At 63.5% G+C, this 219,523-nt stretch carries 172 protein-coding genes and 1 pseudogene; 56 read left to right on the top strand and 117 right to left on the bottom strand.

Translation table 11 applies throughout. From position 1 onward, the window contains the following. Positions 1 to 341: 341 nt before the first annotated feature. Both PI87_RS28130 and PI87_RS28135 read right to left on the bottom strand, forming a co-directional pair. Positions 342 to 1,106, bottom strand: a complete 765-nt coding sequence (locus PI87_RS28130; RefSeq protein WP_052321596.1) for a hypothetical protein — start codon at positions 1,104 to 1,106, stop codon at positions 342 to 344. Continuing rightward, positions 1,094 to 2,380, bottom strand: coding sequence for a hypothetical protein (locus tag PI87_RS28135; protein ID WP_052321597.1), 1,287 nt, complete (start codon positions 2,378 to 2,380; stop codon positions 1,094 to 1,096). Before PI87_RS28135 ends, PI87_RS28130 begins: the two co-directional genes overlap by 13 nt. Positions 2,381 to 2,839: 459 nt before the next feature. Between PI87_RS28135 and PI87_RS18595 the strand changes: the two genes are divergently transcribed. Further along, positions 2,840 to 3,880: a GH25 family lysozyme gene (locus PI87_RS18595; protein ID WP_039599215.1), complete on the top strand. Its 1,041-nt coding sequence runs from the start codon at positions 2,840 to 2,842 to the stop codon at positions 3,878 to 3,880. Then, positions 3,880 to 5,925, top strand: a complete 2,046-nt coding sequence (locus PI87_RS18600) for a GH25 family lysozyme (RefSeq protein ID WP_052321598.1) — start codon at positions 3,880 to 3,882, stop codon at positions 5,923 to 5,925. The genes PI87_RS18595 and PI87_RS18600 overlap by 1 nt, the downstream gene beginning before the upstream one ends. Before the next feature lie 412 nt (positions 5,926 to 6,337). Here the strand turns inward: PI87_RS18600 and PI87_RS18605 are convergent, their stop codons facing one another. Further along, positions 6,338 to 6,922, bottom strand: coding sequence for a TetR/AcrR family transcriptional regulator (locus PI87_RS18605; protein ID WP_232314028.1), 585 nt, complete (start codon positions 6,920 to 6,922; stop codon positions 6,338 to 6,340). Between the two features lie 238 nt (positions 6,923 to 7,160). Between PI87_RS18605 and PI87_RS18610 the strand changes: the two genes are divergently transcribed. The 3 genes from PI87_RS18610 (at position 7,161) to PI87_RS18620 (ending at position 10,114) form a co-directional block, all read left to right on the top strand. After that, a complete protein-coding gene (locus PI87_RS18610) occupies positions 7,161 to 8,174 on the top strand; it encodes a DMT family transporter (RefSeq protein WP_052321599.1) in 1,014 nt (337 codons plus the stop codon). After that, positions 8,171 to 8,488, top strand: a complete 318-nt coding sequence (locus PI87_RS18615) for a (2Fe-2S) ferredoxin domain-containing protein (protein ID WP_039599217.1) — start codon at positions 8,171 to 8,173, stop codon at positions 8,486 to 8,488. The genes PI87_RS18610 and PI87_RS18615 overlap by 4 nt, the downstream gene beginning before the upstream one ends. Positions 8,489 to 8,767: 279 nt before the next feature. Beyond that, positions 8,768 to 10,114 carry a GGDEF domain-containing protein gene (locus PI87_RS18620; RefSeq protein ID WP_039599218.1) on the top strand — a complete coding sequence of 449 codons (1,347 nt, stop codon included), beginning with the start codon at positions 8,768 to 8,770 and terminating at the stop codon, positions 10,112 to 10,114. 37 nt (positions 10,115 to 10,151) lie between these two features. Here the strand turns inward: PI87_RS18620 and PI87_RS18625 are convergent, their stop codons facing one another. Genes PI87_RS18625 through PI87_RS18640 form a run of 4 tightly spaced genes read right to left on the bottom strand, consistent with a single transcriptional unit; the run spans position 10,152 to position 14,705 of the window. Beyond that, positions 10,152 to 10,796 (bottom strand): DUF2894 domain-containing protein, encoded by a 645-nt coding sequence (locus tag PI87_RS18625; protein ID WP_157003167.1) that lies wholly within the window; start codon positions 10,794 to 10,796, stop codon positions 10,152 to 10,154. After that, entirely contained in the window at positions 10,783 to 11,433 is a 651-nt protein-coding gene (locus PI87_RS18630) for an OmpA family protein (RefSeq protein ID WP_039599220.1), read from the bottom strand. Before PI87_RS18630 ends, PI87_RS18625 begins: the two co-directional genes overlap by 14 nt. After that, positions 11,430 to 13,943, bottom strand: coding sequence for a DUF802 domain-containing protein (locus tag PI87_RS18635; protein ID WP_039599221.1), 2,514 nt, complete (start codon positions 13,941 to 13,943; stop codon positions 11,430 to 11,432). The genes PI87_RS18630 and PI87_RS18635 overlap by 4 nt, the downstream gene beginning before the upstream one ends. 9 nt (positions 13,944 to 13,952) lie before the next feature. After that, positions 13,953 to 14,705, bottom strand: a complete 753-nt coding sequence (locus PI87_RS18640) for a DUF3348 domain-containing protein (RefSeq protein WP_039599222.1) — start codon at positions 14,703 to 14,705, stop codon at positions 13,953 to 13,955. A 207-nt stretch (positions 14,706 to 14,912) separates the two neighbouring features. Here PI87_RS18640 and PI87_RS18645 point away from each other — a divergent pair, with 207 nt between their 5' ends. From PI87_RS18645 to PI87_RS18655, 3 genes are all read left to right on the top strand, one after another. Next, positions 14,913 to 15,470 (top strand): hypothetical protein, encoded by a 558-nt coding sequence (locus tag PI87_RS18645; protein ID WP_052321600.1) that lies wholly within the window; start codon positions 14,913 to 14,915, stop codon positions 15,468 to 15,470. Then, entirely contained in the window at positions 15,467 to 15,763 is a 297-nt protein-coding gene (locus PI87_RS18650) for a hypothetical protein (RefSeq protein ID WP_039599223.1), read from the top strand. Before PI87_RS18645 ends, PI87_RS18650 begins: the two co-directional genes overlap by 4 nt. 103 nt (positions 15,764 to 15,866) lie before the next feature. After that, positions 15,867 to 17,009, top strand: coding sequence for a methyltransferase (locus PI87_RS18655; protein WP_039599224.1), 1,143 nt, complete (start codon positions 15,867 to 15,869; stop codon positions 17,007 to 17,009). 4 nt (positions 17,010 to 17,013) lie between these two features. Here PI87_RS18655 and PI87_RS18660 read toward each other — a convergent pair whose 3' ends face one another. The 3 genes from PI87_RS18660 to PI87_RS18670 form a co-directional block, all read right to left on the bottom strand. After that, complete coding sequence (locus PI87_RS18660) at positions 17,014 to 18,288, bottom strand: TIGR03862 family flavoprotein (RefSeq protein WP_039599225.1); 1,275 nt, start codon at positions 18,286 to 18,288, stop codon at positions 17,014 to 17,016. 87 nt (positions 18,289 to 18,375) lie between these two features. After that, entirely contained in the window at positions 18,376 to 18,717 is a 342-nt protein-coding gene (locus tag PI87_RS18665) for a type II toxin-antitoxin system RelE/ParE family toxin (protein WP_039599226.1), read from the bottom strand. Continuing rightward, positions 18,717 to 18,992: a type II toxin-antitoxin system Phd/YefM family antitoxin gene (locus tag PI87_RS18670; protein WP_039599227.1), complete on the bottom strand. Its 276-nt coding sequence runs from the start codon at positions 18,990 to 18,992 to the stop codon at positions 18,717 to 18,719. Before PI87_RS18670 ends, PI87_RS18665 begins: the two co-directional genes overlap by 1 nt. Before the next feature lie 163 nt (positions 18,993 to 19,155). On the opposite strand from PI87_RS18670, the gene PI87_RS18675 reads away from it, so the two are divergent. Next, a complete protein-coding gene (locus PI87_RS18675; RefSeq protein ID WP_039599228.1) occupies positions 19,156 to 19,992 on the top strand; it encodes a class I SAM-dependent methyltransferase in 837 nt (278 codons plus the stop codon). 90 nt (positions 19,993 to 20,082) lie between these two features. Here the strand turns inward: PI87_RS18675 and PI87_RS28610 are convergent, their stop codons facing one another. The 4 genes from PI87_RS28610 to PI87_RS18695 all read right to left on the bottom strand — a co-directional run bounded on the left by PI87_RS28610 (position 20,083) and on the right by PI87_RS18695 (position 23,307). After that, the gene (locus PI87_RS28610; RefSeq protein ID WP_084210005.1) at positions 20,083 to 21,078 is read right to left on the bottom strand and encodes a fimbrial protein; all 996 of its coding nucleotides are present in this window, start codon (positions 21,076 to 21,078) and stop codon (positions 20,083 to 20,085) included. A gap of 252 nt (positions 21,079 to 21,330) precedes the next feature. Next, positions 21,331 to 21,894, bottom strand: a complete 564-nt coding sequence (locus PI87_RS28615) for a fimbrial protein (RefSeq protein ID WP_084210006.1) — start codon at positions 21,892 to 21,894, stop codon at positions 21,331 to 21,333. Positions 21,895 to 21,978: 84 nt separating this feature from the next. Further along, entirely contained in the window at positions 21,979 to 22,728 is a 750-nt protein-coding gene (locus tag PI87_RS18690; RefSeq protein WP_084210007.1) for a fimbrial biogenesis chaperone, read from the bottom strand. A 303-nt stretch (positions 22,729 to 23,031) separates the two neighbouring features. Beyond that, positions 23,032 to 23,307 (bottom strand): hypothetical protein, encoded by a 276-nt coding sequence (locus PI87_RS18695; RefSeq protein WP_039599230.1) that lies wholly within the window; start codon positions 23,305 to 23,307, stop codon positions 23,032 to 23,034. Between the two features lie 833 nt (positions 23,308 to 24,140). Between PI87_RS18695 and PI87_RS18700 the strand changes: the two genes are divergently transcribed. The 4 genes from PI87_RS18700 (at position 24,141) to PI87_RS18715 (ending at position 34,408) form a co-directional block, all read left to right on the top strand. Beyond that, positions 24,141 to 24,611, top strand: a complete 471-nt coding sequence (locus PI87_RS18700; protein WP_039599231.1) for a hypothetical protein — start codon at positions 24,141 to 24,143, stop codon at positions 24,609 to 24,611. A 201-nt stretch (positions 24,612 to 24,812) separates the two neighbouring features. After that, positions 24,813 to 27,833: a YadA-like family protein gene (locus PI87_RS28145; RefSeq protein WP_052321603.1), complete on the top strand. Its 3,021-nt coding sequence runs from the start codon at positions 24,813 to 24,815 to the stop codon at positions 27,831 to 27,833. Between the two features lie 402 nt (positions 27,834 to 28,235). Further along, positions 28,236 to 33,398, top strand: coding sequence for an ESPR-type extended signal peptide-containing protein (locus PI87_RS18710; RefSeq protein ID WP_039599232.1), 5,163 nt, complete (start codon positions 28,236 to 28,238; stop codon positions 33,396 to 33,398). A 290-nt stretch (positions 33,399 to 33,688) separates the two neighbouring features. Next, positions 33,689 to 34,408 carry a response regulator transcription factor gene (locus PI87_RS18715; RefSeq protein WP_052321604.1) on the top strand — a complete coding sequence of 240 codons (720 nt, stop codon included), beginning with the start codon at positions 33,689 to 33,691 and terminating at the stop codon, positions 34,406 to 34,408. Between the two features lie 34 nt (positions 34,409 to 34,442). Here the strand turns inward: PI87_RS18715 and PI87_RS18720 are convergent, their stop codons facing one another. The 9 genes from PI87_RS18720 to PI87_RS18760 all read right to left on the bottom strand — a co-directional run bounded on the left by PI87_RS18720 (position 34,443) and on the right by PI87_RS18760 (position 47,360). After that, positions 34,443 to 37,427, bottom strand: a complete 2,985-nt coding sequence (locus PI87_RS18720) for a hybrid sensor histidine kinase/response regulator (RefSeq protein WP_052321605.1) — start codon at positions 37,425 to 37,427, stop codon at positions 34,443 to 34,445. A gap of 174 nt (positions 37,428 to 37,601) precedes the next feature. Beyond that, entirely contained in the window at positions 37,602 to 38,135 is a 534-nt protein-coding gene (locus PI87_RS28150) for a fimbrial protein (protein ID WP_052321606.1), read from the bottom strand. Between the two features lie 2 nt (positions 38,136 to 38,137). Continuing rightward, positions 38,138 to 40,921 (bottom strand): fimbria/pilus outer membrane usher protein, encoded by a 2,784-nt coding sequence (locus PI87_RS18730; protein ID WP_198139585.1) that lies wholly within the window; start codon positions 40,919 to 40,921, stop codon positions 38,138 to 38,140. 214 nt (positions 40,922 to 41,135) lie between these two features. Next, entirely contained in the window at positions 41,136 to 41,882 is a 747-nt protein-coding gene (locus PI87_RS18735) for a fimbrial biogenesis chaperone (protein ID WP_039599233.1), read from the bottom strand. A gap of 70 nt (positions 41,883 to 41,952) precedes the next feature. Further along, entirely contained in the window at positions 41,953 to 42,612 is a 660-nt protein-coding gene (locus PI87_RS18740) for a fimbrial protein (protein WP_157003168.1), read from the bottom strand. Positions 42,613 to 43,331: 719 nt separating this feature from the next. Next, complete coding sequence (locus tag PI87_RS18745) at positions 43,332 to 43,994, bottom strand: response regulator transcription factor (RefSeq protein WP_039599235.1); 663 nt, start codon at positions 43,992 to 43,994, stop codon at positions 43,332 to 43,334. Beyond that, positions 43,991 to 45,433, bottom strand: a complete 1,443-nt coding sequence (locus PI87_RS18750; protein ID WP_039599236.1) for a sensor histidine kinase — start codon at positions 45,431 to 45,433, stop codon at positions 43,991 to 43,993. The genes PI87_RS18745 and PI87_RS18750 overlap by 4 nt, the downstream gene beginning before the upstream one ends. A 361-nt stretch (positions 45,434 to 45,794) precedes the next feature. After that, positions 45,795 to 46,688, bottom strand: a complete 894-nt coding sequence (locus PI87_RS18755) for a LysR family transcriptional regulator (protein ID WP_039599237.1) — start codon at positions 46,686 to 46,688, stop codon at positions 45,795 to 45,797. Between the two features lie 12 nt (positions 46,689 to 46,700). Next, entirely contained in the window at positions 46,701 to 47,360 is a 660-nt protein-coding gene (locus PI87_RS18760; RefSeq protein ID WP_039599349.1) for a cysteine hydrolase family protein, read from the bottom strand. 287 nt (positions 47,361 to 47,647) lie between these two features. Between PI87_RS18760 and PI87_RS18765 the strand changes: the two genes are divergently transcribed. Continuing rightward, on the top strand, positions 47,648 to 49,774 hold the full coding sequence (locus PI87_RS18765; protein ID WP_039599350.1) for a TonB-dependent receptor: 2,127 nt from the start codon (positions 47,648 to 47,650) through the stop codon (positions 49,772 to 49,774). Between the two features lie 12 nt (positions 49,775 to 49,786). On the opposite strand, the gene PI87_RS18770 is transcribed toward PI87_RS18765, so the two are convergent. Then, positions 49,787 to 51,259 carry a sensor domain-containing diguanylate cyclase gene (locus PI87_RS18770; protein ID WP_039599238.1) on the bottom strand — a complete coding sequence of 491 codons (1,473 nt, stop codon included), beginning with the start codon at positions 51,257 to 51,259 and terminating at the stop codon, positions 49,787 to 49,789. Between the two features lie 591 nt (positions 51,260 to 51,850). On the opposite strand from PI87_RS18770, the gene PI87_RS18775 reads away from it, so the two are divergent. Continuing rightward, complete coding sequence (locus PI87_RS18775) at positions 51,851 to 54,094, top strand: M1 family metallopeptidase (RefSeq protein WP_039599239.1); 2,244 nt, start codon at positions 51,851 to 51,853, stop codon at positions 54,092 to 54,094. Between the two features lie 114 nt (positions 54,095 to 54,208). On the opposite strand, the gene PI87_RS18780 is transcribed toward PI87_RS18775, so the two are convergent. The 15 genes from PI87_RS18780 to PI87_RS18850 all read right to left on the bottom strand — a co-directional run bounded on the left by PI87_RS18780 (position 54,209) and on the right by PI87_RS18850 (position 72,953). Further along, complete coding sequence (locus tag PI87_RS18780; protein ID WP_039599240.1) at positions 54,209 to 54,532, bottom strand: P-II family nitrogen regulator; 324 nt, start codon at positions 54,530 to 54,532, stop codon at positions 54,209 to 54,211. After that, the gene (locus PI87_RS18785; RefSeq protein WP_039599241.1) at positions 54,529 to 57,678 is read right to left on the bottom strand and encodes an efflux RND transporter permease subunit; all 3,150 of its coding nucleotides are present in this window, start codon (positions 57,676 to 57,678) and stop codon (positions 54,529 to 54,531) included. The genes PI87_RS18780 and PI87_RS18785 overlap by 4 nt, the downstream gene beginning before the upstream one ends. Beyond that, positions 57,675 to 58,841, bottom strand: coding sequence for an efflux RND transporter periplasmic adaptor subunit (locus PI87_RS18790; protein WP_442965501.1), 1,167 nt, complete (start codon positions 58,839 to 58,841; stop codon positions 57,675 to 57,677). The genes PI87_RS18785 and PI87_RS18790 overlap by 4 nt, the downstream gene beginning before the upstream one ends. 50 nt (positions 58,842 to 58,891) lie before the next feature. Next, a complete protein-coding gene (locus tag PI87_RS18795; protein ID WP_039599243.1) occupies positions 58,892 to 60,241 on the bottom strand; it encodes a TolC family protein in 1,350 nt (449 codons plus the stop codon). A 112-nt stretch (positions 60,242 to 60,353) separates the two neighbouring features. Further along, entirely contained in the window at positions 60,354 to 60,878 is a 525-nt protein-coding gene (locus PI87_RS18800) for a hypothetical protein (protein ID WP_039599244.1), read from the bottom strand. Positions 60,879 to 60,942: 64 nt separating this feature from the next. Further along, positions 60,943 to 61,347, bottom strand: a complete 405-nt coding sequence (locus PI87_RS18805) for a winged helix-turn-helix transcriptional regulator (RefSeq protein ID WP_039599245.1) — start codon at positions 61,345 to 61,347, stop codon at positions 60,943 to 60,945. A 71-nt stretch (positions 61,348 to 61,418) separates the two neighbouring features. Continuing rightward, positions 61,419 to 62,888, bottom strand: coding sequence for an NAD-dependent succinate-semialdehyde dehydrogenase (locus PI87_RS18810; protein ID WP_039599246.1), 1,470 nt, complete (start codon positions 62,886 to 62,888; stop codon positions 61,419 to 61,421). Between the two features lie 27 nt (positions 62,889 to 62,915). Then, on the bottom strand, positions 62,916 to 64,001 hold the full coding sequence (locus PI87_RS18815; RefSeq protein WP_039599247.1) for a tartrate dehydrogenase: 1,086 nt from the start codon (positions 63,999 to 64,001) through the stop codon (positions 62,916 to 62,918). A 23-nt stretch (positions 64,002 to 64,024) separates the two neighbouring features. Beyond that, positions 64,025 to 65,650, bottom strand: coding sequence for an ABC transporter ATP-binding protein (locus tag PI87_RS18820; RefSeq protein ID WP_039599248.1), 1,626 nt, complete (start codon positions 65,648 to 65,650; stop codon positions 64,025 to 64,027). Between the two features lie 2 nt (positions 65,651 to 65,652). After that, the gene (locus PI87_RS18825; protein WP_039599351.1) at positions 65,653 to 66,546 is read right to left on the bottom strand and encodes an ABC transporter permease; all 894 of its coding nucleotides are present in this window, start codon (positions 66,544 to 66,546) and stop codon (positions 65,653 to 65,655) included. A 24-nt stretch (positions 66,547 to 66,570) separates the two neighbouring features. Continuing rightward, complete coding sequence (locus tag PI87_RS18830; RefSeq protein WP_039599249.1) at positions 66,571 to 67,527, bottom strand: ABC transporter permease; 957 nt, start codon at positions 67,525 to 67,527, stop codon at positions 66,571 to 66,573. Positions 67,528 to 67,572: 45 nt separating this feature from the next. Next, positions 67,573 to 69,192 carry an ABC transporter substrate-binding protein gene (locus tag PI87_RS18835; RefSeq protein WP_039599250.1) on the bottom strand — a complete coding sequence of 540 codons (1,620 nt, stop codon included), beginning with the start codon at positions 69,190 to 69,192 and terminating at the stop codon, positions 67,573 to 67,575. Positions 69,193 to 69,264: 72 nt separating this feature from the next. After that, positions 69,265 to 70,554: an NAD(P)/FAD-dependent oxidoreductase gene (locus PI87_RS18840; RefSeq protein ID WP_039599251.1), complete on the bottom strand. Its 1,290-nt coding sequence runs from the start codon at positions 70,552 to 70,554 to the stop codon at positions 69,265 to 69,267. A 33-nt stretch (positions 70,555 to 70,587) separates the two neighbouring features. After that, complete coding sequence (locus tag PI87_RS18845) at positions 70,588 to 71,253, bottom strand: haloacid dehalogenase type II (RefSeq protein ID WP_039599252.1); 666 nt, start codon at positions 71,251 to 71,253, stop codon at positions 70,588 to 70,590. A gap of 206 nt (positions 71,254 to 71,459) precedes the next feature. After that, the gene (locus PI87_RS18850; RefSeq protein ID WP_039599352.1) at positions 71,460 to 72,953 is read right to left on the bottom strand and encodes an aldehyde dehydrogenase family protein; all 1,494 of its coding nucleotides are present in this window, start codon (positions 72,951 to 72,953) and stop codon (positions 71,460 to 71,462) included. A gap of 228 nt (positions 72,954 to 73,181) precedes the next feature. Here PI87_RS18850 and PI87_RS18855 point away from each other — a divergent pair, with 228 nt between their 5' ends. From PI87_RS18855 to PI87_RS18880, 6 genes are all read left to right on the top strand, one after another. Further along, positions 73,182 to 74,069: a GNAT family N-acetyltransferase gene (locus tag PI87_RS18855; RefSeq protein ID WP_039599253.1), complete on the top strand. Its 888-nt coding sequence runs from the start codon at positions 73,182 to 73,184 to the stop codon at positions 74,067 to 74,069. A 36-nt stretch (positions 74,070 to 74,105) separates the two neighbouring features. Further along, complete coding sequence (locus PI87_RS18860; RefSeq protein ID WP_039599254.1) at positions 74,106 to 75,038, top strand: 2-hydroxyacid dehydrogenase; 933 nt, start codon at positions 74,106 to 74,108, stop codon at positions 75,036 to 75,038. Between the two features lie 156 nt (positions 75,039 to 75,194). Next, entirely contained in the window at positions 75,195 to 76,595 is a 1,401-nt protein-coding gene (locus tag PI87_RS18865; protein ID WP_039599255.1) for an aspartate aminotransferase family protein, read from the top strand. A 73-nt stretch (positions 76,596 to 76,668) separates the two neighbouring features. Then, positions 76,669 to 77,163 carry an Lrp/AsnC family transcriptional regulator gene (locus PI87_RS18870; protein ID WP_039599256.1) on the top strand — a complete coding sequence of 165 codons (495 nt, stop codon included), beginning with the start codon at positions 76,669 to 76,671 and terminating at the stop codon, positions 77,161 to 77,163. Positions 77,164 to 77,232: 69 nt separating this feature from the next. Then, positions 77,233 to 77,961: a cupin domain-containing protein gene (locus PI87_RS18875; RefSeq protein WP_039599257.1), complete on the top strand. Its 729-nt coding sequence runs from the start codon at positions 77,233 to 77,235 to the stop codon at positions 77,959 to 77,961. Positions 77,962 to 77,992: 31 nt separating this feature from the next. Next, a complete protein-coding gene (locus PI87_RS18880) occupies positions 77,993 to 79,318 on the top strand; it encodes an NAD(P)/FAD-dependent oxidoreductase (protein WP_039599258.1) in 1,326 nt (441 codons plus the stop codon). Positions 79,319 to 79,356: 38 nt separating this feature from the next. On the opposite strand, the gene PI87_RS18885 is transcribed toward PI87_RS18880, so the two are convergent. Further along, complete coding sequence (locus tag PI87_RS18885) at positions 79,357 to 80,559, bottom strand: amidohydrolase (protein ID WP_039599259.1); 1,203 nt, start codon at positions 80,557 to 80,559, stop codon at positions 79,357 to 79,359. Beyond that, entirely contained in the window at positions 80,556 to 81,254 is a 699-nt protein-coding gene (locus PI87_RS18890; protein WP_039599260.1) for an HAD-IA family hydrolase, read from the bottom strand. Before PI87_RS18890 ends, PI87_RS18885 begins: the two co-directional genes overlap by 4 nt. Positions 81,255 to 81,567: 313 nt before the next feature. Between PI87_RS18890 and PI87_RS18895 the strand changes: the two genes are divergently transcribed. The 4 genes from PI87_RS18895 to PI87_RS18910 all read left to right on the top strand — a co-directional run bounded on the left by PI87_RS18895 (position 81,568) and on the right by PI87_RS18910 (position 83,767). Then, positions 81,568 to 81,897, top strand: coding sequence for a DMT family transporter (locus PI87_RS18895; RefSeq protein ID WP_039599261.1), 330 nt, complete (start codon positions 81,568 to 81,570; stop codon positions 81,895 to 81,897). A gap of 19 nt (positions 81,898 to 81,916) precedes the next feature. Continuing rightward, the gene (locus PI87_RS18900; protein WP_039599262.1) at positions 81,917 to 82,561 is read left to right on the top strand and encodes an FMN-dependent NADH-azoreductase; all 645 of its coding nucleotides are present in this window, start codon (positions 81,917 to 81,919) and stop codon (positions 82,559 to 82,561) included. Between the two features lie 74 nt (positions 82,562 to 82,635). Then, complete coding sequence (locus tag PI87_RS18905; RefSeq protein WP_039599263.1) at positions 82,636 to 83,073, top strand: Rrf2 family transcriptional regulator; 438 nt, start codon at positions 82,636 to 82,638, stop codon at positions 83,071 to 83,073. Between the two features lie 82 nt (positions 83,074 to 83,155). After that, positions 83,156 to 83,767, top strand: coding sequence for an NAD(P)-dependent oxidoreductase (locus PI87_RS18910; RefSeq protein ID WP_039599264.1), 612 nt, complete (start codon positions 83,156 to 83,158; stop codon positions 83,765 to 83,767). On the opposite strand, the gene PI87_RS18915 is transcribed toward PI87_RS18910, so the two are convergent. The 3 genes from PI87_RS18915 to PI87_RS18925 are packed head-to-tail and all read right to left on the bottom strand — an operon-like array spanning position 83,768 to position 86,512. Beyond that, positions 83,768 to 84,400 carry a hypothetical protein gene (locus PI87_RS18915; RefSeq protein ID WP_157003170.1) on the bottom strand — a complete coding sequence of 211 codons (633 nt, stop codon included), beginning with the start codon at positions 84,398 to 84,400 and terminating at the stop codon, positions 83,768 to 83,770. Next, entirely contained in the window at positions 84,360 to 85,850 is a 1,491-nt protein-coding gene (locus PI87_RS18920; protein ID WP_039599266.1) for an ATP-binding protein, read from the bottom strand. Before PI87_RS18920 ends, PI87_RS18915 begins: the two co-directional genes overlap by 41 nt. Next, the gene (locus PI87_RS18925) at positions 85,847 to 86,512 is read right to left on the bottom strand and encodes a response regulator (RefSeq protein ID WP_021193639.1); all 666 of its coding nucleotides are present in this window, start codon (positions 86,510 to 86,512) and stop codon (positions 85,847 to 85,849) included. The genes PI87_RS18920 and PI87_RS18925 overlap by 4 nt, the downstream gene beginning before the upstream one ends. 239 nt (positions 86,513 to 86,751) lie before the next feature. Here PI87_RS18925 and PI87_RS18930 point away from each other — a divergent pair, with 239 nt between their 5' ends. The 3 genes from PI87_RS18930 to PI87_RS18940 all read left to right on the top strand — a co-directional run bounded on the left by PI87_RS18930 (position 86,752) and on the right by PI87_RS18940 (position 90,486). Continuing rightward, a complete protein-coding gene (locus PI87_RS18930; RefSeq protein WP_039599267.1) occupies positions 86,752 to 88,080 on the top strand; it encodes an Nramp family divalent metal transporter in 1,329 nt (442 codons plus the stop codon). Between the two features lie 208 nt (positions 88,081 to 88,288). Next, on the top strand, positions 88,289 to 89,305 hold the full coding sequence (locus PI87_RS18935) for a GGDEF domain-containing protein (RefSeq protein WP_232314029.1): 1,017 nt from the start codon (positions 88,289 to 88,291) through the stop codon (positions 89,303 to 89,305). 59 nt (positions 89,306 to 89,364) lie between these two features. Continuing rightward, on the top strand, positions 89,365 to 90,486 hold the full coding sequence (locus PI87_RS18940; RefSeq protein ID WP_039599353.1) for a mechanosensitive ion channel family protein: 1,122 nt from the start codon (positions 89,365 to 89,367) through the stop codon (positions 90,484 to 90,486). On the opposite strand, the gene PI87_RS18945 is transcribed toward PI87_RS18940, so the two are convergent. The 8 genes from PI87_RS18945 to PI87_RS18980 all read right to left on the bottom strand — a co-directional run bounded on the left by PI87_RS18945 (position 90,476) and on the right by PI87_RS18980 (position 102,355). Then, positions 90,476 to 91,372, bottom strand: a complete 897-nt coding sequence (locus PI87_RS18945) for a hypothetical protein (RefSeq protein ID WP_039599269.1) — start codon at positions 91,370 to 91,372, stop codon at positions 90,476 to 90,478. The genes PI87_RS18940 and PI87_RS18945 overlap by 11 nt on opposite strands. A gap of 3 nt (positions 91,373 to 91,375) precedes the next feature. Beyond that, positions 91,376 to 93,103 carry a DUF2334 domain-containing protein gene (locus tag PI87_RS18950; protein ID WP_039599270.1) on the bottom strand — a complete coding sequence of 576 codons (1,728 nt, stop codon included), beginning with the start codon at positions 93,101 to 93,103 and terminating at the stop codon, positions 91,376 to 91,378. 14 nt (positions 93,104 to 93,117) lie between these two features. Beyond that, positions 93,118 to 93,570: a hypothetical protein gene (locus tag PI87_RS18955; RefSeq protein WP_039599271.1), complete on the bottom strand. Its 453-nt coding sequence runs from the start codon at positions 93,568 to 93,570 to the stop codon at positions 93,118 to 93,120. Between the two features lie 9 nt (positions 93,571 to 93,579). After that, positions 93,580 to 94,839 carry a non-hydrolyzing UDP-N-acetylglucosamine 2-epimerase gene (gene wecB / locus PI87_RS18960; protein ID WP_039599272.1) on the bottom strand — a complete coding sequence of 420 codons (1,260 nt, stop codon included), beginning with the start codon at positions 94,837 to 94,839 and terminating at the stop codon, positions 93,580 to 93,582. A 227-nt stretch (positions 94,840 to 95,066) separates the two neighbouring features. Then, positions 95,067 to 96,803: an NfrA family protein gene (locus tag PI87_RS18965; protein WP_039599273.1), complete on the bottom strand. Its 1,737-nt coding sequence runs from the start codon at positions 96,801 to 96,803 to the stop codon at positions 95,067 to 95,069. Beyond that, a complete protein-coding gene (locus PI87_RS18970) occupies positions 96,800 to 98,920 on the bottom strand; it encodes a glycosyl transferase family protein (protein WP_039599274.1) in 2,121 nt (706 codons plus the stop codon). The genes PI87_RS18965 and PI87_RS18970 overlap by 4 nt, the downstream gene beginning before the upstream one ends. A 755-nt stretch (positions 98,921 to 99,675) precedes the next feature. Then, positions 99,676 to 101,502, bottom strand: coding sequence for a methyl-accepting chemotaxis protein (locus PI87_RS18975; RefSeq protein WP_039599275.1), 1,827 nt, complete (start codon positions 101,500 to 101,502; stop codon positions 99,676 to 99,678). Positions 101,503 to 101,617: 115 nt separating this feature from the next. After that, positions 101,618 to 102,355: a glycine zipper 2TM domain-containing protein gene (locus PI87_RS18980; RefSeq protein WP_039599276.1), complete on the bottom strand. Its 738-nt coding sequence runs from the start codon at positions 102,353 to 102,355 to the stop codon at positions 101,618 to 101,620. A 250-nt stretch (positions 102,356 to 102,605) separates the two neighbouring features. Between PI87_RS18980 and PI87_RS18985 the strand changes: the two genes are divergently transcribed. Further along, complete coding sequence (locus PI87_RS18985) at positions 102,606 to 103,538, top strand: 2-hydroxyacid dehydrogenase (protein ID WP_039599277.1); 933 nt, start codon at positions 102,606 to 102,608, stop codon at positions 103,536 to 103,538. Between the two features lie 36 nt (positions 103,539 to 103,574). On the opposite strand, the gene PI87_RS18990 is transcribed toward PI87_RS18985, so the two are convergent. Further along, positions 103,575 to 104,831, bottom strand: a complete 1,257-nt coding sequence (locus tag PI87_RS18990; protein WP_039599278.1) for a branched-chain amino acid ABC transporter substrate-binding protein — start codon at positions 104,829 to 104,831, stop codon at positions 103,575 to 103,577. 253 nt (positions 104,832 to 105,084) lie between these two features. Here PI87_RS18990 and PI87_RS18995 point away from each other — a divergent pair, with 253 nt between their 5' ends. The 3 genes from PI87_RS18995 to PI87_RS19005 all read left to right on the top strand — a co-directional run bounded on the left by PI87_RS18995 (position 105,085) and on the right by PI87_RS19005 (position 107,744). After that, positions 105,085 to 105,738 (top strand): TetR/AcrR family transcriptional regulator, encoded by a 654-nt coding sequence (locus tag PI87_RS18995; protein ID WP_039599354.1) that lies wholly within the window; start codon positions 105,085 to 105,087, stop codon positions 105,736 to 105,738. Between the two features lie 41 nt (positions 105,739 to 105,779). After that, positions 105,780 to 107,225 (top strand): MFS transporter, encoded by a 1,446-nt coding sequence (locus PI87_RS19000; protein WP_039599279.1) that lies wholly within the window; start codon positions 105,780 to 105,782, stop codon positions 107,223 to 107,225. A gap of 84 nt (positions 107,226 to 107,309) precedes the next feature. Next, a complete protein-coding gene (locus PI87_RS19005; protein ID WP_039599280.1) occupies positions 107,310 to 107,744 on the top strand; it encodes an HIT family protein in 435 nt (144 codons plus the stop codon). A 9-nt stretch (positions 107,745 to 107,753) separates the two neighbouring features. On the opposite strand, the gene PI87_RS19010 is transcribed toward PI87_RS19005, so the two are convergent. Genes PI87_RS19010 through PI87_RS19025 form a run of 4 tightly spaced genes read right to left on the bottom strand, consistent with a single transcriptional unit; the run spans position 107,754 to position 113,784 of the window. After that, a complete protein-coding gene (locus PI87_RS19010; RefSeq protein ID WP_039599281.1) occupies positions 107,754 to 110,933 on the bottom strand; it encodes an efflux RND transporter permease subunit in 3,180 nt (1,059 codons plus the stop codon). An 11-nt stretch (positions 110,934 to 110,944) separates the two neighbouring features. Beyond that, positions 110,945 to 112,135 carry an efflux RND transporter periplasmic adaptor subunit gene (locus PI87_RS19015; protein ID WP_039599282.1) on the bottom strand — a complete coding sequence of 397 codons (1,191 nt, stop codon included), beginning with the start codon at positions 112,133 to 112,135 and terminating at the stop codon, positions 110,945 to 110,947. 24 nt (positions 112,136 to 112,159) lie between these two features. Then, a complete protein-coding gene (locus PI87_RS19020) occupies positions 112,160 to 113,443 on the bottom strand; it encodes a TolC family protein (protein ID WP_039599283.1) in 1,284 nt (427 codons plus the stop codon). After that, positions 113,443 to 113,784 (bottom strand): hypothetical protein, encoded by a 342-nt coding sequence (locus PI87_RS19025; RefSeq protein WP_039599284.1) that lies wholly within the window; start codon positions 113,782 to 113,784, stop codon positions 113,443 to 113,445. Before PI87_RS19025 ends, PI87_RS19020 begins: the two co-directional genes overlap by 1 nt. Positions 113,785 to 113,982: 198 nt before the next feature. Here PI87_RS19025 and PI87_RS19030 point away from each other — a divergent pair, with 198 nt between their 5' ends. Beyond that, positions 113,983 to 114,657 (top strand): heavy metal response regulator transcription factor, encoded by a 675-nt coding sequence (locus PI87_RS19030; RefSeq protein ID WP_039599355.1) that lies wholly within the window; start codon positions 113,983 to 113,985, stop codon positions 114,655 to 114,657. Beyond that, the gene (locus PI87_RS19035) at positions 114,654 to 116,072 is read left to right on the top strand and encodes a heavy metal sensor histidine kinase (protein ID WP_039599356.1); all 1,419 of its coding nucleotides are present in this window, start codon (positions 114,654 to 114,656) and stop codon (positions 116,070 to 116,072) included. The genes PI87_RS19030 and PI87_RS19035 overlap by 4 nt, the downstream gene beginning before the upstream one ends. 5 nt (positions 116,073 to 116,077) lie before the next feature. Here the strand turns inward: PI87_RS19035 and PI87_RS19040 are convergent, their stop codons facing one another. After that, positions 116,078 to 116,440: a DUF2917 domain-containing protein gene (locus PI87_RS19040; protein WP_039599285.1), complete on the bottom strand. Its 363-nt coding sequence runs from the start codon at positions 116,438 to 116,440 to the stop codon at positions 116,078 to 116,080. 343 nt (positions 116,441 to 116,783) lie between these two features. Here PI87_RS19040 and yddG point away from each other — a divergent pair, with 343 nt between their 5' ends. Beyond that, positions 116,784 to 117,728 (top strand): aromatic amino acid DMT transporter YddG, encoded by a 945-nt coding sequence (gene yddG / locus PI87_RS19045; RefSeq protein ID WP_039599286.1) that lies wholly within the window; start codon positions 116,784 to 116,786, stop codon positions 117,726 to 117,728. Between the two features lie 37 nt (positions 117,729 to 117,765). On the opposite strand, the gene PI87_RS19050 is transcribed toward yddG, so the two are convergent. The 6 genes from PI87_RS19050 to PI87_RS19075 form a co-directional block, all read right to left on the bottom strand. Further along, positions 117,766 to 119,277, bottom strand: coding sequence for a M20 family peptidase (locus PI87_RS19050; RefSeq protein WP_039599287.1), 1,512 nt, complete (start codon positions 119,275 to 119,277; stop codon positions 117,766 to 117,768). A gap of 186 nt (positions 119,278 to 119,463) precedes the next feature. Further along, positions 119,464 to 121,158: a methyl-accepting chemotaxis protein gene (locus tag PI87_RS19055; protein ID WP_039599288.1), complete on the bottom strand. Its 1,695-nt coding sequence runs from the start codon at positions 121,156 to 121,158 to the stop codon at positions 119,464 to 119,466. 377 nt (positions 121,159 to 121,535) lie between these two features. Beyond that, positions 121,536 to 123,371 (bottom strand): family 2A encapsulin nanocompartment cargo protein cysteine desulfurase, encoded by a 1,836-nt coding sequence (locus PI87_RS19060; protein ID WP_084210010.1) that lies wholly within the window; start codon positions 123,369 to 123,371, stop codon positions 121,536 to 121,538. Next, positions 123,346 to 124,287, bottom strand: a complete 942-nt coding sequence (locus tag PI87_RS19065) for a family 2A encapsulin nanocompartment shell protein (protein WP_039599289.1) — start codon at positions 124,285 to 124,287, stop codon at positions 123,346 to 123,348. The genes PI87_RS19060 and PI87_RS19065 overlap by 26 nt, the downstream gene beginning before the upstream one ends. 96 nt (positions 124,288 to 124,383) lie before the next feature. Next, a complete protein-coding gene (gene epsC, locus PI87_RS19070; RefSeq protein ID WP_052321609.1) occupies positions 124,384 to 125,364 on the bottom strand; it encodes a serine O-acetyltransferase EpsC in 981 nt (326 codons plus the stop codon). A 67-nt stretch (positions 125,365 to 125,431) separates the two neighbouring features. Next, on the bottom strand, positions 125,432 to 125,956 hold the full coding sequence (locus PI87_RS19075) for a rhodanese-like domain-containing protein (RefSeq protein WP_039599290.1): 525 nt from the start codon (positions 125,954 to 125,956) through the stop codon (positions 125,432 to 125,434). 217 nt (positions 125,957 to 126,173) lie between these two features. On the opposite strand from PI87_RS19075, the gene PI87_RS19080 reads away from it, so the two are divergent. The 6 genes from PI87_RS19080 to PI87_RS19105 all read left to right on the top strand — a co-directional run bounded on the left by PI87_RS19080 (position 126,174) and on the right by PI87_RS19105 (position 130,933). Beyond that, positions 126,174 to 127,592 (top strand): aminotransferase-like domain-containing protein, encoded by a 1,419-nt coding sequence (locus PI87_RS19080; RefSeq protein WP_039599291.1) that lies wholly within the window; start codon positions 126,174 to 126,176, stop codon positions 127,590 to 127,592. An 82-nt stretch (positions 127,593 to 127,674) separates the two neighbouring features. Continuing rightward, on the top strand, positions 127,675 to 128,112 hold the full coding sequence (locus PI87_RS19085; protein ID WP_084210011.1) for a DUF3005 domain-containing protein: 438 nt from the start codon (positions 127,675 to 127,677) through the stop codon (positions 128,110 to 128,112). Positions 128,113 to 128,228: 116 nt separating this feature from the next. Further along, the gene (gspF, locus tag PI87_RS19090; RefSeq protein WP_039599292.1) at positions 128,229 to 129,443 is read left to right on the top strand and encodes a type II secretion system inner membrane protein GspF; all 1,215 of its coding nucleotides are present in this window, start codon (positions 128,229 to 128,231) and stop codon (positions 129,441 to 129,443) included. 2 nt (positions 129,444 to 129,445) lie between these two features. Then, the gene (locus PI87_RS19095) at positions 129,446 to 129,916 is read left to right on the top strand and encodes a prepilin-type N-terminal cleavage/methylation domain-containing protein (protein ID WP_039599293.1); all 471 of its coding nucleotides are present in this window, start codon (positions 129,446 to 129,448) and stop codon (positions 129,914 to 129,916) included. Further along, positions 129,903 to 130,313 carry a type II secretion system minor pseudopilin GspI gene (gene gspI / locus PI87_RS19100; RefSeq protein WP_039599294.1) on the top strand — a complete coding sequence of 137 codons (411 nt, stop codon included), beginning with the start codon at positions 129,903 to 129,905 and terminating at the stop codon, positions 130,311 to 130,313. Before PI87_RS19095 ends, gspI begins: the two co-directional genes overlap by 14 nt. Further along, entirely contained in the window at positions 130,313 to 130,933 is a 621-nt protein-coding gene (locus PI87_RS19105; RefSeq protein WP_039599295.1) for a PulJ/GspJ family protein, read from the top strand. Before gspI ends, PI87_RS19105 begins: the two co-directional genes overlap by 1 nt. A 15-nt stretch (positions 130,934 to 130,948) precedes the next feature. On the opposite strand, the gene gspK is transcribed toward PI87_RS19105, so the two are convergent. Both gspK and PI87_RS19115 read right to left on the bottom strand, forming a co-directional pair. Next, a complete protein-coding gene (gene gspK / locus PI87_RS19110; protein ID WP_039599296.1) occupies positions 130,949 to 131,929 on the bottom strand; it encodes a type II secretion system minor pseudopilin GspK in 981 nt (326 codons plus the stop codon). After that, positions 131,926 to 132,669: a hypothetical protein gene (locus tag PI87_RS19115; RefSeq protein ID WP_039599297.1), complete on the bottom strand. Its 744-nt coding sequence runs from the start codon at positions 132,667 to 132,669 to the stop codon at positions 131,926 to 131,928. The genes gspK and PI87_RS19115 overlap by 4 nt, the downstream gene beginning before the upstream one ends. A 495-nt stretch (positions 132,670 to 133,164) precedes the next feature. On the opposite strand from PI87_RS19115, the gene PI87_RS19120 reads away from it, so the two are divergent. After that, on the top strand, positions 133,165 to 134,394 hold the full coding sequence (locus PI87_RS19120; protein ID WP_052321610.1) for a substrate-binding domain-containing protein: 1,230 nt from the start codon (positions 133,165 to 133,167) through the stop codon (positions 134,392 to 134,394). 135 nt (positions 134,395 to 134,529) lie between these two features. Next, a complete protein-coding gene (locus PI87_RS28620) occupies positions 134,530 to 135,840 on the top strand; it encodes a substrate-binding domain-containing protein (protein WP_084210013.1) in 1,311 nt (436 codons plus the stop codon). 115 nt (positions 135,841 to 135,955) lie between these two features. On the opposite strand, the gene PI87_RS19130 is transcribed toward PI87_RS28620, so the two are convergent. From PI87_RS19130 to PI87_RS19195, 14 genes are all read right to left on the bottom strand, one after another. After that, positions 135,956 to 136,429 (bottom strand): YbjN domain-containing protein, encoded by a 474-nt coding sequence (locus tag PI87_RS19130; RefSeq protein WP_232314032.1) that lies wholly within the window; start codon positions 136,427 to 136,429, stop codon positions 135,956 to 135,958. 44 nt (positions 136,430 to 136,473) lie between these two features. Beyond that, positions 136,474 to 137,178, bottom strand: a complete 705-nt coding sequence (locus tag PI87_RS19135) for a hypothetical protein (RefSeq protein WP_157003171.1) — start codon at positions 137,176 to 137,178, stop codon at positions 136,474 to 136,476. A gap of 9 nt (positions 137,179 to 137,187) precedes the next feature. Beyond that, positions 137,188 to 138,963, bottom strand: coding sequence for a putative porin (locus PI87_RS19140; RefSeq protein ID WP_232314033.1), 1,776 nt, complete (start codon positions 138,961 to 138,963; stop codon positions 137,188 to 137,190). A 50-nt stretch (positions 138,964 to 139,013) separates the two neighbouring features. Then, on the bottom strand, positions 139,014 to 139,727 hold the full coding sequence (locus PI87_RS19145; protein WP_052321614.1) for a TonB family protein: 714 nt from the start codon (positions 139,725 to 139,727) through the stop codon (positions 139,014 to 139,016). A 13-nt stretch (positions 139,728 to 139,740) separates the two neighbouring features. Further along, complete coding sequence (locus PI87_RS19150; RefSeq protein ID WP_039599299.1) at positions 139,741 to 140,154, bottom strand: ExbD/TolR family protein; 414 nt, start codon at positions 140,152 to 140,154, stop codon at positions 139,741 to 139,743. Positions 140,155 to 140,163: 9 nt separating this feature from the next. Then, positions 140,164 to 142,014: a DUF2341 domain-containing protein gene (locus PI87_RS19155; RefSeq protein WP_052321615.1), complete on the bottom strand. Its 1,851-nt coding sequence runs from the start codon at positions 142,012 to 142,014 to the stop codon at positions 140,164 to 140,166. Positions 142,015 to 142,072: 58 nt separating this feature from the next. Beyond that, a complete protein-coding gene (locus tag PI87_RS19160; RefSeq protein ID WP_052321629.1) occupies positions 142,073 to 143,707 on the bottom strand; it encodes a ShlB/FhaC/HecB family hemolysin secretion/activation protein in 1,635 nt (544 codons plus the stop codon). Positions 143,708 to 144,024: 317 nt separating this feature from the next. Then, entirely contained in the window at positions 144,025 to 156,390 is a 12,366-nt protein-coding gene (locus PI87_RS19165) for a filamentous haemagglutinin family protein (protein WP_052321616.1), read from the bottom strand. A 90-nt stretch (positions 156,391 to 156,480) separates the two neighbouring features. Beyond that, positions 156,481 to 157,464: a FecR family protein gene (locus PI87_RS19170; protein WP_084210019.1), complete on the bottom strand. Its 984-nt coding sequence runs from the start codon at positions 157,462 to 157,464 to the stop codon at positions 156,481 to 156,483. A 173-nt stretch (positions 157,465 to 157,637) separates the two neighbouring features. Then, a complete protein-coding gene (locus PI87_RS19175; RefSeq protein ID WP_039599300.1) occupies positions 157,638 to 158,150 on the bottom strand; it encodes an RNA polymerase sigma factor in 513 nt (170 codons plus the stop codon). Then, positions 158,143 to 158,823, bottom strand: a complete 681-nt coding sequence (locus PI87_RS19180; protein WP_157003172.1) for an energy transducer TonB — start codon at positions 158,821 to 158,823, stop codon at positions 158,143 to 158,145. Before PI87_RS19180 ends, PI87_RS19175 begins: the two co-directional genes overlap by 8 nt. Positions 158,824 to 159,175: 352 nt before the next feature. Next, the gene (locus PI87_RS19185; RefSeq protein ID WP_039599301.1) at positions 159,176 to 159,967 is read right to left on the bottom strand and encodes an enoyl-CoA hydratase; all 792 of its coding nucleotides are present in this window, start codon (positions 159,965 to 159,967) and stop codon (positions 159,176 to 159,178) included. Continuing rightward, the gene (locus PI87_RS19190) at positions 159,967 to 160,398 is read right to left on the bottom strand and encodes a MarR family winged helix-turn-helix transcriptional regulator (protein ID WP_039599302.1); all 432 of its coding nucleotides are present in this window, start codon (positions 160,396 to 160,398) and stop codon (positions 159,967 to 159,969) included. The genes PI87_RS19185 and PI87_RS19190 overlap by 1 nt, the downstream gene beginning before the upstream one ends. Then, entirely contained in the window at positions 160,395 to 161,282 is an 888-nt protein-coding gene (locus PI87_RS19195) for an alpha/beta hydrolase family protein (RefSeq protein WP_039599370.1), read from the bottom strand. The genes PI87_RS19190 and PI87_RS19195 overlap by 4 nt, the downstream gene beginning before the upstream one ends. A gap of 117 nt (positions 161,283 to 161,399) precedes the next feature. On the opposite strand from PI87_RS19195, the gene PI87_RS19200 reads away from it, so the two are divergent. Then, positions 161,400 to 161,759, top strand: a complete 360-nt coding sequence (locus PI87_RS19200) for an ArsR/SmtB family transcription factor (protein ID WP_039599303.1) — start codon at positions 161,400 to 161,402, stop codon at positions 161,757 to 161,759. Further along, positions 161,740 to 162,699, top strand: coding sequence for an SRPBCC family protein (locus PI87_RS19205; RefSeq protein WP_039599304.1), 960 nt, complete (start codon positions 161,740 to 161,742; stop codon positions 162,697 to 162,699). Before PI87_RS19200 ends, PI87_RS19205 begins: the two co-directional genes overlap by 20 nt. Here PI87_RS19205 and PI87_RS29860 read toward each other — a convergent pair. The 3 genes from PI87_RS29860 to PI87_RS19215 are packed head-to-tail and all read right to left on the bottom strand — an operon-like array spanning position 162,689 to position 163,778. After that, the gene (locus PI87_RS29860) at positions 162,689 to 162,814 is read right to left on the bottom strand and encodes a hypothetical protein (RefSeq protein WP_269746651.1); all 126 of its coding nucleotides are present in this window, start codon (positions 162,812 to 162,814) and stop codon (positions 162,689 to 162,691) included. The genes PI87_RS19205 and PI87_RS29860 overlap by 11 nt on opposite strands. Further along, the gene (locus PI87_RS19210) at positions 162,811 to 163,377 is read right to left on the bottom strand and encodes a DUF4865 family protein (protein ID WP_039599305.1); all 567 of its coding nucleotides are present in this window, start codon (positions 163,375 to 163,377) and stop codon (positions 162,811 to 162,813) included. Before PI87_RS19210 ends, PI87_RS29860 begins: the two co-directional genes overlap by 4 nt. A gap of 8 nt (positions 163,378 to 163,385) precedes the next feature. Then, the gene (locus PI87_RS19215; RefSeq protein WP_039599306.1) at positions 163,386 to 163,778 is read right to left on the bottom strand and encodes a tautomerase family protein; all 393 of its coding nucleotides are present in this window, start codon (positions 163,776 to 163,778) and stop codon (positions 163,386 to 163,388) included. A gap of 103 nt (positions 163,779 to 163,881) precedes the next feature. Here PI87_RS19215 and PI87_RS19220 point away from each other — a divergent pair, with 103 nt between their 5' ends. The 3 genes from PI87_RS19220 (at position 163,882) to PI87_RS19230 (ending at position 166,762) form a co-directional block, all read left to right on the top strand. Then, positions 163,882 to 164,745: a LysR family transcriptional regulator gene (locus tag PI87_RS19220; protein ID WP_039599307.1), complete on the top strand. Its 864-nt coding sequence runs from the start codon at positions 163,882 to 163,884 to the stop codon at positions 164,743 to 164,745. Between the two features lie 68 nt (positions 164,746 to 164,813). Next, the gene (locus PI87_RS19225) at positions 164,814 to 165,653 is read left to right on the top strand and encodes an AraC family transcriptional regulator (protein ID WP_039599308.1); all 840 of its coding nucleotides are present in this window, start codon (positions 164,814 to 164,816) and stop codon (positions 165,651 to 165,653) included. 2 nt (positions 165,654 to 165,655) lie between these two features. Next, on the top strand, positions 165,656 to 166,762 hold the full coding sequence (locus PI87_RS19230) for an alpha/beta hydrolase family protein (RefSeq protein WP_039599309.1): 1,107 nt from the start codon (positions 165,656 to 165,658) through the stop codon (positions 166,760 to 166,762). A gap of 18 nt (positions 166,763 to 166,780) precedes the next feature. On the opposite strand, the gene PI87_RS19235 is transcribed toward PI87_RS19230, so the two are convergent. The 16 genes and pseudogenes from PI87_RS19235 to PI87_RS19315 all read right to left on the bottom strand — a co-directional run bounded on the left by PI87_RS19235 (position 166,781) and on the right by PI87_RS19315 (position 184,192). Next, entirely contained in the window at positions 166,781 to 167,902 is a 1,122-nt protein-coding gene (locus PI87_RS19235) for a beta-ketoacyl-ACP synthase III (protein ID WP_039599310.1), read from the bottom strand. A 236-nt stretch (positions 167,903 to 168,138) separates the two neighbouring features. After that, entirely contained in the window at positions 168,139 to 169,149 is a 1,011-nt protein-coding gene (locus PI87_RS19240) for a hypothetical protein (protein ID WP_198139587.1), read from the bottom strand. Next, positions 169,146 to 169,799 carry a DUF3304 domain-containing protein gene (locus PI87_RS19245; RefSeq protein ID WP_084210014.1) on the bottom strand — a complete coding sequence of 218 codons (654 nt, stop codon included), beginning with the start codon at positions 169,797 to 169,799 and terminating at the stop codon, positions 169,146 to 169,148. Before PI87_RS19245 ends, PI87_RS19240 begins: the two co-directional genes overlap by 4 nt. 514 nt (positions 169,800 to 170,313) lie before the next feature. Then, complete coding sequence (locus tag PI87_RS19255) at positions 170,314 to 170,598, bottom strand: hypothetical protein (RefSeq protein ID WP_039599312.1); 285 nt, start codon at positions 170,596 to 170,598, stop codon at positions 170,314 to 170,316. Between the two features lie 17 nt (positions 170,599 to 170,615). Then, entirely contained in the window at positions 170,616 to 170,846 is a 231-nt protein-coding gene (locus tag PI87_RS19260; RefSeq protein WP_157003173.1) for a hypothetical protein, read from the bottom strand. Between the two features lie 108 nt (positions 170,847 to 170,954). Beyond that, the gene (locus PI87_RS19265) at positions 170,955 to 173,459 is read right to left on the bottom strand and encodes a T6SS phospholipase effector Tle1-like catalytic domain-containing protein (RefSeq protein WP_039599314.1); all 2,505 of its coding nucleotides are present in this window, start codon (positions 173,457 to 173,459) and stop codon (positions 170,955 to 170,957) included. A 47-nt stretch (positions 173,460 to 173,506) separates the two neighbouring features. Further along, positions 173,507 to 174,082, bottom strand: a complete 576-nt coding sequence (locus PI87_RS19270; RefSeq protein ID WP_039599315.1) for a DUF3304 domain-containing protein — start codon at positions 174,080 to 174,082, stop codon at positions 173,507 to 173,509. A 67-nt stretch (positions 174,083 to 174,149) separates the two neighbouring features. Next, on the bottom strand, positions 174,150 to 174,725 hold the full coding sequence (locus PI87_RS19275) for a DUF3304 domain-containing protein (protein WP_039599316.1): 576 nt from the start codon (positions 174,723 to 174,725) through the stop codon (positions 174,150 to 174,152). After that, positions 174,722 to 175,627 (bottom strand): DUF4123 domain-containing protein, encoded by a 906-nt coding sequence (locus PI87_RS19280; RefSeq protein WP_039599317.1) that lies wholly within the window; start codon positions 175,625 to 175,627, stop codon positions 174,722 to 174,724. The genes PI87_RS19275 and PI87_RS19280 overlap by 4 nt, the downstream gene beginning before the upstream one ends. Before the next feature lie 24 nt (positions 175,628 to 175,651). Continuing rightward, positions 175,652 to 177,013, bottom strand: a pseudogene (locus PI87_RS19285) (DUF2345 domain-containing protein); the annotation flags it as partial. Next, positions 177,012 to 177,314, bottom strand: a complete 303-nt coding sequence (locus PI87_RS19290) for a hypothetical protein (protein WP_232314035.1) — start codon at positions 177,312 to 177,314, stop codon at positions 177,012 to 177,014. The gene PI87_RS19290 and the pseudogene PI87_RS19285, both read right to left, overlap by 2 nt. A gap of 66 nt (positions 177,315 to 177,380) precedes the next feature. Next, positions 177,381 to 179,042 (bottom strand): T6SS phospholipase effector Tle1-like catalytic domain-containing protein, encoded by a 1,662-nt coding sequence (locus PI87_RS28625; protein ID WP_157003174.1) that lies wholly within the window; start codon positions 179,040 to 179,042, stop codon positions 177,381 to 177,383. A gap of 2 nt (positions 179,043 to 179,044) precedes the next feature. Next, positions 179,045 to 179,485: a DUF3304 domain-containing protein gene (locus PI87_RS19300; RefSeq protein WP_052321620.1), complete on the bottom strand. Its 441-nt coding sequence runs from the start codon at positions 179,483 to 179,485 to the stop codon at positions 179,045 to 179,047. A 20-nt stretch (positions 179,486 to 179,505) separates the two neighbouring features. Then, positions 179,506 to 180,372: a DUF4123 domain-containing protein gene (locus tag PI87_RS28165; protein WP_084210016.1), complete on the bottom strand. Its 867-nt coding sequence runs from the start codon at positions 180,370 to 180,372 to the stop codon at positions 179,506 to 179,508. A 21-nt stretch (positions 180,373 to 180,393) separates the two neighbouring features. Then, positions 180,394 to 183,279, bottom strand: coding sequence for a type VI secretion system Vgr family protein (locus tag PI87_RS19310; RefSeq protein WP_039599320.1), 2,886 nt, complete (start codon positions 183,277 to 183,279; stop codon positions 180,394 to 180,396). Positions 183,280 to 183,451: 172 nt separating this feature from the next. Further along, positions 183,452 to 184,192: a hypothetical protein gene (locus PI87_RS19315; RefSeq protein WP_039599321.1), complete on the bottom strand. Its 741-nt coding sequence runs from the start codon at positions 184,190 to 184,192 to the stop codon at positions 183,452 to 183,454. Between the two features lie 289 nt (positions 184,193 to 184,481). On the opposite strand from PI87_RS19315, the gene PI87_RS19320 reads away from it, so the two are divergent. The 8 genes from PI87_RS19320 to PI87_RS19355 all read left to right on the top strand — a co-directional run bounded on the left by PI87_RS19320 (position 184,482) and on the right by PI87_RS19355 (position 195,660). Further along, entirely contained in the window at positions 184,482 to 185,342 is an 861-nt protein-coding gene (locus PI87_RS19320; RefSeq protein ID WP_039599322.1) for a M15 family metallopeptidase, read from the top strand. A 36-nt stretch (positions 185,343 to 185,378) separates the two neighbouring features. Further along, positions 185,379 to 185,648 carry a PAAR domain-containing protein gene (locus PI87_RS19325; RefSeq protein ID WP_021193560.1) on the top strand — a complete coding sequence of 90 codons (270 nt, stop codon included), beginning with the start codon at positions 185,379 to 185,381 and terminating at the stop codon, positions 185,646 to 185,648. A 7-nt stretch (positions 185,649 to 185,655) separates the two neighbouring features. Further along, positions 185,656 to 187,155: a hypothetical protein gene (locus PI87_RS19330; RefSeq protein ID WP_039599323.1), complete on the top strand. Its 1,500-nt coding sequence runs from the start codon at positions 185,656 to 185,658 to the stop codon at positions 187,153 to 187,155. A gap of 42 nt (positions 187,156 to 187,197) precedes the next feature. Further along, the gene (gene tssM, locus PI87_RS19335) at positions 187,198 to 191,151 is read left to right on the top strand and encodes a type VI secretion system membrane subunit TssM (protein ID WP_039599324.1); all 3,954 of its coding nucleotides are present in this window, start codon (positions 187,198 to 187,200) and stop codon (positions 191,149 to 191,151) included. Beyond that, positions 191,148 to 192,134, top strand: a complete 987-nt coding sequence (gene tagF, locus PI87_RS19340) for a type VI secretion system-associated protein TagF (protein WP_039599325.1) — start codon at positions 191,148 to 191,150, stop codon at positions 192,132 to 192,134. The genes tssM and tagF overlap by 4 nt, the downstream gene beginning before the upstream one ends. Before the next feature lie 2 nt (positions 192,135 to 192,136). Continuing rightward, complete coding sequence (locus PI87_RS19345; protein WP_039599326.1) at positions 192,137 to 192,973, top strand: OmpA family protein; 837 nt, start codon at positions 192,137 to 192,139, stop codon at positions 192,971 to 192,973. Further along, positions 192,970 to 193,962, top strand: a complete 993-nt coding sequence (locus PI87_RS19350) for a hypothetical protein (RefSeq protein WP_052321622.1) — start codon at positions 192,970 to 192,972, stop codon at positions 193,960 to 193,962. Before PI87_RS19345 ends, PI87_RS19350 begins: the two co-directional genes overlap by 4 nt. A 123-nt stretch (positions 193,963 to 194,085) precedes the next feature. Further along, positions 194,086 to 195,660: a TIGR04222 domain-containing membrane protein gene (locus PI87_RS19355; RefSeq protein WP_039599327.1), complete on the top strand. Its 1,575-nt coding sequence runs from the start codon at positions 194,086 to 194,088 to the stop codon at positions 195,658 to 195,660. A gap of 72 nt (positions 195,661 to 195,732) precedes the next feature. On the opposite strand, the gene tssA is transcribed toward PI87_RS19355, so the two are convergent. The 18 genes from tssA to PI87_RS19445 form a co-directional block, all read right to left on the bottom strand. Beyond that, positions 195,733 to 196,806, bottom strand: coding sequence for a type VI secretion system protein TssA (gene tssA / locus PI87_RS19360; RefSeq protein WP_039599328.1), 1,074 nt, complete (start codon positions 196,804 to 196,806; stop codon positions 195,733 to 195,735). 33 nt (positions 196,807 to 196,839) lie between these two features. Next, positions 196,840 to 197,247: a hypothetical protein gene (locus PI87_RS19365; RefSeq protein WP_232314036.1), complete on the bottom strand. Its 408-nt coding sequence runs from the start codon at positions 197,245 to 197,247 to the stop codon at positions 196,840 to 196,842. Positions 197,248 to 197,442: 195 nt separating this feature from the next. Further along, a complete protein-coding gene (locus PI87_RS19370; protein ID WP_039599330.1) occupies positions 197,443 to 198,042 on the bottom strand; it encodes a hypothetical protein in 600 nt (199 codons plus the stop codon). A gap of 107 nt (positions 198,043 to 198,149) precedes the next feature. After that, positions 198,150 to 199,091: a DUF6708 domain-containing protein gene (locus PI87_RS29630; RefSeq protein WP_232314037.1), complete on the bottom strand. Its 942-nt coding sequence runs from the start codon at positions 199,089 to 199,091 to the stop codon at positions 198,150 to 198,152. Between the two features lie 280 nt (positions 199,092 to 199,371). Beyond that, a complete protein-coding gene (locus PI87_RS19380) occupies positions 199,372 to 200,610 on the bottom strand; it encodes a hypothetical protein (protein ID WP_052321624.1) in 1,239 nt (412 codons plus the stop codon). An 80-nt stretch (positions 200,611 to 200,690) separates the two neighbouring features. Further along, positions 200,691 to 201,764, bottom strand: coding sequence for a hypothetical protein (locus tag PI87_RS19385; RefSeq protein WP_039599331.1), 1,074 nt, complete (start codon positions 201,762 to 201,764; stop codon positions 200,691 to 200,693). 85 nt (positions 201,765 to 201,849) lie between these two features. Next, positions 201,850 to 202,911 carry a hypothetical protein gene (locus PI87_RS19390; protein ID WP_052321625.1) on the bottom strand — a complete coding sequence of 354 codons (1,062 nt, stop codon included), beginning with the start codon at positions 202,909 to 202,911 and terminating at the stop codon, positions 201,850 to 201,852. Positions 202,912 to 202,913: 2 nt separating this feature from the next. Next, positions 202,914 to 205,805, bottom strand: coding sequence for a T6SS effector BTH_I2691 family protein (locus tag PI87_RS28170; RefSeq protein ID WP_052321626.1), 2,892 nt, complete (start codon positions 205,803 to 205,805; stop codon positions 202,914 to 202,916). A 10-nt stretch (positions 205,806 to 205,815) separates the two neighbouring features. Further along, positions 205,816 to 206,940: a DUF4123 domain-containing protein gene (locus PI87_RS19400; RefSeq protein ID WP_039599381.1), complete on the bottom strand. Its 1,125-nt coding sequence runs from the start codon at positions 206,938 to 206,940 to the stop codon at positions 205,816 to 205,818. 17 nt (positions 206,941 to 206,957) lie between these two features. Next, complete coding sequence (locus PI87_RS19405; protein ID WP_039599332.1) at positions 206,958 to 209,717, bottom strand: type VI secretion system Vgr family protein; 2,760 nt, start codon at positions 209,715 to 209,717, stop codon at positions 206,958 to 206,960. An 11-nt stretch (positions 209,718 to 209,728) separates the two neighbouring features. Further along, positions 209,729 to 212,440 (bottom strand): type VI secretion system ATPase TssH, encoded by a 2,712-nt coding sequence (gene tssH / locus PI87_RS19410; RefSeq protein WP_039599333.1) that lies wholly within the window; start codon positions 212,438 to 212,440, stop codon positions 209,729 to 209,731. Between the two features lie 43 nt (positions 212,441 to 212,483). Then, a complete protein-coding gene (gene tssG / locus PI87_RS19415) occupies positions 212,484 to 213,575 on the bottom strand; it encodes a type VI secretion system baseplate subunit TssG (protein ID WP_039599334.1) in 1,092 nt (363 codons plus the stop codon). Then, positions 213,539 to 215,389 (bottom strand): type VI secretion system baseplate subunit TssF, encoded by a 1,851-nt coding sequence (gene tssF, locus PI87_RS19420; protein WP_039599335.1) that lies wholly within the window; start codon positions 215,387 to 215,389, stop codon positions 213,539 to 213,541. The genes tssG and tssF overlap by 37 nt, the downstream gene beginning before the upstream one ends. A 71-nt stretch (positions 215,390 to 215,460) precedes the next feature. Continuing rightward, positions 215,461 to 215,934 (bottom strand): type VI secretion system baseplate subunit TssE, encoded by a 474-nt coding sequence (tssE, locus tag PI87_RS19425; protein ID WP_021193543.1) that lies wholly within the window; start codon positions 215,932 to 215,934, stop codon positions 215,461 to 215,463. An 86-nt stretch (positions 215,935 to 216,020) separates the two neighbouring features. Beyond that, complete coding sequence (locus PI87_RS19430; protein ID WP_039599336.1) at positions 216,021 to 216,524, bottom strand: Hcp family type VI secretion system effector; 504 nt, start codon at positions 216,522 to 216,524, stop codon at positions 216,021 to 216,023. A gap of 111 nt (positions 216,525 to 216,635) precedes the next feature. After that, complete coding sequence (tssC, locus tag PI87_RS19435) at positions 216,636 to 218,120, bottom strand: type VI secretion system contractile sheath large subunit (protein WP_039599337.1); 1,485 nt, start codon at positions 218,118 to 218,120, stop codon at positions 216,636 to 216,638. Then, entirely contained in the window at positions 218,113 to 218,625 is a 513-nt protein-coding gene (gene tssB, locus PI87_RS19440) for a type VI secretion system contractile sheath small subunit (RefSeq protein WP_039599338.1), read from the bottom strand. Before tssB ends, tssC begins: the two co-directional genes overlap by 8 nt. 35 nt (positions 218,626 to 218,660) lie before the next feature. Continuing rightward, the gene (locus PI87_RS19445) at positions 218,661 to 219,290 is read right to left on the bottom strand and encodes a hypothetical protein (protein ID WP_442965502.1); all 630 of its coding nucleotides are present in this window, start codon (positions 219,288 to 219,290) and stop codon (positions 218,661 to 218,663) included. Positions 219,291 to 219,523: the final 233 nt, after the last annotated feature.

Genomic DNA, 219,523 nt, shown 5'->3' on the forward strand with positions numbered 1-219,523 from the left:
TGATAATTCCTAGTTATCGTCTTTCTCTGATTGCTTGGTTCAAATCAAGGGCATGGCCACGCAATTTCGCGCAGGTCTACTAGCCCTCTCAAGCGCAATCCCCAGCTCACTCTCGAGAATTTTGAGCAAGCCGCGCACACTTGGAAGCAGAATACGAGAGCTAACGCTCCTGAAAAAACGAGCCTAGCTCTATCACCCTACGCTAACCGGATGAGTGACAGGCATTCCGCTTTATCGGCGGCCTCACGCAGTTTCTTGAGGGTTAGTTGTAAAATTCGGAGGGAGGCCTGCGGGGCCAACGACTGGTTTTCGCCGAAGCGCCGGGACCATAAACGGGCGGGTCAAAGGCGATGCTTTAGAAGGTCTTCCATGGTCTTTGCGGTGGTATTGGCGTCCTCGCGTGAGATACGGCAGCAGTCAAACTTTCCTGTCTCGGTTCGAACCATCATGATGAGCTTCACGAGCTCGTCCCATAACGCGTTCGAAGCAGAGACCACCGAGACCACCTCCGCCGCCGGCGGATGGACTTCCCCTGTCAGCGCGCCATAGGAGTCCACCCATTTCTCGATAAGATCGCGCCGCAAACTGCGGTCTGTGATCGCGGTTTCGGATTCAAGACCATCACGGATGAATCCAACGAGGCTGCTTTGAAGATCCTCGAGAGAATCTGGCGCGCCATACCTCATACAAGCGAGACCAGCATCCGCTGCGTGCCCCCTGAATATATCGCCCATCAGCGCCGGCGTGGGTATCTGCTGGAATTCCGCCCACGCCTCGCAGTATTTTCGTCTGACGACCATGAGGTCGGCATGCTCTTTTCGCCAGGCAGCGGTATCACACTCGTCAATCACCGTGCCGAGCTGATCGAGCAGTGTGTCAAACGCGGCCAGTGTCTTCGGCGAGGGCTGAGGCGCGCATCGCTCACGAGCCGCGATCGGCGCGCCAGCCCGGAGACAAGACGTATTGGACTGAATTTTATTGATCTTTGCACTGATCTTCGCCTTCAAATTGGGGGAATCAAGATCACATGCAGCGACCCTCCCTACGACGAGACACGAAAGCATCAGGGTCACCAGGAACCGGAACCTTATGATCATGTCTTGCATTTGCTTGCATCCATATCCAAAAGTTGGCCCGGCCGTTGCGGATCTTCCGTCGACAGAAAGGGGATTCCAGGTAAGTAATTTGTCGACCAACCGGCCCAATCACTCTCGGAAAAATTCATGCATCCTGTGATACCTCTCAGGAAACGATTCATATCGGCTTTCGTCTCGCTAGAATAGTCCGATGATGAAATAATAGTTATAACAGAGTAAAGGTCTGCCTTGGTTCGATATTTATATACTTTCTGCTGCGCGATATAGGCATTGATGCTTTTATGCAAATCGTCGCTTGCAGTTTTTATGCTATCGAAATTGCTGGAAGTTGCCTTGACGATCAACTGAGTGAGGTAAGCGGATTTTGCCGAGACTTCTGTTGGCACCGTCATTTCCCTATTGGAGACTGACATCACGACCACAGGACTGGCCATGGGTACGAAATTCGACGCGGAACCGGCTTTCTTTTCGAGGGCAAAATAGCCAAGCTCCGAATAAGAGAAATCTCGATTCTTCCAAAATTCAACTTCTTTGAGATCCGCGCGTGACCGGCCAAGCAAGGCGTATCGTCCAATCTTGAGCGGCGTCAATGAAGGATTGTTTCCTGTCTCGATATATTGACGCCCATAGAATTGCGCCGTGTAATCGAGAATCATCTGATTCTGTTTCGACGCAAGCGCCAGGCTGGCTGCCTTGGTCGCTACACTGACGATGGATGTGGCTAGCGGGTTCTGCGCAAGCGCGGCGATGCCGGTGCCATATTTCTGGACTTCTGCCAGCGCCTCCCGCGTTTCAAGGTTAGTTTCGGCCGCAACTTCCATCACGCGAATCCGAAAATAGGGCGCGTATCGATCGTCCCAGGCATGGCTGCTGTAAATGACGAGGTTTGCAAAATTCAATGCCTGCCCCCCTCGCACCGCCCTCTGGTACCACACAACCAATGGCTCCTGGCTTGTTTCTGCCGATGTATTCACGTCTAAGATAACCGCGATATCCCTTGTTTTTTCGGTTTCTTCCTGAACATATGGTAGAGAAACACTATTCACCACAACGGTAATCGGGTCTCCGTGGATTGGGTAATTCTTTGTCTTATCTACCTTCAGCGATGATTCCAGCGCGACGGCATCACCATTCCCGCCATTTTGAAAATAGAAAACGCGATTATCCGGATACAGGGGAGTATTGACGACGTACCGATCTCGTTCTGTCAGACTCGGTTGCAAAAGTCCGCACCCCGCCACCAGGACTCCGCCTGCAATCGCCGCGCATAGTGATCTGACCATAGCCACTCCAAAGAATCTAATCATTGACCAAGCCGATTGTTTGCATGGCACGTTGCATTATTGGCAATTCCAACGGCCAACGCCCCCCTCTGAGGGAGTAGGTCGTCCGTTGAATAGCCGAGTGACATGCTTCCCAGTAAGAGCATAGGCGTCCACGACGTTCCTCCACGCCCCCAGTCAGACCGGAACTTCAGCCTGATGAATCGACGGTGCTACAGATCGTGACATCCGCATTTCATGATTTTCTGATTTACATAAATCAGATATGAAATTAATTTACATGAACCCACCCTACTAATGGCCGATACCGCCGTAAATGCCATGATCTATAACCGGTTCATCACTTGGTCGAGGTTTGACGCGTGGCCGCGCCCTGCCTGATGAGATGGTGTCCGTGATGGGTGAGGTCTGGAAGCAAGCACCGAAAAGTACACGCTGACAAATTGGAGGCAACGGAACATGTGCATTTCGTCGCGATTTCTTGCTGCCGTCACAATGCTCCTCGCAGTTGCCTCGACCACTTACGCGCAAAGCCAGCCATCTGCCGTGACAGGCTCCGATGCATCCGATGCTCCAGGGACGAGTGCGGCAGCCCTGGGATTAGGCGAACTGACCGACGAGCTCTCGCGCGGCGACCTGTTCGCGTTGATTCGCCAAGCCGACGCTGCCGCAGATCCCAAAGGGGCCAATCAGGCAGTGGAGTATTTCAATCTCTATGGGCCATTTCGTTTTCCTAACGACGTCGAGGTTGACGCAGTCGAAAAGAAGCCACGGCAGGATTCACTATTTGGGGTCGACGTCAGCCACTACACCTCCTTCGCCTTTCCGATTGAGCAGCTTCACACGAAGAAGGTGCAGTTTGTCTACATCAAGGCCACTCAAGGTGCGGACTACCTGGATCCAAAGTTTTCCAATTTCTGGTCGCGCGCCGGTAGGTTGCCCAAAGGCAGTCAGGTCCATCGTGGCGCCTATCATTTTCTTTCCAGCGGCGATCCAGGAATACCCGCGCAGGAGTGGGGCAAGGCCCAGGCGGCGACGTTCGTAAAGGTGATCAAGGTGAACGGCGGGCTGCTGGCCACCGATATGCCTCCCGTCGTGGACCTGGAGTGGGACAAGGCAAGAAGGGATGCACCCGACCGCTGGGCCAAGCGCAAGCCTGCCGAGATCATCGAGATGGTTAGTGCCTTCCTCTCTGCGGTAGAGACCGAGCTCCACCGCAAACCCATGATCTACACGGCAAGAGCATGGTGGCGCGAGCGGATTGGCTCGGAAGCCCTGTTCGGAAACCTTTCGTCATACCCACTATGGCTAGCGGACTATTCGAAGACTGCACGGGCCAGCGAGGTCCCTAACAGCATCAACGACGCGCGCTGGGCGCTCTGGCAATACACGGAAACGGCAACGATGGCGATCGGGTTCAAAGACCCCTTCGATGCCAACATATTCAAGGGCAAAACGAGCGCTTTCTATTCGTTGCTGGGCGTGGCGAAGTTTGAGTGATGCGCTTATCTGTTCATGGCGGGCTGCCAAGACTGCTGCGAGGCTTGCTGGTCTCTTTGGCCTGCATGCTGACCAGCGCTGCGGCACAAGTCCCCGAGTTTTCCGGAACGTGTCCAAACGGGGCTCCGGCGAGGAAGGAAACTTACTGTCGATTCTTCGTCCATTTCAATAGCGATCCCAATGCGAAACTTGATACGCGAATTGCCGATGCGGTTGGTGTCAAGACGGCAGCGGAGACACGCTCTATTGGCCTCATTATCGTCAACGACAAGTATCCCAATCTCCCAGGCCATGATATTCCGGCAGCCGCAGTGGACGGGGATAACCTTGTGCGTTTCTTGACCGAAAAACAGAAATTCGATGAAATCATCGTTCTGCGGAATCTGGACGCGACAGTTGACAATATCAACTATTTTCTTGACGACTATCTTCCAAATCGCGCCTCCGACTTCAGTAACAAGGCTCGGCTCCTGATCGCCTACTCCGGTCACGGACGATATGGCAAGTCGGATGGCAGTACGGACACACGCGCGGCATTCGTGCTGAGTGGGGCAAGCGACGTTAACGATTCGTCAAACGTCTACAAGATGCAGGAGTTTGCCGCGGACATCGAGGTGCTGGCCAGTCGCTACTTCCACGTGCTAACGCTGATCAATGCTTGTTATGGCGGTGGATTTTTCACGAATGGCTCGCCCGGAGGCAATGCTGACGCGTTCCATAAACCGGGCTCCTACGCGCTCACGGCAGGCTCAAGCGACGACCTTGTCCCGGCGCTCGATCCCAAGCGCGGCAGCCTTTTCTTCGATCTTCTGATTAGCGGCATTACGCAAGGCACGGCAGATCCGCTTTATTGGGATGCCTACAGTACGGTGTCTGCCGACGGGAGCAGCGTGCATCAAAGCGGTCTCACACGCACCCTTGCATTGGCCACCTATCTTACGAGCGCTTATGCACGAATCGCGCGTGAACGTGCCGCGACGGATTCGAGTTTCCATCTCAGTGACCCTTGGATTGGGCCTGCGCAGAAGGATATCGCCTGGGGTGGATTCTTCTTCCTGTCCGACCGCGGAAGTGGACCGTCGATGGCCGCAGCCAACGTTTATGGCGGAACAATCGTCGCAGCAATCGCCCCAACTGCTGGGTCCAACTTCGGGTTTCTCAGCGATACGGTCAGGTCGTCCACCCGCCTAAGGGCGACCGCCCGCCGTCCTTCGGGTCACAGGACCGCCATTGCGGACGGCGCCGCGTCGAGTGAGACGGAGTCGTCGACACCCCAGCCCCCGCCCCCTACAACTGCGTCCGAGCTTTCGTTGCCTCCTGGTCCTGTCAGCAGCATTGTCGGACACCCCGACATCAAGGTTTTCAAAGCCCCCGACATTTATCCCGTACAGGGATATGACTTCTCCTCCGCCGACGGGAAGATCAACTGGGAGGTCTTCTCCAACACGACGCGACCTCGCTTCATCTATGCGCGAGCGATTGGTTGGTCAGGACCGGACGAAACCTTTGACGACCGCTGGACGCACATCAAGGCGCTGGGTATCGATTACGGAGCCTATCTGAAGTATGACTTCTGCCGGTCGCCAAAGGATCAGATGACAAGCCTGTCGGGAATTGTGCCCGTGGATCAGAATGCACTCCCGTTCGCAATCGAGATCGTCAATCCAAAAGGCGAAAATGAACAGCAACTCGCCTGCTTCAATGCCATGGGGCTCGAAAGGGCCAAAGACAATATCCTGGAACTCGCTTCTTATGTCCGGGCGCACTACCGCAAGACACCTCTGCTCTATGGCAATCGCAACAATCTCTTTACCTTTGTCGACCAGCGTGCGGACGATTTCATGGTCTGGCTCGGTAGCTATGGAGCGTCGGGTATCCAGTTACGTGGAAGCAATCCCTGGACACTCTGGCAATATTCGGGAACGCTCGACGTAAAGGGCGTCGGTCCAAAAACGACGGGCCAGGTTTTTTTCGGCACAGAAGAGCAATATCTTCTTTTCAAACGTGGGCAATCCAACGTCGCCCTTAAGGCAGTGAAACAGTAGATGTCACTGCCGCACCCCGCCAGCGTAACCTTGGCCTGCACCGCCACGCTAGGAAATGTTCGACCCGGTAGCTGTGGTGCATTTGAGACACCTGCAAGCAAATTTAGGCTCCTGGGGGCAACACTGGGGGCAACTCGAGACAGCGGATTCAGAAGAATGGCTTAGCGACAAGGCTTTGCAGCAGCTTTTTGATTGCTGTACGTCCCACCATTTTTCGATGTGCGGTGCGTCTCTTTGCGTGTGCCGTTCAGCATAAGGTGTCCATCCGGACACCTTATCTTCGTTTACACGCACCGCCAGTTCAGCAACATTCCAAACCTGATCAACACGGTCAGCGCCAACCGGGTTTTGCCGACTTCCGGGCGCGCATGAACAGCATCACGGCGCTGGGCTTCACGTGGGTAGATCCGAGTCAGTTACCTGCCTCAGGCCCAACGAGAAGCCTGATCTGAAGTGCTGCCAGTTCACGTAGCCGCGCTGGCTCGTGATAGATGCGTTCCACCACGGCAAGCCCGCGCGTGAACGCGATGATGGCCTGGGCGGCGCTATCGGGCGGCACCGCCAACGACGCCCGCAACGCATCGTGAGACAGCGCTTCGGCGATGACCGCCTCCAGCTGTTCCAGGAGGTCACGCACGCGGTTTTGCATGGTCTCGCCAATCGCGTCACTCTCCACCGCCGTCTTTGTCGTGAAGCAGCCTCGCGGCGGCAGGTCGGCCGTCATGCTGATGATGGACACGTCAAAGAAGCGTTCCAGCGCGAGACGTGCGGTCGGGGCGTCCAGCGCCTGCCGAGACTCGGTCAGAACGGTTTCCGCATATCGATCAAACGCGAGCTGGAACAGGTGCTCCTTGCTGCCATACGCGTGGTACAGGGAGCCGCGCTGGACATCGGTGGCTTCAGCCAGGTCGGCCATGGACGTCGCCTGCCAGCCCTTGACCCAGAACAGCTCCAGCACCTTGCCGAGCACGGCTTCCTCATCGAACTGCCTGACCATTGCCATCTGCTTAGCCCCTCCCATCTCCAATATTTGACACTGGCGTCAACTTTGACAACCATGTCGATAATTATAGCGCCATTGCGCGAAGGACCCTTCTGAACTGTTCCGCCCCAGGTACGTGCCAGTCGCCCCCGATGCGCTGGCGCCGAGCCTGGGGCGTTGTCTGGGTGTGCGCCGGTTGTATTGCAGTTGCAGTTTTCATGCCCCTCACCATGAACGGAGCTTTGGCATAACCATGGACAGCGCCAACCCGATCCAACGCCCCGCCCCCACGGAAACCACCAGCAGCAAATCCGTGCGTGAGGGCTGGGCTGCGGTGCTCACTGCCGCCACGCTGTGGGGTACAACGGGCATCGTCTTTCACGCGCTGGGCACGTCAGGTTCAGGTGGCGCCAATGCGGTGTCGATCAGCTTCTTGCGGCTTGCGCTGTCCGTACCGTTCCTCCTGGTCATGGCGCGCATCCGTGTCGGCACGTGGCTCGCACCGCTGACGATGCGTGGCTTTTTCGTGCTGGTCGGACTCGGGCTCGGCATGGCGGCCTACCAGCTCACCTACGTGCTGGCCATCGAGCGTGTGGGTGTCGCCATCTCGGTGCTGATCAGCATCTGTGGCGCCCCGATCTTCGTGGCACTGATCTCGGTGGTGTGGCTGGGTGAGCGCCTGCAGGCGCAGACCCTGCTTGCGCTGGTGACGGCCATTGTGGGAACGGTGTTGCTTGTAGGATTGCCCACCGAAGTCAACCAGAACAGCCATGGGTTCTGGATCGGCGTGGCCATCGCCGTTGCATGTGCAGTCTGCCAGGCGTTCTATGTGCTGGCAGCGCGCGCTTCAGGCTCGGTCTGCGGGCCCATGCACGCCGGTGGAATCGGCTTCGCCATCGGTGCGCTCGCGCTGCTGCCCTTCGGCCTGGTCGAAGGCCTGCAACTGAACTACTCGCCCGGTGGCTGGGCGATGCTGCTGTACGTGGCCGCGGTGCCCACGGCAATTGCCCAAACTCTGTTCCTCAGCGGGCTCAAGGGCACGGGCGCCATCGGCGGTGCGATTGCGAGCCTGCTAGAGCCGCTGGTGTCGACCGTGCTTGCCGTCATCCTGCTGCATGAGCGCATGACCTGGGTCGGGGTGCTGGGCACCGTCATCCTGCTGAGCGGGATCGTGATCATCCAGTGGACGCCCAAGAAACGTCTGAACGCCGTCGCGACGCCCTCTCTGAATGCACCGACGCATACCACGACGGAGCCCACGCCATGACGCTCTATCAGCGCCACATCTTCTTCTGCACCAATCGCCGCGAAGACGGCGATGCCTGCGAGCAGCACGGCGCGACGAAACTCTGCGCGTATGCCAAGCGGCGTTTCGCAGAGGCCGCTCCGCATTTGGCGGGCCATGTCCGCGTCAATCGTGCGGGCTGTCTCGCGCAGTGTGAGAACGGCCCGGCGGTGGTGATTTACCCCGAGGCGGTCTGGTACACCTATATCGACGCCACGGACATCGACGAAATCGTCGACGAACATCTCGTCAATGGTCGCATTGTTGAACGATTGCGTATCGATCATCCCGCCTGACAAAAAAGGCAAGCCGGGCAAAGGTAGCGCGCTGTGCGGCTTGCCGTTTCTGCATCGCTCATTATTCAAGCGATCGAATATCGCTTAGGCAGCGAACGCTGATAAACAGGCCCGCCGTACAACCGGCTCAAACGGTTGCTCAATGCTTGTCTTATCACCGAAACAAAATAGGACGCATATACAGCAAAACACCCACACAAACTTTTGAACGACTTTTCGATATGCCCGGAACCGTGGAAAATCGCGCTCTGATTCCTCCTCCCTCCCCCGCGGTAAGGCATGACAGAAAACAACCCCTCGGAGACCGCGCGGCACGCTCTCAAGCTGCTGGCCTCACGCAGGTTGACCCCCACGCCAGACAACTTTGCCGCGATTTACTACGAAATTGCCGGCAACAAGCCAACTGGGGACACGCAGAACGCAGAACGGACCACCCTGGTGCGGGACTTGTGCGAACAGCTTGCGCGCACAGTTGAGTACTGCCTGCCTGCGCTGGGCGAAGACGAGGCTGCGGTCAGCGCCGTTGCCTGGGCACTGATCAAGGCGTGCCGCTCAGAAACAGAAAACCTCACCACGCTGAACGCCAAGCTGGCCGCATTCAACCATCGACTATCGTTTGCGGCAGAAGACCAGAACGAGATTCGCAAATCGTTGATGGGCCTGCTGCAGTTGGTCTTTGAGAACATCGGCCAGTTGTCATTGGACGACCGCTGGCTGCGCGGCCAGATTGATGCCCTGCTGAAGGCCAGCGAAGCCCCCTTGAGCCTGCGGCGGCTTGACGACGTGCGGCGTCGCCTCAGAGAGGTGATCCACAAACAAGGCGCGTTGAAGGCCAAGTCGATCGAAGCCCAGGAAGAGATGAAGCAGCTCCTGGCCTCCTTCATGGAGCGGTTGTCCGCTGCGGCCGAAACCTCTGACGAGCACCACCACCAGATGGAAGCGTGCGCCAAGAAGATCGAGTCTGCCAAGACGATCTCCGAGATTGCCCCCGCCATCCAGGATGCGCTGTCGGCCACGCGCTGGATGTCATTGCAGGCAGCGCATAATCGCGACGAACTCTCGGCGATGAAGAAGAAGGCCGAAGACGCCGCGGCCGAAGTGGCGAGCCTTCGCAAGGCGCTCGACATGGCATCGGCCTCGGCGCGTCACGACCTGCTGACCGGCGCACTGAACCGCAAAGGCCTGGAGGAAGCGTTGGAGCGCGAGGTTGCCCGCGCCGCGCATCAGAACTCCACCCTGTCGATCGCTTTCCTGGACATCGATGACTTCAAGTCGATCAACGATGCCCACGGGCACAGCTTCGGCGACGATGCCCTGTCACATCTGGCCCAGGTGGCGCGCGAATCGATCCGCCCGCAAGATGCACTCGCACGCTTTGGTGGCGAAGAGTTCGTCATCCTGATGCCCGACACGTGCCTGGAAGACGGCGTGCAAGCCGTCATCCGGCTGCAACGCACCCTCACTCAGCGCTTCTTTGCCGCCGGTGATACCCGGCTCTTCATTACGTTCTCCGCCGGCGTGGCGGAGCTTGGCAAGGACGAAGCCCCCATGGCGGCAATCCAGCGCGCAGACCGCGGTATGTACCAGGCCAAACGTGCCGGAAAAAACAAAGTCGTCAGTGCATGACGCGTTTTTTGTCAGCAACGTGGCGCAAGCGTTCTAACTAGCGCGACTTGCTCCGCGCACTCTTGCCACCCGCGCTACCACGCCCCGCCTCCTGACCGGCCACTGCCCCGTCCCCGCCCATCCGCTCCAGCCACGACAGCGCATCCACATACGACAGGAACTGCCGCAGATACTCCGGCGATACCTCGCGCATCAGCAGCAGCGACCGGTGCACTAGGCTGCTCGAATTGAGAGGGCCAGCATTGGTCGGCACTTGATCCAGTGAATCGCGCAACTGCTTCTCGGCGCTGACGCGGGACCAGGTCTCCCGCACGTCTTCGAGAATCTTCAGTTCGGCGGGGACATGAGGATGACGCCCCAGTGCATTGGTTGCAGCGCGGCTGGCATCCTCGCGCGCATGGCTGGCGATGTCAGCAAGCAGTTCAGCCAGCGCGCTGCGGGCCGGCTCACCTGCGACCTCACTCACGTCAGGCACAGGCGCTGCGCGATCGAAATCATCCGCATAGGCCGCAATCAAGTTGCCCAGCCGTTCATCCAGGACGCGCCGCGCCTCACCCGTTTGGCTGGCCGCACGACGGTGCAGCGCTTCGATGAAGTGAAAGCGCACACGGTTGAGGCGATCCGCACCGCGTGCGCGCCAATCGTCGAGCGTGGCCTGCGTGGACGAATCAGTTGGATTCACGACGCCCACCGTTGGAAGCCGACTGCCTCGGCACAGGTGCGATCTCCACGCGTCGGTTCTTGGCGCGGCCTACGTCGTCCGCATTGGAACTCACAGGCTGCTGCGAGCCGAACGCCGCCGCAAACACACTCGACGCGGGGATACCCTCGTCAATCAGTGCGCGCGTCACCGTCAATGCGCGCTTGGCTGACAGCTCCCAGTTATCGGCAAACTGGCGATTGCCCGCCCGCACCTGTTGGTCATCGGAAAACCCGCTCACCATCAAGATCTCGTCACGAGACTTGAGATAGGCCGCCAGCGGGCCTGCCAGGCTCTTCATCAGCGTGCGGCCTTCCGGCTGCAATTGGTCGGAGTTGAGCGCAAACAGCACGTTGCCGTTGATGCCGATCCGCCCGTTCACGAGCGTCACGCGCCCTGCCGCCAGCGGGCCTGCCAGTGCCTGCTCAAGCGTCTTGCGGCGCTGGGCCTCGGCCTCGCGCTGCTTGACCTCGTTCTCCAGCTTGGACGACAGCTCCAGCTGCACGCCGATCACGCCCACCAAGATCAGCACGAAGGCGCCCAGCACCACCGACATCAGGTCGCCAAATGCAGCCCAGACCGGCGCGGCCTCCAGGCCGCCGTCAAGTTCGTCGTTCATGCTGCTTCGGTGCCGGCCAAGGCCCGCTGGTCACCCAAGCGCTGCAGGTCTTCAAGAATCTGCTTTTGCGACAGCATGCTCAGATCCACCACTTCCCGGGCCTGCGCCACGTAGTAGGCAAGCTGTTCGTCGCTGCGCGTGAGCGACTTGTCCAGCGCCGCTTCAATGCGCTGCAGGTGCGCCACCAGCTTGTCGTTCGATTCGCCGAACAACTGCACGGCCACTCCAAACGCTTCGCCCAGGCTCGCCACCTCAACCGCACTGCCGGTCACCTGCGCAGCCACCGCGCCGAGCTTGCCGGTCTCGGCCTCAACCCGATCCGTGAACCGCACCCCAACGCGTTCGAGCAACTCCGCCGAGCTTGCCACCAGCGCATCCACCGCTACGCGCTGTTCGGCAGACGCGTGATTCACTGCATCCAGCAGCGTCTCCAGCGTGCCCAGCAGGCGCGTACGTTCTTCCAGCATCGCCGTATCGCGGACCATGCTGTCGGACAGCTTCTGGCGCAGCTCGGCAACCACCTCGGCGGCAGCCTTGGGCGCTTCCGAAGCGGCCTGCACCAGTCGAGAAATCTCGGCGATGGTGTCCTTGGCATGGGCCTGCGTTTGCGCGGAGATGTCGCTGGCCGTCTGTGCCAGCGCTTCGCAAGTTGCCTGCTGGTGGTTCGCGGTGTTGGCGCCCGTCTTCTCCCATTCTTGGCTCAGCTTGGCGCCCATCGCGCCCAGCGCATCCGTCCAGGCAGTCAGACGTTGCTGGTCGCGCGCTTCCAGCGCGGCTTGCAGGTCGGCATGCGATTGGCGCGACGCATCCAGCAACGTCGCCATCTCGCGCGCGGTCTTGACCAGCGCGTCACAGGTTTCCTGCTGGCGGCTCGCGGTGTCGGCGCCTGCCATCTCCCACGCCTGACTCAGCTTGGTTCCTGTTGCACCAAGCGCATCGGTCCAAGCGGCCAGACGTTGTTGATCACGTGCTTCCAGCGCGTTTTGCAACTCCACATGCGATTGGCGCGACGCATCCAGCAGCGTCGCCATCTCGCGCGCGGTCTTGGCCAGCGCGTCGCAAGTTTCTTGCTGACGGCTCGCGGTGTCGGCGCCCGCCATCTCCCACGCCTGGCTCAGCTTGGCGCCCATCGCGCCCAGCGCATCGGTCCAGGCCGCCAGACGTTGCTGGTCACGGGCTTCCAGCGCGGTTTGCAGCTCCACATGGGATTGGCGAGACGCAGCCTGCAACGAGGTAGCGTGCTGCTCAAACGTGGCAGCCGCGGCCTCCAGGGCGCGCTGGTTGCGGCCCGCCAGTTCTGTGTGCGTCTGTTGTTGCCGCGCGAGCGCATCGCCCCAGACACCGGACAGGCTGCCCACCGTGGCGTCCAGGCGTTCTGCAACGCCCTCAAGCAGACGCGCCGAGCGTTGTTCAAAGGTTTCGGCAAACCGGTCCAGCGACGTGCCCACCTGCCCGACCAGCGCAGCGCTTGCGTGCTGATGCTCCGACAAGGCCGTGTTCCAGATGCCCGAGACCGTCTCGGCCGTGGCCTCGAAGCGCGTCGACAGGCCATCCAACTGACGCTGCACGGCATGCGTCACCGTCTCATGCAAGGCGGCGGATTCGCGGGCAAGCCCCGCCATCGTCGTATCGACCACCGGCTGAAGTGCCGCACCGGCAACGCGTGCACTCTCGGCCGCACTGTCTTGCAACGACTGCCCGACCGAAGACGCAAGGTCACGGTAGGCCGCCTCCGTCTTGTCGAGAAACGCCTGTTGGCTGGCGATCTGGCGTTCGCTGCTGGCAGCGCCCTGTTGTTCCAGGGCTGTCATCATGGCCTGCAGCCGATCAACCAGTGCAGGCATTGCATCGGACTGCCGTTGCAGCAACTTGAACGTCTCTTCACGCTGATGGACGTGCGAATAGATGCGCAGCGTCGTGGCGGTCTTGGTATCGAGCGCCTGAACAGCCTGCAGCCGCTCACGCCGGCACAGCGCAGACAGCAACCCCAGCATGGCGGATGTGGCCACACCGGCAATCGACGTGCCGAACGAGAACCCCAGCCCCTTGACAGGTGCGGCCAGCGACGCGCGAATCGCCTGCAGGTCGGTTGCACTCTCCAGCGCGGCGCCCGTGCCCTTGAGTGTCATCACCATGCCGAGCAACGTCCCGAGCATGCCCAGCAGCACCAGCAGACCGACCAGATACGGCGTCAGCGCGGGCCCAGGCAGTGCAACACGCTCGCCTTCCACGCGCAGGCGCACGGCGTTGCGCAGGCTCGGGTGCAGTTGCTCCAGCCAAGCGCCCAGCTTGGGCGGCTGTTCAGACAGCCCAGCCACGGCCTGCGTGAGCGTGCCCGTAGCCTGCTGATAGCGGCGCAATTCCAGCGCACCCGCCACGTAGGCGGCGCCAATCACGATCGTGACGACCAGCGCCAACGGGTTCATGCCCACGATGTAGCCAGCGGCGATCCACCCCAAGGCGGCCAGCCCAACAAAGAAAACAACGAGATTCAGGTGATGTCTGGACATGGTGTCCTGCTAGCGGGTACGAAGGGCGGCAAGCAGCCCCTCGACCGGTTGAAAACGAACATCCAGCTCTGCGAGGAGCACGCTCTGCATGTCCTTGCGGAACGCGTGCAACCACGCACGGGATGGGGGTTGGATGGCTGGAACAGGTTGCGCAGTGCTCTCTGGTGGCGTATCGGCCGGCGGTTGTTCGGCAGCGCGCAACCGCTCGAAGACCTGCCCAAGCAGTGTCGGGACGGCACTCAACAGCGTGCGCTCGCGGCCCCCGAGCGCCTGCTCCATACTGGCGTCCAGCACCGCAAGCCGGGCCAGATCCGGCGTCTTTGCTGCCAGCACGCGTCGCAGGCGGCCACGCAGGTCGCCAATGTCCATTTCCATCGTCTGCTGCATCAAGACGTAGCGCTGCCGGAGATCGGCATAGTCGACCGGTGCGGCCGGCGCTGCGGTTTGAATGGGCGCGCGCGCGCCTCCGCCCGGCCTGCCATCTAGCGCGCAGGCGGCGGCAATGGACTTCGCCAGTGCGGTACGGACGCGGCTGCACATGGTCTCGGCGTCCATGCCGGCGGACCGCACACTGGGGGCGATGGCCGGCGGACTGGCGCTGAGCGCCGTCGAGAGCGTGATGGCATCCGTCCAACTGAGCCATTGGCTCAGCTTGTCTGAAAGCGGCTGCCCGGATTCGGAAACGTCAGCGTCCGTCAGGCGAGCAAGTATGCGGATCAGCGCAGGGCCGCTGAGCGCCCTGCGTTGCTGGGCGTGCGCCATGCTACGAGTGCCAAAAAAAGGCTGGAGTTTACACTGCCTGACCGGCGAAACCGCCCTCTACGAGTGTCTAAAGCATCACTTACAGAGGAAGAATCGCAACAACTGGCGAGGCCACAGGCGATGCAAGGCCGCATCCGCCAACGCATCAGCGCGGCATCGGGCCTTTCGGATTATCCTCGTGCCCCTTGCAAGACTGGGAGCATCCGGATGCGAATCGCTGTCATCGGCACATCGGGGGCAGGCAAATCAACGCTCGCCCGGCGGCTGGCCGCGTCCACCCAGGCCGCGTATATCGAGCTCGATGCCATCAACTGGCAAGCGGATTGGAAAGCACTGGCCACTGACGACCCTGCGGAGTTCCATCGCAGGGTGCAGGCCGCTGTCGCCGGCGCGTCGTGGGTCTGCGATGGCAACTACCCCGGCGTGCGCGACGTTGTGCTGGCGCGCGCCACACACGTCGTGTGGTTGGACTACGCCCGCCCGGTGATCATGTGGCGGGTGATCCGGCGCTCATTCTGGCGTGCCGTCACCAAGGCCGAACTGTGGCCAAGCACAGGCAATACCGAGGCATTTGCGGCGTGGCTCGACAAAGGCCACCCCATCCGTTGGGCGTGGGACACCTTCACGCAACGTCGTGAGCAGTACGCCCGCCTGCTTGAGGCGCCAGTCCTGGCAACCGCCCAGAAGTACCGCGTGGCACGCCCCCAGGATCTGGCGGCCGTCGAATCCGCACTGGAACAACAGCGCGATGGCGCCAGAACATGACAAGACAAGAACTCCACACGTTCTTAACCACCCACTTTGACCTCGTCTTCGACCCGGTCGAGCGCGGCTGTGCGCGCACCTACTTCCTCGGCAAGGTGGCGTGGCATCCGTCCACAACCACGCGCATCCTTCACGTTCAATGTGACGCCGTGGGCGTTGTCAGCCAGATCAAACGCTGCGTCTCATCGGACAACAACAACAGCGTGTTTGTACGATTGCCAATGGATTGGCCGGCGCTTCTCCAGATCGTGACCGACGAGATTGCGCTGCACTTGAAGCCCCTCCACCGCTAGCGGAGTGCAGCGCCGGGCGCCTGCCCCGCATTGTGTGTTTCTACCGCCAGCGGTATCGTGTCGCCCACTACGGCGCCATCGCCCGCTTCTTACGAATTCCCCCGTGACCGATCACCCCACCCTCACCTGGACCGACGTTGAAACCGACGCCGTCCACACCGCCCAGTGGCACTCCGAAGCCGGTAACCCGCCGCCCAAGCGCGTCGTCATTGCCGACGACCGCACCACCGCGGACACCGCCTACCGCTTGGCCTGCGAAGGCACGGCACTGCTCTGGCGCGGCGACTTCCAGAACGCGCGCCAACTGCTGCAGGCCATGTCCCGCCGCACCGCGGGTGGCAAATCCGGCAAGCCGCGCAAGGAAGCCACCTCGCCCATCGAGGCATTCAACTTCCACCGTCAGGCGCAATCGCAACGCGCACGCACGCTCGGCATGCTGCTGATTCCGCTGGATGCCGATTACACGATCCCGCTGCGCCGCGCGCCTGACCTGCGCGAAGCCTGCAATGAAGCGTATGGCGCGGGTGAAGCCGCTTCCGTCGTCTCGCTGCGCGAGCTGCTTGGCCTGATCGGTGCGCACGAATGGCGCAAGAAGGGTGTGGAGATTCCCGCGCTGGATGGCGCGCGCATTCACCCGCACTACGGTGTGTTCTCGCCCGTGCGGGGGGAATACCTTGATCTGGTCGCGCAGGCACCGCTGCCGTCGAAAGCGCTGGCATTCGACATCGGCACAGGCACCGGTGTGCTGGCTGCGGTGCTCGCCAAGCGCGGCGTCAAGCGCGTCATCGGCACCGATCAGGACCCGCGTGCGCTGGCTTGCGCGCGAGACAACCTGACGCGCCTCGGGCTGCAAACCCAGGTGGACGTTGTTGACGTCGATCTCTTTCCCGAAGGGCGTGCGCCGCTCATCGTGTGCAATCCGCCGTGGCTGCCGGCGCGGCCAAGCTCGCCAATCGAGCGCGCAGTCTATGACCCGGACAGCGTCATGCTGCGGGGCTTTCTCAACGGTCTTGCCGCACACCTGGAGCCCGGTGGCGAGGGCTGGCTGATCCTGTCGGACTTTGCCGAGCACCTCGGCCTGCGCACGCGCGAAGCGCTACTCACGATGATCGACGCCGCCGGCCTGCAAGTCATTGGCCGCAACGACATCAAGCCCAAGCACCCGAAAGCCTCGGATGAAAACGACCCGCTCTACAAGGCGCGCGTTGCCGAGGTCACGTCGCTGTGGCGCCTCAAGGCGCGCTAATCCCCTAGCGCGTCGCCAGATAGTCGAGCACGCCGTGCCCGGCTGCTGCGCCCGTCGCAAAACATGCCGTCAGCAGGTAACCGCCGGTCGGCGCTTCCCAATCGAGCATCTCGCCAGCGCAGAACACGCCGGGCAGTTGCTCGATCATCAGGTTCGCATCCAGCGCTTCAAACGCCACGCCGCCCGCGCTGCTGATCGCCTCGTCGATGGGCCGGGTGCGCGTGAGCCGCAATGGCAACGCCTTGATGGCAGCGGCCAACTGCGCGAGATCGGCAAACGCCTCCTTCGACAGACACTCGCGCAGCAGCCCCAGCTTCACACCGGTGATGTTCAGTTTGCTCTGCAGATGGCTCGACATCGAGCGCGCGCCGCGCGGGCGCATCAGCTCATCGGTCACACGCTGCGCACTCCACCCGGGCGCCAAGTCCAGCCAGATCGTCGTTTCACCGTCTGCGGCAAGCGCATCGCGAATGGGCGCTGACAACGCATAGACGAGGCTGCCCTCCACCCCCGTCTGCGTGACCATGAACTCGCCCTGGCGGAATTGCAGCGCACCGTCGTCACCCGACGGCAAGCCAATGCCAACCGACTTGACGGGCTGCCCCGCAAAGCGCTCCTGAAAATACGCGCTCCAGTCTGCATCAAACCCACAGTTGGCGGGCTGGAGCGGCAACACCTGCACACCGCGCGCCGCCAGGTGCGGCACCCAGGCGCCATCCGAACCCAGGCGCGGCCAACTGCCCCCACCCATGGCGAGAACAACGGCATCGGCCTGCACAACGCGCTCGCCGTCAGGTGTGTCGAAGCGCAGTACCTGTGCATGGCCCGGTTCCGACGCGGCCCCCCAACCAACCCAGCGATGCCGCATCTGCAACTGCACGCCCGCCTCACGCAGCCGATGCAACCACGCGCGCAGCAACGGCGCCGCCTTCATCTCGGTCGGAAACACACGGCCCGAGCTGCCGACAAACGTATCGATGCCAAGCCCATGAATCCACGCGCGCAGTGCATCGGGGTTGAAGCGGTTGATGAGCGGCGCAAGGGCATCGCGCCGCGCGCGATAGCGCCCGAGAAACGCGTCCAGCGGCTCCGAATGCGTGATGTTCATCCCGCCAATGCCCGCCAGCAGAAACTTGCGCCCCGCCGACGGCATGGCATCGAACACCGCCACACGCACGCCTTGGCGAGACAACACTTCAGCGGCCATCAGCCCGGCAGGGCCAGCGCCGATCACGGCAACAAGGGGAGCACCCAGAGGGGCATTCAGTGGTTCAGACATGCAAAGGTGAATCAGAGAAAACACAGTGGCGCCCGTCGCGGGCGTCATGACATGAGATGCGATGAAATGAGATACGCAGTCGTACGCTCAGGCACCCAGCAGCCTGCGCGCCAGCACCGACTGCATGTCGCGCCGCCCATCGGCAATGAGGTAAATGATGACGTGGTTGCCCGAGACGCGATAAATCACCCGATACGGCTTGAACGCGGTTTGCCGAAACTCCTTGATACCAAGCGCGGCCAGTTCTTTCGGGTAATTGCCGCGCTCCGGGTGCATCGCCAGGCTCTCCACAACCTCCTGAAGCTGGTCGAGCACGTAGTTTGCGTTGGCAATGCAATCAAACTCGGCGATGTAGTCGTAGATCGATTCCAGGTCTTGCTCAGCACCCTGCGTGAGCAACACCTGAAACGCTGCTGACGCCTTGGCCATCAGCCCTCCGAACGCTTGGCGCGCAAACGTGCCAGCACATCACCAGCGGGCTTGACCTTGCCGTCTGCCACCTCTTGCGTGCCCAGTGCCAGGATCTTCAGCAGCGCAAGCGTTTCCTGCGTCTCTTCATAGGAAGCCACATCCTGCAGAACGGCCTTGGCTTCTCCGTTCTGGGTGATGACCAACGGCGCCCGCTGCTCGGCCAATTGCGTGAGCACCTCGGCAGCATTGGCTTTGAGATAGCTGATCGGTTTGACTTGAGAGGAGTAGCGCATGGTGGTTCCTGACCAGTTCGGACAGGACTGAATATAGTCTTTTTACGGACCCCAGACAACCGACGGCATACGGGCTCGCCCCGCTTTCGGTAAACTGGCACCCACTTCCGCTTTTCTCCCGGCGCCTGCGCCCACGCTGCAGTGCGCCCAAGTTGTCCTGACGATGTCCAACACCACCCACGAAATCCGCCCCAACCAGTCCATCGAGCTGCTCAAGGAACTGCACATCCTGACGCGCGACGGCAAGATGAACCAGGACAGCCGCCGCAAGCTCAAGCAGGTGTATCACCTGTTCCAGTTCATCGAGCCGCTGCTGGCTGATGTGCAGCAAACCAAGGGGCATGTCTCGCTGGTCGATCACGGCGCTGGCAAGTCGTACCTGGGCTTCATCCTGTACGACCTGTTCTGCAAAGAACAACCCGGCGACGGCACCTCGCACATCTACGGCATTGAAACGCGCGAAGAACTGGTCACCAAGTCGACCGAGCTTGCCGCGCGGCTCGGCTTCAAGGGCATGTCGTTCCTGAACTTGTCAGTAGCGGAGTCGATTACGTCAGACCGCCTGCCGGCCACCATCGACATCGTGACCGCGCTGCATGCCTGCAACACAGCCACCGACGACGCCATCCGCTTTGCGTTGGAAAAGCATGCGCAGTCCATCGTGATCGTGCCGTGCTGTCAGGCAGAGGTGGCCGGCGTGCTGCGCAAGAACAAAGGCAAATCGCTCGGCAACGCGCTGACCGAGATCTGGCGCCACCCGCTGCACACGCGTGAATTCGGCAGCCAGGTCACCAACGTGCTGCGCTGCCTGCAGTTGGAAGCCCACGGCTATCAAGTGAGCGTGACGGAACTGGTCGGCTGGGAACATTCCATGAAGAACGAGCTGATCATTGCGCAGTACAAGAACCTGCCGCGCCGGCGCCCCACCGAGCGGCTGCATGAGGTGATCAGCACGCTGGGGCTGGAAGAACTGCACGAGCGGTTTTTTGCGCCGGCTTGATGGCGCACGGCGCTTGAGGCGCTTCCAACATGCAGAAAGGGCCTGAACCGTTGGTTCAAGCCCTTTTTTCTTTACTACCGCCTGGCGGCCTCAGTTGTAGTCAAACCGCAGCGTCGCGCTCGCATTTGCACGGCCAGCCGTGACGGTTCCGGTGCGGTAGTAGCGAGCAGAAATCGGCACATTCAACGCGGCGCCAGCAGCGTTGCTCACTGTCGTCAGGGTCGTGGAATTGACGACCAGCGGGGCACCGCCAAAGAGCACCTGCACGCCAATGCCTTGTGCAACACCCGCGCCCCCCGCTCCCGTCAAGGCCACCGTCGTAGTGGGGCCACCAGCGGCTCGTGTACCTTGCAACGACATTCTGACGCGTGGCGAAGCGGCGCAAGTCAGCCCGATATTTTGGGGTCCACGGGTGGTGGATACCGAGCCGACGTTAGCGAACGAGCTAGCCGCGACGTTACCCAGCGGAATGGTGATGCTCGCCGTGTTGACCGAGCAAGTAGGGTTTTGAACCGTGAAGGCCGCGGCAAAATTTAAACTTATATTCACCACGTTATTCGTGACGGATCTAGCAACCTGACCGGCTGCAATGGTACCAGGCGTAATCGCACCAGTCTTTACGAGACGGGCCCTAAAGGTTCGATTGGTGTATTGAAACCCTTGCCCTGGCCCCCGACTCGTCGATCCCTGCATAGGAAAAAAAAGGCCACCGTCGAACCCATTGTCCAAGAGTTGGACTGAGAGACCAACCCCTGGAATATTTGTTGCATAAACATTTGGGATAGAGGTTGCGGCAGTGAACCTAGTCAACTCGTAGCGATAATTAATGGTACCGGCAGTGCAGAAGGGATTCGTGGTCCATCCAGGGGAAGAGACTTGCTCCGCGATGATGCCGCCTACTGCAAGACTTGCCGGCACCGTGATAGTGCCAAAATTGACCGTCTGAGGCCCTGACTGAACAGGAATAGAGCAGGTTTGCGCGTACACAGACGAGGAGAAAATCCACGCACCCAGGCTGAGCAGCCAGACAAAACATAAGCCGAGATGGCGCTGTTTTAATGCCAGAAAATAACGAAATGAAAACATGGCCACTCCAATTTACTCAAGAATCCAATTACACAAGGCGCAGTTGACTACCTCATCACCCACAGACAGCCCAATATTTTCACTCGTGTTCATGGAAACACTTCGATTATGACTTCACAAACCATGAAGATCGATTGATTCCAATTGCCCAGCATCTCGCATCATCTCGCCGCCTAACAACATTGAAGTGCCTACTCACACGCGAGAAAAAAGACGGTACTTGCAATCGTTGTCTCAGACGATGCCCCGCGATCAGTTGATGGTGAACGTCAACGTGGCCGTCGTATTGGCCGTACCGGCAGCCGGGGTTGCCCCGACCAGCCCGGTGGTGTAGTAGCGCGCCCCAACGCGCACCGTGACGGTGCTGGCGCCGGTAATCGGGACGCCGACGTTGCGGCTCAGCAGCGTCGTGGGTGTGCCAGTCGTGCCGACGCTATACAAAAGCTGCACACCCACGCCGCGCGCAACCCCGGGGTTACCGTAGCCGGTCAAAGCCAGCACGGTGGTGTCCGAGGTGGCGGAGTGTTGCGTGCCAGTCATCGTCATCGTCATTCCGGGACTGCCGGTGCAGCTCAGTGTGATGTTTTGCATCCCGGCAGTAGGAGAGACAGCGCCAACTGCCGTGAGCGTGCTGGCTGCAACGTCACCAAGAGGAATCGTGAGCGACGCCCCCCCCGTAATCTGGCAATTCCCGGTAATGTTGCCCGTTACGTTAACCGTGGACGTTTGAGCAAGTGCCTCGGTAGCGCCGCCGGCCATCAGCAGCAGGGCAGCCAGTACATGGGGCAGGCAACGCTTGGTGTTCGCAATCTTCATGAAGAACTCTGTGGGTGGAAGGTTTGGCAATAGCGCCGGTTACGGTCAAGGGTTTTGCAGTGCACGCGTGCCTGCAGAAAATCGTTAGGGCGCAAGCCGAACTTCCTGCTCGCTTGACCCACCAAAATCGTCCATCACTTCAAAGCTGGCCAGAACATCGCCACTGGGGCGGCTCGTGAGCTTGAGCGGCGCGAGCGAAAACGTGGTCGTGGCGTGAGGTGCCACAAAGCCGCCCTCACCCGTGCGCTTGAGTACACCGTCAACCTTCAGCCCAACATCGCCAAAGTTGACGTAGTACGGCGTGGGGTTGCTCACCTCCAGGGCAACGTCCTTGCCCTTCTCGCCAGCCACCCACTTCCAACTGAGCTGCTTGAATGCCGTTGCGGCATCCCCTTGCAAGCCCGACGGGCGGAAGAACAGCTTGATACGCGTGCGCACCGCAAACTGGATGTTGTTGTCGGCGTCTGAATCCGCCGCCTTGGGCGGCACCTCCAGCACGTTGAACCAGTACAGCGTTTCTTGGTTGTCCGGCAGCGGGTCACCCGTGTAGCTCAACCGAGCAGCTTGGCCACTGCCGGGCTCCATGCGAAACATGGGCGGCCGGATAAAGAACGGTGTCTTGATGGTCTCCGGCGTTGCCGATGGGTCGCCCGCGTCCACCCACACCTGCACCAGCACAGGCCGCGTGCCCTCGTTATCCAAGGGCACCGTCACCTCCTTCACATTGGCGGGATAGATGACACGCGTCCCGCCGATGACCACACCGGCTTGCACTGCACTGGCACCGCACCCCATCACCAAGAGGCAAGCGGCCATAAAACGGCGGAGAGACATGCATCACCTCATCGTTGGAGTCGGAATGGAGAGGACCTGACCCACTGGCGCGTTTGCTGCCCCCATGTGCAGCAGCTTGCGGTGTGGGGAGATCTCAGAAGGCGCTCAGCCGTACTGGCAGCAGAGCAAATAGACAGGTCCGAAACTCCGGGGCCTGATTGTGACGATCAACGGCCCACGGCGTTATCAGACGGCTCTTAAATTTGAAGGCACAGTCACCAACATTTGACTGGCAGCGCGGCGTTGCACCGGCTTGATGGCATCCCTGCCCGTCTCAGGGATACGTCTTTCTATCTTTTATCGTTACTGGCGCTCGCCAGCCCGCTCTAAGGCGGTCAGCACTTCCCACGTGTCAGGGTTGACCTGACACCCTTCCAGCACCATCGACACAAACGCGCCGATGCCATCCAGAAACCCCGCCCGAAACTCTGGCGGCTGCCGGGCGGCGTAGGCCAGTTCCCAGCGCAGCGTGTCGGGCCGGAGCTGGCGGTGGGTGCGCAGATCGGTCTGCGTGTAGCGCAGGTAGTCTCGCGCGGCCAGTGCGCCGGTCAGGTAGATGCGGCGTTGGGTTGGCGTCATTGCGCACCTCCTGACCGGCAGGTTTGGGGGCGGCGTGTGGGTGGGGATGGGTAAGACGCGGGGCGGTGCCCGCGTTGGGTGCTTGGCATAGAGCCTCCTTGGGATTGAAGGAGACCCGCCATCTCGGCGCTAAACGAGGGTGGCGGGCCTGACGGTGGTGTTAGCGACCCGGCCCCCAAGGAAACCGGTAGACCCGAAGGTCTCACCACCCGGCCCGCCAGAGTAGGCGCGAACGGGAGCAGCAGTGCGATTGCGTGCAGCAATCGTCCGCCCTTGGTGTTTCAGGTCGCTAAACCCGGCTACCGTTGGTGCGGCAGCGGTCGCAATTATAGCGATGCGGGCGCGGCCCGGATTCTGATTCTTCGGCGTCGATACGGCTGCGAGCCCCGCCGACACACTAAGACCCAGCGCTGACTCTCAAAGACCCGATGGTCGACTCTTTTAGACCCGCCGCTGGCTCTCTGCGTCTCGACGCTGGCTCTCTGCGTCTCGACGCTGGCGCTAAAAGACCCGAGGGGTGACTCTTTTTGTCTCGGCGCTGGCTCTCCGAGTCTCGGCGCTGTCTCTCAAAGACCCGATAGCCGACTCTTTTTGACCCGGCACCGGGGCTTTGCGTCTTGGCATCGACTCATCAAGACCCGATGCCGGCTCTCCCACACCCGGCAGTGACATGTCGCGCCTCGCGCGCCGCTCCCACATCGTCAAGCGCATAGGAGTTTTCGGATTCTGCGGCCAAAACGGCCCTTCGGCCTTGCGGTCACGCGCCTTGCCCGCCACTCTCGCGCGGTCGTGCCAACCGGCATGACGTGGTTGTTCAACTCATAAGGCATGCAATGACGCAAAACCTGATTTCGTTTGCCCCCACCACCACTGATCTGGCCGCCATTGACGGCGCGCTCAAGACGCTGGAAGACAAGCTCATCGGCCTGATCGACCTCTCCCCCACCGAGCGCCACACGCTCACCAAAATGGGCGACAAATCTGAAGCCTTCTGCCGCCAGGCGGTGGAAATCCTCGGCACCAACCCGAACGTGCTGCCGCCCAACTTCAACGTGGCGGAAATGCGCCGCGATCTGGCGGGCTTCGACACGCTGCGCACGCGCCTCATCCGCATCGAAAAGCTCACTGAAAAAATGCGCGACTCGCAACTTGCGCTGGGCAGCGATGTGATGACCGCCGCACTGGAGGGCTATGCCTTGCTGAAGGTGGCCGGCAAGGGTGAAGCGCTGGATACCGCACGCAAGGCGCTGTCGGTGCGGTTCAGCAGCCGCACGGTGAAAAAGGAACCGGCGCCAGCACAGTAACGCTGCACCGCCAGTCAGCCAGCCCCCGCCCCGTGCGGGGGCTTTTGCTTTGGGCCAGCGCCCGCCAGGCGTTGCGGGCCATGCACGCGCATCGGCCCCAATGTGCACCTGCACAAGATTTAGGACTTTTCTCATTCAACGAAAACCCGTCGATCCCTAGCATGGACTCATCAACCTAACCAACCATGAAGGAACCGGGATATGAACAAGGTCTATCGCAGCGTGTGGAACGCAACAACGAATACGTGGGCAGCGGCCGCCGAAACGGCCAAGTCGCACAGCAAGGGCACGGCACGTGCCGCACGCCGCGCTGTGGTAGCGCTGGCGCTGGGTGGTGCTGCCATGGGCGGCGCGTTTGCTGCTGAAGAGTGCACGACCGACGATGGCCGCAAGGGCGCGAAAGATTCGGCTGGTGTGTGCACGCCCGCCAGCATGGGCACCATGGGCACGAGCGCCATCGGCACGAGTGGCATTGGTACGAATGCCGCGCTGGACGATACGTTCATCAAGGTCATCGGCGCTTCCAACGCAAGCCGAGTTGACAGCACTGCCGGCATTGCGATTGGCGGTTCCGCCACCGTTGATGCAAAGGCCAACAATGGCATTGCCATTGGTTCTGGCGCCTTCGCGAGCACCAGCTATGGCGCACTGGCATTGGGCGGCGGCGCACAATCGAGCGGTGTCGGCAGCGTTGCGATCGGTACGGGCCAAAGCGGCAAGGCCGGTGCGACTGCATCGGCCGATGGCGCCGTCGCCATCGGTGGTTCCACCAGCAACTTGACGTTTGCACAGGCAACGGGAGCGGGCGCCGTTTCGGTAGGGGTCGCGTCAAGCGCCTCGCAACAGGGTGCGGCCGCGCTGGGCGCAGGCGCCAAGGCTTCGCATACGGACGCAGTCGCGCTGGGCACAAATTCGGCCACGGATCGCGCTAATTCCGTCTCGGTCGGCAGCGCCACCACGAAACGCCAGATCACCAACATGGCCGCCGGCACGGCAGCCACGGATGCCGTGAACGTCTCGCAGCTCACGCCGGTCGTGAACGCACTCGGCGGCGGTGCAACGGTCAACGCGGATGGTTCGGTGACCGGCCCGACCTACAACCTCACCAACGGCGGCATCACCTACAACGTGGAAGACGCGCTCAAGGGCCTGGACAACGGCCTGAGCACCGCCAACGGCAACATCACGCAGAACACGACCGACATCACCAACCTCCGCAACGGCACGATTGGTCTGGTGCAGCAGGATGCGACCACCAAGGACATCTCCGTGGCGGCGGCAACTGGCGGCGACAAGGTTGACTTCACCGGCACCGACGGCGTTCGCAAACTGACGGGTCTGGCCAACGGCAACGTGGCCGCAGGCAGCACTGATGCAGTGACGGGTGACCAACTGAACACGACCAACGTGAACGTGGCCAACCTGGATGGCCGTGTGACCAAGAACGAAGGTGACATCACCACGATCAACACCAACGTGACCAACCTGGATGGCCGCATGACGGTTGCCGAAGGCAACATCACGCAGAACACGACCGACATCACCAACCTGCAAGCGCAGGTGGGTAACGGCACGATTGGTCTGGTACAGCAAGCGGGCGCAGGTGCAGACCTGACCGTGGGCGCTGCCACCGATGGTGCCAACGTCAACTTTGCTGGTACGGCGGGCGACCGCAAGCTGGTGGGTGTGGCCAACGGTGATGTTTCGGCAACGAGCAAGGAAGCGATCAACGGTTCGCAACTGCACGGCGTGTCGCAAAGCGTGGCAGACGCCATCGGCGCGGGCTCGTCGGTCAACCCGGATGGTTCGATCACGCAACCGAGCTTTACCGTGGGTGATGGCAACGGTGGCACGACGATCGTGCACAACGTGGGCGATGCCGTGACGAACCTGGATGGCCGTACGACCACCAACGAAACCAACATCACCAACCTGCAGCAGCAAGTGGGTAACGGCACGATTGGTCTGGTGCAGCAAGCCGGTGCGGGTGCAAACCTGACCGTGGGTGCCGCTACCGATGGCAAGGCTGTCGACTTCACGGGCACCGAAGGCGCTCGCAAGCTGACGGGCATTGCCAACGGCGACGTGGCCGCAGGCAGCACCGATGCGGTGACGGGTGACCAACTGAACACCACCAACCTGAACGTGGCCAACCTGGATGGCCGTGTGACGAAGAATGAAGGTGACATCACCAACATCCGTAACGACCTGAGCAACGGCTCGATCGGCCTGGTGCAGCAAGCCGGCCCGAATGCCGATGTGACGGTGGCTGCGGCCACGGGCGGCACGGTCGTCAACTTTGCAGGCACCGCGGGTGACCGCCGCTTGAACGGCGTGGCCAACGGTGTGGCGGATAACGATGCTGTGTCCATCGCCCAGATGAAGGCCATGGGCCTGTGGGATCCGAACGCCAACCTGCCGATGGCAGCCGTGGTGTATGACGACATCACCCTGAGCAGCGTGACGTTTGGTGGCACGGGCGGCACGGTGCTGAACAACGTGGCGCCAGGCCTGATCGCTTCGGGCAGCATGCAGGCGGTCAACGGTGGCCAGTTGTTTGACCTGGAACAGAAGATGGGCAGCTACTACTCGTACCTGGATGGCCGTGTGACGAACCTTGAGCAGAACGGCGGCGGCAGCGGTGGTGGTTCGGGCGGCCCGGTGGACTTCAGCGGCTCGGGCAAGGACAGCACGCAAGTGGGCGCGGGCGCCAGTGCTTCGGGTGACAGCAGCACGGCAGTCGGCAACGGTTCGGCCGCCTCTGGCGAAAACAGCACGGCCATCGGCCAAGGCTCCAGCGCCACGGGCAGCAACTCCACCGCCATCGGTCAGGGCTCGCGTGCAGATCGTGATGATGCTGTGTCGTTCGGCTCGGAAGGCAACGAGCGCTACCTCACCAACGTGAAGGACGGCGTGCGTGACACCGATGCAGTGAACAAGGGCCAGCTCGACCGCGCCATTGGCGGACTGCAGAATCAGGTCGACGATCTGTCGCGCAACGCCTACGCCGGCATTGCCGCAGCCACCGCGCTGACGATGATTCCGGGTGTGGACCCGGGCAAGAACCTGTCGCTGGGTATTGGTAGCGCGAGCTACAAGGGCTACCAGGCCGTTGCAATCGGCGGCGAGGCGCGCATCACCCAAAACATCAAGATGAAGGCGGGCGTGGGCCTGTCCAGCGGCGGCACGACCGTCGGCGCAGGCGCGTCGTACCAGTGGTAAGGCACTGGGCGGGCCGGTCTGCCCGCCCTGCCATGCCGCTTTGTTGAATCAATCTTGAAAAAGCCCGTTGCCACCATGGCACGGGCTTTTTTTCTTTGGCGCAGTCCATTCCTTGATGTGCCTGTAGCGCCACCTCACGCGCGGATTCTGCATCCAGGGGAATGTCCTATGGCATTCCGGGAAGAATGCGGACCCGTCTCAATCCGAGCCAAGCGCCCGCTCCCTAAGGCCAGTCATGGCAACTCAACATACCCCCGAGCCTCTACATTGCCGTTGCGCGCGCCACACGGCCATCCGCCGGCTTGCGCATCTGCACAAATTTAAGACGTTTCTCATTCAACGAAAACCCGCCAATCCCTAGCATGGACTCATCAACCCACCCAACCATGAAGGAACAGGGATATGAACAAGGTCTATCGCAGCGTGTGGAACGCAACAACGAATACGTGGGCAGCGGCCGCTGAAACAGCCAAGTCGCGCAGCAAGGGCACGGCACGTGCCGCACGCCGCACTGTGGTTGCGCTGGCGCTGGGTGGTGCTGCCATGGGCGGCGCATTTGCTGCTGAAGAGTGCACGACCGAAGACGGTCGCAAGGGCACGACGGATACCGCTGGCGTGTGCACGCCCGCCAGCATCGGCACCATGGGCACGAGCGCCATCGGCACGAGTGGCATTGGCACGAATGCCGCGCTGGATGATACGTACATCAAGATCACTAACAGCGGGGGCACGGCAAGCGTAAATAACAGCGCGTCCGGCATTGCAATTGGCCCTAGCGCTACCGTTGGCAGCCCAACTATCAGAACCGGCAACGGCCTCGCCATTGGTCAGGGCGCCCAGTCACTCGGCACCTATGGATCGATGGCATTGGGCGGCGGCACACTATCGAGTGGTGTCGGCAGCGTTGCGATCGGTACGGGCCAATCCGGCAAGTACGGTGCAACCGCATCGGCCGATGGCGCCATCGCCATCGGTGGTGCCACCAGCACCTTGACGTACGCACAGGCAACGGGGGCGGGCGCCGTTTCGGTAGGGATCGCGTCAAAGGCCTCGCAACAGGGTGCGACTGCCCTGGGGCGTCAGAGTGAGGCCAGCGCAGAAAATGCCGTGGCACTGGGTAGCGAGGCGAAGGCAACCGGAACCAGCGCAACCGCCCTCGGCAACTTGGCCAACGCTGCCGCCAACGCGGTCGCGATCGGCGCCTCTGCCAACGCGGGAACCGTTGCCGGCAACATTGCCGTGGGCAACCTCGCAAACGCCTCTGGCGCCCGCAGCATTGCGACCGGCGTCAACGCCGAAGCCTCGGGTGCCAACTCGATCGCCCTGGGCAGCACCGACAACGACGCATTCCGGGCACGTGCCACGGGGTCAAACGCCATTGCAATGGGCGTGAATGCGCGCGGCACTGCTGACAATGGCATCGCCGTGGGCCAAAACGCCGACGTTCAGGCCACTGCCACGGGCTCGGTCGCCTTGGGTTCTGGCTCGATCGCCAGCGCCGCCAACACCGTGTCGATCGGCAATACCACCACGCAGCGCAAGCTCGTCAACATGGCCGCCGGCACGCAAGCTACCGACGCCGTGAACGTGTCGCAGCTCACCCCGGTCGTCACCGCCCTGGGCGGCGGCGCCAGCATCGACCCGAACACGGGTGCCGTCACCGGCCCGACGTACAACCTCACCAACGGCGGCCCGCAAACCACCGTGGGCGGGGCATTGGCTGCGCTCGACAATGGCCTGAGCACCGCCAACGGCAACATCACGCAAAACACGACCGACATCACCAACATCCGCAACGGCCTGAACAACGGCACGATCGGCCTGGTGCAGCAAGACGCGACCACCAAGGACATCAGCGTGGCGGCAGCAACTGGCGGCAACAAGGTCGACTTCACCGGCACCGACGGCGTTCGCACGCTGACGGGTCTGGCCAACGGCAACGTGGCTGCGGGCAGCACCGACGCAGTGACGGGTGACCAACTGAACACGACCAACGTGAACGTGGCCAACCTGGATGGCCGTGTCACCAAGAACGAAGGTGACATCACCACGATCAACACCAACGTGACCAACCTCGACGGCCGTGTAACGACTGCCGAAGGCAACATCACGCAGAACACGACCGACATCACCAACATCCGCAACGGCCTGAACAACGGCACGATCGGCCTGGTGCAGCAAGACGCGACCACCAAGGACATCTCCGTGGCGGCGGCAACGGGTGGCGACAAGGTCGACTTTACCGGCACGGACGGCGTTCGTACGCTGACCGGTCTGGCCAACGGCAACCTGGCTGCGGGCAGCACCGACGCAGTGACGGGCGACCAACTGAACACGACCAACGTGAACGTGGCCAACCTGGATGGCCGCGTGACGGTTGCCGAAGGCAACATCACGCAGAACACGACCGACATCACCAACATCCGCAACGGCCTGAGCAACGGCACGATCGGCCTGGTGCAGCAAGACGCGACCACCAAGGACATCTCCGTGGCGGCGGCAACGGGTGGCGACAAGGTTGACTTCACCGGCACCGACGGCGTTCGCACGCTGACGGGTCTGGCCAACGGCAACGTGGCTGCGGGCAGCACCGATGCGGTGACGGGCGACCAACTGAACACGACCAACGTGAACGTGGCCAACCTGGATGGCCGTGTGACCAAGAACGAAGGTGACATCACCACGATCAACACCAACGTGACCAACCTCGATGGCCGCGTGACGGTTGCCGAAGGCGACATCATCGACATCCGCAGCCAACTGGGCAACGGCTCGATCGGCCTGGTGCAGCAAGATGCAACCACCAAGGACATCTCCGTGGCGGCGGCAACGGGTGGCGACAAGGTCGACTTCACGGGCACGGACGGCGTCCGCAAGCTGACGGGTCTGGCCAACGGCAACGTGGCTGCGGGCAGCACCGATGCGGTGACGGGCGACCAACTGAACACGACCAACGTGAACGTGGCCAACCTGGATGGCCGTGTGACCAAGAACGAAGGTGACATCACCACGATCAACACCAACGTGACCAACCTCGATGGCCGCGTGACGGTTGCCGAAGGCGACATCACCGACATCCGCAGCCAACTGGGCAACGGCACGATCGGCCTGGTGCAGCAGGATGCGACCACCAAGGACATCACCGTGGCGGCGGCAACTGGCGGCGACAAGGTCGACTTTACCGGCACGGACGGCGTTCGTACGCTGACTGGCGTGGCCAACGGCGCCGTCTCGGCCACCAGCCAAGACGCGATCAATGGTTCGCAACTGCACGGCGTGGCCGACAGCGTGGCCTCGGCCATCGGTGCGGGCTCGACGGTCAATCCGGATGGCTCCATCTCGGCCCCGAGCTTCACGGTTGGCGATGGCAACGGTGGCACGACCATCGTCCACAACGTGGGCGATGCGGTGACCAACCTGGATGGCCGTACGACCACCAACGAAACCAACATCACCAACCTGCAGCAGCAAGTGGGGAACGGCACGATTGGCCTGGTGCAGCAGAACGCAACCACCAAGGACATCACCGTGGCGGCGGCAACTGGCGGCGACAAGGTCGACTTTACCGGCACGGACGGCGTTCGCACGCTGACCGGCGTAGCCAACGGCGCGGTCTCGGCCACCAGCCAAGACGCGATCAATGGTTCGCAGCTGCACGGCGTGGCCGACAGCGTGGCCTCGGCCATCGGTGCGGGCTCGACGGTCAATCCGGATGGCTCCATCTCTGCCCCGAGCTTTACGGTTGGCGATGGCAAGGGTGGTACGACCATCGTCCACAACGTGGGCGATGCGGTCACGAACCTGGATGGCCGTACGACTACCAATGAAACCAACATCACGCAGAACACGACCGACATCACCAACCTGCAGCAGCAAGTGGGCAACGGCACGATTGGTCTGGTGCAGCAAGCGGGCGCAGGTGCAGACCTGACCGTGGGCGCTGCCACCGATGGTGCCAACGTCAACTTTGCTGGTACGGCGGGCGACCGCAAGCTGGTGGGTGTGGCCAACGGTGATGTTTCGGCAACGAGCAAGGAAGCGATCAACGGTTCGCAACTGCACGGCGTGTCGCAAAGCGTGGCAGACGCCATCGGCGCGGGCTCGTCGGTCAACCCGGATGGTTCGATCACGCAACCGAGCTTCACGGTTGGCGATGGCAACGGTGGCACGACCATCGTCCACAACGTGGGCGATGCCGTGACGAACCTGGATGGCCGTACGACCGTCAACGAAACCAACATCACCAACCTGCAGCAGCAAGTGGGTAACGGCACGATTGGTCTGGTGCAGCAGAACGCAACCACCAAGGACATCACGGTGGCGGCGGCAACGGGTGGCGACAAGGTCGACTTCACGGGCACCGACGGCGCTCGCAAGCTGACGGGCATTGCCAATGGCGACGTGGCCGCAGGCAGCACCGATGCGGTGACGGGTGACCAACTGAACACCACCAACGTGAACGTGGCCAACCTGGATGGCCGTGTGACGAAGAACGAAGGCGACATCACCAACATCCGTAACGACCTGAGCAACGGCTCGATCGGCCTGGTGCAGCAAGCCGGCCCGAATGCCGATGTGACGGTGGCTGCGGCCACGGGCGGCACGGTCGTGAACTTTGCAGGCACCGCGGGTGACCGCCGCTTGAACGGTGTGGCCAACGGCGTGGCCGATAACGATGCAGCTTCGATCGCGCAACTCAAGGCCATGGGCCTGTTCGACCCGAACACCAACCTGCCGATGGCAGCCGTGGTGTATGACGACATCACCCTGAGCAGCGTGACGTTTGGTGGCACGGGCGGTACGGTGCTGAACAACGTGGCGCCGGGCCTGATCGCTTCGGGCAGCATGCAGGCGGTCAACGGTGGCCAGTTGTTTGATCTGGAGCAGAAGGTCGGCAACTACTACTCGTACCTGGATGGCCGTGTGACGAACCTTGAGCAGAACGGCGGCGGCAGCGGTGGTGGTTCGGGCGGCCCGGCCGACTTCAGCGGCTCGGGCATGGACAGCACGCAAGTGGGTAAGGGTGCTGATGCCTCGGGTGATTACAGCTCGGCAGTCGGCCAGGGTGCGGTGGCATCGGGCAGCAACAGCTCCGCGATCGGCCAGGGTTCGAGCGCATCGGGTTCGAACAGCTCGGCCATCGGCCAGGGTGCAAATGCGTCGGCTGACAATGCCGTTGCTCTGGGCCAAGGTTCGGTGGCGGATCGTGAAGGCACCGTGTCGGTCGGTTCGGCAGGCGCTGAGCGTCAGATCACCAACGTTGCAGCCGGTACGGCACCAACGGATGCTGTGAACGTGCAGCAGATGAACAACTCGGTGCGCAGCGCACGCCAAGACGCCATGGGCGGCGTGGCCGCAGCGATGGCGGTGGCAGGCTTGCCGCAGTCGTCCATGCCGGGCCGCACGTTCATGGCCATCTCGGGCAGCACGTACGGTGGTGAGTACGGCACGGCCGTTGGCGCGTCTTACATGACCCGCGACGGCAAGTGGACGGTCAAGGCCGCGATCAACACCAGCAGCCGCGGTGAAGTTGGCGCGGTGGTGGGCGGCGGCTTCTACTGGTAAGCCGTTACCAAAGCTCTGGCCTGCGTGTAAGGGCTGTCTGTCTTCCGATAGCGTTCATCCCAGTTCCTTCTTGGGAGGCAGACAGGTCAAACGCGCGGCGTATGAGGGGAAGGGCTCCGGGCAACCGGGGCCCTTTTTTCTTTTGTCCACCAGGTTTGACATGGTTTTCGGACGCTTCCGCTGTTCGTGCCCTGCCCGCAGCCATAGAGTCGGGGCTGTGTCTGAAAGACCCGTCCCGTGCGTGTGCGGCGGCACCCCCGATCCAGTCGTTGCCTGATGACCCATGACTCATGAATCCTGTTCTGATCCGCGTTGCAGTGGCGGATGACCACCCGGCCATCCTCTTTGGCGTCAAGCATGAATTTGCAACCAGCCCGTCGATTTTGATCGGTGGCGTGGCGCGCGACTCCACTGATCTGATCGACCTGCTCGATCGCACCCCCATCGACGTGCTGGTGTGTGACTACGCCATGCCCAGCGGCCGCTATGGTGATGGCATGGCGTTGCTGTCGTTGATCCGGCAGCGCTATCCGCATGTGCGCATTGCGGTGATGACGATGATCGAGAACCCGGCGCTGCTGCAGGCGCTTTGGGTGGAGGTGGGCTGCATCGTGAGCAAATCTGACCTCATGCACCACCTGTCTCTGGCGGTGCGTGCGGCGTTTGCCGACCGCCGCTATGCCTCGCCCAATATTGAGAAGATCCTGCGCACCATCGAGCCACCCCAGCGCGGCGCCAGCAGCCCACCACCACTGACACCGCGCGAGCTGGAAGTGGTGCGGCTGTTTGTGTCGGGCATGACGGTGAACGAGATTGCCGCGCAACTGCATCGCAGCAAGAAGACGATCAGCACGCAGAAGAACGCGGCCATGCGCAAGCTCAATATCGTGCGTGATGTGGATCTGGTGCGTTACGGCATCGAGACGGGGATCTTGCCGGCGGTGTCACGCAACGCCGATCCGCTGCATGACCAGGGCGGCCCGATCGACGCACCGCTAAGCGATGCGTGACATGGCAACGTGTGCGCCGGTGGGTTGCGCACGCCTACGCACTGCGGCGCGCAAGCACGTCTTGGGTCAGTACGGCAAGCCGCTCCAACGCGGGCTGAAGGGCGACCAGGTCATCCCCTTGCTTGGCGTGTTGCTCCATCTCTGCGCACGCATCTGAGACGGCCTGCTCGTGCACCATGGCGAACGTGCCTTTCATGGCGTGCAGGTCGCGCAGCGCAGCGTTGCGGTCGCCCGTTGAGAGCGCCACGCGCAGCGCGGCAAGCTGCGCCTGCGTTGACTGGGTGAGCGCTGTCAGGATCGCGCCTGACAAACGCCCTTCACCAATGCCGACACCGTTACCGGGCACAGGCTCGGGGGCCTGAGCCACCACGGCCTTGGCGCGCAGCATGCGGCGCAGCGTGGCATCGAGCGTTTTGAGCAGCACCGGTTTGACGAGCACGGCATCGATGCCCTCTTGTATGCAGCGGCGGTGTTCTTCCACTTCTGCATGAGCAGTCAGGGCGATGATCGGCACCTTTGCGCCCTGCGCCCGCAGACGCCGCGCGAGCCCGTAGCCGTCCATGCCGGGCATGTTCAGGTCGGTCAGCACGATGTCATAGGGCTGGGCGTTGAAGCGGTGCAGGGCAGCGTCGCCGCTGTCGGCCATGTCGACCCGATAGCCGAGCGCTTCGACCTGCATGCGGATCAGCTCACGGTTGGCGGCCTGGTCGTCGGCAGCCAATACACGTACGTGCGCCACGCTTGCCACCGGTGCCGCGTCGTTGCCAGCATCGACACCAGCGTCAGCAACGGCACCGGCATCGGCGATGGCAAACGGCAGCGTGACGACAAACTGGCTGCCCTGCCCAGGCGTGCTTTCCAGCGCAATGGTGCCGCCCATCAAGCCCACCAGCCTGCGGCACAGCGCAAGCCCAAGGCCGCTGCCGCCAAACCGGCGCGTAATGGTGGCGTCTGCCTGCACGAACGGCTCGAACAGGCGTGCCTGCTGCTCGGCGCTCATCCCGATACCGCTGTCGACCACGCGAATGGCAATGCCGGGCTTGCCGGCTGCATCTTGCTCGGCGCGCAGCGCGATCTGCACCCCGCCCTTGTCGGTGAACTTGATGGCGTTGCTGAGCAGGTTGGAGACAATCTGGCGCACGCGCGTCGGGTCACCCAGGTACGAGGGGGCGACGCTGTCACCCACGACGCAGTCGAACTGCAGGCCTTTTTCCTGCGCAATGGGTTCAAAGATGGCGGCAACCTGGCGCACCACCGTCGCCACATCAAACGGAATGGATTCAACGGAGAGCTGCCCTGCTTCGATCTTCGAAAAATCCAGCACGTCGTTGATGATGCCGAGCAGCGCGTTTGACGACGCGGTGACGGTCTGCAGCCGTTCGCTCACGGCGGGTTGCAGCGGCATGCGCCCGACCAGCTCCAGGTTGCCCAGGATGGCGTTCAGCGGCGTACGGATCTCGTGGCTCATCGTTGCCAGGAAGACAGACTTGGCGCGGTTGGCGTTGTCTGCGGCCTGCTTGGCTTCGTGCAACGCCAGTTCGGTGCGCTTTTTGTCGGTGATGTCGGCAAAGGCCAGCACCAGGACATCGGTGTTGCGGTAGGGCACCTGCGCCAGGCTGAGCGCCAGATCGATCTGGCCGCCATCGGCTGTGGCAAATGCAACGTCGTCACGTATGACACCCGCGCTGCCACGCGTGGCATAGCGGCGCACTATTTCTGCGGGCAGCGACGGGGCATCGGTAATGGCCTTGCCAGCCACCTCGTTCATCACCGGGCTGCTCAGCATGGGCATGCCGCTGCGGACGTCGATGACACTCAGGCCAATGGGCGCCAGTTCAATCAGCATCTGGTTCAGGCGCTCGGTTTCGACCACACGTTCGGAGCGTTCGAGCATCGGCACGAAGACACGCCGGTTGAACCACCACAGCAGCACCCACAGCACGGTGATCAGCCCCGCTGTCAGCAGCAGCGTCAACCGGATCTGCGGCCAGACGCTCGCCAGCACGTCGCGCCAGTGGAATGCATACACGACACGCCCACCCGCAGGACCAGGCGGCGCGGCAACCATGAAGACACCGTTGCTGGCGCGTTTGGCCACCATGCCGGGCGCGCGGGGCAGCTCGCGCACCGCTTCCAGGATCTCGGGCCGCGCGCGATCGCCCGCACTCGTTGCAACAGGAATGCCGCCGCTGCCCAAGACAACGAACGTGCCGTCAAACCGGTCGGTCGACAGCGATATCAGCACATCGGCCGGCGCGACCTCGCACACAAACACGGCAAACGGCTTGCCGGTGGTGTCCAGCCCCTGGATCGACATGCGGATCGACAGCTCGCCCGTCAACGGGTTGCGATAAGGCGCAAGCCAACGCACCGTGTGCAGGCCGGTGCCCGAGTCAATGGTGGTGGCGGGGGCGATGGATTGGCCGTCTTGCTGCGTGAGCGCATTGAACAGCGCCGGCCGGTTCGCCAACGCTGCGTCGAGCTTGGCCTGCTCGGGCCAGGGGAAGGCCGAGATCGCCAGGAAGTCGTGCGACGGTGTGTAGAGGTACGTGGTGAACCGGTAGCCCTGGATGGCGGCGGTGGTGGACAGCGTGCGCGAGACACTGTCGGTCAACGCAATGAAGCGCTCAAGGTCGGGCACGGGCGTGTTGGGCGTGGCGCTGGCAAACAACACGGAATGCAGGCCGCTGTCATGCTGGCGCACCAGTTGGCCGCCATTTGCATGAAAGCGGGCAGCATCGCCCGGGGCGGCAGTCAGGTTCTGGTTCCAGACCAGCTCGGCCATGTAGATGGTGCTGCGCAGCACGACCTCGGCCTTGGCCACCTCGCCGGCCATCCGCTGGCCCTCAACGGCCAGCTCGCGCCGCTCTGCCTCGATATGCGCATAGACCATCGACGCCACTGCAATGCCGAACGTGAGCAGTGCCAAGACGGTGAGGACGATACCGCCGCCAAACAGCGCAGAACGCCGAAAGCGGCGCATGGCCGAGAGTACGGTGGATGAGGGGGTGTTGGGCATGGCGTGGCAGTCCTGGGCGGCACGAAGCACTGCGCGCCATCTTACGTGACAAGCCACACACAAAGACAAGCGCCGACGTTGAAGAACAACGTCGGCGCATCCGGAAGACTAAGACCACACCGAGACAAAAGGGCGAAACGAACCACCCGCCCTCGCGCCCGCTAACCGGCCTTTCTAGTTGTACTGAATCGCAAAGGTGATACCGGTATCAACGGTTCCACTTGAGGCACGTGCGCCAACCTGCCAATACCCCGCCTGCAACGGGAGCGTGACCTGATTGCCGATGACGGTGGCCGTGCGCTGATTGGCCGTTCCATCGGCGCCGATCGTTCTTCCATCGCTCGATTGCAACTCGACGGCCACACCGGCTGCCGTACCGTTATTGCGATAGCGCAGCTTGTCCGTGGCATCAGACGTGCCCGAGAAGGTGAACGTTGCGCTGATCAGCCCTGCAGCGCAGTTGGTCAGCGCCAGGGTGAACGTCTTCAGCCCAGTCACCTGACCTTGTTTGAGCTGGGAGACTTTGACCGGATCCAAGGGGACCGCGTGGTCAGAGCCGCCCACACCCCATTGGCACGTGCCCGCTGTCAAACGCCCAGTCACACTCACGTTGGATGACTGGGCCAGCGCTGCAGAAGACGCGCCGCACAGCGCCAACGCTGCCAATGCGCGCCACAGCGTACGGATCGATGAATTGCTTTGTCGCATGGTTAGCCCTGCACTTCAGTGCGCGGTGACGGCGTCAACCGCGTGGAAGAAAAACGCGCCTTTGTCAGCATCGCGCCATGGGGCTGCGGCGCCTGACCGAATGCCTCGGAAAGATTGACCGGCTGCACCGCTGGTGCACTTGGCTCACTTGGCGCACCAGGCTCACAAACGGCATCAAAGCGCTCGAAACCGCTCGCAGCCGGCTTGTCTGGCAGCGTTACGTTGATGCGACAGCTGTTTTCCGCGCCCTCGCCCCAACGCACCGTCAGCGCGCCCGAAGTCAGCAGGCCCGTGGCGATGACGCGGCTGGCCTGTCCAACCACGCCAACGTTCGTGCCTTGATCGTCCACCACTTCCGCCCCGAAAGGCAGCGCCTGCCCATCGGGCTTCTGGCTGTCGATAATCACGGCGCGTCCGGCCTTGGTCTCATACGTCAGCTTGACCACCGCGCCCGCACGCGGCGCGACGCTTACCGTGGTTGACTTCAGCTCCGTGCCGGCTGCCATGCCCTTCGGGTCCAGCGTGACGGTGTTGAGCTCGTACGGGTTCAGGTTCGACACAACGGCATAGCCCTTGCGGTCAACCACGGCACCCTGGCTGTTCGACACCCGTGCGCCGGCGGCATCAGGGGCATACACCAGGCCGATGGTGTCGCCCAGCATTGGCGCGAACGTCACGCCGCCGCCGTGGACAACCAGACCGCCCGACGCACCAACACCCACCTGGCGATACCCGGTACCTTGGCTGTAGTTGGCGCCAACCTGGCCGTAGGCGCCGCTGTATCGGGTATTGGCACTCAACGCCGAACTGCCGTCGTTGCGGCCCACGGTCATGCCGTAGCCGATACGCTGGTCTTCGCCGGCATTGCCGGACAGGCTGACCTGACTGTTGCTGCCGTCCCGATGCGACTGGCTGTGCGAGGCCGAGACCGTTGGCGAGGTGACCTTCGAGCCCAGGGGGATGCTGACGGTAAAGAAGAGCCGTGTATCCCACCGTGAATCGATCGTCGGCGTGGGCGCATCGATCGCACCCGGGATCTGGTTGAAATCGCTCCAGCGCCCCGCGTTGGCAATGGACTCCCGCGTGCGTTGCGCGGTGATGCTGTAGGTCAGGTTACGCCACCGGTTCGAATAGCCAATGGTGTAGTCCAACTGACTGCCGCCGCCCGACCAGTAGTTGCGCATGGAGGCCGACACGTTGAGCGAGCCCGCCTTCTCGCCAAGCGACTGAGCGAGGTTCAAGTCGACGCGGCTGCGTTGGCGCAACACGATGTCCGTTGGCAAGCCACGCGCCGCCGCATCGCGCACCGCAACCATGTCGCTCAAGCCCACGAACCCGCTGGTGGAATAGCGATACGCAGCAACTGCCAGGTTGGTGCCGGTGTTGACGATGTTCTTGTTGTAACCCACGCGCACCGACATACCGTCGGACGACGATTGACCCACCGACTGATGCGCTTGCGTGACGTCCAGCGAGAACGCACCCACGTCGGTGTTCACAGCACTACCGGCCAGGAACGAGCGATAGCCCGATGCCAGCGTGACACCGCCGTAAGCCGTCAGGATGTTGGTCAGACCACGCTGGTAGGTGCCCTGCAGGATACCGGGCGCATCCTGCAGATTCAGTCCGTTGACCTTCCCTACCGTTGCACTCCACCGGCTGATACCCGGACGAAGCAACTGGGTCACCGTCGAGAACGGGACGACGAAGCGCTTGACGCGCCCATCGGCCTCGGTCACTTCCACATGAAGATCACCGCCGTACCCGGTGGGGTACAGGTCATCAATCACGAACGGACCCGGGGCTGCGTTGGTTTCGTAGATCAGGTAGCCATTCTGGCGAACAACCACACGCGCGTTGGTTTCAGCAACGCCACGCACCACCGGCGCAAAGCCGCGCAGCGATTGCGGCAGCATGCGATCTTCCGTCGCCAGACGCACGCCGCGCACGCGCACGCTGTCAAACATCTCACCCGAGGTAAACAGGTCACCCGCCGTGAGCTGCTCGCGCCACGCCGGCAAGTCGTGCTGAAGATAGGTCGCGGCAGCTTGATAGCCCGACCCACCGACGGACGACAGGCCCAGCGCGCCCTGGTGATACACATGCCACGAACCTTTGTGAATAGCGGCATTGATCCCCAGGTACCCGCTGGAGTAGTTGGTGCCGCCACTGTTCGTGTAGGCGTTTGCGTTATAGCTGAGGGTGGCTGCCGTCGTGCCTGCATCCCATTGCGACGGATCGACATAGCCGCGGGCCTGGCGCTGCTCGTAGATCTGGGGAACGGTGAGCGTCAGCTCCTGGTTCCCCATGTCGAAGTTCATGGTCGCATCGGGAATATAGCGACTAAGGGGGGCGCAGAAACGCCCTTCCGGCAACCGTTCGGCCTTGCCTTCTGCCGCCGCCATCGCGACTTTCCAGACGTCTACGCCGTAACGCGAAAGCGACTGTGCGTCGAGGCACAGCTGCGTCTGCTGCGAGCCGGGCTCCGTCACAAACATCACGTCTTCGCGGGCGCGCCACTGCTGGTTCAGGACCACATCGGCACGGTAGGTGCCGGGGGTGATGTAGCCGCCTTTCTCGAAGCGAGAAATATCGACCTGGCTGCTCGTACCCTTCGGGAAGAAGTCCGGGTCGAATGTCACGGTCCCAGAGGTCGAAGGAGCCGCGTCCGTCTCTTTCTCTTTCTCTGTTGGCGCGGCATAGGCCTTCGGCGCCAGTGCAGCAGCGATCATCGCAGACAGCACATAGCCACGCGGCAAGCCCAAGGCTCGCGCATGTTTTGTCATGGCGTCACGAGGCGACATCCTTACCTTCTCCAGATAAAAGCAGCAGGCGGCCGTACCGCCTCACCAGAGGCGGCATAAGCCATACAGATTTTTTGAAGGGGGGAACCGTTTGGGGGCGCAGCCGGTGTTTGCTTGCTGCCGCAGCACGCGGCGTCAGCTACCGGCGCGACCGCCTCGTCAGAGGCGGCACCCGCCTATGACTGCGAGACGACAATCAGCGCGCGAGCGGCGCTTGCTTCTGGACCAGCGAGCCGTAGTCAGTAATGACCGTGAAATCGGCCTTGATGTCACCCGAAGGGGTATGCGTCACATCCTTGAGCGGAAGTGTCGCGCTCTGCCCAGGAGCCACCATACCGCCGTCGCCATCCAGGGTTTTGCCGTTGACATCGATGCCAACCCGGGCAAAGTTGACATGGTATGGCGTGGAATTGGTCACCTGCAGCGCCAACGCTTTGCCTGCCTCGGCGGGCATCAGCTTCCACGTGAGTTTGTCTGCGGCCTGGTCAACGTCACCTGCCAGCTTGGCAGGGCGGAAAAACAATTTGATGCGTGTGCGGAACGCAAACTGCAGCCGGTTGCGTCCGTCTTTGTTGTCTGCCTTGGGTGGCACTTCCAGCACGTTCACCCAAAACAGCGATTCTTTATCTGTCGGCAGTGGTTCACCGGTATACATCAGGCGTACGGCCTGCCCCTTTCCTCCGTCCATGCGGAAGATGGGTGGCGCCACCGTAAAGGGAACCTTGGCCGAATCCGGTGTCGATTTTTCGTCGCCGTCATCCAGCCAAACCTGAACCAGCGAGGGGATCTTGGCCTCGTTGCTCAGCTTGACCGTGACTTCTTTTTCATCAGCCGGATAGACGATGCGCGTACCACCAATGACAACGGTAGCGTTGGCACCCACCGAGAACAATCCAACCGCAATGGCCAGACCTGCCATGACATAACGCAATACGTTGTTCATACAGTACCTCGCTGAAGGGTAATGGCATCGGTGCCACATGTGACACCGATGCCCTTGTAACTGAGTGCTTTTAGTTGTAGTACGCGGTGTACTGCACGCGCGTGGTCACCGCACCTGGCGTGGGCGTTGCCGTGCCGGTGGCGAAGTACTGTGCACCCATGTTGATCGTCGCAGTGTTGTTGGTAATCGGTGTCATGGACTCAACGAACTCGGCCGCGTTATTCAGGTCGATCGTCGTGCCGCTCGTGCCCTTCGTCAGTTGGACGTTGGTGTTGGTTGCGGCGTTATCACCCGCGACGTTGAGCAGCGTACCCGTAGCCGGATCAACATTGCTGCCGCCGCCAGCGCTGAACGACAGACGAGCAAGCTTGCCGTTCACACACGAGCCTTGACCCGGGCCGCCAACGATCAGATTGAACGCCTTGTGATTGGCAGTTTTATTTGCCGCCAGCACCGATGCGCCAACCGGGTCCAGCGCCACGCTGACGTTGCCTTTGCCGCTGTCGGTACCTGCACCGCCTGTAATCGTGCAGGTTTCGTCGCTCACCGCACCGGTCACTGTAATCGTTCCGCCACTGAAAACCTGAGCCTGAGCGCTGCCCATTACCAGAATGCCTGCGGCCATTGCGATGGCGGACACAAACTTGATGCTCTTCATGAGACTACTTCCTTGTTGGATAAATAATCGTTTTCTCATCGGTGTGATGAGGTTCTTTGCGACAAACCCCACGACAAACCGCGTAACAGACAGCGGCCAACAGACTTCACCTTATCTACGGCAACCCGCGCCTTGAATGAGGTATGTCTGATATCCGGACACCGCAAGAACACGGCATGGCGTGCTGGCGGATACTAGGAGATGCAAGCCAAGGAGGCCATCGGAAAAGGCTGAATTTGCGCAAGATGCCAGGGCGTTCCAATCGCCGTCAGTGGCAACGCAATGACCAAGGGCTACGTGCCGACAGCCATCTTCAACGCCGCCATCTCGCGTGTGTCCCCACCCTCGCGATCGAGCGTAAATTCGACCACAAGTTTGGCTCGAAACGCGTATCAGCGAGCGCGTCACTGATCAGGCATCGACTCATTTCGATGCGTCCGTGATCCTTGTCGATTTCCCGGCGGTCTCCCAGGCAATCCCGATAGAGCCGAGAGCTGCCCGCGCGGCTTTAAACACCTGGCGGCTGCGCTGATGCTGTGTGCCCTGGTTTTCCTTGGCCACTAGCATGTAGTCGCACCAGCGTCGATGATGCGCCGGGCAATCTCCCGCTGGCATCCTACGGCGCCGACGGTGACAATCGCGCCCTTGAGCTGCAGTGCACCCATACCCCCCACCCAAGCCCGCTCACAAGCCCTACTCACGACGCGTTGACTCGCCTTTGGTTTTCGTGCGATTGCCCTGTGCATACTCCCGCTACCTGGCCATCGATACGAAAACGACGTTGTCCCCTACTAAGCCATTGACGTGTCGGACTGCAATGCCGCTGCATCCAGCAGCATTGCGTAGGTGCGTACCAGCTCAACCACCGAACTCGTCCGCAGCTTGTCAAACACGTTCGCCCGATAAGTCTCCACGGTCCGTGGCGACAAACCGCCCAAATCACGTGCGATCTCTTTGTTGCTCAGGCCTCGAACAATGCCGTTGAGCACCTCGCGCTCACGTGTGCTGAGTGTGGCGATGCGCGCGGCGCGCTCCTGTTGTGCGCTGCGGCTGCCTCGCGACTGTGTGTGACGGCGGATCGCGTGCTGAACCACACCGATCAGCTCGTCGTCGTCCACGGGCTTGCGCAGGAAGTCGAGTGCGCCGCCCTTGAACGCCCTTCGACAGGAATCGACGTTTCCATGACCGGTCATGATGACGATCGACAAATCGGGACGATTGCTCAAGCGATCCAGAAGGTCCAGGCCACTTATGCCGGGCATCCGGACGTCAAGGAGTGCGCAGCCGAGCGCGCTATCGTCGGCGTCGGCAAGGAAAGCGCTCGCGTCCGGATAGCAACGCGTCTGCAAGCCGACCGTACGCAGCAGTAGCGCAAGGCCATCGCGCACGGCCTCATCATCGTCAACGATGGCGACGATGGAGGTTGTTGTATGCAATTCCAGATTTGCGTTCATGCTGGTTCTTCTGCAAGCGGGAGCATCAGCACGGCCTCGGCGCCGCCGGACGGCAGGTTCTGTAGGGTCAATGCGCCGTCCAGGCGTTGGGCAAGCGTGTCGCACAGCGGCAGGCCCAGGCCCAAACCGCCAGAGCGCGTCGTGAAGAAGGGTTCGAACAGGCGAGGCAGGATGTCTGCAGGCACGCCCGGGCCGTTGTCGACAACGCTGAAGCGATAGCGTCGCCCGACGCGGCTGCCGCTGACGCGAATCTCACCGCGCATGCCATGGCGAGGTGCAGCCACGAGGGCATCGCGCGCATTGCGGATCAGGTTGTAGAGAATCTGCTCCACTGCCACCTGCTCGCCGAGCGGTTGTGCGCGCGGTGCAGCATTGCTCCACACGAGGTGAATGCTGTCGCGTGCCAGTTCATCGCGAAACAGGAACAGCAAGGTGCCGATCAGTGCGTCGGCATCGATCGCACTGCGTTTTCCCGCTTGCGTGGAGGCAACGGCCGTGCGCAGCCGATCGAGGATGGCGGCTGCGCGCTTGGCCTGCGCGACACCGGTTTGCAGCGCCCGGCGCACGCTGTCCTGCTCGGCGGGCATGTCGAGCATGCGTTCAGCAGCGCGGACGTGCGAGATGATGGCCGTCAGCGGTTGGTTGAGCTCATGCGCAAGGCCGGCGGCCATCTCGCCAAATGTATCCAGCCGGCCGAAGCGATCGATGCGCGCCCGCGTGTGTTCGCGCCGACGGATTTCCCGCAGCCGCCACACCCCCGACGCGCCCAGCGCGATCAACACGGCGACGGCGTTCCAGAGCGCAATCGGGAGCCACGGCAGGTCGGCAAGCGTCAGGGTGCGCGTGGTGTCCAGCACGAAGGCCTGCGGCTGCACGGGGAGGTGCTTTTCGAGACGAAGCGTCCAGCCCGGCTGCGCATTCGATTCGGCACGTTGCAATAACCCGAATGTGTGATCGCGCAAGCGCAGCGCGGCAGACGACACCGACTCCGGCCAATCGCCCGCATCAAACATCCGGGACGGCTCGACGCGCACCGCCCAGCCGCTTCCGGCAACAACCCAGTACGCCTGTGCGCCGTCAAATTCCAGCGCGAACTTCCCGTTGTTGGCATGTGCGAGTGCGGCTGTCGGCATGACGCCCCCCTCTCCTTGCCATCCGACGCTGGGCGTCCAATGCGCGATGGCCGTCACCTGCGGCATGCGCTCGCGCAGGCTGTCGAGCATGTCTTCCGGCGGTGCCGCAAGCGGTGTTGCGCCCAGCGTCGCCAGGATGGCCTCGTGTTGCGCGGCCTTCTGGCTGAGCTGCCGGATGGCGATGCTCGAATCCTGGAAGAAGCGGTTGTACGCCTCGGAAACGGCGCGTGAGACGATCAGCGCCGTGCCCGCCAGGCTCAGCGCAAGCCAGGCCAATAGGAGGATGAGGCGGGAGGGAATCTTCATGGAGGTTCTTGTTGCCAACTGGCGTTGTTGATTGTCTTGGCTGCAGCGGCCAAAGACTCGGCACTCGCCACGCTGGCAAGGCGAAGAAAGGGCTGTGGGTTGTTCATCACGCGGCGCTGGACGGGTTCGCCATCGAGATCCTGGCCAACAGTGTTGGCAGGACCGTAGCCGCATTTCCGGTCAGAAGACCGGCTGAAACAGCGTCTTTGCATGCAGGAGAGTCGAAACAGAAACGCAGGTCATGCCGGTGGCAGACGCCGGGCGCGTCACAATTCGGCACGCATTCGAATGTACCGACGGGCGGCGACTGGGCGAATCAGAACGGTCTGATTCGGTGGAGAGTCCGTGTGCGGGTTACCGGCTACTGCGCGCGGTAGTACTCGCGCATGTAGTCGACGAAGGCGCGCACCTTGGGCGCGACATGGCGCGTGTGCGGATAGAGCGCGTAGTAAAGGCGCTTGCCGAGCGTGCAGCCCGGCAGAACATGAACCAGATGCCCACGCGCCAGCGCCGGCCGCACGGTGTTCCACGTAAACGCCGCAATGCCGACGCCCGCCAGCGTGGCGGAATAGGCGGCGGTAATGGCATCCGTCGTGAGCCGCACGTCCAGCGCCACGCGTACCACTTCGCCCCGCGCGGGTTCGATCACCCACTCAGTGGCCGTCTGTGAGCCAGAAAAGGCGATCAACGCGTGCTTGGTGAGTTCTTGCGGCGTGGCCGGCAACCCGTGTCGGGCCAGATAGGCCGGCGAAGCGACCAGCACGATATCGGACTCGACCAGGGTTCTCGCGACAAGGCTGCTGTCACCCAGGGGCTGGCTGATCCGCAGCGCAACATCAAAACCGTCTGCAACAAGGTCGACCATCTCGTCGCTGCACGACAGATCGAGATGGATGTCTGGATAGCGCTGTTGGAACGCTGGCAACCAGTCGGCAAGCTCCAACGTGCCGATGGCCAGCGGTACGCTCACGCGCAAGGTGCCGGCAACACGCTGGTGCTCATTTGCCATGGCCTGCGCGGCGGCTTCTACGCGGGCAAGAATGTCGACGCAGGCGTCGTAGTAGCGTTGCCCTGCGGCCGTGACCGCAAAACGCCGGGTCGTGCGATTGAGCAATTGCACGCCCAGCTCGGCTTCCAGCCGCTTCAACTGCCTGGAGATGGACGAGTGCGTGCTGTCGAGGCGCTCCGCAGCAGCAGAAAACCCTTGCGCCTCGACGATGGCGCAGAAGACGCGCATGGCAAGCAACTGGTCCATCAGATAGAGGTGTTAGCGCAGAGGCAGATGCGTGATTTCAGACGTCGTCATGACATCGCCGAAGGTGTCTTCGACTTCCGCCAATGCGGCACGATGCAGCGCGTCCTTGTCGATCGTCTGGCCGTTTGCACGCGTGATGTCGCGCGTGGCAGAGGCGTCGGATGCTACCACGACGCTATAGCCCAGCGGGGCAGCATCCCGCGCGGCGCCTGCCACGCAGGCGTGGGTCATCAGGCCTGCAATCACCAGCGTCCTGATGCCTTTGCCCTTCAGTTGCTTATCGATATCGGAGCTGGCAAACACGCTCACGGTGTCCTTCTTCACCACGATGTCGGTTGCGCGCGGCTCCATGCCCGGCTGGAACTTCACGGTGTCGCCGTCTGCGGCAAACACGGCAGAGCCGGCCGGCGTGACGTGCTGCACCTGGAACACCGGCATCTTGTTCTTGTCGGCAAACGCGATCAACTTCTTGGCGTTCTCGGCGGCCTTGGCGCCGTCCGGAATGGGCATCTTGCCGGTGGAGTATTCGTTCTGGAAGTCGATCACCACCAGTGCGGTCGTCTTCGGATCGAGATGATCCAGCGTGCCGGCACCCGCCATGGCGCGAATGGTCGGATGCACATTGGGCTGCGCTGCGGAGGCGTTGGACACCACGGCGGCCGTGAGCGACATGCCGGTGGCAAGCGTTTTGATGAAGTGGAAAAGACGGAAGGTCATGGCGGCTCCTGAGGAAAAGGTCAGGAGCGCAGTCTGTCAGCGCACTCTGGTCAGGGCCAGACCAGTTGGGCCACAAGATTTGTGCATGGCGCGCACAAGTTGCTGCCCCCACCGACCGGGCGGCCCAGCCCACCTAAGCGGCCCGTCAGGTGATACCGGCGGACCGGCATACGGCTTGCATAACCAGCGCCCGCATCAACCATCACAACCACACCCCGGGGAGACTGCGCGACATGCGGCGCATGGGAGTCATCTTGTCGGTGCGGCGGCAACGGCCGCGCCTGCTGCAAACCTTGTTGGGCACGGCCCTTCTGCAACCGCTGGCCGTGATGGCTGGTGGCACACAGCAGAACGAACTGGCACTGGATGCCACCACCGTGCATGCACCGCAAAGAGGCACACGCACCGATATCGACACGGCCAATACAGGTTATGTGTTACGCGCGCAGTTGGAGAACCGCCCGCTGCTGCGCCCCGGTGAGCTGCTGGAGACGGTGCCCGGCCTGATCGTCACGCAGCACAGCGGCGACGGCAAAGCCAACCAGTACTTCCTGCGCGGCTTCAACCTGGACCACGGCACCGACCTGTCGACGACGGTGGCCGGCATGCCCGTCAACATGCGCACACACGCGCATGGGCAGGGCTATACCGACCTGAACTTCGTCATCCCGGAACTGCTGAACGGCATTGCGTACCGCAAGGGGCCGTATTTTGCGGAGGAAGGCGATTTCTCGGCCGCGGGTTCGGTACGCATGGATTACGTGGACCGATTTCCCGATGGGCAGCACGGCATCGCGCAAGCAGAAATTGGCGAGCACGGCTACAAGCGTAGCCTGCTCGCGGGGTCAACGGCATTGCCCGCAGGCACCCTGCTCTACGGCTTTGAGTGGCTGACCGAAAAGGGCCCATGGGCGGTGCCCGAAGGCGTGCACAAGCTCAACGGCGTGCTGCGCTACACCGTGCCGCTGGGCGGCGGCGAGCGCCTGCGCATCACGGGCATGGCCTACAAGAACGCCTGGCAATCTACCGATCAAGTACCGCAGCGCGCAATCGATCAGGGCCTCATCTCGCGCTTCGGTGCCATTGACCCAACCGACGGCGGTGCCACTTCACGTTACAGCCTGTCTGCCGATTGGCTTCGCCCGCTGGGCGACGGATTGGTCAGTGCCAATGCCTACATCATCAAAAGCCGGCTCACGCTGTTCTCCAACTTCACCTACGCGCTGGACAACCCGGAGCGTGGCGACCAGTTCATGCAGTTCGAGAACCGCACTACGGCCGGTGCCAACGCCACGCGCACGTGGTTCGACAGCCTGGCTGGGTGCGACAGCGAAACCGAGATCGGCACGCAAGTCCGCTATGACCGGTTGGACCCGATCAGCCTGTCGCTGACCGACGCGCGCACGCCGTATGCGCTGGTGCGCAGCGACACCGTGAACGAAACCAGCGCGGCACTCTACGCGCGCAACAGCACACAGTGGACGCCCTGGCTGCGCACCGTGGCCGGCCTGCGTGCCGACCAGTTCTGGTACGGCGTCGGCAGCAGCAACCCGAACAACTCCGGACGCGGCACAGACCACATCGTCAGCCCGAAGCTGAGCCTCATCCTCTCGCCCACCACGCAGACCGACGTGTTTCTCAACTGGGGGCGCGGGTATCACAGCAACGACGTACGCGGCGCAACCACGACAGTCGACCCAAGCACAGGCAACCCCGTACAGAAGGTGAATGTACTGGTACCTGCCGTGGGATATGAGGCCGGCGTGCGCACGCGCAATGTGTTGCCGGGGCTACAGCTGTCTGCGTCGTTATGGCGGCTGGATATCGGCTCGGAACTGGTCTTCTCGGGCGACAGCGGCACCACCGAGCCGAGCCGCCCAAGCCGGCGCACGGGCATTGAGCTGGCCGCCTACTACACGCCTCGGCCCGATCTCATCATCGATGCCGATGCGGCGTTCTCACGTGCCAGGTTTCGTGATCATGAAGCGGTGGGTGACGACATTCCCGAGGCCATCCAGACCACCGCGTCAGCCGGCGTGTCGTGGTCTGCCGGCCGTTGGATGCTGGGCGCACGGCTGCGCTACTTCGGCCCGCGCCCGCTGATTGAAGACAACAGCGTGCGCTCAGCGTCGTCGTTCCTGGTCAACCTGAAGGCGGGGTACCGGCTGCGCAAAGACGTGCGCGTATTTGTGGAGGTGCTCAACGTCTTCAACAAGCGCGCCAACGACATCGACTACTACTACGCGTCGCGCCTGAAGGGCGAGCCTTCGCCGGTTGATGCCGAGGGTGTGGCGACCGGCATCCCGGACCACCACATCCACCCCACCGAGCCGCGCACGGTGCGTGCGGGCGTCGCCTGGAATTTCTGATCGCTCCGTGCGTTATGCCGGCCGGCCGCCCTCGTGCTGTACGCGCTTGTCTTCATACATGGCAACGTCGGCCTCGCGCAGCGCATCTTCCAGACGGCCCGCCTCGTTGCAGGTCGAGCAGCCCATCGAGAACCCAAGCGTCGCGCCTGAATAGAACTGGTTGTTGAGCTCGACCAGCTTGCGCAGGCTTTCGATGAGCGTCTGCCCGGCATGCGCATCGGCGCCGGGCATGAGCACGGCAAACTCATCACCGCCGATGCGTGCGGCATAGGCCGGCTTGTCGATGGCCTTGCCGAGCACCTCGCCGGCGCGGCGCAGCAGCGCATCGCCCGCGGCATGGCCAAGCTGGTCATTCACGGTCTTCAGATCGTTCAGGTCGATCATGACCACCGTCACGGGGAATGGCCCCTTGCGCTCCAGCCGGTTGACCTCGTCCACGTAGAACGAACGGTTCTTCAGCTTGGTCAACACGTCGTGCTTGCCGAGGTATTCCAGGTAGGACTCGGCTTTCTTGCGCGCGGTGATGTCGGTCAGGGCCAGCAGCACCTTGTTCCAATCCTTCTCACGACCCGGAAACACGGAAAACTGCAGGTGGATGTTGAGCGGGTTGCCGTCCAGCCCGTAGTTGACCACCTCGCGCTGCTGGAAGAGCTTGCCTTCCCACAGGTCAATCAGTTGCTCGCGAAAGTGCGGGCGCATGTCATCGCGAAACACTTCGGGCAAGCGGCTGAGCAGGTCATTACGGTTGCGCGCCTTGAACATCTCTAGCGTGAAGCCGTTGACGTCCAGCACCTGAATCTCCTGCATGCAGCGTTCGACAAACTCAGGGTGCACGTCGGTAAAGGTGCGGAAATCGGTGATGCCCTGCTCGCGCACTTCATCCAGCAGCACCTTGATGGTGCTGAAGTTCTCCACCCAGAGCGAGACAGGGGCGTGCTCGAACACGCCCTGCGCGTAGAGCTGGCTGGCTGCGGCACGGCGGCGGGCGTCTTCCAGCTCGGTGATGTCGTCCACGGCCACGAGCACGCGGTCCCACGGTTGGTCGTGGTCGGGCAGCAGTACGCCCTTGAGCAGGATGTCGAGGCGGCGGCCGTCGAGCGTGTAGTTGACGCTGCGGCTCTCGAACGACGGACTGCCGGACCAGAGCTGCACGAGCTCGCCCACGTGGGCTTCGAGCATGTCGTCGCGCAGCACTTCAGCCAGGCGGGCGGTGAGCTGGTCGGCATCTTGCGCGGCATACATGGCCAGGGTGCGCCGATTCACGCGCAGCACCTTGATGCAGGCGGAACACGCCGCCACGCGCGAGACGTCATCTTCCAGAAAGCGCTGCAGGTCGGTCACCCCGGCTTCGCGCCACTTGGCGAAGAGGCGGTGGAGATCGCTGTAGTCCTCCAGCCAGAGCGAGGTGGGAGTGACATCGAAGAAATCGATCAGATCGACCCCGACGGCTGCCGGGCTGCTGACGCTATCGGACGCGGATTGCATGAAACGCTCTACGGGAGACCAAGTGAACACGTTCACCAACCCCGCGAGCGTACAGGCTTTGCACGCCGCCGCGCGCGATGCCTGCCTCATCCGGAAGAATTACCCCTGAGCTGAATACCGCCCTGTTTCATCGTCAGCAAATCGTCAGACTATATTCAGTGCGTTTTTATTCCACACGATCGGCGAGCGATGCGCATACAGTTTTGTTTTATCTGGCGTTGTAATAAATCGCCGATGCATTTTTACGAAACATTCAAGAAATGCATTCTTCATTTCGATTTTTCAACGCGCTTTGCAGAAGTCACGCACGCAACCCAGAATCCGCCACCAGCCCGCCCTCTCCAAGGTCAAAAACTACAAGAAATCGAGCCATTCATCGCCTGGTGCGAATTAAATAACTTCGTCTCGATTCAGAGAACTTTTCCTCCAGAATCCGTGCATCCCTGAGCGGGACTGTGACGAAGCGCTCACGCAATTTCGTCATTTCTTCCTGCTACTGCGGGGTTATTCCTGTCCCGATTCGGTGGTCCTTCCCCCCAACGATTTTCGAGCCCTGGGCTGCCGATTCGTTTCCACTTGAGGAGAAATGCAATGCGGGATTCGACCACCACCCGTCGTACGGCAGCTACATATAGCAAACGCAGCGCCGGCAACGCACACCGCTCGTTCAAGCTGGCCCTCGTGGCCCAGGCAACTGCCGCGATGATGATCCTGGCGGCCTGCGGCGGCGGAGGCGACGACACGCTCAGCCCAGCGGCGAACGGCAAGCTCGGCGCCAATGGCTCACAGCAGCAGGGCAATACCAACACGGGCAACACCAATGCGCCGGCACCGGCAGTGGATGCGTCAGTACCTCCCGTGGAACTGCCGGACTACATCAAGCCGGTCAACTACAAGCTGTGGTTCCGCCCGAGCGCAGACCTCAACAGCTTCTCGGGCCGCGCGGATGTGGAGATCAAGGTCACCAAGCAGACCGGCGCTGTCACGCTGGCCGTGCGCGACCTGAAGCTCGACGCCTCGCGCCTGACGCTCACCCCCACCTCGGGCAACGGCCCGTCGCGCGTGCTGGTGCCGATTCCGCAGTCACAAGGCGCCTTCTATGACCTGCGCGACCCGACCGCCGACATCAAGCCCGGCAACTACGTGCTGCACATGGAGTGGACGGGCACGATCAACTTCACCAAGGCCGAGGGCATCTTCAAGCTGGGGCTGCAGGCTGCCACCGGCGAAAGCTCCGACGCCATCGTCACGCAGGGCGAATCCAACTTCGCGCGTGAGTGGTTCCCGAGCTGGGATGAGCCGGCCTTCCGCAACACCTTTGAAGTGACGGCGGAAATTCCGGGTGACTGGAAGGCCGTGGCCAACGGCCGCCAGACCGGCGCAACCAAGCTGCCGGATGGCTACCAGCAAGTCTCGTTTGCCAAGACGCCATCGATGCCGGCCTATCTGCTGTTCTTCGGCGGCGGCAAGTTCGACATTCTGGAAGACAAGTTCACCAACCCGCTCGATGGCAGCAGCATGCGCCTGCGCTGGTGGGTGCCGCCTGGCGAGGCACACTCGGCGGTGGCCGGCATGCAGTTCACGAAGGAAGCGCTGAACCACTACTACAACTACTTCCAGATCCCGCTGCCGTTCGACAAGATGGACACCATCGTCGCCAACGACAGCTACAACAACAAGAACGCCGGCTTTGGCGGCATGGAGAACTGGGGCGCCATCTTCGAGTTTGCCGACCAGGTGCTGGTGCCGCCCGAGGGCGCACCCACGACCGTCCACTCGATGGGCAAGGGGCGCTCGTTCGTGGTGGTGTCGCATGAACTGGCGCACCAATGGTTTGGTGACCTCGTCACGCTCGACTGGTGGGATGACATCTGGCTGAACGAATCCTTCGCCAACTGGTTCGAGAACGTCACCAAGATCACCATCCACCCAGAGTTCCCGGGTAACACGTGGGCCAACTATGCGGCGGTCAAACAGCGCGTGATCACGCTGGACCTGCAGCCGACGGCCGTGCCGGTGCAGCACAACCTGAGCGATGCCGGGTCCATGGACTTCCTGGATAGCTTTGCCTACAACAAGGGCGGCCACGTTCTGCAGATGCTGGAGAACTACGTCGGCAAGGACGCCATGCGCCGTGGCCTGCAAAACTACCTGAACAAGTACAAGTTCGGCAACGGCACGCCGCCGCGCCTGTGGGCAGAACTGGAAGCCGCCAGCGGCAAGCCGGTGGGCAAGGTGGGCGACAGCTTCGTGCGCCAGACCGGTCTGCCGCTCGTCACCATCGACGCGCAGTGCAACCCGGCCACCAACCAGAACGTGCTGACCATCACGCAGAAGGCGTTCCCGAACAAGAACGTCTACTCCGGCTACCAGTGGAACGTGCCGCTCACGCTGGCCTACGGCGACAACTTTGGGCAGACGCAGACCATCGTGCTGGACCAGCAGACCGCGCAGGTCACGCTGCCGACGTGCTCGGCCGTGCTGGCCAACCCGTCGGGCCTGGACTACTACGTGACCAACTACAGCCCGACGCTGTGGAGCAACCTGTTGGCGCAGGCCGGTGCCATCACCACCGACGCCACCAAGACCAACATCGCAGGCGACGCCACGCAGTTGTACAACGCGCAGTTGATCACCAAGGCACAGTACGACCAGATTGTCGGCATCAAGAACTTCCAGCCTGCCGTGGCCACGCTGGCCGCCCAGGCAGTGAAGCCGACCGGCTCGCTGCGCCCGCAAGCGGTGCAGTTGCAGGAAATGCAGTCGATGGATCGCCCGATCCACAAGTTCCGCTACGAAGGCGTCATGAAGCACCTGACGGATCTGAAGCGGTAAGCGCAAAGGCAAACGGGCTGCTTCCCATGCTCTGGGAAGCAGCCCGCTGCAACGTTGGCTCCCGATTTTCGGCGGACACTGTCCGCCGTTTTTCATGGGTGCATCACACAACCATCAACCCGTGCGATGCAGGAAGGTGGCCTGCACCACGTCGGTCATCCAGATAGCGCTGTCGCCGGTCTGCCCGTGTTCGAGCACCTTGACGGCGGCATCGAACAACACGCTTGCCAGCGCATCCGACGCCACCAGCTCGATGCGCACACGCGGCACGAACTCCGTCAGGTCTTCCTTGATGGAATGCGCACCGGCCTGCGAGGCCACCGGCGGATAGCCGTTCACCTCGCCCACCGTCATGCCCGGAAACCCCGGGCAACTGCGCAGCGCCTCATGCATGCGCTCCAGCAACTGCGGGCGCACTACGATGCGGATTTCCTTCATGCCTTCGACTCCTCATCAAACCATTTGTACAGCGTGGGCAGCATTACCAGCGTGAGCAGCGTGCAGGTCAGCAGACCGCCGATCACCACGATGGCCAGCGGCCGTTGCACCTCCGAACCCGGGCCCGTGGCAAACAGGAACGGGATCAAACCCAGCATGGCCACCGTGGCCGTCATCATCACGGGGCGGAAGCGCATGCGCGAACCCAGCCGCACGGATTCCTCCACCGACATGCCCTGCTCCCGCAGGCTGCGGATCGTGCTGACCAGCACCACCCCATTGAGCACCGCGATACCCCATAGCGCCACGAAGCCCACGGATGCCGGCACGGATAGGTATTCCCCGGTGACGAACAACCCGATGATCCCGCCCACCGACGCGAACGGCAGCACCAGGATGATCAACGTGGCGTAGCGCACCGAATTGAACAGCAGGAACAGCAGGAAGAAGATGGCTGCTACCGTAATCGGCACGATCACCTTCAGGTGGCCCATGGCGCGTTCCATGTTCTGGAACTGGCCGCCCCACTCCAGGTAGTAGCCCTCCGGCAACTTGACCTTCTGTGCCACAGCGCCCTGCAGTTCAGCCACGAAGCCGCCCAAGTCGCGGTCTCGCACGTTCACGCCCACCACCACGCGGCGCTTGCCCAGCTCGCGGCTGATCTGCGCGGGGCCATCAGTCACCTCGATGCGGGCGATGCTCTCCATCGGCACCTGCGCGCCGTTGGGTGCCGCCACGATCAGGTTGCGGATGGCCTCCACGCTGTCGCGGTACGTTTCCGGCAGGCGCACCACTGCGCTGAAGCGGCGTTCGCCCTCGAAGATTTCCGTGGCTTCCTTGCCGCCGATGGCGGTTTCGATCACGTTGTGCACATCGGCCGCATTCAGGCCGTGACGCGCGATGGCCTGGCGGTCAATGGCGATCTGCAGATACTGCTGGCCGGTGATGCGCTCCACCCGCATGTCCTGCGCACCCTGAATGCCCTGCGCCACCTTGGCAATCGCCTCGGCCTTCTCGCGCAGCACGTTCAGGTCATCACCAAACACCTTGATGGCCACGTCTGAACGCACGCCGGTCACCATCTCGTCCACGCGGTCGGAAATCGGCTGGGCCATGACGATCTGCACGCCGGGCAGCACTTGCAATGCCTTGCGCATCGCCTCGGCAATGTCGTCCTGGTTCCAGCCCTTGGGCCATTCTTCACGCGGCTTGAGGGAGACGATCGGGGTCGACTCATTCTGGCCCTGCGGGTCTGCCGGCGATTCGCCTCGGCCCACGCCAGACACAGCGGATTTCACCCCCGGCACCTGCATCACCAGCCGCATGGCTTCCATTTCCATGCGGATCGACTCTTCCAGCGAGATGTTGGGCGTGCGGTTGATACCGGGCACCACCGAGCCCTCCTTCATCTCGGGGATGAACGCCGTGCCCAGGAACGGCATCAGCGCGCCGGTGGCAAGAAAGACCGCCACCGCCACGATGACCGTCTTGCGGCCGTTGTTCAGGCTCAGCTCCAGCAGGCGCAGATACGGCTTCTTCATCTTGCGGATCAGCCACGTATCGTGCGCGTCGTGCTCGGCGTGCGGGTCGTCGCTGTGCGCGCCTTCCACATGCTTGTGCACCTTTGGCTTCAACAGATACGACGACAGCACCGGCGTGAGCGTGAGCGACAGTACCAGCGAGAAGAACAGCGCAATCGCAATGGTGAAGGCCAGCGGCGCAAACATCTTGCCTTCCATGCCTTCCAGCGTCATCAGCGGCAGGAACACCAGGATGATGATGCCCACGCCAAAGATCACGGGCGTTGCCACCTCTGTCACTGCATGCAGGATGATGCGCGCGCGGCTCTCGTTCGGGTCGCGCGGTTTGGCCAGATGCGCAAAAGCGTTTTCGACCACCACCACGGAGCCGTCCACCATCAAGCCGATGGCAATCGCCAACCCGCCCAACGACATCAGGTTGGCCGAGATGCCGAGCTTGTTCATCGCGATGAAGGTCAGCAACGGCGTGAGAATCAGCGTGCCGACCACAATGAGCGACGAGCGGATGTCGCCCAGGAACAGCAGCAGCACGATCACCACCAGCACCACGCCTTCGGCCAGCACCTTGATGACGGTCTTCAGGGCGGAATCCACGAGGTCGGAGCGCTCGTAGTACGGCACGATCTTCAGGCCATCGGGCAGCATGCCATCGTTGTTGATGGCCTTGACGCGATCCTGGATACGGGCGACGACCTCCTTGGCGTTGCCGCCACGCATCATCATCACCACACCGCCGACGGATTCCGTCACGCCGTTCTTCACCACTGCACCCGCACGCACCGCCGTACCGATCTTCACCTCCGCCACGTCGCGGATGTTGAGCGGCGTGCCGTTGACCTCCTTGAGCACGATGGCGCCGATGTCGTTGGTGTCACGCACCAGACCCACACCGCGGATCAGGTACTGCTCCGCAAAGTGCGGCAGCACACCGCCGCCGGAGTTGGCGTTGTTGGCGGCCAGTGCCTCGAACACCTGCTTGACCGTCACGTTGTGATGGCGCAGACGTTCCGGGTTGACCAGCACCTGGTATTGCTTCTCGAAGCCGCCCTGCGAGTTGATTTCCGCCACGCCCGGAATGGAGCGCAGCAGCGGACGCACCACCCAGTCCTGAGCGATGCGGCGCTGGGTAAGCTCCTCAACGGAGAGTTCCTTGTCGCCGTCATTGGGCTTGTCGAGTGTGTACTGATACACCTCGCCCAGGCCCGTGGAGACGGGCCCCAGCACCGGCGTCACGCCCGTCGGCATGCGCGACTGCACCTCGATCAACCGCTCCATCACGAGCTGGCGCGCGAAGTAAACATCCGTCTCGTCGGTAAAGACGAGCGTGATGAGCGACAGGCCCGGCTTGTTGAGCGAGCGCATCTCGGTGAGTGCCGGCAGGCCGGTCATGGCCATTTCCACCGGCACAGTCACGAAGCGCTCGACCTCCTCCGGAGAACGTCCAGGCGCCTCGGTCGCAATCTGCACCTGCACATTGGTCACATCCGGAAACGCGTCCAGCGACAGCTTGCGTGCGGCATCCAGCCCGAAGAACAGCAGCACGGCAGCCAGCACGGCCACCACGAGCCGCTGCTTGAGCGCGCCGCGAATCAATGCATCGATCATGCGCCCTCCATCTCGGCGCGCTTGCGCTCGTTGTTCAGGTGGAAGCCGCCTTCAACGACGATGGGCTGGCCGGCCTGCACGCCGGAGACAACCGGGCGCACACCGTTCGACTCATCGCCCAGCTTGACAGGGGTGAGCTGATAGTTCGATTCGGTCGCGCGTACGAACACGTAGTCGCGGTTGTCTTCGCGCACCACAGCGGAGGTCGGCACGACCACGCGCTCTTCGGGGCGTGACTGGATCAGCAGCGTTGCCAGCATCGACGGCTTGAGCGTGCGCTCGCCGTTGTCGACTTCCGTGCGCACCGTGACCGTGCGCGATTGCGGATCCACGATGTCGGACACCCAGATCAGCTTGCCGACCATGCGTTCGCCTGCGCCGGTATCGATCTCCACCGATTGGCCTGCACGTACACCGGCAGCGGCGTTCTCAGGCACCTCACCCACCACCCACACGCGCGACAGGTCGGCCACGGTGAACAACTCATCGGCCGGCTGCACCACCTGGCCGCGCGTCACCTTGCGCTCAACCACCGTGCCGCTGATGCTCGCCACCACGGGCGAGATCGACGACATGCCGCCTGTGCGCATCTTCGCCAGCGTGGCAGGCGATACGCCCATCACACGCAACTGGTCGACTGCGGCGCGCACTTCGGCATCGGCCATCGCCAGTTCGCTCTGGCGCTTCTGCAACTCGGCAGAGCCGATCACGTCTGCTGCCAGCAGCAGCTTGGCGCGTTCCAGCGCACGCGCCTGCAAGTCGCGTTGCGCGGCGGCCTTCTGATAGGCGAGCTGCGCGGCGCCCAGCTCGGTGCTGTGCAGTTGCGCAAGGATGTCGCCGGCCTTGACGCTCTGGCCCGGCGTGGCGATCAGCTCTGTCACGCGGCCCGTGACGGTGGCGCCGATGCGCGCAACGCGCTGTTCATCAAAGGCAATCTGCCCAGGCACGCGCAGGCGCTCGGAGATCGGCTGCTTGCCGACTTGCGCCACCTTCAGGCGCTGTACCAGCGTAGGTTGTGCAACTACCAAGTTCGGGTCGGTGGCTTGCTGCGCGGACTTGGCATCGTCAGCGGCGTCCTTGCCGCAGGCACCGAGCAGCAGCATGGCCGCCATGGCCACACCGGCCAGCCGGATCGAAGAAGAGAAAGAAGAACGTGGGTTCATGGTCGGGCCAGATGCGTGGATTCGGGAAGCAGTACGGGGGCGCGGATGTGTCATGGGGCCTCCGGTCGCAGGCGGTCGAGTTCAACGGCGGCGGTGCGCAAGTCGGCACGCGCGGCAATCAGGTCGTTGCGTGCCTGGCGGAAGACGCGCTGGGCGTCGAGGAAGTCGAGGATGCCGCGCTCGCCATGGCGATACGCGGCTTCGGCCACGCGCAATGCAGACTCGGCTTGCTTGACTACGCCGGATTCCAGCGCGCTGACTTGCGACTCGGCAATCTCGTACTGGTGATAGGCGGACTCCACGGCCTGCCGGGTCTGCAGTTCGCGATCACGCAGCACGGCGCGTGCGCGTTCGAGCGCCGCCACCGCTTCACCCACCGGACCTTCGCGCTGGTCGAACAGCGGAATCGACATCACCACGCCCACACGGTTGTCCTGCAGATCGGGCGCGCGGTCCACCGTGCCGCGCAGCGCGAGCGACGGCCAGCGCTGGCTGCGCTCGTGCGCCAAGCGCGCCTCACCTTCGCGCACGGCGGCGCGATCGGCTTCGAGGTCCGGATGCGTTGCCACCACCATGCTGACCAGATCGGCCAGCGGCGGCAGATGCGCGACCGGCGGGGCGTCGGCACCAGCGTCCACGTCAAAGGTCTGCGGCAGATCGGCACCCACGGCACGGCGCAGCTCGGCCAATGACTGCTGCACGCGCAGTGCGGCGGCCTGCTCGGTGCGCTGTGCGTTGAGTAGTTCGGCATCGCCACGGATCAGCTCGTAGCGCGGGGCCTCGCCGGTTTCCACACGCACGGCCACGCGGCGGCGGATCTGCTCGACCAGGGTCACGTCTTCGCGTGCGTTGCGCTGCTCGGCTTCGCGGCGTACGACGTCGTAGAAACGCAGCTTGAGCTGGGCATCGACATCGCGCGCTTGCGATCGCGCGGTGGCCTGCGAGCCTTCGAAGGCGGCATCGGCGGCCTGCGTGCGGGCGGCGCGCTGCCATGGCAGATCGAGCTTCTGCGTGATCGACACGCTATTGGTGCGGCCTTCCGCCGCACCGGGCATGCGGGCGCGCTGGCGGCCAGCCATGGCTTCAACCTCAGGGTTGGGCCAGGCACGCGCGGTGGTCATCCCGGCCTGCGCCGCCCGCACCTGGGCCTGTGAGGCGGCAAGCGCCGGGTGGTTGGCGCGGGCCAGATCCAGCAATTGGGGCAAGGTGTAGCGCGGCTGCGGCAGCGCTTCGTCACGTTGTGATTGAACGACCGGCGCAGGTGCACGCGGCGAAGGCGCTGGGGGCGCGGCATTGGCACTGACCGCCACTGCGGCCAGTACGGCGGAAAGAACAAGGCGTCGCGACGCGCGCACCCCCGCTGCGGGGCACGGGACGGCCGCATCCTGATTGGACAACATCCGAAATCATCCTGAAAAAGAGGAACAGGCAAGTGCGAACGCCCAGCCGGTCAAAGGGCCGGCTGGCGCTGCACTACGAACTCAAAGGGATGGTTTCCGGCGAATGCCGGAATCAGGCGCGTGCGGGCGGACGCAGCATGGGGGCCGGCGTGGGGCCAGCCTGGAACGGCGGAAGAGCAACACGGACGCGCGCGACACGCAGGCCGGGCGTCATGATCATGGGAGGCGGCGGCAGCCAGAGTTCCGGCGCATCGCTGGCGTGATCGGGGGCAGCAGCATTGCTGGTGGGCACGTCTGGCACGTCGTGCGCCTGCGCTACCCAATGCTCAACGCTGAAGCACTGGCCGGGCTGCTTGACCACCTTACCGAGCGCGACCTTGATGGCGCGCTCGAAACCCTTGCTGGGCTTGGCAACGGGTACATCGCCCGGTGCGTCGTCCACCACGGCTTCGATGGCTTCCAGCGCGTCATCCGCAGCTTGGCCATCGGGGAAATGCGTGGCGGAGAACACCGACACCGTGAACAGCAGACACCAGATGGTGACGATCCACCGTACGCCGCGCGCGCGCGACAGCACACCACGCGCGGTGGCGCGAGACAGCGTCGGCAAGGCGAGGGGGAAAGTCGTCACAAACATGGGCCCCGAATACTATCGGAAAAATGCTGCATCTGCACAAAACGTCCGGCAGATTGCACGGATGTCAATCGGAACCGACCTGATTTTTTCGAATCCGTTCCATTTCGGGCCAGTGGGCCTTTACCCAGTCATCCAGGCCGACGAGCGTGCGGTTGAGCGATGCGCCCAGGGGGCTGAGGCGATATTCCACGTGCGGCGGCACGCTGTCGTGGATGGTGCGCAGGATGAGGCCGTTGGCCTCCAGCTCGCGCAACGTCTGCGTGAGCATCTTTTGCGAGATGCCGTCACCCACGCGGCGCAGCAGTTCGTTGTTGCGCACGGGGCCGTTTTCCAATGCCGGGAAGATGCGCAGCGCCCATTTGCTGGCGACCAGTTCAAGCGCACGCGTGGATGGGCAGGCGTCGACGGTGCCTGCGGTGTGGCCGTCAGTTGTCACTGGAGTTGAGGCTGGGGCCATGTTGTCCGCCATGGTGCCTCCGGAGCACGATTGAGATACGCGTGAACGTAACGCCAATCGTGCCGCCCCGCAACGACCCTGCGTCAGTCGAGCTGCCCCTGGCAGGCGTATTTGGTGTGGAGGTAGTCTTCCAGCCCGTGGACGGAGCCTTCCCGACCGTAACCGGACTCCTTCACGCCGCCGAATGGTGCCGCCTCGGCCGCCAGCGCGCCTTCGTTGATACCGACGATCCCGCTTTCCAGCGCCTCGACCACTCGCCAGATGCGGCGGACATCCTGGCTGTAGAAGTACGCCGCCAGCCCAAACGGCGTGTCGTTGGCGGCGGCAATCACTTCGTCTTCGCTGGTGAAACGCGTGAGCGGCGCGACGGGGCCGAAGGTCTCTTCGCAGGCGCAGGCCATGGTGGCATCGGCACCGGTCAGCACGGTGGGGGCGTAGTACTGCGGGCCCAGGTGTGTCAGGCGCTCACCGCCGGTCAACACGCGTGCGCCCTTGGCGACGGCGTCCTTCACATGGCGCTCGATCTTCTCGACGGCGCGGGCGTTGATCATGGGGCCGATCTGCGAGGCGGGGTCGCTGGCCGGTCCGACGTTGAGCGCAGCGACACGTGCGGCGAGCTTGCTCGCAAACGCATCGTGTACCGCTTCGTGCACGAACACCCGGTTCGGGCACACGCAGGTCTGCCCGCCGTTGCGGAACTTGGCCGCCATGAAGCCTTCAACAGCGGCATCGATGTCGGCGTCTTCAAACACGATAAAGGGTGCGTTGCCGCCGAGTTCGAGCGACAGCTTCTTGAGCGTATCGGCACTGCGGCGCGCCAGGTGCTTGCCCACCGGCGTGGAACCCGTGAACGTGATCTTGCGCACGCGCGCATCGTCCAGCCACACATCCACCACTTCAGGCGTGCGTTCGCGCGACGCGGTGACGATATTGAGCACGCCCGGCGGCACACCGGCTTCCTGCGCAAGGCGCACCAGGGCGAGTGAAGTCAGCGGCGTATCCTCCGCCGGCTTGCAGACCACGGTGCAGCCCACCGCCAGCGCCGGCGCAATCTTGCGCGCGATCATTGCTGCGGGAAAATTCCAAGGCGTGATGGCTGCCACCACACCCACCGGCTCCTTCAGCGCGAACATGCGCCGACCTGGCACCGGCGCGGGAATCACCTCGCCGTTCATGCGCGTGGCCTGTTCGCCAAACCATTCGATATAGCTTGCGGCGTAGGCCACCTCGCCCTTGCCCTCGCCGAGCGGCTTGCCCTGCTCCAGCGAAATGAGCTTGCCCAGGTCGTCCTGATGCGCGAGCACAAGGGCATTCCACTTCTTGATGATCTGCGCGCGCTGTTTGGCGGGCACCTTGCGCCAAGTGGGGAACGCGGCATGCGCAGCCTCCAGTGCAGCACGCGCCTCGGTCGCGCCCGAATCGGGCACACGAGCGATGACATTGCCGGTGGCGGGGTCGGTCACGTCCAGCAGGGGGCCTGCTGCGGCCGTCCATTCCCCGGCAATGTAGTTGGCGTTGCGGATCAGGTCAGTGCGGGTCAAGGTGAGAGACATGGTTCGAGTCCGGCAGGAATTCAGCAATCAAGCAGCAACCAGCGCGGCAATCGCCTCGCCAATCTGCGTGGTGTTGGCGGTACCGCCCAGGTCTGGCGTGTGCGGGCCGTCCTTGAGCACGGTCTCGATGGCCGCGACGATGGCATCGTGTGCGGCCCGCCCTGCGCCCTGCCCTTGCGTGAGGAAGTCCAGCATCAGCGCTCCTGACCAGATCATTGCGATCGGGTTGGCGATGTTCTTGCCGTAGATGTCCGGCGCGGAGCCATGCACCGGCTCAAACAACGACGGGAAGGAGCGCTCCGGATTCAGGTTGGCGGACGGTGCCAGGCCGATCGTGCCGGTGGTCGCGGGGCCCAGGTCAGAGAGGATGTCGCCAAACAGGTTGGTGGCGGCCACCACATCGAAGCGGCCCGGTTGCAGCACGAAGCGCGCGGTCAGGATATCGATGTGCTGCTTGTCGAGCGTGACGTCGGGGTACTGCTGGGCCACGTCATCCGCACGGGCGTCCCACCAGGGCATGCTGATGGCAATGCCGTTGCTCTTGGTGGCCAGCGTCACGTGCTTGCGTTCGCGGCTTTGTGCCAGGTCGAAGGCGAACTTCAGCAGGCGCTCGGCACCACGGCGCGAATAGACGGATTCCTGGATCACGACTTCGTTGTCGGTGCCTTCGTACATGATGCCGCCGAGCGACGTGTACTCGCCCTCGGTGTTCTCGCGGACCACGTAGTAGTCGATGTCACCGGGCTTGCGGTTGGCCAGTGGGCACGGCACGCCTTCAAACAGACGCACGGGGCGCAGGTTGATGTACTGGTCGAACTCGCGGCGGAACTTGAGCAGCGAGCCCCACAGCGAGACGTGATCCGGCACGGTGGCAGGCCAACCGACTGCGCCAAAGAAGATCGCATCCATGCCCTTGAGCTGGGCCTTCCAGTCGTCCGGCATCATCTTGCCGTGTTGCTGGTAGTAGTCGCAGCTGGCCCATTCGATGTGATGACACTCCAGCTCGAAGCCGAAGCGTTCGGCCGCTGCCTGGATGACGCGCAGGCCCTCGGGCATGACTTCGCGGCCGATGCCGTCTCCGGGGATGATCGCGATGCGGAATGCGGGAATCATGTCGTTCCTTGTCTCTGTTCTGTTCATGCGGAAAGCGCAGCAGCGCGGTCCCGCTCATCAAGCCAGCCCTGGCGCAGCTCAGGCACCGAGTTGGCGAGTTGTTCGTAGTACGGATGGTGCGGGCCGCGATCGAAATCGGCGCGTGCCACCTGCGTAAGCTTGCGGCCGTGCTGCATGACCACGATCTCATCGCACACGGCACGCACGGTGTGCAGGTCGTGGCTGATGAACAGGTACGACACGCCAAGATCGCGCCGCAGGTCGGCCATGAGGTTCAGCACCGCCGCCCCCACCACGGTATCAAGCGCCGAAGTCACCTCATCGCACAGGATCAGGTCAGGTTCCGCAGCCAACGCGCGCGCCAGATTCACGCGCTGCTTCTGCCCGCCCGACAGCCCGCCCGGCAAGCGTTGCGCCACGCTGTGCGGCAGCCGCACGAGATCGAGCAGCTCGCGAATGCGCCGTTGCAACGCTTCGCCCTTCAATCCTTTGTAGAACTGCAGCGGCCGCGCCAGGATGCGCTCGATGGTGTGCGACGGGTTGAGCGCCGTGTCCGCCATCTGGAAGACGATCTGGATGCGGCGCAACTCTTCCGGCGCCCGGTTCGCGAGCATCGGCTTGAGCGCCCTCCCCCGGAACGTCATGCTGCCGTGGCACGGCGCAATCAGCCCGGCAATGGCGCGCGCCAGCGTGGTCTTGCCCGAACCCGATTCGCCGATTACGCCGATGGCCTGCCCGCGATAGAGCTTGAAATTGATGTCGTCGAGAATGCGCGTGGCGGGCTGGCCCTTCGCATCCACCGGCCCATAGCCCGCGCCCAGTGATTGCACGTCGAGCAACAGTTCTCCCTCTCCCGTGCAGTGCTCGGCCGGGCGCGCCTTGGGCCGCGCCGCCGCCAGCAGACTCTTGGTGTAATCGTGATCGGGCGTGGCGAGGATGTGCGCCGTCGGATTCAGCTCCTGCATCTGGCCGCCGCGCAGCACGAGGATGTGATCGGCCATCTGCGCGACCACGGCCAGGTCATGGCTCACGTAGACAGCCGTTGCACGGCGCTCGCGTACCACGCGGCGGAATGCGCGCAGCACTTCGATCTGCGTCGTCACATCCAGCGCAGTGGTCGGCTCATCCAGAATCACGAGATCCGGATCGATGATGAGCGCCATCGCCGCCATCAACCGCTGCAACTGGCCACCCGAGACTTGATGCGGATACCGCTCGCCAATGGTTTCCGGATTGGGCAGCGCCAGCTCGCGGAACAGTTCCACGGCCTTCGCTTCGGCTTCTGCACGCGACATCGTGCCGTGAATGCGCGCTGGCTCCACCACCTGATCCATGATCGTGCGCGACGGATTGAAAGACGCCGCCGCACTCTGCGCGATATAGGCCACGGTGCGGCCGCGCAAGGCACGCTGCTCGGCAGGCGGCAGGTGCAGAACATCAATGTCGCCGATGCGAATGCTACCTCCAGCAATCTCACAGCCGTGGCGTGCGTAGCCCATCAGCGCCAACGCCGTGGTGGTCTTGCCGGAGCCAGACTCGCCGATCAACGCCAGCACCTCGCCGGGCTGGATGGCAAAGTTGAGATGATCGACGAGGGTCTGTTCGCCCGCAGTGATGTGCAGGCCTTCTACGACAACGGACGCGCCCATGTTCAACGCCCTCCGCGTTCGCGGGCTGCGCGGCCCGGCAGGTTGTCGATGACGAGATTGACCGCGATGGTCAGGCTCGCAATGGCCAGTGCCGGCACGATGACGGAGGCCCCCGCATCGGGCAGTGCACCGATGTTCTCGCGCACGAGCGAGCCCCAATCGGCAGACGGCGGTTGAATGCCGAGGCCCAGGAAGCTCAGGCTCGCCAACAGCAGCACGACGTACACAAAGCGCAGGCCCAGATCGGCCAGCATGGGCCCGAGGATGTTGGGCAGGATCTCGCGCAGCATGATGTACAGCGTGCCCTCGCCGCGCGTGCGCGCCACGACCACGTAGTCCAGCGCGTTGATGTTGACCGCCAGCGAGCGCGCAATGCGATAGGCACCCGGCACGTAGATGATGGCTGCGGTGAACACCAGCATCGTCACCGAAGAACCGAAGCCGGCCACCATGATGAGCGCGAACATCTTGCTCGGGATGGCGGTGAGGGTGTCGAGCACGCGGCTCAACGTGGCATCAACCAGCCCGCCCATGGCCGCCGCAAACAGCGCCAGCACGGTGCCCGTGCCGCTTGCCAGCACGGTGGCCACCAGTGCCACGCCCACCGTATAGCGCGCGCCGTCCACCACGCGGACGAACATGTCGCGGCCAAGGTAGTCGGTGCCGAACCAGTGGGCTGCGCTCATGGGCCCGAACACGTCGCCGTTGCCGTCGCCACTGGTGATCAGGTGCGCGGGCAGCAGCGCGGGGCCGACCACGGCTGCCAGCAACCAGAACACCAGCACTGCCAGGCCGATGAGGCCCGTTGCGCCAAAGCTGCTCAGCAAGCGCCGCAGCGGGCTGCGCGGCGCCGGCACGACGGCTTTGAGCGAAGAGGAAGAAGGTGTGGATTCCATCGTCAGGCTCTTATCCATGGTGTCTCAACGGTGACGCAGACGGGGGTTGGCGACAATGCCCAGCACATCAGCGGTAGTCACGAGCAGCAGGTAGCCCGCGCAGAAGATCATGGCGCAGGCCTGCACCAGCGGCATGTCGCGCTGGGACACACCGTCCACCATCAGCTTGGCGATGCCGGGGTAGTTGAAGATCGTCTCGATGATGATCACGCCGCCCAGCAGGTACGACAGCGACAGTGCCACCGCATTGGCGATCGGCCCCACGGCATTGGGCAAAGCATGCGCCAGCACCACGCGCATCGGCGACGCACCCTTCAAGCGCACCATTTCGATGTAGGGCGCTTCAAGCTGGTCGATGACTGCGGCGCGGCTCATCCGCATCATCTGCGCGACGATCACGCAGCACAGGCTGAGCACCGGCATAGCAAAGGCCTGGAGCATCTGGCCGAGCGATTCAATGTCGTTGACGTACGACAGCGCGGGCAGCCAGCGCAGCTTGACGGCAAAGACCAGCACCGCGAGCGTCGCCACCAGAAACTCCGGCACCGATACCACCGCCACGGAGGCAGTGGACGCCACCCTGTCGAACCACGAGCCGCGCCATACGGCAGACGCAATGCCCAGGCTGAGCGCAATCGGCACCGAGAACAGCGCCGTCACCGCCGCCAGCAACAGCGAGTTGGGCAAGCGGCTCGCCACCAGCTCTGCCACTGGCATCTGCGTGGTGGTCGATTGCCCCAGATCACCGCGCGCAATGCCGGCCAGCCAGTGCGCATAGCGCTGTGGCGCCGGTACGTTCAGCCCCATCTGTGCACGCAGCGCGGCCAGCGCTTCGGGCGTGGCGTCCTGCCCCAACTGTTCCTGCGCGGCGTCGCCCGGCAGCACGGCGGTGATCGAGAACACGATGACCGACACCGCCAGCAGCGACAACAGCGCCAGCAACACGCGCCGCACCAGCAGCTTCAGGATGACTCGATTCATGACAGCCCCTTCATCACCTTGCGCAAGAACGCCACGGCCGCTCCGTCAGGCTTCAAGCCAGACGTTCTCGGCAAACGAATACCCCATCAGACCGCCCAGCGGGATGGGCGCCAGACCCTTGAGCTTGGATGAATGCCCGTCAATGCTGGCCAGGAACAGCGGGATGCCAATGCCTGCTTCGTTGTGGATCATGGTCTGCATGTCGGCATACATCTGCTTGCGCTTGGCAACGTCTGTCTCAGCGCGGGCAGCCGTGAGCAACTGGTCGAACTTCGGGCTCTTCCAACGCGATTCGTTCCACGCCGCGTCAGACTTGAAGAACTGCGTGAGGATCGTATCGGCGCTCGGGCGTGGGTTGACGTTGCCGAAGCCCACCGGACTGCTGAGCCAATGGTTGGACCAGTAGCCGTCGGCCGGCATGCGCTTGACGTCCAGGTCCAGACCGATGCGCTGTGCAGTCTGCTGCAGCACCAATGCAATTTCGACCGAATACTGGGCGGCCGGCGAAGCCACAACCGGAATCTTGCCCGTCACGCCCGACTTCTGCAGATGGAACTTCGCCTTCTCGATATCGAACGGGCGTTGCGGCAAATCCTTGAAGTAGAACCGGTTGGTCGGGTCGATCGGCTGGTCGTTGCCCAACACCGCATAGTCCAACGCAATGGTCTTCTTCATCTGCTCGCGGTCGAACAGGTACTTCATCGCCATCACGAAATCGGGGTTGGCACCGGGGCCGGTATCGCGGCGCAGGATAAGGTCAGAGTACTGGCCCGACTGCGTGGTGAAGATGGCATAGCCCGGTGTGCTCTTGACGCGTGCCACGGCGCGCGGGTTGACCGAAGCCACCAGGTCCATCCCGCCGGACAGCAGCGCGTTGACGCGCGCGCTTTCGTCGCCGATGCCGACGAACTCGATCTCGTCGAGGTACGGCTTGCCCGGTTTCCAGTATCCCTCGTTGCGCACGACCACCGTGCGTACCCCGGGCTTGAACTCTTTGAGCTTGTAGGGTCCGGTACCGATGCCGGCGTTGAAGTCGGTCGTGCCGTCCTTGACGATGTGGAAGTGGAACGTGCCCAGGATCACCGGCAGGTCGGCGTTGGGTGCCGTCAGCACCACGGTGACTTCGTTCGGGCCGCTGGCCTTGACGCTCTCGATCTGGTCGGCCAGCACCTTGGCCTTGGAAACGGTGGCCGGATCCTTGTGGCGCATGACGGAATACACCACGTCGGCCGGGGCCAGCGCTTTGCCGTCGTGGAAGGTGACGCCCTTGCGTAGCGTGAACACCCACGTCTTGGCATCGGCCGTGTGATACGACTCCGCCAGCGCGGGACGCGGCGTCAGTGTGCCGTCCAGCACGAACAGGCTGTTGTAGACCATGTTGCAGCGGACGTAGTCGCTCTGGTTCGACTGCTTGGCCGGGTCGAGCGTGTCGGTGGCCGCTGCCGTGGCTGCCGCCACGCGAATGCGCCCGCCACGACGCGGCGTCTGTGCATACACAGACACCGCCGTGCCCGCCAGGCTGCCGGCCAGCGTGGCCTGCATGCCGCCCGCCATCAGCATCTTCAACACGTCGCGCCGCGAGGCACCGCGCTTGAGTTGCTCCATCACACGCAGACTTTCGGTGGGGCCGACAAGGGTCTCGAACTCGTTACGGCTGTCGCTCATGGTGGGGCTCCTGATGATTCTGAAAAGGAAACAGCGAAGACTGCGTTGCGATGGAAAACGTGGGCTGACGGGTCAGGCGAACCTGTCCTTGAGCTGGTAATACATGCCCACCGCCGGTAGAAACCACGGCGGGCCAAAGTGACCGGGAATAGCGCTCCACGCGCGATCGCGCCACGGGTTGGCGGCAGCGTCGCCGGCCATCACCGCGGCCATGCGTTCGCCCATGTGCACAGACATCTGCGTACCGTGGCCGCTGTAGCCCATGGAATAGAAGAGACCATCGTGCTCGCCGGCATGCGGCAGGCGGTCTTGCGTCATGTCGACCAGGCCACCCCAGCAGTAATCGAGGCGCACGTCGCGCAACTGCGGGAAGGTTTCGATCAGACCGGCGCGCAGGATCTCGCCGCTCACGGCATCCTGCTGCGGGCTGGACACCGCAAAGCGCGCGCGCCCGCCAAAGACCAGCCGGTGGTCCGGCGTGAGGCGGAAGTAATGGTGAATATTGGCGACCGTCACATACGTGCGGCGCGCGGCCAGCAGCGCGTGCGCGCGTTCTGCACCCAGTGGCTCCGTGGTCACGATAAAGCTGCCGATCGGCACGATGCGCCGGCGCAGCCAACCGAACGTGCCATACCCACCGTGGCGTGACGCACCGGTGGCAAGCAACACCTGCTTGGCCTGCACCGTGCCGCGCGTGGTATGGATGCGATGCACCTGCCCTTGCACACGCTCGATGCGCTGCACACAGGTGCGTGTATGAATCTGGGCACCCTGGCGTTGCGCTGCCACGGCCAAGCCCTGTGCGAAACGGCCCATGTGCATCTGGCCGCTGCGCTTGTAGAGCAGGCCACCGTGAAAGCGCTCGCTCTGCACCTCGGCGCGCACGCGGGCGGCGTCGAGGATCTCTACATCGGCATCCACCGCATCACGAATCAGGCGGTCTGCGCTGCGTTGCAAAGCGGCCATCTGATACGGCTTGGTGGCGAGCTTGAGCTTGCCGTTGCGCTGGAAATCGCAGGCGATTCCTTCGTCGCGCACGATGCGCTCCACCGTATCCACGGCGGCGTCATAGGCGTGATACCAGGCGCGGGCGCGGTCCACGCCAACCTTGGCGGCGAGTTCCGCATAGTCCACGGCCAAGCCGTTGTTGACGTGTCCGCCATTGCGCCCGGACGCCTCGGGCGCCACCATGTCGCCCGCCTCCAACACGACCACACTGGCGCCGCGCCGGGCCAGTGCCAGCGCCGCCGACAACCCCGTGAAGCCGCCGCCGACGATAGCCACGTCTGCCTGCGCCGGCAGCTCGTGCGCCTCCAGCGCCAGCGCGGGCACCGAGTCGTTCCAGTAGGAGTCGAGTTTCATGGAAGTCATGTGGGATGGCCTTGGAGACTCGGCTTAGAGACCAACAACACCGGGTAGGCCACCGATATCCTGAATCTCGGTGTAGCGGTACGCCGGGTTGCCCGGGCCGTGGCCGCGGTTGACGAACACCTTGTTGACGATGCCGATGTCGTCGGCCGACATCAGGTCATAGCGCAGGCTGGACGACACGTGGAGCACGTCTTCTGGGTTGCAGCCAAGCGAGTCCAACATGTATTCGAAAGCCTTCAGGCGCGGCTTGTAGGCCTGCGCCTGCTGCGCGGTGTACACGCGGTGGAACGGCGCGCCGAGCATCGCCACGTTCTTCTGGATCTGCGCATCGGCGGCGTTCGACAGGATCACCAGCGGAATCTCCTTGGCCACCTTCGCCAGCCCTGCCGGCACGTCGGCATGCGGGTCCCACGTGGGCACGGCGTCGTAGTAGGCCTGGCCGTCGGTGTCGAAGTACTGGATCTTCCATTTCTTGCACAGGCGGCGCACGGCGTTCTTCAGCACAACCTCATACGGCTGCCAGTCCCCCAGCACCTCGTCAAAACGGTAGGCGGTGAAGTCCGCAATGAACTGCTCCATCTGCTCGGCCGTAATGCGGTCGGCAAACAGCTCGCGCGTCATCTCGCCCATGCGAAAGCGCGTGAGCGTGCCATAGCAATCAAAGGTGATGTACTTGGGGCGGAAGGTCATGGTCTTTGGGTCCTTGAGGTCGCGCTTATGCGGTCTCTGCAATCGGGTTATGACGAAATCATTGAAGCACGCAGACTCACAGCGGTTGTAGGGAATTGCGGGGTCTCACGTGAGAAAGCTGCTGTTTCCGGTGGCACTCGCGGCATGCCATGCGGTCTGCACCGCTGGCGTGCTGCCTGCCCCACCAATGCGCCCCTAACGCACCGCTAATGCGCCGCAGCAAAATCGATCAGCACGCTTTTGAAGCGCAGGTTGGCCTCCACGGCTTGCCGGCCCAAGTCCTTGCCGATGCCCGACTGGTGATAGCCGCCGGTGGGGATGACGAAATCTGCGCTGCGCCCATAGCGGTTGATCCACACCGTGCCCGCCGCGATACCGCGCATGGCGCGCAACGCGCGGCCGATGTTGGCGGTGTGCACGCCGGCGGCCAGGCCGTAGTGCTCATGCGCGGCCAGTGCCAGGCCTTCCTCTTCATCGTCAAAGGTCTGCACGGTCAGCACGGGGCCGAAGATCTCTTCCTGCACGGCAGGGTTGTCCGCGCGCACGCCTTCCAGCAGCGTGGGCAGGAAGTACGCGCCGCCAGGGCCGTCGCCAAACAAGCCGCCACCGCAGCGCACCTGCGCGCCGGCATCGCGCGCGCGCTCGACGATGTCGAGAATGCGCCCGGCCTGTGCCGCAGAAATGATGGGCGGCAGCGTGGCGGTGTCATCCCACGTAGCCCCGGGCCGCAGCGCGGCAAAGCGTGTTGCGATGCGCTCGATCAATGCCTGGGCAATGCCACGCTGCACGATCAGGCGCGAGCCCGCCACGCACACCTGCCCCGCATTGCCTGTGATGGCGCCCGCAATGATTCCGGCCAGCCGGTCGATATCCGGCGCGTCGTCAAACACGAGCTGCGGGCTCTTGCCGCCCAGCTCCAGCGTGACCGGCTTGGGGCCATGCGATGCGCACGTCGCCATGATCGCGGCGCCCGTGCGCGTCGATCCGGTAAAGGTCATCTTGGAAATCAGCGGATGCCGCGTGAGCGCATCGCCCGTAGTGCGGCCATCGCCCTGCACCACGTTGAACAAACCCGGTGGCACACCAGCCTCGATGGCCAGCTCGGCCAGGCGGATGGCGGAATACGGCGTCAACTCGGAAGGTTTGAGCACCACCGCATTGCCGGCAGCCAATGCGGCCCCCACCTTCCACGAGACCATCACCAGCGGGAAGTTCCACGGCGTGATTGCGCCGACCACGCCGTAGGGTTCAGCCACCACCATGCCGAGGTTGTCATGCCGCGTGGCCGCCACGTCACCGCCGAGCTTGTCGGCGTATTCGGCAAAAAAGCGCAGGCCTTCGGCGGTGAACGGCACATCCCACGCGGCGGCGTCACGCACCGGGCGGGTGGAGCACACGGCCTCCAGCGGCGCCATGTGTGCCACGTCGGCTTCGATCAGATCAGCCCAGCGGCGCAGCACGCGTGCCCGCTCACGTGGGGCGCGGCGGGCCCAGTCGCTTGTGCGCCAGGCTTGCCAGGCATCCTGCACGGCGGCATCGACCGTGGCGGCGTCAGCCAGCGGCAGCTCCGCATGCACAGCGTTGTCGGACGGGCGCCGCACGGTGATGCGTCCCTCAGTGGATAAACTCGCGGGCACATGCCTGCCGCCGATGAAATGGCTCGACGGCACACGGATGGTCTGAGGGTCAAAAATGGCCACGAAATAGGGGGCGCCGAAGCCCGACGCCCATATCGAAATGAGGTTATTGATGCTAGGCAGGAAGGCTCGGCATTTGTGTTCGTAACCGCATGCGCCACCGCATCGAATTGCGAAACCGGCCCCCTCGACAGACGATGCTTGCAAATTGCGGGCAAACCCGAATTCGGTCTGGCCCCGCGCGGTGATGTCGTCCAAGATTAGGGACACTTCATCAGAAGGACTGCTTCCATGCTCACCTCGACCGCACCCGACCAGAACACCCCCGCTGACGATGGTGTGGTGCTGCGTCCGATGACCGCCGATGATCTGACGCGAGCGCACGCCTTATCGGAAGAACAACGCTGGCCGCACCGCCCCGCCGACTGGGCGCAGAGTTTTGCGCACGCCGAAGGCATCGTGGCCGAGCGCGACGGTGAGATCATCGCCACCGCCCAGCGTTGGCGCTGGGGCCCACGCCACGCCACCATCGGGCTGGTGATCGTCACGCCCGCATGCCAGGGCCGGCGCATCGGCCACCGCTTGATGAGCGCGCTGCTCGACGGCCTGGATGACCACACCGTGCTGCTGCACGCTACTGCCGAAGGGCGCGGCCTGTATGAGCGATTGGGCTTCGTGCGCACCGGCGAGATCCGCCAGCACCAGGGCATCGCCCAGCCCACCCCGTTGATCGCCCTGCCCCCCGGCTGGCGCCTGCGCCCCGCTGGGCTCAATGAAACGGAAGACTTGCGCCGGCTCGACGCGCAGGCACGCGGCATGCCGCGCGATGCGTTGATCGAAGACCTGTTCGCCAGCGCAGACGCCTGCGTTGTGCTGGACGACGACGGCGAGCCGCGGGGCTTCGCCATGCTGCGCCGCTTCGGGCGCGGCCATGCCATCGGCCCCGTGGTTGCCCCCGATGCCGAGAGCGCCCGCGCATTGATCGCGCATCTGGCCGGCATCAACGCGGGCCACTTCACGCGCATCGATATCGATTTCAACAGCGGCCTGGCCGAATGGCTGGAAAGCTTTGGCCTGCTGCGTGTGGATGCCCCCACCACCATGGTGCGCGGCGCACCGCTGGCCACACCGCCCGGCGCACCCGCGCTGTTTGCCATCGTGACCCAGGCGATGGGTTGAGCCTCCAACATTCCGCCAGACGCCCTACGCCCCACCGTGACAACCACCTTCCTCTATAAGTCCGACCCCGTCCGTGGCCAGCAGTGGGCCGAGGTCTTCCGCCAGCACGCGCCCGAGATCGACTTCCGCATCTGGCCCGACATCGGCGATCCGCTGCGCGTGCGCTTCCTCGCGGCATGGGAACCGCCAGCCGATATCGCTACGCAGTTCCCGCACCTGGAAGTGCTGTTCTCATCGGGCGCGGGGGTCGATCAGTTCAACTTTGCCGTACTGCCATCCACGCTGCCCGTCGTGCGCATGGTCGAACCGGGCATCGTGCGCGGCATGGTGGAATACGTCACGCATGCCGTGCTGAGCCTGCACCGCGATATTCCCGCCTACCGGCGCCAGCAGCAGGCAGAGCAATGGCGTCCACTACCGGTGCGCCCCGCCAGTGAACGCCATATTGGCGTACTGGGGCTGGGTTCGCTCGGGCAGGCGGTGCTCGCGCAGTTGCGGGATTTCGGCTTTGATTGCGCGGGCTGGAGCCGATCGCGCCATGCTGTTGATGGTGTGCAGTGCTTTGCGGGCCACGAAGAGCTGGGGGCATTCCTCGCGCGCACCGACATCCTCGTCTGCCTGCTGCCGCTCACGGATGCCACGCGCGGCATGCTGAACGCTGCACTGTTCGCACAATTGCCGCAGGGCGCCATGCTGGTGCATGTGGGCCGTGGCCCGCAGCTTGTCAGCGACGACCTGATCGCCGCACTCGACAGCGGCCAGCTCAACGAAGCCATGCTGGACGTGACCGACCCCGAGCCGCTGCCCGCCAGACACGCGTTGTGGAAGCACCCTCGCATCCACATCACACCGCACATTGCCAGCATGACGCAGCCGCTCTCGGCCGCTGCCGTGGTGATCGACAACCTGCGCCGCTTTACGGCCGGTGAACCCATGGTCGGGCTGGTGGATCGCACGCGCGGCTACTGAAGCCACACGCAAAATCGCACGCCGCACGATCTGCTGCGGCGGCCCGAACAACAGCAGCGCACTGCGTTCTACCCGCGCAAAGCAGCACCAAGCCCGCACTCGCTCAGCCTACTCTTGAGTCCACTGATTGCCTTCCCCGCACGAACGGACTCTGCCATGACCCAGCTCACTGACCTGCCCCAGCTTGCGTCGCTCAACGCCATCGACCGTGCGCACCTGATCCACCCCGTCTCGGCCTGGCGCACGCATGAACAGCGCGGGCCGACAGTGCTGTCCTCCGGCAAGGGCGCATGGCTGACGGATGCCTCCGGCCACGAACTGCTCGACGCGTTTGCGGGCCTGTGGTGCGTGAACGTCGGCTACGGGCAAGAGAGCGTCGTACAGGCCGCCGCCGAGCAGATGCGCCGCCTGCCCTATGCCACGGGCTACTTCCACTTCAGCAGCGAGCCCGCCATCCGCCTGGCCGAGAAGCTGGTGCAGATCACGCCGCGCTCGCTCAATCACGTGTATCTGACGCTGGGCGGGTCGGAGTCGGTGGATGCGGCGGTGCGCTTTATCGTGCAGTACTTCAATGCAATCGGGAAACCGACCAAGAAGCATTTCATTGCGCTGGAGCGCGGGTATCACGGCTCGTCGTCCACCGGCGCGGGGTTGACGGCGCTGCCGGCCTTCCATCGCGGCTTTGACTTGCCGCTGCCAACGCAGCACTACATCCCCTCGCCCAACCCCTACCGCGCGGCCGACCCTGCTGATGCGCAGGGCATCATCGCCGCATCGGTCGCCGCACTGCGCGCCAAGGTGGCGGAGCTGGGCGCCGACAACGTCGCCGCGTTCTTCTGCGAGCCGATCCAGGGCTCGGGCGGCGTGATCGTGCCACCCAAGGGCTGGCTCAAGGCCATGCGCGATGCCACGCGCGAGCTGGGCATCCTGTTTGTGGTGGATGAGGTCATCACCGGCTTTGGCCGCACCGGCCCGATGTTCGCGTGCGATGCCGAAGGCGTGGAGCCCGACGTCATGACGATGGCCAAGGGCCTGACCGCCGGCTACGTGCCAATGGGCGCGACGATGATCTCCGACGCCATCTACGCCGGCATTGCTGACGGGGCCCCCGCTGGCGCGCCCATCGGCCACGGCGCAACGTATTCCGCGCACCCGGTGAGTGCCGCCGTGGCACTGGAAGTGCTGCGCCTGTACGAAGAAGGCGGCATCCTCGCCAACGGGCAGCGCGGTGCAGCCAGCTTTGGCGCCGGGCTGGATGCGCTGCTCGCGCACCCGCTGGTGGGCGACTCGCGCCACCGCGGCCTGCTGGGCGCGCTGGAACTGGTGAGCGACAAGGCCACCAAGCGCGGCTTCGATACGGCACTCGGCCTGCCCGATCTGATTGCCTCGGCTGCCTACCGCAATGGCGTGGTGTTCCGCGCGTTTGGCGACAACATCCTGGGCTTTGCCCCGGCGCTGACGTTTACCGAAGACGAATTCGCCCAGCTCTTCGCGCGGCTGAAGAAGACGCTCGACGATGTGCTGGCCGTGCCGGCCGTGCGCGCCGCGCTCGCCTGACGTTACAGGAATTCACACAACAGACCCCGGCTGCCGCAGAATCAGAGACATCTTCCACGCCTTCGCCCTCGCCATGACCGAAGCCCTCAAGATCGATCGACTGGACCTGCGCATCCTTGCCCAACTGCAGAAGAACGGGCGCATGACCAACGTGGACCTGGCCGATGCCGTGGGCCTGTCGCCCAGCCCGTGCCTGATCCGTGTCAAGCGCCTGGAGCAGGCCGGCTACATCTCCGGATACGGCGCGCACATCCGGCTGGAAAAGCTGGGCGACACGCTCACGGTGTTCACCGAGGTCACGCTGTCGGACCACCACCGCGAGACCTTCGTGCGCTTTGAAGCTGCCATCCGCGAGGTGGACGAGGTGCTCGAATGCCACCTCCTGAGCGGCGGTTACGACTACCTGCTGCGCTTCATCACACGGGGCGTCAATCACTACCAGGAAGTGATTGAAGACCTGCTGGAGCGCAACATCGGCATCGCCAAGTACTTCAGCTACATCGTCATCAAATCGCCGTTCATCAAGACGCACTGCCCCATCGAACGCCTCTTTCCCAACCAACGCTGACGCCCCGTACCTGACGCTGTTGCCCCTCGAAACCAGGGCCACGTTGGGATACGGTGAGGAACCACCCGCATGACAACTGCCCTGATGCTGCACCGCGCCGATGGCGCCCCCCTGTCAACTGCGTTCCGGCAAGCCGCCCTGAGCCCGAACGACCCCTTCGCGCAAGAACGCGAGATTGCCTGGGAAGGGCCGAACGCGATGAGCGCCGGCCGCGTCAGCTTTGTTGGCGAACGGGATGTCGCAAGCTTTCCGCATACCGAGACGCTCGCCGTCGTGGATGGCGAACTCACGCTCACCGCACCCGGCTCCGCGCCGCACGTGATCGGCCCGGGCTCCGGCGCGGTGATCGCATCTGGCACGGCCGTGCGTATCGAGGCCGCCGCCGGCGTTCGATTCGTGTTCTGCGCCGAAGCGTGCGATACGCCCACAACGCCGGCGCTCATCCCGCTGCACGCGGATGCGGACTTCAAGCCGTCTGGCGGCCCGGCTCCAGAGGTGCTGATCGGGCCGGCCCCACAGTGCCGTAGCGACAACGTCTTCACCAACGCGCCAACGCAATACCGTGCGGGCACCTGGGACTCGACGCCCTACCAGCGTGTCGTTCGCCCGCATCCGGTGAACGAGTTCATGGTCGTGCTGGATGGCGGTGTGCGATTCGCAAGCCCGGATGACCCAGACGGCAGCGCGCACTCCGTGCGCACGGGTGATGCCATCTTCGTGCCGCAAGGCGCCTCCATCGGATGGGAGAGCACGGAGCGCGTCGCCAAGTTCTACGTGGTGCAAAACGCGCAGGCCTGAGCCCCAAAAAAGAGAGCGAGGAAAGCGATTCATGTCCCAGCCGTTGCGTCTCATCGAGAGCGCCTCTTCCCTGCCCGCGCAAGCCGACGTCGTCGTGATCGGCGGCGGGATCATCGGCGTCTTTGCTGCCTACTACCTGGCCCGGCGCGGCATGTCGGTTGCCGTGGTCGAGAAGGGCCGCATCGGGGCCGAACAGTCGAGCCGCAATTGGGGCTGGTGCCGCCAGCAAAACCGCGATGCGCGTGAGCTGCCGATGGCGACCAAGAGCCTCGAACTGTGGGAGCAGTTTGCCGCGGACACCGGTGAAGACACGGGTTTCCGCCGGTGCGGCTTGCTCTATCTCAGCAACGACGAAGATGAGATCGCGCGCTGGGCAAAGTGGCGCGATTTCGCCAGAACGGCCGGCGTGACCACGCACATGCTGAGCAGCGGTGAAGCCTCCGAACGGGGCCGGCTCACCGGTCGCGCGTGGAAGGGCGGCGTGTTTTCACCCAGCGACGGCACCGCGGACCCGGCCAAGGCGGCACCCGCTGTGGCCGCTGCGCTCATGAAACTCGGCGGCACTGTGCGGCAAAACTGCGCCGCACGCGGCATTGAAATCGAGGGTGGGCGCGTCAGCGGTGTCGTCACGGAAGCCGGAACCATTAAGACCCGCACCGTGGTGTTTGCCGGCGGAGCCTGGGCATCATCGTTCTGCCGCCAGTTGGGCATCCGCTTTCCCCAAGCGACCGTTCGCCAGTCCATCGTGCGCGTGACCGGCGTGGCCGAACCGCTCCCTGACGCCCTGCATACGGCGCGCGTGTCCATCACCCGCCGCAGTGATGGCAGCTACAACCTGGCCATCAGCGGGCGCGGACGCGTGGACCCGACGGCGCAGCTCCTGCGCTTCTCACCGCAGTTTCTGCCGATGTTCGCTAAGCGCTGGCGCAATGTGTTCCCCGGCGGATTGGAAGGCATTCGCGCTGGCCACGAAACACTCGCGCGGTGGCGGCTCGATGCACCCACGCCCATGGAGCGCATGCGCATACTCGACCCACGGCCGGATGCGGCGGCGGTCAAGCAAACCTACGACCGCGCCGTCGAACTGCTGCCGGTGCTCGGCCAAGCCGGCATCGCCGATGCCTGGGCTGGCTTTGTGGACAACACGCCGGACGGGGTGCCCGGTATCGGCGAAGTGCCGGAGATCCCCGGATTCATCCTGGCCGCAGGCTTCTCAGGCCACGGGTTCGGTATCGGCCCCGGCGCGGGCCATCTGATTGCCGATCTGGTCACGGGGGACAAGCCGATCTTCGACCCTGCGCCCTATCACCCCGCGCGCTTCAAGCAGTCGGCCTGGGGCAAGGTGGCCGACTTCTAGGGCTGCAATACCAGGGTGGTGTTGAGCGTGGCCGCAATTCAAGAGTGGGATGGAACGGCGGCCAGCGCGCGGCGGGCGACCTGGCAGAACCAGCGCACACCCAGCGGCAGCGCATCGTCGTTGAAGTCGTAACAGGGGTGATGCAGCGGGTATTCGCCCTCGGGGCCGGCATCGGCACGACCTTGGCCGAGCCAGAGATAGGCGCCCGGCTTCTGCTGCAACATGAAGGCGAAGTCTTCGGAGGTGAATGCGGCACGTGGCGCCATCTGTGCCTGCAGGCCGATGGCCTGTGCCGCATCCAATGCGAGCACCGCTTCGGCCGGGGTGTTGATGGTGGCCGGGTAGTAGCGGCGGTAATCCACCGTGATCTGCGTGCCGCTGGCCAGCGCAACGCCATCGACCGTGTCACGCAATGCCGCCTCGATGCGGTCTTGCGACGCGGCATCAAAGCTGCGTACCGTGCCGGTGATGCACACCTCGGCCGGCAGCACGTTGTGGCTGTGCCCACCTTCGATGCGCGTGACGGACAACACCGCCGATTCACTCGGATCGATGCGGCGCGACACGATGGTGTGCAACTGCGCCACGAGCTGGCTCGCCGCCAGGATGGCGTCGGGCGTGTGGTGGGGTTGTGCAGCGTGTCCGCCACGCCCACGCACGGTGATGTCGAACCGATCCGCCGCCGCCATGATCGGGCCCGGGCGCGTTTGTGCGTGCCCCAGCGGCAAGTCTGGCCAGTTGTGCAGCGCATAGACGCTGTCGCACGGGAAGCGCTCGAACAGGCCATCTTCGATCATGCGGCGCGCGCCGGCCTGGCCCTCTTCCGCAGGCTGGAAGATGAAGTGGACCGTGCCGTCGACACCCGTGCGCGCAAGTTGACGCGCGGCGCCAATCAGCATGCTGGTGTGGCCGTCATGCCCGCAGCCGTGGTGCTTGCCCTGCACGCGGCTGGCATGCGATGGCCGGCCCAGCTCCACCATCGGCAGTGCATCCATGTCGGCACGCAGCGCAACGCTACGGGTGCCGCCGCCACCATTCCCGCCGCGCAGCGTACCCACCACACCGGTGCCGCCAATGCCCTCCTCCACCGTCAACCCCAGCACACGCAGCGACTGCGCCACGATGCCTGCCGTGCGGTGTTCTTCGTAGGCCAGTTCGGGGTTGGCATGCAAGTCACGGCGCAGGACAACGAGATCCGGCAGCAGGTCCGCTACCGGCTCCGCAATGGCCGCCCGGGTCACTCGCCGGCCTCGACCGCGTCGGCCAGTTGGGCCAGCGTGTGGAAGTGATAGTCGGGTACGGTGTGCTCGGATTCGATAGTGCCGCCCGAGTCCTTCATGCCGTAGCGGCGCTCGATCCAGCAGGTGGCAATGCCCAGGCGCTTGGAGATGCCGATGTCGTGGTATTGGCTCTGCGCCACGTGCAGGTTGTCGGCTTGCTTGAAGCCCCAGGCGCCCTCATAGCGCCCGCGTGCGTAAGCAAAGTACTGCGCGTCGGGCTTCTCGCACAGGGCGTCGTCGCAGCTCAGCAGCATGTCGAACGGCGAGCCCAGCGTCCGCTGGAAATGTTCGAGCGCCCACGACTGCGCATTGGTCATGGTGACGAGCTTGAAGTGCTTGCTCAAACGCTGCAGCGCCTCCACCGAATCCGGAAATGCCGGCCATTCGGCCACCGAGTCACGAAAGCCGCGCGCCAGCGCATCGGTATCGGGCAACCCAAGCTGTTGCGCCACGATATGCCAGCACGGCACGAGATCGTCGGGGTACCACTCGGTCTGGCCGCGTTTGCGCGCTGCCCGGTAGGCCCCGAGAAAGTCCTCGTCCGTGACGGTGCTGTTGGGCACCGCGCGGCGGAGGTAGGCGAGCATGCCGCCCTCGAAGTCGATCAACGTTCCGACAACGTCGAAAGTCAGCACTTTGAAGTCCCGAAGGGCCATGAGAACGCTCCTGAGTGATTGGATGCCAAGAAGAATCCGAGGGTGGCGGCAAGCCACCTTGCATGGCGTCAAGCTTAGAAGCTGCGGCGCCGACGATGGTACCGTTCGACGCCCGTCTCACGGCAGCGAATTGCGTTTTTACCGACCGCGCGCGTGGATCATTCGGCAAGCGCCGGCCAGCGCCGGAATACCCCTGCCGCCCCTCACGGTTACCTCCAGGTGCGTACTTGTTGCCACATCGCACCGTCCCTACTCTGGGTGCATCGCAACGCATCCGCCTGCCGCCCAGGCGGCGGACATTCCCGGAGGTTCCATGATTCCAACCGCCTGGCTCTGGCTGCTGGCCGCCGGCGCCGTAGAGATCGCCATGGCGATCTCGCTCAAGTTCGCACAGGGGTGGACGCGCCCCATCCCCAGTGTGCTCGGCATCGTCACTGCGCTTGCCAGCGTCTTCCTGCTCACACATGCCATGCGCGGCCTGCCCGCCGGCACCGCCTACGCCATCTGGACAGGCATCGGCTCGGTAGGCGTGACGGTGCTCGGCATCGCCCTCTTTGGCGAGAGCGTGCAGCCCGCGCGCCTGGCCTGCATCGGGCTGGTGATTACCGGCACCGTAGGCCTCAACTTCTTCAACGCAGCATAAGGCTGCATCAGGAGCCCCCATGACCCGCCTGCTCTATATCGAGGCATCGCCAATGAAGGCGCTGTCCCACTCCATCGACGTGGCCCGGCAGTTTCTCGATGCCTACCGCACCGCGCACCCCGACCACGAGATCGACACGATCGACTTGTGGGGCAAGGACATCGACCTGCCCGAGTTCGACGCCGACATGATCGGCGCCAAGTTTGCCGTGCTGCGCACGCAGAACGCCACGCCGGAACAGCGCGCGCAATGGCAGCGCGCGGTGGCGCTGTCGCAGCGCTTCAACGCGGCAGACCACTATCTCTTCTCCGTACCGATGTGGAATTTTGGCGTGCCCTACCGGCTCAAGCATTTCATTGATGTGGTGACGCTGCCGGGGCAGAACTGGAACTGGTCGCCCGCCACGGGCTATCAGGCGCTGCTCTCGGGCAAGAAGGCCGCGCTCGTCTATGCCAGCGCTGGTGCCTATGCCGCGCACACCGAAGGTGCGAGCGAATCACCGGACGATTTCCAGAAACCCTATCTGCGCCGCTGGTTGCGCTTTCTGGGCATTGAAGACGTGACGGAGATCAGCGCCGCACCCACGCTCACCACACCGGATGTGCTGGTGGCCGCCAAAGCAAGTGCAAAGGCACGGGCTTCGGCATTGGCGGCTGTCTTCTGAAGTGCACATCCGCGGACGGGGTTGACTGCACCGCAAAGTGTATCTACCATGGTTACACTTTGCATTGACACACCATGTCTACCAGCAGCCGCTTCGCCGTCGCCGTGCACATCCTGACCCTGCTTGCCAGCGCAGAAGGGCCCGTGCCGTCGTCGCTCATTGCAGGTAGCGTGGGCACCAATCCTGCATTGATCCGCCGCCTGGTGGCGCAGTTGGCCGAAGCCGGCTTCGTCACCTCGCAGATGGGCGCAACGGGTGGCGCAACACTGGCGCAGCCGGCGGATCGCATCACGCTGCTCGATGTGTTTCGTGTGGTGGAGTCGTCGGTGCTGATTGCGCTGCCACCCAATGCGCCCAACCCGGCGTGCGATGTGGGCCGCGAGATCACCGGCGTGCTGGAGCGCGTGACGGAACGCGCGCAAGCCGCCATGGAAGCCGAGCTGGCTGCACAAACCATCGCGGGCATGCTGGAGGAAGTTGGATACGCACAAAAGCGTCGCCGCCGAGCCTAGTGCTCTGGCGCTTTTTTTTATCGCTATATGTAACTACGTTAATTACATATCACCTTACAACCGCTCAACAAGGAGTTGAACCATGAAGATTGCAATCATTGGCGCCACCGGGCGCGTGGGCACCCGCCTGATCGACGAAGCACTGCGCCGCGGCCACCAGGTGACGGCCATTGCGCGCACCGCTTCCAAACTGCCGGCACGCGCGGGCCTGACTACCAAGGATGTGGATGTGGCCGACCAGGCTGCGCTGGTTGCCGCGCTGGCGGGCAACGATGTGGCCTTCAGCACCGTGCGCTTCCTGCAGGCCAATGCAGACCAGATCGTTGGTGCAGTGAAGCAGGCCGGTGTACCGCGTCTGCTGGTGGTGGGTGGTGCCGGCAGCCTGGAAGTGGCACCGGGCGTGGCGCTGATCGATACGCCGCAGTTCCCCAAGGAGTACTTTGCCGAAGCCTCGGCGGGCCGTGATTTCCTCAACACGCTGCGCACGGAAACCGAGCTGAACTGGACGTTCGTGTCGCCGTCGGCCATCTTCGAGCCGGGCGAGCGCTCGGGCCACTTCCGCGTGGGCAAGGACACGCTGCTGGTGGATGCCAACGGCAAGCCCTGGATCTCGATGGAAGACTACGCCATCGGTTTCCTGGATGAAGCCGAGAAGCCGGCGCACCCGCGCCAGCGTTTCACGATCGGCTACTGATCAGCGGCAGGTGGACGGCACCGCCAGCGCCTTCTCGAAGGGGTCGCGGCGCAGGCTGGGGTCCTGCGCGTTCAGGCAATAGGCGCTGCCGCCCACCTCCACGCGCGCCTGCCAGCGGCCTCCTGCATCGCGCGATTCCTGAATCGATCCTGCGGCGCGTGGCGTGGGTGCAGCATCCGGCCCGAATGCGTGACCGGCACCACGGGTGGCGCTCCCTGCAATGTTGTTTTCTGCCTGAGACCGCGTGCGCGACGGCAACGCCGCCGGTGCACTGAGGTCGAGCGTACGGGCCTCAACGGCCTCTGCCTTGGCCGGCGCAACCGGCACCGATTGCGGTGCATTGTCCAAACGGATGTTGGAAGGCTGCGTTGAAACCGGAGTCGTCGCCCGCAAGCTGCGGGCGGGTTTCTGCACAAGCGGCAAAGGCGCCGGTGCCGGCTGGATGTCGATACTGAGCAACCGCGCTTGCAGCAGCGGCCGCTCTTCACGTGTGACGGGTATCGGATGTTCTCGCCACCATGTCAGCAGTGCCAGCAGTGCCAGATGCCCCAGCACCACCAGCGCCAGGACGGTCAGCCTTGAACCGCGCCAGTCAATGGCGAGGCGTATCGGCCATGCCGGGCGGAGCATCATCCGGTTCAATCGGTTCAGGCGCGCTATCCAGCGCTGGCAGACGAATCACCACCGCGCAGCCCTTGCCGCCCAGACCATCCTCGATGACCACCGAGCCGTTGCCCAGCTCCACAATGCGGCGCACGATCGCCAGGCCCAAACCACTGCCTTGCGACTGGCTCTCGCGCGGGCGGTAGAAGCGTTCGAACACACGCTCGCGCTCGTCGGGCGGGATGCCAGGGCCGGTGTCTTCAATGCGCAGTTCGACCATCGGCACCGTTGCACCCTGGACCCCCTGCTCAACACGCTTGACCACCACACGCACCTCGCCATCCTTGGGCGTTTCGCGTACGGCGTTATCGAGCACGTTTTCGACCAGCGTGGCGGCATCTTCGTGCGACACCGAGACCCACGCCTGATTGGCGCCCTCGTACGACAGCGTAACGTTGCGACGCTCCGCACGTGATGCCTGCTGAATCACACCACTGCGTGCGCAGCCGGCCAGATCAGACAGTGCGCCCTGCGCCAACTGGGCTTCCACGCGGCGTGCATCGAGCCGCGCAATCGCCAGCAACTTGGCCAGCGATTGCGTCGCCCGCGAAATACCACGGTCAAACTCTCGCAATGCGGTGGAGCGATCGTCTTCACTGTCGGAATGCGAAACCACATAGGCCTGCGCCTGGATGGCCGCCAGCGGCGTACGCAGTTCGTGTGCGGCATCGGCAAAGAAGCGGCGGTCCGCCTCGATGCCGCGTCGCACGCGCGCGAACAGATCGTTCAGTGCTTCGACCAGCGGTTTCAGCTCGGCGTGCTCGACGCTCTGCACGGGGTCCAGATCGCCCGAGTCGCGCGACTCCACCTGACGCGTGAGCGTACGCAGCGGCTTGAGGCCGACGTGTGCCGCCCAGCCCACCATCACCATCAGCGCGGTCGCAAGAATGGCCAGCGCCATCGCCACTTCCTCGAAGAGATCGCGAATGGCGCGCTCGTAAGCGGAGAGCGGCTGCGCCACGGTGGCGGTGAGCTTACCGTCGACACTGTCCACCGTATAGCTGCGCCACGGTTTGCCCTCGAGCATGATCTCGACCACCGTCTCGCGCGCCTTGCCGCAAGGCATGGTGGGCGCGCCGGGGAAGGCGGTGATGACGTGGCCGGTGCGATCGCACAGCACGTAGCGGAATTCGCCGGGGAGGATGTTGGGCAGCGAGAGGCCCAGCTTGATATCGGTGAGGCGGCGCAGGAATTCTTCCCGGCGCGGCACGTCATCCATGTTGAGCGTGGTGAGGTCGGCATAGGCCTGCGCCGACATGCGCAGATCGCTCACCACCTGGCGGCTGTTGGTGCGGGAGATTTCCAGATGCGCGATCACCAGTTGCACCAGCAGCATCAGCACCAGTGCCAGCAGGATCAGCACATACAGGCGAAACGACAGCGACCGGACCCGCAGGATCGCTGGAACCGCCAGCTTCACCGGTTGCCCCCAATCATGTAGCCCACGCCGCGGATGGTCTGGATGGTCTCGTTGCCGAGCTTGCGGCGCAGGTGGTGGATGACGACTTCGAGCGCGTTGGCGCTGACGCTGTCGCCTTCGCGATAGAGGGCGTCCATGAGCGTTTCACGCGGGACCCAGCGGTGGGCACGGCGCACGAGTTCGAGCAGCAACTGGTATTCGCGCGGGGTCAGTTCAATGATCTGCCCATCCTGCGTCACGCGCTTCTGCGAGGGCTCGACCACCAGGGCACCGACGCTCCACTGGTTGGTGCTCTGCCCGGCATGGCGGCGCAGCACGGCGCGCAGGCGGGCGACCAGCTCATCCACCGGGAACGGCTTGACGAGGAAATCGTCCGCGCCGGAGTCCAGGCCCTTGAGGCGCTCGGACAGCGCATCGCGCGCGCTGGCAATGATGACCGGCACATCGCTGTGCGCGGCACGCAGCTCTTCGAGGAAGGTGTGGCCCTCACCATCAGGCAGGCCGAGGTCGAGCACGATGGCCTCGAACGTGTTGGTGGTGATCCATTTCTGTGCGTCAACCAGGCGGCGCACCCAGGTCGCGTTATAGCCGGCCTGACGCAGCGCGCGGGCCAGTGCGGTGCCCAACGGCAGGTCGTCTTCGATGAGGAGGATGGCGTTCATGCGAGTGAGTCTTGGCGGATCGACGGTAAACGGACAACCGGCACCTGGGAGCCAGGTGCCGGCAAAGCAGGAAATCTACCCCAACGGACTGAGATTTGCCTTAAATCTGCCGCGGCAATATGACTCACCCTGCACCTCAAAGCAGCGCCAGCAGCCAAACTCCGCACGCGCCACAGCACTTGGCTATCATGGGACCGTATCGATTGATTTCTTCTTCGCCCTCAAGCCCCGGCCGCACCATGTTTCGCCTGCCTGCCCTGCCCACCACGGCCACCGCGCCGTTCTGCCCGTCCGAGGTGCGCGGCACCGTGGCCGTCCCGCCTGACCTGCCGCTGTGGAAAAAGCTGCTGCGCTTTGCGGGGCCTGGGCTGCTCGTCTCCGTCGGCTATATGGACCCGGGCAACTGGGCGACCGATATCGAGGCCGGCTCGCGCTACGGCTATTCACTGCTGTTCGTGGTGCTGCTCTCCAGCCTCGCGGCGATGGTGCTGCAGTGCCTGTCGGCGCGGCTGGGCATTGTCACGGGCAAGGACCTGGCGCGTGCCTCGCGCGATCGTTACCAGCCCGGGGCCGTGCGTGTGCAGTGGCTGCTGGCTGAACTGTCGATCATCGCGTGCGATCTGGCGGAGGTGCTAGGCTGCGCGCTGGCCTTCCACCTGCTGCTGGGCGTGCCGATTCTGGGCGGCGTGGCACTCACCGCGCTGGACACGCTGATCGTGCTGGGCCTCAAGGGCAAGAACTTCCGCCAGCTTGAAGCCATCGTGCTGGGGCTCATCCTCACCATTGGGCTGTGCTACTTCGTTGAGCTGGTGCTCATCAAACCGCACTGGCCATCGGTGGCGGCCGGGCTGATGCCGTCTTGGCAAGCCGTGAGCGCGCGTGAGCCGCTGTACCTGGCCATCGGCATCCTCGGCGCGACGATCATGCCGCACAACCTGTACCTGCATTCGTCCATCGTGCAGACGCGCATGACCGCCAGCACGGAAGCCGCCAAGCGCGAGGCGGTCGGATTGTCGCGGCTCGATACCATCATTTCGCTCTCGCTGGCGCTGCTGGTGAACGGCGCCATCCTGGTGCTGGCCGCCGCGGCGTTTCATGCCAACGGCCATCAGGACGTGGCCGACATCCAGGATGCGCATCGTCTGCTCGAACCCATCGTCGGCACGGCGGTGGCTGGGGTGCTGTTCGGCATTGCGCTGCTGGCGGCCGGGCAAAGCTCTACCTTCACGGGCACCATCGCCGGGCAGATCCTGATGGAGGGCTTCCTGGACCTGCGCATCCCCTGCTGGCAGCGGCGCCTGATTACGCGCGCGCTGGCGTTGATCCCGGCCTTCATCGGCGTGGCTATGCTGGGCGACCACGCCATCGGCAAGCTGCTCGTGATCAGCCAGGTGGTGCTGGGCTTTCAACTGCCGTTTGCGATGTTTCCGCTGATTCGCATGACCGATGACCGCAAACTGATGGGCGTGTTTGTTAACAGCCGATTAACGTCCGTACTGGCTTGGGGTTTATTCGTCGTGATCAGCGTCGCCAACCTGTGGCTGGTCTGGCAGGTATTGGCGGGGTGAGGGATTCCCCCCACTAAAAATCCGCGCACGGCGTGCCGCACCGCAATTAGAATGCGCGCTTTGTTGCGCAATCCGGCCCCGCCCGCGCTCGCATCATCAAGCCGCGCCAGAAGGCCACACCCGCCCTGCCTTGAGCGCGAATCCGCCTACCGCCTCCGCCCTGCCCGACGCACGCGCGCCCTCTCGCGACTATCAAGCACGCCATTTCGTGCCGATGATTCTCGCGCTGAGCAAATGCGGTGTGCTGGGTTATGCCTTTGCCATCGTGCTGGGCTGGGGGGCAGGCGTCATCCACACGCTTGCACCACTGCTGGCATTGCTCGCAGTGCTGACGGCCATCGTGGTGATTGCGCAGCGCCATCGCCATACCGGTTTGTGGGGGCCGCTGGCGCTTGCCCACCTGCTTGCAGAAGAGATCGCCATCATCGTCTTCGGCCATCAGGCAGGGCTCGAATGGGTGCTGCCCGCGTTCTACCTGATGCCGCTGGCAACCAGCCCTGCATGGCTCACCCGGCGAGACTTCAGCATTGCCATGACGCTGTGCGCAGCCGGGCCGATCATCGCCGTGCTCATTGCCGATGCACCCACGGCCACCCTTCACCGTGCTTGGCTGGGGATCGCGCTGTACCTGCCGATCTGCATTGCCGCAGCTGCGGTCATCCACCGTTACCTGCTGCGTGCGATGGCGCGCCACTTTGCGGCTGAAATCAATCTGGCCGATCGCGCCAACACCGACCACCTGACCGGCATGCTCGCGCGCCAGCGCTTCTTCGAGCTGGGCAGCTTTGCCGTGGAACGCGCGCAACACCATGCCGAACCACTGTGCGCGCTGTACCTGGATGTCGACCACTTCAAGTCCATCAACGATGCATGGGGCCATGCCGCTGGCGATGAGGCGCTGGTCTCGTTGTCCGATGCGCTGGCCGATGTGCTGCGCCCGAACGATCTGTTCGGCCGGCTGGGTGGCGACGAGTTTGCCGTGCTGCTGCCCGGCTGTGGTTTGACCGACGCGTTGGCCGTGGTGGAACGCCTGAAAGCCGCCGTGGGCGCCAGCGCAACACCGGTCGGCCCGTTGACGATCAGCGTGGGCGCCGCGCCGCTGCGCCCGAAGCAGGACCTTGCCAAGCTGCTGGCCGATGCCGACATTGGGTTGATGGAAGCCAAGCGTCAAGGACGCAACCGCGTGTGCGTACCAGCCGACCTGCAAGCTGACCTGCCGCAGTGATGCGGGCACATTTTGTGCGACGCCACATCCCGTGACTTTGCACGGAGATGTCTATGGCCATGGAGTGGCTCAACGTCCATACCTTCCTGCGCATACCGGCACGTGACTGGGCCGCCGCTGCGCTCACGGTAGTTGCCACGTATGTGGTGCTGGTGAGTGTGCTGCGCCTGATCGGCAACCGGTTGGAGGCCCGTGCGCGCCGCACCGGCTACCGGTTCGACACGCTGGCTGCGGCCGTGCTGCGCGATACGCACCCGCTGTTCATTGGGCTGGCGGCATTGCTGGCGGGCTCGTACTTTATTGAGTTGCCCGCACGCGTGGCCAATAAGCTGGACCACATCTGGTTCGTCATCATCGGGTTCCAGATTGCGCTGTGGCTCAACCGGGGCGTGAAGCTGTGGGCACGTGACAAGCTGTCTGCGCAAACCCAGACGACACGCAACCCCGTCATCACATCGATGATGGCGTGGGTGCTGCGCTTTGCACTGTGGTCGATGCTGCTGCTGGCCATCCTGGCCAATGTGGGCGTGAACGTCACCGCCTTCGTCGCCAGCCTGGGTGTGGGTGGTGTGGCCGTCGCGCTGGCGGTGCAGAACATCCTGAGCGATCTGTTTGCCTCGCTTGCCATCGGGCTGGACAAGCCGTTCGAGATTGGCGACTTCATCGTCTTCGAATCGATTGCCGGCACGGTACAGCACGTGGGGCTCAAGACCACACGTATCCGCAGCCTCTCAGGTGAAGAGATCGTGACGTCCAACACTTCGCTGCTCAAGAGCACCATCCACAATTACAAACGGATGCAGGAACGACGCATCGTGTTTGCCTTCGGGGTGACGTACGACGCGCGCGCCGCGCAGCTGCAAAAGATTCCGGACATCGTGCGCCACGCGGTGGAGACCGCTGGCGACACACGTTTTGATCGTGCGCACTTCAAGGAATTTGGCGAAAACGCGCTGAACTTCGAGGTGGTGTACTTCGTGACCAGCCCAGACTTCAACCTCTACATGGACATCCAGCAGCGCATCAACCTGGCGATCCTGGAAGAGTTGCAGAACCTCGGTGCGGCGTTCGCACTGCCCACGCGCACCATCCAACTGGTACGGCGCCACGGTGAGCCTGTCGAGCCCGATGGAAAGCCTTCAAGCGGCCTGCAGTACCCGAACACGCGAGCTAGGGCCTAGGCGCATCGGGCGGCCTGACAGGCATGGACTGGAAGGCGGCATCCATGCTGCGCCATAGCGGCCGCGTGCGCGGCACCATGTCCTGTCGGAAGTACCACCAGAAATAGCCGCCTACAAATCGCGGATGCGCAATCGACAGGCCGTAGTACTGCGCGATCAACGCGCCCTTGCGTGCGGCAAGGCGTGTACCGACCTCACCAAAGCCGAGCACGGCATGCGGAAACAGTTGCCCCAGGCGGTCGAACACTGCACTCCAGTCGGGTCGCGCGATCTTGCAGTCATCTTCGTAAAAGCTGATGAAGACGTAGTCCAGGCCGTTGCGCAGGTCCGGCGGCAAGTTGCGCTCGGCCCAGCCGAACATGGCGTGTGAGGGTTCTTCCGCGCAGCCCTCGTTGTAGTAGAGCGTGAGCGCCGTTCTGCCGCCGCGTTGCTTGATGACGGCATAGGCGGCCAGCGTCTTGTCGACCACGTCGCGCGTGCGGCCGGCCCATTCACCGTTGATCTCGTTGCCGATTTCCCAGAGGTCGACGTTGCGGCCCAGCGTGTCGATATAGGTGGTGGCGCGCTCGCGCATCTGCAGCACGCTGTATTGCTTGAGCGTGGATGAATCGACCAGTTCACCCATCACGTAGGCCACGCGCCGGATGGCGGCCACGGGCGCGGCGTAGTCCGGCGCGTCCATCCCCTCATCAAAGACGATGCGCACGGTGGGCGTGCGCGACAGGTGCGTCAAGGCATCAACCACGGCAGGCACGTTGTCCACCGCATCGATCGTCACCCCATATAGCGGCACGGGGCCGGCAGGCATGGCGCCCACCTGCCCCGCGGCCTGGGTGGATGCGCCCGATACCAGCATGGCCGCCAGTATCAAGCCCATCCTCTGCATGGCCTACTGCACCGTGCTGGCATCGGCCCAGGTAAACCCAAGCGCCGAAATGCCGGTGATGATCTGCTGAAAGTCCGTAAAGCCCGCGGTGCCAAGGTCGGGCTCAAGCCAGAATGGGTGGAAGAAGAACGAGGCAAAGCCATCGCGCACGACCAGCGCGTAGTTGGCGTTGGTCAGGATGTCCGTCACGTTATAAGTCAGGCAGGACGACGGATCGATCGAGCAGATGTTGTACTCCACGTTACCAAGGTTTTCCGGAATGACGCGCTGGTTGTAGTAGTCCTTCTGAATGATGTAGGGGAAGAACTGCCCTACCGAGAAATCATGGCCCGGCGTGGTGGCCGCCAGCGTCTGCGGGTTGTCGGACGTGTAGTACACCACGCGCTGATACGTGTTCTTGAAGTACTTCGGTACCGCCTTGATGGCCAATGGCGACGACTGGTAATGCGGCGCCTCCCACGCAAACGGGGAGTAGCCATTGAGCTGCAGTTCCAGCAACCCCGCCGAAAGACGACCGGCCGCCCATTGCGTCGAGTCTTCATTCACCGGACGGTTCTGCGTGGCAAGCCAGAACTCATAGTCGTTGGCGCTGACCGCGTTGATCAGGTTCGGGATGTTGCTGTACTGGTGCGTGTAGCCGTGCATCAGGACATGTCCGCCGCGCGCCCTGGCGTAGTTCAACGCCTGCTTCAGGCCTGTTGCGTTGACCATGTGGATGGTCTGCGCCACGCCGCCGTTGTAGACCCCGTTCGGATCGGTGTACACCGGAATGGTCGCGATCGAGAACGGAATCTTCTGCCCGTACATGTAGTCCGTCAGCGTCTTCATGGACGCAACCGTGGTCGTCGCGTTCACGTCTTCCAAGCGAACCATTGCACGGTGCAGCGTGGGTGCATTGGTGCCGAGGATGTCATGCAGCATGTCGCAGACCACCAGATAGCGGTCGCGCGGCCCGATGAACGAGAACGGCATGTCGGCGAAGTACCAGAAGTTGCCCGAGCGGATAACGTAAGGCACGGGTGGCTTCGTGGTCGGGCTGGCCGAATTGGAAATGGTCACCAGTGTGGTCGCCTTGGTGGCATCGGCCACCGCCGTCACACCGACATCCGGATCCGCCGCAATGGCACCAGTGGTGGCATTGAAAGCGTAGTACTTGGTCATCGTCTGACCCTTGTACGTGATCGTGTCGTAGAAGCCGGGGTTCGGTGCGCTGGCCGAGGGCGCCGCATTCATGCCAGCGAGGGCGGAGAAGGTGATGCCGTAGCGTGAGGTGAACGGATACGCCGTGTTCCACGCGAGTTCCCACAGGTTGTACTTGAACCAGACCACGGTCTTTTGCGTGGTGCTTACGTCCGACAGGAATGCCGCCGGAATGGGATTGGCGTAGTAGCTCCCCATGTAGAACGTGGCGGTGTACTGCTCGGTCATGCCAGCCGTGTAGTTCTGCACGGGCAACATTGTGATGGTGGTATTGAAGTGCGCGAGCAGGTTGTACAGCATGATCGCGTACGCCTTGCCCAGATTGGTGTACTGGTCATTAGGGGGCGCGTCGTACAACACCAGGATGGGGGCTGGGGGGGTCTGCGCCGATGCCGAGCCGCCGACCGTCACGCAGATGGGCCCGAGCCCGATCGTGCAGGTGGCTGCATGCGCAGGCCCGGTCAGCGAGACGCCAAGCAGGCTTCCCGCAAACACCAGTGCGCAGAGAAACTTACGAAACATTGATTTCATGATGGCTCTCCGACTCATGGGCGATACACCGAGCCGTCCGCTTGGCGGTAGAGCCCGAGGTTGAAGGTGGGACCACGGTCGTGGCCACGTTCCGTACCGGTTGGCTCGTTCTCTGGCATACCGGGACGGATTTCGGTAATGCCTGGCGGGCGCGGCGGGGGGACGACCTGCCCGTTTTCATCCATCACGCCGTAACCGTAGGCGCGCCCGCCGCCGGTCACTGGCTTGTGTGTCGCCACGGCCACGACAGCCTGCTGCGCGGGCTGCCCCACCATGACGGTCCCTTCCGAAGAGGCTGGCGCAGGCTTCTTCTTGTCTGCGTCCGCGCCGGGATTGCGCTGGTCTGTGCCGCCGACAACCACAGCGGGAACCCCCGCATTGCCGGCCCATGGTGGTGCGAGCACCAGCCATCCCGCGATCAGGGCGGAGGCCAGTAAGATGCTTCCCCCGATTCGTTTCGCTTTCATCCAAGCCTCCTAGCCGTTCAGGCGTTGCACGGACGCGGCCCCAAGCGCCGTGGCGCGTGCCGCTTCCAGATTGATGATCTCGGCCTCGGGGGCCGGCTTGCGAATGAGTTGCGGGCCACGTGCCGCCACTTGTGCAGGCGCGTTGAAGGCCGCCTTCAATGCATCGACGATGCGGCGGCATGCCTGGCCGTCGCCATACGGGTTGTGGGCCTGCGCCATGCGCTGGTATTCGTTGGCGTCCTGCAGAAGCATTTCGGCTTCATCCACGATGCGCTGCGTATCGGTGCCGACCAGGCGTGCCGTGCCTGAAGCGACGGCCTCGGGGCGCTCGGTGGTGTCACGCGTGACCAGCACCGGTTTGCCGAGCGCAGGCGCCTCTTCCTGAATGCCACCGGAATCGGTGATGATCAGGTAGGCGCGGTCCATCAGGTAGACGAAGGGCAGGTAGTCTTGCGGCGCGATCAGGTGAACGTTGTCGTGGCCCGCCAGGATGGCGTTGACCGGCTGCTGCACGTTGGGGTTCAAGTGCACCGGATAGACGATCTGCACATCCGGATGGCGCGCCGCCAGCAGACGCAGCGCCACGCAGAAGTTCTCGAACGGCTCACCAAAGTTCTCACGCCGGTGGCCCGTCACCAGAATCATCCGCCGCCCGGTTTCCAGAAACGGATAGCGCGCGGCAATGTCCGCCGACAGCGCGGCATCGGCATCCAGCCGCCATTTCACAGACAGCAGCGCATCGATGACGGTGTTACCAGTGAGCGTGACCTGGCTCGGGTCGATGCCTTCATCCAGCAGGTTCTGCCGCGATTCTGCCGTCGGTGCGAAGTGCCACGTGGTGACGGAATCGGTCACGCGGCGGTTGAGTTCTTCCGGCCAGGGGGACCAGATGTTGCCCGTGCGCAGCCCCGCCTCGACGTGCCCCACGGGAATACGCCGGTAGAACGCGGCCAAGCTGGCAGCCAGTGTGGTGGTGGTGTCGCCGTGCACCAGCACAGCGTCGGGTTGGAAGGCGTCCAGCACGCCATCGATGCCGCCCAGCACGCTGGAGGTGATGCCTGACAACGTCTGCCCAGGCTGCATCAGGTTCAGGTCAAATTCCGGCACGATGCCGAATAGTTGAAGGACCTGGTCGAGCATCTGCCGGTGCTGCGCGCTCACACATACCGCTGAGGTGAAGCCTGCCTCGGCTTGCAATGCCTTTACCAGCGGCGCCATCTTGATGGCCTCCGGGCGCGTGCCGAACACTGTCAAAATCTTCCCGGTCATCTTGCTCTCCCCATGTCGTCTGCATCGGCTGGCTGCTCCAAAGCGCGACGACGAACGCGTCGCTTCTGATGCCGGCGCAGACTTCACTACAGAGCGAAGGCCGTGCCATGCGTCATGCCTGGTCCTGCCGTGGCGCTGCGACGCCATCGCGCGCGCACCGATGCGAATCCTCCTCGTTACCCGTATCCCTCGTTGATCAAAAACGTTTCATCCGTGACACGTTGGTCCTAGAACCACAGGATGGCGCGTGCCACTACGCCCTTCGCTCGATCGGCGTGGGTCAGCGGCAAGCGGTACTGCACAGTCAGGTCAAGCCAACTGGCCGGGGCGCTGTACTGCGTCTCCCGAAACCAGTAACGAAAGTTGATGCCTGGGCCGACACCCAGCGCGAGTTGCTGGCCAATCGCCTTGTTGTCGTGATCGCCAGCCAGCACCACGTGCGGATACACCGTCAGGTGATCGCTGATGGAGTTGAGCATCCAGGTGTGTCCGTAGCGCATTTCTGTGCTGAGGATCATGCGGCCTTGGTTGAGGAAGTACGCACCCTCGCCATACACCTGCCAGGTTTGCCAGCGCGGCTTGGTGACCTGAAGGTCAAGGCCCTGGTCGGTGGAAAAACCGATGCGCAGCAGCGTGTCGTTGGTGGTCTGCTGGCCGATGCGGAACAGACGCTCGGCGGTGAACACCAGATTGAGGTCCTTGATCGGCTTGTAGCGCGCGCCCACCGAACCCTGCGCAGTTGGCAGGCCGGTGGCACCGTTGCGGTCGTACACGCTGTCGTAGCCGCGCACGAAGAGCTGGAAGATGCTGCCGTCGCGATAGCCAATGCCCGGCGGCTGCCAGTACACCTCCGCACCACCCTGCGCCGCGCTGACGGTGTTGGGCAAACCGAATGCTGATGTCTGATACGCGCCCGAGAGCACCATGCCGAACGTGCGCTGCATCTGCTCGACTTCACGCCGGTAGCCAAAGCGGCGGTCTGCGGGAAGGCTGTCATTTCCGTTGCTACCGCCATCGCTCTTGGCGTCGGCATCTGCGTGGTCCAGGCTCTGGCGGAACAGCGAGATGGCGGTCGGGTTGTCACCCAGGCGCTTGGCGGCGTAGGCCGCATCGGCGTAGTGCATCCACGTACCCTGCCCGTTGGCAAACCCGCGCTGGAAGGCTGCCAGCGCCGCGCGGTCGTCGCGTGCGCGCAGGTGGCTATAGGCTTCGTTCAGTTCGCGCTGGCCGATCACACGCGGGTCATCAGGTGAGGTGGCCTCACCCTGTGCCTGGGGTGTCATCGCCTCGGCAAGTAGCGCCTTGGCGTACCGCTTTTGCGCCGGATCGGTGGCGTGTTCTTCTGCCAGCGTGGCAGCCTGCGTGGCGCCATCGCGGTCCCCCAGCTGCAGGCGTGATTGCGCGAGGCGCAGTTGCACATCGGCATCCGGCTGCCCCTGCAGGGTACTGAGCGCATCCAGCGCCGCCTGCGGATGCTTGGCGGAATACGCGCTGTCCGACCATGCCAGATGCAGGTTGCGCTGTTCCTGCACGGTCCAATCGGTGCCTTGCACCGCGTGCGCAAAGTCCTGCTCGGCCGTGGCCGGGTCGCTCGCCCTCTGCGCCAGGAACCCGTGCTGCGCATACACGCGCGGTTCATTGGGGTACTTCTGCACCAGCGCATCCGCCTGCGCGCGTGCTGCATCCAGCTGGCCCTTGCGCGTCAGCACGTCGAGCAGCAGCAGGTTCAGTTGCAGGCTGTCGGGCTGCACAGCCAATGCGGCGCGCGTGGCGGCCTCGGCATCATCGAGCTTGTTGGCATCGATGGCCCGGTAGGCCCGGTCTGCCCGGAAGTACGCGTCGGGCTGCAACGGCTGCGCAGCCTGTTCTGCAATCGACACGCCATGACATAGCGCCCACACCGCGGCGGCAATCGGCCACCGCAAATGGCGCAAGGTAAAACGACTAGCTCTCTCGGTTTTCATGCCACACCTCCCGCAACAGATGGATTGGGGCGTACCTCTGGGCCGGGCGCCAGATCTGGCAGCACCGGTGTCGGAGGTATCGGGGGGATGGGGGTAGCCTCGGGTGCGGATGCCGTGCCTGCTGCAACTGCCGGGCCGGCGCCCGTCATGGATTCGACGGCCAGGGTGGCCGAATATGCCGCCGGGCCAAACACGACCGTGGCGCGGCGGTTGGGGTCGGCCATCAGTGCCAGCTCGGCCAACATCTCGTGGTCGCATGCCATGAAGCATGCAACCTTGCGGCCGGCCGCACGGGCCAGCTCTTCCAGCACTTCGCCGTTGGGCAGCTCCGACACGGCAATATTGAGCGAGCCGTCCTCGCCAATGGAGAACGGCACCACGTGATGCCGCACAGCCAGGTCACGCGGCAGGCAATCGGCCAGCGCGCCCAGCACAACATTGGTCAGGCTCACGCGCGGCAGATCAACCTGTTCAGCCAGCGCATCGGCCAGCGTGTCGGCCGTCACCAGCCCTTGCTGGACGAGGATGGTCCCCAGCCGGCGGCCGGTCTCCCGCTGCATCGCCAGCGCCGCATCAAGCTGCGCTTGCGTCAGCACTTCCCACTTGAGCAAGGTCTCGCCCAGCATGGAGCGCGTGCGGCCGAGCGCGTCGTTCGACAGGTAGGTGTGCTGGGTCTTGTCCCACGCGATCGGCTTGCCGGTCAGGCAGTAGACCAGGAAGATCTTCCACGCCCGGCACACCGAGAAGAAGTTGATGAAGTTGTTCACCACCAGCCTGGGCAAGCACAGCACGCCCTGCAGCGGGCCATTGAGCCGCCCGACAAAGTACATGCGCTGCGCCAGGCGGTTCACCAACAGCGTCGCGTTGATGGCCAGCAGGTCCTGCATCCACGGGGTGCCGACCACGAACGTACCGTCAGGAATCGACACCCATCCCCTGGCCAGCAATGCGCCGATCACCAGATAGTTGAGCGACAGCACATAGGCCAGGATCGAAAACAGCGCGGTCAACACGCCCTTGCGGTCACGGAAGAACATGTATCGGGTGATGAGGTTGCCCTTCCACCCCATCTGCAGCCAGCCCTGGAACGCGATGCCCAGTACCCAGCGCGCACGCTGCCGGTAGGCAGTACGGAAGGTGCTTGGAAAGTACTCGCGCGTTGCCAACAACTGTGGGCGCACACCACGGCGGCGCCCAAGGCGCCAGCGGGTGCGTGTCTTGCCTTCAGCATCCTCCGCAGGCGCCGCGTTCTCGCAGATCGGGAAGTGCACGAAGGCTTCACGCATGCCCAGGTCGTGCAAGCGGAAGCTGAAGTCGTAGTCTTCCGTGAGCGTGCTGGTGTTGAAGGGCGAGTCCCCGCGCACCTTCATCACGGCTTCGATTGCGCGGCGGCTGTAGCACAGCGCCACGCCCGCGCCGGGCACCGTGCCGGTCAGCGCCTGGCGTGCCACCAAGTCTTTCTGGTGTGTCTCGGAGAAATCATCCATGTAGGTGCCGGCCACCCACTCGTACCACTTGCGCTCAAGCGAGAGCACCGGCAACTGCACCAGATCCTGGTCGCCGATGAAGTAGTTGAAGTACTTCAGCTCCAGCGGGTGAATCACGTCTTCGCAGTCGTGCATGATCACGCCCGCAAAGCGGATGCCGTGGCCCGCTTCGTAGCGGATGATGGTCTGGATGATGGTGTTCAGGCAGTCGGCCTTGCAGGTGGGGCCGTCGTGCGTAACGGCTGCCCGCACCACGCGGCCCGGGTAACGGCGCACCATGCGCTCGACCTCGGTGGTGGTCTCGGCATCATTGCGGTAGGCCCCGGCAAAGATGATGAAGTGCGCGTACTCCATCGTCGCCAAGGTGTTCTCCACCATCTTGGCGATGACGTCGTACTCCTTCCAGGCCGGCACCATGACGGCGAGCCACTGCTCTTCGCGGTCACGCAGTGCCTGTGCGGAGATGGTGACGGGCGTACGGCCGCGCTGCGGCCAGAGCCAAAGCTCCCGCACCCAGTAGAAGGCGTCCAGGAAGAAATCGTCGGCGGTGCTGATGAGGATGACGAGCGTGGTCGCCACCGTCAGCGTGTTGAGCAACGCCAGGTAGATTTCCCATGGCACATCGCTCATGGCCCCTCCCCAAAGCCGGCATACGGCCGATGCCTGGCAATCCCCCCGCTTTGCGCTGTGGCGCTCATCGCTTTCCCCAAGTTCTTGTCGACCTGCGGCGCAACCGCTTGCGCCGTACATCCGGCGTCACCGCCATACAAGTGACAGCTGCTGATGCGAGGCTCTTTGGCCCGCTCCGCAAGCGTGAACGCGAGGACCGTACCAACGCCCGCCAGGGCGCGCCGTTATGCGGTGCGGCTGCAGCACGAGTGCGCGCGCGCATGCGGCTCACGCCGGGTTGTTGCACGGCTGAACGCGATGTGGGGTCCCGGGCCGCGCTGCAATTGCAGCCCCGGCACGCAATACACGTTGATGTTGAACCGCACTCGTCCGGGCAGCCGACAAGCCCGCCCTACAAAAGGCGGAGGCGTTTGGCACCCAGGCGCAGGGTGTTCGGCTGAGGCGCGCGCATGCGCAGCCCGGCGGGCATGACACAGGCCCTTGCGCGCGGGGCTTGGTGGCCGGGGCTAGAGAACAGCAAAGCCTTGTGGGAACAGGCTCTAGAGGAAGCTGTGCGCCACCGTTGTGATGCGCAGTGAAGACGCACGGCTATCGTGCAGCAGGAAGGGGATCGCGTAATCTGAGTTGCGCCGCCGAGACGGCGGTACCGGCAGCATGGTCCGCGCCTATCACTCAAATCGGTTACAGCGCTGAAACACAAAGCCGCGCACGAGGCGCGGCTTTGCAAGGGTCATGCGGATCTACATGTCAGCGCGTCAGAACTGTTCCCAGTCATCTGCATCGCTGGCGGCAGCGGCAATTGCCAGCTTGCCAGGCTTGGGCTCGATTGCCGCGGCAGGGGCTGCCGTCGGGGTGGATGCCGCCGGCGTCAATGCCGCTTTGGCAGGCGCGGCGGCAGACAACACCGCAGGCTTGCGTGCAGCACGCTTGATTGTCGAGGCAGGCTTGCGCACGACAGGTTTGGCAGCAGCAACCGGCGCAGCCGACGGTGCCTTCGAAACGCTCACCACAGCCGTCGGCAGAGCATGCGTGCCAGCCGGCGGCAGACGGAACGAGGCAACGGTTTCGCGCAGCACGCCCGCCTGCTCTTCCAGCGATTGCGCAGCGGCAGCGGCCTCCTCCACCAGTGCCGCGTTCTGCTGCGTCACCTCGTCCATCTGCGTGACGGCCTGGTTGACTTGCTCGATGCCGGCGCTCTGTTCGTCCGACGCGGCGCTGATCTCGCCCATGATGTCGGTCACGCGCTTGACGGCCACCACCACTTCGTCGATCACCGAGCCCGCTTCGGTCACAAGCGTCGAGCCGTTTTCAACACGGCCAACCGAATCGCTGATGAGCTCCTTGATTTCCTTGGCCGCCGTGGCCGAGCGCTGCGCCAGGCTGCGCACTTCACCCGCCACCACAGCAAAGCCGCGGCCTTGCTCGCCCGCACGTGCAGCTTCCACTGCGGCGTTCAGGGCAAGGATGTTGGTCTGGAAGGCAATCCCTTCAATCACGCCAATGATGTCGGCGATCTTCTTGCTGCTGTTGTTGATGCCGGACATCGTTTCAATGACGCGGCCCACCACCTCACCGCCCTTGACGGCGATGTCCGAAGCGTTGCCCGCGAGTTGGCTCGCCTGACGCGCGTTGTCGGCGTTCTGCTTCACGATGCTGGTCAGCTCTTCCATGCTGGAAGCCGTCTCTTCCAGCGAAGACGCCTGCTCTTCCGTACGCTGCGAGAGGTCCAGGTTGCCGGCGGCAATCTGCTTGGTGGCGCTAGCGATGGAATCGCTGCCGCCGCGCATCGTCTCGATCGTGCGGATCAGACCGCGCTGCATGTCGATCAGGCCGCGGGTGAGCGCGCCCATTTCGTCATGGCTGCTCACGGTGATGTGCTCGGTCAGGTTGCCGCGCGAGATCTCGCCAAAGTGGCCAAGCATGCGCGCCAGCGGTACGGAGATCGCGCGATGCAGGCCAAACGCGCAGCCCAGCGCTGCAGCAATGCCCACCACGATGGCGCCGATGATCAGCATCAGAAACGCGTGCGAACGGGCCACGGCGTCGTCGTACCCGGCCTTGGCCTGCTCGGACTGGCTGCGATCCAGCGCATCTGCGGCGGCGGTCAATGCCACCGACAGCGGCGGAATGACGTCCATGACCACTTTGTCGGCTGCGGCTGTGTCACGGGCACGCAACGCGTTCATCAGCGGCTCAATGCCATCGCGGAACAACGCTGCGCGCTTGGCTTCCACATCGGTGGCCAGACGCGCCTCGTCGGCACTCATGGGCAGCGCCTTGTACTGCTTCCAGGCGTCGTCCGACTTTGCGCGGTAGCTATTGGCCTTGTCGAGGATCGCCGGTACCTCAGCGGCATCGGGGTGGAAGACTGCGCGATCCAGCGTGGTGCGCACGATGGCGGCATGCAGTTGCGCCTTGGCAACCAGCGAGGTCGAAGCGAGCTGGTTGCTGTAAATCTCTTTGATAGTCGCGTCAGAAGCGCGCATGCCGACGACGCCGATGGTGCCAATGGTGGCCAGCAGCACGGCGAGCAGCGCGAGGGCTGCATTGAGTCGGAAACGGATGGAAAGTCGATTGAACATGGGATGTAAAGCGGGCGGCAAAACTAGTTGAGGCCCCCGCTATAACGGCCAGTCCGCGCCATTTCTGAAGTCTGGCGCGGACAGAATCCCACGTATGGACGACTGCAGTAAGTGGCTAGTAAGGCACAGCCATGTTGTTTTCGATACGGGCGCGGTCGCCCGGGCGCAGGCCGTTCGGGTTGTTTTGCGTGAGCGTGACCATGGAGTTGTCGTTCAGGCGCATGGTCACGCGGTAGGTCTGGCCGACCACCGTATTGCCTTCCACGGCGTTGCCGGCCATGGCACCGGCCACTGCACCGCCGATGGTGGCCACGGTATTGCCGCGTCCGCCACCCACCTGGTGACCGAGCAGGCCGCCCACCACGCCGCCCAGCACCGCACCCACACCAGTGGGCTGCCCACGCACCGGCACCGCGTCGATACGCTCGATCACGCCGTAGCGGTTGTCGGCCGGTGCTTCATAGGCCGGCGTGCCGTTGTTGGGATACGGAGAGTAGTTCGGCTGCGAATAAGCAGGCGCCGGCACCGGTGCGGGCTGCTGTGACGGATACGGTTGCGGATACGGTTGCGGCGCATTCGGGTCGTAGCTGCCGTTGTAGCCGTTGTTGTAGGTGTTGTCGTACCCGTTGCTGGCATAGCCGTTGGAATACGGCGTGGTGCTGTAGGTCGTGCTGCCGTAGCTGTTGCTGTATGCGTTGCTGCCGGCCGCATAGCCAGCGCCGTAGCCCGCGCCATAACCGGGGTAAGGCGCCGTGACGCAGCCGGCCAACCCAGCCGCTGCTACGGCCATTGCCGCCACTGCCACCCACCGCCCTGCGCGATTGGCGCGCGCCAGCTTGTTTGTTGCTTGCATGATTGATCCCGTTTGTGGACGAGGCGTCTGGTCCAGGCCGGCGGCCTTCCTACGGTATGCGCCCCTTGCCGCAAAGTCTATGCCGCTGGCCGTACGCCCCGTGAAACCAAACTTCTTCATTGGTAACGGCGTGTAACCTCGTCGCGTCAGGGGCTTCCGGCGCACGAGTGTACGGGCGCGCTATGATCGTCCGAGCGCCGTGCACGGCACCTTTCGCTGACAAGACACGGCCCGCCCTCCTCTCCTCACCATGCAGCCGACGCTTCTGATCCTCATTGCGATGACGCCCAACAACGTGGCGCAGATCGCTCAGCACTTCCACGTCATCCACGCCCCGACCCGGGCTGAACGCGACGCCGCCATCGCCCGTGAGGGGCGCGCCGTGCGCATCGTGCTGACCAACGGCTCGACCGGCCTGACCGGCGCGGAGATCGCCGCCCTACCCAAGCTGGAACTGGCCTGCGCGCTGGGCGCCGGCTACGAGAACATCGACGTGGAAGCCGCCCGCGCGCGTGGCGTGGTGGTGGCCAACGGCGCCGGCACCAACGATGCCTGCGTGGCCGACCACGCCTTTGGCCTGCTGCTGGCTGCGGTGCGCGGCATCCCCAAGCTGGACCGCGCCACGCGCAATGGCGTCTGGCGCGACGACATTCCGCTGCAGCCGGGTGTGTGCAACAAGCGCCTGGGCATCGTCGGTCTGGGCACCATCGGCCTGCAGATCGCGCGCCGCGCAGCCGGCTTCGACATGCAGATCGGCTATCACAACCGCAAGCCGCGCGACGGAGTGCCGTACCAGTACTTCGATGCGCTCAAGGACATGGCCGAGTGGGCGGACTTCCTGATCGTTGCCACACCTGGCGGCGCGCAGACCAAACACCTGGTCAACCAGACGGTACTGGAAGCGCTGGGGCCCAACGGCTGCGTGGTGAACATCGCGCGCGGCAGCGTAGTGGATACAGCGGCGCTGGAAGCCGCCATCCGCACGGGCAAGCTGGGCAGCGCAGGGCTGGATGTGTATGAGAGCGAACCGAAGCCGCCGGTGGGCTTGCTGGACCTGGAGCAGGTCGTGCTGACGCCGCACGTTGCCGGCTGGTCGCCGGAATCGGTGCAGGCCACGGTGGATCGCTTTCTAGAGAACGCCCGCCGGCACCTGGCGGGCGAAGCGGCGGTGTCCCCGGTCTAAGCGGTTGTGTCGACCAGGGACAACTTCACCGCGCGATTACGACGTCGGCCGCTTCATCTGGCACGACGTCGGCTGCGCCCCGAGGTGCGGCTCGAGCGTGACATCGGTGCGCCAGCCGTAGCCGGTGCTCTCCTGGTCGTACTTCACCTTCTTGCCGTCGGCCTTGACCCAGGTGGTGACGTACAGCGTCTGCTGCGCCTGGTGATCGGTCTTGCGCATCTCGATCGGGCCATTGAGGCCGTCAACCGTCATGCCTTCCATGACCTTGGCCACCTTGGCGGGCTCGGCTGAACCACTGGTCTTGATGGCCTTGGCGAGGAACGCGATGCCGGTGTAGACATCCGCGTTGAAGAAGTCGTCGTTGTACTTCTTCTTGAAGCCATCGAGCACGGCGTTGGTTTTCGGATTGCCATCGTTCGGCGCGAAGTAGCTGATGACCTTCACTCGATCTGCACCCGACGCGCCCATCGCAGTCGGCACGCCGGTGGTGCCGGCGTAGTACGTGTAGAAGTTGGTGCTCAGGCCCGCATCCTTGGCCGCGCGAATCAGCAGTGCCAGATCGCTACCCCAGTTGCCGGTGATGACCGTATCGGCGCCGGATGCGCGAATCTTCGCCACGTACGGCGAGAAGTCCTTCACCTGCGCCAGCGGATGCAGGTCTTCACCCACCACCTGGATGTCCGGGCGCTTGCGCTTGAGATAGTCCTTGGCCGCACGCGCCACCTGATGCCCGAACGAGTAGTTCTGATTCAGCAGGTAGACCTTCTTGATGTTCGGGTCCTTGGCCAGATAGGTGGTCAGAGCCTCCATCTTCATGTCGGAGTTGGCGTCCAGACGGAAGTGCCAGTAGTTGCACTTGCTGTTGGTCATGTCCGGATCGACCGCGGCGTAATTGAGATAGATGATCTCCTTGCCCGGATTGCGGTCGTTGTACTTGGCGATGGCGTCCTGCAGCGCCATGCCCACGCTGGAGCCATCGCCCTGTGCAACGTAGCGGATGCCCTGGTCGGTGATCTGCTTGAGGATCGTCAGGCTCTCTTGCGGCGAGACCTTGTTGTCAAAACCGACCACTTCAAACTTGGTGCCGTTGCCGCTCCAGTTCTGTTGGTTGGCAATGTCTGCCGCGTATTGCCAACTGCGCAGCTGGTTCTGGCCCAGCGCGCCCATCAGCCCGGACAGCGGATCGATCCAGGCGATCTTGACGGTCTCGGCGTAAGCGGTGCTTGGGCAGAATGCGCCGGCGAATGTGCCAACTGCCGCAGCCGCGCACAGCGCGAGTCGGAATGCCTTCATGCAAATGTCTCCTGATGTCTTATCGTTAGACGCCGTGCAGAAGGCATCGTCGAGCATGGTTCTTGCACAAAACCGCAAACCGAGGCTTACGGTAGCTCGATCCTTCCATACACAAACGTATGTGCATGGTAGGAGCGCGTTTATTGACATGTCAACCCGCGCAAACCTGGGGGCGTCAGCTTGATTTAAGCGCTGGACAGCGGTGTCAGCGCCGCTAGAATCCGCCTTCATGTCCAAGCCGCACGAGGTGCGCATGCCCTCCCCGCTGATCGACGAACACGACGCACCCGTCGACGCCGAATCCACCGCCACCACCGCGCCTCGCGCGCAGCTCACACCCAATGACTGGGTGCGCGCGGCCACTGATCTGCTCGTCACCAAGAGCATCGACGCCGTGCGCGTCGACGTGCTTGCCAAACAACTGGAAGTCACCCGCGGCAGCTTCTACTGGCACTTCAAGAACCGCGACGACCTGCTGCACCAGGTGCTGCAGGATTGGAGCGAGCGCACCCGCGTCGGCCCAAAACTCGAACGGCAAAACCCGTCGGTGCAGGGCCTCGTGCGTGATCTGCTGGCGCTGCCGTTTCGCGGCCGCAGTGCACGACGCACGGCGATGATCGAGTTCGCCATTCGCGCGTGGGCGCGGCGTGATCCGATGGCGCAAGAGGCCGTCGAAACCGTCGACGAGCACCGCATGGACTACTACGTCCAGCACTTCCAGGCGATTGGCTTTGCGCGCAAGGACGCCAAGACACGCGCCTTCATGCTGTACGCCTACCAGCTCTCCGAAGCCACGCTGTGGCACCAGGGCAGCAAGCCCGACAAGGACGCCCGCCGCCGCTTTTTTGAAGACACGCTGCTGGCCGGCGCACCGCTCACTGGTTCAAGCGGGGCCACGCAGGAATAAATCGTGCTGCATCGCGCGCATTCCAGATCGAATGTGCCGCGATGCCCGATTCGCCCGCGTTTCAATCCTCTGATCTACCCAGCCGGCTCGATCGCCTACCGTGGAGCCGGTTCCATACGCGCGTGGTCGTGGCGTTGGGTATCACGTGGCTGCTCGACGGGCTGGAGGTGACGCTGGCCGGCGCCGTGGCCGGTGCACTCAAGCAAAGCCCGGTGCTGGAACTCACCAACGCACAGGTCGGCATGGCCAGCAGCGCCTACCTTGTCGGCGCGGTGCTGGGCGCGCTGCTGTTTGGCTGGCTGACCGATCTGCTTGGGCGCCGCAAGCTGTTCTTCATCACACTCGGCGTCTACATCTCGGCCACCGCCGCGACGGCGTTCTCGTGGAGCTTCGCCAGCCTTGTCGTCTTTCGGATGCTCACGGGCGCGGGCATCGGCGGGGAATACGCGGCCATCAACTCGACCATTCAGGAGCTGACACCGGCGCGCGTGCGCGGCTGGACGGATCTCGCCATCAACGGCACGTTCTGGGTAGGTGCAGCGTTGGGGGCCGGGGCGTCGCTGTGGCTCCTGGACCCGGCGCATGTGTCGATCGATATGGGCTGGCGGCTGTGCTTCTTCATCGGTGCGGCGCTTGGGTTGGTCATCCTGGTCATGCGCTTCTGGATTCCCGAAAGCCCGCGCTGGTTGCTCACACGTGGCCGCCATGACGAGGCGCAGGCCATCGTCAGCGAGATCGAAAACGCGATCACGGCGCAGGGCCATCGCTTCGACACTACGCCGCTCCCTGCGCTGCGCTTGCGCACACGCGCGCATCCCCACTTGCGGGAAGTTGCGCGCGTACTGCTCGTGCAGCATCGCCAACGCGCGCTGGTGGGCCTTGCATTGATGGCCGCGCAGGCGTTCTTCTACAACGCGATCTTCTTCACCTACGCGCTTGTGCTGACCGATTTCTACGATGTGCCCGCCACGAGGGTCGGCACCTACCTGCTGCCATTTGCGTTGGGCAACTTTCTGGGGCCGCTGCTGCTCGGGCGGCTGTTCGACGCGCTGGGCCGGCGCACGATGATTGCCGCCACCTATGCGGTCAGCGGTGTGCTGTTACTCGCCAGCGGCGCGTTGTTCAACGCAGGCGTGCTCGACAGCGCCACGCAGACGCTGGCGTGGACGGTGGTGTTCTTCTTTGCCTCCGCCGCTGCCAGCTCGGCGTACCTGACGGTGAGCGAGACCTTTCCGCTGGAAGTGCGCGCACTGGCCATTGCGCTGTTCTATGCGGTGGGCACAGGACTGGGCGGTGTGGCCGGCCCCGCGCTGTTCGGCTGGCTGATCGACACACACGCACGCAGCGCCGTCTTTGCCGGCTACACATTCGGCGCGGTGCTCATGCTGCTGGCTGCCGCCATACAGGCGCGCTGGGGTACCGCTGCCGAGCGCAAACCACTGGAGCAGGTTGCCGCGCCGCTGTCCGCGGACGAGGGCGCCACTTGATCTACGCCAAGTTCGCGCCACACGTGTCGTCGCCAGCGACAGATATACTGCGCGCTGCCCTTTTCTGTTTTGCCGGAGACTTCCATGCCTGACGCGACGTACGACAACCAGAACATCTTTGCCAAGATCCTGCGCGGCGAACTGCCCTGCATCAAGGTGTACGAAGACGACCACACCGTCGCCTTCATGGACATCATGCCGCAGGCCGACGGCCACGTTCTGGTGCTGCCCAAGGAAGGCGCGGCGGAGTTGTTCGACCTGTCGGATGAGGCCGCCTCGGCCGCCATCCGCACCACGCGCAAGCTGGCCCGTGCCGTGCGCGCGGCCTTCACGCCGCCGGGCATTGCCATCTTCCAGCTCAACGGCAGCGCTGCCGGCCAGACCGTGCCGCACGTGCACTTCCACGTGCTGCCGCGCTACAGCGATACCCCGCTGCAACCGCATGCCCGCGTACAAGCCGATAGCGACAAGCTCAAGGTACACGCCGAGAAGATCATCGCGGCACTGCAGGCCGAGTAAGCCCGCCCGCTACGGCGCACCGGATGGCACCACCGCATCCGCCTGCGCCGTTGCCCCCTCCCGCCCGTCATCACGTCGATAGGCCAACCGGTACAGCACCGGCAACACCAGCAGCGTCAGTGCGGTCGACGACAGAATCCCGCCGATCACCACAGTCGCCAACGGGCGTTGCACTTCAGCGCCGGTGCCGGTTGCCAGTGCCATCGGCACGAAGCCAAGCGAAGCCACCAACGCCGTCATCAGCACCGGGCGCAGACGCGTCAGCGCCCCTTCCCGCACAGCCTCGTCGACTGACTTGCCGTCTTCACGCAGGCTGCGGATGAAGCTCAGCATCACCAGCCCGTTGAGCACCGCCACGCCAGACAGCGCGATAAAGCCCACCGCTGCAGAGATCGATAGCGGAATGCCACGCAACGCCAGCGCCAGGATGCCGCCCGACAGCGCAAACGGAATGCCGGAGAACACCAGCAGGCCATCCTTCAGGTTGCCGAACATCATGAACAGCAGCAGAAGCACCATGGCCAGCGCCAGCGGCACCACGATCTGCAGGCGCTCGGTGGCGGACTGCAACTGCTCGAACTGGCCGCCCCACGCCATCCAATAGCCGGTCGGCAGACGCATCTGTGCATCGAGCACGGCCTGGGCCTCTTCCACGAATGAAGCGATGTCGCGCCCGCGCACATTGGCGCTGACAACGATGCGGCGCTTGCCGTCTTCGCGGCTGACCTGGTTGGGGCCCGTGACCTCGTTGAGTGTCGCCACGTCTGACAGCGGCACGTAGCCCTGGCCGTTAGGCAACGCGAGCGGCAGACGGCCGAGCGCGGTTGGGTCGCTGCGCAGGGTTTCCGGCAGGCGCACGACGATGCCGAAGCGCCGGTCTCCCTGGAACACCGTACCCGCATCCTTGCCGCCAATGGCCGCCGACACGGTGTCCTGAATGGCGCCGATGGACAGCCCATAGCGTGCTGCCTTGTCGCGATCGATATCGACGTTCAGGAATGGCAGACCGCCCGTCTGTTCGATCTTCACTTCAGCAGCGCCAGACAGTTTTCCGAGTTGCGCGGCCACGATCCTGGCCTGCGCTTCGAGCACGTTCATGTCGTCACCGAACAGCTTGACGGCCACGTCGCTGCGCACGCCAGAGATCAGCTCGTTGAAGCGCAGTTGAATCGGCTGCGAGAACTCATACGCGTTGCCGGGCAATGCCTCCACCGTCGTGCGAATGTCGGCGAGCAGTTGGTCTCGGCTGCGGCGCTTGCCGTCGGGGCCGGCGGGCCAGTCTTTCTCTGGCTTGAGCATGATGTAGCCGTCGGAGATGCTGGGCGGCATCACGTCGGTGGCGACTTCCGCCGTGCCAGTGCGCGCGAATACGCGCTCGATCTCGGGGAATTTCGCCTTGAGCGTGCGTTCAATCTGCATCTGCATGTCGAGCGATTGCGCCAGCCCCGTGCCTGGCACGCGCATCGCCTGGATGGAGAAATCGCCCTCGTTCAGGTTGGGCACGAACTCCGCGCCCAGGCGCGTGGCAGCCACCAGCGAAACGGTCACCGCCACGGCTGCAAAGGTCAGCACTACAACGGGCGCGGCCAGTACACGTTCGAGCAGCGGCGCATACATCCGGCGCGCCCAGCCCATCAGGCGGTTCTCCTTCTCCGCCACGCGCTCGCCGATGAACAGCGCCACCGCCGCCGGCACAAACGTGATGGAGAGGATCATGGCTGCGGCCAACGCCAGCACCACCGTGATCGCCATCGGGTGGAACATCTTCCCTTCCACGCCGGAGAGCGCAAAGATCGGCAAGTACACGACCATGATGATGAGCTGGCCGTACAGCAGCGGGCGACGCGCTTCGCGGGCGGCTTCAAACACTTCTTCAAAGCGCTCGGCACGCGTGAGCGGCCGGCCACGGGCCTCCTGCGCATGGGCGAGGCGCCGCACGCAGTTCTCGACGATCACCACCGCGCCATCGACGATGATGCCGAAGTCCAGCGCCCCCAGGCTCATCAGGTTGGCACTCACCTTGGCCGACACCATGCCGCTGAATGTCATCAGCATTGACAGCGGAATCACCAGCGCGGTCAGCACCGCTGCACGCAGGTTGCCGAGGAAGAGGAACAGCACCGCCATCACCAGGATGGCGCCTTCCAGCAGGTTCTTCTTGACCGTGGCGATGGCCTTGTCGACCAGCACAGTGCGGTCGTACACGGATTCCACGCGAATGCCCGCCGGCAATGTCTTGCGGATCTCTTGCATGCGCTTATCCACCGCCTGCGACACCGTGCGGCTGTTCTCACCCATCAGCAGGAAGGCCGTGCCGAGCACGACTTCGCGCCCGTTGCTGGTGGCCGCGCCGGTGCGCAGTTCACTGCCGCTCTCGATGGTGGCCACGTCACGCAGGCGCACCGGCGTGCCATTGGGGCTGGCGAGCACCACGTTGCCGATGTCGGCTGCATCACGCAACTGGCCGGGCGCGCGCACGAGGTATTGCTCGCCCTTGCGCTCGATGTAGCCGGCGCCGACGTTGGCGTTGTTGCGGTCCAGCGCGGCCACCACATCGGCCAGCGTGAGCTTGTACGAGGCCAGGCGTTCGGGGCTGGTCGCCACCAGGAATTCACGGGCATTCCCGCCGATGGTGTTCACCTCGGTCACGCCCGGCACGTTGCGGATCTGTGGGCGAATCACCCAGTCCTGCAGCTCGCGCAGGTCAGCCGGCGTGTACGCGGTGCCGTCTGGCTTGCGCGCGTTGGCGTCGGCTTCAACCGTCCAGAGATAGATCTCGCCCAGGCCGGTGGAGACCGGGCCCATGGTCGGCGCCATACCTGCGGGCAGTTGCTCCTTGGCGGCCTGCAGGCGTTCACTCACCAACTGGCGTGCGAAGTAGATGTCGGTGCCTTCCTTGAAGATCACCGTCACCTGCGACAGGCCATAGCGTGACAGCGAGCGCGTCTGCTCCAGCTTCGGCAGCCCGGCCATGGCGGTTTCCAGCGGATAGGTGACGCGCTGCTCCGTCTCCAGCGGTGAGTAGCCAGGTGCCGGCGTGTTGATCTGCACCTGCACATTGGTGATGTCGGGCACCGCATCGATGGACAGGCGCGTGTAGCTGTACGCGCCGAATGCGGCGGCGGCCAGCACGGCCAGCAGCACCAGCCAGCGTTGCGCGATGACGGTGCGCAGAAGGCGTTCAAACATGGCGCCTCCTCTTAGTGGCCGTGGTCGGCGGACTTGCCGGCTTCGGCCTTCAGCACGTAGCTGTTGGCGGCGGCGTAACGCGTGCCGGCTGGCAGGCCTTCGAGAATTTCCGTCCACGTGCCATCGGTACGGCCGGTCTTGACGGGGCGTACCTCAAAACCCGTCTGCACGGGTACGAACACCGAGGGCTTGTCGTCGACGGTCTGCACGGCATCGGCACGCACGGCCACGGGCACCGGCACACGACCGGACTCGACCGATACGTTGACGAACATGCCCGGACGCCACGCCAGCTTGGGGTTGTCGAGCGTCACGCGCGCGGGCGCCGTACGCGTCTGCTCGCCCAGCAAGGCGCCCACGTACGACACCTTGCCCTGCACGGATGTGCCGGTGGCAGTGGCATGCACGGTGGCGGCGGCGTTGGTGGTCACCGCTTCCAGGTCCTTGGCAGTGATGGAGAAATCTGCCCACACGGTACGCAGGTCAGCCACGGTAAAAACCGCGGTCTCAGCCTGCACGGCCTCACCTTGCGACAAGTGCTTGGCAACGACCACACCGTCAAACGGCGCGCGCAGTTCAAAGCGGTTGAGTGCCGCCCCTGATGGCGCCGCACCGATGGCCGCCAGCTTCTGACGCGCGTTGTCGGCCGCGATGCGCGCCTCCTGCAACGATGTGCGCGCCTGCTGGTAATCCTGTTCGGCGGCAATGCCCTGCTCCCACAGGCGCTTCTCGCGTGCGTGGGTTTCCTGTGCCAGCGCCAGGCGCTGTTGCGCAGCCTGCAGTTCACTGCGTTGGTCCGACAACGCTGGGCTCGACAGCACCGCGAGCAGTTGGCCCTGCTTCACGGGTTGCCCCAGTTCCACCACCACCTTCTCGGCCACACCGGCCACGCGCGGCACCACGTGCGCGGTGCGGTCTTCGTTCAGCTTGATCTCACCGGGCAGGACGACTTCCGTGCGCAGCTCCGTCGCACCCGCCGTCTCCATGCCGATCTTGGCATTGGCGACGGCCTCGGCCGTCATGGCAAGCGTCTCGGCGTGCGGCGCTTCGGCCTGCTCTGCAGCGGCAGGCGCAGGTGCCGCTTCAGCTTCAGCAGTGGCGGCCTGGCGGGCGCCCATACCGAACCACAGCCCGGCGGCGGCCAACGCGCCCAGCACGACGATGAGCGCGATGGCGCGCCGTTGTTGCGGTGGAAGTGTCATGTCAGAAGAGAGTGGAATGCCGGATCACCGGCCGAGAATGCGATCGATGCCGGCCGCCGCCTGATGCGCGCGCGACAACGCGGCGAGGTACTGCGCACGCGCCTGGAACAGCGTGCGCTGAGCATCCAGCACATCGAGAAAGTTGAACTTGCCGGCATCAAAGCCGATGCGTGCGGCGTCATAGGCGCGCTGCGCACCGGGCAGCACATCCTGGCGCAATGACTGCACCGCCGTGCGCGCTGCATCGAGCCGCGCGACGTCTTGCGCCAGCGTGGCGTTCTGCTCAAGTTGCAGCGCGCGATAGTCTTCGAAGGCCTTGTCGGCCAGGCGCTGTGCTTCGAGCAGGTTGCCTTGGTTTCGATCGAACAACGGCAGCGGCACGGCAATGCCGAGCACCGCCATGTTGTTGTTCGCGCTGCTGTCGCGTTTGGCCCCAACGCTGACGGTCACGTCGGGCACGCGTTTGCTGCGCTCCACGTTGGCCAGCGCCTGGCGGCGGTCGATCTCCAGACGGGCGCGCACGGCGCGAGGGGTGTTGTCCAAAGCGTTCGTTGCCTGGCGCGCTTCGGCCGGCACGATGGGTAGTGTCTCTGCGCTGCCGTCAGCTTCCGGTGCCGCAGCAGCGCCGCCCCAGAACGCAGACAAGGCACGTTGTGCGACCAGCAGTTCGGCACCGGCATCACGCAGTTCGATGGCCGCGCTGGCACGCGCCACACCGGCCTTGGTCTGTTCAACCGGCGACACCTTGCCCGCCTGTACGCGACGCGCCGCTGCCGACTCGGCCTGCGCGGCCAATGCATCAGAGGCCCGCGCCAGCGTCAGGCGCTCTTGCGCGATCACCAGATCGAAAAACGTACGTGTCACGTCGGCGCGCAATTCGGCGCGCAGCACGGCAGCATCCTGCGAAACAGCATCACGCCCCAATTCGGCCGCACGCGTGCGGGCCGAACGCTTGCCGCCCAACTCCAGCGGGATATTGAGTTGCGCCGTCATGGTGGCGCGGTTGCGGCGCACGTCTTCGGTGGTGAAGGCGGCTTCGGGATTGCGCAGGCGGCGCGCCTGGTCCAGAGCGCCTTCACTCGCGGCAACCTCGTAGCCGGCGGCCGCCAACGCGGGATGCGTCTGCATGGCGCGTTCAACCGCCTGCTGCAGCGTCACGCGTTCGGTCTGGCCGACCACCACATCGGCACGCCCAGATTGGGCCACCGGGGTGATAGGGTCAGTTACCGCCACGGCGGCCAAGGGAGCGGCCAGAAGACACGCAAGGGCCGCTCCAACGGGCCGGTAGAGCCAGGGCTTGCGATGCATCACACGAGGGCGCCGTCGGTGTACGGGTTGCGCTCGCGCGGGCCGCGCGTGTCGGTCAGGCCACCATCGGTGTACGGGTCACGCGGGCCGATGCGGGCTTCGAGCATGGCTTGTGCGGCAGCACCATCGGTGTACGGATCGCGTGCGCCGGTCTTGGCACCGTCGGTGTAGGGGTCACGCGGGCCAGCCTTGGCGAGCGGCGCGGCCATCGACTTCACCTGTGGGTGACCGCAGGCGTCGTGATGGTCTTGCGCAGCCACGGCAGCGCCGGAAGTCAACAACGCAGCCAGTGCGGCAGAGGTGGCCAGAGGCAGCAGTGCACGTTGGAATCGAATCGCCATGATGATCTCCTAAAGAAACCTGACACCAGCAAGACAGGAAGGGGGCGGTGTCAGTGCGGCCAGTCTAGGGAGGGGGTCGCCACGCCGGCATGACCTGAACATGACAAACTTGTCATCTTCGGCCCCTGGGCCGGGGTTTTGGCATATCGTGGCGGCATCGGCAGCCAAGGCGGGCAAGACACGTCCGCAACTTTCATCATGCGACTGCTTATCGTTGAAGACGAGCCCAAGGCGGGCGACTACCTCCTGAAAGGCCTGACGGAATCCGGCTTCGTGGCCGACCTCGCCCGTACTGGCCCCGATGGCCTCTTCCAGGCCATGGAACACGACTACGACCTGATCGTGCTCGATGTCATGCTGCCGGGCATGGACGGTTGGCAGGTCATCCAGCAGTTGCGCCGCCACAAGAGCACGCCAGTGCTGTTCCTGACCGCGCGCGATGATCTGAACGACCGCCTCAAAGGCCTGGAACTGGGCGCCGACGATTACCTCGTCAAACCCTTTGCCTTTGCCGAATTGGTCATGCGCGTGCGCACCATCTTGCGGCGCGGTCCGATGCGCGAGAGCGACGTCCTCGAGATTGCCGACCTGACCATCGACACCATCAAGCGCCGCGTCACGCGCGCCGGCCGCAAGATCGACCTGACCGCCAAGGAATACGCACTGCTGCACCTGCTGGCGCGCCGCGCGGGCGAAGTGCTGTCACGCTCGCTGATTGCCTCGCAGGTGTGGGATGTGAACTTCGACAGCAACACCAACGTGGTCGACGTGTCGATCCGCCGCCTGCGCGCCAAGATGGACGACCCCTTCGAGCACAAGCTGATCCACACGCTGCGTGGCATGGGCTACGTGCTGGACGAGACGATCCGCTGATGGGCTGGCCTGCGTCGCTCGCCAGCCGGCTGGTGCTGGCCTTCGTTGTGGTGGCTGCAGTCACGCTCACGGCAGCCGGCGCGTATCTGGACTACGCACTCAACGCCCAGTTGCGCGCCACCGACGATGCCATGCTGCTCGGCAAGATCACGCAACTGCGCCACCTGGCCAGCGAGGCAACCAGCGCAGACGATCTGACACGCAATGCGCACCGCTATACCGACGTGGTGTCGGGCCACGACGGGCTGATCCTGCGCATTGCCATGCCGGAAGGACGCACGCTGGTGGAAGTGAACCCCGAAGGCGAACAGGTGACGATGCCACGCGTGGTTCAGGCGACTGCGCCGCCAACGGAATCGTCCGTGCATACATGGACGTCCATGACGGGCATCACGTCTCGGGCGGTGGCGGCGGAGGCATGGCTTGGGCAAACGGGCACGAAGGTCATCGTGCTGGTGGCGCAGGATGGCGACAGCCGTGCCGCACTACTGGCCAACTACCAGCGGCACATCGTCTTTGCGGTGATTGGCGGTGTCGCTGCCGTGGCGCTGCTGAGCCTGTTGCTGGTGCGTAGCACATTGCGGGGCCTGGAACGCATCGGCCGGCAGGCGGCGGCAGTGGTGCCCAGCCAACTCGACACACGCCTCGCACTTGAGGGGGCGCCGCGCGAACTGGCGGACCTGATGGCCTCGCTCAACGCCATGCTCACGCGCTTGCAAGACGGCTTTGCGCGGCTCTCGCAGTTTTCGGCAGACCTGGCGCACGACTTCCGTACACCGCTGGCCAACCTGGTCGGTCAGACCGAGGTCACGCTCGCCCACCCGCGTACGGTGGAGGAGTACCGCAGCGTGCTCGAATCCAACCTGGAGGAATACGCGCGCCTGTCGCACATGATCGAAGACATGCTGTTTCTGGCACGCGCTGACCACGCGCGCGTGGCGCTGTCTGTGGCGCCGTTGGATGCGCGGCACGAGATTCAAGTGCTGGTGGACTACTTCGAGGCCGTGGCCGCCGATCGCGACATCGCCATCCACGTCACCGGCGATGCGCAGGTGCACGCAGACGCGACTCTGCTGCGCCGGGCGATCAACAACCTGCTGGACAACGCACTGCGCTACACGCCAACTGGCGAGCGCATCGACGTCGTGGTGGAGCACTTACCGCAGGAGATCGGCATTGCCGTGTGCAACCCGGGGCCGACCATTCCGGCCGCCAATCTGCCGCTGCTGTTCGAGCGGTTTTACCGGGGCGACCCCTCACGGGCACAATCCGTGGCGCAATCGAGCCAGTCCACAGGGTTGGGACTGGCCATCGTGAAGACCATCATGGACCTGCACGGGGGTACGGTGCAGGCCAGCAGCACGCCCGATGGATCAACCGGGCGGACTGAGTTCCGGCTGGTGTTTCCGGCTTAGTACCCTCAGGTACCAATCCGCAGAGCCGACGGTGTACGCGTGGCATCACGCCCGTCGTCGCGCAGAACCTGCCGATAGGCGGCGGCCACCAGCTGGCCAATGAAGCGCAGCAGACGGCGCGGCGCGTTGATGTCTTCTGTTACGGCAAAGCGCGCCGCCACACCGTCTACGGGGTCGCCGGAGAGCCAGAAGCGCACCCCCGCCGGTACGTCAATCGATTGGCCGGGCTTGAGCCAGATGTCCTGCAACTGGTGCTCTTGCGTGACCCACAGCAACCCGGCTTGTGCGGCGATGGTTTGGGTCCGTGCCGACCGCCAGCTCACCGGCACGCCCGGCCGGTCCAGTTCGAAGATCCTGATTTCGCGCATGATGGAGACTCCTTGTGCCGGGGTTCGTGGTGGATTTATTAGATAGTGGGCACTGCTGGTCGGCACAACCCCATCTTGCGCGGCGCATCAAGGCATTGACATGAACAGTTGTGAACAGTTTTGCTGAACTGTTCAGCATCTTTCACGAACACTTCAGATCACGGCCGGGGCCTGCGGGTCCGATTGTTAAACTGGCCGCCCATCGCCCCTTTGCCCATCAAGCTTCCCCGTGGATACCCTACCGTTTCGGCCAGGGCCGCGTCCGGCTGGTCAGGGTGGAACGGGGTGTGGTAGGTATAGACAGTATTGACTTCAGATCGAGCAATCCGTGCAGGCAAGCGTTATGCAAAGCAAAAGTAAGGCAACACTCATCGGGCTCATCGCGGTGTTGCTATGGAGTTCGATCGTTGGCTTGATCCGCGGTGTCAGCCAGAACCTGGGGGCGGTGGGCGGCGCCGCCATGATCTATACGGTGGCGTCGGTGCTGCTGGTGTTCTCGGTGGGCCTTGGCAACCTGAAGACCTTTCCCCGGCGCTATCTGTTGTGGGGCAGCCTGCTGTTCGTGTCCTACGAGCTGTGCCTGTCGCTGTCGATCGGCTATGCCAACAGCGGCCGGCAGGCGATCGAGGTGGGGATGGTCAACTACCTCTGGCCGACGTTCACGATGCTGTCGGCCATTGCATTCAACAAGCAGCGGGCGAATGCCCTGATCGTGCCGGGCGCGTTGGTCTCCATCCTGGGGATCTGCCTGGTGCTCGGCGGCGACCAGGGGCTGGATATTGCCGGCATGGCCGCGAACGTGAAGGACAACCCGCTCAGCTACGGATTAGCCTTTGCGGGGGCGGTGATCTGGGCGGCGTACTGCACAGTCACCGCCCGCATTGCCGAGGGCAAGAACGGCGTCACGCTGTTCTTCATGCTGACGGCGCTCACCCTGTGGATCAAATTCTTCGCCACGGGCGGCGGCGCGATGCACTTCAGCGTCTCGGCGGTCATCTACCTTGCGCTGGCGGCGTCCGCCATGGGGTTCGGTTATGCGGCCTGGAACGTCGGCATCCTGCACGGCAACGTCACGGTGCTGGCGGGTGCGTCGTACTTCATCCCCGTGTTTTCTGCGGCGCTGGCGGCCACGCTGCTGCATGCCCCGCTGTCGTTCGCGTTCTGGAAAGGCGCGTCGATAGTGGTGGCAGGGTCGATCCTGTGCTGGCTCGCTACGCGTGGGCGGCGCGCAAAGGCACCGTCCACGCCAAAGCCATCACACGAGCAACAGAGCGCCCACGGACAGTGAGCGCTGAGCCGGTGCTCGTGCCTGAACGGCCTGCGCTTCAGCCCGCCGCCTGCTGCACCAGCCGGTGGTAGAAGCGGATCAGCTCGACCAGGTTGGCCTCGGTAATCCGCTCATTCGTGCCATGAAAGCGCGGCAGGTCTTCCGGCTTGGCGCGCACCGGTGAGAAGCGATACACGTGGTCGGCAATGCCGATCATGTGACGCGAATCCGTTGCACCGATCATCAGCCCCGGCGCCACCACCGTGCCCGGAAACAGCTCACGCACCGTCTTGTTGATCAACTGATACGACGTCGATTGCGTGGGCGACACGGGCGACGCTTCGCTCACGCCGGGCAAGGGGCTCAGCTCGAACTTGCCAGCGGGCGCAGCGGCCTTGGCGGCACTCTCCACGTGCTCGGTCACCGATGCCACGGTATCGCCCGGCAGCAGGCGGAAATTGACGATGGCTTCAGCGCGGCCGGGCAGCACGTTGTCTTTGTTGCCGGCCTGGATAACGGTCAACGCCGTGGTGGTGCGCAGCATGGCGTTGGAACTGGCAGATGCCTCCAACTGTTTCTGCACCATCGGGCCGAACAGCCACAGGTTAGACAGCGCGACACGGCTGAAGCCTTGCATCTCAGGCGCCAGTGTCTGGAACATCTCTTGCGCCACGCCACGAATGCCGGCGGGCAGTTGATCGTCGTCCAGACGCTTGAGCGCGGCACTCATCATGGCAATGGCGCTCTGGCCATGCGGCGGCGGCATCGACGAATGCCCCGGCGTGGCCGACACCTTGAGCTGCATCGACAGGAAGCCCTTCTCCGCCACGCCGATCAGCGCCGCCGGCTTGGTCAGCCCCGGCAGCACACCTTCGGTAATCAGCAGCCCTTCATCAATCACGAAATCGAGGCGCTCGCCGCGCGACTTGAGCAGCGCGGCAATCTGCTTCGCACCACGGTCGCCACCCACTTCCTCATCCGCACCAAAGGCCAGATGGATGGTGCGGCGCGGCTTGAAGCCGCTGGCGGCCAGCAATTCGATGGCCTCCATCTGCGAGATCAGGTTGCCCTTGTCGTCCCACGCGCCACGGCCCCAGACCATACCGTCCTTCACCACGCCGTCGAAGGGCGGTTGAGTCCAGTCGCCTTCCGTGCCAGGGGCGATGGGGACGACGTCCTGGTGCGCCATCAGCATGATCGGCGACAATGACGGATCAGAGCCCTTCCAGGTGTAGAGCAGCGCGAAGTCCCCAACCTGCTCGCGCTGCAGCGCCGCATGCGCCTTGGGGTAGCGCGCTTCGAGCATCGCGTGCAGTTGGCGGAACTGGTCGGCATTCAACTGCGCGTCGGTGGCGCTGGATACGGTGCGCGCACGCACGGCCTCGGCCAGGTGCGCCGCAGCCGCCGGGCCATCCACAGCCACCGGCGTGACAGCAGGTACATCGAGCTGGCGCGAACTGTGCCGCCACGTATTAAAGGCCACGTAGGCCGCCAACACCACCACCACTGCGATGACGAGCCGCAACAGCCGCCCGATCACCGCACCACGACGCTTGAACGACGCTTTCATTGGGTCTCCGCTCCTTGAAGGTGAACAGCCTTCGCCCGGCATGCGTGCACCGGACGTAAGGCGCCAGTATCGCCGGAGTCGCGTGCGTTCGGGGCGGTTCCGAATACGCCTTCAAAACGGAAAGGGCCGGTTCCCCTTTTTCAGGGAACCAGCCCCGTTTTCGGGCCGTTGCAACCGCTGGAGCTGTCAGCCCAGCACAGCCGCCCGGTCAATGCGGAACACCGACACCACCTGCTTGAGCCCCTGGCTCTGCTCTTCCAGCGAATGCGCGGCCGCCGCGGCCTGCTCGACCAGTGCGGCGTTCTGCTGCGTCATTTCGTCCATCTGGCTCACGGCCAGGTTGACTTGGTCGATGCCGGAACTCTGCTCGTGCGATGCCGCTGCAATCTCGCCCATCAGGTCGGTCACACGCTTGATGGCCTGGCCGACCTCGGCCATGGTGTTGCCGGCCTCGCCCACCAGCTTTGCGCCCGACTGCACACCGTGTGCAGATTCCTCGATCAGTGCCTTGATCTCCTTGGCGGCGGACGACGAACGCTGTGCCAAGCTGCGCACCTCGCTGGCAACCACCGCAAAGCCGCGCCCCTGCTCGCCAGCGCGTGCGGCTTCCACCGCTGCGTTGAGTGCGAGGATGTTGGTCTGGAAAGCAATGCCTTCAATGAGCGCGGTGATCTCGGCAATCTTGCGCGAGCCATTCTCGATCTCGCCCATGGTCTGCACGACCTTGCCGACCACCTCGTTGCCCTGCGCTGCCACCTCCGATGCCGTGTTGGCCAGCGCGCTCGCCTGCTTGGCGTTCTCAGCGTTCTGGCGCACAGCGGTGGTGAGTTCTTCCATGCTGGCGGCGGTTTCTTCCAGCGACGAAGCCTGCTCTTCCGTGCGTGAAGACAGATCCAGATTGCCCGCCGCGATCTGGCTGGTGGCCGAGCTGATCGACTCTGCCTTCACCAGCACGCCGCCCACCGTGCGTACCAGGGCTTGCTGCATGGTGCGCAGGCTGTTAATCATGACGCCCATCTCGCCGCTGACCTGCAACTCGATGTGCCGTTGCAGATCACCGCCGGCAATGTGTGAAAACTCGTCGATGGCCGCATCGAGCGGGCCCATGATGGCGCGATAGGTCTGCCACAGCATGGCGGCCAGCACCAGCATCGACACCGCCAGCAGCACGTAGATCACCTGCCCCAGGCGCTCGGAGCGTTGCCACGCGGCAGCGACCTGCTTGGCGGTGCGCTCGTCGAGCATGGCGAAGAACTCGTCCACCGGCCGCATGATCTTCGCCTTGTTGACGTGGTACGTGCGGTCATGCATCAGCTTGCGTGCCATCTCCAGATCCGGCGTGCCGGTCTTGGTGAAGCCACCCTTGCCGTCATCAAACTTGCCTTTGACGGCGTTCATGGCGATGACTTCGGTGTTGACCAGCGCATCGGAGTTGCGCTTGGCCTCTTCCAGCTTTTCCATTTCGGCGTCGGTAAAACCGGCCTGCTTCATCAGCGTGATAAGCGGCGCGGTTTCGCCGTCGGGGCGTGGCGCTTTGTCGTCGGCAGCCACGAAGTCCCAGTAGATGCGCTCGTAGTGCTGCGGGCGGGCGCGCTTGCCGTCACGAATGTCGAGAATGGCCAGGTACTGCTGTTCGTAGCGTTCGTCACCGGTGACGACGTAGGTACGGGCCAGCCGTGTGAGGTCGTCGGAGCTCTGGCGCAATTCGGTGGCCAGCTGGTTGGCTCGGTAGCGGTTTTCGTGTGCCTTGTTGAGGGCGTCTCGGCTGTTGTTCAACGCCATGACCGTCGCCACGATCATGGCCATCAAAATGGCGAAAATTCCCGACAACAGCATGAACCGTTGCCGGATGGAAAATCCGCGTGCGCGTGCCTTGCTCATTTGCAGTCCTTGTCTTCCCCAAAATCAAAACGCTGTCGCGCGATCTTTCCGTCATGCACATCGGACGAAAGCTTGGGCGCGGCAGTCCGGACGAGCCAAACGGCAAGCCCGGTGCGGGCTTTAGGTCGATCAGGGTATGTACGGCCACCAAGTTGCGAAGTCGCGCCTCGGCCGGCAGGAAGCAAGCGATTGCGTTGCGGATGCGTCACCAACGCGGGCTGGCACGCATGTGAAATGGAAATCTCCGAGGTTCAATATCGCTTTTGGTGAGCCCGATAATCTGGGCGGGCGCGTGAACATAATCACCAGAAAAAAAGCCGGCCCAATGCATATGCATTAGGCCGGCCGTACCTCTCTTCCGCAGATGGGTTTATCGCTCAACGCCGCGCCAGCGCGCTCACCACGCGCACCAACTCGTCCACCTCCTCGCACGTGTTGTAGAACGCCAGCGATGGCCGCACAGTGGCTTCCACACCAAAGCGCCGCAGGATCGGCTGCGCGCAATGGTGACCGGAGCGCACCGCAATGCCCTCTCGGTTGAGCGCGGCCCCCACCTCTTCCGTGCGATACCCGGCCAACGTGAACGACAGCACGCTCGCCTTGTTGGCCGCCGTACCGATCAGCCGCAAGCCCGGGATACGCGACAACCCGTGCGTGGCGTACACCAGCAGGTCGTGCTCATAGCGCGCGATGCTCTCCAGGCCGATGCGCTCGACGTAGTCGAGTGCAGCACCCAGCCCCACCGCGTCGGCGATGTTGCCGGTACCGGCCTCGAAGCGCGCGGGCGCGGGCTGGTACAGCGTCTTCTCGAACGTCACATCGGCAATCATGTTGCCGCCGCCCTGCCACGGCGGCAGCGTGTCGAGCAGATCCTGCTTGCCGTACACCACGCCAATGCCCGTCGGCCCGAAGACCTTGTGACCGGAGAACACGTAGAAGTCCGCATCCAGCGCCTGCACATTCACCCGCAGGTGCGACACCGCCTGCGCGCCATCCACCAGCACGCGCGCACCTGCCGCATGCGCCAGCGCGATGATCTCCTGCACCGGCGTGACCGTGCCCAGCGCGTTCGACACCTGCGTGACAGACACCAGCTTCGTCCGGCTGCTGAGCAACTTGCGGTACTCGTCCAGCAGGATCTGGCCGCTGTCGTCCACCGGAATCACGCGGATGCGCGCGCCCACCTGCGCGGCAAGCTGCTGCCACGGCACGATGTTGGCGTGGTGCTCCAGGTGCGAAACGATGATCTCGTCACCCGCGCCGATGTGCTGGCGGCCGAACGTCTGCGCAATGAGGTTGATCGCCTCCGTCGCACCGCGCACGAAGATGATCTCGCTGGCCGACCGCGCACCAAGGAAGCGTGCAACCTTGTCGCGTGCGCCCTCGTAGGCATCGGTGGCACGCGCGGCCAGCGCATGCGCTGCACGGTGGATGTTGGAGTTCTCGTGCGCGTAGAAATACGCCAACCGGTCGATCACGGCCTGCGGCTTGTGCGTGGTGGCCGCGTTGTCCAGCCAGATCAGCGGCCGGCCGTTCACGCGCTCGGCCAGGATCGGGAAGTCCCGTCGCACGGCCTGTACGTCGAACGTGCTGGCGCGATGTGGCTGGTGACTGGTGTCACGCGGCGCTTCCAGCGTGGGCGGTGTGAGGAAGTAGAACTGCCCCGCCTGCACCGCACCGCCCGGTTGCTGCAAGGCACTCGGCCCGGCAGGCGGCGTGCCGGCGGCACCGTCAACCAGCCGCGCCAAGGCGTCAGTGCCCGGTAGGTGGAACGGTTGCGCGGTAACACGATCGTCCGGCGCGCCGGCTTCCGTTGCCGCCACCCCCGCATGCGGCACGGCCGACTGGTAACCACTCGCCTCACCCAGGAAGTAGTACGGCGAACCGGGTGCCGAAACCGGGTGCGCAGGCGTGGGTTGACCATGACCGGATACCGCCTGCGGCAGCGCTGCCGCGTACTGCGTCGGCACACCCAGCACGGGCACAGGCGACACAGCGGGCGTGGCTTGCGCGGTGGGCAACGGGCTCAACTGCGGCGCGGCACCCACGGGCGCCGGGTCGATCTCAGGCTCAGCCCCCGGCAACGTGGCGAAGAACGCGTTGGCCAATTGCGTCAGCGCAGCCACATCCGGCAAACCCGCGGGCACCTCTGCCACCGGCAACACCAGGCCGCTCACACCGGCCGGGTTACTTGTAGGTGTCGGGGTAGTCATGGTACTTGCCGATCTCCACGTCATCGAGCACTGCCAGCGCATCTTCAGTGAGCACCGCCAGCGAGCAATACAGCGAAATCAGGTAGGACGCGGTGGCGTTCCGGTTGATGCCCATGAAGCGCACCGACAGCCCTGGGCTCTGCTCGCCCGCCACACCCGGCTGATACAGGCCGACCACGCCCTGGCGCTTATCGCCCACGCGCAGCAGCAGGATCTTGGTGCGACCGTGCTCATCAATGGGCACCTTGTCCGACGGGATCAGCGGCAGGCCACGCCAGGTCAAGAACTGCGAGCCGAACAGGCTGACGGTGGGCGGCGGCACCCCGCGCCGCGTGCACTCTCGCCCAAACGCGGCAATCGCCAGCGGGTGGGCCAGGAAGAAGGCGGGCTCCTTCCACACCTTGGTGATCAGCTCGTCCAGGTCATCCGGCGTGGGCGCACCGGTGAGCGTGGAGATACGCTGCGTCTCGTCCACGTTGGCCAGCAGGCCGTAGTCCGGGTTGTTGATCAGCTCGCTTTCCTGACGCTCCTTGATGGTCTCGATGGTCAGGCGCAGCTGCTGCTGGATCTGGTCGTGCGGGCTGCTGTACAGGTCGGACACGCGGGTGTGCACATCCAGCACCGTCGTCACGGCGTTGAGGAAATACTCGCGCGGCTGGTCTTCGTAGTCGACGAAGGTTTGCGGCAGCTCCGCACCCTCGTCACGCTGCGAGCACGCGACACGCACGTCGCGCGGGTTCTTCACGCGGTTCAGGCGAAAGATGCCGGCCTCCACCGGCTGCCATTGCAGCAGGTGCACCAGCCAGCGCGGGCTGATGGTGGACAACTGCGGAACGGTCTTGGTCGCGTTCGCCAACTGGCGCGCGGCGGTATCGCCCAGCGCCGTGCGCACGTCAAAGGTATCTGCTTCTGCCATGCAATGACTCCCAACTTCACTTGGTGGAATGCGCCCCGCCTTGTTGGTAGGGCGCGGTGGAAAAAACGAGGGATGTGGATCGGGACGTTGGGCGGGTCAGCGCGCAGCCACTGCGTTGCGCACCTGGGGCGCTTCGTTCTTCGCGGTGGCCTGCACGTTGGCTTGCGTGACGCTGCTGCCCGGCGGCACGCTACGCGTGAGCCACACGTTGCCGCCAATGGACGAGCCGCGCCCAATGGTGATGCGTCCGAGGATGGTCGCCCCAGCGTAGATGACGACGTCGTCTTCCACCACCGGATGGCGCAGCGCGCCCTTCTCCAGATGGCCTTCGGCATCGGCGGAGAAACGCTTGGCGCCCAGCGTCACGGCCTGGTAGATGCGCACGCGCTCGCCAATGACGGCCGTCTCGCCGATCACCACACCAGTACCGTGGTCGATGAAGAAGCCGCTGCCGATCTGCGCGCCGGGGTGGATGTCGATGCCGGTGTCGGCATGCGCGGTCTCGGCCACCATGCGCGCGAGCAACGGCAGCCCAGCGCTGTACAGGTGATGCGCGATGCGGTGGTGAATGACGGCGAGGATGCCGGGGTAGCACAGCAGCACCTCGTCGACGCTGCGTGCGGCCGGGTCACCGTGGTAGGCGGCCAGTACATCGGTGTCGAGCAGCCGGCGCAACGCCGGCAGCGCCACTGCGAAGTCGCGCACCAGCTGTATGGCGTCGGTATCGGAATCGGCATCGTGTGCACCGGCCTGGCGTGCGGCGTGACGCAATTCAAGCCGCACCTGTGCGACCAACCCATTGAGCGCCGCATCGAGCGTGTGACCGACGTAGAAGTCCTCGCTCTCTTCACGCAGGTCCGTCGGCCCGAGCCGCATCGGGAACAGTGCCCCGCGCAGTGCCTCCAGAATCTGCCGCACGGCCTCGCGCGAGGGCAACTCACGGCCTGTGGCTTCCGTACGGCCGTGGCGTGCGCGCCAGTCTGCCCGCGCGGTGCGCAGCTCGCTGACGATGCGGTCCAACTGCCAGCCTGCGCTTTGCACGGGCGCAGGCCGCCCCGCGATGACGCTCTCGCTCATCGTCGCTCCCCTGTTCAGTATTCGGTGATGGGTCTTGTGGTTGGGTGAGGTGGCTAAGCCACGGCGCTCAGTCCTGCTGCCAGGGCAGTCCCCAGCGCCGCCAGCCGCCGGCCTCGCCGCGCTGCTGCTGTTCGTCGAGATCGCCCTCGAAGCCTTCGAGCACGTTGAACGCGTTGGCAAAGCCCGCCGCCGCAGCCGCTTCGGCCGCCGCTGCGGAGCGCTTGCCGCTGCGGCACAGCAACAGCAGCACGGCATCCTTGGGCGCCGCTTTCTCCAGCTCGCGCAGGAAGCGCGGGTTCTTGAGCATGGCGGGGCCGGTCTGCCAGGCAACGTGCACGCTGTTGGGCACGCGGCCTACGAACTTGCGCTCCTCTGCGGTGCGCACATCCACGAGGATGGCCTCGCCACGGCTGGCCAGTGCCCACGCCTCCGCCGGCGTCAGCCCGCCGGCATAGCGCAACTCTTGCGCGGCGGCGTGGGCACGTGCGCGTTCCAGCAACGTGGCCGAAGGCGTCGACAGCACGCTGTCGAGCACGGCCTGAACAGCCGGATCGCGCACGGCGGCAGTGGCTTGAGCAGTGGTGACAGGCATCGGACCTCCGGCTAGGCAACAGTGAGTGATGGACAAGCCCACTCTAGCCGTGGGTGATATTTGATAAAACGAATAAAACCGCCCTTCGATCAACGCCCATCGCATAAAGCAGGCATCAGCCCTTCCGCCACTTGCACGGCTGGCCGCTACAATGCGAACAGTCACGAACAGTTGCACGTGACTGTTCCGCATCATCCGCCACGGAGGGCAGCCGCCCATGAAGCTCCTGATCGACGCCACCACGCGCGTGCCCATTGCTGACCAGATCGTGGCCGGCGTGCAGGCCTGGATTCGCGATAACGACGTGCGGCCCGGCGCCAAGCTGCCGTCGATCCGCCAGTTGGCGGCCGAGTACAGCATCAGCCGGTTTCCGGTGATCGAGGCGTACGACCGGCTGGTGTCTATGGGGCTGCTGGATTCTCGTCACGGCTCGGGCTTCTACGTGGCCGAGAGCGGCCTGACCGGGCGGGCGGGACGCGGCTGGTCTGACCCGCGCCTCGCCGAGATCGAATCCGATCACATCCTCGAGCAGTTCAACTACCCCGATGCCTCGCTCAAGCTGGGCGGCGGTTTTGTGCCGGCCGACTGGCGTGACCTGGGCGGGCTTACACAGGCCATCCGCCAGGTTTCGCGCACCGACGTGGAAGCTGTGATCGACTACGCCACGCCGCTGGGCAGCCCCGCGCTGCGCCACCAGATCATGATGCGCGCCCGCCAGCTCGGCATTCAGGCCGAGTTGCCCAACGTGATGATGACGGTGGGCGCCAGCCAGGCCATCGATCTCGTTATCCGCCACCTGCTCAAACCCGGCGACACGGTGTTCGTGGAAGACCCGGGCTACTTCAACGTGTTCGGGCTGCTGCGCCTGCATGGCGTGAAGCTGATCGGCATTCCGCGCACCGCCGACGGCCCCGACGTGGAGGTGACCGAGGCGATGCTGCGCGAGCACCGTCCCAAGCTGTTCTTCGTCAACAGCGTGCTGCAGAACCCAACGGGCTCGGTACTTTCGCCGCCGGTGGCGTTCCGCCTGCTGGAGCTGGCACGGCGCCACGGCTTCGTGTTTGTGGAAGACGACATCTTTGCCGACATCCAGGGCGACCCGACCGCGCGGCTGGCCACGCTGGACCAGCTCGAACACGTGATCTACGTGGGCGGGTTTTCCAAAACGGTGTCGGCATCGCTGCGCGTGGGCTATCTGATTGCACGGCGTGATCTCGTGCAAGACCTGACCGACGTCAAGATGCTCACCAGCGTGGGCGGCTCACGCTTTGCCGAAGCGGTAGTCGCCACCCTGCTGGAGCGCGGCGCCTATCGCAAATATGTCGAGCGGCTGCGCCAGCGCATCGGCGATTCGCTGCTCGCCTCGCTCGATGTGCTGACCGACGCAGGCTGGGAGATCTTTCATCACCCACCGGGCGGCAACTTCCTGTGGACGCGCGTGCCGCACATTGAGGATTCACGCGAACTCGTGGCGGCGGCTGCACGGCATGGCGTGACGCTGGCGCCCGGCAGCTACTTCCGGCCGAACCTGGAGGTCTCCCCGTGGGTGCGGATCAACACCGCCTACACGGGCGAGGCGCGTGCGCTGGACTTCCTGCATGAGATGGGCCGACGCCCGGCGCGCAAGCGGGCATAGCGTGCATGGGTGGGTGAGACCACCGGGCGGGCATGACGGTTGCGGGCACGTTGCCGTCTCCCATCACCGCAGGAGCCGCATCATGCACGCCACCAAGTTCCGCTCTGCCCGGCCGCCGCTTGTCGACGCGAAAGCGCTTCCGGCCAGCGCCGTTCCGGACGATCCGGTGCAGCACGCATCACGGCGCATCCGCTCCGTCGACGCTGCTGGCACCGAAGCCTCCGGCAGCACGATCGACTGCGATGGCAAGAGCCGCGAGGCCATCCGAAATCCGTCGCTGTGGCAGGACAACGTCATCTACTCCAACGCTTCGCTCGTCAACACCCATCCGGAGCCTGATCCCGACGCGCCCATCGCCGGCATCGACAGCCGGCCCAGCCACGGGTTTCCGGCCGTTGCCACCGCTGCAGGACATCACGTCGTGCTGCGCGGCGAAGTTGAAGAGACGGTGCGCAAGAACACGCGCGTCGTGCAGCGTTTCTCGCTCGAAGACGACGGCCCCGACACCAAGCCGCGCTAACAAGCATGTCGCGTTGACACACCTGTGCAAACTTTCGCACACCACAACGCCATCTTTGTTGCCTAGAGTTGGTCCGGCTTTGCTGACGAACCCGCAGTTTTCGCCCGTTCTCGCTCATGCCGACCTTCCGCTACGAGGCCGTCACGCCGGCCGGACAACTGCGCCGTGGCGTCATCGATGCCGATGGCAGCCGAGGTGCACGCACGTTGCTACGTTCGCGCGGCATGACGCCAATCGACGTATCCGCTGTGGCCGAGCGCACCGCCAACACGAGCCTCAACGGGCTGCTCGGTCATCGCCTGGGCACCACAGAGCAGGCGCTGTTCACGCGCCAGCTGGCCAGCCTGCTGACGGCCGGGCTACCACTGGACGAAGCGCTCTCCGCCCTGGCCGCTGAAGCCGAGCGCGACTACGTGCGCGACCTCATCAGCACGCTGCGCTCGGAGGTGGTGGGCGGGCAATCGCTGTCCGGCGCACTGGCCCGCCACCCGCGCGATTTTCCTGACATCTACCGTGCCCTTGTCTCCGCCGGGGAGCACACCGGCAAGCTGCACGTGGTGCTCTCGCGCCTGGCCGACTACATCGAGGGCCGCAACGCTCTCACCCAGAAGATCAAGCTGGCCTTCACCTACCCGGCCGTGGTGACGGTGGTGGCGTTCGGCATCGTGGTGTTCCTGCTCACCTACGTGGTGCCGCAAGTGGTGGGGGTGTTCACGACGACCAAGCAGAAGCTGCCGACGCTGACCATCGTCATGCTGGCCTGCAGCGACTTTGCACGCGACTGGGGCTGGCTGGCCGCAATCGTTGCGGTGGCGCTCGGCATGGGAGTCAAACGGCTGTTGCGACGCCCAGGCCCCCGTCAGGCATGGCATGGCTGGCTGCTCGGCGCACCGCTGATCGGCCGGCTCGTGCGCGGCTACAACACGGCGCGCTTTGCCAGCACGCTGGCCATTCTCATCAGCGCAGGCGTGCCGATCCTGCGGGCACTGCAGGCGGCGGGCGAGACACTCAACAACGTGGTGCTGCGCCAGAACGTGGAAGATGCCATCAGCCGCGTGCGCGAAGGCACGTCGCTCTCACGGGCGCTGGCGCATGACAACCGGTTTCCGCCGGTGCTGGTTCACCTGATCCGCTCCGGAGAATCCACCGGCAACCTTGCCCCCATGCTGGACCGCGCAGCCGAAGGTGAGACACGTGAACTGGAACGTCGCACGCTGTTCATCACCGGCCTGCTGGAGCCCGCGCTCATCCTGAGCATGGGTGTGATGGTGCTGCTGATCGTGCTGGCCGTGCTGATGCCGATTCTCGACATCAACCAGATGGTGCGCTGAGCATGCGTACTGGCATGCGCGCTCGCGGTTTCACCCTGCTCGAGATGCTGGTGGTGGTGGTCATCATCGGCATCGTGATGGGGGCGGTGGTCGTCAATGCGCAACCTAGCCAGCGCACAGTGCTGGAGCACCAGGCACAGCGCCTGATCTTCCTACTGCAGACGGCGCACGATGAAGCGCGCCTGCGCTCCCAGCCCATCGTGTTCGAGGCGACGCCCGAGGGCTACCTCTTCCTCATCCGCGAGCACGACGCTTGGCAACCATTGCGCGACGACGTACTGCGCGCGAGCCCGTGGCGGCAACCGTTGGCTGCGCTGTCGCTCATGCAGGTAGGCCGCCCAGCACAGTCCGGCACCGTGCGCGTGCTGTTCGGCCGCGAAGCCATCGAGTCGCCCATCACTCTGCGCATGGCGGGCGACATGGCCCAGGTCGATATCGTCACCACGGGGCCGGGGCGCTATGTCGTGCAATAGGCCCACGCGGCACCACACTGCGGGCTTCACACTGTTGGAAGTGCTGGTGGCGCTGGTGATCGTGGCCGTGGCGCTGGGTGCCTGCCTGCGTGCAACGGGCCTGCTGGCCGATTCCAGCGCCGGCATGCGTGAGCGCACGCTGGCGCAATGGAGCGCCGCCAACCACCTTGCGCGCATGCGCCTGGCCAATGCCGTGCCGTCGCCAGGTCTGTATCGCACACCGTGCAGTCAGGGGCGCATCGCCCTCACATGCGAAGACACGGTCATCGTGCTGGAGAACCCCGCGTTCCACCTGGTCGTGGTCTCCGTCTATCGCGAAGGTGAAGGGTTGGAGACACGCGTGCGCCTGGCGCAGGTGGCCACCGTGCTGGCCGACACAACCAACCAGGCCTTCTGATGCAACGCGCCCGTTCCGCCGGCTTTACCCTGATCGAAATGGTGATCGCCATCACCATCCTGGCGATCATCGCGCTGATCTCGTGGCGCTCGCTGGACGGCATCATTCGCGGCCAGCATCGGCTGACAGAAAGCCTGGAAGAGACGCGCGCCCTCGACCGCCTGTTCGAGCAGCTCGATACCGACTTTGGCGAGGCCGTGCGCGACGACGATCTTGGCCAGCCCTCCGTCGTGTTTGGCGATGGGGACCTGCGCATCGTGCGCATGCTGCGCGACGCGCGTCAGCCGATCCGCTGGCAGGTGGTGCGCTATCGCGTGGACGGCAACGCGCTCATCCGCGAGGCTTCGGTGCCGCTCAACGAGCGCGGCCGTGCACGCGAAGCACTGCATGCGAACCTGCCGGAACGGCTGACGCTGGTGGAACACACCTCTGCGCTGCAAGTCCGCGGGTGGACAACACAGGGGTGGCTGGCATTGTCTGCGGATGCGTCTCAGCCCGCATCCGCCGCGGCAGCTCCCGGCATGCTGCGACAGATGGCGCCCAACGCCGTTACAGGCCTGGAAGTGACCGTGATGGTCAATGACGCGCCCTATACCAAGGTCGTTCTGGTGGATCTGTAGCGCGCTGGTCGCGCCTCAGCCGTCGATGCCCGGCATGGCCGGCTCGTGCACCCACAGCACAGAAGTGCGATAACGCTCGCCAATCCCCTCACGCAGGATCAATGCGTCCAGCGAACGCGTGGCCCGCCCGTTGCGCAACCGGCTATGCGCGATGAAGTAGCGACTGCGCGTTTCCAACAGGATGTCGCCCTGCTCGGCCAGACCGGGCGCGATGGCTTTGAGGCGGTTGGTGAGGTCACCCATATCGCGAAACCATGCCCTGTCACGGCTCGACACCAACGCAGCCGCCTGCCCCGGCGACAGGCCGTGAATGGTCGCCGCCAGGACCTCCGCTCCCGCAGTATTCAGGTTGATCGAGGTCGGCTCGGGCAGTACGACCACATAGGGCGCAAGCTTGCGCACACCGTCGGCCGTGTAGCCGGGAATGCGCACCAGGTCTTCCGGCTGCGCGAGTGCAAATGCGGAAGACGCCTTCGCGTCAAGACTGCGCAGGATGGCCGTGGCCGTCAGTACCGCCAACGACGGATCGAGATCGGCTTTCACCAGCAACTGCTGATACACGCGCACACCTTCCGGCCGGATGCCCGGCGGCTTGCCGCCTTCGGCTGCCGTCACCAGCGTGTTGAGGTTGAAGCGCGCCTGTGCATCTTCGATGTAGCCGTCGATGCGCATGTCGCCCGCCGCATCGAACGCCTGCAAGCCCGTCTTGCCCAGTACGCCGGCCACCGGCAGATCGTTGACCGGTGCGGCCCAACGCTGGCCGAGATGATCGGCGGGTGCGGTGCGCGCGTTCTCACGCAACAGCATGCGCGCCCACTCCACAGAGGCACGCTGCATCCACACCGTATCGGCACGCAGGCGTTGCACCTCCACCTTGCGAATGGCGGCTTTCTGGCCGGCAAACATTGTTGCCACCAGCGTCACGGCCATCGCCACCACCAGCAAGGCAGTGACGACAGCCGCGCCGCGCTCACGGCGCATGCGTTTGCGCTTCATGCCTCGGCCCGGCGCAGATAGGTCCAGAACGCACCCACATCTTCAGCGTTCACGGCGGGCTGTGCCTCTTCCAGATACGTCTGCGACAAGCTCACCTCCTCCATGTGAAACAGATGCTGTTGCGAGGGCAGCAGCGTTGCGCGCGGATGCGTGTAGTGCGCACGGAAGAAACGCGGCGGCGACCCGCGCGGCGTATGCAGGTCGTGCACATCGCGCACTGACGAGTCAAACCAGAAATGCAACCAGCGCCCCCCGCGCTGCCGCCCCGCCAGAATGAAGCCCGCATACGACAGCAGGATGTACGGCACGCTCGCCGGCTTGAGCGCTTCATACGCCCACAGATTGCGTGCCGAGGCGTAGTCCAGCAAGGCAATGAAGCGCGCCATGGACAGCGTAGGGGCATGGTGTGGCCGCTTCATGAACGCAAAGTGCCACTGCCATTGCGCGAGAAAACGCTCGCGGTTGCGCTGCGCGAGCACAACGTCCACCCCCTGCTCGACGGTGATGTCGGATGGCGCGTCGCCGTTGCGTACGAGCGGACAGCACAGCCGCTCACCACTGATATGGCTGAAGCGCGGCTTGAGCTTGTCGCTCTTCGAGCCAATCACATACAGCGCCCCATGACAGATCGGGCAGCGCGCACGCGGCACGTGCTCTGCCTTGGCCAGATGGCCAAACGCTTCGAGGTACATCGCTACCGTCAACATGTGCTCTTCGGTCGGATGCAAAGCCAGATTCATGAACGGACCTCATGGTTGATTGGTTCCGCAGCGCCCCCCTCTTGTGATGCATTGCGTGTGACCTTGTGTCCTGCTCTACTTTGGAGCGAGATCAAAAGACAACACGCATCCCTGGCGCAATACGCCATGGCTTGTATTCAATTGAATTTCAATCAGAATGCAGTCACACGATTCAATCGCTTGAATTGGGTTCCACATACACGCACGGTGCAATGCCATGCCCCTGTCATGCGTGAAACTCAAATGCATGGCCTGCTTCCAATTGACGAACGGCACCCTGCAAAACCGCACACCGCTTATATTCGACGGCTTTCCATTCGCAGAAACTCATGACGAGAACGCATGAGCTGGCGCCATCGCTTTTTCATCTGCTTATCCCGCCTGATTCACACCTGGCATCAATACTTTGCCTGCCGATGTGAATTCATTCGTGAGTGCATATCGGCAAAACAACACTACTTGTATTTGCTGATCCCTATTCCTCTGGAGCACTCCATGAAGCTGAAGCAAGTCATGATTCAAGCCGCCTGCGCCGCCCTGGCTCTGGGCTCGGCCGCTGTGGCTTTCGCCGGTACGCAACCGAACCCGACCCCGGCATCGCCGGTGGTCGTTGGCGGTGGCGCTTCGCTGCCCGAGTTCCTGTACAGCTCGGAAATCGCCGCGTTCGGCCCGAACCACATCTACGCCGTGACGGGTAGCGGCGGTGGCAAGACCGCACTGACCACCAACAACCCGACCGCGTTCAACAACGCCTACGTGACGCCGCGCGCTGACACGACCGTGCACTACGCCGGCAGCGACTCGGTCCTGAGCGCATCGGACATCAGCGCCTTCGCCCCGCGTCAAGGCACGGACGGCGCCCTGGTGCAGATCCCGTCGGTTGGCACGCCCGTTGGCATCCCGTTCAAGAACGCCAGCCTGAGCAGCCTGACGCTCAATGACGACCAGCTGTGCAAGGTCTTCTCCGGCAAGGTCACTGACTGGAGCGGCATCAGCTCGGCTTCGGGCCCGATCACGGTCGTCTATCGTTCGGACAGCAGCGGCACGTCGGAAATCTTCACCCGCCACCTGAACGCGGTCTGCAACAGCACCAACTCCAACGTGACGTTCGTGACCAGCACGAAGTTCACCGACAGCTTCCCGGGTGGCGTGGTGCCGGCCAACTTCGTGGGTGGCAACCTGAGCGCCGGCGTGCGTGATGGCGTGGCCGCTGGCAATGCCATCGGCTATCTGAGCCCGGATTACATCAACAAGACCCTGGCTCCGCTGTCGACCGTTGCTACGCAAAGCCTGTCCGCTGCTAGCCTGGTCAACAGCAACAACGGCGTGACCTACACGCCGAGCTCGGCCAACGCCACCACAGCGCTCAGCAACCTCACCCTGCCTTCGATCAGCAATCCCACTGTTAACTGGGCTGACCCGAACACCTGGGCCCTGACGGTTGCAAACCCGGCCACCGGCTACCCCATCGCCGGCCTGACGTACCTGGACCACGTCCAGTGCTACGCCGACGCCACGGTGCTGAGCAAGATCCAGACGTTCCTGGATCGCCACACGACGTACTCGGGCACCAACAGCAACGCCGGTCGCATTCTGGGCAACGGCTTCGCCCAACTGCCGAGCGGTCTGCTCACGCTGGTGCGTGACAACCTGCTGAACAACGTCAATGGCAAGAACGCCAACATCGGCAACGCCACGGCTTGCGCAGGCAAGGCTGGTCGTTAATCGATAGCGACATAGGTAGCGGTTCGCCGCTGTCGAGAGGTTTAGGCCCGGCATTGCCGGGCCTTTTAACAACTCGCGCTGCTTGCCAGATCGGTAAGCTCGCAGCTTCTGTGGATCGCTCCCTCCGATGCGTTCATGAAGCAATCGATGAATCGCGCCAAGGCGCTTCCAAATGTTTGGAGATTTCCAATGAGCCGAACATCGCTCGTCGTTTCCGCGCTGCTTTCGTTCTCTGTGCTTGAAGCTAGTGCAACCGCACTCGCCAGCACTCAGCAAGACCCTGCACCACAGTCCCCGGTTGTTGTCGGAGGGGGATCGTCGCTCGCCGCACCGGTATATGCGGCTGACATCAGCGCATTTGGGCCGAATCACATTTATGCCGTAACGGGTAGTGGCGTGGGCAAAGCATCGCTGTTGAATAGCGACCCGAACTGGTGGAAACCTGGGGAAAGCAGCAGCTTCAACGCTGCTTATATACCCCCCCGCACTGATACGATTGTGCACTATGCAGGCAGCGACTCGGTCCTGAGTTCCTCCGAAATCGGCACGTACAACGCGAACCGCCAACAAAAGGAAGGCAACCTTCTGCAGATTCCATCGATGGGGGTTGCCATTGGCATCCCATTCAAGAAGGATGGCGTTACCAGCCTGACTCTGAACGACCACCAATTGTGTGGAGTCTTCTCGGGCAAGATTACAGACTGGAGCCAGATCACCTCGGCCTCGGGCCCAATTACCGTGGTGTATGACAGAGACAGTAGCGGTACTACGGAGATATTCACACGCCACCTGAACGCCGTTTGCTGGACTGGCGCATCCGGCAACTCCAATGTGGCATTCGTAACGAGCACCAAGTTCGAGGACAGCTTTCCAACTGGTTATATGCCCCCCAACTTTGTTGGAGTGACCCTCAGTGAGGCCATGCGCGACACCGTTGCCGCTGGCAACGCCATCGGCTACCTCAGCCCGCCATACATCAGCACGAAGAGCGCCCCCTTGTCGACGGTCGCGACACAAAACCTCCAGGCAGCCAGCCTGCTCAACAGCAACAACGGGATAGCATACCAACCATGGCCAGTACATACGGACACGGCACTGAGCAACTTCACCTTGCCCACACTTTCGTCCAACTTGGCTGATCCGAACACCTGGGCGCTGACAATCGCCAACCCCACCACGGGCTACCCGATCGTTGGTCTGACCTACCTGGATCACGTCCAGTGCTACGCCGACGCCACGGTGCTGAGCAAAATCCAGACGTTCCTGGATCGTCACACAACGTACTCTGGCACGAACAGCAACGCTGGCCGCATTCTTGGCAACGGCTTTGCCCGACTGCCGAGCGGTCTGGTCACCCTGATCCGCGACAACCTGCTCAACAACGTCAACGGCAAGAACGCCAACATCGGCAATGCCACGGCTTGCGCAGGCAAGGCGGGTCGTTAATCGATAGCGAGAAAGACGGCGGTTCGCCGCTGTCGCAAGGTTTAAGCCCGGCAATGCCGGGCTTTTTTCATGGCAACGCAAACGTTGCAGCATTCAAGCGAGACGGTTGGCTGCGTTATTGCGTGACAGCTTCCGCGGGCTGCGTAGCGCCGGCATCCAACGCCGCTGCACCCTGCGTAGCCGGCTGATCGCGGTAGTTACGCAGATACACGAAGAACTCGCCCATCATCTGCATCCACAGGCGGATCTGCGTGACGAGGTGTTCGGTAGAGATGCCGCCGGCAGCGATCACATCCATCTCCAGCACAACGAAATCGCCATGCTGCGCCAGGCGCGCAAAGCGGCGTGAACGGTGCCAATCGGCAATCAGGCTTTCGGGCAGCGTGCCCCCCTGCACACGCAGCGGGCAGCTCAGCGTGAGGTCTGCATAGCGGCCGGACTCGATGGCGTTGCCCCACAGAATCTGGAAGCTGATGCCGTGGCTGGCGCTGGTCAGGTACGTGATGCCGCCCTGTTCGATGGCGGTGACAGCGCCGCCTGCGGCCTTGATGCCGTCGGACACATCGGTGGGGGAAAGGGTCGTCAGCATGGACGTAGAGGTCATGTGCGTGGATGAATCGGGGACGAAGAAACTCAGTGCGCCTTGGGCGCTTCTGCTTGCGGAGCGGAGGCCTCAGGTGCGGGGGCGGGCGAGGTAACGGCGCGCGGATCAAAGCGGCCGTCGTACAGCTTGTCGCCATACTCCTGCGCGATCTGCTCGTACTTGACGCGCGACTTGGTGGCAAACGGCTGACGCGCAGCGATGATGGTGCTGACGTCCATCGACTCGTAGGCACTCAGCACTTCTTGGCCGACGGCGTAAAGCTTGGCGTTCTTGGCTTCGCATTGCTGCAACGCGGTCTGCTGTGCGGTGGATGCGGTGGCCAGCTTCTGGCGTTCCGCCTCAGTGGCGCGAGCGCGGCGCAGCAGTTCGTCATAGGCAGCGCGTAGTTGCGTGATTTGCGTGTTGGCCTTGTCGGCCACGGTTTGCGCTTCACGGTGTGCGGCGGCGCTGCCTTCGCTCAGTTGGCGGGTGCGGGCGCGCTCCGCATCAAGCTGGGCGCGCAGGTCGGCAAGCTCTTTCTTGGAGGCATCGGATGCGGGCGCGTTGGCACCGCCGCCCGCCTGCAATTGTGCGAGCTGCGCCTGTGCCTGCTGAAGCTGCGTGGTGGTGGCGCGCAACTGCGCACGCAAGCGCTCTTCCATGCTGGGCTGCTGTGCCAAGGCAGCGCATGGGGCCAGCGATACCGCTACCAACAGCGTCAGTATCAGCCGCGAGGCAATTCGGTTCTCGTCCACGTCGGCCCCTTAGAACTTGGCGTTGAAGTCGAGCTGCAGCGTGTCGATCGACAGGCGCGGGCCTGTGACTTCACGCGTGGAGATCCAACGGCCGGTGAACCACGCGTTCTTGTCCACCGCGTACGAGCCGCCGAAGTAGTAGCCGCGTCCGTTGGTGCCGCCGCCGTGGAAGGTCGGGTCGTTGTAGCCATCGGGCATGGAGTCCGCCTCGATGCGCTTGTAGCCGGCAATGATGTTCCAGTCGCCGCGTGCACTCGGGGTCGGCTTGCCGAAGGTGCCCTGCAGCATGTAGGCATTGCCGCCGCTGCGGAAGTCCGACCGGTTCGTGCCACCCGTGCCGCCAAAATTGTTGACGATGCCGCCCGCCCCGGCGCGCTGCCACATCTTGTCGGGGTCGTAAGCCAGGTTGCGGATGTAGTTGGCATCGAAGCGCAGGCTGTAGTTGCCCATGACCTTGGTGTCCCAGCGCGCGTTCAAGTCCAGCAGGCGGAACTCGGAAGCCAGGCCCACGTACTGCGGCTGCGGCGTGTTGGCCGGGTCCAGCGGGTTGAGCGCGATGTTGCGCAACAGCATCAGCGTGTTGCCCTTCTGCATGAAAGCCGGGCGCGACCAGTCCGTGCTGCAGCTGTCCAACCCCGAGTACAACGCGCACGGCTGCGATACCTGCCCCGTGACGTTGTTGAAGTTGTAGTAGCCCACCGCGCCGCGCAGCGTGTTGTGCGAATCCATCTTCCACTCTGCACCGGCCTGGGCGGCGAAGAGCCACTTGTTCTCGCTGGAGCTCTTGTTCTGGCTGCGGCTGGGGAAACCGTCTGCCGAGTACTCCAGCGGAATCACGCCAACGGTACCGAACAGCGTGACGGTGTCGCCGCGCAGCGTCTTGCTGAAGTTGGCAGCAATGCCGTCAAAGTTCAGGTCTTGCGAGAACAGCAGGTCAGTCGACCAGAACGGATTGCCAAAGCGGCCGCCCGTGATCGTCACCCAGTCAGCCGGCTTGTGCGAGATCCAGGCCTGATCCAGCCACACGTTCTTCTTGCCCAGGCCGCCGCCCAGCAACTGGGTGGTCGACACCGGGTTGTTGTCGCTGCCCGATGCCAGGCGAATACCCGCCTGCGTGCTCTCGGAGATGTCTGCGAATACGCCCAGCCGCGCTCGCACACGCCATTGGTTGCGGCGGTTCTGCGAGGTGTTGAGCAGCGGCGGCAGCTTGGTGTTCGTGTTGGTGTTGACGTCGAAGCCCGTGCCAGCGTTGATGGCAGCCCAGTCGATTTCGATGTTGCTGTTCTGGCTCGACAGGAAGCGCGATTCGTTGCGCACGCGCACATCGCCTTCCACGCGGATGCCCTGCGTCCATGCGGGGATGGCATCGGGCGCAGCCCAGCGTTCGGTCTTGGCCTGGGCCAGCACCTCGCTCTTGACCTCGTCGCGAATCTGGTCGCGCACGGTCTGCGGCACATAGGGCACGCGCACGTCGCCGGGCTCGGCCTTCACGCCTGCCGTTTGCGTCGTTTGTGCGGCCTGTGCAGCCACCTGGCGCTGCAGTTGCTGCGTGGCTTGCGCTTCTGCACGGGCCTGCGCGAGCAGTGCTTCGCCCACGTCTTTCTTGAGCGCGCCGCTCTGGATCAGGCCGCGGATGAGCTTGACCATCGTGGTGTCGCCCGTGGCGGTTTGCGCGTGCACGCTGCCCGACGCGATCAACAGGCCGACAGCCGACGCCAGCGCAGCGGCACGGAATGGGTGGGTAACGGGGTTGAGTGCCATGTTCTTGGAAGAAGTGCGTTGCATGCTGGAGTGCCGGCCCGACTGCCGTGCCGGCGCGATCGTTATCACGTGTTTCAACCGGCGGGCCGCTTGCCTTGCAGCGTCACGCGCTGCGGAAACTGCAGGGAAGCCGGTGGGCGTTCATCCACCTTCTCAACCGCGCGCAAGGAGGCGAGCACAGCCTGATCGGTGTCGGCATTGCCGCTGCCGCGCACAAGCTCGACGCGGGTGACGCGGCCATTCGGGTCCAGCCACACGTTCACCTGCATCAGGAAGGCCAACCGGCGCACGCGGTCATCTCGCGACAGGGCCTGTTGCAGCACGTAGCCGAAGTACCGGCCATAGGTGGCATTGCCGCCGCCGGCACCTGCACCGCTCATGCCGCCGCCCTTGCCTGCGCCGATGCCGAAGGCGTCCGTACCGGCCTGCCCATCGGCATTCATCGTCACGGGATCGGACAGATCCTTTGCTGGGTTGGGCGTGTCTTCGGCTGGCTTGGGTGTTTCGGGCGTGGGATCGGGCTTGGGCTCCACCACTTCGGGCCTCACCTTGTCAGGCTCTGGCTGCTTCTCGGGTTGCGGTGGTGGCGGCGGGGGTGGCGGCTGCAAGACAAGCATCGGCGTAGACGGTGCCTCACGCTTGGTGCTGGCCGTGCCCGCGAGCAGATACCACACCACCGCCACGGCGATCAGCCCCACTACGGCGCCGATCACATAGCCGCCCCAACGCCGCCAGAAAGCAGGCTGCGGATCCGCAGTGGGCGTGGATGGGTTCAGGTCGAGCTGCATGGTCGTGCTGCCCTCACGCCACCGGCTTGCCGGTCACCAGGCCGATCTGGTTGAGATCGATCTTGCGCAGCAGGTCGAGCACCTCCACCACCTTGGCGTACTGCACGGACGAATCGCCACGTACGATCACCGGAAAATCCGGCGTGATGGCCTTCTCCGTGCGCAGGCGGTCTTCCAGCTCTGGCAGCGTGACTGGATACGCATCCAGGAACACCTGCCCGTTGTTGTCGATGGTGATGGCTTTGGTCTTGGGCTTTTCCAGCGCCACGGAGGCGCTGGCCTTCGGCAGGTTGACCTTGATGCCGGGAATGCTCGCGTTGCTGGTGAGGATGAAGATCACCAGCACCACCAGCAGCACGTCCACAAACGGCGTGATGTTGATACCGCTGGCACGCTTCTTGGGCCCAAAGCGGGACACGTTTGCCATGGCCGCCCCTTACTCGCGGTGCGGCGCAGCCGGGCTGGCCACGAAGCCGCCGCCCGAGGTATCGATGCGCTGTTCCGCATGCGCAGCGCGCGCCGCGGTATCGCCCAATACAACGGTGGCGCGGCCGTCGCCGTGCTCTTCGGCCAGGCGCGTGGCGAACTCATCCACGAACACCGCCATGTCCGCCGCGATGGCGTCCGAGCGCGAGGCGAGCCAGTTGTAGCCAAAGAGCGCGGGAATCGCCACACCCAGGCCGGCTGCCGTACACAGCAGTGCTGCAGCCATGCCCGGTGCCACCGAGTTGATGTCCACCGCGCCCGCCATGGCGGCCACCACGAACACCAGCATGATGCCGATCACCGTGCCGAACAGACCCACGTACGGTGCGCCCTCAATGGTGGTCGACAGCCAGTTCATGCGGCGCGCCATGCGCTCGTTCTCGCGCACCATCACGCCTTCCATGGCAGCGCGAATGGCGGAGATGGTGGCCGCCGACACCGCGTTGATGTCGAAGCCGCGCTCATGGCGCAACTGCATCTCACGGATGGCGATTTCGTACAGGCGCCACAGCGAGGAATCTTGGCGAACATCCGCCCCCACCTTGCCACCACGCACCAGCGAGTCGAGCGATGCGCCGGCCGTCTCACGAAACACCGCCATGAAGCGCGCATTGGCGCGCGCCACCGTGCTGTAGTAGCGGCTCTTGGTGATCATGATGGCCCACGACCCCGCCATCATCAGGCCCAGTACGCATACCACCACCCACGCGTCCACGGGCATGGCCGCGAGGATGAAGCCGAAGTGGCTCTTGCCGGCTTGCTGTTCATCCGGCCCCATCGAGACGAGGCGCGATTCAGCACCCTGCGCAACGGCATCTGCCTGGATCAACCCAGCCGAGCGTGCCGTCTTGGACAGGCGCAGCTCATCAATGGCGCCATTGAACGGGGTCAGACCCGTACCGCCCAGGGCGTCGCCACCCACGGCTGCTGCGGTGTTGAGTGCGGGCAGATGCGCGGCCAGGTTGGCTGCCACAGCGCCGTTCACGTAGAGGTGCACGCCCTGTTCATCTGCGGTGGCCGCCACATGCGACCACTGGCCCGCGCGCACCGGTTGGCCCGGCTCGCTGCGCTGGCCGTTCACCTGAACAAACGGCACGCCGTTGTCGATACCGAGCACAAACTCATTGGTACCCTCACGGCGCGCGTAGACCACCTGCCCTGCCGCCAGCGTAGCGGGCCGCACCCACGCGGACACCGTGAACGGGCCGTTGGCCTGCGTGGCCAGCGACGGCGACACCGGCAGCATCAGCGGCGTACCGTTGAACTGTGCGCCCTTGCCGATCACGCTACCTTCAAACGTGGTGACAGGCGTGAATGCGTGGTTGCCGTAGCCCGTCGTGTCCCGCGGCTGCGTGCCGGTCTCGCTGAAGTGGTAGACCAGCGTGTAGTCCGGGTCAAAGGTCATCTGACCATTGCTCGATGCCGGCGCCTTGCGGTTGCCGTAGTACATCCAGACGCGTTGCGGTGCGTTGGTCGTGACCGTCGGCACATCCACCCAAACCAGCGCGATGCCCAGCAGCGGATCGAACTGCTCGATCTGATAGTTCAGCACCGTCTTGTCATCGGCAGCGATGAAGCGCAGGTCGGTACCGTTCTCGCTCGTGCCGTCAAAGCTGAAGTTGCCGGTATGCAGGCGCACCAGCACGGGCGTGCGGCCGGCATCGCTCTTGAGCGCACCGCCTTGCGGGCCGGCATCCACGGTGATCGGTTTGCGATAGGCCCAGTCGGGCTGCCACCATGCCAGCGCGGTGCCGGGCAGGAAGGCGCTCAGCAGCGTGAGCAGAAACAGAATGCGTCGCATGGCAGAAACTCTCCGAAGACAAAGCAGGTAAGCGGTTGGACGTGGCTCGGTAGCGCGTTCAATAACTGGCGTTCACGCTAAAGTTCACGCGTGGCGTATGCGCACGCGTGCCGGGGCCGTCGCGCAGCGGATAGCCAAACTCCAGGCGGCCACGCACGTAGTCGGTCAACTTGAAACTGGTGCCGAAGCCCAGCGAGAGAAGCGAGAAGCTGCTCGCCTGCTCTACTTGCGCCTGACGCAGGCGCAGGTAGGCGGCATCGGTAAAGAGGTAGAAGCGCAGTTCATCCAGCGCTGGAGCGAACTTGTTGAACGGCGCCGTCCGCCACTCAAGCGAGGCCAGTGCACCGTAGTCACCCGTCGCTTCCGCAGACAGGTAACCACGCACACTGCTCATGCCGCCCGCAGCAAACTGTTCGCTCGATACCAGCGGCGAATCCGACAACTGCCCTGCCACGCGCACCACGGCCTGCGAGCCGCCCTGGAAGGTGTGCGTCTCGGTGGCATCAGCCTTGAAGGCGAGGAAGCTGGAGCGTGAATTCACGCGCTTGTAGTCGTAGGCCTGTTCGCTGCTGCCGTAGCCAAACAGGCTGCGCGTGCCGGCGGTGGCGCTCAGGTTGAGGCTGAGCGTGTCGCGCTCGCTCTGGCGATAGCCCGTGTAGTACAGCGAGATGGGCGCGTACTTGAGCGGCACGTGGTCGCTTGTGCTGCCAAAGCGCAGGCTCTCGGCGTTGTCCTTGAAGTCGATGCCCACACCAAGCTGTTGCCACCACGCGCCTGCTGTCGGCAGCACGTAGTTGGCCTTCACGCCCACCGCGTGGCCCTTGCCCAGCACGCTGGTGCCGCCCGTCGTGGCAACGTTGCTGTCGGACTTGTAGCCCGAGAACTCCAGGCTCCAGTTCGTATCAGGAATGGGTGCGGTGTACGCACCTGACCACACGCGTGCCTGGCTGAAATCCTGTGGCGCCCCAAAGAACGACAACGACGCGCGATGCCCGAGCTGCCACAGGTTGTCGTGGCTGATCGACGCCGTCATACGCAACGGACGGGTCTCGGCACTGTGGTCGTTGTTCAGCCCAAGGCTGGCGTGCACCGGCGACTTGTCGTCCACCTTCAGGTCGACATCCATCGTGCCGGGCACCGCGCCCGGGCGCACTACCGGAATCACCTGCCGATCGGCCCGGTTGAGCGTGGACAGTTCTGTCTGCGCCTGCGTGAAATCGGGCACCTTGCCCTCCTGCAGCGCAGGCACGCCCTCACGCACCAGACGCGGCGACGTGTACTCCGCGCCCGTCACGCGCACACGGCCCACGCGTGTTTCATTCACCTGCAGGATCACCACACCGCCAGTCACCTGCTGTTCGGGCAGATCCACATAGACGGACTGATAGCCCTTGGCCTGATACACGGCCAGCAATGCGGCGCGCGCATCCTCAATGTCCTTGAGCGTGCGATCGGGCCCGAGGAACGGTGTGACGGTCTTCTCGATGGTGCGCACGTCGAGCATGGTGTTGCCGCGCACGACGTACTCGTTGATGTTGACCTTGCGCTGCGGCGCAGGCTCGGAAGACGCGGCTGCCACCGGTGCAGCAGCAGGTGCCGGCGGCTCTTGCGCCAGGACCACGCCGGGCATCAGCAGCGAAAGCATCGCCAGCTGGACACTCCCCACAGACGTGTGTTTCTTGAATTCGGACATGCGTTGGCTCAGTGCCGATTCGGCATTCATTCGTGTGTTGTGCGATGCGCGGCTGTGTCGTTTGTCAGCCGTCGGTCTTCACAGGAATGACGTTTGCTGAAATCCAAATCCGCAAACATTTTGTGATGTCACGCAAGCTTCATGAAGCAACGCGCGACACAGCATGGCGTGATCGAACGCACGCCATGAAGCCGCATGGGAAGGGGCTCTGCGGCGCATCCACATGTTTGGATGCACCGCAGAGTGAAGAGACATCGCGCGCTGTATGACCACGCGATGACGATGGGGTGAAGAACGCTTGCCGCCCGCTTACGGCATCACAGGTTCTTGCGTTCGGCTGCGGTGAGCCGCATCTTCTGGCGCTCGGTCAGATCACCATTGCCGATCATCTGGAAGGCGCTTCCTGGGTCGTAGCTGCTGCGGTCTTGGCGCTCGGGCGGCGGTGCCTTCTGCGCGCCGTCGCCGTTCTCGCCGCCACCTGCTCCGCCATAGCCGAGCACCTGCACGGTGATGATGGACGGCAACCCATTGCGTGCGGCCGCCTGCTGCTGACGCATCACGTCTTGCGCCGCTTGCGTGGCTGAATTGGCCGCTGCACTGGCTGAGCTAAGCGCGTTCACGTTGACCAGCGCCACCGTCGGGATACCGCGCGACTCACCTTGCGCCTGGATGTTGGCGGCGTTCACCACACGCAGCGCGGCCACGTTGATGTCGCCCGACACCCGGATGCCCGCCTCGCCCGGGTCGACCGTGCCCAGCGGCGCGATCAGGTCAACGTCACCGCGTGGCACTTCGGGAATCGGGTTGAGTGTGGCAATGCCCGCGCCAGAACTCGGCACCTGCGGCGACAGCGTGATGTTGCCCACGCTGTCATACACGCGCAGCGGCGGCGTATAGAGCAGCGAGGTCTTGGAACCGCGCCCCGCGTTGATGTCACCCTCGGCCGACCACACCAGAATGCTGCCACCAAACGTGGTCATGATGCGCGACAGGCCCAGCAGCACGCTGTCCTTCGAATAGACCTGGATATCGCCCGAGCCCTGCGTGAGCAGACCCGAAGTGGCTGGCGGCACTTGACCCTCCACACCCACGATCAGCTTGCCGCCCGGCGTGAGCATCTGGATACCGCCACCGAAGTCCGTGCGAATGCCGGACGGGCCGAACATCGTGATGGTGCCGTCGCGCTGGATCGGCCGGCCTTGCGCATCCTTGTCCGGGAACAGCGACGCGATGGCTTGGCGCCCGCGCAGATAGCTGCCGAAACGGCGGCTGGTTGGGTCGTTGTACTCACGGCCGCCCGCCTGCAGCTCACTGAAGTACACCGAGCGGGCAAACACGCGCTGCTGCTCCGCCGGCAACCCCAAGTAGAACGCGAGCGCGCCATCTTGCGTACCGGTGTAACCGAAGCGCGTCTGCAGCCAGTCGAGCAGTTCCTTCTGATACGTCTTGACCACCCTGCCCGTTTGATCAGCCAGCGGTGCGTTCGGATTGGCCAGGTTGGCCGCATCGAGGTAACGGCGTGCGAACGTCGTGAAGTCCGCACCGGCTGCGCCCGCGCCTGCCATGACACTGATGCCTGCGCCGCTGCCGCGATCATCCGGGCCGACGGAGATGGCGGTACCGATACGGCCAATGCTCTCCAGCAAGCCCTTGTCTGCCTGATACAGGTTGCGGCCGGCGGTGACCTCCAGCGTGCCCGGGCCGGCCACGCGGAAGTTGCCGAACAGGATGTCACGGCCAGCAGAGACGACGGAGATGTCGTTGGGGTTGTTGTTGAGGAGGAGGTTGCCGGTGGAGGTGGTGTTGCTGAACCCCGTTGGGGTGGAAGTGCCTGGAGCAGTGCCAGCGCCCACGATGTCACGGCCGGCCAGGATCCAGGTCGGTTTGGCTGCGACATACCAAGTCGATTGCGACTTGGGTGACACCTGCTTCCCGCCTGCGGTGAAGTCCAGCAGGTCGCCTGTGCGCAAGCCAACGATGTCGCCATTGACAGCATAGAAACGCGCGGGCTCGCTATCGTTCACATGCAGCAAGCCGGACGCTGTATCCGGACCAAATGCGAACAACGTCCCACCACCTCCTCGCGTGAAAGCCGTGCCATCCGCACTCGTGTTGTCAACCAAGAGCACGGTACCAGCACCCGCCCCATAGCCAGCGAAGCCAGGGTTGAACGGCGTTACCAGCGCACTTTGCGATGCACCGGACTGGCTGATCGCGTAGCCATTCGCATACAACGATCCGTTGGCGAGAATTTCAAGTTGACCGAACGGCGAAGGCGCCAGCACAAGCGATGTATTGGCGCTGTCACCGCCCCCGTAGTAGACATTGCCTCGCGCAGCCACAGCACGCAACGTGCTCGGGTATACGAATCGGCCATCTGTCGGAGCACCAACACCCCCTGTGCCTGGCGCCCGGCGACTTTGTGTAGTGGGGGTCAGGTTTCCACCGGCGGAGAACAGGTTCAGCGTTGTGCGATCCGTCCACAGTGAGAACCAGCTATATCCACCGCCGGATTGCGGTACCAGCACGCCACCCAGTGTCGGTGAATAGGGCGTTGCATTCTGTTGGCTGAGGCGGCCGGCATCTCCAATGGCAGCCAGGACCAGATCCCCACGGGTGGATAGGTTGACCGTCGCGTCGCCCGGCACAATCGTCAGCCCGCCCTGCGGCACAGCCCCGGTGGCGGCAAAGACGTCTCGCCCACGGGGGTCGTTCGGCATGGCGGCCCCGTAGGCCGCAGAGTCTAGGGCAAGCCGACCAATGGCACCCGCTTCCACACTCAGGTTGCCGCGCAGGTTCGTCAGCACACCGTCGATATCCGGGCTGCTGCCATACGTGTTGCGGAAAGCCGAATCCAGCGGATTGATCGCACCCTGAGTGCCAAGCTGCAGATCGCCGCCACCCGTCATCACCAGTTTGCCGTCCGGCCCGACGCGCCCCGTGCTGGCTACGGCAATGTTCAGCGCTTCGCTTGTCGGTTGCGACTTGGTACCAGGGTTCGACTGCACGCCAACGTCGCCGCCTGCCCTGACTTGAACGTTGCCGCCGCCCAGCGCGCCAATTCCCGTGAAGCCCACGAGCCTGGGAGCAGTCAAGGTGCTGACCCCTGGCACCGAAGACACATACGTGCCGAAGTTGACCCACCATGCCGTCGGCAGGCCGGACCCCGTACCGCCCTGGCGCCAGAGCCAATCGCCTGGATTGTTGCTGAACGTCGGACCGCTCCCCAGCGTATGCCCGGTGATTGCACCTTGCGACGACAGCAGGACGTTGCCGCCGCGCTCCGGATACCACGCCTGATACAGGCTCGTTGTCGGATCGCCGTTGACGAACGGTTCATATGCCGTGCCATCAGGACCGAGGACCGTGTTGCCGGTGGTGCGCTCCGTGCCGCGCCGCTGGTTGTAGGGGTTGTTGCCGCTGCTATCGAGCAGCGGCGTGGACTGCGTTCCAGCCGTATAGACGCCGTAGATCGAACGTATGTCGATGCCGCCACCGCTGATCAAATCCAGATCGCCTGTGCCAGTGCGAAGAACGCTGAAAAGCGGAAAGCGCGGGGCCAGGGTCGTTTCTCCAGGCACGGCCTGACAATAGTCACCGAGGTCGCAGAGGAACAAAAGGTCATCAGGCACGGTTTCTCCGGGCGTACCAAACCCCCCGTCTTTCCACACTACCCGAGCAGGAAGCGACTGTGCCACCGCAGACAGATGCGCATCTCCCAGCACGAGACTGGCGGCTTGCCGCGCATCGGGACGCACAGCGCGACTGTCCGCAGCACTGATATCCGCTCCGCTAACCAACCGCATCGACCACGACTCGGTGCCGGATTTCAGCATGGGCGCAATCGCCCAGTTGCTGCCCTGCGAGCCATTCACCGTGTCGCGCAGTTCGACAAACTTGGCGTCGTCGGGCAATTTCACGTCGGCCGAGCCAGGAATGAGCGCACCGACCGACAGGGCCAATGCCCCATTCAACGCAACACCGTCCGGGCCTTGTGCAGCGAGCGAAACGCCTTTAGGCCAGACGATCGAAGCGACCGATACAGGTGCAGCAATCACACTGCCTGCATCCAGCACCATCCCGGCCGCGAGCGCCGTGTCTTGCCGCAAGACCGTGCCAGCGGGGTACTGCACGTTGCCTGCCGCATCGCGCACGGCCGCCCGCAGCACCGTACCGGCGGGCAAGTTCAACGCCTGGCCCAGTGTGAGACTGGCCGGCACCGTTGCATTGGCCGGCAGCGTAAACGAGCGCAGCGGCACGTCGTAGTTGAGCATCGTGCCCGGGGCAAACAGCGTGCCATCGGCCAGCGTAATGCCGCCGCGCGGGACGATGATGTCGTTGCCGTAGGGCTGCTTACCGGCGGTCAACAACCAGCCCGCGTCGTCCTGCGTAGCCGGCGGTGGTGCAAACCCATCGTTGATGCTGCCCAGCACTTGCAACTTGCCACCTGCACGCATCACCAACGCGCCGGGCTCGCCGGAACCACGCACGTTCGGGTCGGCATTGGGGCCGTAGCGGTAGCCCGAGAAATCAAGATCGCCGCGCACCAAGAGGTTGCCGTCCGGCGTGGCACTGACGATCTCCACTCCAGGTCGCAGGTGATATGCGCTGCCGTAGGTCTTCAAGCCAGCCAGGCGCGCCTGCAGATCGCTGTTGTTCCAGGCAGCATTGATGAAGCTCCGGCTATCGGCATCAATGCCGTCCATCCACGCCTGCGTGATGACCTGGTTAGGCTTGCCATCTACCGTAGGCGCCGTATCGACCGGTGCATTGTCGTAGCGGCGGAAGCCCTGCACGGCGATGCTCCTGGCACCACGGATGTCGAGCGGGCCTGCGGCATTGATGGCCAGATCGCCCTGGGTGTCCGAGCCGACGCGCGGTGCGCTGAGCGTAACGGTGCCGCGTGCCACGTTGTCCGCCGCACGCACGTCAATCACGGCCCCAGATGACAACGTAAGACGCCCTTCTGTGGCGCGCAACTCAACGATGCCGCGGTTGGGCGCGTCGATGGGTAAGCCGTAGCTGTCCACACGCAGGCGTGTGCCGTGCGCATCAAGCACAGCGCCCGAGCCGAGTGTGAGCCCATTGCGCGCGGCCAGGCGGATCGTGCCCGGCTGCTCACCGCTGGCATCCACACGGCCGTTGACGGTCAGGCTGCCACCATCGAGCGATACGTTGATCGTGTTGGCCTTCAGTTCATCGCCAATCGTCAGGTCGCCCTGCTTGATCTGGAAGCTGCGCGAACCGGTCATGCCGCCTGCGGTCAGGCGCTGGTTGAAGCCGGTGAAATCGTTCAGCGTTTGTGCACGCACGTCGACGCTGCCGGCTTGCCACGGCACATTGGTGCCGCCTGCATCGTAGCGGCCGCTTGCCGTACCACGGATGGTGCCGGCCAGATCAACGCGGCCTGCTGCCGCATCCAGCGCCGTCACCGACACACTGCCGGCACGGTTGTTCTGCGCGGAGACATCGACGACTGAGCCTGCCGCCTGGCTCACGTTGCCATGCGCGCTGTCGATCAGCACGTCGCCACCCGCGCTGTACTTCGTCACGTCGTTCATCGGCACTGCGCGACCCGCCACATCAATGCGCGATGCGTCGGCCAGCGTGACGCCGCTGTCACCGGAGATCGTCAGCTTGCCGCTCGGCAGCACGATGGCACTGGCCACGTTGACAGTGTTGCCCTTGAGGCCGATCTCCGCACCGAGCGCATCCGTGCTCACAGTGCCGGCACCCGATGGTGCAGCAACGTTGAGTGCCCCGCCTGCGGTGAATCGGTTGATGGAACCCGATTCGCCCGTGAGCAACGGCGTGACGAAATTGAGGTTGCCACCGCTGTACTGATAGCCGGTGCCGGCCTGATACGCACCCTGCGTTTGATACACCGACAACGTATTGCGGTTGTTGGCCGTGATCTTGTCACTGGCCTGCACATTCATGTTGGAAAAGCCGAGCACCAGGCGGTCCAGCGTGAGCTGTGTGTCGGGCTGGCTGAACGGGCCGTAGCCGAAGACCACGTCGCGGGCAACGATGTTGAGCGTGCCGCTACCCGTACCGGCGCCGCCTGCGATGACGCCACCGGGTTTCGCGCTCGACGGTGCCTGATTGGAAGTCCGGAGAACGCCATCGCTCACGCCGTTCCATACCAGCTTGTCGGTCGTGATCGTCGCAACGTCGCCCGCGCCGCCCAGGCCGTAGATGGCGGGTGTATTGAGCATGAACGATGCGAGTGACGATTTTCCCGTCACCGGATCGATCGTGTTGAGCGCCGTCGTGCCGTAGAAGTTGATCGACTGCGAGGCAGTCAGAACTAGGTTTTCCAACTTCGGCACGCCAATGCCTGTATTGCCGGCAAGCAGACGACTGAGCAGATCCTGATTCAGGCGCAGGCCACTCGGCAGCACGCTGGCGGCAGCGTCCAATGCCGCCTGCTCGCCGATGTTGATGCTGGGCATTGACAGCGTGAGGTACTTCGCACCGTAGCGGGCACCGTCGCTCAGACTGATCTGACCGTTGCCTTGCGTTGAAAGCAGAAGTGAACCCTTTCCATAGAGCTCGGCCTTGCCAATCGAGATACCGGCCGAACCGCCTGCCAGTTGGTTCTGAACGACATTCAAAAGGCCATTGGAAACGGCGATGAGATTCGAGTTGGTGGTATAGATGTAGCCGTCCGTCGATGGGTAAGGCGTCTGTGTGCCTTGGCCAAGGGTGCTGATGCGCGCACCATCCTCGACCGTGATACCGCCCGCCTGGGCAATCAGGAAAACTTCACTGCCCGCGAGCTGCGCGCCGGAACGCACAGCCACGGCATTGATGTTGCCCTCCAACGAACGCAGACCGCTGCTTTGCGTCTGCACACCACCACCGATCATCATGCGCGGCGCGCCGATGGCATTCAAGGCGCCTGCATCCAGAGAGATGAATCCGGGCGTGGCTTGCGCACCCGTCGCCGTCACTTCAATATTCCGAGCGGGGCTCGAACTACTGCTGTCTACCGCCAGGGTCCCCGCATAGCCACCCGGCGCCGCATCGAAGCGTGCCGATCCACCAAACTTCAACGCGCTGAGCGTTGAGTCAGGGTCTTGATAGACAAGCTGGAGCGTCTTGCCGTCTGAGGGCAGCATGGCGCGCGGATAGCCAAAGCGGGCCGCATTTGCCTGGAGAAAATCGGCGTAGCTCGTCTCGTTGTACTGAGAGCGCATACGCACGGCTTCGCCGGGCGTCAGGATGATTTGCGAAGGCAGCGCTGCCTGCAGACCTGTATTGGCAGTGCCCAGCACACCGCCTGCAAGCCACGACCCGTCTCCAAGCTTGCTCGCGCCGGTCAGTAGAGGATTGGCCTGCCCGACTTCGACGCGATATGCGCCCGGTAGCAATGCATACGCTGCGGGCAGCAAGGTATAGACACCCGGCGAGAGGCCCGGAATGCCCGCACCAATGGTGATCTGGCGCCCCACAACAGCGACGCCCGCGCCCGCATCAAACGGCGCATAGGCACTGTGATAGCCGGGCACGATGGCATACACACTGTTGCTCTTGGCGCTGTAGGCAAGTGTCGGGTTCGCGTTGATCAGCGGTGTCGTGAGCACATCCACCGAGCCACCCCGGCCGCTAACAAAGCCGGCCCCTGCAACATTGCCACCGCCCGACATATCGACGATGGCGCCAGGCGCCACATCGAACGCATTCCCCGCCAGCCGGACTGCGCTCGAACTGCCGAGCGACAGCGGCGTATCCCCAATCGAGGCACCGTTGTATGTGTATCTCACGCCGTCGGAAGTGCCGCCGTAGGGCAAGATCAATCCCACCGCGCTCACAGAAGTCAGACTGCCGGGGAGCAGGTGCACGCGACGTGTCGCTGCGGGCACACCGTCATAGATGGTGCCACCGAGCAACAGATTGCCCAACGGCGCACGCAAGACCCCGCCTTGCTCCACTTCCGGTGCAAGTATCTGCAGCGTACCGAACACACTGTCGGGCACGTCCGGAAGTTGCTCGCCGTTGCGCCCCAGCGTGACGCGCTCCGTCGCAGCAAGCTTGGCGCTCGCGGCGCTCACCGGATAGACCTGTGCCGCATTCAACGTAACTTGTCGTGAGCCACCCGCACCCAGTTGCGCGCGAATGTCACCCGTGCTGTTGAACGTCATTGCGTCAAAGCCGGCTCGCGCGATTTGCAATGCGGGTTGCAAATAGGGTTGCTCCACCGGGCCGTACGCGCCAGCGCCATAGGCGAACCCCAGGTCGAGCAGATCGGCATCAACGGTCAGCCCGGCCTGCGTGACCACAGGCGATACGGTTTTCAGCTTGAGCAACTCCTGCACGCCGGTCTTGCCACCACCAATGACCGGATACAGTGCGCCATTCAAGGGGACGACGGCAGTGCTGGCGAACCGCACGTACGGTGCGGCCAAGTGCACATTGGAAGCGCCATCCCGGGTGGACAGCGCATTGCTCTGCACCTGTAGGCTGCGGCCCATCGTCACGTTGACGGGACCATCGAACGTCACCATGTCGGCGTAGACCCGCAGCGAGTCAAAGCCGCCTGCGGCAATTTGATCTGTACTGACGCGCGCCCGTCCATAGGCCAGCGCCGGACTGGCCACATGGGGCTGCAAATCACCAGGCAATATTGGGCGGTAGGCCGAACCGATCTCCAGTTCCCGTGGCACAACAACTGCATTGGGAATGATGTCCGTCTGGCTAACCATGTAGCGCGGCGTTTCCAGAATGACCGCAAGCGTGCCACCAGCAGCGCCAGCGCCGCCTGCATTGGCGCGCGCCGTGCCATCCAGATAGATGCCGTTGTACGACGCAAGCGCAATCGTGCCGCCATCGCCGGCCAACGCTACAGGGCGTGTCGCCACACCCATCGGGATGGCGGCGCCTGAGCCTTCCTGCAGATCGACCATCGCATAGGCACCGGATGCATCAAGCACCGCACCGGGGCGGATGACGATAAAGGCGTTGGCTGCAGGCTCAATCCCTCCCGTGCTGCGCGGGCCATTCGGGCCAATGGCGATCGTGCCGCCGTTGCCCGCAATGCCGTAACGCCGGCCAAACTGGTCGACTGCAGTCACAGCACGTGCTGCGACGTCCAGAACAGCATGATCGCCAACCCAGATCGAGCGTGTCAGATCAAAGTAATCTGCTCTGCCGGTATCGACGTTGGCATTGTTCATCTGCAGCACCTTGATCGTGCCGCCCGGTGCTGTAATCACCCCATCAATCGTGATCTGCCCCGGCGTCTGCAGCGTCACCGTCTGCCCCGGGTCCACCACAATGCGCGCGCCCTGCCCCACCTGCAGTTGCGAACCGGCGGCCAGATTCAGGTTGCTGTTCGACTGCAGTGTCAGACTTGCCCCGCCCCGCTGGATCAGCTTGGCGTTGACGGCATCTTCCTGATACACAGGAGGCGTCCACAGCGTGAGCACATCGGCCGGGTGCGCACCCGTGGCAACGTTGCGCGCGGCATCCGGCACGAAATAGACCGGCATCTCCACGTTCAATGCCGTGCCCGGTGCAACGGTCAGCCCGCGATACCCGTTCACGTCATACGCGGAGAAGCCCTGGCGGAAGAAGCCCGGCGTGAGCAGCAACTGCCCGGTCTGCGTGCCGCTACCGTCGGAGACAAGCACCTTGTCTGCCGCCACCGTCAGCGTGCCACCGCCGTTGACGCCGTAGCCCTTGATGATGCTGCCCAGCTGCAGCGTGCTGCCGTCCGCCGTTGCTGGCGCATACGGCGGCGTGTTGGCCGTGAGCGTAACGTTGCCGCCCTTGCCGCCCCGCACGCTGCCGTTGGCCAGAATGCCCGCCCCCGACGACACGTCGATCGTGCTGCCGCTCACAAGCGCAACGCCCTGCACGCCCTCCATGCTGACGCTGCCGCCATTCAGCCATGCCATGCCGGCCACGGTCGTTGGGTCCAGCACGCCATTCACCCACAGGCCGCTCACATCCACTGTGGCGCCCGCCGCTTGCGTGATGCGCGACTTACCATCCTTGGTTAGCGCAACAGCTTGCGTGGCCGGATTCGCGGCACGCAGCACGTTGCTGAGCGCCACGTTGCCGCCGTGCGCCACCACATCCGCATTCACGTCGATGGACGACGCTGCCACCGACACCGTGCCGCCATCCGCCAGTGCCAGACGTTTGTCGATGGTCACGTTGCCTTGCGATGCAAGGGATAGCCCGCCGAGCCCCATGTCGTTCAGGCGCTGCGCATCCAGCTGGATCGTGTTGATACGGTCTGCCGGCAGCGCGTCGGCCAGCGAGATCGGCCCTGCCGCGGCGACATCGCCGATGCGGACCCGGGTGTCATATGCGCCCGCCAATCCATAGCCGTCATAGCGACCGATGCGCAGCGCGGCGGGAATCGCCACGGCGGTCTGTGCCTGCACATAGCCATCGGTGCTGCCCTGTGCGCGCGCCTGGTTCTGGCGCGGCCCGTTGTACACGGCGCTGACAATGTCGCCGTCCACCACGGCCGTGGGTGTGGAGAGGATCAGTTGCCCCGCGTCGCGCCCAGCCGTGTAGCCGTTCTCCAGTTTCTGGCGCGGCGCAATCAACGGGCTGTAGAAGTACTCGGTGGTCTTGTTGCCCCAGCGCGGGTGCGCCGCTTCAAAGCCCTGATAGACGCCTGCGTAGAGCACGTCCATCGGTGCGGAGGACGCATCGTAGAGCTGCCCGTCACGCCCCTTGAGGAAGGTCTGCCGCAAGAGGCCGGTCTGCACATCGAGTGACCCACCCGACAGGTTGATCGACGAGCCGCGCTGGGTGACCACCTCCTTGCCGCCCAGGGTGACGGTGCCGCCCTGCGCTGCCCATTCGCCAATGCTGTGGCCGGTGTTGTCGAGATAGCCGCCCACTTCCAGCAAGCCGCCAGCGGTGTAGTAGCGGTCCTTGTCATACACGCCGGGCTTGGCCGGCACATAGACGAGGCGACGGCGGTCGATCCACACGTTGGCGTTGTTCAGCACGCCGCTGTCGCGGTTGCCCGGCGCGTCGCGCTGCTCGTTGCCCTGCACGTTCACCTGAACGTTGTTCGACTCCATCGACACCTGTACACCCACCGCGCCGCCCACGTCGAGCCGCGCGCGATCGGTCACCAGCGCGCGGCGCGCAGCACTCACCTGAATCTGCCCGCCGGTGGCCAGCGACAGCGAGTTGTCTGCGAAGAGCACGTCGCCCCCAGAGACGATCTCGATGCGCGACAGGTCTCGCCGGTCTGACAGGCGCGAGAGGTTATCGAATACGCCCGGGGCGGTATCCGCACGCAGCTTGTCCTGCGTGGCGGATTCCTTCAGCAGCGCATTGCGCTGGCTGTCGAGCGCCGTAGCAGCGTCCTGTTCGATCAGGATGGCGGTGGTCGCGCCCGGCCCGACCGTTACGCGCCCTTGCGAGTCGGCGGCGGAGTTCAACAGGTGAATCGTGCCGCGCGTGTTGACGGTCGTGGTGGAGATCGCCACGCCGTTCTGCGCCACGTCGCGCCCGGCCAGCGTGATATCGCCTTGGTTGGCAATGATCAGGCCGCTGTTGACCACATGCCCCGCCGTACTGTTGGCCACGAACTGCGGCGCGATCTCGTTGCCGCGCGTGGTGGACATCGTGTTGCCGTCCGTGCCCACGCCCTTGCGAATGATGAAGTTGTCACCGGCAGCCAGTTGCGTCTGGCCCTTGGGCGTGTTGATGGTACCCGCGTTCTCAACCTCGGTACCGACCAGCAGGACATAGCCGCCGCCCTGCGTCACGGACTGCGGCGCGCGCGTGCTGATCTGCGCGCCGGCCTCCACCTTGATCTTGCCGCCCGCGTTGGTGAAGGTAGGCGTAGCGTTGTCACCGTACAGGCCCTTGCGGAACTGGTCATCGGTGATGTTGGCGGCGGCCGCCACCAGGTTGCGTGTGTCGACCTGGCTGCTGCCCGTAAAGATCACGCCGTTGCGGTTGACGATGAGCACCGTGCCGTCGGCCTTGATCTGGCCACGGATCTGGCTGGGCCGCCCGTTCGGATCATTCACGCGGTTGAGCACCGACCAGTTGGACTGCTGCTGGTACTCCACCGTCGTGTTGCGGCCGACGTTGTAGGTCTCCCAGTTGAGCACGGCCTTGTCAGCGGTCTGCTGGATGGCCACGTTCACGCGGCCGTCCTTGTTGGACTGCACGGGTGCGTTGGCGTTGACCCAGCCGCGTGTGAGCGAATTCGTATCGACCTTCAGGCCGCCATCGGCCAGCCCATCCGGCACATCGGACGACCCGCTGAGTGCAGCCTGCCGCGCCGCATTCTGCGCAGCCTGCTGTGCAGCGATGGCTGCGGCAACGCCGTTCAGGTTGGCAAGCGACTGCTGCAGTTGCTGACGCGCCTGCTGCGATTGCTGCTGCGGATCATTGATCAGCGCGACCGGTGTACCGTTGGGCAGGCGACCGGTGGCAGCGGCCGTGTTCTGCGCTGCACCGCGCTCGGCAAACCAGGCACCGCTGAAGGCACGCGTTTGCGCATGGGCGCTGGCCGCCAGCAGCGTCAGTGCCGCCGCCTGCACCAGCGGCTTGATGCGCCACGTGCGGACGGACCGCCTGCCATGAGAGCGCCGACGATGCGACAGAAACGTGACGGGAGAAGACTTGGCGTGCTGGCTCGGCTGCATGTCGGATAGCGAACGGACGATCGAACGGCGGCCGCGTCGCTGCACATCCGCGCGGCCTCTCCTGCTATGACGAAGGTCATAACCCGAATCCGCAATGACAGAAATATGGCAACGCGGCATGCTCGCCGCGCAACCTCAACCGAGCAATACGATGCCGCCCGGCAACTCCGTCACGCTTGCCCCCAGCACTTCACGAATCTGCGCGAACACGGTATCGAGCCGGTCGATACGGAAGCGCCCGTTCAAGCGGCTGCGTGCCAGCTTGTCATCCACCACCAGCACGTGGCCGGGGCGGTAGCGATTGATCTCGCTCACCACATCGGCCAATGGCGTCTGGCGGAACACCAGCACGCCGTTGCGCCACGCTGATGCGGTGGCCACATCGGCCTGTGCAACCGTGCCCATCACGTGCTTGTCGTAGGTCACCTGCTGGTTGGCCGTGAGCGTCAGGCTGCGGCCATCCACCTCCACGCGCAGGTCGCCCGACAGGCAGGTCACGCATACGCGTGCATCCAGATTGCGCACCTCAAAGCTCGCCTGCGTGGCAATCGCGCGGCCGGGGCCCGCTGCCACAACCAACGGCTGTGCTGCACCACGCGTGCTGTTGACGGCAATCTCACCGTCCAGCAGATCGACACCATGCAGCACACCCGCATCACGACGCAGCGCCACGCTGGTGTGCGTGTTCATGTCGATGGTCACGTCAGCGGCAAGTGCCACCTGGCGTTGCTCACCCGTCTTGGTGCGCAAGTCTGCGGCCAGCGAGGGGAATGCGCCCCACAGGCCGGCCGGCGCGACAACCGCCACGGCAGCCCCTGCTGCCGTGGCAAAAGCGCCGCCCAGGAAAGCACGGCGGCCCAGCGTGGGTGCGCGCCGCGTCTTGGCAGCCTGGCGACGCCGCACCGCCTCGCCCGCCGGGCCAAAGTCTTTCCACAACTGACGTGCGTCGGCAAATGCGGCGGCATGCGCTTCGCTCGTGTCGCACCAGCGCCTGAGTGCCTGCGCGTCAGCCACGGTGGCCTCGCCCGAGGTCAGACGACGCACCCACGCGTGCGCATCGCGGCGCAGCGTGTGCGGAATCTTCAGCGTCGTCTTGTGGGTGTCGGGTGCTGCCTTCATGCGTTCAACCATCTGTCATACCGCCGTTCTCTTTACGGCCACGGCTTGCCTCTGCCGCCACTCCGACGGTCTTATCGGTATGACGAATCCCGCCACACAAACCCGCAAGCTTTTCGGAAGATTTTTTTGTCGATCCATTGCCTTGGCAGGGTCCGCCGCGCCAAGGCGCATGGTTATCGGCCGAGCTTGGCAGCGCAGTGCTCCTGGGCGCGTTGCAGCTCCAGTTCCACCAGCCGCAATGAGATGCCAAAACGCTCGGCCACCTCACGTTGCGGCGTGCCCTCCAGGCGCACGGCCAGCAGGATGTCGCGGCGGCGCTGGGGCATCTGCTCCATCGCGCGGATCAGCGCGTCGAGTTCAGAGTTGGCTTCGGCCACCTCGGCCGGGCCGGGCGTGGGGCTGACCAGTTCGAGCATGGTCTCGATCTCGCCCACGCTCAGGCGGCGGTCTTCGGCACGCTGCTGGTCGATGGCCGCGTTGAAGGCCATGCGGTAGAGATACGCGCCCGGGTTCTGCACCGGCTCGATGGCGTCGGCGCCGCCGTTGCCTTCCAGACGCAGCCAGATGTCCTGCAACGCATCGCCGGCCAGGTCGGGGTTGCCCAGCCGCCGGGACAGCAGGTACTTCAGGTGGCTGTAGCGCTCCACCAGAAAATCGCGCAGCACGGCGCGGCCGCCGTCAGCCATGACGCCCCCCGGCTGCGATGACGGAGACAGACACCGCCGGCGCAACACAGCCCCAGCTCTGGCCCGATGCACGCGGCATGACAACAAAGGTGAACGGCTGCGCCACGGATGCGGGTACCGCCTCGCCCACCAGCACACCCTGCAGCGCGCTCACCACCAGCCGATCGAGCACCGCATCGCCGGTGGAATCGAGCAGATGCACCGGGCCGATCGCACCCTGCGCATCCACCCACAGGCGCAGTGCAATGCGGTGTCGGCCCTGTGCGAGGATCGAGTTCGCACAGAACGCATCACGTATGCGGTGCTGAATCAGGCCGTAGTACCGGCGTTGTGCGAGTTGGTTTGCGGTATCGGTATCGTTTGCCTCGGCACTGGCTTGCGAGCGCACGGGCAGCAGCACCAGCGTGTCGACACCGGTGTAGCGCGGCGCCAGGCCGCTGCCCTCCAGCAGGCGCAGCAGCGCCATGTGCGGCGTCATTGCACCGCGCACGGCCGGCGCAGCACGGCCTGCTGTCAGTGCGCTGTCATACAGCAAGGACATCCCAGTGACGGCGCCGTAGTGCTCCAGCGCACGCTGCAGCGGCTGCGGCTCGATATCGAACCAGCGCTCGACATCCAGCGGCGGCGCGCCGGCAATGACGGCCGGCTCTGGCTCGACAGGGCCGGCAGACACGGCAGGATGGAAAACGCAGACGCCAATCATCGCGATGCACCAAGGCAGTATCCGCCGCGCACCACCTGATGCGACGTTTCCAGCCATACCCGGTCAGTGAGAGACGCGTGCTACAGCGCCCGGTGTGCGGACGTGTTTCACAACGCGCAAGTGTGAAGTAAGCGCGTAGGGTAGTAATGCAACGTGACTGTTCTGTTACAGCACCCGTTGGAGGGGGTGCGAAGCATGTGCGCGCTCAGGCGTTTGAATCGCCCGCGCGTGGGCTGAAGGTGCTTGGGAAGGCGACCGCCGCGTCGCCGTCGAAATAAAAAAGGCGGCCGGACCAAGGCCGCCGAAGGAGACACCGCCGCGCTCAGTGCGCCACGGCGTTGAAATTGGGCGGTCGCCGATCGACGAATGCCCGGAAGGCTTCATGCGCCTCGGGAGACTTCAGGCGCTTGGCAAACGAGGCGCTCTCTACATCCATCTGCTGCTTGAGCAGTTCGGCATCGCGCATCAGGCGCTTGGTTTCGGTCAGTGCGCCGAGCGGTTGGCGCGCCAGTCGCGCAGCAATGGCCTCGGCCTCCGTGCCAAGTTGATACAGCGGCACCACCCGGTTCGCCAAACCCCACGCAAGCGCCGATTCCGCGCTCACCGCGTCGCCCAGCGCGAACATCTCGAACGCACGCACGTGGCCCAGGCGCGCGGGCATCAGCAGGCTCGATGCTGCTTCCGGCACCAGCGCCAGATTGACGAACGGCGTGGAGAGTTGCGCGTTGTCAGCCAGCAGCACGAAGTCGCAATGCAGCAGCATGGTCGTGCCGATGCCGACCGCGCGGCCCTGCACCGCCGCCACCAGCGGACGCGTAGCGCGCGCCAGCGCATGCAGGAAACGGATGACGTTGCGTTCGCCATCACCCTTACCGCCGGTCATGGCAATCGACGCGAATTCGCCGATGTCGTTACCCGCCGAGAACATGTCGCCCTCGGCACGCAGCAGCACCACGCGTACGGTGCTGTCACGCTCGGCAGCGTCCAGCGCATCGGCCAGGGCGCCGTACATGGCATCGGTGATGGCGTTCTTCTTGTCAGCGCGCGCCAGGGTGAGCGTCAGCACGCCATCGGCAATCTGGCTCTGAATGTGGCTCTGGATGTGTTCACTCATTACTCGTCTCCGGTGGGGAACTTGGTTTGCAGGCTGGCCAGCCAGCGTGCAACGACGTCGATCTCGGCGTCGGAAAAACCTTCGGTCAGGCGTGCGTTCAGCTCGGTCAGGCCTGTGCGTGTTTCGGCCAGGGCTTCTCGGCCGGCAGGCGTGATCCAGAGTTGCCAGGCGCGGCCGTCTTTGGCGTCGGCGCGGCGCTCGATCAGACCGGCGTCGGCACTGCGGTCGACCAGACCGCTCATGGCGGAGGGGCCGAGATCGAGCGCGGCACCGGCCTCGCGCATCAGCGCGCCGTCGTTCTTCTCCAGGAAGAACAGCAGGCCGGATTGCGCGGCGGTCACGCCTTCGCCGGTGCGCGCTTGAATCCAGCGCTGCAGGCGGCGTTGCCCGACGCTGATCAGATAAACGAGACGGCGGTCGGGTGCGGTCATGCGGCCTCTGCCTCAGCACGCATAGCCGCAGCGCGCTCGCTCAACCAAGTCGCCAAACCGGGCCACAGCGTGTTGGCGAACTGCGGGCGAAAGAACCCCAGGTGCCCCACCGCGCCACCGGCCTGCGCAGGTGCAATCTGCCGACGCTCGACCCACGTGTTCGTGAAGTGCGTCGTCAACGCATTGATGGCAGCGGGGGTAGCCCAGGGGTCGTCGTCAAAGCCGTAGACGAGCACGGGATGCGTTACGCGGTTGAAGCGCTCGACAGCGCCGAGCGTCGGGTCGTCGAAGAAGTAACGCTGCATGCCGGCCCACGCGCCCCATTCGATGGCGACGCCGCCCGGCAGGTCTTCGCCCAGGCCCAGGCGCTTGCCGGGCACGTAGCCGATCAGCCGCGCCAGCAGCGGGCCAACGCCACGCAGGATCAGCTCGACGCGCCAACGTTCGCCCCGTTGACGGATGAAGCGCGAGTTGCCCGTGTGGCAGGCCACCTGCACGACGCCCGCGACATCCCAATCTGCACAACACAGGCCGATGGCGTGGCCGCCTACCGAATGCCCGACCGCCAGTTGCGGCAGATCCGGGTAACGCGCTCGGGCCCATCGCATCACACCCTCGGCGTCGAGCAGTGCCCAGTCACGCATGCGCGCAGCAAAGCGGCGCAGGCTCTTGGGCCGTGACGCGCCAATGCCGCGGTAATCGTACGTGATGGCGTGGAAGCCGCGTTCCGCGAGGAACTTGGCAAAGGCCTGGTAGATGCGCTGCGGCACGCCTGTGGCGGGGTGCATGACGACCACGCCCTGCGGTGTGCCGGCGGCTGTCCACAGCATGGCGCCCAGCGGGTAGCCGTCGGTGGCGGGGATGGTTTGGGGGGTGCTGTTCATCATGCCGATTTAGTTCGTATGCGAAGTTCTTTACTTTGTATGCGAAGTAAATCGGCATGTCAACCGTCGAAAGATAAAGTACTTGCTTAACTATTCGGAGTCGCTATAGTTAACAACATGCTTAACCATGACACTTCTCTCGATCTCGCCTTCCAGGCACTGGCAGACGGCAACCGGCGCGCGATGCTGGTTCAGCTCGTGCGTGGGCCGGCTTCTGTAAGCGAGCTGGCGCAGCCGCTCGACATCTCATTGCCTGCCGTCATGCAGCACCTATCTGTGCTGGAGAACTCCGGTCTCGTGCGATCGGAAAAGGTGGGCCGCGTGCGCACATGCCGTATCGAACCCGAGGCCTTGAGCCTGGCCGAGCAGTGGATCAACCAACGACGCCTGGAGTGGGAACAGCACTTCGACCGCCTTGGCGCCTATCTGGAAACGCTTAAAACCCAAGGAGAACCGAATGACGACGACCATCGATAGCCCCACCGCCACCACCCTTCGCCCGCTTGTGATTTCGCGCACCTTCCCCGTATCGCGCGACTGGGTTTTCACGGCATGGAGCACCGCCGAGCACATCAAGCGCTGGTTCTGCCCGACGCACTATACGGTGCCCGACGCGACAGTCGAGTTTCGCGTGGGCGGCAAGTTTGATGTGTGCATGCGATCGCCCGAAGGGCACGACCACTGGTCGCGCGGCCACTTTGTCGAGATCGTGCCCAACGCACGCCTGGTGATCGACATGAACGTGGTGGACGGCGACAACCGCCCGCTGATGAACGCCCACACCGTCGTCACCTTTGCAGAAGAATGCGGCGGCACGCGCATGGAAGTCACGCAGACCCACACGCCGCTCGCCCCGATTGCCGAGATGATGATCAAGGGCGCGCCCGAAGGCTGGAAGCAAACCCTGGACAAGCTCGAGCGCGAAGCCGCGCGCGTGCCGCTGGCCGATGGCATCAAGCGTTCGGTCGTGCATGCCACCTTTACCGTCGAGCGCACGTACGATGCACCGCGCTCGCGCGTGTTCAAGGCACTGACGGACCCGGCCGCCAAGGCCAAGTGGTTTGCCGGCGGCAACGGCTACACCCTGCTCGTGCGTGAAATGGATGCCACCCCCGGCGGCCGCGAAGTCGTCAAGGGCCGATGGGACAGCGGTGTCGTCTCCAGCTTCGAGGCCCTGTACCACGACGTCATCCCCAACGAGCGCGTCGTCTATTCGTACGTGATGCACCTGGATGATCGGAAGATCTCCGCCTCGCTCGCCACGCTGGAGCTGCGTGAACCCAAAGATGGCTCGGGCGGCACCCACCTCGTCATGACCGAGCAAGGCGCCTTCCTTGACGGCTACGACGATGCAGGCTCGCGCGAACGCGGCTCGCAGTTCCTGCTGGACATGCTGGGCGATTCGCTCAAGGACTGAGCGTTCGCAGTACGTCGCGCGCGACGGTCGCCAGCGTGACCGCCGCGCCGACGATCAGCGCCATGCCCCACAGCACGCCGCCCACATAGGCGAACAGGATCTGGCGCGTGGTCATGGCAGCGTCTCCAGCAACGGTTGCGCGAGGTGCAGCAGTTGATGGCACGTGGCGGTTTCATTGTCGGCAGGCGACACCTCCGACAGGCGCACCCGCGTCAACCGCCACACAGCCGTGTCCACGCCGATGACGGCCGCCACCGTCCCAGCCTGTGCCGCAGCTTCCCGGTTGCATTCAATGGCATGCCGGAAGACATCGGTCAGATCCGCATCAGGCTCGATGTCTTCCTCTTCGAGATAGGCGAAGCGTGCCGCCTGCGCTGACCCTTTGCGCGCATCCAGTGCCACGTGCGTGCGGATGGCCGCGCGGCCAAAGCTTTCGGTGACGACGTGGTAGCGGCCGTTGACGAGAAAGTCGCGGAAAGCCGCATCCTGCTGCCACAAGTACAGTGACGAATACGCGTTGGCCGTGGCGCCAAACTTCCCCCGCTCTCTTAGCAGAAACGCCTTGAAGAACAGCGCCGGTGCGCCATCCCACAAGGGCCCGCGTTGGCGGGCGCGCTCATGCAGCCGCGCCATATCGTAGTCGGCAGGCAGGTGGTGGACATAGTGAGCGAGCAACACTTGCCACCTCAGCTCTGGTTCACCACGTATTGCGCGATGCCGTTGCCGAACGACCAGTTCTCGGGCAGCACCTCCACCAGGTTGATGAACACGTCCTCCTTACGCACGCCGGGGCTCTCGTGCAGCAGCTCGACGATGCGGCGGTAGAGCGCCTGCTTCTGCTCGCGCGGGCGTGTGTTGCTGACGGTGATCTGGAGGATGACCGCATCGTCGGTGCGCTGGATGCCCAGGTAGGTGGGGCTCACGCTGAACGTGCTGGCGTCGAACTCGGTCACCGTCATGAAGCGGTCGTCTTCCGGCACGTTGAAGGTTTCACGCAGGGCGCGATAGACGCCGTCAAAGATGGCTTGGTGATAAGCGGCAGACTTGCCGCGCCGCAGCGACACTTGAACGAGAGGCATGGTGAACTCCCTGGTTTGTGATGACCAAAGAATGCCCCAGGTTGATCATTGAAAAAAGACATCCTAAGATATTTCAATCATTCGATTTCAAAATGATTGAACCATGAGGATGCTCGACCTGGAGGCTGTTCAGGCCTTCGTTCTGACCGCCGATCTGAAGAGCTTCACGCGCGCGGCAGAGGCGATGGACTCCACCCAATCGGCCGTCAGCCTGAAGATCAAGCGGCTGGAAGATGCGCTGGGCCGCCGCCTGCTGGAGCGCACGCCGCGCCTTGTGCGGCTATCGCAGGACGGCAGTGCCTTTCTTGGCCCGGCACGCGACCTGGTGGCTGCACACGCAGGTGCGGTCGGGTCGTTTGGGGAAGAACGGCGACGGCTGTCGGTCGGCATGAGCCACCACATCGTCGGGGCGGAACTACCGCGCTTGCTGCGCCAGATGCGCCGCGCAGAACCGGCCCTCACGCTGGAGATCCGCATCGGCAGTTCGCGCGAGATTCTCGACGCGTTCGAAGACGGTGCACTCGACGCTGCCGTGATCCTGCGCCATGACAACCGCCGCTCCGACGGCGAGGTCCTCATGGAAGAGCCATTCGGCTGGATGGCCGCGTCCGACTTCGAGCACCGCAGCGGAGAACCGCTCTACCTCGCCACGCAGGCCGAGCCGTGCCGCGTGCGCGAAATGGCTGTCGCCGTGCTGGATGGCGCGGGCATTGCGTGGCAGGAAGTGTTTGTTGGCGGCGGCGTGGGCACCATCGGTGCAGCCGTGGCGGCCGGGTTGGCTGTCGCCGCACTCAGCCGACGCGTAGCGCCGCCCGGCACCATTGACGTGGGCGAATCGCTCGGCCTGCCGCCGCTGCCGCCGCGCAGTGTGGTGCTGCATTCTCGCGTGGCCGATCCGGTAGCAAAGAAGGCGCTGCGTACCTTTGCCACCACCCTGCGCGCGACTGCGGGGCCTGGGGGGCGATAGCACCGCTTGCGCACATTTGCGCAATCGCTGCACCGCGCACTGCCCGCCGGGCGACTATGCTTTCCCGCATGAAACCCCGCACCATTCGCGACTACCATCGCCGCATCGCCCGCGTGATCGAGGCGATCCTGGCCGATCCCGCCGCCCCGCACACCGTGCAGAGCCTGGCGGAGGTCGCACATCTGTCGCCGTTTCACTTCCACCGCATCTACCGCGCGCTCACCGGTGAAGGGGTGTTCGAGACCGTGCAGCGCGTGCGGCTGGCGCAAGCCGCGCAACGCCTGACCGGGGCAGAAGATTCCGTCACCGACGTCGCACTCAACGTCGGCTACGGCAGCCCGCAGGCCTTCGCGCGCGCCTTCCGCGAGTTCACGGGCGTGAGCCCGCACGCCTTTCAAACCCGGCAGCAGGAACTGATCGTGCCAGCCACGGAGGCCGCTGGCCTACCGCCGCTTGAACTGGTCGAGCAGCCTCCCCTGAACGCGCTGTGCCTGCAGCACGAAGGCCCGATCGCCACGATCCGCCAGACCTTCATTGCGCTATGGCAGGCACTTGGCATCGAGAGCACGTCGCCAGACGCGCCTGACCGCATCGGCATTTGCTATGGCGATCCGGAAACGCCGGGCTCGTTTGAGTACTTTGCCGGTGTCATCCTCGATGTACCGCGCGCAATCACAGGCAACCTGCAGCCGATGCGTGTTGAAGGCGGCCTCTATGCGTCGCACCGGCTCATCGGCCCCTACGCGCTGATCGCGCCCACCATGCAGGCGCTCTATGGCGGCTGCCTGCCCAGCTACGGCTTTGAACCCGACGATCGGCCAACGCTCGAGCTATATCGCAACGGTGCGCGCCAACACCCGCCGCGCACCTGCGTGACCGACCTGATGATCCCCATCCGCAAGGAGTAGAAATGCTGCGTCGTTGTCTTACCGCCGCGCTGGCGGTCTTTGTCGTGGGCGCCGCCTGCGCGGCCGAGCCCGCCGCGCCGTACCACGTGGGCGAAACCTCCCGCGTGTTCCATCCACAGGCGGAGCGCCATTGGCGTGGCGCGCGCACCGAAGCGCTCGTCACGACCATCTGGTATCCGGTGGATGCGTCCACGCCAGAAACGCCGCACGACATCGGCGATCCGAGCCGGCCGCTGTTTCGCGGGCATCCTGCCGCCGATAACGCACCGCTTGCGAGTGCACAAACCACCTACCCGCTGCTCGTGCTCTCGCACGGCACGGGTGGCACCGCTGACAGCCTCGACTGGCTGGCCGCTGCGCTGGCGGCAAACGGCTACATCATCGCCGGTGCCAACCACCCCGGCAACAACACAGCGGAGCCGCTCACGCACGACGGCTTCATGCTGTGGTGGGAACGCGCGACCGACGTGAGTGAAGTCATCGACGGCGTGCTTGCCGACGCGACACTCGGCGCGCATGTCGACCGAAACCGGATCGGTGCGGTGGGCTTTTCGCTAGGGGGCTATACCGTGCTGGAGCTAGCGGGCGCGCGCACCGATGTGTCGGCGTTCATGGCGTTCTGCAGCTCGCCGCAGGCCGATGCGATCTGTCACCCGCCAGAAATGCGCCGTGTGGAAACGGGCCCGCAGCCCAAGGCATCGAAGACGCCGCAGACAGAGGCTTCGCTTGCGCGCTCTGGGGCGTCCTACCGTGATACACGCATCAAGGCGGTCTTCGCCATCGCGCCAGCACTGGGCATGGCGATGGACCCAACCTCGCTCGGCACCATCACCCTCCCCATCTCGCTGATGGCCGGTGATGCCGATGTGGCCGTACCCGTGGAGACCAACGTGCGCCGTGTCGCCGGGCTGCTGCCCAAGGCAGACCTGCTGCTGGTGCCTGGGGCTTCGCACTACACGTTCATCGATACGTGCTTGCCGGGCGCAACAGCGCATCTGCCGCCTTGGCTCTGCCAGGACAACCCGGGGGTGGACCGTGACGGTGTACACGCACAGGCCGCGCGCCGTGCGCTGGACTTCTTCCGGGCGACGCTGCCGGCCAAGACCTGAGCATCGCCCGCCGGCGGCTCAGCGTTTCTGAAGGGCGACGCTGCCGATCGAATAGCCCGCGCCAAATGAGCAGATCAACCCCAGATCGCCCGACTTCATGTCGGCGCGGTGACGGTGGAACGCAATGATCGAACCCGCCGATGCGGTGTTGGCGAACTCATCCAGAATGACCGGCGCCTCATCTGCCGCAGCGTCGCGCCCCAGCAGGCGTTTGGCGATGAACTGGTTCATCGCCAAGTTGGCCTGATGCAGCCAGAAGCGGCGCACGTCCGCCGGCGTGTGACCCAGTTGCTGCAGATGGCCGGCGATATGCTCAGCCGCCATCGGACAGACTTCCTTGAACACCTTGCGGCCTTCCTGGCGGAAGAGCTGGTCGCGGTCTTCCGGGTTGCGGTCTTCGCTGCGCGAGAGATAGCCGGCGTTGTTGCGGATGTTGTTCGAGAAGCTGGTTGCGCACTTGGTGCCGAGCACGCGCCAGGCATCGGTCGAGCGGGTCTCTTCCGCGCGCTCGACCAACACCGCCGTACACACGTCGCCGAAGATGAAGTGGCAGTCGCGGTCTTTCCAATCCAGGTGGCCCGAGGTGATCTCGGGGCTCACCACCAGCGCGGCACGCGCGGTGCCGCTGCGCACCGCGTTAATGGCCTGCTCCAGCCCGAACGTGGCTGAAGAGCATGCAACGTTCATGTCGAACGCGTAGCCGCGCGCGCCGATGCCGTTCTGGATTTCAACGCCCAGCGCCGGATACGGGCGCTGGAAGTTGGAGGTTGCGCAAAGCAGCATGTCGACGTCGGCAGCGTCGCGGCCGGCAGCCGCCAGCGCATCGCGCGCGGCCGCCACGCCGATCTCGGCCTGCAAGGACAGCGCATCATCCGGGCGCTGCGTCAGGTGCGGACGCATGCGCGCCGGGTCCAGCACGCCAGCCTTGTCGATCACGTAGCGCTGGCGGATACCCGAAGCCTTCTCGATGAATTCTGCCGATGATTCCGACAGCACCACCAGCTCACCCGCAGCAATGGCCGCTGCGTGCTCGGCGTTGTAGCGCTGCGCGTAAGCGTTATAGGAGGCAACCAGCTCCTCGTTGGTGATGACCTCCGGCGCGACCCACAGGCCCGTGCCGCTGATAACAACGTCGTGCATACCCGGTGTTTGTGAAATTTGTGTGGCGGGGACGATAGCACATTGGGGGGATGGCGCGGCTGGGTGGGGTGTTGTCGTTTACATCTAGTCCGGCCGGAGATGCCGCTGGGTAGCTGCGCCTTTGTTCGCAAGACTGCGGTAGCTGGCACGCTGCTGCATTGCAACAACAACTACGCAATGGTCGCGGCCTGTGTCCGCCGACCCCATTGAGCTCTGGAGAACCACAAAATCATTGCCTATCGGCAAACCACCTTTGTATCCGGTCCTCCCTGCGCAACCTCCAAGTCGTTGCCATTGTCATCTGTTCCAACACCTATTGCGGTGTAGGAGTACACAGATTGGTAATCCTTGCCATCGTAGCGATAGTAGGTGTGCTGATGCTCCCCCATGCTGATCCGGGCCGCGGTCATGAGGTCCGGCATGCCATTGCAGGTGCTTTCCATCACGCCGAACGGTCCATCATCAATGGCGAGCAAAGGCTCGTACTTGTTGCCTCTGACGAGATAGACCCATTCAGACGCGTTAACCTGGTTGCCAACCATCTCGCAGATTCCAAACAGAAGCTTGCCGTGCGGGCCAGTACACGCCTGTGTTGTCAGCGCTTGCTCGCCACATCGTTCGATGAGCGCTTTACGAGTTTTCGCGTTCAGAGGTGCAAGTGCCGTGGCCACAGACACATCGACCGGAGCGGCAGTACATAGCCCAGTGCCCTGCGGCCATTCAGGACGGGCACCGAGGTACACCGGCGACAGTGCGGCAATCACCGCGTCCAACCCCCGTTCCACACATTGCGTGTCTTTGCACTGTTCGATGGACCGGTTCTGCATGGCAATCTTCACATCGAAATTCCATGGATCGCTCACCACCGCGAGCGAGGCGTACTGGAGAAAACGCACCTTGAACAGTTTTTCCACCAGTACCGGGCTGTCGCAAATCCCTGGCGGCAACACCTTCCGTGCATCCGCCACATCCTTCAGTAAATGGTCGCTTGGCTCGTTCACCTGTGTACGAATGTCTAGGCACGGCTTGAGCAGCAACTGCGTAGAGACGTAGCCACCGTCAGCCTGTTCACTGCGAGGAATCACACGTACGCCTTCCGCCTGAGCGGTGGATACGATGACGAGTACGCATGCGAGTAATGCGACTCTGGACACAAACGAGACGGGCGTGCTGAAGTACCGACACAGCCGATCGCGTGTGCTCGCATCAAAACCGATCTCATACCAGCCGGGGTGGAATGCGCTCATTCCTCATCCTTCGGAAGCGCGGGTGGAGGTGGCAAGTTTTCGCCCATAGGTGAACCCGGGGGTGAACCCTTCTGAGCGGACGGCCCCGCTTTCATCGCACGCATCTCTGCCTCCAAGCGCGCCCGCCCCGCCGCTTGCGCTCGGCCGCGCTCTTCTTGCAAGCGCACCGCACGCCGGCTTGGTTCGAAATGAAAATCCGCCGGCTTAACCGGATAGGAGGGCCCGGGATATTCAGGGTTGCCGGTTCCTTTACTCGAAATAATGAGCCGAACCTTGCCCTCAGGCAGGAAATGCACGTGTAGCGTGCCGGTTTCCGTGTATTTCTCGATTGGGACTACCGCCTCATGCCAATGCGGCTTCGCTGCGTCACCTGTCGCATTCGGATCAGAACTGGAGGTCGTCCATTTCACTGTGGCTGTCAGATCAGGGCGCCAAACCTTCGGATACACCAAGCAACAGACGAAACTCCCACCTCCGCCATAGGCGAACGAGTTGCCGCCCCAAGTGTCATCCACGTAGAACTGATGGATGTAGTCAGGAGTGTGGTTGTACGAAGTAATGCTGGCCGTCGCCTTGCCTTCCATTGGGTCTGGCTTCGCAGCGCAAGCGGCCGTCATTGCAGTCAGCCCTAGGACTTTCCAAATCTTCATTGCCAATCACCTCCTTTAGTTTGGGTCGGCGCCGCGTACATCAAACGCAATGGGCGCGATAAGGCCTATTGCTGCGCGCCATCCCAAACGGTGAGCGCATTGAATGCAGCATCCGCCCACGCTAAGCAGGTTCCAAGGTATTCAGCCTTGCGCGAAAACACAGCTATCGGCCTATATGAACCCAACCGCAATCCTCACGAGCAAGAGCCCGAGCAGCAGTCCAATCGCACTGATCTTGAATGTCTTGTGCATCAGTCCAGCGACCAGCGTCCAGATGGTGCCGACAATCGCGAGGACAGATGCGGCAAGCAGAGGAAGCAGCAACCCCAAAGCCCACCCATGACTGGCCCAACCTCGACTATCGCGCCCAAGCCAGAACATCAACCAGCACGCCAAACCGGCGATGGGGAAGACAGCAAGGCCCCGCACAAAGTCCCGCGTTCGCGTTCCAGGGGTGCCACTGGCAACCTTTTCTTGATGCACTCGGATCGACATCCTTCGATTCACCGTCGAATCACTGACTCGGGCGGCCACTCCAGAGGGGGCTTCTATTGTCGGAGGAGAGCACCTGCGCCAACACGTCCGCATCGGCATCGCGAGCCGGCGCTGCGTTGTTCTTGCGGGAGCGTACGAGCTTGGCTCGCTTCTTTCCGTGTTTCTTTGCCTGCGCCTTGTTCTTTGCGCTAGCTTGAACGGTGGTGGCAGGCGCTTGAGACGTAGAGGCCAACTGAGCGCAGATACCGGTGTTCATCCAGACGGCTGCAAGAACGGCGGCGGCGATTTTGTATTGCATCTTCATGAGAGAGGTTGGTTGAACTAGAAAAAGGGGCCGACCAGAAGAAACGCCAGTGCTATGACGCCCAGCACGATCAGGCCGCCCAGCACAAGCAAGGTATAGGCGACGCCGCGAGCAACGTGCCGCTTGCTGGCGGTATTGCTGGTCATGGGCTTGCCACCCTTGCTGCCGTGGCGCTGCGCGCCGTGCGTCACCAGCAGCAGCACTCCACCCAGCAACATGAGGAGCGCAGCGATTCCAAGGACGATCATGCCGATCAGTCGGGTAGCAAGGTGATGCTGCGTCGGGCGAGCCTGGTTTCAGCACTCTGAGCAACGTTCTCGGCTTCATCGACAACGTTGCCGGGCACGGAGACCACCTCATGCTCCACTGTCATTCAAGTCCTCCATGAACGACGTAATCGCAGACATTTCTTGTTCAGTAGCTTGCATGCCCCGACTCAACCCGCCCAACTCGTTGATCATGTCTGCAGGCGGCATCCCAGAGCTGGCCATACGGTTCATCGTTTTCACGAGCTCCTCTGAACGCAAGCGCATCTGCTTGAGCTGAGAGTCCAACTCTTTCATCCGCTTCTTGAGCGCGGAGGCGTTCAGGCCCGCCAGATTGGGATAGGCAGCGCGGTAGTCCATGTACTGGTCGTCATACACGGTGCGCCAGCGCAAGTAGCCCCACATCTGCCAAAGCTCACGGCCACTGGTTTGCTGTGGTAGCTGCTCGGTGTAGGTTGGATCCTTGAGCGCGTCTTCTTCGGATTGGCCTTTGGCTTCGCGCTGCTTCTTCAGTCGCGCCTGCATGTCCGCCATCGCTTGCTCTTGTGGCGGCTGCGGCGGCACGCCGATCCTGGCCGTCATCGGCGTAATCGGCTGATTTTTGCGCGCTGCATCCCTGGTAGCAGCGGCATCGAGACTATTCTGCTGCTTGCGATACCAAACGTCGTTGTCGTCCCCCATGGGCTTGAACCAGGCGCGGGAGTCGTGCGCATAGCGCGAGAAAAAGAGATCCACTGCAGAAGGGACATCTGTGTTCTCCCAGGCTTGCTTCACGACATCCCAGCTCTTGAATTTGATGCCAAGCGCCTGCTTCAGCTTGTAGAACACGGTACCGCCCTGCACCGCCCCCATGGCAGGCATGTAGGCAATCGGCCCTCCGGGTGCCTCGGGCACTGCGGCCTGAAAGGCGGGTTTTCCGCCCCCTCCCGCAATACTCATGAGTACCTCGCCCAGCGTGGACGCCCCCGTCTCCACGCCCCATTTAGCACCCTCCATCAGCCAGCCGGCGTAATGCCCCTGCGCCCAACTGGGCACCAGGTTCTGGTAGCTGGCGTAGCGTTTAACCCACTTCAGTTCATCGGCAAGCTCAGTGTCGGCTGAAAGCAGATCCGCTTGATCCGTCTTGGCGGAATGCTGCACGCTCGGCATGCTCGCTACCTTGCCGAGCCAGTGGTGGCGCCACCGCAGGAAGTACCCATAGTGGTGCTGGATCAGCTCCGGCGTGGTCGTCGCGCTGGTGTCGGCCGTTGCGTCGCGGTAGGCATTGAACGCATTGATCAGGTTAGGGTCGACCTTGAACTGATCCTGCAATTCACGCGGCGCAGACGAGGGGCTCATCAGTGGTACGCCAGAGATCACGGCCTCGCGGTACATATGCGACAGCGGGATCTGCGATTGCTTGGCGCTGTCGTCAGGCGTCCAATCGATACGGCAACCCCGCCCCTGTTCGCCGGGCTCGTAGCCGCCACCCAAATCCGAGTGCACACCCGGGTAAACAAACTCATCCACATTGTCGCCATGCGCGCTGTCCAACGGAAACGAACCCCGCACTTCGTGGCCGGACACGAGATGCACACAACGCTTGACCAGCGCCGGGCCGGGAATACGCATCCAGCGTTTTTGCGCCCAGGCGCCATGACCAGACACCATCGTCTCGAGCATGCTCTGCGCCATGCCCGCCGATGCCACCGTATCGAAGATGCCCAGGAAATCGATCTGCACCGGGATGCCGCACAGGCTGAGCTTCTCGCCATTGGCGTCGCAAGCGTCTTTGAGCCAGTTGCAGAAAACGCGCGCCTCCGCCGAGCCGCGTGAAAAGCCAAACACGTGCAATCGAATGCGCTTGATGATCGGCTTGCGCTCCTTGGGCAAGCTGCCAAGCGCCTTGGCCAGCGCAGCCTTGCGTTCGTTCAGCACGCGACGCCGACCTTTGGTGTTGACCTCACGCCAGTTGGTGCGCGCCACGGAAATCATGGAAGCTGCCCCGCCCACACCTGCACGTAAGTCGCGGTCGAATTGGCCTTTTGCTCGGTACTTGCCCTGCAGCTCGCGTTCGATGGCATCGCTGCTACCCAGATTGGGCATCTGGATTTCGGGGGCGTTGATGTCGGCGCTCATCTGTTTGACGAGGTCGCGGTCGGCATTCTGCTCGGTCAAATTCCGGTTGTGATAGTGGTAGTGCAGGTGGTTATGCAACTGCAGTAAGGCCCAGTTGATGCGGCACTCGCCTCCCCAGCCAGCCGCCGCACCCGCGACGGCATGGATGCCAATACCTAGATCGCCGACTTCCTTGTAGAACGGTGTGCCGACGCCCGCCGCATAGCTGACGAATCGGTACTGCCGCAGCTCGGTCTTTTTGAGTTCGACGTCGAAAAGGTCAGCTAGCCGCGCCACATTGCTGTGCGCCTGCCTTGGCCGGTCATTGTCCCTATTGTTCCGGGTACCATCAAAGAAAAATCCAAAATGCAGTTCTTCTTCACATGATGACGGAACCTTCAAGTTGACATCCTGCAGAGATCGCTTGCGCGACATCTCCTGTTGCGAGAGTTCAAAGGGCTTGTCAGGGCAAAGCGGTGCAAATTGAACGGTGGTCATCGAAGTCACGGATAAATGCAGCCGACAGAGGAACCTCAGTACTTCAGTTAATTCGCGTGCACAGCGCTTGCACTCGGAGTGCGTAGATCCGGGCGATAGCAAAGCTCCCGGTCCTTCTCCGCCCGGCGTTTAAGGCAGGCTTGCTTTGGTTCTTCAAGATGGTATGGGTCATTCTCTGCCCCCGGACCGTACCTGGTCAGGTACAACTTCACCTCATGGTTCGGATAGAACGCCACATAGAAGAAAGAAGCATCCTGCGGCGGATACTTCTCGACGGGCACCTCTTTAACGTAGAGCGCCTTCTTGTCTCTGTCATACAACTCGTCGTCGCTCCATTTGATCGTCACCTTGAAGTTCGGGTCCCAATGTTTGGGCACAGAAGCGCTACCGATCCATTTGGTTCCGCCTGCGTTCGCGACCATCCCGCCTGCCCATTCGCCATTGACGTAGACCACGCCGATCGGAATGTCGGTGTAGTTGAGCACGCCGATGGCGCCGCCCAGCGAGTCATTTTCCTCAACTGCCGCAGCCTTTGGTGCTTCCGCTTTGCTGCACGCGGCAAGGCTCAGCAGAAGTCCAGCCAACACCCAGGCAATCCATCGTTTCATCGCTTTTGCTTCCATTTCCTACGTCCTGTTGGAGTTCGCCATTGGCTTGTACCACGACGGCACTTGTGACAAGGCTCGTCATCTACTTCGCCTGCACACCACTTGCCGTAAATTCACGCAGCTCAGGGCGATAGCAAAGCTCTCGATCTTTCTCTGCTCGACGCTTCAGACAGGCGTCTTTAGGATCTTCAAGGTTGTAAGGGTCTCCCTTGTACCCAGGAAGCCCGCGCGACAAATAAAGTTTCACCTCATTGTTCGGATAGAACGCCACTAAAACGTAGGCCGCGCCAGTCGACGGGTACTTCTCAACAGGCACCTCCTTCGTGTAGAGCGCTGCTTTGTCTTTCTCATACAACTCGTCGTCGCTCCACTTGATCGTCACCTTGAAGTTCGGGTCCCATTGTTTAGGTACATCGATGCTCGTTCGCCCGGTCCCTACATCGCCAGAGTTGGCGACCATCGCCCCGGCATATCGTCCATCAACGTATACAGAGCCGATCGGAATGTCGGTGTAGTTCAATATAAGAACGTAGCCACCTAGCGTGTCATCATTTTCGGCCGCCGCCTTGGGCGGTTCAGCCTTGCTGCATGCGGCAAGGCTCAGCAGAAATGCGGCCAACATCCAGACAACCGACCGTTTGATCGCCCCTACGTTCATGTTGGGGATGCTTCAGCAACGGTCATGGCAGCATGCAGATAGTCACGCAGTGCATTTGGTGCGCGACGTGCATCGCCCAGCAGCGCCAGAAGCGCCTGCTCCCGCAAACCCGAACCATTGGTTGCAAGCGAGACCGTCGCCAACTGCACGATATCGGCCGTTGCATCAACGCCATGTGCCCCAGCCAATGCGCATGCTTGCGCGACCAATCGATAGGTCTTCGCCCTGTCTGTGTCGGGCAGGGAGCCCGGGGACAGTCGGTCCATGAGATCGAGGACGGCATCCGGCATGGCCGCGTCGACCATGCGGTCAATGTCGCCTTGGGGTAGGACAAGCTGATGGCTTGGGTACGTCGCGGGCTCGACGTGCGATTCCGCTTGCCACAGTGTTTCAAGCGCACCGGCACGATCAACGTAAGACCAACGCAAAAGCGGCGCAGTCAGTTGTGCCCAGGCAGCAGGATTCATCGCGCCAGGCAGCACGGGCAGCACGCGCGTGTCTGCAAAGCGCAGGAGGTAGCGCGATCCTTCGTCAGCTGCCACCGGATGCAGGCAGGGCTGCCACAACCGTACGAGATGATCTGCTGGTTGCCAAGACGCCAGGAAGCTCAGCATCGGCCGCCCTTGGCAGTGGATGCCTAGCGCGGCGATCAGGGCACGCGAGTCAACACCGCTGCGCCGACCTACGGGCAACAAATAGGGCGATGCCGACGCTAACTCGTGCAGCGTACTTTCCGGCCCATACAGGGGGGAGGTCGGCACCGGCGCGGCAAACGGCTTGAGGCCATGGTCAAAAACACCATCGATCAAGGCAAGCCAATGCGCGTCCGGCAGGGAATCCATCGTCTGCAGCAGGCCATCGAGCCATGCTTCTGGGTGATGGGAGTCAACGGCAAGATACATGGTTGGCCCGATGCACAAATGTGCCTAAACGCGAGCCACCGGGGCACCGGCTGCTGCTGCTTTCATCAAACATTCGAGACAGACGCTTTGCGGGAAAGTCGGCAACGGATAACTCGCATTCGCCGGCCCCTGAAACTGCCGCTGCGCCGCCTTATACGTAATCGGCCCAGCACACTCCACCGTAATATTCCCGCCTTCGATCGTGATCGACGCCCCGCCCGCCGTGGCGATGCGAATGCGCTTGGCCGCCGCAAAGTCCACGTTCATATTGGCCGACACCAGCTTCAGATCCTGCTTGGCCATCAGCTTGAGCACGTCGTGCTGGGCCTGCACGTCGATGTTGTCCTGCCCTGCGGTGATCTGCAGCCCGATGTTGTTGTCGCCCGGCTTGGACAAACCCGCCGCTACGCCAATCGCCTGACCGGCGTGCAAACGTGCCTGTTTGCCGATAGCGAGGTTGGTGTCTTGCCCACTGCCCAGGGCGATGCTCTCGCCGTTGGCGAGTTGTAGGTCTTGCCCCGCCACCATCACGAGGCCAGCGCGGCCGGCAAGGTGCGCCATGGCTTCACCCTGCTGCGGCACTTTGCCTTGCGTGGCGGTGTTGCCGGCGCTGGCATCTTGCTTGGCGGCGTCCAGCGCCTTGCCGTCGACCATGCCGGCGACTGCCTTGGCTTGCTTGCCGAGTGGCGCTTCATCGTCCTTGGCAGTAGCAAGCGCGGTGGTCTGGTGCGTGACCGCGCCCTGCCCCAGCGATGCGGTCAGGGTCTTCGCCTGCTTGATCAGCGCAATACCGGCAGCGTTGTCGCCGGTGGGCACCGCCTTGCCGCTGGAGGCATCACGGTACGTGGAGAGCAGCAAGCCCGCCTGACCGCGCACGGATGCGTGCCCATCGGTACGCAACTCGAAGCCCTGTCCGCGGAAGCTGCCGCGCCGGTTGTCTTGTTGATGAACGAGGTGGCCGAGGTTGAGCTGGCTGTGCTGCTGCGTGGTGCCGAGCTGTGTACGCAGTTGACCATCGCTGTCATCAAAGACGAGCTGGTTGTAGCCGCTGCCGCCATGTTCGGCGCTCTTGAAACCAGTATGCGCGGCGGCGTTGCGGTGGCCTTCGGCTTCCGTGCCCATGCCGTGCCATGCGGGGCTGTGGCCGCCGGCCACGTTGCCTTGCGCGCTGGCCGCGCTGTCACTGCCTTGTTTGTAGAGTGCCGCGCCGTCGCTCTGGCCAGATGCGCCCTGCCCGCCCGGCGTGGGCGCGATACCCGCTTCGCCCTGCCCGTTGTACAGCGCACCAATCACGACCGGCTGGTCGATGTCGTCTTCGCTGAACTTGACGAGCACTTCCTGGCCGATGCGCGGCAGCCATTGCCAGCCCATGCCGGAGCCAGCTTCATTGCTGCGGTTTGCCCCACAACGGATTCTTGTTGTCCGAGGCGAGCACCTGGGCCAGCACTTCGGCGTCGCCATCGCGTGCTGCGCTGTTCTTGCCGGCACGGGCTACCCTTGCCCGCTTGCCGTGCTTCTTTGCATGCACGGCTTTCTTGGCAGCGCTTTGCGGGGTGTTGCCCGCTGCTGGCGCGGTAGAGGCATGTTGGGCGCAGATACCTGCGTTCATCCAGGTGGCGGTTAAAAGAACTGCGACGAGTTTGTATTGCACTTTCATGTGAGAGATTTTAATTACTTTATCGGGCATCACGTCCAATCAAATACATTTCGGTAACAGCCATGCCATCACAACCCAGCAAGTCACGGTTAATTTTCAACCATTACCAAAATAGATTGTTCTGAATCTCGTTATACCCATGCCGTTACCAACTTTCATCAAGGAAACACCAGACCCATCATATTCATTTACCCCCATACTACCAAAGCCGGCAACGCTATCGTGAACATACTCATCAAAAAGCTGCTCGATGTTCGCAGTAAGCTTTCCGATGTCGATTGAATCTATGACCTTATAGAGCTCCTGCGTCTTGACGTCATTATTCTGCTGCGATTCAAGACCTGCAGCCTTCATCATCTGGCGCTGTAGCTGGGCGGCCTTTCTGGGATCAAACCGGTCAGAGTCGACTGGCTCGGGGTATTGCAAACTCTTCAACCTTGCGAGCATTGTCTGCTCGGTCATTGCCAAGAAATTTTTGTCTTTGTTAGACGCCCGCCTATAGAAAACCCGACTCTTCAAGCTTGACCTGTATTTGTAGCGATAGGTGAAGAACAGCCCCATATGCTTACGGTGCATCTCCTCCACTGTTCCCGACCCCACGGCGGCATCCTTCAAGTACCCGTTAAACGCCGCAACAACTCGGCCCGACGGAGTAAAATCTCCTTGTTGACTAGGATCAAGTTGACCCCACACCAATAATGGAACGCCCGCTTTCAAAGCCTCCTTGTACATATTCACGCCAGGAATGATGGCCATCATCTCTGCTGGATCTGGCGAAATTCCCAAGGCATTTGGCGCATACCCCCCACCGACGTCAGAATGGGCGCCTGGATATACGACCTCTTTCACATTCGCGGGGTAGCTCTTCCCAATGCGCGCTGAGTCTGAAGGGAAACATGCTCTCACTTCATGCGCAGCTACGTAATGCACGCATTGTTCAATGGCAGGATGAACCTGCATATTGTTAGCCGCCCACGATTGATGCCCTTCGATGATTCCATTCCCGAAAAAATTTGCGACTCCAACTGATGCGACTGTATCGAATATTCCAAGAAACTGAATTCGAATTGGTATTCCGGCAAACAACCGACCGCCCCCCTTCTTCTCGCAGACCTCAAAGAGCCAGTTGCAGAATGCACGTGCCTCTGCCGACCCGCGAGAAAATCCGAAGACAGATAAATTAATCTGCTCAATATTTGGATTCTTGTTTTTCAACGCCTCAGCCAATTTACTCTGCCAATAATGCAAAGCCATGCGCCTTTGCATGCCGGGCGAGCCAATGCTTGACAAATTATTCGAGATATTTACAGCCTGAGTCAGCGGGATTAGATCCCCCTTATTTACATAAAAATTCGGCGCATTTAGCAAGCGAGTGAATGCCCATATAATTCTATTTTCCCCATCCCACGCACCCACACTACCAAGTGTTCCACCATCATCTCCGATTTCCGGAAACGGAGTGCCTACACCTGGAATGTAATATGAAAAATACCCCTTTTCCGGATTCGCTCGATATGCCCGAAACAATTTCACAACGTTCGTGTGCTTGCGCTTCTCCGCAGGCAACTCGGTGTAGTCCGCTGTCAGATTGTTCCCGGTGCCATCAAAGAAGATTCCAACAAAAAGTTGGCCAGAGCAGCTAGGCTTATAGTCCCGCGGAATTGTGCAGTTTAAAGCCTTGGCGCGCTGCATAGCCTCTTTGGCCGTCAACGAGCGTAGCCCGTCGCTTGGGAACAGATCAGGTGAAGTTGCACTCATGGCTATTTACCAATTGTGGGGCTGGGATACGGGTAATCTGGGTGCCCAACAGCCTTCATGGTGACGAGTACCTTGACATCGTCATTCGGAAAGAAGTGAACAGCAAAATGTCCAATATCCTGGTCGGAGTACGGTGGTATTTCCACCACTTTTTCCTTCCAAAAATCATTGGTCCTGTCGTCTTTGGTCCATTTAATCTTCACCGTCAGGCCAGGCTTCCATGTCTTGGGCAATCGAACACAGCAAACAAAACCGCCATACCCGTGCGCCGCCGCATTCCCAATGTAGGCCCCATTAATGGTAAATGCCGCAATATATTCATCCGTGTAGTTATGCGCGAGCACTTCGGCGCTAAGCTTTTCGCTTCCCTGTGAGCATGCCGAGACTGCCAAGAGCAGGACGCCAACTAAAATTACTCCGATGGTACGTGGAAATTTTTTCATTCAACAATCCTGTGTTTAGTCTATTCGATGAGGGCTTCCAACTCATGTATCAAATTCCCGCTCTTGTACTCTCGGACCACTAAAATTCTTAACAGCGCTTCGTCGCGTCGAAGATCACAATTGCCGGCAAGCCGATAAATCATGAGCGCAACCACGTCAGGCATCGCGTCAACAAGATGCTCCTTAGCGAACTGACAAACCTCGGCCGCGTGGTGGTAGATGTCCGAAGTACCTTCCTTAGGGAGCAACTCAGGGATCTGCTTGACCACAATATCGATGATTGCATCTGGCATCGACAAGTCCAGCAACTTGCCGAGCAAAGCATCACTCAACGTAATTTCCTGCTCTGCTCGGATATTTTCTGGGGCAAGCGGGAGTTGCTCCAGTACACCTCGCCGGCCAACATACAGCCAACTTGCGAGGCCAGCAGTAAGAAGCGCCCATCCACCAGAGGGCACAGTACTTGCCAATGCAGGCAAGCTGCGAGTATCCGCGAATCTCAGCAAGAAACTTTGCTCGTCATCCGTCTTCACCGACAAGCAACGCTGCCATCCGCTAGCAAGTTGGTCTGCCGAAAGATCGGTCGCAACGAAGCTGAGCATCGGGCGTCCTCGGCAATGCCTGCTGAGTCGGCGTACGGAAGCGTTTAGCGATTCATCCGCCACATCAAGCGGTAGTAGATAAGGTGACGCCCGATGCAAATCCCGAAAGTCGCCATCTTCCCCGTATAGCGCAACTCCCTGATCCGCCCAAGGAGGTGCGGGTCTGCCGTAATCGAAGGCTCCATCGACGAGCGCCATCCAGCGTTTGCCTGGGTGAACCTCTATTTCTTTGCGCAGGGTCTCGCAGAGGGATCGCGCATCACAGGGATCAACAGCAAAGTACATCGTTTCTCTTCGAGATATCAGTCACACGCTGGCAACAGGTGTCCCTGATGACAACGCCTTCAACAAGCACTCAACGCAGACACTCTTCGGGAACACGGGCAACGGATAGTTACTGCTTGCCGGCCCCTGAAACTGCCGCTGCGCCGCCTTATACGTAATCGGCCCAGCACACTCCACGGTAATGTTCCCGCCCTCAATCGTGATCGACGCCCCACCCGCCGTGGCGATACGAATCCGCTTGGCCGCAGCAAAGTCCACGTTCATGTTGGCCGACACCAGCTTCAGATCCTGCTTGGCCATCAGCTTGAGCACGTCGTGCTGGGCCTGCACGTCGATGTTGTCCTGCCCAGCGGTGAGTTGCAGCCCGATGTTGTTGTCGCCCGGCTTGGACAAACCCGCCGCTACGCCAATCGCCTGACCGGCGTGCAAACGTGCCTGTTTGCCGATGGCGAGGTTGGTGTCTTGCCCGCTGCCCAGGGCGATGCTCTCGCCGTTGGCGAGCTGCAGGTCTTGCCCCGCCACCATCACGAGGCCAGCGCGGCCGGCAAGGTGCGCCATGGCTTCACCCTGCTGCGGCACTTTGCCTTGCGTGGCGGTGTTGCCGGCGCTGGCGTCTTGCTTGGCGGCGTCCAGCGCCTTGCCGTCGACCATGCCGGCTGCAGCCTTGGCTTGCTTGCCGAGTGGCGCGTCGTCGTCCTTAGCAGTCGCCAGCGCGGTGGTCTGGTGCGTAACCGCGCCCTGCCCCAGCGATGCGGTCAGTGACTTGGCCTGCTTGATCAGCGCGATACCCGCTGCGTTGTCACCGGTGGGCACCGCCTTGCCGCTAGAGGCGTCACGATAGGTGGTCAGCAACAAGCCCGCCTGACCGCGCACGGCTGCGTGCCCGTCGGTACGCAACTCGAAGCCCTGGCCGCGGAAGCTGCCGCGCCGGTTGTCTTGTTGATGAACGAGGTGGCCGAGATTGAGCTGACTGTGCTGCTGCGTGGTGCCGAGTTGCGTGCGTAGCTGGCCGTCGCTGTCGTCAAACACGAGCTGGTTGTAGCCGCTGCCGCCATGTTCGGCGCTCTTGAAGCCGGTGTGCGCGGCGGCGTTGCGGTGGCCTTCTGCTTCAGTGCCCATGCCGTGCCACGCGGGGCTATGGCCCCCGGCCACGTTGCCTTGTGCACTGGCGGCGCTGTCACTGCCCTGCTTGTAGAGCGCGGTGCCGTCGCTCTGGCCGGAGGCACCCTGCCCGCCCGGCGTGGGCGCGACGCCGGCTTCGCCCTGCCCGTTGTACAGCGCGCCAATTACGACGGGCTGGTCGATGTCGTCTTCGCTGAACTTGACCAACACTTCCTGGCCGATGCGCGGCAGCCACTGCCAGCCCATGCCCGAGCCCGCCTGGCGCTGCGCTACGCGCACCCAGCGGGTGCTGCGGTCGTCAGCGCGCTCGCCCTGTTGCCAGGGGAAACGGACGCGGATTTCGCCCGCGGGGGTTGCGTGGTGTTCGCCATCGCCACCGGCTTGCGTCTGGCCGTCGGGGCCGACCACGATGGCGCTGTGCACGCCTTGCGCGGTGGGCGCGGAGTACAGGCGGCCGGTGTCGGGCTCAGTCACGGCTGGGCGCCAGGGGCGGCGGGCATCGCTGGCGCGAAACACGCCGACATAGCCATGCTTGCGTGCGGCGGCCAACAGTTCGCCAGTGGGCGTCAAACGCTCGACGGGCTCGTCCGCCTCTTGGAAACCAAAAACGCCGGGGCCGGATTCCGGCGCGTCAGGCGGCGTATCAAACAGGAGCGAAGCGTCCAGCCCGCCCAACCGCTGGCCCAGCGCAAGATGCGTGTCAGCCGTCAGATTGTTGATGCCGCAGTGCTCCACCAGATCCATCAGCAGCGGATACGGCGCGCTGGCATCGGCATTGCCGTCTTGCGGCAGATGCGGGCAGTCGCGCAACTGCAGGCGGGTGCCACTGCGCAGCGTGCGCACCGTGCCACGGCCGGAGAACAGCAGCGCACGCGCTTCCAGGCTTTCCATGACTTGCTCGGCAACGCGCTGTGCGTTGGCAGCATCGGGCGCCAGCGATGGGCTGATCGACAGATAGGCGTCAGGGCTGCCCGATACGGCACCAGCGCGCGCCGGCGCATGGCCACGCACGCTGTTCTTGCCTTCCGGGTCCCAAGCCGCCACGGCCACGCCACCGACCGTGGTACGGCTGTGGCAGGCGATTTGCTGGATGGCGTCGCTTTCTTCCTGGCTGTGTGCGCGGTGGTAACGAATACCGCCGTCGGCAGCGGATTCCGCATCTTCAGCCAGTTGCGTGCTGTCGGCAAAGATCACCAGCGTGTGGCCGCCGTGCGCCTGTTCATCTTCCACCGTGGTAAAGCCGAGCCCCGCCTCGGCCAGCAGGCGCGTGATGAAGTGGTAGTCGGTCTCACGAAACTGCGCGATATGGCTGCGCGTGCCGAAGTCGTTCATGCGTGCCTCGGCGCCGGCGGCATAGCGCCATGACGCGTACGGCGCATACGGGTTCAGCATCTGCTCGACGATGTCCGCCAGCGTCCGGTTCTGGAACACCTGGCTGTGGCGCTGTTGCGTCGCCAGCCAGAACCAGGGCACGATGGTCAGGCGATAGCGCGTGAGGCTGCCATCCGCACCGAGCTTCTCAGCTAGGCGGATGAGCCCGGTACGCTTGGCTTGCGTGCCGTTGGCCAAGGTCGTGACCAATGTCACGCGTTGGCCAAGCAAGGATTTAAGTGCGATGCGTGCGTTGGCGCTCACCGCCACCACGCGCCACTCGAAGAGCTCGGAAAGCGCCTCGCGGCCGAGCCACGCTTCCACCGCCAGGTCGGCCAGCGGGCCTTCGCCTTCCAGGGCATACAAACGATGCGCTGGAGCAAAGAGGTTCTGGAGAAGGGTCGTTACGTCCATTCGCTGTCCGATACTGCAACGACGGGCGCATCACGTGAGAAACGATGACGTGAAGCCGGCGCGCATGCATTGTGTGGGCGGCGCATTGTCCCGCATTGCGCCAGCCGCCTGATTAACGCCCGACAACAAAAACATCGCCCGGCGATTGCCCTTCCGGACATCCACCGAGCGGCTATTTCCCCTTGTAACTGGGTTGATTGGCCGGTTGATTGGCGTTTTGCGGCGCAAGCAATGCCGCCAGCAAATCGGCATCTGGGTCATCCGGCGCCAATCCGCCTTTACGGTTCTTGGCTTTTGTCGCTGTTTGCGGCTTCGCCTTTGTAATTTGCGCCGTCTTGACCGATGTGTTGGTTGATTTTGCAACCAGCTTGGCGGTTTCCGCCTTGGCTTGCGGCGTGTCGCCCGATTTGGCCGTCACGGCTTGCTGCACCGTGGTCGAGGTATGGGCATCCTTCGCTGCGGCATCGGCAGTTGCCTTGGCGGTTTGCTCGTCCTTGCCCGGCTTGTCGAGCGCGTGTTCGTCGCTTGGTGCCACGTTGACGATGGTGGCCGCGGGGGCTACGGCACTCTCACTGGCAACCGCTGCAGGCGTGGCCGCCGTAGCCCGCGCGGGCTCGGCTGCGGCCTGCTGTGCGGTTGCAGGCGTGGCAGGCGTCGCGTGTTCGGCCACTTGCGGTGCACTCTGATCGCCCGACGGGTTCAGCACGATCCAGGCCCCGACACCCGCCAACAGCACGGCAACGACTGCCGCAATGCCATAGCGGTGCCCCGAACTCTTGGGCGGCTTGCCACCCGCGCCAACCCGGCCTTCCAGGCTGGCGAGGATGCGTGTATGGCCGGCCTCATCGGTCTCGGATTGGGAATTGAAGAGCGTAGGAGGCCCTTCTTTTTTCAAATCGCCGTTATTACTCATCACGGGTCCAGAATTGAAATAGAATGCGCGGCGAGCGTATGCGTATCAAAAACAACGTCCGAGCATCAGGTACAACAAAACATGCCGATTCCGGTTGTGGCTGCTGATTCTAAGTCTGGCCTAGCTGAAAGACAAATGCTTAGGAAAGACAAGCGCTTTCTTTATCGTTTGTTAATAAAACAAAGCCTGAAATCGGCTGAATCTTTATCGTTTCATAATATTTTCCGTCTGTGAATACAGATATTAATCAGGCTAAATTGACGTAGACGCCTACGCTCCGCAAGTCGGTATGGTTTTCGTTGTTCTTGCTCTCTACTTCGTCGCCATGGTGGTGGTGGCTGCGGTGCTGCTGTTGCCGTCGGTTCGGCAGCGCTGCGCTGCGGTCGTGCGCACGCAGTGGCAACGCCTGAGCGCCGGTGCGGCCGTGGTCGGAACCCGCTCGGCGGGGTCGCTGCGCGGGTCGGTGGACAGTGCTGCGTCGAATGCGTCTGCGTTCAAGCGTTTTGTGGCGCGCCGCAAATTGCTATTGCTGGGGGCGCTGGGTGTGCTGTCGGTGCCACCCATCGTGGCGCTGGCGTTGCGCGAGCAGCAGTCGTTCGAGTTTGACGATGACCAGGTGCGCGAGCCGGACCCGCACATCTCTGCGCTGCTCAACGGTGAACGGCTCATCCCGCCGCCACCGTTGCCGCCCGAGGTGTTCACCACGCGCGAGGTCGAATTGATCCGCCCGGCCATCCGCGATGCGAGCCGCGACTGGAACCTGCTCGACGCCGATTTCCGCCAGCGTCTGCTGCTCGTCTACAAGATCATGCGCGACGAACACGGTTACGAGATGGCGCTGCTCGAAGGCTTCCGCAGCCCCGATCGGCAAGCCAAGCTGGCGGCAATGGGCAGCAACGTCACGCAGGCTGGGGCGTATCAGAGCTACCACCAGTACGGCCTGGCAGCAGATAGCGCGTTCTTCCGCGAGGGCAAGCTGGTGATCAGCGAGAAAGACCCGTGGGCGATGCGCGGCTACGAGTTGTATGGGCAAACGGCGGAGTCGGTTGGCCTCGTGTGGGGCGGCCGCTGGAAGATGATGGACCTGGGCCACGTGGAGCTGCGCCGCAAGGGCGTACTCGGCAAACGCCCCGACGCGGCAAGCCAATGACGAATCGATGAATCGAATGAATACGGGGAGCAAGCAATGACACGTCCCTTCATCCTGCTGGGTGACAAGACGGACCACGGCGGTGTGGTGATCAGTGCGTCGGGCAATACGTCCACAGGCGGCAAGGGCATCGCCTGCGTGGGCGACAAGGTCACCTGCCCCAAGCAGGGCCATGGCGGCACCACCGTCATCGTCACCGGAGACCCGAACGTCATCATCGACGGCAAGCAGGCCGCGCGCCACGGCGACAAAACCGCCTGCGGCGCCACGCTCCTGTCCAGCCAGGGCAACACGGGCAGCATCTGACAACGACATGACTGCAAGACTCTTCCGGTCCGGGTTGACGCTGCTGGCAGCATTCGTGGTGGTATGGATTGCCGTCATCGTGTGGTGGCAGTCCACCAACCGCATGCCGAGCACCGCCGACATCGTCACCTACCTGTTCCTGCTGCCGCTGGGCATGGTGATCGGCTACTGGGTCATCAAGCGCGCGCTGGATGGCATCCGCTCCAACGTGGCGGCCGGGCGTGAGCTCTCGGCTGCAACGCCTGCTGCCGCTGCTAAGACCGACGGCGCGCCAGCCGACTCGCAAGATGCGACACGCCACTGGCGTGCCGTGCTGCTCGCCAGTGCATTGCGCGCACCCAATGGCAGCGATGCAGCATCGCTGGTCGACGCCGTGCAGGCCAGCACCCAACCGGGGCTGGTCGACGTACAAGGCTTTGGCCAACAGATTTTTGCGGCACCCGTGGATGGTCTCGACATTGAAGACCTGCGCACCGAGCTGACCGAACGCCACCCAGACGTGGACTGGCTGGACGAACAGCTGCGCGCGCTGACGCTTGCCGGGCAGGTTGCCGAAGAACTGGCTGCACACGCCGTCGCACAGCACCATGAGCCCGCCGGCCCGGAGGCAACGCGGCTGGTCATCACCGCCCTGCTGCCGCGCGAGTGGACCCCGCAACAACAAACCGCCGCCGATGCCTGGCTGCGCCAACATATTGGGATGATCTGGCCGGCTGATCGCCTCACCCTGGAACCCATCGCCGCCAAGGGCGACGCCGATGCCCTGCTGCTGCTCGACCGCGCAACGCAGGCAGTCAACCGCACGAGCGACGAGCGCGTGCTGCGCATGCTGGTGGTGGCAGACTCGCTGGTTGGCCCCAGCGCGGTGGAGCAACTGACGCAGCACGAGCAGTTGTTTGAGGCCAACCGCCAGCATGGCCGCGTGCCGGGCGAAGCCGCGGCCGGCGTGCTGCTCTGTGCACCGGCCCTCATTGCGGCCCAAGCAGCGCAAGCCACGCCGCCCGAAACCGGCACGGACGCCGCCGCCGACGTGCCAACCGCCATCACGATCACCCGCGCGAGCGTGGCCCGCCTGGAAGCACCGACACCTGATCGCGGCCAGCCGCAACTGGAAGCGCTTGGCGGCGCGGTACGTCATGTGCTGGAAACGCTGGCTGCCGCACCGGCCGGTGCCAAGGACAAACCACCGGCAGCCAAGGCAGAACCCGCCGCGGCCGATGCCAATGCAGAACCGCTGGTCGCCAGCGTCGTCACGGACACTGGCATCCACCCCGTACGCACCGTGGAAGTGGCGCGCGTGTTCTCTGACCGCTTCCCCACGCTGGACGTGGCCGCCGACCTGCTGCCGCTGGGCACGCCTTGCGGCTACGTGGGTGCAGCGGGTGCCCTGCTGCCCGTGGTCGTGGCGCACCAGTTGAGCCAGCAAAGCGGCAAGCCCGTGCTGGCCATCACCGCCAACGACATCCAGCAGCGCGGCGCCATCGCGGTGGTGCCAAGCCTGACCTGACCCTGAATTCCGATCCCGAACTGTTCCCGAGCCGAAGGCAACATGCAACGCTTCCTGAACTTCCTGACCAACTCACGCACGCTGTCGATTCTCGGCGTGATCGTGCTGACCATCTTTCTGCTGCTGATCGCGCAGACCTTCGAGATTGGCCTGGTCTGGGCCGGCGTCGCGCTTGGCGTGCTGCTGGCGCTGTGGCTGGTGGCCTATCTCTGGAAACGCTGGCGTGCACGTCAGGCCAGCAAGAAGCTGGAAGGTGTGCTGGAGCAGGCGGCCACGGCCGACAAGGCCGCCACGCCCGACAAGCGCGAGGAAGTCGAAGCCCTGCGCGTGCGCCTGGCTGAGGCCGTCAAGACCATCAAGCGCTCCAAGCTCGGCCAGATGTCGGGAGACGCCGCGCTGTATGAGCTGCCGTGGTACATCGTGATCGGCAACCCGGCGGCGGGCAAGAGCACGGCGGTGCTGAACTCCGGCCTGCAGTTTCCGTTTGCCGACAAGGGTGGCGCGGTCATTCAGGGCATTGGCGGCACGCGTAACTGCGACTGGTTCTTCACCACCGAAGGCATCCTGCTCGACACCGCCGGCCGCTACTCGGTGCACGAAGAAGACCGCCGCGAATGGCTCGGCTTCCTGGACCTGCTCAAACGCTATCGCCCGAAGGCACCCATCAACGGCATCGTCGTGACGGTGAGCGTGTCGGAACTCACACAAAACCGCCCCGAGTTCGCCATCAACCTGGCCAAGAACCTGCGCCAGCGCGTGCAGGAGCTGACCGAGCGCCTGGAAGTGTTCGCCCCGGTGTACGTGATGTTCACCAAGGCCGACCTGATCACCGGCTTTACCGAATTCTTTGGCGACAGCGAGAAGCAGGAGCGCGACCGCGTGTGGGGCTCGTCCCTGCCCTTCGAGCCGGATGCCAAACCCGATGTGGCGGCCATGTTCGACCAACGCTTTGACGAGCTGTGCGACGGCCTGAAAGAGATCAGCGTGGCGCAAATCGCGCTGCACCAGAAGAACAAGCTGTCGCCGGGGCTGCTGAGCTTCCCGCTGGAGTTTGCGTCGATCAAGCCGACGCTGCGCTCGTTCCTGGTCACGCTGTTTGATGAGAACCCGTTCCAGTACAAGCCGGTGTTCCGCGGCTTCTACTTCACCAGCGCATTGCAGGAAGGCGCCACCAACAGCGTGTCGGCTGAGCGCATCGCGCGCCGCTTCGGGCTGTCGACCGACGGTGCCGGACGCAGCCGTGAGGTGTTCTCCAAGAACGGATTCTTCCTGCGCGACCTGTTCTCCAAGGTGATCTTTGCCGACCGCCAGACGGTGCGCCAGTTTGCGAGCCCCGCCAAGACGCGCCTGCGCATCGCCACCTTCTTCGGGCTGGTGCTGGCGCTGGGTCTGATGCTGGGCGGCTGGACGTGGTCGTACATGGGCAACCGAACGTTGACTGCCAACGTGCAGGCCGATCTCGACAAGATCGTGAAGATGCAGCAGAACCGCGTCGACCTGCAGGCCCGCCTGGAAGCGCTCGACACGTTGCAAGACCGCATCGAGCAACTCGACCGTTATCGCAGCGACCACCCGCTCGCACTGTCGCTGGGCCTGTACCAGGGCGACACGCTGCAGCACAAGCTGCTGGATGAGTACTACAACGGCCTGCGCCAGGTCATGCTCAAGCCGGTGGGCGGCGCGATCGAGACCTTCCTGGCCGAAGTCAACGCACACCCGGACCAGCTCGCGCCGATGGTGCGTCCGCCGGAAACTGGCGCTGTGATGACCACGTCGGTGACGACGGCCACCGCCACCGTGGGTGCAGCCTCAGGTGCCGCCGCCAATACGCCGGTCAACAACAACCAGGCCACCGCCTCGACCGGCGCCAAGCGCTACACCGATGCCTCGCCCACCAACGTGGAAGACGGCTACAACGCGCTCAAGACGTATCTGATGCTGTCGGACAAGCGCCATGTGGAAGTGGCACACCTGACCGACCAGATCACGCGCTTCTGGCGCGGCTGGCTGGAAGACAACCGGGGCAACATGCCGCGCGAGCAGATGATCCGCTCGGCGGAGCGCAACCTGTCGTTCTTCCTGGCGCATGTCAACGACGACAACTGGCCGATGCTGGAGGGCAACCTCTCGCTGGTCGACCAGACGCGTGAAAACCTGCGCCGTGTGGTGCGCGGCATGCCGGCGCGCGAACGCGCCTATGCTGAGATCAAGGCCCGCGCCTCCACGCGCTACGCCCCGATGACGGTTGCCCGCATCGTCGGTGAAACCGGTGCCGGTGTGGTGGCCGGTAGCTACGCCGTGCCCGGCACCTTCACCAAGGAAGCCTGGCTCGGCTACGTGCAGCCCGCCATCCGCGAAGCCGCCAACAAGGAGCTGCAGACCAAGGACTGGGTGCTCAACGTGGCCGCGCGTGATGACCTCACGCTGGAAGGCAGCCCCGAGCAGATCCAGAAGGCGCTGGTCACGATGTACAAGACCGAGTACGCGCGCGAGTGGCAGCGCTTCATGCAGGGCGTGGCCATTCAGGACTTCACCGGTTTCGACCAGGCAGTCACCGGCATGAACCTGCTGGGCGACCCGACCAACTCGCCGATCCGCAAGGTGCTCGACACCGCCTACGACCAGACCTCGTGGGACAACCCGTCGATGCTCAACGCAGGCCTCAAGCAGGCCAAGACCGGCGTGCTGGGCTGGTTCAAGCAGCTCTTCGCACGTCAGACGCCGTCGCAGGTGAACGTCAACCTCGACACGAGCAACATTGCCGATGCCGGCGCGATCCCGATGGGCCCGGTTGGCAAGGAGTTCTCGGGCCTGGCCCGTGTGGTGATGGTGCGTGACGACAAGTCGCTGCTGCGCGGCTACATGGATTCGCTGTCCAAGGTGCGCACGCGCTTCAACCTCATCAAGAACCAGGGCGACCCGGGCCCGGGTGCACGCCAGCTCATGCAGCAGACGCTGGACGGCAACGGCTCGGAACTGGCCGACACGCTCAAGTACGTTGACGAACAGATGCTGACCGGCATGACCGACAGCGAACGCGCCACGCTGCGTCCGCTTCTGGTGCGCCCGCTGCTGCAGTCGTATGCGGTGGTGATCCGCCCGGCCACGGCAGAAATCAACAAGGTGTGGAACGCGCAGGTCTACCAGACGTTCGCGACCACGCTGGCTGACAAGTACCCGTTCTCGGCCAACGCCAAGATCGAAGCCAGCGCAGCCGAGATCGGCCAGGTGTTCGGTCCGGACGGCTCGATTGCCAAGTTCGCCAGCACGACCATCGGCCCGCTGTCGGTGCGCCGTGGCGACATGCTCGCAGCGCGCACCTGGGGGGATCTGGGCCTGTCATTCGTGCCTGAGTTCACGACAGGCTTTACACGCTGGATCGCGCCGCTCACGGGCGGTGCAGCGGGTGGTGGTGCCGGCGGTGCAGCCGCTGCTGCCCCGCAGACTGTGTTCCAGATTCTGCCGGTGCCGTCACAAGGTGCGACCGAATACACGATCGAGATCGACGGGCAGCAACTGCGCTATCGCAACACGCCGCCGCAGTGGGCCAACTTCGTGTGGCCCAACCCGCAAGGCACGCCGGGCGCACGCGTGACCGCCACCACGTTTGACGGCCGCACTCTGGAACTGCTCAACGAGCCTGGCCGCTTCGGCCTGGAGCGCCTGATTGCCACGGCGCAGCGCAAGCGTCGCCCGGACGGCGCCTTCGACCTGTCGTGGACGAAGGACGGCATCACGGTTGCCATCAGCCTGCGCATCATCAGCAGCCCGCAGACGGGCGGCACCACGGCGTCCGACTCGCCGCAAGGCCAAGGCCTGCGTGGCCTGCGCCTGCCGACGTCGATTGCCGACATGAACGCGCCGCTCAATACCTCTACCCCGCCCGCCCCGGCAGGCTCGCCGCCGGCGGGCCAGGCACCGGCTTCCACACAGGCCGCCGCACAGGTACCCACCAAGCACGCCGTGACGGAAGAGCAAGGGGGGACGGCGCAATGAGCCTGACGCAGTTGCAGCTCTCGTACTTCGGCAAGCTTCCATCGCGTGGCGACTTCGTCAAAAGCGCCAACAACGTCCAGTTGCTCGACACGCTCGACCGCTGGCTGGCGCAAGGCATGGAATTGCTGGCCGAAGCCCCTGACTGGAAGACCACCTACGACGCGTGGAAACCGGTGCAGTTTGCCTTCCTGGGCTCGCAGAGCCGGCTGGCGATTGCCGGCACGCTGATGGCCAGCAGTGACCTGTCTTCGCGCCGCTTTCCGTTTTTGACGGCAGCGGCGATGGAGGTCGATCGCCCGATCAGCTTCATCGCGCGCAGCCCGATCGCGCTGGCCCGCCTGTGGACACGCGCCGGGCAGCAGATGGTGTCGCTCGGCCAGGCGACGGATGCCACCGAAGGCCTGCGCCTGCTGAGCGAAGGGCAGCACAGCGTGGAGACCGACAACGGCACGCAAATCTACGACGCCAGCTTCTCGGATTTCATCGACTTCCAGACGGTGTCGGGGCTCGAGCAGATGCTGCGCGCCGAGGGCCACAACATCCGCCTGCGCCGCACCCTGCTGGCGTTGGGCACGCTGTTGCAGCCGGTCATGTCGAATGGCTCATCGCGCCTGGAGAAAGGGCTCACGCTGCCCCTGCCGGCTGACCCGCTGTACCGCAGCCTCGTGGCGAGCTTCTGGCTGGAGTTGGTATCGCGCTTCCTGCAGCGCGCGGACTTCGAGCTCTCGCTCTTCCTGGGCGAGATCAACGGCGCCGAGCGCCTGGTCATCGGCTTCAACGGCGCGTCCTCGCGCACGCTGCACAGCGTCATGTCGCCGCTGGCGTATGCCGAGCAGAACATCAACATCGACGATCCGGAATGGGTCGACCAGCACGTGAGCGGAGAGTACGGATTGGCCAAGTTCGTGAGTTACCTGGATCAGCCGCAGCTCTCGCTGCGCGTGGCGGTCGACACCTTCCGCGAAGTCTTCATCGGAGAATGAACATGGGTCTGGATGCAATCAAGCGCGGCTTCCGGCCAGCAACGATCCTGATGGTGTGCCTGGCTGCCCTGCCCGGCCTTGCCTTTGCAGCCCCCGGTGACCAGCCTCCGGCAACCGCAACGGTGACCGCGGCCACGGCAACTCCCGGCCAGGTCGTGGCCGGCGGCACAGTGCCCGATGAAGCCACCAAGGCCAGCGTGCTGGCCAAGCTGCGTGAGCTGTACGGCACCACCAACGTGGTGGACCAGATCGAGGTGGGCAACGTGGTATCGCCGCCCAACTGGTCAGCCAATGTGCAGAAGATCCTGTCGCCGGCCATCAAGCAGGTCAACCGCGGCCAGCTCAACGTCGACGGCACGCAGGTCTCGCTGCACGGCGACGTGCGCAACGAAGCGCAGCGCCAGCAGATCACCAGCGACATGGCCACCACGCTGGGCCAGAGCTACACGATCAAGAACGGCCTGCGCGTGGCGGCGGTGTCCGAGCAGGGCCTGCTGGACCAGACGCTGGCCAACCGGATCATCGAGTTCGAAACCGGCAGCGCCACGCTCACGCCCAAGGGCCGCGCGATTCTGGATGAGATGTCTGCCGTGCTGCCGCGCCTGAACGGTCGCAAGATCGAGATCGTCGGCCACACCGACAACTCGGGCAGCCGCCCTATGAACCTCAACCTGAGCCAGGCGCGCGCGGAAACGGTGAAGAACTACCTGATTGCCAAGGGCGCCGAGCAAGGCACGCTGACGGCGATTGGCGTGGGGCCGGATCAACCCGTGGCTGCCAACAATACCGATGAAGGGCGGTCGCGCAATCGGCGGATTGAGTTTCGGGCGAGTCAGTGACGCGGCAGGATGCGCGCCGGCGGGCGCGGTTGCGTGAGCCGTCGCCTGCCGCCCCGTTACAGCCGGGTGGCGAAAGGCGTGCCTCCCCCCAGATCCGGCTTGAATACTACGACCCCACCGCGACACTCTCCGAGCGAATCGCGCAATTTTCTCCGTTGAAGGAGCGCATCTGGTGGCTTTGGTGTCATCTGGTATGGGCTTGGCAGCAGCTTGAGCACTGGCTTGCCAACCGACGGCAGGGTGCGCCTGTCGCGGTCGTCAGCGGCATCATTCGCGCCGTACAGGTGGATAACGCGGCATTCAATGCCTATGAAGCAATGGGATGGACCGTCGCTTCCAATGCGCGAGATGCGCATGACTACACCGACGACACCTCGCGAGAGACCTACTACCGCGTGACGCCTGTCGTCATCACACTGACGGACGATCGGGTCATCCACTTCTGCGAATACCAAGTCACGGGCCGTTCGGTTTCGTCCAACGCGCCCTATTTTGCAGGCCTCAACGGCATGCGCGTGCTTGCTGCCGGCTGGTGGGACAACGACGTTTTCTCGGCGTGGGGCATGCGTTTATCAGGTCGTCGCGAGCCGCAGACTGTCTATGTCGCGAAGCGCCCACGCAACTTGCCCGAGCCGCTGGAGGCAGTCCTGTCAAGCAGGAGCCCCCGCTTTAGCGAGATGATCGGCGTTCTCGGCTATTTCTGCGCCCTGATGATTGTGGTCATGCTTATTTTGGCAGGAGGTGAGTTCGGCTTCGAAGAGGCCATCTCCTTCACGGGGATCATGATGGGGCTCTTCAGCCTGGCGCCGATGATGCTCCTGGTGATCTCCCAGACGCTGATGCGACTGATGGCGGGTCCCCTGCGCCCCATCCCGGAAATGATGGCCGCCGGGGAATACGGCAACCGCCACCTGCGATTGCGAAGCTTTGACTTCGGCCGCTGCGAGCGTAAGGTGTTTCACGTTCTGGAGCGGCCGCAACCCGATTAGCCGGGCGCCAATCGGCCCGCGCTGTCCGGTGATGAATCATCCAAACCCAGCAACAATGGTGAAGAACCGCCTGACCGCCAAGAAGCCGAGCAAGGCGCGCCCACTGCGATCGATCAGCTACCTATGACATCGGCCCCTTCCTCCGCCTCCCCCGATCCCGCATCCGCGCCCCAGGCCACCCTGACCGACGCGGAGCGCGACGCCTGCCTGCTTCGGTTGAGCCAGTATTCGCTCGATGCGCCTGATGCTCCGATGCCTTTCAGCAAGCGTCTGGCAGAAGCCGAAGGGTGGTCGACTCTGTTCACGCTGACTGTCATCGAAGAGTACAAACGTTTCGCCTATCTGGCGGTGCACGCGGGGCACCCGGTCACGCCGTCGGAGGCGATCGATGCCGCGTGGCACCTGCATCTGCAATATTCAAAGGACTATTGGACGGTGTTCTGCGCGGACGTGCTGCGTGCCCCGCTCCACCATGCGCCGGGTATCGGCGCGCCGGACGAAGACGACACCTACGCACGCCACTACCAGCAAACGCTCGACAGCTACCGCCGCACGTTCGGCGTTGAGCCGCCTCCCGATGTTTGGCCGCCGCCGCCCGAGCAGGAGGACAGCACGCCGGAGGAGTATGGCCGCGCTTGGCGTCCACGCAACATTGCCCCGCCGCCGCCCATCGCGCCTGTGCGTCGGATCATGCCGCTCGTGTGGCTCGCGATTGGCGTTGGCCTCATCGCCGTCACCACGCGCGCTGCGCCGGATGTCGGTGTGCTGGACTATCCAGGGCTGCGCTTTCTTGCGTTCTATCTGGGCGTGTGCGTGATCGCGTGTCTGTCGATCCGGGGCCTGCACCGGTTCACGTACACGCGTCGCCCGCAAGGCGTGGCGCTTGGCAGCGTGCCGCGCGCGCTCACGCCTGACGAGGCTGCACTCATTACCGGCGACGCTTCGCGAATGGCGCAGGTCGCAACGCTGGCGCTACTCGACGCGGGCGCGATCCGCATTGCCTATCCATCGAAGAAAGGCCGCGACCGCAATATCTACGTGGTCGCAAATGCGGAGCAAGCACCCGAGCGCCATGTGAGCGCATGGGCATGGCTAACCCGACAAAAGCAGCACCGCTCGCCATGGCCGAGCTTTCGGGACCAACTCATCAACGAAGCATCCGACATGGCCGCTCGGCTGCAAGGCCAGGGATGGATGTGGACGTCCGGCTCGATGCGCGCAACAACGCTGGCTGCATGGGCGATTGTGCTGCTGGTACTCGGGCTCGGTGTGGCGAAAGTCTTTGTCGGCCTGACCCGGGATCGTCCGGTGATGTGGCTGCTGATCGAAATGGTGTCGTTCGGATTCGCGTACTGGTGGTTGACCGCACAACTGGCCGGCGTGGGAAGCGCAGGACCGACTGCGACAGCGGATGCCGCACTCGATGCTTACCGTCAGCGCGGCCAGCAGGCGTCCGATGCCAGCTGGTCGAAGACCGATCTGCTGTGGATGACTGCGTTGGGCGGTACCAGCGTGCTGGTCGGTACCGCCTGGGCCGGATACCGATCGATGATGGGCGGGCCGGGAATGCCCGTCGGCTCCGGTGGCTCGGGGGGCGATACGTCGAGCAGTTGCAGCTCAAGCAGCGGTAGCTCGAGTAGCTGCAGTTCAAGCAGTTGCGGATCGAGTGGGTGCGGCGGTTGTTCGAGTAGTTCATAAGCCCCCTCGATCAAAACGCCCGCCTCAGACCCCACGCCAAGCTTCACGCTTGGCTGGGGCCGACACAAACGATCAGCTCGCGCTATCCGGCGAAGGGTCGCTCATGCCAAGCAACTCTTCAATCTGCGCGAGCGTCGCATCATCCTTGACCACCGTGCGCAGCCAGGCGTGCAGCGGCATGTCGCCCCACTTGGCGGCGCGTGCTGCCAGATAGGCCACGGGGCTGTGCGGCTCGGTCTGGCGGAAGAACTCTGCCACCTGGCGCAACTGATCCAGCGCTTGTGCACGCGAGCGAATCGGGCCGACCACGGTGGCAACAACTGCGTCTTCTACGGGTTGCCCTGCGGCTTGCGATGTTGCCTTGGTCTCCACTGCGGCCGGCTTGGGCTCAGGCTTGCCGCCAAAACGTTCGACCAGTGCACGCACCGTCTGTAACGTCTCGCGGGCTGCTCGGAAGCTCGGGGCATGATCCCCTGCACGCCCGTCGAGCACGGATTGCAGCCGCAACAACGCGGCCCCGCAACCGACCACGTCGTCATGCAACGTCTTGTAGAACGCGGGCGACGTTGCCCGCTTCGCCACTTCAAACTGCTCTTGCGTGACCTTGCCGCGCGCGAGCTCATCCGCCTGATCCGGATCGCGACGAATCGCCTCGACCAGGCTGGCGGCAACCTCCCAATCAACGAGGTTGTAGCCCCCCTTGGAAGCATCCACCAGCGGCACTTCGCGGATCAACTGGCTCGAACGTGCGGCCAGCCACGCCATGCTGCCTGTGCGGGCCTCGGGGTCGTCCGCCTCGGGCAGCGGATAGATGTGTTCCCAATACTGTTCACACAGGCCCGAGATCAGCTCATAGCCCTCGCGCAGGCCGGCAAAGCCACGCTCCTTCGACAGGGCCTCGGTCAGCCACGCAAGCAGCCGCAGATCCTTCGTGCGGTTCTGCAGCAACGACGTGCCTTCAGTGATCACAGCGCGCCAGTCGGCCTCCTTGATCTCGGTCACCCACTCGCCTTGGTCGAGCGATGGGTCATCGAAGCGGCGCGCTTCCTGGATGCTGTCGAATTCTGCGGAGAAGAGCATGTCTTCGCCGCAAGGTTGGGCGCCGGGCAGCGGGGCCAGCAATTGTTCGAACGGAAGAGAAGCCATGGTCAGAAACAGGTATGCAATACGGATGAACGTTCAGGGCTTGGCGATGCGGCAATCGGTCAAGGCAAGCGTCAGGCCAACGAACTGCCGGTTCAGGCAATCGAGCGTGATGTCCTTGCTGGGCTTGTACGCCGAGAGCTTGTTGTCGGGAAACACAGCCTTCAACGCGTCGCGCTGGTCATCTTGGAACGGCGCACCCACCTTGAGGTCTTCGGTCACAGCCAGTGTGTTCAGGCTGTCATCAGACAGCGGATACACCTGCCCCTTGAACTCAAGGCGACGACCGTCGTACTTCTTGGCCGCGCCAGTCGCATCCTTGAAGTATTCGGTGAGGACTTGCCGATACGAAACCTGGAGGGGTGCGTCGTCGCCTGCCAGTGCGGGGCCGGCGATCAACGCAGCGAGGATCGGGGCAGCGGCAACGCGAAGCAATGGGGCCATGTTGGTGCGTTTGAAAATAGGGCAATCCTCGCTTGGCTGCGATTGGATTCAACGGTGCTGATGCTACTCAGGGAGGGTGGATTTGGGGGGATTGTTTCTAAATCTTCATATGAAGATTGCGGCACCCGGAATCACCCGAAATGCGGTCAGCAACGGGCTGACCCGCGTCCGGCGCCCACTCCCTGAGGCGCAGAGCTACTGGTCGTACACGCCCAACAACGACATCCCCATCCAACTTCTTTTCATCGAGATCAGGGCAAGCCTACCGTCGTCGGCACGGGTACCGTATTCGCTCGTACCACTCCAACTGAACCGAAGGGTCTCTCCTTTTAGCGGCCCCTCCAGAAACTCGTATTCAACCTCGGTGCGGCCAATGCTTCGATTGCTTTTCGGAGAAACAAACGTGCTCAAGCGCCTTGCCTTCACTATCGACCCCTCGCCGTATGAGGCGTTGTACAGATTCATCAGGGTGCTGCCGCCGAACGTGACGACGACAATCGCGGTGGCAAACAGCACGGCGTTCATTCCGTCCGTCACCTTCTCAAACTCCTTTGCAACGTCGGCATCATCAATCCGGCTTGCGATGATGACCTGCGGGATCAGGCACACCATGAACCCAGCGATGACCAGCGGGTAACGCAGCCACCACCATCGCGCGCTTTGCACGCCGCTCAGTGGATAGGGGTCTGCATAGCCAAAACCGATCAGGAAGAGCGCTGGGAAGACGATCAACAAGGTGATCACCGCGCCAACGATGGCGATTTCACCGGGTGGATTATCTGGTGCGTCAGACATTCTGTTTCATCGGGATACATGTGTGCTCGGATGGAGTTGTCACGTGCACACTAAACGGTATGCCACCGCCAAGGCTTCGTCTTGCGGCGATGCTTTGGCAACGTGCCTCACGTGGAAGTCACCGCACTCGCTTGGCGTGGTGCAGCAGGTTCTAGTCCACTCAGTCGCTCCACCTCGGCCGCACTCAATGCAGGGCCTCCCGCAGCAGCAATCACGTCCGGCGGAAACGGCATCGACGTACGATTGTTCACTGGCTTGCGCAACCGCTCGCCCCGCAGGATGGATGGACCGTCTTCCTCCATGTAACGGCGGACGTGCTCCCAGACCTGAAACAAGTGCTCGTCCACGGCAGCTTGGTAACCGATGGACACGTAGTCCTTCACCGCCATCAGCCCATCCTTGTTTGGCTCCCCCCACTGCAACACCATCCAGAAAGTCCTGGAGTACCGCACCTCCATTTTGTAGGTACGCAGCTTCAGCGTATCCCAGGACTCGGTGTACACACCAGAGTCCGTGAACTGCCAGAACTTAAAGAGCTTAGGGCGAGCTGGCCGAATGAATGTCACCGTTCGATCTTTTCGATTGAACAGGATCGGCCAATCTGCCGGCGTTCGCACGATCGCGTTAAAACCCCAGATCACAGGAAGAAAAAGCGATGTATTCAGCAGTAGTAGTGGCCAAGTCCAGGGATCACCAATATCTGCCCAAAAGAGGTTGAGATTCGCCAACCCCATCCCAATCGGGAAAATCACGATGAAAAACCAAACCACCATTCGAGTGAAGCTGCCTGGCAGGCCAATAGACAGACTGTGTGGCGAACCGACTGCAATTGCATTGGGATACACCGCGACAAGGCAATCGCGCGTGCGCGCTGTCTCATGCGTAGGAACGCGGCTATCGTCCGGCGCTACACGCCACGGGTCCAGATATGAGGGGACGACGGGCTTCAGCTTGTCTCGATTCTGGAAGTACGGATCAGGCTTCTTCCAAAGTTGGACCAGCACCGCGTAGCCAGCGGGCGCATCAGGATCTTCGTATTCATTAGTCAAGTCTGTGTTCCTGCCGGCAGGCGTTCCACCGTTAGATCAATAGCGAAAGTAGACGGAGCCATACTCCCCGAGGTCATCTGGCTTGCGTTAGGCATTGGCGGATTTGACCAGAACGGCATTGCTAAGGGGCCCAGCGACTGGCACATCTTTTCCCGCCAGGCGCACGCAGGGCATCCGTTCGCAGACGTTGAGCGTTGTGTGCCCCAAGGAGACGTAAGCACTAATGCGGGCATAGCTGAACGCCTTACTACCCACAAGAGTCCAGAAACCGTGCGACCAGTCAGTGGTTGGGCTCTGAAGCTGGACTGCTTTCCTCCTGCGGGGCAGCAGGCCGTGCTTGCTTGTCCTTCGCACTCTGAATTTCTTCCAGACGTTCTGCCACCTCGTCGCCCTTGAGGAGTGCCACTCGAGCGCGCACGGTTGCATTCACGTACTGATGCGCAAAGCCGTCACTCACGCGCCAGGTCTCGCCATCCTGAACAAAGTCAAAGTCGCCTTCCATGACTTGCCACTCGGATTGACCCAGCGCGGACAACACGATATCGCGATACTCGGCTTGTACCCGGCAAGACCACTTGCCATTGCCAAGTGCCTCGCAATTGTTCAGGGGCTGCACATTGCGCACGGTGCGCGTGTCGGTTTCGGGGGGCTCCCCACGCATCTCACGCTTGCGCTTGCGCGCTGCGTCGAACGCATCCTGTTGGAGTGGTCGGGTCTGTTTTGTGAAGTCGTCCACGCCGTTTGTGAAGGCCGTGCGCAGGCGAGAGGCGCCGGCGGGCTGGCCGAGCTTTTCGTCAATCTGACGATACCGGGCACGTAGAACGCGCGGGTCTTCTCCCTTCACCAACATCTCGCCGCTCTTGCCCGTGGGACTGACGCTGTAGCCCATGGGCACCGCCATATCACCGATCTTGACGGTCGCTGTACAGCCACGTGAGCGCTCTTCCTTGAGGTAGCCCACTTCCTTGACGTCTGAAAACTGCGCCGACAAGTAGTTCACAGACGCGGACTCTGCCGATCGAAAGGCATCCTTCGTGCTCTGCATGAACGCGGCGCTGCGAAACGCCTGTTGCACACGAGCGTCGTCGCACCCTGGCGTTGCATCGGGTGCCAATACATACCATGCAGCAGCTACGGCCAAGACTGCACCACCGCACAACCAGAGCCAGCGCGGTCCCGGGAACATGGCGTCCAGCATGGCCTTGTCCGATTGCTTCAGGAGCTCCTTGTTGTATGCCTCGGCTTCGCGCTGCACTGCTGCATGCATTTGCTGAAGCGCCTCTACGCGTGCGGCGTTGCCCGCGAAGCCGGCCTGTGAGACCGACAGCGCTTCGATTTCCTCCAGATCCTCGTCGGACAGGATGTCCTCCATGCGCAGCCAGATCAGGGCCTCGCCTGCATTGGGAAAGGGTTCGCTAGACAAGGCATACAGCCGCTGACAAGCGAGATCGTGTTGCTCTTGATTGATAAGTCTGTCGGCGAGCAGGCCGTCAAGAATCGGTGTAGCGGCAGTAGCCATGTATCGGGGGGTATTGGAGGAAGGGATTACGCGGCTTTCAGACCGAACTCAGCGTGTTGGGTCTTGGCAATTCGCAGCCATTACTTTCTTGTTGACACCCACCGCAGCGGCTCTTCCGGCCCGATGCCACTTTCGCGACGCTTATGACCGCAGTCGCTGTTCCACGCCTTCGGGAACGTTGGCCAATAGCACAGCCATTGACCCAAGCTGTTGAGAAATAGGAAAGGCAGCGGCAGCAACCGACCGATGAGCGAAATCTTGGCTCTTCTCGGATCAGGTTCGCCCAGTAGTTCTGCTTGGCGAATCTCTGGGTCCATCTCGTCTTCCCAGTAGTGCTGCATCATGGAACTGCGCCCCTTACGCCGCCAGTGGCTGGCCTCGGGCTTGGGCACGGCGTGCATGCCTTCTTCCATGAAGCGGCGAATGTACTCCCAGTCACTGATGCCGGATTGCCATTGACCCACCCACAGCAGTTCTTCGCCCTTGCGCTTAGGGTCGTCCGCATCCAGCGGCGGCCAGTACAGCAGCAGGCCTCGAGTCATCATGAAGCCGCCGCTAGCGTTGGCGCGGGCCTCTCGTAGCTGGGGGTCGTGCTGGTACCCGGGCTTCAGCTTGAGACCGCCGGGCGCACGCCAATAGGGGTGAGCCTGCACGCAATCCCAATCGAGCACGACGTTGCCACCAAACTTGCGCGGGCGAAGAACGTAGACCTTGCGCGTGGTGCGGTTAAAGCGATAGCGCGCACATAAGGCCGTCAGCATAGTAGCGCGCAGGTAGTTGTACCAATAGACGGCTGCGGCGAAGAGGGCAAAACCAAAAAGCGCGACAGCCACGGTATTCAATAAAAAATCGTTGTCTTTCCCTTGAACCGTGTCGCATAGAAGCGCAAGTGCCGCTAAAAACGGAACTACCACCACCACCGCTAACAAGAAGCCAATCATGACGGCCATTGCCCGATCCCGCATCGGACTGCCCCACTCAATGAAATGCTCATTGAAGTCAAACAGCTGGCGTGCGTTCAGATACGGTACGTCCACCGGCTCCTTAGGGCCGTACAGCTTGGTGTACTCGTGGATATCACCCACGATTTCCACGGCTGCCTTCCTCCCGTTCGCGCGGCGGTTCCAGGTCAGGGCTACGGGTGCCTCAAACATGCTCAGCCGCCTTTACTCGCGTCGTCACCAACCCCTCATTCGATAACAACGCCGGTACCCAATTCAATGCAGATCGATTCGATTCTCACGCCGGAACTTTCCACCGCAACGGTTCTTCCGGCCCAATCCCATCCTCGCGGCGTTTCTGGCCGCAGTCGCTGTTCCACGCCTTCGGGAACGTTGGCCAATAGCACAGCCATTGACCCAAGCTGTTGAGAAATAGGAAAGGCAGCGGCAGCAGCCGACCGATGAGCGAAATCTTGGCTCTTCTCGGATCAGGTTCGCCCAGTAGTTCTGCTTGGCGAATCTCTGGGTCCATCTCGTCTTCCCAGTAGTGCTGCATCAGGGAACTGCGACCCTTGCGCCGGTAGTGGCTCGCCTCAGGCTTGGGTACGGCATTCATGCCCTCTTCCATAAAGCGGCGGATGTATTCCCAATCGCTAATACCAGACTGCCATTGGCCCACCCACAGCAACTCCTCGCCTTTGCGCTTGGGGTCATCAGCATCCAGTGGCGGCCAGTACAGCAGCAGGCCTCGAGTCATCATGAAGCCGCCGCTAGCGTTCGCGCGGGCCTCTCGTAGCTGGGGGTCGTGCTGGAAACCGGGCTCCAGCTTGAGCCCGCCGGGCGCACGCCAGTAGGGGTGCGCCTGCACGCGATCCCAATCGAGCACTACGTTGCCGCCAAACTGACGCGGGCGAAGGACGTAGACCTTGCGCGTGGTGCGGTTGAAACGGTAGCGCGCGCAAAGAGCGGTCAACTCAGTGGCGCGCAGATAGTTGTACCAGTAGACGCCAGCGGCAAACCAACCGAATGCAAGTAACCCTATGCAGAAAAAAACCGAACCGGTGGTGAATCCACTACGAGACTCTCCGGTAAAAAAAATCGCAAGAACCGGAATCAAGACCAAGAACGCGGCTGATATCGAAAGCATAACTGCCATCGCTCGATCCCGCGTGGGACTACCCCATTCAATGAAGTGCTCATTGAAGTCGAACAACTGGCGCGCATTCAAGTACGGCACATCCACTGACTCCTTGGGCCCGTACAGCTTGGTGTACTCGTGGATGTCACCCACGATTTCCACCGCCGCCTTCCGTCCGTTCTTGCGGCGATTCCAGGCCAAGGCTACAGGTGCTTCAAACATGTCTAGCTTCCCTTCTTCGCATCATCGGTGGCCTCGTCCAACTTGCTGAGCATTTGCGCCTTGCTTTTGTGTGGTGATGGTTTGGCAAACCACTGACTCCAACTGCCATCGGTATTGTCGTTGTCGGTGCGGAAAGGCTGGGCACGGAACCAGTCCTGCCACAGCTTGGGCTTAAGTGTTTCGATGGCAATCGTGGCGACTACTGTGACAACGATCCCCACCATGTTCAGACGTGCGACCAAAGTGGCCATTTCGATGGTGACCATACCGATGCCAACCCCGGTAATCGTGGCCACAGCCCCTACTGCGCGGGCGAAGTAGGCACGACCAAGCCAAGACTTATCATCATTAAATGCCCGCCACCCATCAAACACATCCAACCCCACCACTACCACTGAGCCCGCAATGGTAAACCGCCCTGCCGCCTGCCTGAGCTTGAGCAGTTGCTTGATCGCCACCGCATCGAGCTTGGTGCCTTGAGCAAATGGCGCCACTACAATCTCGGCCCCTTTGACCTCGGTCACCACCGTCTTGAACACCATCTCCTCGCACATGGTGGTGCGCAAGTCTCGGAAGGTACCCACCAGTGTCAGGTATTGGCCAGTGGTTTCCATCGCCGTCCGGGGATCCATCTTGATGCCCGCCTTGGCCGTGCCGCCCACCAACGTGCCGAAAGCATCGGCGATGAACAGCAGACCGCTCACGCGCATCTTGCCCACGATGCTCTTGGTGCCGCTGCTTTCCACTGCCTTGTCCAACTTACGCTGCAGGCTTGCTGCCTCAGCCTGCCACTCGCGTGGCCCGCCCACGCCGACCTTGGTTGTTAGCTTCGGGTTCTTGGCAAGAATCTTCTCTACCTGCTCTTTGCGCTGGGCAAGCAACAGTCTTTGCGCATCGCTGCCAAAACCCTGTGCAAACGCCAGCGCCCGAGCGCCCAACAAGGTCTTTTCCTTTTCAGTGCCGCCCGCGCGCGCCGCTACCAACGTAGCCGCAGCAAACAGCACGGAGGACCATCCTGCACCCGCAGCCGCCTTGATGGCTGACTGCACATCATTGGCGGCTTTGAGCCGCTCGCTGACAGTCGTAGGCGGCTTGTCATACAACTTGTTCATCTTGTCGGCAGACTTGACCACCTTACCCCAGCCCGCCACCATCGCGATCATGGCGTCCAGTTGTTTCAGTTCCAGTTCAGCCGGATCACGCTGCTGTCCGGCGTTGGTATTGGCTGCGGCGGAGAAGTTCAGCTTCTGGCACGCGTTGTATACCTCGCTGCTCACCGCCGCGTTGTTGCAGCCAACCACGCGAGCCACCAGATTGTCGCGCGCGTAGGTGAATGGGTTCTTGGCACCCAGATAGCGTCGGCCCGTGTTGGAACTGTCCAAATTCAACAGCGCTACCGACAAGTGGAGCGCAAAGCGTTCACCGTCGCCACCTAGGTCGGGGTCTTTGCCGTTGTAGCGTTCGAGCACGCCGCGCATGGCTGCCGCATCCAGCCAGGCGATCAGATCGCGGCTCAGGGCATCTAAGCGTTCATCCAGCGCTTTCAGTTGCGGCTGGAGTTGCTCCTTGTTGAAGGCGTCGATCTTCGATTGATCGAACAGCTTGCGCGCTTCGGTCAAGGTGTTCTTCGGGTCCGCCACCTTGCCCGCATCGATGTCTGCCTGCTGCTTGCTGATTTTCGCGTCCAGTCGTGCAAGCACTTCAGCCCTGGCTTGATCCGGGCTGATCGAGCGATACGTACCGTCCGGCTGGCGCTCCATTCTGCTCGGCACGAAGAGGTTGCGATCGCTGACCAGCTTCCGGTGATCCTTCAATGCTTTCAATTCGGCGTTCTGCGACTGGGTCAACCCCTGCTTCATGGCACCCAGCAGGTTATCAATCGAACCAGCAGCGGAAACCAACCAGCCATTAGTGAGTTTGGGGAAGTCGGTGAGCGGCTTGGCCGGCGCGCTGTTCATCCATAACTCGTAGGGCGTGGCCATCAACGGAAGACACATCGACAGGGTCTGCGCGATGCCGATGGGATCTGCGCAAGCCACCACTGCACCCTTATTCTTCTGCAGGAACTCGGCCATCTGCTTCAGACGCTGTCCGTGGGCTTTATCGTAGGTGGGCCCTTTGTGATTGACGACGGTTGTCAGCTTGTTGCCGGTCGGTACCTTGACGCCCATCATGCCGGCGGTGCCGGGAGCATCCTCTTCCTCGTCATATTCAACAGCTTCTTCCCAATCACCCCAGCCACGCTCAATGGGGTCGCTGCCCATGAGGCCGAAGAACTGGCCTTCCAAGGCATCACAAACTGCCTGATTTCCCAGCGCCGCAAACTCCGGCACCTGGGTGGCGAGCTTGTCAGGGGTGCAGGTGTGAGTCTGCGAGGTTGTTCCTTTAGCCCATGCGGCAATGTCCAGCTTCTGCATGTATTGATCTCGCTTAGGCTCGATCTCATGCATCAAGTGCTGATAGTCAATGACGTCGGGATGAAAGAGGTAGTGAAATTCGGTGACGTTCTGAGCGTCAGGAACCCATATCAGGGAGTTATTGGCTTGGCGTGCGTCGCGCGCGCAGGCCACCTTCGCCTGCGCAGTTTCCGGCTGCGAGACCGTGAATTGCATCAGGTAGCCGTGCGGATGCACCGCAAAGCCCCACCATTGGGGCGCGCGATAGGCAGGATTGACGAAGCGCACATAGAGATAACCGGTGCGCAGCATACGCACCCCGTAGACCGCAGTCTTGATGTCTACCCCACCCGGCTTGCTTTCCAGGGGTTTGATGGGGGCCAACTTTCGCAACGCCGCCATGCCCTTGTCTTGGGCGCTGTAGGCCGCCGCGTAGCGGGTGAAGAGGATGGGCAGGCCCTCGCGTTTGCAGTTTGTGCAGGGTTTTTCGCACGGCATGATCGATCAGCTACGGTCTGAATAGGGTTTGCGCGCTCAGCCACGCGCTGGTAAAGCGTGAGCCCGGTTGGCTACGCATCTGGTGCAAGACGTGTTCAAGCGCACGCTGGTTCTGTTGGTCTTCCCAATCGCGCGCGTGGGCATGGGTCGCCTGCTCTTCGCCGGGAAGCAGCCATGACAGCGCAATGAAGGCCTCAAGGTCTTGATCATCGAGCCCAAGACGCTGTCCTTGGGCAATGGCGGCGGACATGGCAACGCCGTCTGGCTGCTGGTCCATAGGAACCTTTACAGACGCCAGCGCGGCCCAGCTTTGGTGCCCCCAAGGGGAGGCATGCGCTGCCTGCCACTGCCTAGCACTCATCAGCCGGTTCAGCATCAGCGCTTCGGTCTGCGCATCCTGTATCGTCGGCTGCTCTGCCTTGAACCAAACAGGGCTGGGTACGGTGCGCGCATCCGAAGCCATCAACTCTTCCTGCGCCCACGGCCCCCACGGCTGCATCAACGTCCACCATGCCTGCATTGGACCGAGCCACGCGCCTTGCTGCGTGGCACTCAATTCCGGCCACACACGCTGCATGACACGCGGGTCCTGGTAGCGGAACAGCCTTGCAGCGCGGTCGCCCGGGGGGTACTGGAGGCCCAGCTTGGCCAGGTGTTGCGCAACCGAGGCGGCGGAATCCGCGCTGGCGACTACCGCACACACATCCTGCCGCACCAGCCTTTGGTAAGCCTGTTGGTTGGTTGCCAGCAACCAGCGGGCCAGCGTTTCCTGCGCCTTCACTTGGCCGAAGGTGTCCGCACTACCATCAGGTAACGCGATGTCGGGCAACGGCACCACGCAGGGCGCTTCCCCCTCCCGGCCCGCGTAAAAGGCATCGGGCACCGCCACACGCTCAGCGACGGCTTCAGGCCAGGCATCAGACAACTCGACGGCGAACTGGCTGCCGTCCCAACGGTCAAGCAGCAAGTAGACACGCAGGGGCCGGTCTTCAGGGGCTTGCCGCCGCTTGCGTGCGTGATAGTCGGCGGCAAGCGCTTCGCAGAGCGCGATCGCGTCATGAGGCGCATCACTCGCCTGTTCGCTAACTGGGTCCAGCAGCACCTGCTCAAGGTCCGCCAGCGTGCGATGGGGCATACCACTCATCTCCCGGTTCAACGCGACACCGAGCCAGCACCACTGGCAGCGGCGCTGCTTTCCTGCATGCCGCATCCTTTCAGATTGCCGCTGGCCAGCGTGTTATTCACCGCCGCCCCACCCGGCCCCACAAACTGATGCCCTGCCCCCTTAAACGTCACCATCCCAGGCGCATGCAACTCAATCGTGCCGTTGGCCACCTTGATCTGCGCACCGCCCGCATTGACGAGCACGTACTGCTTCGCCTCAGCCGTCACGTTGCCCTGCGTGGACGCCACCGTCACGGCCTTCTCTGCCACCAGGTGGCTCTCGCCCTTGAGGCTGCTCAACCCCACCTTGCCACTGGCCGCATGCATAGCGATACCCGGTGTTGCATCCCCAGCCTTTCCGAGCGATTTTCCGTGCGCGTACAGGCTCAGCCCCTCGGCCACGGCAACGGACAGGTTGCCGCCCACCGCCACATTCGCATCCTGCTTGGCGGCCAGCGTCACCTGCGTACCGGCAACGATCACCGCATCCGCTGGCGTGGTGGTGACGATGCCCTTGGGCGCGGAGATCTGCAGATGCGGCTCGCTGTAGGCAACCGCTTCGGCGCCTTCGCCAGCGCTTTCTGCATGACGCAGGACTTCGGTGGTGTGGCGCAGTTGCTTGAGTGCAGGGAGTTCTTTCGCATCAGGCTCATCCGCCAGGCCGGCCTTCTGCTTCTTCGCTGCATCGGCCAAGGACTCTGCCCACTCGCTTGTCGCTTCGATCTGGCTGGCGGCAGCTTCACTGTCCTGCAATGCGGCATCGGTGCCGGCGCTGTGTGCCGTAAGCAAGAGGCCGGCACCCGCACGCACGCTGCCGCTGTCGTCGGTAGCGAGTGCTGCACCGTGGCCAAGGTCCGCCTGACGCGCGCTGTCGATCTGTTCCTTGTGATGCCCCAGCACCAGGCCAGTAGCAGCCTGCGTGGTGCTGAGCTGTGTACGGCCCTGGCCTGCTGTGTCGTCAAACACGAGTTGGTTGTAGCCGGACGAACCGGCCTGGCTGCCGGCCAGCGCCTGCGTCTTGATGCCGGAGAGCACGGCGTTATGGGCGTACGCACCCTGACTCTTGCTGTCGCCCGCAAACCATGCGGGTGCATTGCCGGTGGCGCCAGCCGCGCCGGCTTGGTTCTGGTTGTACTGCGCGTCGGTCTGGCCAGTGCCGTTGTAGGCAGCGCCCACCACCACAGGGCGGTCGATGTCACCTTGCAGAAATTCCACCAGCACTTCCTGACCCACGCGCGGCAGCGCCACGCCACCCCAGTTGGGGCCGGCCACGGCAGCGGCCACACGCACCCAAGCGCCTAGGCCCGCGCTGGCGCGCGCGTTGTCATCGCCGGCCGGGTGCGATTGGCGGCTGGCTGAACGCGCACCACGCTGCCAATGGAATTGCACCTTGATGCGGTGGTCGCGGTCGGTATGCACGGGGCCATCCGCACCAACAACCAATGCAGTCTGGCTGCCGTTGACGGTCGGACGCGGATGCAGCGCTCGGCCTTGCGCGTCGCTCTGTTGCGGGCGCACAGGCACGCTGTCGCGCACCACGGTGAAGTGGTTGCGATAGAACGTGGCGTCGTCACCAGCACCTTTGTTGTCACCGGCGGCCAGCGCATCACCGCCTTTCAATGCGCCCAGCGTCTCGGTCAGCACTTGCCCGAAACGGTCATTGAAGTTGTTACGCGCCTGGTGCGTGACGGCCAGCACGGCAAAGCGCTGGTCGCCTTCGTCGTGATCAAAGTGGTCGGTCAACTTGAAGCGCGTGCCAGTGGACAGCGTACGGACGCTGCCTTCGCCGTCGAACTGCTTGTCGCGCAGCTCCAGCGCTTCCATCATCAGCCGCGCGACGCGCTGCGCCTGGTTGTTGTCTTCAAACCAGTACTGGCCAGGGTAGTCCGTGTCTTGCAACACCAGTTGCGGGCCGTCGCTACCTCGCTGCTGTGCGCCGAGCTGCGCCGTGCGCTTGGCGTTGGTGCGGTAATCCCAGCTTGCAATCGACACGGCATTGGTCTGCCAGCGGCGCGTGCCCTGCCAGCGGTCGATCACGTCTTCGGTGGCGGTGGTGTCGGCACGGCCAAAGCGGATGCTGGCTTGTGCGTTGTCGGTGAACACGTCATTCGCATCGGCGATGACCATGCGGTGCACGCCCAGCGCGTCGCCGTCCTTGGCTTCGTGCTCGAAGAAGTAGAACAAGCCCTCTTCCGCAAGCAGGCGCGTGACGAAATCAAAATCGCTCTCTTCGTATTGCGTGATGACGCTGCGGCGCGTGTAGACCGAGTTGTCGCGCAACGCCCAGCGCCACGCGGGCACCAGGCGGCCCTGGCCCTGGTAGTCACCAAACAGGCTGTCGATGACCTCGATGATCGACATGTCCTGGAACAGGAAACTGTCACGGCGATAGCGCAGGAAGGCCAACCACGGCTCGATCACCAGCCGATAGCGCACCAGGCCGCCGTTGGCGCCGAGCTGCTCAAAACGCGTGACGTGGCCGTGGAACGGGCGCAGCGTGCTGCGGCTTTGCTGCGTGAGCAGATCGAGCCGCACGGGCTGGCCGAGCAGCTTGGTCGAATCGATGTCGGCGTTATCGGACAGCGCCGTCAGCTCCAGCCGGAAGCCGCCTGCATCGATATGCTCGGCGGCGTCCAGTTGTTCGGGCAGCAGCACGTTCGGCCCCAGCGGCGTTTCCAGCCGCAGCAGGCGGTTGGCCTGAGTGAAGGCCGCGCGCAGCAGGTTTGCCAGCTCGGTCGGAGAGACCATGGTGTGCTCGCTTATTGAATGCGGTACTTGAACTCGCCGCTCTTGCCGACGCCTACCTTGATCTTCTCAACGCTGCCGCCTTCGGCCATGCGCGTGAGCACCGACTCGGCAATCTCCGGCAGCAGTGTGCCGTTGAGGATGTGATCAACCGCACGCGCGCCGGCATCCACCTCGGTGCAACGCGCGAGCACGGATTCCACCAGCGCGTTGTCCCACTGGAACGTGGCCTTGTGATTGACGGCCACGCGATCGCGGATGCGGCCCAGCTTGAGCGTGATGATCTCGGCCAGCACGTCGTCGGAAATCGGGTAGTACGGCACCACCTTCATACGACCGAGGAACGCGGGCTTGAACGCCTTGTAGAGCGTCGGGCGCAATTGTTCAGCCAGGGCATCGGCATCAGGCAGCTCTTCAGCCGCCTTGTTCAGGCAGGCCTGCATGATGTTCGACGAGCCCACATTGGACGTGAGGATGATGATGGTATTGCGGAAGTCGATCGGGCGGCCTTCGGCGTCGTCCATCTCGCCCTTGTCGAACACCTGGAAGAACATCTCCAGCACGTCGGGGTGCGCCTTCTCCACTTCATCCAGCAGCACCACGCTGTACGGGTTACGGCGCACGGCTTCGGTCAGCACACCGCCCTCGCCATAGCCGACGTACCCCGGGGGCGAGCCCTTGAGGCCCGACACGCTGTGCGCCTCCTGGTACTCGCTCATGTTGATGGTGATGAGCTTGCGCTCGCCGCCGTAGAGAATGTCGGCCAGTGCCAGCGCCGTCTCGGTCTTGCCCACGCCCGACGGGCCGGCGAAGAGGAACACGCCGCGCGGCTTGTTCGGGTCTTCCAGGTTGGCGGTGGCGGTACGCACGCGCTGTGCGATGGCATCCAGCGCGTGGTTCTGGCCAATCACGCGGGCGGCCAGCAGCGGCTTGAGGTTCAGCACCGTACGCAGCTCGTCCTTGACCATGCGGCCGAGCGGAATGCCCGTCCAGGCAGAGACGATTTCCGACACCACGTGGCCGTCCACCTGCAGCGGCACCATCGGGGTTTCACCTTGCAGCGTGCGCAGTTCGGCCAGCAGTTTGGCCAGTTCGTCCGGCTCATCTGCGGTGCGGGCACGCTTGGGCATCGACACCACGTTGCTGTTGGCCGCCACCGGCAGCGCGTCTTCTTCGCCCGCTTGCTCGGCACCGCTCTCGCGTGCTTCGCGCAAGGCCTGGATGCGGGCGACGAGTTCGCGCTCCTTGGCAAGGCGCTCGGTGTTCTGGGCGACGCGCTGTTCCAGTTCAACGCGCTGCGCGTTCAGGGCCTCCAGGCGCGCATCGTGCTCTGCGCCCACGCTCTGCTCGCGTTCGAGCGCGTTGATCTCGCCCTGCAGGCGTTCGAGCGTCTTCTGGTCGTCTTCGATGGCGCCAGGCGTGGCGCTCTGGCCGAGCGCCACCTTGGCGCAAGCCGTGTCCAGCACGCTAACGGCCTTGTCCGGCAGTTGGCGCCCGCTGATATAGCGATGCGACAGCCGCACTGCCTCGGTAATCGCCTCGTCCAGTACGCGCACGCCAAAGTGGCGCTCCATCAGCGGGGCCATACCGCGCAGCATGGAGGCCGCCAGCGGCTCGCTCGGCTCCTCCACCTTGACGACCTGGAAGCGGCGGGCCAGTGCGGCGTCTTTCTCGAAGTACTTCTTGTACTCGCTCCACGTGGTGGCGGCAATCGTGCGCAGCTCACCGCGCGCCAGGGCCGGCTTGAGCAGGTTGGCCGCATCGTTCTGGCCGGCCTGGCCGCCTGCACCGATGATGGTGTGTGCCTCGTCGATGAACAGGATGATCGGCTTCGGACTCTTCTTGACCTCGTCGATCACGTTCTTCAGGCGGTTCTCAAACTCGCCCTTCACGCTAGCACCGGCTTGCAGCAAACCCATGTCGAGCGTGCGCAGCGTCACGCCCTGCAGCGGCGGCGGCACGTCGTTGGCGGCCACGCGCAGGGCCAGACCTTCCACCACGGCGGTCTTGCCCACACCGGCCTCGCCGGTCAGGATCGGGTTGTTCTGGCGGCGGCGCATCAGGATGTCGATCACCTGCCGGATCTCAGCATCGCGGCCGATGACCGGATCGATGCGGCCGTCGCGCGCCGATTGCGTCAGGTCCACGGTGAACTGGTCGAGCGCCGGCGTAGACGACAGCGCCGCAGCAGGCTTGCTGCCGTCTTCGGCCTGGGCGGTCGCATCATCGGCGATGTCGACGGCCTGCTCCTGTTCATCCGAACCGGCGGCCATGCGCTCGAAATCGTGCTTGAGGCGGTCGACCTCGAACTTGGCAAACAGGCGTGACCCGCGCTCGGCCAGCGCCGACAGGCTAGGCTCAGTCAGTAACGCCAGCAGCAGGTGGCCGGAGCGGATGCGCGTGATTTGCGAGTCCAGCGAGGCGATCAGCCAGCCATGCTCGAACAGCTTCGGCAGGTACGGCGAGAACGCCGGGGTGCGCGTGTTGCCCTTCTGGAAGCGGCCAACCTCGGCTTCCAGATCACGCTGCAGCGCTGCCAGATCAATACCACTGGCACGCGCGGCCACGGCGAAATCGCTGCGGCGATTTTCCAGCAGCGCCAGGAACAGGTGTTCAAGGTCGACCTCGTAGTTGCCTTGCGCCATGCACAGCGAGGCGGCGCGCTCGGCAGCCTGCCGGCTGGTCGCGTTCAGCTTGGCGATCAGGGTCTTGAGTGGGATGGCCATGGCGGCAGGGCTCCGAAGGGTCGAGAAGGTGTGTGTGTTGGTGTCAGTGCAGCGGCGCGAGTGTGTAGCGTGCGTCGCTGCGGTCTTGCTGCGCGGGGCGCGAGCACAGGAAGGTGTCCCACCCGATCCTGCCGCTGTCTTGTGCGCCGAGCGTGCAGCCAGTCACGTCCTGCTGGCGCAGGATCAGCTTGATCTCAAATTCGAGCGTGGTGCCGCACAGGATGGTCAGCATCTTGCGCAGCGCCAGTGCGCCCGGCGCGCCGGGCAGAAAGTTGCGGTACTGCGCGCGCTTGAGCGGGCCAACCCACAGGCGAACGCGCAGGTCGCGCTGCCAGACGCGCGCGCCGGCCAGCGCCGTGGCGCCCAGCACGTTGCTCGTGCTACCCAGCCGCGTGTACTGCGATGCAGGCACGTGATACCAACCGCCCACGAACTGCTCCACACGCACCGGCGCCTGGAAGTAGTCCGCCAGCACGCGCTGCAGATACGCTGCGGATACCGGCCGATGTCGCACCGCCGTGGCATAGCCGGCGAGTGCCTCGTCGTGGATGGCGCCGGGCGTGCCAGCCAGATCGCTGCGCAGCGTCTTGTCGGCCGCACCTGCCAGCGAGAGCAACAGCGGCAGGTAGTGCTTGCTGTTGTCGACTTCGTACTGAAACGGCAGGCGATACTTTTTCCACGCGAGGTAGAACAGCGCCGTTGCCCGGTTCGAGAAGATGTCGAAGAACGCGCGGGCGGCGCGGTCGCGCCAGACCGACTCGCGCTCGGCAACGATCTCGGTGTAGCGCAGCGGCAAGGCACCCTGCCCGCCCAGCATGCCGAAGAACGTGGGCGTAATGGCCAGCGAGTCGAGTGCGCCGTCTTCCAACGCAGCCATGAAGGCCTCGTCGCTCTCCAGCATGGCAGGGTCAAGGCGTTCAACCTCGATCCCCTGCAGCTCGCTGGGCGGAAACGACAAAGACAGCGTGTTGCGAAAGCTCACCCGCGTGGCCAGTGCCTGCTCGGGCGTGGTGCCGCCACGGCGTGCAAAGAGCTGCTCCAGCAGCCGCACGGCCTGGAAGAACTGGTACCGGTGCGGCTGCTTGAGCAGCCGGCGGATCACACCAGGATCGATTCGCCGCTGCGGGGTGCGCATTTGACCAGTTCCTTGCCGCTGCGGCGCGACACCGCAATCAGCTGTACAAAGCTGTTCATGTGGACGTACAGGCCGAAGAAGTGGTCCAGCACGCGAATGAAGCGGTGCAGGCCGGTGCCGACAAAGGCGTCCTCGTCCAGCGTGAGGCGGATTTCCAGACCACGCACAAAGGTGGCGAACGGCTTGCCTGCCAGCCACTGCGTCGCCGGCTGGTAATCCAGACCCACGATGCCTTCGATCTGCCGTGCGGAAATCGCGCTGCGCGGCAGATCATGCAGGCGCAACATTTCCTTCAGGGTCGGCAGCCCGTTCTGTACGAGCGAAAGGTGGTTGAGCGCCAGCAGCGAGATCAACCGCCACTGCGCCGCGCGTCCGCCGCCAAACCGCATGGAAGGTGTCGGCTTGCGCAGGAACGTGATGTTGCGGGCAATCGAGCTGCCCTCCATCGACAGGTCACCATCGGGCTGACCAAACGCCAGCGTCGCCGGCAGGTCGCGATTGGTGCAAGTGACCGACAGGCTCAACGTATCGGTCTGCGGGCTGGCCGGGTCGAACTGCGTATCGACAATCGAGATCTCGGTCTCGAAGCCAGGGCTGCGCTGCGCGACCATCTCGTTGCGGCGGGCCAGCCAGTAGTGGCCTGCACGGCCCGGCTCTTCGCCGTGGTGCAACGAGTAGAAGGGGCGGAACTCCGTCACCTGCTCGTGCGCGGTGGTCTCGCGCACAAGCTGCACCTTGTCGATCGAATAGATGTCGAAGCCATGCGCGCGACGGCTGTCCGCCACCACCGGGTATGCACTGGCCGTGTGTTCAATGCGGATCGGGTCCGCCTTCTGCTGGAACAGGTTGACCACCGGCGTGCAGTGCAGGCGCAGATGCTCGGCTTGCAGGTTTTCGAGCAGACGCGCGGCGTGGGAATCGCTGCGCACCTCTTTCAGCACGAGATGCAGAACGAGCTTGCGCACCGGCGTGCCTGGCGTCAGACCGCGCCGCAGCGCCGCCAGATCGATGTCGAAGAAGTTGAACTTCTCCGAGAAGCTGAAATGCTCGGTCAGCAATCGATAGGCCGGGTGCGAACGCGCCGGGCAATCGATCAGGGATTGGTCTTCGGTAAAGCCGACTTCCAGCAGTGGCACGCCGGCCAAGCGCTTCCACACGCCAGTGCGCTCGCCCTCCACGTAAGCGGCGGCGGTATGCAGGAAGAGCGCATCCCCAAGCGCGGCCACGAACGACGGTTCGCCATCCATGTAGACACGCAGCTTGTCCAGTTGCAGCGACTCGAAGCCGCCACGCTCTCCAACGTGCTCCAGCGTGATGGCAATGGAACCGGTCGCACCCTTGGGCAACTGCACAGCAGCCGGTGCGGACACCGCACGCTCGAAGGTGGCCGAAGCCACCCGCACGGGCGCGAAGGTCACGTCGTACGCGGTGCGGAAGCGGCATTCCACCTTGCGCACGATGCGCGTGGTCAGGAAGGTGCCACGTGGAATCGTGACCGGGGCACTCAGTTGCGCAGCCACGCCACGCACATCGAAATGTGCCACCGAACACGAGGGAAACGGGCGCAGGTAGTGGGGGTACAGGACCTCCAGCAGCGCCTCGGTAAATTCGGGGTAGTCGTCGTCGAGCTTCTTGCTGACGCGTGCGGTCAGGAAGGCGAACGATTCGATCATCCGCTCGACATGCGGGTCGTCGCAGCCGTCGCCAGACATGGCAAGCCGGCCGGCGATCTTCGGATACCGCTCGGCGAAGTCGCGCGAGTACCGGCGCAGGAAGGCCAGTTCTCGTTCGTAGTAGGGCAGCAGCTCTTCCATCTTCCTTGCGGTCCGGTGTCGGTCCTGCTGCACTACCCGTTGTCAGGTATCGCTCAGGCCCGAAGGCAATCTCAACCGCGCCCGCGCGAAACGGAGTAGCGCAGCGTGGACGGTTGCAGCGTGGCGTCAAAACTCACCGGCTCGCGCGCAGGCCCCACCAGCAGCACCGCGCTGATCCCGAAGCACAGCGCGTTGGTCGCCCGCTCGTTGATCTCCAGCGACACGTTCACATGCTGCAGGCGCGGCTCATGGCGCTCGATCGCCTTGGTGAGCGATTGGCAGATGTAGTTGCGGTCGTAGAAGCTAGCGAGGCTCAGGCCGGCAAAATCGTTGAGCCCATAGGTGAGCAGCGACCGCTTGCACTCCGGCAAGCCATGCAAATCGTCCTCCTCAAACACGATACGTGTGTTGAGCAGGGATTCAATGTCGCGCGCGACCGTGCTCTTGAGTTCTTCAAGCGAGAGCTGGCGCAATGCCGTAGGCATGGGCGCGTGGGGCTCGTCGTCGAAGAGCTTGTCGAGCAGGCTGGGTTCGAAGCCTTTCATACTGCGGTTGCAGATGCCGATGCCAATGCAAGACGCCGCAGCGTACGGCTGCGGCGCTTGCAATCAGAACGCCAAACGTTAAAACGTTAGACCGAGTACGTCTTGTCGTTCTTCGTGAGGCTCCAGGCGCCTTGCGAGTTACCGCCCTGGCCGCCAGCGCCCTTCTGCTGCGTGTACTTCCACTGCACAGCGGCGTAACGCAGGCTGAACGTGTCGCTCGGGATGCCTTGGGCCACCACTTGCGAATCGACTTCGCTCAGGATGGCGTTCTTCAGCTTCACTTCGAGGTACTTCACGCGGTTGCCTTCGCCATCTGCGCGGAAGAATTCGATCGTGACTTCACCGAAGGTCGTGCCGCCCGAAGCGTGTTGGTACAGCAGCGGGCTGACCACATCCAGATCCTTCGAGAACACCATGTCGCGGTGCTCGCAGCGCTCGGCCGTGTGGCCGCCGGCGGTCGAAGCCGTGGCCGAACGCGGCTGCACGATGGCTTGCGACCAGCTGTTGATCTCGATCCAATCCTTGTGATCCTTGTCTTGCGACTCCCCCTTGATTGCCGGGCTGTCGAACTTGACGTAGATATCCTTCATACAGAGACCCTCTTCAATAGATAGGTTGTTGGTACTGCAATATGTAACGAGCGCAACGCGTGGTTAGGCCCGAACATTCCCCCCCGGGGAGAGTCCGGTCAGGAATGATGATTACGAGTTGGTCGGCTTGGGCAGATCGGCCACCAACCGCAGCGAGATCGAGAGTTCATCCAGCTGGAAGTGCGGACGCAGGAACGCCACCGAGCGGTACGTGCCCGGCTTGCCCGGCACTTCCGACACCTGGATCGACGCCTCACGCAGCGGGAATTGCGCCTTCTGTTCTTGCGTGGCGTTGTCGTCCAGCAGCACGTACTGCGAGATCCAGCGGTTGAGGAACGTCTCGACGTTCTTGGCCGAGGCGAAGCTGCCGATCTTGTCGCGCATCATCGCCTTCAGGTAGTGCGCCACACGCGACACCGAGAAGATGTACTGGAGCTGCGCCGACAACACTGCGTTGGCGTTGGCGCTATCCGTGTCGTACTTCTTCGGCCGCTGCACCGACTGCGCAGCAAAGAACGCGGCGTAGTCAGAGTTCTTGCAGTGCACGAGCGGAATGAAGCCGAGGTCGCTCAGTTCCTTCTCGCGGCGGTCGGTAATGGCAATCTCGGTCGGGCACTTGAGTGCGACTTCGCCATCGTCGGTCTTGAAGGTATGCGTCGGCAGGTCTTCAACCAGACCACCGCCTTCCACACCGCGGATGGCCGCGCACCAGCCGAAGTCTTCAAATGCAGCCGTCAGGCGTGCGCCGAAAGCCCAGGCGGCGTTGCACCACAGGTACTTGCTGTGGTCGGTGCCGTCCACGTCTTCGACAAAGTTGAAGCCTTCAACGGTGGTGCCGTCCTTCGGGTTGTACGGCAGACGGCCCAGGAAGCGGGGCAAGGTCAGCCCCACGTAGCGCGAATCCTCCGACTCGCGGAAGGACTTCCACTTGGCGTATTCCACCGTGTCGAACACCTTGGCCAGGTCGCGCGGCTTGCCCAGGTCGGCAAACGATTCAAGGCCCAGCAGCTCAGGCGACGACGAAGCGATGAACGGTGCGTGCGCGGCGGCGGCCACGTGCGCCATCTGCTCGATGAAGTACATGTCCTCAGGCTGACGCGTCACTTCAAAGTCGCCGATCATCGCGCCAAACGGTGCGCCGCCGAAGGTGCCGAACTCTTCTTCGTACACCTTCTTGAACAGCGCGCTCTGGTCAAACTCGATGGCCGTCTTGAAGTCCTTCACGAGATCGCGCTTGGTCGCGTTGAGCGCCTTGATCTTGATCGTCGTACCGGTCTGCGTTTCCTTGACCAGGTAGTTCATCCCGCGCCAAGTGGATTCCAGCTTCTGGAATTCCGGCGCGTGCATGACCGCGCTCAGCTGCGACGAGATCAAACGATCCAGCTCGGCCACGCGCGCATCGATCGTGGCAGACAGGTTGTCGGACACCACCACGGTGCCGTTGAGCACCTGGCTGGCGAGCTCACCGATGATGTCCTTGGCGCGCTCGCGCTCGGAGTCGGATTTGGCAACGCGGCTTTGCTCGACGATGCTGTCGAGCAGGCTGACTTCCTCGGCAACCGAGGCGCCCTGCGCAGCGGATTGGTTCTCAAGCATCCTCGCCCCCGTTTGTCTTGGCGCCGAGTTTCTTCGCGTTTTCCGTGTTCTTCAGCACGTCGGCCAACAGGTCTTCCAGCTTGTCGTTGCCGGCCATCTTGTTGCGCAGATCGGCCAGCTTGGAACGCGCCTCCAGCAGCTGGCGCAGCGGCTCAACCTGCTGGACCACGGCCTCGGGGCTGAAATCTTCGATCGAGCGGAACTTGAGGTCGACACCGAACTTACCGCCCGTTTCCGTCAGCGTATTGGGCACCTGGAAGGCGGCGCGCGGCTCAACGGCCGACATCACGTCGTCAAAGTTGTCGCGGTCGATGTTGACGAACTTGCGGTCGCGCAGCTTGGGTTGCGGCACTTCCGACTGGCCCGACAGGTCAGCCACCACGCCCACGACGAACGGCAGCTCTTTCTGCTCAATCGCGTCGCCAATCTCGACGTCATACGTCAGTTGCACGCGCGGCGGGCGCACCTTCTGCAGACGCTTCTGCACACTTTCTTTCTTGGCCATCTCGTTCCTCCACAGATGCGGGACTAGTGCAACGCTTAGCGCAGCGCGCCAAACGGATCGGCACTACCGCTGGCACCGCCGGTGGCGGCTGGAGCCGCTGCGCCACCATGGTTGGCAGCCTCGGTTGCAGCCGGAGCGGCACGCTTGACGACCGGGCGGCGCTTGACGACCGGCTTGGTGGCTTGTTGCTCACCCGGGAAGAGGACTTGCTCGCCCAGCGTGTCACGCAGCATCTTGGCCAGCACCTGTGCATCGGTCTTGACGTCGCCTGCCAGCGCGCTGTCAGCACGCAGCTCCTGCAGCGAACGGCGCGCCACGCGCAGGCCGCTCACAGCCAGGATGCTCTTGGCCTGACGGTCGCTGCCATCACGCTGCAGCGCTTCTTCTGCGGCCAGGATGGCCTGCGGATACTTTTCCGAGCCGAACTGGAGCTGGGCGATGCGCACCCACGGGTCGTCACGGGTCGGGTTGGCCTTGGCGATCTGCTGATACAGCTCGATGGCCTTGTCTTGCTGGCCACCCTTAGCGGCAGCCTCTGCCTCCGACATGCTTTGCTTGAATGCCTCGTCCGTTTGCGGGCCTGGGTTGCTTGTGGCGCAGCCTGTGATCAGGGCAGCAGCACCAGCCAGGACGATAAGGGAACGGAGAACGCGGGAAATAGACATGGAGTTGGCCACGGCGAGACTCTTCAAAGTTTCAAAGCGGTGCGTCGATATCCAATCATATTCGCCGGAATTGGCGAGTTAAATGTTGGTCTCGACTGGCGCGAAATAGTACACTCCGCTCGTTGAAGTTGACAACCATAAATGGATCATTAAGGAACCGAAACATTTCCTTTGAATTCAAGGCTTTGCAGCGCTCCACGACGGCAAACCACGATTATTAAGAAACCGAAACA

This window comes from Ralstonia sp. A12, assembly GCF_000801955.1.
GTDB lineage: Bacteria > Pseudomonadota > Gammaproteobacteria > Burkholderiales > Burkholderiaceae > Ralstonia.

What these genes read in the sequence shown, in the direction of transcription:
- PI87_RS28130 (WP_052321596.1), bottom strand. Translation starts at nt 1,106, where the DNA reads ATGCAAGACATGATCATAAGGTTCCGGTTCCTGGTGACCCTGATGCTT.
- PI87_RS28135 (WP_052321597.1), bottom strand. Translation starts at nt 2,380, where the DNA reads ATGGTCAGATCACTATGCGCGGCGATTGCAGGCGGAGTCCTGGTGGCG.
- PI87_RS18595 (WP_039599215.1), top strand. Translation starts at nt 2,840, where the DNA reads ATGTGCATTTCGTCGCGATTTCTTGCTGCCGTCACAATGCTCCTCGCA.
- PI87_RS18600 (WP_052321598.1), top strand. Translation starts at nt 3,880, where the DNA reads ATGCGCTTATCTGTTCATGGCGGGCTGCCAAGACTGCTGCGAGGCTTG.
- PI87_RS18605 (WP_232314028.1), bottom strand. Translation starts at nt 6,922, where the DNA reads ATGGTCAGGCAGTTCGATGAGGAAGCCGTGCTCGGCAAGGTGCTGGAG.
- PI87_RS18610 (WP_052321599.1), top strand. Translation starts at nt 7,161, where the DNA reads ATGGACAGCGCCAACCCGATCCAACGCCCCGCCCCCACGGAAACCACC.
- PI87_RS18615 (WP_039599217.1), top strand. Translation starts at nt 8,171, where the DNA reads ATGACGCTCTATCAGCGCCACATCTTCTTCTGCACCAATCGCCGCGAA.
- PI87_RS18620 (WP_039599218.1), top strand. Translation starts at nt 8,768, where the DNA reads ATGACAGAAAACAACCCCTCGGAGACCGCGCGGCACGCTCTCAAGCTG.
- PI87_RS18630 (WP_039599220.1), bottom strand. Translation starts at nt 11,433, where the DNA reads ATGAACGACGAACTTGACGGCGGCCTGGAGGCCGCGCCGGTCTGGGCT.
- PI87_RS18635 (WP_039599221.1), bottom strand. Translation starts at nt 13,943, where the DNA reads ATGTCCAGACATCACCTGAATCTCGTTGTTTTCTTTGTTGGGCTGGCC.
- PI87_RS18640 (WP_039599222.1), bottom strand. Translation starts at nt 14,705, where the DNA reads ATGGCGCACGCCCAGCAACGCAGGGCGCTCAGCGGCCCTGCGCTGATC.
- PI87_RS18645 (WP_052321600.1), top strand. Translation starts at nt 14,913, where the DNA reads ATGCGAATCGCTGTCATCGGCACATCGGGGGCAGGCAAATCAACGCTC.
- PI87_RS18650 (WP_039599223.1), top strand. Translation starts at nt 15,467, where the DNA reads ATGACAAGACAAGAACTCCACACGTTCTTAACCACCCACTTTGACCTC.
- PI87_RS18660 (WP_039599225.1), bottom strand. Translation starts at nt 18,288, where the DNA reads ATGTCTGAACCACTGAATGCCCCTCTGGGTGCTCCCCTTGTTGCCGTG.
- PI87_RS18665 (WP_039599226.1), bottom strand. Translation starts at nt 18,717, where the DNA reads ATGGCCAAGGCGTCAGCAGCGTTTCAGGTGTTGCTCACGCAGGGTGCT.
- PI87_RS18670 (WP_039599227.1), bottom strand. Translation starts at nt 18,992, where the DNA reads ATGCGCTACTCCTCTCAAGTCAAACCGATCAGCTATCTCAAAGCCAAT.
- PI87_RS18675 (WP_039599228.1), top strand. Translation starts at nt 19,156, where the DNA reads ATGTCCAACACCACCCACGAAATCCGCCCCAACCAGTCCATCGAGCTG.
- PI87_RS28610 (WP_084210005.1), bottom strand. Translation starts at nt 21,078, where the DNA reads ATGTTTTCATTTCGTTATTTTCTGGCATTAAAACAGCGCCATCTCGGC.
- PI87_RS28615 (WP_084210006.1), bottom strand. Translation starts at nt 21,894, where the DNA reads ATGAAGATTGCGAACACCAAGCGTTGCCTGCCCCATGTACTGGCTGCC.
- PI87_RS18690 (WP_084210007.1), bottom strand. Translation starts at nt 22,728, where the DNA reads ATGTCTCTCCGCCGTTTTATGGCCGCTTGCCTCTTGGTGATGGGGTGC.
- PI87_RS18695 (WP_039599230.1), bottom strand. Translation starts at nt 23,307, where the DNA reads ATGACGCCAACCCAACGCCGCATCTACCTGACCGGCGCACTGGCCGCG.
- PI87_RS18700 (WP_039599231.1), top strand. Translation starts at nt 24,141, where the DNA reads ATGACGCAAAACCTGATTTCGTTTGCCCCCACCACCACTGATCTGGCC.
- PI87_RS28145 (WP_052321603.1), top strand. Translation starts at nt 24,813, where the DNA reads ATGAACAAGGTCTATCGCAGCGTGTGGAACGCAACAACGAATACGTGG.
- PI87_RS18710 (WP_039599232.1), top strand. Translation starts at nt 28,236, where the DNA reads ATGAACAAGGTCTATCGCAGCGTGTGGAACGCAACAACGAATACGTGG.
- PI87_RS18715 (WP_052321604.1), top strand. Translation starts at nt 33,689, where the DNA reads ATGAATCCTGTTCTGATCCGCGTTGCAGTGGCGGATGACCACCCGGCC.
- PI87_RS18720 (WP_052321605.1), bottom strand. Translation starts at nt 37,427, where the DNA reads ATGCCCAACACCCCCTCATCCACCGTACTCTCGGCCATGCGCCGCTTT.
- PI87_RS28150 (WP_052321606.1), bottom strand. Translation starts at nt 38,135, where the DNA reads ATGCGACAAAGCAATTCATCGATCCGTACGCTGTGGCGCGCATTGGCA.
- PI87_RS18730 (WP_198139585.1), bottom strand. Translation starts at nt 40,921, where the DNA reads ATGACAAAACATGCGCGAGCCTTGGGCTTGCCGCGTGGCTATGTGCTG.
- PI87_RS18735 (WP_039599233.1), bottom strand. Translation starts at nt 41,882, where the DNA reads ATGAACAACGTATTGCGTTATGTCATGGCAGGTCTGGCCATTGCGGTT.
- PI87_RS18745 (WP_039599235.1), bottom strand. Translation starts at nt 43,994, where the DNA reads ATGAACGCAAATCTGGAATTGCATACAACAACCTCCATCGTCGCCATC.
- PI87_RS18750 (WP_039599236.1), bottom strand. Translation starts at nt 45,433, where the DNA reads ATGAAGATTCCCTCCCGCCTCATCCTCCTATTGGCCTGGCTTGCGCTG.
- PI87_RS18755 (WP_039599237.1), bottom strand. Translation starts at nt 46,688, where the DNA reads ATGGACCAGTTGCTTGCCATGCGCGTCTTCTGCGCCATCGTCGAGGCG.
- PI87_RS18760 (WP_039599349.1), bottom strand. Translation starts at nt 47,360, where the DNA reads ATGTCGCTCACGGCCGCCGTGGTGTCCAACGCCTCCGCAGCGCAGCCC.
- PI87_RS18765 (WP_039599350.1), top strand. Translation starts at nt 47,648, where the DNA reads ATGGGAGTCATCTTGTCGGTGCGGCGGCAACGGCCGCGCCTGCTGCAA.
- PI87_RS18770 (WP_039599238.1), bottom strand. Translation starts at nt 51,259, where the DNA reads ATGCAATCCGCGTCCGATAGCGTCAGCAGCCCGGCAGCCGTCGGGGTC.
- PI87_RS18775 (WP_039599239.1), top strand. Translation starts at nt 51,851, where the DNA reads ATGCGGGATTCGACCACCACCCGTCGTACGGCAGCTACATATAGCAAA.
- PI87_RS18780 (WP_039599240.1), bottom strand. Translation starts at nt 54,532, where the DNA reads ATGAAGGAAATCCGCATCGTAGTGCGCCCGCAGTTGCTGGAGCGCATG.
- PI87_RS18785 (WP_039599241.1), bottom strand. Translation starts at nt 57,678, where the DNA reads ATGATCGATGCATTGATTCGCGGCGCGCTCAAGCAGCGGCTCGTGGTG.
- PI87_RS18790 (WP_442965501.1), bottom strand. Translation starts at nt 58,841, where the DNA reads ATGAACCCACGTTCTTCTTTCTCTTCTTCGATCCGGCTGGCCGGTGTG.
- PI87_RS18795 (WP_039599243.1), bottom strand. Translation starts at nt 60,241, where the DNA reads ATGTTGTCCAATCAGGATGCGGCCGTCCCGTGCCCCGCAGCGGGGGTG.
- PI87_RS18800 (WP_039599244.1), bottom strand. Translation starts at nt 60,878, where the DNA reads ATGTTTGTGACGACTTTCCCCCTCGCCTTGCCGACGCTGTCTCGCGCC.
- PI87_RS18805 (WP_039599245.1), bottom strand. Translation starts at nt 61,347, where the DNA reads ATGGCGGACAACATGGCCCCAGCCTCAACTCCAGTGACAACTGACGGC.
- PI87_RS18810 (WP_039599246.1), bottom strand. Translation starts at nt 62,888, where the DNA reads ATGTCTCTCACCTTGACCCGCACTGACCTGATCCGCAACGCCAACTAC.
- PI87_RS18815 (WP_039599247.1), bottom strand. Translation starts at nt 64,001, where the DNA reads ATGATTCCCGCATTCCGCATCGCGATCATCCCCGGAGACGGCATCGGC.
- PI87_RS18820 (WP_039599248.1), bottom strand. Translation starts at nt 65,650, where the DNA reads ATGGGCGCGTCCGTTGTCGTAGAAGGCCTGCACATCACTGCGGGCGAA.
- PI87_RS18825 (WP_039599351.1), bottom strand. Translation starts at nt 66,546, where the DNA reads ATGGAATCCACACCTTCTTCCTCTTCGCTCAAAGCCGTCGTGCCGGCG.
- PI87_RS18830 (WP_039599249.1), bottom strand. Translation starts at nt 67,527, where the DNA reads ATGAATCGAGTCATCCTGAAGCTGCTGGTGCGGCGCGTGTTGCTGGCG.
- PI87_RS18835 (WP_039599250.1), bottom strand. Translation starts at nt 69,192, where the DNA reads ATGAGCGACAGCCGTAACGAGTTCGAGACCCTTGTCGGCCCCACCGAA.
- PI87_RS18840 (WP_039599251.1), bottom strand. Translation starts at nt 70,554, where the DNA reads ATGAAACTCGACTCCTACTGGAACGACTCGGTGCCCGCGCTGGCGCTG.
- PI87_RS18845 (WP_039599252.1), bottom strand. Translation starts at nt 71,253, where the DNA reads ATGACCTTCCGCCCCAAGTACATCACCTTTGATTGCTATGGCACGCTC.
- PI87_RS18855 (WP_039599253.1), top strand. Translation starts at nt 73,182, where the DNA reads ATGCTCACCTCGACCGCACCCGACCAGAACACCCCCGCTGACGATGGT.
- PI87_RS18865 (WP_039599255.1), top strand. Translation starts at nt 75,195, where the DNA reads ATGACCCAGCTCACTGACCTGCCCCAGCTTGCGTCGCTCAACGCCATC.
- PI87_RS18870 (WP_039599256.1), top strand. Translation starts at nt 76,669, where the DNA reads ATGACCGAAGCCCTCAAGATCGATCGACTGGACCTGCGCATCCTTGCC.
- PI87_RS18875 (WP_039599257.1), top strand. Translation starts at nt 77,233, where the DNA reads ATGACAACTGCCCTGATGCTGCACCGCGCCGATGGCGCCCCCCTGTCA.
- PI87_RS18880 (WP_039599258.1), top strand. Translation starts at nt 77,993, where the DNA reads ATGTCCCAGCCGTTGCGTCTCATCGAGAGCGCCTCTTCCCTGCCCGCG.
- PI87_RS18890 (WP_039599260.1), bottom strand. Translation starts at nt 81,254, where the DNA reads ATGGCCCTTCGGGACTTCAAAGTGCTGACTTTCGACGTTGTCGGAACG.
- PI87_RS18895 (WP_039599261.1), top strand. Translation starts at nt 81,568, where the DNA reads ATGATTCCAACCGCCTGGCTCTGGCTGCTGGCCGCCGGCGCCGTAGAG.
- PI87_RS18900 (WP_039599262.1), top strand. Translation starts at nt 81,917, where the DNA reads ATGACCCGCCTGCTCTATATCGAGGCATCGCCAATGAAGGCGCTGTCC.
- PI87_RS18905 (WP_039599263.1), top strand. Translation starts at nt 82,636, where the DNA reads ATGTCTACCAGCAGCCGCTTCGCCGTCGCCGTGCACATCCTGACCCTG.
- PI87_RS18910 (WP_039599264.1), top strand. Translation starts at nt 83,156, where the DNA reads ATGAAGATTGCAATCATTGGCGCCACCGGGCGCGTGGGCACCCGCCTG.
- PI87_RS18915 (WP_157003170.1), bottom strand. Translation starts at nt 84,400, where the DNA reads ATGATGCTCCGCCCGGCATGGCCGATACGCCTCGCCATTGACTGGCGC.
- PI87_RS18925 (WP_021193639.1), bottom strand. Translation starts at nt 86,512, where the DNA reads ATGAACGCCATCCTCCTCATCGAAGACGACCTGCCGTTGGGCACCGCA.
- PI87_RS18930 (WP_039599267.1), top strand. Translation starts at nt 86,752, where the DNA reads ATGTTTCGCCTGCCTGCCCTGCCCACCACGGCCACCGCGCCGTTCTGC.
- PI87_RS18940 (WP_039599353.1), top strand. Translation starts at nt 89,365, where the DNA reads ATGGAGTGGCTCAACGTCCATACCTTCCTGCGCATACCGGCACGTGAC.
- PI87_RS18945 (WP_039599269.1), bottom strand. Translation starts at nt 91,372, where the DNA reads ATGCAGAGGATGGGCTTGATACTGGCGGCCATGCTGGTATCGGGCGCA.
- PI87_RS18950 (WP_039599270.1), bottom strand. Translation starts at nt 93,103, where the DNA reads ATGAAATCAATGTTTCGTAAGTTTCTCTGCGCACTGGTGTTTGCGGGA.
- PI87_RS18955 (WP_039599271.1), bottom strand. Translation starts at nt 93,570, where the DNA reads ATGAAAGCGAAACGAATCGGGGGAAGCATCTTACTGGCCTCCGCCCTG.
- wecB (WP_039599272.1), bottom strand. Translation starts at nt 94,839, where the DNA reads ATGACCGGGAAGATTTTGACAGTGTTCGGCACGCGCCCGGAGGCCATC.
- PI87_RS18965 (WP_039599273.1), bottom strand. Translation starts at nt 96,803, where the DNA reads ATGAAAACCGAGAGAGCTAGTCGTTTTACCTTGCGCCATTTGCGGTGG.
- PI87_RS18970 (WP_039599274.1), bottom strand. Translation starts at nt 98,920, where the DNA reads ATGAGCGATGTGCCATGGGAAATCTACCTGGCGTTGCTCAACACGCTG.
- PI87_RS18975 (WP_039599275.1), bottom strand. Translation starts at nt 101,502, where the DNA reads ATGTTCAATCGACTTTCCATCCGTTTCCGACTCAATGCAGCCCTCGCG.
- PI87_RS18980 (WP_039599276.1), bottom strand. Translation starts at nt 102,355, where the DNA reads ATGCAAGCAACAAACAAGCTGGCGCGCGCCAATCGCGCAGGGCGGTGG.
- PI87_RS18985 (WP_039599277.1), top strand. Translation starts at nt 102,606, where the DNA reads ATGCAGCCGACGCTTCTGATCCTCATTGCGATGACGCCCAACAACGTG.
- PI87_RS18990 (WP_039599278.1), bottom strand. Translation starts at nt 104,831, where the DNA reads ATGAAGGCATTCCGACTCGCGCTGTGCGCGGCTGCGGCAGTTGGCACA.
- PI87_RS18995 (WP_039599354.1), top strand. Translation starts at nt 105,085, where the DNA reads ATGCCCTCCCCGCTGATCGACGAACACGACGCACCCGTCGACGCCGAA.
- PI87_RS19000 (WP_039599279.1), top strand. Translation starts at nt 105,780, where the DNA reads ATGCCCGATTCGCCCGCGTTTCAATCCTCTGATCTACCCAGCCGGCTC.
- PI87_RS19005 (WP_039599280.1), top strand. Translation starts at nt 107,310, where the DNA reads ATGCCTGACGCGACGTACGACAACCAGAACATCTTTGCCAAGATCCTG.
- PI87_RS19010 (WP_039599281.1), bottom strand. Translation starts at nt 110,933, where the DNA reads ATGTTTGAACGCCTTCTGCGCACCGTCATCGCGCAACGCTGGCTGGTG.
- PI87_RS19015 (WP_039599282.1), bottom strand. Translation starts at nt 112,135, where the DNA reads ATGACACTTCCACCGCAACAACGGCGCGCCATCGCGCTCATCGTCGTG.
- PI87_RS19020 (WP_039599283.1), bottom strand. Translation starts at nt 113,443, where the DNA reads ATGCATCGCAAGCCCTGGCTCTACCGGCCCGTTGGAGCGGCCCTTGCG.
- PI87_RS19025 (WP_039599284.1), bottom strand. Translation starts at nt 113,784, where the DNA reads ATGGCGATTCGATTCCAACGTGCACTGCTGCCTCTGGCCACCTCTGCC.
- PI87_RS19030 (WP_039599355.1), top strand. Translation starts at nt 113,983, where the DNA reads ATGCGACTGCTTATCGTTGAAGACGAGCCCAAGGCGGGCGACTACCTC.
- PI87_RS19040 (WP_039599285.1), bottom strand. Translation starts at nt 116,440, where the DNA reads ATGCGCGAAATCAGGATCTTCGAACTGGACCGGCCGGGCGTGCCGGTG.
- yddG (WP_039599286.1), top strand. Translation starts at nt 116,784, where the DNA reads ATGCAAAGCAAAAGTAAGGCAACACTCATCGGGCTCATCGCGGTGTTG.
- PI87_RS19050 (WP_039599287.1), bottom strand. Translation starts at nt 119,277, where the DNA reads ATGAAAGCGTCGTTCAAGCGTCGTGGTGCGGTGATCGGGCGGCTGTTG.
- PI87_RS19055 (WP_039599288.1), bottom strand. Translation starts at nt 121,158, where the DNA reads ATGAGCAAGGCACGCGCACGCGGATTTTCCATCCGGCAACGGTTCATG.
- PI87_RS19060 (WP_084210010.1), bottom strand. Translation starts at nt 123,371, where the DNA reads ATGACTACCCCGACACCTACAAGTAACCCGGCCGGTGTGAGCGGCCTG.
- PI87_RS19065 (WP_039599289.1), bottom strand. Translation starts at nt 124,287, where the DNA reads ATGGCAGAAGCAGATACCTTTGACGTGCGCACGGCGCTGGGCGATACC.
- epsC (WP_052321609.1), bottom strand. Translation starts at nt 125,364, where the DNA reads ATGAGCGAGAGCGTCATCGCGGGGCGGCCTGCGCCCGTGCAAAGCGCA.
- PI87_RS19075 (WP_039599290.1), bottom strand. Translation starts at nt 125,956, where the DNA reads ATGCCTGTCACCACTGCTCAAGCCACTGCCGCCGTGCGCGATCCGGCT.
- PI87_RS19080 (WP_039599291.1), top strand. Translation starts at nt 126,174, where the DNA reads ATGAAGCTCCTGATCGACGCCACCACGCGCGTGCCCATTGCTGACCAG.
- PI87_RS19085 (WP_084210011.1), top strand. Translation starts at nt 127,675, where the DNA reads ATGCACGCCACCAAGTTCCGCTCTGCCCGGCCGCCGCTTGTCGACGCG.
- gspF (WP_039599292.1), top strand. Translation starts at nt 128,229, where the DNA reads ATGCCGACCTTCCGCTACGAGGCCGTCACGCCGGCCGGACAACTGCGC.
- PI87_RS19095 (WP_039599293.1), top strand. Translation starts at nt 129,446, where the DNA reads ATGCGTACTGGCATGCGCGCTCGCGGTTTCACCCTGCTCGAGATGCTG.
- gspI (WP_039599294.1), top strand. Translation starts at nt 129,903, where the DNA reads ATGTCGTGCAATAGGCCCACGCGGCACCACACTGCGGGCTTCACACTG.
- PI87_RS19105 (WP_039599295.1), top strand. Translation starts at nt 130,313, where the DNA reads ATGCAACGCGCCCGTTCCGCCGGCTTTACCCTGATCGAAATGGTGATC.
- gspK (WP_039599296.1), bottom strand. Translation starts at nt 131,929, where the DNA reads ATGAAGCGCAAACGCATGCGCCGTGAGCGCGGCGCGGCTGTCGTCACT.
- PI87_RS19115 (WP_039599297.1), bottom strand. Translation starts at nt 132,669, where the DNA reads ATGAATCTGGCTTTGCATCCGACCGAAGAGCACATGTTGACGGTAGCG.
- PI87_RS19120 (WP_052321610.1), top strand. Translation starts at nt 133,165, where the DNA reads ATGAAGCTGAAGCAAGTCATGATTCAAGCCGCCTGCGCCGCCCTGGCT.
- PI87_RS28620 (WP_084210013.1), top strand. Translation starts at nt 134,530, where the DNA reads ATGAAGCAATCGATGAATCGCGCCAAGGCGCTTCCAAATGTTTGGAGA.
- PI87_RS19130 (WP_232314032.1), bottom strand. Translation starts at nt 136,429, where the DNA reads ATGCTGACGACCCTTTCCCCCACCGATGTGTCCGACGGCATCAAGGCC.
- PI87_RS19140 (WP_232314033.1), bottom strand. Translation starts at nt 138,963, where the DNA reads ATGCAACGCACTTCTTCCAAGAACATGGCACTCAACCCCGTTACCCAC.
- PI87_RS19145 (WP_052321614.1), bottom strand. Translation starts at nt 139,727, where the DNA reads ATGCAGCTCGACCTGAACCCATCCACGCCCACTGCGGATCCGCAGCCT.
- PI87_RS19150 (WP_039599299.1), bottom strand. Translation starts at nt 140,154, where the DNA reads ATGGCAAACGTGTCCCGCTTTGGGCCCAAGAAGCGTGCCAGCGGTATC.
- PI87_RS19155 (WP_052321615.1), bottom strand. Translation starts at nt 142,014, where the DNA reads ATGCGACGCATTCTGTTTCTGCTCACGCTGCTGAGCGCCTTCCTGCCC.
- PI87_RS19160 (WP_052321629.1), bottom strand. Translation starts at nt 143,707, where the DNA reads ATGTCCGAATTCAAGAAACACACGTCTGTGGGGAGTGTCCAGCTGGCG.
- PI87_RS19170 (WP_084210019.1), bottom strand. Translation starts at nt 157,464, where the DNA reads ATGAAGGCAGCACCCGACACCCACAAGACGACGCTGAAGATTCCGCAC.
- PI87_RS19175 (WP_039599300.1), bottom strand. Translation starts at nt 158,150, where the DNA reads ATGGCTGACGGCGGCCGCGCCGTGCTGCGCGATTTTCTGGTGGAGCGC.
- PI87_RS19185 (WP_039599301.1), bottom strand. Translation starts at nt 159,967, where the DNA reads ATGAGTGAACACATCCAGAGCCACATTCAGAGCCAGATTGCCGATGGC.
- PI87_RS19190 (WP_039599302.1), bottom strand. Translation starts at nt 160,398, where the DNA reads ATGACCGCACCCGACCGCCGTCTCGTTTATCTGATCAGCGTCGGGCAA.
- PI87_RS19195 (WP_039599370.1), bottom strand. Translation starts at nt 161,282, where the DNA reads ATGAACAGCACCCCCCAAACCATCCCCGCCACCGACGGCTACCCGCTG.
- PI87_RS19200 (WP_039599303.1), top strand. Translation starts at nt 161,400, where the DNA reads ATGCTTAACCATGACACTTCTCTCGATCTCGCCTTCCAGGCACTGGCA.
- PI87_RS19205 (WP_039599304.1), top strand. Translation starts at nt 161,740, where the DNA reads ATGACGACGACCATCGATAGCCCCACCGCCACCACCCTTCGCCCGCTT.
- PI87_RS29860 (WP_269746651.1), bottom strand. Translation starts at nt 162,814, where the DNA reads ATGACCACGCGCCAGATCCTGTTCGCCTATGTGGGCGGCGTGCTGTGG.
- PI87_RS19215 (WP_039599306.1), bottom strand. Translation starts at nt 163,778, where the DNA reads ATGCCTCTCGTTCAAGTGTCGCTGCGGCGCGGCAAGTCTGCCGCTTAT.
- PI87_RS19220 (WP_039599307.1), top strand. Translation starts at nt 163,882, where the DNA reads ATGAGGATGCTCGACCTGGAGGCTGTTCAGGCCTTCGTTCTGACCGCC.
- PI87_RS19225 (WP_039599308.1), top strand. Translation starts at nt 164,814, where the DNA reads ATGAAACCCCGCACCATTCGCGACTACCATCGCCGCATCGCCCGCGTG.
- PI87_RS19230 (WP_039599309.1), top strand. Translation starts at nt 165,656, where the DNA reads ATGCTGCGTCGTTGTCTTACCGCCGCGCTGGCGGTCTTTGTCGTGGGC.
- PI87_RS19235 (WP_039599310.1), bottom strand. Translation starts at nt 167,902, where the DNA reads ATGCACGACGTTGTTATCAGCGGCACGGGCCTGTGGGTCGCGCCGGAG.
- PI87_RS19240 (WP_198139587.1), bottom strand. Translation starts at nt 169,149, where the DNA reads ATGAGCGCATTCCACCCCGGCTGGTATGAGATCGGTTTTGATGCGAGC.
- PI87_RS19245 (WP_084210014.1), bottom strand. Translation starts at nt 169,799, where the DNA reads ATGAAGATTTGGAAAGTCCTAGGGCTGACTGCAATGACGGCCGCTTGC.
- PI87_RS19255 (WP_039599312.1), bottom strand. Translation starts at nt 170,598, where the DNA reads ATGAAGATGCAATACAAAATCGCCGCCGCCGTTCTTGCAGCCGTCTGG.
- PI87_RS19260 (WP_157003173.1), bottom strand. Translation starts at nt 170,846, where the DNA reads ATGATCGTCCTTGGAATCGCTGCGCTCCTCATGTTGCTGGGTGGAGTG.
- PI87_RS19265 (WP_039599314.1), bottom strand. Translation starts at nt 173,459, where the DNA reads ATGACCACCGTTCAATTTGCACCGCTTTGCCCTGACAAGCCCTTTGAA.
- PI87_RS19270 (WP_039599315.1), bottom strand. Translation starts at nt 174,082, where the DNA reads ATGGAAGCAAAAGCGATGAAACGATGGATTGCCTGGGTGTTGGCTGGA.
- PI87_RS19275 (WP_039599316.1), bottom strand. Translation starts at nt 174,725, where the DNA reads ATGAACGTAGGGGCGATCAAACGGTCGGTTGTCTGGATGTTGGCCGCA.
- PI87_RS19280 (WP_039599317.1), bottom strand. Translation starts at nt 175,627, where the DNA reads ATGTATCTTGCCGTTGACTCCCATCACCCAGAAGCATGGCTCGATGGC.
- PI87_RS19290 (WP_232314035.1), bottom strand. Translation starts at nt 177,314, where the DNA reads ATGCCCGATAAAGTAATTAAAATCTCTCACATGAAAGTGCAATACAAA.
- PI87_RS28625 (WP_157003174.1), bottom strand. Translation starts at nt 179,042, where the DNA reads ATGAGTGCAACTTCACCTGATCTGTTCCCAAGCGACGGGCTACGCTCG.
- PI87_RS19300 (WP_052321620.1), bottom strand. Translation starts at nt 179,485, where the DNA reads ATGAAAAAATTTCCACGTACCATCGGAGTAATTTTAGTTGGCGTCCTG.
- PI87_RS28165 (WP_084210016.1), bottom strand. Translation starts at nt 180,372, where the DNA reads ATGTACTTTGCTGTTGATCCCTGTGATGCGCGATCCCTCTGCGAGACC.
- PI87_RS19310 (WP_039599320.1), bottom strand. Translation starts at nt 183,279, where the DNA reads ATGGACGTAACGACCCTTCTCCAGAACCTCTTTGCTCCAGCGCATCGT.
- PI87_RS19315 (WP_039599321.1), bottom strand. Translation starts at nt 184,192, where the DNA reads ATGAGTAATAACGGCGATTTGAAAAAAGAAGGGCCTCCTACGCTCTTC.
- PI87_RS19320 (WP_039599322.1), top strand. Translation starts at nt 184,482, where the DNA reads ATGGTTTTCGTTGTTCTTGCTCTCTACTTCGTCGCCATGGTGGTGGTG.
- PI87_RS19325 (WP_021193560.1), top strand. Translation starts at nt 185,379, where the DNA reads ATGACACGTCCCTTCATCCTGCTGGGTGACAAGACGGACCACGGCGGT.
- PI87_RS19330 (WP_039599323.1), top strand. Translation starts at nt 185,656, where the DNA reads ATGACTGCAAGACTCTTCCGGTCCGGGTTGACGCTGCTGGCAGCATTC.
- tssM (WP_039599324.1), top strand. Translation starts at nt 187,198, where the DNA reads ATGCAACGCTTCCTGAACTTCCTGACCAACTCACGCACGCTGTCGATT.
- tagF (WP_039599325.1), top strand. Translation starts at nt 191,148, where the DNA reads ATGAGCCTGACGCAGTTGCAGCTCTCGTACTTCGGCAAGCTTCCATCG.
- PI87_RS19345 (WP_039599326.1), top strand. Translation starts at nt 192,137, where the DNA reads ATGGGTCTGGATGCAATCAAGCGCGGCTTCCGGCCAGCAACGATCCTG.
- PI87_RS19355 (WP_039599327.1), top strand. Translation starts at nt 194,086, where the DNA reads ATGACATCGGCCCCTTCCTCCGCCTCCCCCGATCCCGCATCCGCGCCC.
- tssA (WP_039599328.1), bottom strand. Translation starts at nt 196,806, where the DNA reads ATGGCTTCTCTTCCGTTCGAACAATTGCTGGCCCCGCTGCCCGGCGCC.
- PI87_RS19365 (WP_232314036.1), bottom strand. Translation starts at nt 197,247, where the DNA reads ATGGCCCCATTGCTTCGCGTTGCCGCTGCCCCGATCCTCGCTGCGTTG.
- PI87_RS19370 (WP_039599330.1), bottom strand. Translation starts at nt 198,042, where the DNA reads ATGTCTGACGCACCAGATAATCCACCCGGTGAAATCGCCATCGTTGGC.
- PI87_RS19380 (WP_052321624.1), bottom strand. Translation starts at nt 200,610, where the DNA reads ATGGCTACTGCCGCTACACCGATTCTTGACGGCCTGCTCGCCGACAGA.
- PI87_RS19385 (WP_039599331.1), bottom strand. Translation starts at nt 201,764, where the DNA reads ATGTTTGAGGCACCCGTAGCCCTGACCTGGAACCGCCGCGCGAACGGG.
- PI87_RS19390 (WP_052321625.1), bottom strand. Translation starts at nt 202,911, where the DNA reads ATGTTTGAAGCACCTGTAGCCTTGGCCTGGAATCGCCGCAAGAACGGA.
- PI87_RS28170 (WP_052321626.1), bottom strand. Translation starts at nt 205,805, where the DNA reads ATGCCGTGCGAAAAACCCTGCACAAACTGCAAACGCGAGGGCCTGCCC.
- PI87_RS19400 (WP_039599381.1), bottom strand. Translation starts at nt 206,940, where the DNA reads ATGCCCCATCGCACGCTGGCGGACCTTGAGCAGGTGCTGCTGGACCCA.
- PI87_RS19405 (WP_039599332.1), bottom strand. Translation starts at nt 209,717, where the DNA reads ATGGTCTCTCCGACCGAGCTGGCAAACCTGCTGCGCGCGGCCTTCACT.
- tssH (WP_039599333.1), bottom strand. Translation starts at nt 212,440, where the DNA reads ATGGCCATCCCACTCAAGACCCTGATCGCCAAGCTGAACGCGACCAGC.
- tssG (WP_039599334.1), bottom strand. Translation starts at nt 213,575, where the DNA reads ATGCGCACCCCGCAGCGGCGAATCGATCCTGGTGTGATCCGCCGGCTG.
- tssF (WP_039599335.1), bottom strand. Translation starts at nt 215,389, where the DNA reads ATGGAAGAGCTGCTGCCCTACTACGAACGAGAACTGGCCTTCCTGCGC.
- tssE (WP_021193543.1), bottom strand. Translation starts at nt 215,934, where the DNA reads ATGAAAGGCTTCGAACCCAGCCTGCTCGACAAGCTCTTCGACGACGAG.
- PI87_RS19430 (WP_039599336.1), bottom strand. Translation starts at nt 216,524, where the DNA reads ATGAAGGATATCTACGTCAAGTTCGACAGCCCGGCAATCAAGGGGGAG.
- tssC (WP_039599337.1), bottom strand. Translation starts at nt 218,120, where the DNA reads ATGCTTGAGAACCAATCCGCTGCGCAGGGCGCCTCGGTTGCCGAGGAA.
- tssB (WP_039599338.1), bottom strand. Translation starts at nt 218,625, where the DNA reads ATGGCCAAGAAAGAAAGTGTGCAGAAGCGTCTGCAGAAGGTGCGCCCG.
- PI87_RS19445 (WP_442965502.1), bottom strand. Translation starts at nt 219,290, where the DNA reads ATGTCTATTTCCCGCGTTCTCCGTTCCCTTATCGTCCTGGCTGGTGCT.